This window comes from Paraglaciecola sp. (assembly GCF_039943935.1).
In the GTDB taxonomy this organism is placed as follows: Bacteria; Pseudomonadota; Gammaproteobacteria; order Enterobacterales; family Alteromonadaceae; genus Paraglaciecola.
The window spans coordinates 1-230686 of record NZ_JBDUZQ010000020.1 but is presented as its reverse complement, the minus strand read 5'-3'; the positions used below and the strand labels follow the sequence as shown (position 1 = coordinate 230686).

General features: G+C 38.8%; 210 protein-coding genes, 5 tRNA genes and 2 rRNA genes (1 of these 217 cut by a window edge). 86 read left to right on the top strand and 131 right to left on the bottom strand.

Features of this window, described 5'->3' with window-relative positions:
- The 3 genes from ABJD71_RS11525 to ABJD71_RS11515 form a co-directional block, all read left to right on the top strand.
- On the top strand, positions 1-2933 hold the 3' portion of the coding sequence (locus ABJD71_RS11525) for a response regulator (RefSeq protein ID WP_348169098.1). The gene continues 265 nt to the left of window position 1, outside the view; 2933 of the gene's 3198 nt are visible here — the last part of the coding sequence; its start codon lies beyond the left edge, outside the window; its stop codon occupies positions 2931-2933.
- A 69-nt stretch (positions 2934-3002) separates the two neighbouring features.
- Positions 3003-3716: a class I SAM-dependent methyltransferase gene (locus tag ABJD71_RS11520; protein ID WP_348169095.1), complete on the top strand. Its 714-nt coding sequence runs from the start codon at positions 3003-3005 to the stop codon at positions 3714-3716.
- Between the two features lie 186 nt (positions 3717-3902).
- Entirely contained in the window at positions 3903-4502 is a 600-nt protein-coding gene (locus ABJD71_RS11515; RefSeq protein ID WP_348169092.1) for a Yip1 family protein, read from the top strand.
- Between the two features lie 80 nt (positions 4503-4582).
- On the opposite strand, the gene purF is transcribed toward ABJD71_RS11515, so the two are convergent.
- The 17 genes from purF to ABJD71_RS11430 form a co-directional block, all read right to left on the bottom strand.
- Entirely contained in the window at positions 4583-6100 is a 1518-nt protein-coding gene (gene purF, locus ABJD71_RS11510) for an amidophosphoribosyltransferase (RefSeq protein WP_348169089.1), read from the bottom strand.
- Positions 6101-6113: 13 nt separating this feature from the next.
- Positions 6114-6602: a CvpA family protein gene (locus ABJD71_RS11505; RefSeq protein ID WP_348169086.1), complete on the bottom strand. Its 489-nt coding sequence runs from the start codon at positions 6600-6602 to the stop codon at positions 6114-6116.
- Between the two features lie 136 nt (positions 6603-6738).
- Complete coding sequence (locus tag ABJD71_RS11500; protein WP_348169083.1) at positions 6739-7407, bottom strand: SPOR domain-containing protein; 669 nt, start codon at positions 7405-7407, stop codon at positions 6739-6741.
- A gap of 4 nt (positions 7408-7411) precedes the next feature.
- Positions 7412-8704 carry a bifunctional tetrahydrofolate synthase/dihydrofolate synthase gene (gene folC, locus ABJD71_RS11495; RefSeq protein ID WP_348169080.1) on the bottom strand — a complete coding sequence of 431 codons (1293 nt, stop codon included), beginning with the start codon at positions 8702-8704 and terminating at the stop codon, positions 7412-7414.
- Positions 8705-8707: 3 nt separating this feature from the next.
- Positions 8708-9556: an acetyl-CoA carboxylase, carboxyltransferase subunit beta gene (gene accD, locus ABJD71_RS11490; protein WP_348169077.1), complete on the bottom strand. Its 849-nt coding sequence runs from the start codon at positions 9554-9556 to the stop codon at positions 8708-8710.
- 171 nt (positions 9557-9727) lie between these two features.
- A complete protein-coding gene (gene truA, locus ABJD71_RS11485) occupies positions 9728-10513 on the bottom strand; it encodes a tRNA pseudouridine(38-40) synthase TruA (RefSeq protein ID WP_348169074.1) in 786 nt (261 codons plus the stop codon).
- Positions 10514-10625: 112 nt separating this feature from the next.
- Positions 10626-11972, bottom strand: a complete 1347-nt coding sequence (locus ABJD71_RS11480) for a sigma 54-interacting transcriptional regulator (RefSeq protein ID WP_348169071.1) — start codon at positions 11970-11972, stop codon at positions 10626-10628.
- Positions 11969-12547 (bottom strand): hypothetical protein, encoded by a 579-nt coding sequence (locus ABJD71_RS11475; RefSeq protein ID WP_348169069.1) that lies wholly within the window; start codon positions 12545-12547, stop codon positions 11969-11971. Before ABJD71_RS11475 ends, ABJD71_RS11480 begins: the two co-directional genes overlap by 4 nt.
- Positions 12544-13953 (bottom strand): HAMP domain-containing sensor histidine kinase, encoded by a 1410-nt coding sequence (locus ABJD71_RS11470; RefSeq protein ID WP_348169066.1) that lies wholly within the window; start codon positions 13951-13953, stop codon positions 12544-12546. The genes ABJD71_RS11475 and ABJD71_RS11470 overlap by 4 nt, the downstream gene beginning before the upstream one ends.
- 82 nt (positions 13954-14035) lie before the next feature.
- Complete coding sequence (locus tag ABJD71_RS11465; protein ID WP_348169063.1) at positions 14036-14311, bottom strand: hypothetical protein; 276 nt, start codon at positions 14309-14311, stop codon at positions 14036-14038.
- Between the two features lie 513 nt (positions 14312-14824).
- The gene (locus ABJD71_RS11460) at positions 14825-15268 is read right to left on the bottom strand and encodes a TerB family tellurite resistance protein (RefSeq protein ID WP_348169060.1); all 444 of its coding nucleotides are present in this window, start codon (positions 15266-15268) and stop codon (positions 14825-14827) included.
- 87 nt (positions 15269-15355) lie between these two features.
- Positions 15356-16402 carry an ABC transporter ATP-binding protein gene (locus ABJD71_RS11455; RefSeq protein WP_348169379.1) on the bottom strand — a complete coding sequence of 349 codons (1047 nt, stop codon included), beginning with the start codon at positions 16400-16402 and terminating at the stop codon, positions 15356-15358.
- 19 nt (positions 16403-16421) lie between these two features.
- Positions 16422-17993, bottom strand: a complete 1572-nt coding sequence (locus ABJD71_RS11450; protein WP_348169376.1) for an iron ABC transporter permease — start codon at positions 17991-17993, stop codon at positions 16422-16424.
- A 109-nt stretch (positions 17994-18102) separates the two neighbouring features.
- Entirely contained in the window at positions 18103-19116 is a 1014-nt protein-coding gene (locus ABJD71_RS11445; protein WP_348169057.1) for an extracellular solute-binding protein, read from the bottom strand.
- A gap of 80 nt (positions 19117-19196) precedes the next feature.
- Positions 19197-19574: a GNAT family N-acetyltransferase gene (locus ABJD71_RS11440; protein WP_348169373.1), complete on the bottom strand. Its 378-nt coding sequence runs from the start codon at positions 19572-19574 to the stop codon at positions 19197-19199.
- Positions 19575-19655: 81 nt separating this feature from the next.
- Positions 19656-21302 (bottom strand): SpoIIE family protein phosphatase, encoded by a 1647-nt coding sequence (locus ABJD71_RS11435; RefSeq protein ID WP_348169054.1) that lies wholly within the window; start codon positions 21300-21302, stop codon positions 19656-19658.
- A gap of 6 nt (positions 21303-21308) precedes the next feature.
- Positions 21309-21614, bottom strand: a complete 306-nt coding sequence (locus ABJD71_RS11430; protein ID WP_348169051.1) for an STAS domain-containing protein — start codon at positions 21612-21614, stop codon at positions 21309-21311.
- A 127-nt stretch (positions 21615-21741) separates the two neighbouring features.
- Between ABJD71_RS11430 and yciH the strand changes: the two genes are divergently transcribed.
- The 3 genes from yciH (at position 21742) to pheA (ending at position 24302) form a co-directional block, all read left to right on the top strand.
- Positions 21742-22062, top strand: coding sequence for a stress response translation initiation inhibitor YciH (yciH, locus tag ABJD71_RS11425; protein ID WP_348169048.1), 321 nt, complete (start codon positions 21742-21744; stop codon positions 22060-22062).
- A gap of 23 nt (positions 22063-22085) precedes the next feature.
- Positions 22086-22886, top strand: a complete 801-nt coding sequence (locus ABJD71_RS11420; protein ID WP_348169045.1) for a response regulator — start codon at positions 22086-22088, stop codon at positions 22884-22886.
- Between the two features lie 234 nt (positions 22887-23120).
- Positions 23121-24302: a prephenate dehydratase gene (gene pheA / locus ABJD71_RS11415; protein WP_348169042.1), complete on the top strand. Its 1182-nt coding sequence runs from the start codon at positions 23121-23123 to the stop codon at positions 24300-24302.
- Between the two features lie 93 nt (positions 24303-24395).
- Here pheA and ABJD71_RS11410 read toward each other — a convergent pair whose 3' ends face one another.
- The 9 genes from ABJD71_RS11410 to rpsP form a co-directional block, all read right to left on the bottom strand.
- Entirely contained in the window at positions 24396-26717 is a 2322-nt protein-coding gene (locus ABJD71_RS11410) for a methyl-accepting chemotaxis protein (RefSeq protein WP_348169039.1), read from the bottom strand.
- 79 nt (positions 26718-26796) lie between these two features.
- Positions 26797-27939 carry a bifunctional chorismate mutase/prephenate dehydrogenase gene (tyrA, locus tag ABJD71_RS11405; RefSeq protein WP_348169036.1) on the bottom strand — a complete coding sequence of 381 codons (1143 nt, stop codon included), beginning with the start codon at positions 27937-27939 and terminating at the stop codon, positions 26797-26799.
- A 10-nt stretch (positions 27940-27949) separates the two neighbouring features.
- Positions 27950-29038, bottom strand: coding sequence for a 3-deoxy-7-phosphoheptulonate synthase (locus tag ABJD71_RS11400; RefSeq protein WP_348169033.1), 1089 nt, complete (start codon positions 29036-29038; stop codon positions 27950-27952).
- A gap of 216 nt (positions 29039-29254) precedes the next feature.
- Entirely contained in the window at positions 29255-29812 is a 558-nt protein-coding gene (locus tag ABJD71_RS11395; protein ID WP_348169030.1) for a sugar O-acetyltransferase, read from the bottom strand.
- 21 nt (positions 29813-29833) lie between these two features.
- Positions 29834-30745 (bottom strand): 23S rRNA (adenine(1618)-N(6))-methyltransferase RlmF, encoded by a 912-nt coding sequence (gene rlmF, locus ABJD71_RS11390; RefSeq protein ID WP_348169027.1) that lies wholly within the window; start codon positions 30743-30745, stop codon positions 29834-29836.
- 93 nt (positions 30746-30838) lie between these two features.
- Positions 30839-31198 carry a 50S ribosomal protein L19 gene (gene rplS / locus ABJD71_RS11385; RefSeq protein ID WP_133470472.1) on the bottom strand — a complete coding sequence of 120 codons (360 nt, stop codon included), beginning with the start codon at positions 31196-31198 and terminating at the stop codon, positions 30839-30841.
- 19 nt (positions 31199-31217) lie between these two features.
- Complete coding sequence (gene trmD / locus ABJD71_RS11380) at positions 31218-31985, bottom strand: tRNA (guanosine(37)-N1)-methyltransferase TrmD (RefSeq protein ID WP_348169024.1); 768 nt, start codon at positions 31983-31985, stop codon at positions 31218-31220.
- Positions 31985-32527 (bottom strand): ribosome maturation factor RimM, encoded by a 543-nt coding sequence (rimM, locus tag ABJD71_RS11375; RefSeq protein ID WP_348169021.1) that lies wholly within the window; start codon positions 32525-32527, stop codon positions 31985-31987. Before rimM ends, trmD begins: the two co-directional genes overlap by 1 nt.
- A gap of 27 nt (positions 32528-32554) precedes the next feature.
- Positions 32555-32806: a 30S ribosomal protein S16 gene (gene rpsP / locus ABJD71_RS11370; protein WP_133470301.1), complete on the bottom strand. Its 252-nt coding sequence runs from the start codon at positions 32804-32806 to the stop codon at positions 32555-32557.
- 290 nt (positions 32807-33096) lie between these two features.
- On the opposite strand from rpsP, the gene ABJD71_RS11365 reads away from it, so the two are divergent.
- Positions 33097-33570: a SprT family zinc-dependent metalloprotease gene (locus tag ABJD71_RS11365; RefSeq protein WP_348169018.1), complete on the top strand. Its 474-nt coding sequence runs from the start codon at positions 33097-33099 to the stop codon at positions 33568-33570.
- 5 nt (positions 33571-33575) lie between these two features.
- Here the strand turns inward: ABJD71_RS11365 and yfbV are convergent, their stop codons facing one another.
- A complete protein-coding gene (yfbV, locus tag ABJD71_RS11360) occupies positions 33576-34022 on the bottom strand; it encodes a terminus macrodomain insulation protein YfbV (RefSeq protein ID WP_348169015.1) in 447 nt (148 codons plus the stop codon).
- A gap of 224 nt (positions 34023-34246) precedes the next feature.
- On the opposite strand from yfbV, the gene trxB reads away from it, so the two are divergent.
- The 4 genes from trxB (at position 34247) to infA (ending at position 36984) form a co-directional block, all read left to right on the top strand.
- Complete coding sequence (trxB, locus tag ABJD71_RS11355; RefSeq protein WP_348169369.1) at positions 34247-35200, top strand: thioredoxin-disulfide reductase; 954 nt, start codon at positions 34247-34249, stop codon at positions 35198-35200.
- A 68-nt stretch (positions 35201-35268) separates the two neighbouring features.
- The gene (aat, locus tag ABJD71_RS11350; protein ID WP_348169366.1) at positions 35269-35985 is read left to right on the top strand and encodes a leucyl/phenylalanyl-tRNA--protein transferase; all 717 of its coding nucleotides are present in this window, start codon (positions 35269-35271) and stop codon (positions 35983-35985) included.
- Positions 35982-36671 carry an arginyltransferase gene (locus ABJD71_RS11345; protein ID WP_348169363.1) on the top strand — a complete coding sequence of 230 codons (690 nt, stop codon included), beginning with the start codon at positions 35982-35984 and terminating at the stop codon, positions 36669-36671. Before aat ends, ABJD71_RS11345 begins: the two co-directional genes overlap by 4 nt.
- Positions 36672-36765: 94 nt before the next feature.
- On the top strand, positions 36766-36984 hold the full coding sequence (gene infA, locus ABJD71_RS11340; RefSeq protein WP_006010397.1) for a translation initiation factor IF-1: 219 nt from the start codon (positions 36766-36768) through the stop codon (positions 36982-36984).
- A gap of 114 nt (positions 36985-37098) precedes the next feature.
- Here infA and clpA read toward each other — a convergent pair whose 3' ends face one another.
- Positions 37099-39372, bottom strand: a complete 2274-nt coding sequence (gene clpA, locus ABJD71_RS11335; RefSeq protein WP_348169012.1) for an ATP-dependent Clp protease ATP-binding subunit ClpA — start codon at positions 39370-39372, stop codon at positions 37099-37101.
- Positions 39373-39423: 51 nt separating this feature from the next.
- Positions 39424-39744, bottom strand: coding sequence for an ATP-dependent Clp protease adapter ClpS (clpS, locus tag ABJD71_RS11330; RefSeq protein WP_348169009.1), 321 nt, complete (start codon positions 39742-39744; stop codon positions 39424-39426).
- 231 nt (positions 39745-39975) lie between these two features.
- On the opposite strand from clpS, the gene cspD reads away from it, so the two are divergent.
- Positions 39976-40194, top strand: coding sequence for a cold shock domain-containing protein CspD (cspD, locus tag ABJD71_RS11325; protein ID WP_348169006.1), 219 nt, complete (start codon positions 39976-39978; stop codon positions 40192-40194).
- Positions 40195-40311: 117 nt separating this feature from the next.
- Here cspD and ABJD71_RS11320 read toward each other — a convergent pair whose 3' ends face one another.
- Entirely contained in the window at positions 40312-42534 is a 2223-nt protein-coding gene (locus ABJD71_RS11320; RefSeq protein ID WP_348169003.1) for an NADP-dependent isocitrate dehydrogenase, read from the bottom strand.
- A 260-nt stretch (positions 42535-42794) separates the two neighbouring features.
- Between ABJD71_RS11320 and ABJD71_RS11315 the strand changes: the two genes are divergently transcribed.
- Positions 42795-43394: a pseudouridine synthase gene (locus ABJD71_RS11315; protein WP_348169000.1), complete on the top strand. Its 600-nt coding sequence runs from the start codon at positions 42795-42797 to the stop codon at positions 43392-43394.
- 95 nt (positions 43395-43489) lie between these two features.
- Here ABJD71_RS11315 and ABJD71_RS11310 read toward each other — a convergent pair whose 3' ends face one another.
- Positions 43490-45088 (bottom strand): isocitrate lyase, encoded by a 1599-nt coding sequence (locus ABJD71_RS11310; protein ID WP_348168997.1) that lies wholly within the window; start codon positions 45086-45088, stop codon positions 43490-43492.
- Between the two features lie 62 nt (positions 45089-45150).
- Entirely contained in the window at positions 45151-47325 is a 2175-nt protein-coding gene (locus tag ABJD71_RS11305; RefSeq protein WP_348168994.1) for a malate synthase G, read from the bottom strand.
- A 132-nt stretch (positions 47326-47457) separates the two neighbouring features.
- Between ABJD71_RS11305 and ABJD71_RS11300 the strand changes: the two genes are divergently transcribed.
- Complete coding sequence (locus tag ABJD71_RS11300) at positions 47458-48981, top strand: DUF3612 domain-containing protein (protein ID WP_348168991.1); 1524 nt, start codon at positions 47458-47460, stop codon at positions 48979-48981.
- Positions 48982-49174: 193 nt separating this feature from the next.
- Here ABJD71_RS11300 and ABJD71_RS11295 read toward each other — a convergent pair whose 3' ends face one another.
- Positions 49175-49678: an RDD family protein gene (locus ABJD71_RS11295; RefSeq protein WP_348168988.1), complete on the bottom strand. Its 504-nt coding sequence runs from the start codon at positions 49676-49678 to the stop codon at positions 49175-49177.
- A gap of 249 nt (positions 49679-49927) precedes the next feature.
- Between ABJD71_RS11295 and mnmA the strand changes: the two genes are divergently transcribed.
- The 5 genes from mnmA (at position 49928) to ABJD71_RS11270 (ending at position 55593) form a co-directional block, all read left to right on the top strand.
- The gene (gene mnmA, locus ABJD71_RS11290; RefSeq protein ID WP_348168985.1) at positions 49928-51058 is read left to right on the top strand and encodes a tRNA 2-thiouridine(34) synthase MnmA; all 1131 of its coding nucleotides are present in this window, start codon (positions 49928-49930) and stop codon (positions 51056-51058) included.
- On the top strand, positions 51058-51705 hold the full coding sequence (hflD, locus tag ABJD71_RS11285) for a high frequency lysogenization protein HflD (protein WP_348168982.1): 648 nt from the start codon (positions 51058-51060) through the stop codon (positions 51703-51705). The genes mnmA and hflD overlap by 1 nt, the downstream gene beginning before the upstream one ends.
- 9 nt (positions 51706-51714) lie before the next feature.
- Positions 51715-53088: an adenylosuccinate lyase gene (purB, locus tag ABJD71_RS11280; protein ID WP_348168979.1), complete on the top strand. Its 1374-nt coding sequence runs from the start codon at positions 51715-51717 to the stop codon at positions 53086-53088.
- Between the two features lie 94 nt (positions 53089-53182).
- Positions 53183-54415, top strand: a complete 1233-nt coding sequence (locus tag ABJD71_RS11275) for an adenylate/guanylate cyclase domain-containing protein (protein WP_348168976.1) — start codon at positions 53183-53185, stop codon at positions 54413-54415.
- 2 nt (positions 54416-54417) lie between these two features.
- Complete coding sequence (locus ABJD71_RS11270) at positions 54418-55593, top strand: cupin domain-containing protein (RefSeq protein WP_348168973.1); 1176 nt, start codon at positions 54418-54420, stop codon at positions 55591-55593.
- Between the two features lie 196 nt (positions 55594-55789).
- On the opposite strand, the gene ABJD71_RS11265 is transcribed toward ABJD71_RS11270, so the two are convergent.
- The 5 genes from ABJD71_RS11265 to ppsA form a co-directional block, all read right to left on the bottom strand.
- On the bottom strand, positions 55790-56065 hold the full coding sequence (locus tag ABJD71_RS11265; protein WP_348168970.1) for a hypothetical protein: 276 nt from the start codon (positions 56063-56065) through the stop codon (positions 55790-55792).
- A 544-nt stretch (positions 56066-56609) separates the two neighbouring features.
- Positions 56610-57239, bottom strand: a complete 630-nt coding sequence (locus ABJD71_RS11260; protein ID WP_348168967.1) for an alpha-ketoglutarate-dependent dioxygenase AlkB — start codon at positions 57237-57239, stop codon at positions 56610-56612.
- Positions 57240-57262: 23 nt separating this feature from the next.
- Positions 57263-58600 carry a serine hydrolase domain-containing protein gene (locus ABJD71_RS11255; RefSeq protein WP_348168964.1) on the bottom strand — a complete coding sequence of 446 codons (1338 nt, stop codon included), beginning with the start codon at positions 58598-58600 and terminating at the stop codon, positions 57263-57265.
- A 560-nt stretch (positions 58601-59160) separates the two neighbouring features.
- The gene (locus tag ABJD71_RS11250; protein ID WP_348168961.1) at positions 59161-62184 is read right to left on the bottom strand and encodes an FAD-binding and (Fe-S)-binding domain-containing protein; all 3024 of its coding nucleotides are present in this window, start codon (positions 62182-62184) and stop codon (positions 59161-59163) included.
- Positions 62185-62869: 685 nt separating this feature from the next.
- Positions 62870-65242 carry a phosphoenolpyruvate synthase gene (gene ppsA / locus ABJD71_RS11245; RefSeq protein ID WP_348168958.1) on the bottom strand — a complete coding sequence of 791 codons (2373 nt, stop codon included), beginning with the start codon at positions 65240-65242 and terminating at the stop codon, positions 62870-62872.
- Positions 65243-65451: 209 nt separating this feature from the next.
- On the opposite strand from ppsA, the gene ABJD71_RS11240 reads away from it, so the two are divergent.
- From ABJD71_RS11240 to ABJD71_RS11195, 10 genes are all read left to right on the top strand, one after another.
- Complete coding sequence (locus ABJD71_RS11240; protein ID WP_348168955.1) at positions 65452-66264, top strand: pyruvate, water dikinase regulatory protein; 813 nt, start codon at positions 65452-65454, stop codon at positions 66262-66264.
- 160 nt (positions 66265-66424) lie between these two features.
- Positions 66425-67054: a sigma-70 family RNA polymerase sigma factor gene (locus ABJD71_RS11235; protein ID WP_348168952.1), complete on the top strand. Its 630-nt coding sequence runs from the start codon at positions 66425-66427 to the stop codon at positions 67052-67054.
- Positions 67047-67691, top strand: a complete 645-nt coding sequence (locus ABJD71_RS11230; protein WP_348168949.1) for a ChrR family anti-sigma-E factor — start codon at positions 67047-67049, stop codon at positions 67689-67691. Before ABJD71_RS11235 ends, ABJD71_RS11230 begins: the two co-directional genes overlap by 8 nt.
- Before the next feature lie 146 nt (positions 67692-67837).
- Positions 67838-68266 carry a nuclear transport factor 2 family protein gene (locus ABJD71_RS11225; protein ID WP_348168946.1) on the top strand — a complete coding sequence of 143 codons (429 nt, stop codon included), beginning with the start codon at positions 67838-67840 and terminating at the stop codon, positions 68264-68266.
- The gene (locus tag ABJD71_RS11220) at positions 68263-68988 is read left to right on the top strand and encodes an SDR family NAD(P)-dependent oxidoreductase (protein ID WP_348168942.1); all 726 of its coding nucleotides are present in this window, start codon (positions 68263-68265) and stop codon (positions 68986-68988) included. Before ABJD71_RS11225 ends, ABJD71_RS11220 begins: the two co-directional genes overlap by 4 nt.
- Complete coding sequence (locus tag ABJD71_RS11215) at positions 68985-70238, top strand: FAD-dependent oxidoreductase (protein WP_348168939.1); 1254 nt, start codon at positions 68985-68987, stop codon at positions 70236-70238. The genes ABJD71_RS11220 and ABJD71_RS11215 overlap by 4 nt, the downstream gene beginning before the upstream one ends.
- Positions 70235-70960, top strand: coding sequence for a DUF1365 domain-containing protein (locus ABJD71_RS11210; protein WP_348168938.1), 726 nt, complete (start codon positions 70235-70237; stop codon positions 70958-70960). Before ABJD71_RS11215 ends, ABJD71_RS11210 begins: the two co-directional genes overlap by 4 nt.
- An 8-nt stretch (positions 70961-70968) precedes the next feature.
- Positions 70969-72231, top strand: a complete 1263-nt coding sequence (locus ABJD71_RS11205) for a cyclopropane-fatty-acyl-phospholipid synthase family protein (protein WP_348168935.1) — start codon at positions 70969-70971, stop codon at positions 72229-72231.
- Positions 72209-72730: a DUF2878 domain-containing protein gene (locus ABJD71_RS11200; RefSeq protein WP_348168932.1), complete on the top strand. Its 522-nt coding sequence runs from the start codon at positions 72209-72211 to the stop codon at positions 72728-72730. The genes ABJD71_RS11205 and ABJD71_RS11200 overlap by 23 nt, the downstream gene beginning before the upstream one ends.
- Positions 72727-73248, top strand: coding sequence for a DUF3833 domain-containing protein (locus ABJD71_RS11195; protein WP_348168929.1), 522 nt, complete (start codon positions 72727-72729; stop codon positions 73246-73248). The genes ABJD71_RS11200 and ABJD71_RS11195 overlap by 4 nt, the downstream gene beginning before the upstream one ends.
- Before the next feature lie 137 nt (positions 73249-73385).
- Here ABJD71_RS11195 and ABJD71_RS11190 read toward each other — a convergent pair whose 3' ends face one another.
- Both ABJD71_RS11190 and ABJD71_RS11185 read right to left on the bottom strand, forming a co-directional pair.
- Positions 73386-73736 carry an RnfH family protein gene (locus ABJD71_RS11190; RefSeq protein WP_348168926.1) on the bottom strand — a complete coding sequence of 117 codons (351 nt, stop codon included), beginning with the start codon at positions 73734-73736 and terminating at the stop codon, positions 73386-73388.
- A 4-nt stretch (positions 73737-73740) separates the two neighbouring features.
- Entirely contained in the window at positions 73741-74172 is a 432-nt protein-coding gene (locus ABJD71_RS11185) for a type II toxin-antitoxin system RatA family toxin (RefSeq protein ID WP_348168923.1), read from the bottom strand.
- 139 nt (positions 74173-74311) lie between these two features.
- On the opposite strand from ABJD71_RS11185, the gene smpB reads away from it, so the two are divergent.
- On the top strand, positions 74312-74788 hold the full coding sequence (smpB, locus tag ABJD71_RS11180) for an SsrA-binding protein SmpB (RefSeq protein ID WP_348168920.1): 477 nt from the start codon (positions 74312-74314) through the stop codon (positions 74786-74788).
- Positions 74789-75009: 221 nt separating this feature from the next.
- Here smpB and ABJD71_RS11175 read toward each other — a convergent pair.
- The 6 genes from ABJD71_RS11175 to ftsH all read right to left on the bottom strand — a co-directional run bounded on the left by ABJD71_RS11175 (position 75010) and on the right by ftsH (position 80568).
- Positions 75010-75094, bottom strand: a tRNA-Leu gene (locus ABJD71_RS11175).
- A 14-nt stretch (positions 75095-75108) separates the two neighbouring features.
- On the bottom strand, positions 75109-75507 hold the full coding sequence (gene secG / locus ABJD71_RS11170; protein ID WP_348168917.1) for a preprotein translocase subunit SecG: 399 nt from the start codon (positions 75505-75507) through the stop codon (positions 75109-75111).
- A gap of 9 nt (positions 75508-75516) precedes the next feature.
- The gene (tpiA, locus tag ABJD71_RS11165; protein WP_348168914.1) at positions 75517-76263 is read right to left on the bottom strand and encodes a triose-phosphate isomerase; all 747 of its coding nucleotides are present in this window, start codon (positions 76261-76263) and stop codon (positions 75517-75519) included.
- A gap of 99 nt (positions 76264-76362) precedes the next feature.
- Complete coding sequence (gene glmM, locus ABJD71_RS11160) at positions 76363-77703, bottom strand: phosphoglucosamine mutase (protein ID WP_348168911.1); 1341 nt, start codon at positions 77701-77703, stop codon at positions 76363-76365.
- 1 nt (position 77704) lies between these two features.
- Complete coding sequence (gene folP, locus ABJD71_RS11155; RefSeq protein WP_348168908.1) at positions 77705-78535, bottom strand: dihydropteroate synthase; 831 nt, start codon at positions 78533-78535, stop codon at positions 77705-77707.
- A gap of 89 nt (positions 78536-78624) precedes the next feature.
- Positions 78625-80568: an ATP-dependent zinc metalloprotease FtsH gene (gene ftsH / locus ABJD71_RS11150; RefSeq protein WP_348168905.1), complete on the bottom strand. Its 1944-nt coding sequence runs from the start codon at positions 80566-80568 to the stop codon at positions 78625-78627.
- Between the two features lie 500 nt (positions 80569-81068).
- Here ftsH and yhbY point away from each other — a divergent pair, with 500 nt between their 5' ends.
- Positions 81069-81365, top strand: a complete 297-nt coding sequence (gene yhbY, locus ABJD71_RS11145) for a ribosome assembly RNA-binding protein YhbY (RefSeq protein WP_348168903.1) — start codon at positions 81069-81071, stop codon at positions 81363-81365.
- Positions 81366-81454: 89 nt separating this feature from the next.
- Here yhbY and ABJD71_RS11140 read toward each other — a convergent pair whose 3' ends face one another.
- Positions 81455-81958 carry an FKBP-type peptidyl-prolyl cis-trans isomerase gene (locus ABJD71_RS11140; protein WP_348168900.1) on the bottom strand — a complete coding sequence of 168 codons (504 nt, stop codon included), beginning with the start codon at positions 81956-81958 and terminating at the stop codon, positions 81455-81457.
- Positions 81959-82044: 86 nt separating this feature from the next.
- The gene (locus ABJD71_RS11135; RefSeq protein WP_348168897.1) at positions 82045-84432 is read right to left on the bottom strand and encodes an AAA family ATPase; all 2388 of its coding nucleotides are present in this window, start codon (positions 84430-84432) and stop codon (positions 82045-82047) included.
- A gap of 376 nt (positions 84433-84808) precedes the next feature.
- On the opposite strand from ABJD71_RS11135, the gene leuS reads away from it, so the two are divergent.
- The 14 genes from leuS to lipA all read left to right on the top strand — a co-directional run bounded on the left by leuS (position 84809) and on the right by lipA (position 98687).
- Positions 84809-87400 carry a leucine--tRNA ligase gene (gene leuS / locus ABJD71_RS11130; RefSeq protein WP_348168894.1) on the top strand — a complete coding sequence of 864 codons (2592 nt, stop codon included), beginning with the start codon at positions 84809-84811 and terminating at the stop codon, positions 87398-87400.
- A gap of 5 nt (positions 87401-87405) precedes the next feature.
- Entirely contained in the window at positions 87406-87948 is a 543-nt protein-coding gene (lptE, locus tag ABJD71_RS11125; RefSeq protein ID WP_348169360.1) for an LPS assembly lipoprotein LptE, read from the top strand.
- On the top strand, positions 87948-88982 hold the full coding sequence (gene holA, locus ABJD71_RS11120) for a DNA polymerase III subunit delta (protein WP_348168891.1): 1035 nt from the start codon (positions 87948-87950) through the stop codon (positions 88980-88982). Before lptE ends, holA begins: the two co-directional genes overlap by 1 nt.
- Positions 88983-88985: 3 nt before the next feature.
- Positions 88986-89678: a nicotinate-nucleotide adenylyltransferase gene (nadD, locus tag ABJD71_RS11115; protein WP_348168888.1), complete on the top strand. Its 693-nt coding sequence runs from the start codon at positions 88986-88988 to the stop codon at positions 89676-89678.
- Positions 89679-89730: 52 nt separating this feature from the next.
- Entirely contained in the window at positions 89731-90048 is a 318-nt protein-coding gene (gene rsfS / locus ABJD71_RS11110) for a ribosome silencing factor (RefSeq protein ID WP_348168885.1), read from the top strand.
- An 18-nt stretch (positions 90049-90066) separates the two neighbouring features.
- Positions 90067-90537, top strand: a complete 471-nt coding sequence (gene rlmH, locus ABJD71_RS11105) for a 23S rRNA (pseudouridine(1915)-N(3))-methyltransferase RlmH (protein WP_348168882.1) — start codon at positions 90067-90069, stop codon at positions 90535-90537.
- 2 nt (positions 90538-90539) lie between these two features.
- On the top strand, positions 90540-92465 hold the full coding sequence (mrdA, locus tag ABJD71_RS11100; RefSeq protein ID WP_348168879.1) for a penicillin-binding protein 2: 1926 nt from the start codon (positions 90540-90542) through the stop codon (positions 92463-92465).
- 4 nt (positions 92466-92469) lie between these two features.
- The gene (gene rodA / locus ABJD71_RS11095; RefSeq protein WP_348168876.1) at positions 92470-93588 is read left to right on the top strand and encodes a rod shape-determining protein RodA; all 1119 of its coding nucleotides are present in this window, start codon (positions 92470-92472) and stop codon (positions 93586-93588) included.
- A 68-nt stretch (positions 93589-93656) separates the two neighbouring features.
- Positions 93657-94628, top strand: coding sequence for a lytic murein transglycosylase B (gene mltB / locus ABJD71_RS11090; protein ID WP_348168873.1), 972 nt, complete (start codon positions 93657-93659; stop codon positions 94626-94628).
- 32 nt (positions 94629-94660) lie between these two features.
- Entirely contained in the window at positions 94661-95470 is an 810-nt protein-coding gene (locus ABJD71_RS11085) for a septal ring lytic transglycosylase RlpA family protein (protein ID WP_348168870.1), read from the top strand.
- A 188-nt stretch (positions 95471-95658) separates the two neighbouring features.
- Positions 95659-96786 (top strand): serine hydrolase, encoded by a 1128-nt coding sequence (locus ABJD71_RS11080; protein WP_348169357.1) that lies wholly within the window; start codon positions 95659-95661, stop codon positions 96784-96786.
- Complete coding sequence (gene ybeD, locus ABJD71_RS11075; RefSeq protein ID WP_348168867.1) at positions 96786-97049, top strand: DUF493 family protein YbeD; 264 nt, start codon at positions 96786-96788, stop codon at positions 97047-97049. Before ABJD71_RS11080 ends, ybeD begins: the two co-directional genes overlap by 1 nt.
- A 17-nt stretch (positions 97050-97066) precedes the next feature.
- A complete protein-coding gene (lipB, locus tag ABJD71_RS11070) occupies positions 97067-97732 on the top strand; it encodes a lipoyl(octanoyl) transferase LipB (protein ID WP_348168864.1) in 666 nt (221 codons plus the stop codon).
- Positions 97725-98687, top strand: a complete 963-nt coding sequence (lipA, locus tag ABJD71_RS11065) for a lipoyl synthase (protein ID WP_348168861.1) — start codon at positions 97725-97727, stop codon at positions 98685-98687. Before lipB ends, lipA begins: the two co-directional genes overlap by 8 nt.
- 80 nt (positions 98688-98767) lie before the next feature.
- Here the strand turns inward: lipA and ABJD71_RS11060 are convergent, their stop codons facing one another.
- A complete protein-coding gene (locus ABJD71_RS11060; protein WP_348168859.1) occupies positions 98768-100213 on the bottom strand; it encodes a phosphomannomutase CpsG in 1446 nt (481 codons plus the stop codon).
- Between the two features lie 41 nt (positions 100214-100254).
- The gene (locus ABJD71_RS11055) at positions 100255-101676 is read right to left on the bottom strand and encodes a mannose-1-phosphate guanylyltransferase/mannose-6-phosphate isomerase (protein WP_348168856.1); all 1422 of its coding nucleotides are present in this window, start codon (positions 101674-101676) and stop codon (positions 100255-100257) included.
- Positions 101677-101851: 175 nt separating this feature from the next.
- Here ABJD71_RS11055 and tcdA point away from each other — a divergent pair, with 175 nt between their 5' ends.
- Together tcdA and ABJD71_RS11045 are read left to right on the top strand one after the other, a co-directional pair.
- Positions 101852-102676, top strand: coding sequence for a tRNA cyclic N6-threonylcarbamoyladenosine(37) synthase TcdA (gene tcdA, locus ABJD71_RS11050; RefSeq protein ID WP_348168853.1), 825 nt, complete (start codon positions 101852-101854; stop codon positions 102674-102676).
- A 94-nt stretch (positions 102677-102770) separates the two neighbouring features.
- On the top strand, positions 102771-103184 hold the full coding sequence (locus ABJD71_RS11045) for a hypothetical protein (protein ID WP_348168850.1): 414 nt from the start codon (positions 102771-102773) through the stop codon (positions 103182-103184).
- 35 nt (positions 103185-103219) lie between these two features.
- Here ABJD71_RS11045 and ABJD71_RS11040 read toward each other — a convergent pair whose 3' ends face one another.
- The 7 genes from ABJD71_RS11040 to ABJD71_RS11010 all read right to left on the bottom strand — a co-directional run bounded on the left by ABJD71_RS11040 (position 103220) and on the right by ABJD71_RS11010 (position 110788).
- Positions 103220-103687 carry a DUF2919 family protein gene (locus tag ABJD71_RS11040; protein ID WP_348168847.1) on the bottom strand — a complete coding sequence of 156 codons (468 nt, stop codon included), beginning with the start codon at positions 103685-103687 and terminating at the stop codon, positions 103220-103222.
- Between the two features lie 25 nt (positions 103688-103712).
- Positions 103713-105488 (bottom strand): diguanylate cyclase, encoded by a 1776-nt coding sequence (locus tag ABJD71_RS11035; RefSeq protein ID WP_348168844.1) that lies wholly within the window; start codon positions 105486-105488, stop codon positions 103713-103715.
- A gap of 127 nt (positions 105489-105615) precedes the next feature.
- Positions 105616-107241, bottom strand: coding sequence for a gamma-glutamyltransferase (gene ggt, locus ABJD71_RS11030; RefSeq protein WP_348169354.1), 1626 nt, complete (start codon positions 107239-107241; stop codon positions 105616-105618).
- 153 nt (positions 107242-107394) lie between these two features.
- Positions 107395-108768 (bottom strand): Na+/H+ antiporter NhaC family protein, encoded by a 1374-nt coding sequence (locus ABJD71_RS11025; protein ID WP_348168841.1) that lies wholly within the window; start codon positions 108766-108768, stop codon positions 107395-107397.
- Positions 108769-108991: 223 nt separating this feature from the next.
- The gene (locus ABJD71_RS11020; RefSeq protein WP_348168838.1) at positions 108992-109516 is read right to left on the bottom strand and encodes a DUF6817 domain-containing protein; all 525 of its coding nucleotides are present in this window, start codon (positions 109514-109516) and stop codon (positions 108992-108994) included.
- Positions 109517-109536: 20 nt separating this feature from the next.
- Entirely contained in the window at positions 109537-110181 is a 645-nt protein-coding gene (locus ABJD71_RS11015; protein WP_348168835.1) for an FMN-binding negative transcriptional regulator, read from the bottom strand.
- On the bottom strand, positions 110168-110788 hold the full coding sequence (locus tag ABJD71_RS11010) for a GNAT family protein (RefSeq protein ID WP_348168832.1): 621 nt from the start codon (positions 110786-110788) through the stop codon (positions 110168-110170). The genes ABJD71_RS11015 and ABJD71_RS11010 overlap by 14 nt, the downstream gene beginning before the upstream one ends.
- Positions 110789-110879: 91 nt before the next feature.
- Between ABJD71_RS11010 and ABJD71_RS11005 the strand changes: the two genes are divergently transcribed.
- Positions 110880-112337 (top strand): PLP-dependent aminotransferase family protein, encoded by a 1458-nt coding sequence (locus tag ABJD71_RS11005; RefSeq protein WP_348168829.1) that lies wholly within the window; start codon positions 110880-110882, stop codon positions 112335-112337.
- 8 nt (positions 112338-112345) lie between these two features.
- On the opposite strand, the gene ABJD71_RS11000 is transcribed toward ABJD71_RS11005, so the two are convergent.
- On the bottom strand, positions 112346-112687 hold the full coding sequence (locus ABJD71_RS11000) for a 5-carboxymethyl-2-hydroxymuconate Delta-isomerase (RefSeq protein WP_348168826.1): 342 nt from the start codon (positions 112685-112687) through the stop codon (positions 112346-112348).
- A 114-nt stretch (positions 112688-112801) separates the two neighbouring features.
- A complete protein-coding gene (locus ABJD71_RS10995) occupies positions 112802-113194 on the bottom strand; it encodes a hypothetical protein (RefSeq protein ID WP_348168823.1) in 393 nt (130 codons plus the stop codon).
- 289 nt (positions 113195-113483) lie between these two features.
- Between ABJD71_RS10995 and asnS the strand changes: the two genes are divergently transcribed.
- From asnS to ABJD71_RS10955, 8 genes are all read left to right on the top strand, one after another.
- On the top strand, positions 113484-114881 hold the full coding sequence (gene asnS, locus ABJD71_RS10990) for an asparagine--tRNA ligase (RefSeq protein ID WP_348168820.1): 1398 nt from the start codon (positions 113484-113486) through the stop codon (positions 114879-114881).
- A 191-nt stretch (positions 114882-115072) separates the two neighbouring features.
- Positions 115073-116197 (top strand): zinc-binding dehydrogenase, encoded by a 1125-nt coding sequence (locus ABJD71_RS10985; protein ID WP_348168817.1) that lies wholly within the window; start codon positions 115073-115075, stop codon positions 116195-116197.
- Positions 116198-116411: 214 nt separating this feature from the next.
- Positions 116412-116924, top strand: coding sequence for a paraquat-inducible protein A (locus ABJD71_RS10980; protein WP_348168814.1), 513 nt, complete (start codon positions 116412-116414; stop codon positions 116922-116924).
- On the top strand, positions 116914-118005 hold the full coding sequence (locus ABJD71_RS10975; protein ID WP_348168811.1) for a GGDEF domain-containing protein: 1092 nt from the start codon (positions 116914-116916) through the stop codon (positions 118003-118005). The genes ABJD71_RS10980 and ABJD71_RS10975 overlap by 11 nt, the downstream gene beginning before the upstream one ends.
- A 46-nt stretch (positions 118006-118051) precedes the next feature.
- Positions 118052-119866, top strand: a complete 1815-nt coding sequence (locus ABJD71_RS10970) for an ABC transporter ATP-binding protein/permease (protein WP_348168808.1) — start codon at positions 118052-118054, stop codon at positions 119864-119866.
- Complete coding sequence (locus ABJD71_RS10965; protein WP_348168805.1) at positions 119859-120071, top strand: DUF3820 family protein; 213 nt, start codon at positions 119859-119861, stop codon at positions 120069-120071. Before ABJD71_RS10970 ends, ABJD71_RS10965 begins: the two co-directional genes overlap by 8 nt.
- Positions 120071-120433 (top strand): hypothetical protein, encoded by a 363-nt coding sequence (locus ABJD71_RS10960; RefSeq protein WP_348168802.1) that lies wholly within the window; start codon positions 120071-120073, stop codon positions 120431-120433. Before ABJD71_RS10965 ends, ABJD71_RS10960 begins: the two co-directional genes overlap by 1 nt.
- A 29-nt stretch (positions 120434-120462) precedes the next feature.
- Complete coding sequence (locus ABJD71_RS10955) at positions 120463-121311, top strand: peptidylprolyl isomerase (RefSeq protein WP_348168799.1); 849 nt, start codon at positions 120463-120465, stop codon at positions 121309-121311.
- A 6-nt stretch (positions 121312-121317) separates the two neighbouring features.
- On the opposite strand, the gene ABJD71_RS10950 is transcribed toward ABJD71_RS10955, so the two are convergent.
- The 4 genes from ABJD71_RS10950 to ABJD71_RS10935 form a co-directional block, all read right to left on the bottom strand.
- Positions 121318-121674, bottom strand: a complete 357-nt coding sequence (locus ABJD71_RS10950) for a Fis family transcriptional regulator (RefSeq protein WP_348168792.1) — start codon at positions 121672-121674, stop codon at positions 121318-121320.
- Positions 121667-121948 (bottom strand): pyrimidine/purine nucleoside phosphorylase, encoded by a 282-nt coding sequence (locus ABJD71_RS10945; RefSeq protein WP_348168789.1) that lies wholly within the window; start codon positions 121946-121948, stop codon positions 121667-121669. The genes ABJD71_RS10950 and ABJD71_RS10945 overlap by 8 nt, the downstream gene beginning before the upstream one ends.
- Positions 121949-122049: 101 nt before the next feature.
- The gene (locus ABJD71_RS10940) at positions 122050-122316 is read right to left on the bottom strand and encodes a hypothetical protein (RefSeq protein ID WP_348168786.1); all 267 of its coding nucleotides are present in this window, start codon (positions 122314-122316) and stop codon (positions 122050-122052) included.
- A gap of 102 nt (positions 122317-122418) precedes the next feature.
- Entirely contained in the window at positions 122419-122862 is a 444-nt protein-coding gene (locus tag ABJD71_RS10935) for a hypothetical protein (RefSeq protein WP_348168784.1), read from the bottom strand.
- A gap of 127 nt (positions 122863-122989) precedes the next feature.
- Between ABJD71_RS10935 and ABJD71_RS10930 the strand changes: the two genes are divergently transcribed.
- The 3 genes from ABJD71_RS10930 (at position 122990) to ABJD71_RS10920 (ending at position 125017) form a co-directional block, all read left to right on the top strand.
- Positions 122990-123730: a dienelactone hydrolase family protein gene (locus ABJD71_RS10930; protein WP_348168781.1), complete on the top strand. Its 741-nt coding sequence runs from the start codon at positions 122990-122992 to the stop codon at positions 123728-123730.
- A gap of 7 nt (positions 123731-123737) precedes the next feature.
- Positions 123738-124559, top strand: a complete 822-nt coding sequence (locus ABJD71_RS10925) for a hypothetical protein (RefSeq protein WP_348168778.1) — start codon at positions 123738-123740, stop codon at positions 124557-124559.
- A 95-nt stretch (positions 124560-124654) separates the two neighbouring features.
- Positions 124655-125017 (top strand): hypothetical protein, encoded by a 363-nt coding sequence (locus tag ABJD71_RS10920; protein WP_348168775.1) that lies wholly within the window; start codon positions 124655-124657, stop codon positions 125015-125017.
- Between the two features lie 63 nt (positions 125018-125080).
- Here ABJD71_RS10920 and ABJD71_RS10915 read toward each other — a convergent pair whose 3' ends face one another.
- Positions 125081-126901 (bottom strand): DUF885 domain-containing protein, encoded by a 1821-nt coding sequence (locus ABJD71_RS10915; RefSeq protein WP_348168772.1) that lies wholly within the window; start codon positions 126899-126901, stop codon positions 125081-125083.
- A 272-nt stretch (positions 126902-127173) separates the two neighbouring features.
- Between ABJD71_RS10915 and ansA the strand changes: the two genes are divergently transcribed.
- Positions 127174-128187, top strand: a complete 1014-nt coding sequence (gene ansA / locus ABJD71_RS10910) for an asparaginase (RefSeq protein ID WP_348168769.1) — start codon at positions 127174-127176, stop codon at positions 128185-128187.
- Between the two features lie 109 nt (positions 128188-128296).
- Here the strand turns inward: ansA and ABJD71_RS10905 are convergent, their stop codons facing one another.
- On the bottom strand, positions 128297-128503 hold the full coding sequence (locus ABJD71_RS10905; RefSeq protein WP_133470935.1) for a cold-shock protein: 207 nt from the start codon (positions 128501-128503) through the stop codon (positions 128297-128299).
- 709 nt (positions 128504-129212) lie between these two features.
- On the opposite strand from ABJD71_RS10905, the gene ABJD71_RS10900 reads away from it, so the two are divergent.
- Positions 129213-131765: a CotH kinase family protein gene (locus ABJD71_RS10900; protein WP_348168766.1), complete on the top strand. Its 2553-nt coding sequence runs from the start codon at positions 129213-129215 to the stop codon at positions 131763-131765.
- 173 nt (positions 131766-131938) lie between these two features.
- On the opposite strand, the gene aroC is transcribed toward ABJD71_RS10900, so the two are convergent.
- Both aroC and prmB read right to left on the bottom strand, forming a co-directional pair.
- A complete protein-coding gene (aroC, locus tag ABJD71_RS10895) occupies positions 131939-133039 on the bottom strand; it encodes a chorismate synthase (RefSeq protein WP_348168763.1) in 1101 nt (366 codons plus the stop codon).
- 47 nt (positions 133040-133086) lie between these two features.
- Positions 133087-134040, bottom strand: a complete 954-nt coding sequence (gene prmB, locus ABJD71_RS10890; protein ID WP_348168760.1) for a 50S ribosomal protein L3 N(5)-glutamine methyltransferase — start codon at positions 134038-134040, stop codon at positions 133087-133089.
- Between the two features lie 89 nt (positions 134041-134129).
- On the opposite strand from prmB, the gene smrB reads away from it, so the two are divergent.
- Positions 134130-134705: an endonuclease SmrB gene (gene smrB / locus ABJD71_RS10885; RefSeq protein ID WP_348168757.1), complete on the top strand. Its 576-nt coding sequence runs from the start codon at positions 134130-134132 to the stop codon at positions 134703-134705.
- Between the two features lie 197 nt (positions 134706-134902).
- On the opposite strand, the gene ABJD71_RS10880 is transcribed toward smrB, so the two are convergent.
- The 4 genes from ABJD71_RS10880 to ABJD71_RS10865 form a co-directional block, all read right to left on the bottom strand.
- Positions 134903-135652: an alpha/beta hydrolase gene (locus tag ABJD71_RS10880; RefSeq protein WP_348168754.1), complete on the bottom strand. Its 750-nt coding sequence runs from the start codon at positions 135650-135652 to the stop codon at positions 134903-134905.
- 100 nt (positions 135653-135752) lie between these two features.
- The gene (locus tag ABJD71_RS10875) at positions 135753-137552 is read right to left on the bottom strand and encodes an acyl-CoA dehydrogenase C-terminal domain-containing protein (protein WP_348168751.1); all 1800 of its coding nucleotides are present in this window, start codon (positions 137550-137552) and stop codon (positions 135753-135755) included.
- Positions 137553-137621: 69 nt separating this feature from the next.
- Positions 137622-138803: an acetyl-CoA C-acyltransferase gene (locus ABJD71_RS10870; protein ID WP_348168748.1), complete on the bottom strand. Its 1182-nt coding sequence runs from the start codon at positions 138801-138803 to the stop codon at positions 137622-137624.
- A gap of 49 nt (positions 138804-138852) precedes the next feature.
- Positions 138853-140982 (bottom strand): 3-hydroxyacyl-CoA dehydrogenase NAD-binding domain-containing protein, encoded by a 2130-nt coding sequence (locus ABJD71_RS10865; protein WP_348168745.1) that lies wholly within the window; start codon positions 140980-140982, stop codon positions 138853-138855.
- Between the two features lie 251 nt (positions 140983-141233).
- Here ABJD71_RS10865 and ABJD71_RS10860 point away from each other — a divergent pair, with 251 nt between their 5' ends.
- The 6 genes from ABJD71_RS10860 (at position 141234) to ABJD71_RS10835 (ending at position 148926) form a co-directional block, all read left to right on the top strand.
- Positions 141234-142151, top strand: a complete 918-nt coding sequence (locus ABJD71_RS10860; protein ID WP_348168742.1) for a haloalkane dehalogenase — start codon at positions 141234-141236, stop codon at positions 142149-142151.
- Between the two features lie 15 nt (positions 142152-142166).
- Positions 142167-142925 (top strand): SDR family oxidoreductase, encoded by a 759-nt coding sequence (locus ABJD71_RS10855; RefSeq protein WP_348168739.1) that lies wholly within the window; start codon positions 142167-142169, stop codon positions 142923-142925.
- Positions 142926-142985: 60 nt separating this feature from the next.
- Entirely contained in the window at positions 142986-144629 is a 1644-nt protein-coding gene (locus tag ABJD71_RS10850; protein ID WP_348168736.1) for a long-chain-fatty-acid--CoA ligase, read from the top strand.
- 185 nt (positions 144630-144814) lie between these two features.
- Positions 144815-147391, top strand: a complete 2577-nt coding sequence (locus tag ABJD71_RS10845) for a M1 family metallopeptidase (protein WP_348168733.1) — start codon at positions 144815-144817, stop codon at positions 147389-147391.
- Positions 147392-147497: 106 nt separating this feature from the next.
- On the top strand, positions 147498-148190 hold the full coding sequence (locus ABJD71_RS10840) for an aspartate/glutamate racemase family protein (protein ID WP_348168730.1): 693 nt from the start codon (positions 147498-147500) through the stop codon (positions 148188-148190).
- Between the two features lie 274 nt (positions 148191-148464).
- Positions 148465-148926: an Hsp20 family protein gene (locus tag ABJD71_RS10835; RefSeq protein ID WP_348168727.1), complete on the top strand. Its 462-nt coding sequence runs from the start codon at positions 148465-148467 to the stop codon at positions 148924-148926.
- A 269-nt stretch (positions 148927-149195) separates the two neighbouring features.
- On the opposite strand, the gene adk is transcribed toward ABJD71_RS10835, so the two are convergent.
- The 9 genes from adk to nadE all read right to left on the bottom strand — a co-directional run bounded on the left by adk (position 149196) and on the right by nadE (position 158136).
- The gene (gene adk / locus ABJD71_RS10830; RefSeq protein WP_348168724.1) at positions 149196-149840 is read right to left on the bottom strand and encodes an adenylate kinase; all 645 of its coding nucleotides are present in this window, start codon (positions 149838-149840) and stop codon (positions 149196-149198) included.
- 190 nt (positions 149841-150030) lie between these two features.
- Entirely contained in the window at positions 150031-151971 is a 1941-nt protein-coding gene (htpG, locus tag ABJD71_RS10825; protein ID WP_348168721.1) for a molecular chaperone HtpG, read from the bottom strand.
- A 700-nt stretch (positions 151972-152671) separates the two neighbouring features.
- Positions 152672-153271: a recombination mediator RecR gene (gene recR / locus ABJD71_RS10820; RefSeq protein WP_348168718.1), complete on the bottom strand. Its 600-nt coding sequence runs from the start codon at positions 153269-153271 to the stop codon at positions 152672-152674.
- 10 nt (positions 153272-153281) lie between these two features.
- Entirely contained in the window at positions 153282-153608 is a 327-nt protein-coding gene (locus ABJD71_RS10815) for a YbaB/EbfC family nucleoid-associated protein (protein ID WP_348168715.1), read from the bottom strand.
- A 42-nt stretch (positions 153609-153650) separates the two neighbouring features.
- Entirely contained in the window at positions 153651-156053 is a 2403-nt protein-coding gene (dnaX, locus tag ABJD71_RS10810) for a DNA polymerase III subunit gamma/tau (protein ID WP_348168712.1), read from the bottom strand.
- 9 nt (positions 156054-156062) lie between these two features.
- A complete protein-coding gene (gene apt, locus ABJD71_RS10805; protein ID WP_348168710.1) occupies positions 156063-156599 on the bottom strand; it encodes an adenine phosphoribosyltransferase in 537 nt (178 codons plus the stop codon).
- Between the two features lie 45 nt (positions 156600-156644).
- The gene (locus ABJD71_RS10800) at positions 156645-156767 is read right to left on the bottom strand and encodes a hypothetical protein (RefSeq protein WP_348168707.1); all 123 of its coding nucleotides are present in this window, start codon (positions 156765-156767) and stop codon (positions 156645-156647) included.
- A gap of 169 nt (positions 156768-156936) precedes the next feature.
- The gene (locus ABJD71_RS10795) at positions 156937-157275 is read right to left on the bottom strand and encodes a P-II family nitrogen regulator (RefSeq protein ID WP_348168704.1); all 339 of its coding nucleotides are present in this window, start codon (positions 157273-157275) and stop codon (positions 156937-156939) included.
- A gap of 30 nt (positions 157276-157305) precedes the next feature.
- A complete protein-coding gene (gene nadE / locus ABJD71_RS10790; RefSeq protein ID WP_348168701.1) occupies positions 157306-158136 on the bottom strand; it encodes an ammonia-dependent NAD(+) synthetase in 831 nt (276 codons plus the stop codon).
- Between the two features lie 218 nt (positions 158137-158354).
- On the opposite strand from nadE, the gene ABJD71_RS10785 reads away from it, so the two are divergent.
- The 4 genes from ABJD71_RS10785 (at position 158355) to ABJD71_RS10770 (ending at position 163081) form a co-directional block, all read left to right on the top strand.
- Positions 158355-158897: a GspH/FimT family pseudopilin gene (locus tag ABJD71_RS10785; protein ID WP_348168698.1), complete on the top strand. Its 543-nt coding sequence runs from the start codon at positions 158355-158357 to the stop codon at positions 158895-158897.
- Between the two features lie 194 nt (positions 158898-159091).
- A complete protein-coding gene (glpQ, locus tag ABJD71_RS10780) occupies positions 159092-160078 on the top strand; it encodes a glycerophosphodiester phosphodiesterase (protein WP_348168695.1) in 987 nt (328 codons plus the stop codon).
- A 502-nt stretch (positions 160079-160580) separates the two neighbouring features.
- Positions 160581-161081 (top strand): hypothetical protein, encoded by a 501-nt coding sequence (locus ABJD71_RS10775; RefSeq protein ID WP_348168692.1) that lies wholly within the window; start codon positions 160581-160583, stop codon positions 161079-161081.
- A 305-nt stretch (positions 161082-161386) separates the two neighbouring features.
- Positions 161387-163081 (top strand): methyl-accepting chemotaxis protein, encoded by a 1695-nt coding sequence (locus ABJD71_RS10770; RefSeq protein ID WP_348168689.1) that lies wholly within the window; start codon positions 161387-161389, stop codon positions 163079-163081.
- An 808-nt stretch (positions 163082-163889) separates the two neighbouring features.
- Here the strand turns inward: ABJD71_RS10770 and ABJD71_RS10765 are convergent.
- Positions 163890-164768, bottom strand: a complete 879-nt coding sequence (locus tag ABJD71_RS10765; protein WP_348168686.1) for an OmpA family protein — start codon at positions 164766-164768, stop codon at positions 163890-163892.
- A gap of 145 nt (positions 164769-164913) precedes the next feature.
- Here ABJD71_RS10765 and rnt point away from each other — a divergent pair, with 145 nt between their 5' ends.
- Positions 164914-165540, top strand: coding sequence for a ribonuclease T (gene rnt / locus ABJD71_RS10760; RefSeq protein WP_348168683.1), 627 nt, complete (start codon positions 164914-164916; stop codon positions 165538-165540).
- A gap of 85 nt (positions 165541-165625) precedes the next feature.
- On the opposite strand, the gene ABJD71_RS10755 is transcribed toward rnt, so the two are convergent.
- Complete coding sequence (locus ABJD71_RS10755) at positions 165626-166231, bottom strand: peroxiredoxin C (RefSeq protein ID WP_348168680.1); 606 nt, start codon at positions 166229-166231, stop codon at positions 165626-165628.
- A 297-nt stretch (positions 166232-166528) separates the two neighbouring features.
- Between ABJD71_RS10755 and ABJD71_RS10750 the strand changes: the two genes are divergently transcribed.
- Positions 166529-166723, top strand: coding sequence for a bacterioferritin-associated ferredoxin (locus ABJD71_RS10750; protein WP_348168677.1), 195 nt, complete (start codon positions 166529-166531; stop codon positions 166721-166723).
- A gap of 74 nt (positions 166724-166797) precedes the next feature.
- On the opposite strand, the gene ABJD71_RS10745 is transcribed toward ABJD71_RS10750, so the two are convergent.
- Positions 166798-168705, bottom strand: coding sequence for a M1 family metallopeptidase (locus tag ABJD71_RS10745; protein WP_348168674.1), 1908 nt, complete (start codon positions 168703-168705; stop codon positions 166798-166800).
- 180 nt (positions 168706-168885) lie between these two features.
- On the opposite strand from ABJD71_RS10745, the gene smrA reads away from it, so the two are divergent.
- Positions 168886-169476, top strand: a complete 591-nt coding sequence (gene smrA, locus ABJD71_RS10740; protein WP_348168671.1) for a DNA endonuclease SmrA — start codon at positions 168886-168888, stop codon at positions 169474-169476.
- A 32-nt stretch (positions 169477-169508) separates the two neighbouring features.
- On the opposite strand, the gene ABJD71_RS10735 is transcribed toward smrA, so the two are convergent.
- Both ABJD71_RS10735 and purL read right to left on the bottom strand, forming a co-directional pair.
- Positions 169509-169676: a hypothetical protein gene (locus ABJD71_RS10735; protein ID WP_348168668.1), complete on the bottom strand. Its 168-nt coding sequence runs from the start codon at positions 169674-169676 to the stop codon at positions 169509-169511.
- 239 nt (positions 169677-169915) lie between these two features.
- Positions 169916-173806, bottom strand: coding sequence for a phosphoribosylformylglycinamidine synthase (gene purL, locus ABJD71_RS10730; protein ID WP_348168666.1), 3891 nt, complete (start codon positions 173804-173806; stop codon positions 169916-169918).
- 229 nt (positions 173807-174035) lie between these two features.
- On the opposite strand from purL, the gene mltF reads away from it, so the two are divergent.
- Entirely contained in the window at positions 174036-175442 is a 1407-nt protein-coding gene (mltF, locus tag ABJD71_RS10725; RefSeq protein ID WP_348168663.1) for a membrane-bound lytic murein transglycosylase MltF, read from the top strand.
- A gap of 22 nt (positions 175443-175464) precedes the next feature.
- On the opposite strand, the gene ABJD71_RS10720 is transcribed toward mltF, so the two are convergent.
- On the bottom strand, positions 175465-176898 hold the full coding sequence (locus ABJD71_RS10720) for a polysaccharide lyase family 7 protein (RefSeq protein ID WP_348168660.1): 1434 nt from the start codon (positions 176896-176898) through the stop codon (positions 175465-175467).
- A 210-nt stretch (positions 176899-177108) separates the two neighbouring features.
- Between ABJD71_RS10720 and ABJD71_RS10715 the strand changes: the two genes are divergently transcribed.
- The gene (locus ABJD71_RS10715) at positions 177109-177261 is read left to right on the top strand and encodes a hypothetical protein (RefSeq protein ID WP_348168657.1); all 153 of its coding nucleotides are present in this window, start codon (positions 177109-177111) and stop codon (positions 177259-177261) included.
- A gap of 17 nt (positions 177262-177278) precedes the next feature.
- Here ABJD71_RS10715 and tadA read toward each other — a convergent pair whose 3' ends face one another.
- The gene (gene tadA / locus ABJD71_RS10710; RefSeq protein ID WP_348168654.1) at positions 177279-177761 is read right to left on the bottom strand and encodes a tRNA adenosine(34) deaminase TadA; all 483 of its coding nucleotides are present in this window, start codon (positions 177759-177761) and stop codon (positions 177279-177281) included.
- Between the two features lie 202 nt (positions 177762-177963).
- Between tadA and ABJD71_RS10705 the strand changes: the two genes are divergently transcribed.
- Positions 177964-178206, top strand: a complete 243-nt coding sequence (locus ABJD71_RS10705; protein ID WP_348168651.1) for a hypothetical protein — start codon at positions 177964-177966, stop codon at positions 178204-178206.
- 54 nt (positions 178207-178260) lie between these two features.
- On the opposite strand, the gene ABJD71_RS10700 is transcribed toward ABJD71_RS10705, so the two are convergent.
- From ABJD71_RS10700 to guaB, 5 genes are all read right to left on the bottom strand, one after another.
- Positions 178261-179382: a 1-acyl-sn-glycerol-3-phosphate acyltransferase gene (locus tag ABJD71_RS10700; protein ID WP_348168648.1), complete on the bottom strand. Its 1122-nt coding sequence runs from the start codon at positions 179380-179382 to the stop codon at positions 178261-178263.
- 65 nt (positions 179383-179447) lie between these two features.
- Positions 179448-180005 carry a YaeQ family protein gene (locus ABJD71_RS10695; RefSeq protein ID WP_348168645.1) on the bottom strand — a complete coding sequence of 186 codons (558 nt, stop codon included), beginning with the start codon at positions 180003-180005 and terminating at the stop codon, positions 179448-179450.
- Between the two features lie 21 nt (positions 180006-180026).
- Complete coding sequence (locus ABJD71_RS10690) at positions 180027-180485, bottom strand: GNAT family N-acetyltransferase (RefSeq protein ID WP_348168642.1); 459 nt, start codon at positions 180483-180485, stop codon at positions 180027-180029.
- 17 nt (positions 180486-180502) lie between these two features.
- Positions 180503-182080, bottom strand: coding sequence for a glutamine-hydrolyzing GMP synthase (guaA, locus tag ABJD71_RS10685; RefSeq protein ID WP_348168639.1), 1578 nt, complete (start codon positions 182078-182080; stop codon positions 180503-180505).
- Between the two features lie 77 nt (positions 182081-182157).
- Entirely contained in the window at positions 182158-183627 is a 1470-nt protein-coding gene (gene guaB, locus ABJD71_RS10680) for an IMP dehydrogenase (RefSeq protein ID WP_348168636.1), read from the bottom strand.
- Positions 183628-183824: 197 nt separating this feature from the next.
- On the opposite strand from guaB, the gene xseA reads away from it, so the two are divergent.
- Positions 183825-185180, top strand: a complete 1356-nt coding sequence (xseA, locus tag ABJD71_RS10675; protein WP_348168633.1) for an exodeoxyribonuclease VII large subunit — start codon at positions 183825-183827, stop codon at positions 185178-185180.
- Between the two features lie 270 nt (positions 185181-185450).
- The gene (locus ABJD71_RS10670; RefSeq protein WP_348168630.1) at positions 185451-188174 is read left to right on the top strand and encodes a hypothetical protein; all 2724 of its coding nucleotides are present in this window, start codon (positions 185451-185453) and stop codon (positions 188172-188174) included.
- Between the two features lie 104 nt (positions 188175-188278).
- Here ABJD71_RS10670 and der read toward each other — a convergent pair whose 3' ends face one another.
- From der to ABJD71_RS10570, 20 genes are all read right to left on the bottom strand, one after another.
- A complete protein-coding gene (gene der / locus ABJD71_RS10665) occupies positions 188279-189730 on the bottom strand; it encodes a ribosome biogenesis GTPase Der (RefSeq protein ID WP_348168627.1) in 1452 nt (483 codons plus the stop codon).
- 105 nt (positions 189731-189835) lie between these two features.
- A complete protein-coding gene (gene bamB, locus ABJD71_RS10660; protein WP_348168624.1) occupies positions 189836-191065 on the bottom strand; it encodes an outer membrane protein assembly factor BamB in 1230 nt (409 codons plus the stop codon).
- 10 nt (positions 191066-191075) lie between these two features.
- On the bottom strand, positions 191076-191699 hold the full coding sequence (locus tag ABJD71_RS10655; protein ID WP_348168621.1) for a tetratricopeptide repeat protein: 624 nt from the start codon (positions 191697-191699) through the stop codon (positions 191076-191078).
- An 82-nt stretch (positions 191700-191781) separates the two neighbouring features.
- A complete protein-coding gene (hisS, locus tag ABJD71_RS10650; RefSeq protein ID WP_348168618.1) occupies positions 191782-193062 on the bottom strand; it encodes a histidine--tRNA ligase in 1281 nt (426 codons plus the stop codon).
- A gap of 121 nt (positions 193063-193183) precedes the next feature.
- On the bottom strand, positions 193184-194302 hold the full coding sequence (gene ispG / locus ABJD71_RS10645) for a flavodoxin-dependent (E)-4-hydroxy-3-methylbut-2-enyl-diphosphate synthase (RefSeq protein ID WP_348168615.1): 1119 nt from the start codon (positions 194300-194302) through the stop codon (positions 193184-193186).
- 18 nt (positions 194303-194320) lie between these two features.
- Positions 194321-195226 (bottom strand): RodZ domain-containing protein, encoded by a 906-nt coding sequence (locus ABJD71_RS10640; protein WP_348168612.1) that lies wholly within the window; start codon positions 195224-195226, stop codon positions 194321-194323.
- Positions 195227-195236: 10 nt separating this feature from the next.
- Positions 195237-196406, bottom strand: coding sequence for a type IV pilus biogenesis/stability protein PilW (gene pilW / locus ABJD71_RS10635; protein WP_348168609.1), 1170 nt, complete (start codon positions 196404-196406; stop codon positions 195237-195239).
- Positions 196407-196444: 38 nt separating this feature from the next.
- Positions 196445-197590, bottom strand: coding sequence for a bifunctional tRNA (adenosine(37)-C2)-methyltransferase TrmG/ribosomal RNA large subunit methyltransferase RlmN (locus ABJD71_RS10630; protein WP_348168606.1), 1146 nt, complete (start codon positions 197588-197590; stop codon positions 196445-196447).
- Positions 197591-197732: 142 nt separating this feature from the next.
- Positions 197733-198164, bottom strand: a complete 432-nt coding sequence (gene ndk / locus ABJD71_RS10625) for a nucleoside-diphosphate kinase (protein ID WP_348168603.1) — start codon at positions 198162-198164, stop codon at positions 197733-197735.
- A 420-nt stretch (positions 198165-198584) separates the two neighbouring features.
- Entirely contained in the window at positions 198585-200462 is a 1878-nt protein-coding gene (locus tag ABJD71_RS10620; protein ID WP_348168600.1) for a SurA N-terminal domain-containing protein, read from the bottom strand.
- Between the two features lie 230 nt (positions 200463-200692).
- Entirely contained in the window at positions 200693-200965 is a 273-nt protein-coding gene (gene hupB, locus ABJD71_RS10615) for a nucleoid-associated protein HU-beta (protein WP_348168598.1), read from the bottom strand.
- 236 nt (positions 200966-201201) lie between these two features.
- Positions 201202-203568 carry an endopeptidase La gene (gene lon / locus ABJD71_RS10610; RefSeq protein WP_348168595.1) on the bottom strand — a complete coding sequence of 789 codons (2367 nt, stop codon included), beginning with the start codon at positions 203566-203568 and terminating at the stop codon, positions 201202-201204.
- A gap of 158 nt (positions 203569-203726) precedes the next feature.
- Positions 203727-205004, bottom strand: coding sequence for an ATP-dependent protease ATP-binding subunit ClpX (gene clpX / locus ABJD71_RS10605; RefSeq protein ID WP_348168593.1), 1278 nt, complete (start codon positions 205002-205004; stop codon positions 203727-203729).
- Positions 205005-205107: 103 nt separating this feature from the next.
- Positions 205108-205749 (bottom strand): ATP-dependent Clp endopeptidase proteolytic subunit ClpP, encoded by a 642-nt coding sequence (clpP, locus tag ABJD71_RS10600; RefSeq protein WP_348168590.1) that lies wholly within the window; start codon positions 205747-205749, stop codon positions 205108-205110.
- Positions 205750-205839: 90 nt separating this feature from the next.
- Complete coding sequence (gene tig, locus ABJD71_RS10595) at positions 205840-207150, bottom strand: trigger factor (protein WP_348168587.1); 1311 nt, start codon at positions 207148-207150, stop codon at positions 205840-205842.
- Positions 207151-207513: 363 nt separating this feature from the next.
- Positions 207514-207598 (bottom strand) — tRNA-Leu (locus tag ABJD71_RS10590).
- A gap of 3 nt (positions 207599-207601) precedes the next feature.
- Positions 207602-207677: transfer RNA gene (locus ABJD71_RS10585), tRNA-His, on the bottom strand.
- A 61-nt stretch (positions 207678-207738) separates the two neighbouring features.
- Positions 207739-207815, bottom strand: a tRNA-Arg gene (locus ABJD71_RS10580).
- A gap of 28 nt (positions 207816-207843) precedes the next feature.
- Positions 207844-207920: transfer RNA gene (locus ABJD71_RS10575), tRNA-Pro, on the bottom strand.
- A 160-nt stretch (positions 207921-208080) separates the two neighbouring features.
- Positions 208081-208341, bottom strand: a complete 261-nt coding sequence (locus tag ABJD71_RS10570; RefSeq protein WP_348168584.1) for a DUF5062 family protein — start codon at positions 208339-208341, stop codon at positions 208081-208083.
- Positions 208342-208504: 163 nt separating this feature from the next.
- Here ABJD71_RS10570 and folD point away from each other — a divergent pair, with 163 nt between their 5' ends.
- Entirely contained in the window at positions 208505-209359 is an 855-nt protein-coding gene (folD, locus tag ABJD71_RS10565; RefSeq protein WP_348168581.1) for a bifunctional methylenetetrahydrofolate dehydrogenase/methenyltetrahydrofolate cyclohydrolase FolD, read from the top strand.
- Positions 209360-209363: 4 nt separating this feature from the next.
- The gene (locus tag ABJD71_RS10560) at positions 209364-209915 is read left to right on the top strand and encodes a DUF1415 domain-containing protein (RefSeq protein ID WP_348168578.1); all 552 of its coding nucleotides are present in this window, start codon (positions 209364-209366) and stop codon (positions 209913-209915) included.
- Between the two features lie 26 nt (positions 209916-209941).
- Here ABJD71_RS10560 and ABJD71_RS10555 read toward each other — a convergent pair whose 3' ends face one another.
- The 4 genes from ABJD71_RS10555 to ABJD71_RS10540 are packed head-to-tail and all read right to left on the bottom strand — an operon-like array spanning position 209942 to position 214519.
- Positions 209942-210976: a DUF4340 domain-containing protein gene (locus tag ABJD71_RS10555; RefSeq protein ID WP_348168575.1), complete on the bottom strand. Its 1035-nt coding sequence runs from the start codon at positions 210974-210976 to the stop codon at positions 209942-209944.
- A complete protein-coding gene (locus ABJD71_RS10550) occupies positions 210973-212859 on the bottom strand; it encodes a Gldg family protein (RefSeq protein ID WP_348168573.1) in 1887 nt (628 codons plus the stop codon). Before ABJD71_RS10550 ends, ABJD71_RS10555 begins: the two co-directional genes overlap by 4 nt.
- Before the next feature lie 2 nt (positions 212860-212861).
- Complete coding sequence (locus ABJD71_RS10545; protein ID WP_348168570.1) at positions 212862-213596, bottom strand: ABC transporter permease; 735 nt, start codon at positions 213594-213596, stop codon at positions 212862-212864.
- Complete coding sequence (locus tag ABJD71_RS10540; protein WP_348168567.1) at positions 213596-214519, bottom strand: ABC transporter ATP-binding protein; 924 nt, start codon at positions 214517-214519, stop codon at positions 213596-213598. The genes ABJD71_RS10545 and ABJD71_RS10540 overlap by 1 nt, the downstream gene beginning before the upstream one ends.
- Before the next feature lie 254 nt (positions 214520-214773).
- Here ABJD71_RS10540 and ABJD71_RS10535 point away from each other — a divergent pair, with 254 nt between their 5' ends.
- The gene (locus ABJD71_RS10535; protein WP_348168564.1) at positions 214774-215382 is read left to right on the top strand and encodes an AhpA/YtjB family protein; all 609 of its coding nucleotides are present in this window, start codon (positions 214774-214776) and stop codon (positions 215380-215382) included.
- Between the two features lie 18 nt (positions 215383-215400).
- Here the strand turns inward: ABJD71_RS10535 and ABJD71_RS10530 are convergent, their stop codons facing one another.
- From ABJD71_RS10530 to rpoE, 10 genes are all read right to left on the bottom strand, one after another.
- Complete coding sequence (locus ABJD71_RS10530; protein ID WP_348168561.1) at positions 215401-216168, bottom strand: TatD family hydrolase; 768 nt, start codon at positions 216166-216168, stop codon at positions 215401-215403.
- Between the two features lie 17 nt (positions 216169-216185).
- On the bottom strand, positions 216186-216827 hold the full coding sequence (pdxH, locus tag ABJD71_RS10525) for a pyridoxamine 5'-phosphate oxidase (RefSeq protein ID WP_348168558.1): 642 nt from the start codon (positions 216825-216827) through the stop codon (positions 216186-216188).
- 11 nt (positions 216828-216838) lie between these two features.
- Complete coding sequence (gene era / locus ABJD71_RS10520) at positions 216839-217738, bottom strand: GTPase Era (RefSeq protein ID WP_348169351.1); 900 nt, start codon at positions 217736-217738, stop codon at positions 216839-216841.
- A gap of 22 nt (positions 217739-217760) precedes the next feature.
- Positions 217761-218444, bottom strand: a complete 684-nt coding sequence (rnc, locus tag ABJD71_RS10515) for a ribonuclease III (protein ID WP_348168555.1) — start codon at positions 218442-218444, stop codon at positions 217761-217763.
- Complete coding sequence (gene lepB / locus ABJD71_RS10510) at positions 218445-219353, bottom strand: signal peptidase I (protein WP_348168552.1); 909 nt, start codon at positions 219351-219353, stop codon at positions 218445-218447.
- Entirely contained in the window at positions 219354-221150 is a 1797-nt protein-coding gene (gene lepA, locus ABJD71_RS10505) for a translation elongation factor 4 (RefSeq protein ID WP_348168548.1), read from the bottom strand.
- Between the two features lie 201 nt (positions 221151-221351).
- A complete protein-coding gene (locus tag ABJD71_RS10500; RefSeq protein WP_348168546.1) occupies positions 221352-221840 on the bottom strand; it encodes a SoxR reducing system RseC family protein in 489 nt (162 codons plus the stop codon).
- Positions 221841-222866 (bottom strand): MucB/RseB C-terminal domain-containing protein, encoded by a 1026-nt coding sequence (locus ABJD71_RS10495; RefSeq protein ID WP_348168543.1) that lies wholly within the window; start codon positions 222864-222866, stop codon positions 221841-221843.
- Positions 222847-223473 (bottom strand): RseA family anti-sigma factor, encoded by a 627-nt coding sequence (locus ABJD71_RS10490; protein WP_348168540.1) that lies wholly within the window; start codon positions 223471-223473, stop codon positions 222847-222849. The genes ABJD71_RS10495 and ABJD71_RS10490 overlap by 20 nt, the downstream gene beginning before the upstream one ends.
- Before the next feature lie 49 nt (positions 223474-223522).
- On the bottom strand, positions 223523-224104 hold the full coding sequence (rpoE, locus tag ABJD71_RS10485; RefSeq protein ID WP_348168537.1) for an RNA polymerase sigma factor RpoE: 582 nt from the start codon (positions 224102-224104) through the stop codon (positions 223523-223525).
- A gap of 237 nt (positions 224105-224341) precedes the next feature.
- On the opposite strand from rpoE, the gene nadB reads away from it, so the two are divergent.
- Positions 224342-225940 (top strand): L-aspartate oxidase, encoded by a 1599-nt coding sequence (nadB, locus tag ABJD71_RS10480; protein ID WP_348168534.1) that lies wholly within the window; start codon positions 224342-224344, stop codon positions 225938-225940.
- A 29-nt stretch (positions 225941-225969) separates the two neighbouring features.
- Here nadB and ABJD71_RS10475 read toward each other — a convergent pair whose 3' ends face one another.
- The 3 genes from ABJD71_RS10475 to ABJD71_RS10465 are packed head-to-tail and all read right to left on the bottom strand — an operon-like array spanning position 225970 to position 227553.
- Entirely contained in the window at positions 225970-226866 is an 897-nt protein-coding gene (locus ABJD71_RS10475; RefSeq protein WP_348168531.1) for a MaoC/PaaZ C-terminal domain-containing protein, read from the bottom strand.
- Between the two features lie 2 nt (positions 226867-226868).
- The gene (locus tag ABJD71_RS10470) at positions 226869-227261 is read right to left on the bottom strand and encodes a protein YgfX (RefSeq protein WP_348168528.1); all 393 of its coding nucleotides are present in this window, start codon (positions 227259-227261) and stop codon (positions 226869-226871) included.
- Positions 227262-227301: 40 nt separating this feature from the next.
- Entirely contained in the window at positions 227302-227553 is a 252-nt protein-coding gene (locus tag ABJD71_RS10465) for a succinate dehydrogenase assembly factor 2 (protein ID WP_348168526.1), read from the bottom strand.
- A gap of 161 nt (positions 227554-227714) precedes the next feature.
- On the opposite strand from ABJD71_RS10465, the gene ygfZ reads away from it, so the two are divergent.
- Together ygfZ and ABJD71_RS10455 are read left to right on the top strand one after the other, a co-directional pair.
- Positions 227715-228653, top strand: coding sequence for a tRNA-modifying protein YgfZ (ygfZ, locus tag ABJD71_RS10460; RefSeq protein ID WP_348168523.1), 939 nt, complete (start codon positions 227715-227717; stop codon positions 228651-228653).
- A 34-nt stretch (positions 228654-228687) separates the two neighbouring features.
- Positions 228688-229173, top strand: coding sequence for a peptidylprolyl isomerase (locus tag ABJD71_RS10455; protein ID WP_348168520.1), 486 nt, complete (start codon positions 228688-228690; stop codon positions 229171-229173).
- A gap of 184 nt (positions 229174-229357) precedes the next feature.
- Here the strand turns inward: ABJD71_RS10455 and rrf are convergent.
- Both rrf and ABJD71_RS10445 read right to left on the bottom strand, forming a co-directional pair.
- Positions 229358-229473, bottom strand: a 5S ribosomal RNA gene (rrf, locus tag ABJD71_RS10450).
- Between the two features lie 146 nt (positions 229474-229619).
- Positions 229620-230686 (bottom strand): 23S ribosomal RNA (locus ABJD71_RS10445); the annotation flags it as partial.

The following is a 230686-nucleotide window of genomic DNA, read 5'->3' as shown; positions in this document are numbered from 1 at the left end:
CAAAAGCCAAAGCAGCTGAACAACTTTCTTTAAAAACGGATAATAAATTGCAGCTCGCTGAAGCAATTCGTAAACAAGGTATTATCGATTTCTTACTAGGCTCTGACGCAGATGCTTTAGAGCTTCTGACTAAAAGCTTAACGTTACATCAAGAGCTTAATAGTAAATATGTGCTCAATAACTTGCAATCCATTGGCTTGGTCTACGAAAGAAATAAGAATTGGTCTACAAGCCTCATTGAGTTGGGAGAACTGTTAGTTGAAAAAGCACTCATTAGGCAAAACTTTTTTCTTGAAGAGCAAGGTTATAGTTTTATTATATCTGGGTTAATTAATCAGGGGAGCTATGAAACAGCTAGTTTACGAGCCGCACAAACATTGAAAATCCTTAATACTCCAGAACCTGAGCGCATAACAATCTATTACTATGCAGCACTTGCTGAATTAAAACTAAAAAGATACTCAACTGCACTAACATTTATAGACAAACAAATTGATTTATATACAAATATATCTACTCCTCTGCGAGAGTTGTCTTCAAAACTCTTAAAAGGCGAAATACTCATGGCGGACAATCAAAGCAAAAAAGCATTGCTCTTTTTGCAAGAAGCGCTTATCGACGCAAAGGAGTTGAACTACCTTGATTATCAAATAAAAGCTCTAAGAGACTTAGCTAATTATTATGAAACAATATCTGAACCTAACCTTGCTCTTACATACTTTAAACAATATGAAGCACTAAAAGAAAAAGATTTTACAAAAAAACAAACAAAACAATTGGCCTTTAGTCGAGCACGATTAGAGTTAGTACAAAAAACGCAAGAAATTACAAAGTTAGAATTGTCTAAAAAGCTAAATGAACAACAAAATATCTATCAGTTGTATTTTATAATCTTAATTAGCGCAATTACAACGTTACTGTTTATTATGTATTGGCGCTCAAATAAACAAAAACATGTTCTGACAAAATATTCAGCTAGCCTGAAGCTGGCTTCAGAAGCAAAATCGGAGTTTCTAGCGCGAATGAGTCATGAAATCCGCACCCCTATCAATGCCATTATAGGTTTAACTAAATTAAACAAAAAACCATCTCTCAGTCAGCCTCAGCAGTATACCAACCTATTACAAATAGAAGAGTCTTCTAACACCCTACTAGCAGTAATAAACGATATTTTAGACTTTTCAAAAATTGAAGCTGGTTTTTTACATATTGACAATATTGAATTTGAGTTAGACAAGGCTATGAATCAGTCCATGCGTCTAATCACTCTTAAAGCTCAAGAGAAAGACCTTGAACTAATAGAATACATTGCCAAAGATGTGCCTGTATTATTAAATGGTGATGCTTTGCGAATTCAACAGGTACTAAATAATTTACTCAGTAACGCAGTCAAATTTACTCGTTATGGCGTAGTATCTGTGTCTGTAAACAAAAAGTATTCTGAATCTGGTGTTTTACTTGAATTTGCAGTGAAAGATACTGGCATTGGCATCAAATCGTCTCATCTCGACTCATTATTTAACCCATTTACACAAGCTGATGAATCCACAACTCGACGCTTCGGCGGAACGGGACTAGGCTTAACAATAAGTAAACAATTAGTGGAATTAATGGGAGGGACGATCTGGGCAGAAAGCTTACTAGGACAAGGTTCCACGTTTTATTTTACGATACAATTAACTGAAGCAAGTCATCGAGTACAAACAAAAACGCTATCCGAAGAAAATCTTTCCTCTATGAAAGTCCTACTAGTCGATGATGTTGAGCTTTCATTGCAGGCAGCCTCCAACGCCTTATTAAGATTTAATATTACCCCTGACCTTGCCGAAAATGGAACTGAGGCACTAAGCAAAATTAGTATAGCCAATGAAGAGAAGTCTCCCTACCAATTAGTAATTTTAGATTGGAAAATGCCAGGTATAGATGGTGTTGAAGTAGCTTCCATTATTAACCAATCTTTTTCACCCCGCCCCAAAATAATAATGCTTTCAGCTTACGATATGGATACCTTGCAAGAATTAGGTAAACCTCTCGGGCTTGACGCTTATTTACAAAAACCAATTAATAGCAATAGTTTATTAAATGCGATTCTTAGTTCAACCAATAAGAACTTGAAAACCCCTCATACAAAAACAACAAGAATTCCCAAAATTCCAGATTTATGTGGTATTGAGGTTTTGTTGGTTGAGGATAATGAATTAAACCGTAAGGTTGCTAAAGGCTTTTTAGCAGACACAAATGCCAGCATAGCAGTCGCTGAAAATGGCCAAATTGCCATTCAAATGCTCAAAGAGGCCCCCTTACGTTATAATTTGATATTAATGGACATCCAGATGCCTGTTATGGATGGGTTAACAGCCACCTACAAAATACGTAATGAGTTAGGCTTGAGCATACCTATTATCGCCATGACAGCACATGCCATGATAGGTGATGTTGATAAAAGCTTAGATGCGGGTATGAATGCCCATATTCCGAAGCCAATTGATCCTGAGTATCTTTTTAAAGTTTTACATAAAATATTGTCTGATGAGAATAAACTCATTAACTTTGCGCCAGTTAACGATAGCGAAACAAGCTTCACGGCTCCTCACCTAACGCAAGTTAATTACGCCATGGCTATACAACAATTTAAACTAGATGAGCAAGGCTATTGGGAATTAGTCCGTGACTTCATTAAATTAGAAAACCACCTACAACAACTGACAGAAGCGATCAAACATAATGACATTGATAAAATCAATAAAATCATACACTTATACAGCCCTTCCCTTGCTTACATCGGTGCAACACAGCTTGTAGATCTTGCCAATCAAATCTTAGGTATATTGCGTGAGAACGAGTTAAAATTAACAAAGAGTACTATAAGTTTAGTTATGGAGTTCCATAAAGCCACCCTTGAAGTTACCAAAATATTAAAACTTAGAACCTAATAACTAAAAGGCTTTACCTCTTTCAACTCCAAAAGCTAAATCTCGCCATATATGCCTTAGGATTTAATAATGACCAAAATTGATAAAAAAAACGCATGGGTTAAAGAAACCAAATTTGGAGACTGGTTTCTCAACACTGATACCTGGTTAATTCATGTTTTACAAAGAGCTCTTAATGATTTAGAAACACTCATTCCTGCAGACCAACCAAAAGAGTTTGACACTATTTTAGATATCGGTTCTGGGTTTGGGCATTCGCTTGTTGAGTTAGATGAGCGTTTCACTCCGAATACCATTATCAGTTTAGACGTAGATCCAGATGTGATTAACAAAGCAGATGAAAATGCTAGAAAATGTAAATCTAATATTCAATTTTTAATCAACAATGCAGCACAAATTGAGCTAGAAGATAGCTCAGTAGATATGGTGTTTTGTCATCAAACTTTTCATCATATAGTTGATCAAGAGTCTGCCATTACAGAAATCTACCGAGTACTTAAGCCAGGAGGCTGTTTACTGTTTGCAGAGTCTTGTCGTAGATATATTCATTCAATGGTTATAAGAGTGCTATTTCGACATCCAATGCATGTGCAAAAGACAGACTTAGAATATTTAAGCCTGCTTGAAAAAACGGGGTTCTCTGTAAAAGAAGAATTAATATCTAGACCTTTTCTATGGTGGTCTCGGGCAGACCTAGGGCTTTGGGAAACATTAACAGGTAGAACAGAAGACCCTACTTCTCGCGAAGAAACTCTAATAAATGCAGTTTTATATAAGCACTAACTATCAAAGTTTCTATTGCTGATCTTAATATCTAAGTCATACGATTACCCCTCGTTCAATAAACATGCAAACAAATCAATAAAAAAGAGTTGACGGTTAAAGTTTAGTCAAACACAATAAATGTTAATTAAATGTGTTTTTTATGTTTAATATATCGACACTCGATAACTTAAAAGAGGTAATGGTATGATTTTAAATCACCTGTGGGGTCTATATACCCACCCGAATGAAGAATGGCAATCAATTGACGATCGCCATGAGAGTTATTTTTACAGTTTTAGTCACATTGCAATTATTTCACTGATACCAGCTATAATGAGTTATTACTCCTCTGCCCATTTAGGCTGGAGTATAGGCGTCGGTGACATTATTAAACTTACTCAAAAAAGCGCTGCACTTATGAGTATTGGGATGTACTTTGGCCTGATGATTGGAGTGTTAGCATTAGCAATTTTGATCCATGAACTAGCTAAAGCGTTTGATGCAACACCATCCTATACTCAATCTTTAGAACTGGCGGCTTATACAGCAACGCCATTATTTATGGTTGGCTTCGCTGCTTTTTATCCAGTACTTTGGTTTGTAATGGTTATTGGATTGGTAGGTTTGGCTTATTCCATTTATTTACTCTATACGGGTACCCCTATACTAATGCACATACCAGAAGGGAAAGGATTTATATACGCTAGTTCTGTTGTTACGTGTGGTCTAGTATTGTTGGCAATATTAATGGCTACGTCTGTAATTTTATGGAGTATGGGTATGGGGCCAGTTTACTCTGGGTAATAAAACTATATCTTAATGACGGTAAAAATGAAAAAGCCACTTCTTTGGGAAGTGGCTTTATATAAAAATAATTGAAAAAACTAATCTTGACTCATATTGTGCATTTCTAAGTTACTCAATTCGGTCTGGATACCTTTATTTTTAGCGCCTTCATTTCTCATGTCATCTATACGTTGTAAATAATGGTGATCAACATCTCCAGTAATATAGTTACCATCAAATACAGATGTTTCAAAACGTTTAATATTTGGGTTTAATTCATTAACTGCCTCAACCAAATCACTAATATCTTGAAAGATTAGACCATCAGCTCTAATCAACTCGCTAATCTGATGTATTTCACGGCCATAGGAAATTAACTCATTGACAGAAGGCATATCTATACCGTAAACATTTGGAAAACGGATTTCTGGGGCAGCAGATGCAAAGTAAACTTTCTTAGCTCCAGACTCTCTGGCCATTTCTATAATCTGTTCTGATGTTGTCCCACGAACAATAGAGTCATCAACTAGCAAAACACTTTTATCTTTAAACTCTGAAGGAATGGCATTCAGTTTACGACGTACAGACTTACGTCGCATGGTTTGCCCTGGCATGATAAAGGTTCGGCCTATGTAGCGATTCTTAACAAAGCCTTGTCGATAAGGCTTTTCCAGCTCAATTGCTATCTGCAAAGCAACATCTGTCGATGTCTCTGGAATAGGTATAACTACATCAATTTCTTTATCTACCCACTCTCTTGCAATTTTTTGCCCTAACTTACGTCCCATATTGACCCGAGACGCATAAACTGAAATGCCATCTATAAAAGAGTCAGGTCTAGCAAAATAAACGAACTCAAAGATACAAGGAGCATTGATTGGGTTCACTGCACATTGCTGAGTGTGTAATTCTCCAGCTTCTGTTACATAAATGGCTTCACCAGGCTCAACATCGCGAATAAAGGTAAATCCAACGGCGTCTAACGCTACACTTTCAGATGCCACCATATACTCATCACCAAACTCAGTTTTACGTTTTCCGAGTGCCAATGGACGTATACCAAAGGGATCTCTAAATGCCAGCATTCCATTGCCAATTATGGCTGCTACAACGGCATATGCGCCTCTTATTTTTTTATGTACCGCTGACACCGCTTTAAAAACTTCTTCAGGCGTTAAATGTAAACCAGTACAATTTTGTAGTTCGTGGGCAATGATATTTAATAATAACTCAGAGTCAGATGTTGTATTGATATGTCTCCTAGCAATTTGAGCCACTTCATCTTTCAGTTCATGTGCATTAGTTAAATTACCATTATGGGCAAAAGCTATGCCGAAAGGTGAATTAACATAGAATGGTTGAGCTTCAGCAGAGCTTGAGCTACCAGCGGTTGGATAGCGTGCATGACCAATTCCAAATTGCCCTGTAAGCCTTTTCATATGGCGGGTATGAAAGACATCTCTAACTAGTCCGTTATCTTTACGTAAATGGAATACACCATCATCTACGGTTACTATTCCAGCGGCGTCTTGCCCTCTATGCTGAAGTACAGTTAATCCATCATACAAGGCCTGATTAACAGGGCTTTTACCCACGATCCCGACAATACCACACATGCAATTTACCTTTTTATATGGGCTTTATAAAACTCGAGTTGTTTTGTAAGTACTCAAAAAACCACTCAATAATTAAACTAAATTCTGGAATAAGTAATGATGTAACCCACCAGTCTGAGTCAGACAAGGGGGTAAATGTATCTAAGAAAAATAATAATGCACTCACAATTAAGACGCCCCTCAAACCACCAAAAACTAATCCAAGGGCTCTATCGGTCCCGCCTAATCCAGTGAATTGTACAAGCTGGGAAATAAGATAATTAACTAATCCTCCCACTATCAATGTGACAATAAAAAGAATAGCAATGGCAATACCATTTCGGAGCATATCGTCATCGAACCGTGTTAAATACGTGGCGAGATCAGCATAAAATTGACTAGCTATGAAGAAAGCACTAAACCAGATGGCGAGGGAGATAGCTTCTTTTACAAAGCCTCTGATCAAGCTGATCACAGCGGAAAGTATAATCACACCAATAATGGTATAGTCTATCCAATTCATAAGATTCTTTAGTGTTGCTCTATAGGCATGAAATGCAGACCATTTAGTCAATAAATTGGTCTATAAATCAAAGAATTAAAATCGCGCGCATTCTATCAAAAGGCTAAATGAAAATCCTACTAATTTTAACGTTAGATCACTGAACAGTAAAAGGTGTCACTCTACCTTGTAACTTAGTCACTTCTTTCAAATGTGACAAAGACTCTTCTAGTTTGCTTTTTTGTAAATCAGGACCGACAAAAACCTTAGTCAAAACCCCAGAACTAGTATTAACAGGACGGCTAAATGCTCGATAACCTGCTTTTTCTAAGAGATTAAGTAAATCATTAACATTTTTCTTGTGTCGAAAACTGCCTAACTGTACTACCCAACCAGCACTTATCTCAGAGCTTTTGGCGCTGTCATCTACAATTGTATCTTTTTCTAAGCTGCCTAATTCAATAGTTTTTTCTATTGCTAACGCGGTTGCTACAGGCTCATTCTTCGTTTTTATTACAACAGTACTTGAATCTTGCAATTGCTTACTCGTCATATCTGCTGCTTTACTCTGTTCAATATCTGCTAGAGGTTCATCTACAGCTTGCTCTGAAATTACTTCAACCTGTCGAGTTGCAATAGCTTTGATTTTATCTACCTGTATATCACTTGGAACTTCTACTTTGCGAACTTCTGGTTTAGGAGGGAGATCTACAAACGTATTTTGCGTAACTTGCTTTTTACCGCCTAACAGATCAGGTAAAAATATCACCGCTATTGCTACAACAATTATTGTACCTACAAGCCGATTTTGTAATGCTGAAGTCAATTAATTACGCCTCTTCAATAAGGGAGTATCCCTTTAAATTCAATATTTCAGCTACCGTAAAAAATGAGCCAAACACAACAACCAGGTCACCTTGTTGAGCTACATTTAGCGCACTTTTATAAGCTTCAAGAACAGAAGTAAAGTTTACCACTTTTTTATTCGATGTTAAGTGGGAAGCGATGAGATTTGCAGATGCCCCCCTTGGTACGTCTAAATCTGCACAGTTCCAGCTTGAAACAATATCCATCATTGGCGCTAAACTAGCCTTAATATCTTTATCAGCCAACATAGCAACAACTGCGATTACACGGTCATAATCTAGCTCTAAATCCATTATATCATTAGCCAACAATGCTGTAGCTTGAGGGTTGTGGGCGACATCAAGTAATACAGTTGGCGCAGATTGAACAATGTGTTTTCTACCCATCAGCTTTGTTTTCGAAATTATTTGTGAAAGTTGGTCGTCATTATATGTTTGACCTAATAGTGACAGTACTTTCAAACCTGTAGATACATTCTGTGCGGGTATCATAGGCTTTGATATATGTTGATAATTATGAATACTGTCATCCCAGTAGAAACAATTATTATCAACAGAGTATTTAAAATCTTTTGATTGCCAATAGGCTTTAACTTGAATCCTTTTAACTTCATCAATCAAAGTTTTTGGTGGATCAAGTTCACCTATTACAACATCAATGTTGGTACGAAAAATACCAGCTTTTTCGATGGCAATTTTTTCTCTAGTATCACCTAACCAATCTTGATGATCTAAACCAATACTCGTAATAACAGCAACATTAGGGTTGATAATATTGACAGCATCTAACCGTCCCCCTAACCCAACTTCTAAAACAATAAAGTCAGCATTAGATTGCGCTATCAAACATAATGCAGCAAGAGTTCCAAACTCAAAATAGGTGAGCGCAATATCTTTACGAGCAACTTCTACTTGGAGAAAACTGAGACAATGATTCATTTCAGGTAGCATTTTACCCTTAATTCGAACACGTTCACGATAGTCAATCAGGTGGGGCGAACTAAATACTGCAACCGACTGATTTTTAAACAACAAGGCTTCTTCAATGAACGCACAAGTTGTGCCTTTACCATTGGTGCCAGCAACAGTAACAACTGTTTTATCACTAAAACTAATGTTTAGATTTTTGAAGACTTGAGCAACACGATCTAACCCTAACTCTATATTACTAGGGTGAATAGACTCTAAATATTTTAGCCAAGTCTCCAAATTCCATGTTTGTTGTTCTAAACGATTAAACGTAGAATTATCAGACATTAATTAATGATGCTGGTGATGAAGTTTAGATAATAGACTGAATATTTTATCGCGCATTTCACGACGATCTACAATGATGTCGATGGCCCCTTTTTCTAACAAAAACTCACTTCGTTGGAAACCTTCGGGTAACGTTTCTCTAACAGTTTGCTCAATTACTCTCGGGCCAGCAAAACCAATTAATGCTTTTGGCTCAGCGACATTGACATCTCCCAACATAGCTAAACTAGCCGATACTCCACCCATGGTAGGATCCGTCAACACGGAAATATAAGGCAAGCCTTTTTCGCTCATTTTAGCCAAGGCCGCACTTGTTTTTGCCATTTGCATAAGAGATAGCAATGCTTCTTGCATTCGCGCACCACCACTGGTAGAAAAACAAACAAGAGGCATATTATGTTCTAAACAAGCTTCAACAGCTTTAACAAATCTAGCACCAACTACAGAAGCCATTGATCCCCCCATGAAGGCAAACTCAAACACAGCAACTGCGACCGGCATACCTCTCAGTTTTCCTTGCATAACGACTAACGCATCTTTTTCATTAGTCTTTTTCTGAGCGCCGCTTATCCGGTCTTTATATTTTTTCGAATCCTTAAACTTTAGAATGTCTTGAGGTTCAAATTCAGCACCTAACTCTAACCGCTCACCTAGATCAAGAAAACTATTAATTCGAGCGCGCGCTGTAATTCTCATATGATGACCACATTTTGGACATACACCAAGCTGCTTCTCTAGTTCTGTTTTATATAAAACGGCATCACATTCCCCACATTTAGTCCAAATACCTTCTGGCACATTACTTTTAGTGGAGGACTTAGTCCGCGGGAGTATTTTTTCTATCCAACTCATTTCAAAACCCTACTTTACAATTTGTCCGAAAAACAAATTGAAACTATTTAGATAATATATGACGCTATTTTTGCTGCTTTTCGAGAACGCCATTGTTGATCATAAGACCAAAAGAACCGCTATTAAATCACATCCTACAATTATCACGAAACTTAAACTGGTCTTAGAAGTTTAGTCTGCCATAAAAAGTGGTCCTAATGGATGTTTTGGCAAAGTAAATTCTTCAGGATAGGTAACATGAACTAAATATAAACCATGGGGTTTAGCTGTGGCAGCAGCCTTAGTTCGATCTCTACCCTCTAATAATGTGTTCATCCAAGATACTGGCTGTTCTTTTTGACCAATAGCAAGTAGAGAACCTGTAATATTGCGTACCATATGGTGTAAGAATGCATTCGCTTTCACATCAATAACAATATAGTCGCCAAAACGCTTAACACTGATATACGTTAAGTTCCTAACCGGAGTATTCGCTTGACAATTAACAGCCCTAAAAGCACTAAAATCATGCTTGCCCACTAAATGCTGGGCGGCTTTGTGCATTAGTTGAGAGTCAAGATCAGCATGAATGTGGGTCACACCTTTTGCCAAGATACTATTGCGCATACGATTATTATAAATAATGTAACGATAACGCCTAGCTGTAGCAGAGAATCTTGCATGGAAATCACCATCCATGGTTTGGACCCATTTCGCTGCAATTGAATCGGGCAAATAACGATTTACCCCTATTGTCCAGGCTTTATCAGGACGTTGGCAAAGCGTGTCAAAATGTACAACCTGACAGGTTGCATGCACTCCAGCATCTGTTCGGCCGGCGCACACTATCTTAATTTGCTCGTCAGCTATCTTAGATAAAGCCTCCTCAACATGCTGTTGCACACTGGTTACGCTCTGTTGTCGCTGCCACCCGTGATAAGGTGCCCCATTATATTCGATACCCAATGCAACTCGCATTAATGCCTGCCACCTAAAAAAATTGCGAGTATTGTAAGGAAGTTCACCTCAAAATACAGTCATTTTTCCTAATCAGAAAACATTTTACTAGATACGTTAAATCGATAGTGTATTAAGCTCTTTTAAAATCAGCAGATTGTAATTCGTGCTTTTTCATTAACTTATGCATATCAGTACGATTTCTACCTGCAATTTCTGCAGATCGAGTCACGTTTCCATCTGTCATCTTTAATAACTTGAGCAAATATTGATGCTCAAATGCATCCCTCGCTTCAGTTAGCGTTGGCCATTTTTTGTCTGTAGCCGATAAAGCTTGCTCCACCAAATGAGAAGCAATCACGGGTGTGTGAGTTAAGGCTACACATTGCTCGACAACGTTTACTAACTGCCTTACATTTCCAGGCCATTGGGATGTAGTCAAAATTTGTAAAGCATCATCAGAAAAACGACTTACCTTTACTTGGTGTCTAGCCGCACTACTTTTTAATAAATGCCTTGCTAACAAAGGAATATCTTCAGACCGTTCTCGTAAAGTAGGTAATGTAAGGTTTACAACGTTTAAACGATAGTATAAATCTTCCCTAAAATTTCCATCAGCCATTTCTTTATTTAAATTCTTATGGGTAGCAGAAATCACTCTGACATCAATGGGAATTTGTTTACTTCCCCCTACAGGACGGATCATTTGCTCTTGAAGTGCTCTTAACAATTTAACCTGTAGTGGTATTGGCATATCGCCAATTTCGTCTAAAAATAATGTGCCGCCATCGGCTTCCCGAAATAGACCTTTATGTTCATTAATTGCGCCAGTAAAAGCACCTTTAGCATGTCCAAATAATTCAGATTCAAGTAGGTTTTCTGGCAAGGCTCCACAATTAATCGCTACAAAGGCTTTGTTTGTTCGTTTACTTGCCTTATGAATAGCACCAGCCAATAACTCCTTACCTGTTCCACTTGCGCCACTAATAAGCACACTAACATCTCTTTGAGCAACACGATATGCCTGGTCTAAAAGTTGCTCCATCTGCATAGAACGAGTAATTATACTCTCACACCACGGTTCCTTTTGAAGACTTGACTTCTGACTCACCGCCTTTGTCATCAATGTACGTAATTCATCATGATCTATTGGTTTCGCAAGGAACCCAAAAACTCCCCTTTGCGTCGCTTCAACGGCATCTTGAATTGTCCCATGTGCTGTCATTAGAATGACCGGAATATCTTTTCTTAAGGCCATCATCTCTTCAAATAAACTTAGACCATCTAAACCCGGCATCCGTAAATCACTTAACACCACATCATAATTTTGCGCACTGATTAATTTTAGTGCCTCTTTCCCGCCAGCTGCAGTTTGTACGTTGTAACCTTCACCTTGTAACCTGATAGTCATTAATCTTAATAAATTTTCATCATCATCCACTAACAGTACACTTGGATCTAGCTCATTGGGTTGACTCATTGTTTGTCCTCTTGCCCATTTTTTAATATCGACGCCTCAATATTTAACAATTGCTCAATTTGACTTTGTTGTTCTTCCAATTTCAACTTTTGCCTTTCTAATTGTAAACGCCATTCTTCAATACTCTCGACTTTTTGAGTATTGATCTTACTTAATGTCACCAGGGCAGACTCCAATTCCAACAAACTCTGACTCGGTGTATACAAAGCCACTTTCAAAAACTTTCTCATACCTTCATTCAATTTAGGGAAAACAGCCTCAGCCCAAATTTGCGCTCTTAAACGGTTTTGGTAAGGAGTGCTTTTACCTTGGCTAAGTAACACTTTTCTCAAGATATCCACATCAGTATCACCTAAAGCGTCGATTTTAGTTCTTCGCTCCGGCCAATCGATACTCTCTACTTCAGCCCAATAACCTAGCCAATAATGGACATCGCAATCAACATTGGTAGATTTTATTTTCCATATACAATAAGTCTGCGCATTCTTAACTTGATTAACCGGTTGATTAGTATGTAAAAGTTCACAACTACTCATCAAAAACAACAATAGAACAAATAGAAAATTTAACTTCATACACTCACTTCTTTATTATTTGGAATTTGTACTCTAATACACACGTCAGCGTAATCAACATCAACCATCATTGCTTTACCGAACATCATTTTCGCACAGTCAGAAACAATAGATAGCCCTAGGCCAGATCCCGTAACACGATCATTACGTACCCCTTCACCGCGGCTAAATGGCTGAAACAGTAGGTTTCTTTGCTCAGGCTCAATTGGCTTACCTCTGTTGGAGAAATCTAATATCTGAGTACCTCCGTCATTATAAATACGAATGTCAATTGGCCTTCCTTTACTTCCATGTGCTATGGCATTAGACAATAAGTTATCAACGATTCTTCGATATAACTTTTCATCAGCATACAAAACTGCAATATCTATCTGCATATTAATTTCATTGCCATGCTGCTGAATAGCCAAGCTATTATCTGTAATAAAATCATTAAAAAAAGATTTGGTATCAAACTCACAGAATACAGGTTTAGATTGTTGCAATAAAATATTGTAATCGAGTAATTGCACAATCAATAAATTTAATCTCTCTGTACTGCTATTTAGTAGGTGTAAAACCTCTTTCTGTTGTTCGTTTAACCCTCCTACCACTTCTTCAGTCAATAAAGAGCACCCCTCTTTTATACTAGCTAAAGGGGTTTTAAGTTCATGGGATGCGTGGCGTAATAAAGCATGACGTAAACTTTCAAGCTGCGATAACCTAGATGCTAAACCATGGAGCTTATGCTCTAATGAAATGAGCTCCTTTGGACCAGATTTTGACACGTTAGGTAAGTTTTCATCTTGACTAGCAATCGCACTAATCACTTCCTCGAGCTTAATTACTGGTTTTAAAATAGTCTTAATACCAATCACAATTAATAAAAATGAAATGCTAACTAAAAATGCAGTGAGCCAAAATTGAGTTTGCCTTACAGAACTAACATACAACTGCTGCTCATGAATACGTTCGTCTAATTGTGCATCAATTTGAACAACAAGGTCTGATTGCCGATTTCTGAATTCTGCAAACTGTGCATCCAATAAGAGCTGATCTTCGTCAGGTGAAAAATTAACAATCCAATTCAATCTCTCATCTAATGCCAAACAATTTTGTTGTTCAATAACTTGCTGGCAAATGTAATCCTTATAACCAATAAAACGAGTTACAGACTTATCTATTAAGTCCTTCAAAGCTTTCTTTTCTAGTATATTGAACTGTCGTACTAACCTTTCTATATCGATAGACAGGTTCTCCATTTTACTTACTTGACGAACTAAGTTGACGGAATACTCAGCTTCATCGTTTGCAATTTTGCCTATCTCACCAAAGGTGAATTGGCTGTAGCCAACCAGCATGGCCAGGGGCACTAACACCACGACAAAACTCACAAATGTAAGTTGTCGTAACGAGCTAAGTTGCATATCCATATCCTTAAATTTTAACTGGCCACTTACATAAAAAGGCCGAGTTAATCGACCTTTGTACATACATTATTCGTTTTTTTCAGGCAGACTTTAACGTGCTTACCTTTTGCACAATACTAATTTGGGCTTTTTTAAGTTCCGTTTTACTAATTTTTCCATCATTATTGCAATCAATTGTACCGAAAGTTGCAAGAATTTGCGGCTCAACCACTGACTCTCTCAGTGTTATATGACCATCTTTATCCAAATCAAGTTTTTCAATTAACGCATTTTTTGCTAGAGCAGGTTTAGAAAAAACTAAGATTAAACACCAAGCGCATAAAAAAAAACCAGTAACACAATTTTCTCTTCTCATTCCTTTTACCTATGTAATTCATTTTAAATTAAGGCATCCATGCCAAACTCAAATTAACCTTAGTTAATTTAAGAGAACTAGTGCTATCTTTTACAAACGTCAATTCACAAAATATTTATGTAAATACACTAAATCTCTTCATCATACTCTCAATCCATAAATGTACTCGAGTAACCAATTCAAGTTGAGTATGACTATCATGGAATATATTTCACAAATCGTGCCAAAAAAAATAACATTTAATTTCAATAACTTATTACTACATACCAATATCATAGATTGAACATGGTACTTTCTGAAGACACTTGATATTTAGTGTTTTTACAAAGGTAAATTAGTTAGCTTTCTCCATCTAAATCTGCAGAAGCATAAATTTAGACAAGATATGTAGATTACTTACTTAAAATGTCTATGTAATCAAAATCAAATTCTCAAAAGTGACGTTCAAATTTGTGTACTTAGAGCCTGTTGTATATTGCAGACAGCATAATAAAATTAGTAATTTTTAAACAGTTACAATGAGTTAGAGGCCAACTTACTTTGTATAAACTCTCGATGTGGTATATATAATAAATCTGCAATTTTTCTGATAGTGTATTCTTCATCTGGGCTTAACTGGTGGTCTGCGTAGGCAATTAACCATAAAGAGTCTAGTACACGTCGTTTTTCATCAGCCCCATAATAATCATTTAGCACACGAGTAAACTGTTGATAATCTGTCGCTTCTTCAGCCTCTTTTTTAGTTAACTCACATAAAGTAGTGAAATCTGGTTGGGAAAGAGAAAAGTGTTTTTTCAATTGTGCTTCGTAGCTAATAAACTCACTCTGCTCAAATTTATGGTCGGCGCGCATTACTTCATATAACAAAACAGCTGTTGCCAACTCAATGTTAGGCTTAGTTGACTTTTCATTTTGCTCAAACTGCTGTGTAAACCACTTATTTACTGCTGATAACATGTAGACCCCAAGTAGGTTGGTTTTCTATGGTTATTGTGACGGGTATACGCCCTTTTCAGACCCAGTTTCGATTTATCATAATACACTTCATCTACTAACAGAGAATACAATTACATGCTCAAGTTCCAAGCGAATACCAAACAACTCACCGACTTTATGGTCATGATGACTTAATGCTAGACACAACACTGACAATCTATTTTTTACCTGCAGTTCTAACTCGTATAAAGTATGTGAACCTCGAAAAGAACGTGACACTACTTTAGCCAAGCTATTGCTGCTGTTATCGTATAAAACATCATCTGGACGCACCAACATTTCTAATGTATCCCCTCGCTCGAAAGAATACTCACGGCTAAGTTCAAATTCTCCCAAATCACACTTTAGCATATTATTGGCTTGTATTTGTGCTGGTAAGAATGCACCATCGCCAATAAAGCTAGCGACGAATTTATTGACAGGTTTATGATATAACCCATATGCATCAGACCACTGGATTAATTGGCCTTTTGACATGACACCAATAATATCAGCCATTGTGAAAGCTTCATGTTGATCATGAGTGACCATCAATGCAGTAGTATTTTCATGTTTTAATATGCAACGTATATCTTTTGCAAGCTCATCTCGTAGTTCGGCATCTAAACTTGAAAAAGGTTCATCCAATAACAATAAATCAGGTCTTGGCGCCAGAGCCCTAGCTAATGCAACTCGTTGTTGTTGACCACCAGACAATTCATGTGGGCGGCGATTTTCATAACCAGATAATCCTACTAACTCTAACAGCTCCAACATTCGTTGCTTTTTGACTGACTTTTGTTTTTGATACAAACCAAAAGTAACATTCTCAGCAACGGTAAGGTGAGGAAATAATGCATAATCCTGAAACACAACAGCTACTTTACGAACCTCTGGAGGCACCATAGTATCAGCATCATTTACCACTGTATTTCGTAGACTTAAGCTACCAGACGATAGTTTTTCAAAGCCCGCTATTGCTCTTAATACTGACGTTTTGCCACAACCTGACGGTCCCAATAAACAACCAATTTGTCCTACTAACAAATTAATATTAACGTTATGTACAACCACTTCATTTTTATAAGCCACACTAACATCGTTGAGGGTTAACATTGCATCCTTAAAAAACAGTTCATTCATGGACAGCTCTATCCATAATTTTAGTTAACAAAACGACGGGTAAAATCCCAACTAAAACAATAGATAAAGCGGGTAAAGCTGCATCAGATAAGCGTTCATCGGATGCTAATTCAAATGTTTTTATAGAGAGGGTATTAAAGTTAAATGGTCTTAATATTAACGTTGCAGGCAGCTCTTTAAGCACATCAACAAACACTAATAACAATGCACTTAACACACTCGTTTTAAGTAAGGGAATATGTACAGCTTTAAGAATATGGATTGGCTTATAACCTAATGACCGAGCGGCATCATCCATGCTTGGTTTGATTCTAGCCAAACCGGTTTCAACATTATGTAATGCTACGGCCAAAAAACGACTACTGTATACTAAGATTAAAGAAAACAGAGAACCCGAGAGTACCAAACCGACACTTGTATTATACAAGCCTTCCGTCACCTCATTTAATCGTAAATCTAACCAACTTAATGAGATTAATGCGCCTATAGCAATCACCGTTCCAGGAACAGCATACCCCAAACTCACCATGCCAACCAATACCTGAATTAGTTTAGAGTGATTTAGCCTTTTCCCATAAGCAAATAACAATGCTATCGATACTGCTGATATTGAAGCAATAGACGCTAAATAAAAACTATTCCAAACTAATACTAAAAAACCTTGAGTAAATTGCTCTTGAAATGTATCGACTGCCCAGCTCATTAACTGCATGAAGGGCAATAAAAACCCAAGCAGTACCGGAGTAAAACACAAAATAAAGACCAAAATATTTGCACCTTTATTTAATCTTTTTCTTTGATTAGTTTTAGTCACTTGACCTTGAAAATAATAGCTAGTCTTACGTCGCGAAAAATGCTCCACAAACAAAAGTAAAATAACAAAACCAGTTAATACTGCAGCCAGTTGGGCCGCCGCCATACCATTATTCAAGCCAAACCAAGTACGAAATATCCCCGTTGTAAAAGTGCTAATTCCAAAATATTGAACAGTACCATAGTCAGCAAATGCCTCCATCATAGCGAGGGCCATTCCCATAAGTATTGCAGGTCTAGCTAAGGGAAAAACGACTTTAAACCAATACCTCAATGATGATATCCCTAGACTTTTCGCTGTTTCTTCTAAATTTCTAGGTTGGTCAATAAAGGCTGTTCTAGCAAGTAAATAAACATAAGGATATAAAACCAGCGCTAACATTAAGGTAGCCCCACCTAGAGAGCGAATCTCTGGGAAATAGTAATCACCATACTTCCAATCAAATTGGCTTCTTAACCAAGTCTGGAGGGGGCCAGCAAAATCGAGTATTCCTGTATAAGTATAAGCAACAATATATGCAGGCATGGACATTGGCAACAGTACTAACCATTGTAGGTATTTCCGTCCAACAAAATCATAACGAGAGATACACCATGCCAAAGGCGTCCCAATTAGAATAACCAAAGCCCCAACGCCAAATGCAAGGCATAATGAATTAAACACGTAATCACTCAGCACTGTATTAAAAAGATGTTGCCAGACGTCGAACTGAGGATAGATGAAACTAGCGAATACCAAACCCGTTGGCATTGCTAAAATTAGACAACCAATACCAATCCACCAAGTCCAAGGGTTCTTCCACTGAGATTGGCTCACAAAATAACAAAAGTTGTCACGGGGTCGTCATAAGAAGTAAAGCTTATTTCCACCCAGCACGATCCATGACTTTTACAGCTTCAGCATTTAACTCACCGAGCTGAACCAAAGGTACTTGTTCCATTTTAAAATCACCAAAATTCTCCAACACATCACTCCATGCTATATTTGGCAATATTGGGTACTCATGATTAGTCATGGCATACCACTGCTGAGATTGAGCTTTCAACAAGAAATCAATCAGCTTTGACGCAGCTTTAGCATTAGGGGCATGTTTGGCAAGAGCAACACCAGAAATATTAATATGTGCACCACGATCACTCTGATTTGGCCACACAACTTTAATTTTTTGTGCCTGTGCTCTCGTAGTTTCATCATCAGAAGTCAACATGCCTGCTAGGTAATAAGTATTTGCAATAGCAACATCACATTGGCCCGACGCAACCGCTTTAATTTGGTCCCTATCACCACCTTGAGGCGGTCGAGCAAAATTCCTAACAAGGTTATTCACCCAGATTTCGGTTTGCTCTACACCCAACTGACTAATCAATGATGCAATCATAGACTGATTGTAAATATTGTTAGAACTACGAATACATATACGCCCTTTCCATTCGGGCTTAATCAGGTCTTCAATATTTTTAATAGCACTGGTATCGAATTTTTCAGAAGACACCATAATAGGCCTTGCTCTCATTGATAAACCAATCCAATGGCCTTGTGAGTCTCGAAAGTTACTCGGTACGGAGGCAACAGCGTCAGTGAGGCTTACCATCTGCGTTAACCCTTGTTGCTTAGCTCTGTATAATCGCCCCACATCAGTAGTCAATAATAAATCAGCAGGGCTGTATTTACCTTCTTTGGCTAACCTAGTAATGAGATTATCCGCCTTACCTGTAACTAAATTAACTGATATACCGGTTTCTTCAGTAAACTTGTCTAGTAAAGGCTTAATTAACGCTTCTTTCCGTGCAGAGTATAAATTAACCTGCTTAGCCCAAACAAGTGGCGACAGCACAGATGAAATAACGAAAAAACTGGCGATAATTTTTTTCAAGGGGTACCTTTTTAATTCACTACAACTATTCATTATCAAAATGTTAATCTAGTTGAGAACTATTCTCAATTAATATTTAACTATTCTTCAAACATCAAATAATGACTCTCATTCATACCAAGGGATTTATAGGCCTTTTGAGCAACTAAATTTTCTTTCTCTACATATAACCTAAAACCACACACATCCTGTTTTTTAGCAAGCATCTTCACTTGATTATACAGAGCAGAGTACAACCCGCGTCGTCTAGCCTTCGGTATGACATAGACACTTTGTATCCACCAAAATTCACTATTACGCCAATCACTCCACTCAGTCGTTACCATAAGACTCGCAACAATTTCCCCTGCTTGTTCAGCAACTAAATAAAACCCTTTATTTTTATCCTCCAAAAGCGCAGCAACACCTTTTGTAAGTGTGGTTTCATTCAGCTTCTTCTGCTCCGTTTCAAAAGCCATACTTTGATTAAACTCAACCAATGTCGATAAGTCTGAGGCTTTTGATATTCTTAATTCAAAATCTGACAATTTTTATTCCCATTAGAGTTTATATATTACGTTTACGATATTACCGTGATTACTATAATTTACCGACTCACATAACTCTTTTACTAGCGAAATACCCCGCCCGTATGAATTTTCAATTGAAGTATGCGCAGCCGCTCTTACTAAATCAAAGCCTTTCCCAGAATCCACTAATTGTATCCCTAGCTTCTTTTGCTCTGGGAAGTACTCTATTGTAATTTCTATAAATGCATTTTCCAGAGTACGTAACTTTTCTTCCCGCAAACTATAGTATTCTAAAAATCCATCATCACTTTCTTTTAGGCTAGAGTCTAAGTTCAATAGGCCGTGCTCCAACGCATTGTTATACAACTCACTGAGAATCGTAAATAACTCAGAATGAATAGCAAACAACCCCAATTCATTCGTCATGATATTGACCAACTCAATAATTGGATCGGAAACTCTCATGTATTCAGGGATAATGTTACTTATAATTTTTAAGGGTAGTTTTGACTCTTCAGTTACTTTAGTTACTGGGGCTAGTTTTTGACTGGTATAAATGACCATAGTGACATCATCTTGTCGCTCTTCCCCAGCTAAATATCCTTCAGCTTTAGTTAAGAGCCCTTTGATATCTATATCTGGTTTCTCGATTAGCCAATTCTCAAAACCGGAATCCCCTAACATTTCACCTGAAGTTTTTTGTAATTCAACAATCCCATCACTGAACCCAATTAACCTTTGTCCATATTCAATTTCACTACGTTCAACTTCCGACTCAAATTCACTTTTATCCAATATACCTAGTGCCATGTGCCTTGATTCGTAGCGATTAATTATTTCTCCATTAGTATCTTGTAAAAGTAATGCAGGCATTCCTCCATTCCAAACATCTATATGTTTACCAGTGGAACTAACTTCGACGATCAAGGCTGCAAAAAACATTTCATCTGGTAACAATGGCAATAGAATTTGATTGATTGTTTCTGCCATTTCCATCAAAGACAACCCTTTTTTGGACATCGCTTGAAATGCTTGTGAAACAGGTATGGCTCCGATAGCGGACGCTAATCCATGACCAGTGAAGTCTCCAATTAAAAAATAAAATCCTCCTGCAGGACTAGCGCAAGCTAAAAAAAGATCACCATTAAAGTCAGTCGCAGGTTCAAGACAATGATCAATATATTCAGTATAAAAATCATCTGTTGCCAAAGCATTGCTGAATATATGTTCTACTATTTGATGTTCTCGTTCGATGGCATTTTGGTAAAACGTTAATTGTTTGTTCTGCTCATAAGCTTTTCTACTTAATTGACGAGTTCTAGCATGAGCACGAATTTTTGCTGATAAAACCACTTTATCAAAAGGTTTAGCAACAAAGTCGTCCCCACCAACTTCTAAACATTTAACTAAAGCAGATTCATTATCTAATCCCGTAATAAAAATAATTGGAAGATAAATATCACCTGCATTACATTTTAATATCTTTGCTACTTCATAACCGTCCATGCCGGGCATGATAACATCTAGTAGAATAAGGTCAGGCTGAAACTGCTCTGCAACCTTAATTGCAGTTTCACCATCCTCAGCCTCAAGCGTATCCGTATAGCCCTGCTGTTCAAGCATATGCATCAACAAAAATCTGTTTAGGGAGTCATCATCTACGACTAAAATGCGCATATGATACTAACTAATACTGAATTTTTTACTGAAACGCGCAATTCTCAATATATTAAGAACTTGCGGTCGACAATTTGTAATTTTGTAGGTTGATACTTGTTTAGCCAGTGTTTTTTGCATATTCAACAACATACCTAGTGCTGAACTATCCATATATTCTGTGACTTGTAAATCAATCACGATTGCGTTCACTGTGTCAGTATCGTTAGAGTAAGCAGTTCTAAAATCCTGCACTAGACTAAAATCGAACCTTTCACTCAAAAATATAGTTAGCTGCTTTTTATCCTCTGAGAACTCACGTTCTAAACTCATATAAAACTCCGTTACATTTAAAGGCTAAAACCTAGAAGGTTATTAAATAATAGTTTTCCAACTTTTCCTACAATCATTAACATTTTTTTTATAAAATAATTAAAAATCGTCATGAGATAATAGTTGAATGAATAATAATAGCCTAGTTTACAGTACCGAAACCGGACGAATATCACCTCAACACACAAAAGAGCCAAAAGTAAACACCGACGGAGTGGTTCGTATCCGCAGAGAAACAAAAGGCCGCAAAGGGAAAGGGGTGACTACAATTAGTGGATTACCACTACCCCAAGAAGAAATAAAAGCCATGTGCACTAAATTAAAAAAAATGTGCGGCACTGGTGGCGCCGTAAAAGAAGGGGTTATTGAAATTCAAGGTGATAATAGAGATAAAATCAAGGCAACCCTAGAACAACTAGGTCATAATGTAAAATTAGCAGGCGGTTAACCCTTATATTAATTGGAGTGTGAATGTATAACATATCTTTATCTGAGGTCAGTATAATTTTAGTAGAACCTTCAGATACCCAGCGAAAAATAATCACCAAACAATTGGCAGCAGCGGACATTCTTCAAGTAGAAGCGGTTAGCTGTGTAACAGAGGCAATGGAAGCCGTCTCTAAACACGGAGCTGACTTAGTGGTTAGTGCAATGTATTTTGAAGATGGCTCTGGCTTAGATATCATTAAACAGATAAAAAGTGATGAGTCTTTAGCATCTATTCCCTTTATGTTGATCTCCAGTGAAAATAGAGTCGAAAAACTTGAAGAGTTCAAACAATCTGGCGTCGCAGCTATTCTTCCAAAACCATTTACTCCAGACAACTTATCAAAAGCCTTAAATGCGTCACTTGACCTAATCAACTCGGAAGAGTTGGATTTAGAGCTGTTTGATATTCACGAGGTGCGAGTTCTCTTAGTAGACGACAGTAAACTGGCCAGGAATCATATTTGCCGAGTGCTAAATAGTCTTGGATTACAAAAAATTGAACAGGCTGAAAACGGAGCACAAGCTCTAACCTTACTAAAGGATAATACGTTTGACTTAGTTGTGACCGACTATAATATGCCAGAAATGGATGGCCGAGAACTCTCAGAATTTATTCGTTTTAATCCAGATACTGCACATATTCCAATTATAATGGTTACGAGTGAATCTACATCAAGTTTGCATATGGCCAATATCCACCAAACAGGTGTCAATGCCCTATGTGACAAGCCTTTTGAGGTAAATGAAGTTCGCTCAATGTTGGCTTCTTTATTAAATAACTAAATCTAAGTGCTAACCTATTTTTGATGGTTTGGGCGTTATTCTCAAATCATCAAAAAGCGCAAAATTAACCTTAAGTAAAAGATTGACTTATATTCAATAAATTTTTAGATTTGTTTTTAAACATCTCTACTTTACACGCTTAAAACAGCGTTATTTGTAACCTATAGCAAAAATCTAGTAACAATATGACTAGCTTAAATCAGGGTTATTTATAGAAATAAACAAGTGAGCACTATGCCATCATCCGAATTAGAAGAACTTAGAATTAAAATCACTGAACTTGACACAGAATTGCTAACTTTTTTAGCAAAACGTCAGAAATATACTAACCAAGTAGCAGAAACAAAAATCAAAAACCAGATACCCGTAAGAGATCAAAAGCGGGAAGAACAGTTACTAGTTCGACTTATAAAAGAAGGCAGAAAAAATGGACTGGATGCTCATTATGTAACCCAGCTTTTTCACGTCATTATAGAAGACTCTGTTTTAAATCAACAAGCCTTATTAGCCGCCAGAGCCAACCCAGGAAGTACACTTCCTTTAAATAGGGTAGCTTTTTTAGGGGACAAAGGTTCATATAGTTATTTAGCTACGCAAAAATATTTTTCTAGACGTCCAGGCGAGCTTTTGGAGATTGGTTGCCAAAGCTTTACTGAGATCATCTCAAAAGTAGAAACCAACGAAGCAGATTATGCTGTACTTCCAATAGAGAATACATCGTCAGGCAGTATCAACGAAGTCTATGACCAATTACAACATACCAATTTGTCTATTGTAGGTGAACTAACACACCCTGTTAAACATGCATTATTGGTATCTACTGATACCGATATAAATAAAATAGAAGTTCTATATGCTCACCCTCAGGTATTCGCCCAATGTAGCCATTTTTTGGCTGAATTAGGAAATATTGAAGTTAAGCCTTGTGATAGTACTTCAGCAGCTATGCTAAAGGTGGCAGAACTTAAGTCAGGAAATGCTGCAGCTATGGGCAGTGAAACTGGAGGAAGACTATATGGGCTACATGCAATCCAGTCTAACTTGGCTAACCAAAAAGAGAATCACAGTAGATTCTTTGTAGTCGCTAGAAAAAGCGTCAACGTACCATTGCAGGTACCAGCAAAAACAACCTTAGTTATGTCAACGGTACAAAAGCCCGGCTCATTGGTGGAAGCTCTGATGGTGTTGAGAGATAACAATATCAATATGACTAAACTTGAGTCTAGGCCAATTACAGGTAACCCTTGGGAAGAAATGTTTTACCTAGACGTTGAAGGCAACATTCAGGATGGCCCGATGCAAAGCGTGTTAGAAACGTTACAGTCAATGACCCGTTACTTCAAAGTACTGGGGTGTTATCCAAGCGAAGAAGTAAGCCCCACAAAAGTAGCTGCTGTGACAGCATTGGCTGAGTAGATACACAACTTTGTAATTGTAAAATATATCAAAACGTAGAAATCAAAAAAGCCTGATGATTACAAATCATCAGGCTTTTTTTTCAAAATAAGCTTACACTTTAAATCTAGATACCAAATCTCTAGTCTGCTCAGCGACCTTCGCCAAGCTTTGCGCAGCATCACTTGTCTGTTCTGAGCCTGACTCTACATCTTTCGCTAATTCACTAATACTATCAACACTTTGAACTACCGAAGCAGAAGCTTGAGACTGCTCTTCTGTTGCACTGGCAACTGTATCTGTTAACTCCAAAACTTGCTTAAGGTTTTCTGACAACTCATCCAACGCTACAGTTACCAAATCAACTAAATGTATACCGCCACTCGCAGCTTCAGTTGCTCGCTCCATTGAATTTACTGATTTGTTAGCAGACTGATTCATAACTTCAACCAAATTGGATATTTCGATGGTGCTTTCTCGAGAGCGTGTCGCCAATGCCCTCACTTCATCAGCAACTACTGAAAATCCGCGTCCAGCCTCCCCAGCACGGGCAGCTTCAATAGCTGCATTTAAAGCCAATAAGTTAGTTTGGTCAGCGATACTTGTAATTACATTTAAGACAGTTGTTATCTGATTAACTTCATCTTTTAAGTTGAAAATAACAGAGCTAGAATCGTCAATTAACTGCACCAGCAATTTAATATTGTCAGCAGCTAAGTCTGCTCTTTCCATGTTTTCATGCAAGCTGCTCTGCGCATCGATACTTTGTTGACTTGTTTTCAGTGTCGACTTACTTACGTCTGAAACCGCTTGGCTAAGCTGCTTCATAGCAGTTGAAACCATATGAGTTTGGTCTCGCTGACGTTGTGTTTGTTCTGAACTTTCTGAAGTTATAACCGTTAACTGTTGAGATGCAGAAGAAAGACTATCTGCATCAACTTTAATCTGTGCAATGATGTCTCTGATTTGTCTGACAAACGTATTAAATCCGTCAGATATTCTATCAACTTCAGGAATGCCTGAAGCCTTAAGCTGAATAGTTAAATCCCCTTCTCCCGCAGACAACTCTTCACAAGTACTACCAAGCTCTCTCAAAGGTCGAACTAACACAGCAGAAAACCAAAGTATAATTAGAATAGAAATAATTAACAAAACAGCACTTATAATGAACGTGAAAGTGATAAGGTGGCTTTTTACAATTTCAGCAGAAGCTAATGCCTCACTAACTTCTACTTCAGCCAATATTGCATAATCAATATCACCTATTTTAACTGGTGCATAATAAGAAAACACTTCAACATCGTGATAGTCAATCATTCGGTCAAATCCACTCTCACCGCTTAAGGCTTTGCGAGCACCATCTGAGTCTGCCGGTTGAATACCAATTACCGTGTCTTTTGCTTTTATTTGTTTTGCTATGTTTGGATAGCTTTTCTGAACTTTTTCAATGTAGTGGACTTTATCTTCTAAAAATGATCGGCTTTCACTCATCATATTGCTGCTGCGATTTAGTAAGTAGGTTTCACCTGTTTTTCCGAACCCATTTTTACTCCACTTTTCATGATGAGTTAACACACCATTGATTTTATCCATAGGCATTTGGAAAATCAAAACAGCAACCGGCTTACCATTTGAATAAATGGGAGATGCCACAAACCCTGCTAGGGCTTCATAAGATGGCTTATAGCTACTAAATTCACTATAAAACACTTCGTCTTCATCGCTTGCAGCCATAGCCTTCGCAAATACTTTTCCTATTCCTGTTGCCGCATATGGCCCACTCTTTAAGCTCGTCGCATAATCAATTTCTTTAAATACACTGTAAACAATATTACCAGTATCGATATCAGCAATAAAAATATCATAGTAACCAAATTCCTGTAAAAAGTGTCGTATCTCAGGATGCACGTCTGCATGCAACTGAGCGTAAGAAGAGGTATTCGAAACGCTAGCTAGGCTATCTTTTTCACCAAGAGGATGAGGTGATGCAGCGATAAAGTCATATTGTAACGCCAACGCATTGTCGTTTAAGGTACCTATTAAGCTATCTGCATTATTGATAGGAGAAGCATTACTAGCATTGTATTGTTGAGCAAAATCTTCTGTATAATAACGCTGAAGCTGCTCGACCTCTATCGCGTTCAGTTTTCGCCTTTGGTCGGTATATTCGTTATATGATGAAATAAAACCAACGGCAACTTCTGCTATGGTTTTATCAAATGATTTGGCTCTAACCTGTGACGTAATAAAGTCAAAATACTCATCTAGAGCTTCACGTGTTTGAACGTTCTGTGACGTTAACCGATTTTTAATGGCATCAGTTAATGCAATATTGGCTTCATTAACTGAAATTTTAAGAGACACCGTCCCCATTAGAATAATGGAAAATAGTACTAATGATACTGTCGCCAACAATAGTCGCATTTTTAAAGACATTCAGTCTCTCCTTGTGTATGTGTTAATTAAAACGTAAATACCACAAATAATTTAATTAGTTAATAGGTCACATCAAGTGCTAACGCTCTTCACTTAAAGTACGGTCATCATCGGCTTTTAATAAAAACTGCTTGCTATCAACCAGGCTTTGTTTTGCATAATCACCAAACCAAGCACTTACTTTAGTAAATTGTTGAATGAACTTTTCTTTGTCACTATTCTCTACCAAAGCTAATGCTTGATTAAATTTCACACTAAATTCAGTCAACATGGCAACACTATCTTTATTGTCAAAAATAATATCGGCATATAAAGCTGGAGCTTGAGCAAATAATCGACCAACCATTCCTAACTCTAGTCTATAAATTGGAGAGCTCAAAGAAATTAATTGTTGTAAGTCTGGATTTTCTCCAGCCAAGTGGGAGCCAAATACAAAACTACAAAAGTGTCGCATAACTTGTATAAAAACCATGGCATCATCATGCTCCTTTGCATCACATTGCTGTAATATCCCCCCCCAATTTCTAATTTGTTGCAATAACCATTCATATTGCTCTGTTTCTCTGCCATGACATACTACTACGACTTGTTTAACTAGACTCGGTACATCTGGGCCAAACATGGGATGCAAGCCAACCACAGGCCCCTGATGAGCTTTCATCATAGCCGTCAATGGCTTTTGTTTAGTACTGGTAACATCGGCTAAAATGCAGGTTCTAGGGAGTTGAGTTAAGCGGGAAATGATAATCTCTGTGAGTTTAATTGGAACTGCGACTAGCACTAAACCAGCGCCCTCAAAAATACTTTCACTTTGCGCCCAGTCACCCTCTTCCAATACCTCAACTTGGTAACCACTTCGTTTAAATAAATCTACAAATATTCTTCCTAAAGCGCCAGCTCCACCAACTACAACGATTTTTTTGATATCGGGGTTAGTACATAAAAATTCTGTACTTTTTGTATGATAAGACTCTCGCATGATCCGACGCATTAAGTCTTCGATTAAAACGGGAGATACACCTTGCCTTTTCGCTTCACTTTTGCGGCTAGTGATGATGCTAGCCTCTGCTTCTGCAACATAAATTGGGGAACCAGATTTACTTTTGTACTCCCCAACTTTTGTCGTTAACTCAGCTCGTTGAGCCAACAGCTCAACGATTTGTTTATCTATTACTTCTATACTCTCACTTAATCCATCTAACTCGTTTGGTAACTCTGGCATACATGTCCTACTAAGTATTATTCGCTTTATTTAAACGCATAGGTAGTACTGTAATCAATTTATCTCGCATGTGGTTAATTAATTCTTCAGTAGTGGACCAATTAATACAACCATCAGTTATTGAAACACCATAATCCAATTCTTTAGGGGTTTTACCATTACTGCTTTGGTTGCCATGATTTAAATGACTTTCAAGCATTATTCCTAAAATGGAGCGGTTACCTTCCAGAATTTGATTGACTACATTTTCAGCCACTAAAGGTTGGCGCTTAAAATCTTTACTTGAATTTGCATGACTACAGTCAACCACAAGAGCAGCATCAAGATTCGCATCCGCAAGTTCTTTTTCACAATCGGCCACACACACTGAATCGTAGTTAGGTTGCTTACCACCTCTCAAAATAACATGTCCATCAGGGTTACCTTGAGTGGTTATCACACTCACTTGACCATCACCATTAATTCCCATGAAACTATGTCCTGATGCGGCTGATTGCAACGCGTTTATTGCAATCCCTAAACTGCCATCAGTACCATTTTTAAAACCAACAGGCATTGATAAACCACTTGCCATTTCTCTATGGGTTTGTGATTCAGATGTACGCGCCCCAATCGCAGACCAACTAAATAACTCCGCTAGGTATTGTGGACTGATAGGGTCTAGCGCTTCTGTCGCGACAGGAAGCTCTAGCTCTGCTAACCAAATTAAAAGTTCTCGAGCTTTACGAAGCCCAGCTTCGATGTCAAAGGTTCCGTTGATATGCGGGTCATTAATTAATCCTTTCCAACCTACGGTTGTTCTGGGTTTTTCAAAATAGACTCTCATTACAATGTAAAGTGTATCTTTACAACTTTCGTGCAACTCTTTTAATTTCAATGCATATTCTTTAGCCGCGTCAATATCATGGATTGAGCAAGGTCCACAGATAACCAAAAACCGATGATCTTCTCTATGCAAGATATTGCTAATTACTTTTCTAGAAGACTGAATCACCTCTAGGGCGGATTGACTCACAGGAAGCTCATTTTTTAAAGCTTGTGGAGTAACCAATACCTCTTCAGAAGATACGTTTATGTTGTTTATACTGTCTCTTAACATGGCTATGCTCTTTCAAATATCAGTGGGAATTGGGTATTCAAGTAACACCTCAAACCCGGTTAATTGTTAACAAAGATAATGTACACTTATCTTTACACTGCAAGGTATTTTATTTTAACTTGATTTATTGACTTTTTAACAGTTAATGAAACCAACAACAAGCTTTAATTCGTTACACACTGAAATATGGCCGCTTTTCAATCATTTATTAGATATTTATAGCTTTTGCATAAGCTTTGCTGGCACACCGCCAACTAAGGTATTTGCAGCAACATTTTTATTTACAAGTGCGCCAGCGGCAATTACAGCGTTATCTCCTATATTCACGCCTTCTAGGATTTTCACTCCCATACCTATCCACACATTGTTTCCTATCGTAATAGGCAGAGCAACTTCAATCCCTTTTTTACGTTTATCAGGATCGAGAGGGTGAGTAGAGGTTGAGATAAGAACACCGGGGCCAATCATGACATCATCACCTATTTCTACAGGCGCAGCATCGAGGATCACTAAACCATGATTAGCATAAAAATTTCTTCCGGTTGTGATGTTATAGCCGTAATCACAAAAAAACGTGGGTTCTATCCAAGCTCCTTCACAAAGGCCAAACAATTGTTTAATTAACTTACGGCTAGCTTTTCGATCATCTATATCATGGTGATTAAATTGGTGACATATACGTTTCGCAAACGCCCTTTCCTTCTGTAAATCTTTATTACTTGGAAAATATTCAACACCCAATAACATTTTTTGCTTTTCGGTTAACTCAGCCATTATGTACTTCCTTTAGCTTGCTCAAAATCGCCACGCAATAAAGCGACTAATTTTTTGACCTTGTGACATATTTATCACCTTACTATCAGTAATAGATGCTTTTTTTAAATTTAACTTAATTTTGTTTAGATGGTCTTTTTTCGATACTAAACAAGTAAACCACTCTATTTGAGTTTTAAAGTCAGCACTCTGTTTAATCATACTTTGAATAAACTTTAACTCTCCGCCATCACACCACAACTCATTTGATTGCCCAGCAAAATTCAACTGCTGAGACATTGTTTTTTGTGATAAAGATGAGCCACGTTTATTGCTATGCTTGTTTAAATTATAATTTTTACGTGCAGACCCTTTAGCCGCTTCTGCTGCGCTTTTATGAAAAGGAGGATTACACATACAAAACGCGTAGTGCTCACCAGCTTGAACAATTCCAGTAAAAATATTTGATGCGTTAAATTGTTTACGTACCTCTATTTGGCTTATTAAGGAAGAGTTTGAATGAATAATTGACCTTGCATTTTTGATTGATAATGCATCAACATCCGTAGCAACCCATTGCCAACCGTACTCTGAAACGCCTATTATAGGATAAATTAAATTTGCACCTGTCCCTATATCCAGTCCTCGAACGGCCTTACCGGTCGGTACTTTATTGGCATGCTCTTCTGCAAGTAAATCTGCGATGTGATGGATGTAATCAGCTCTACCTGGTATGGGTGGACATAAATAACCTGTTGGAATATCCCAGTTTTGTATTTGGTAATAATAAGCCAGTAAAGCGGCATTTAAGGCCTTTACTGCATCAGGGTCTGAAAACTGAATGGTCTGCACACCATCATTTTTGTTCTTTATAAACTTCTTCAGTCTTGGGTAGGACTCAACAAGTTGTGCCATAGGGTAACCATTTTTATGTAAGTTTCGATTATGGGGCAAAGTGAGACCTTTAAGATTAGTAACCTTATTAAAAAGCAAAAACCCGCCAGAAGGCGGGTTTTCTTATAAGTTAACGGTAACGCAAAAATTAAATTAACCTAGCTTCTCTTTAATACGTGCAGAACGACCAGAGCGTTCACGCAAGTAGTAAAGTTTAGCGCGACGAACAGCACCACGACGTTTCACTTCAATAGAACTGATTGCCGGGCTGTGTGTTTGGAATATACGCTCAACACCTTCGCCGTTAGAAATCTTACGAACTGTAAAAGCAGAGTGTAGGCCACGGTTACGCTTAGCGATTACAACGCCTTCGTAAGCCTGAAGACGTTCTTTTTCGCCTTCTTTAACGCGTACTTGCACAACCACTGTGTCACCAGCACCAAATGCTGGAACGTCAGTTTTTAGCTGCGCTTCTTCAATTTTCTTGATGATATCTTGATTTACTTTAGTCATCATATCCTCTCATACTAGATTAACTGTCATCATGCTGCGGCAAACTCTGTAGATATAAATCTAACAACTTTTGCTGCTCCTCAGTCAGAGCTAGATCGTTTAATAATTCAGGGCGTCGTTGCCAGGTTCTACCTAACGACTGTTGTAAGCGCCACTGCCTGATTTTTTCGTGATCGCCACTTAATAACACCTTAGGAACCAGCTCACCGTTCAAGCTTTCTGGCCGAGTATAGTGCGGACAATCCAACAAGCCTTGACTAAAAGAGTCTTGCTCAGCAGATTGTGCATGGCCCAATACACCGGGTACAAACCTTGATACTGCATCCATTAAGATCATCGCTGGTAATTCACCGCCACTTAACACGTAATCACCAATTGACCATTCCTCGTCAACTTGTGTTTGTATTACCCGTTCATCGATACCTTCATATCGACCAGCAACTAGAATTATGCTTTCATTTTCAGAAAGCTGCTTCACTCCAGCTTGATCTAGCTTTTTCCCTTGGGGAGAAAGGTAAATCACTTTAGTATTTCTTTTAGCAGCTTGTTTAGCTGCCAAAATAGCGTCTGTTAATGGCTGAACCATCATCAGCATACCGGGCCCGCCGCCATATGGTCGGTCGTCAACAGTGCGATGTTTGTCGTGTGTAAAGTCTCTTGGATTAAAACACTCTACTTCCAACAATCCGTTCTTAACGGCTCGCCCTACCACTCCCTGTTGGGTAAAAGTTTGAAACATTTCGGGAAACAAACTTATTACGCCAAACCAACGACTCGGTACTTGCATTAAAATGCAGGATCCCAATCAACTGTGACCGTTTTCGCCTGCCGATCCACTTGTTTGATCACTTGCTCAATCAAATAAGGGACCATGCGTTCTTTTTGACCAAAAGCGTCATTCAAATTAGCTTTGACTAACATAACGTCATTAGCGCCGGTTTCGAATAACTCTTTAATAACACCTAAGTTATAACCTTTATCGGTAACAACTTGCATGCCGACTAACTCACGCCAATAAACATCGTTGTCATCTAATTGAGGTAGCATTGCTGCTTTAATAGAAATCTCGAGATTTTTGATACTTTCGGCATCATCTCGGTTTTCTACCCCAACTAGTTTGGCAACTAAACCTTTATTGTGGGTTCGCCACTGGTCTACGACATACTCTTTGCCTTCTTGCACTTGACCCAATAGCCAAGGAGTGTAAGCAAATATGCCTTCTAAATCATGGGTATAAGACGTAATTTTGACCCAACCTTTGACACCATACGGTGCACCGATTTTGCCAATCACTAATGTGTCTACTGACGTATCAGACGCATGACTCATTTCTTACACCCTTTTTTGCAACTGCAATTAAGCAGCTGCTTTTTGTGCATCTTTTACCAAGCGTGCAACACGGTCTGATAAGCCTGCGCCTACTCCAACCCAATGATCAACACGATCAAGATCTAAGCGTAAACGCTCTTCTCTGCCCTGTGCTGTTGGATTGAAAAAACCAATGTTTTCAATAAAACGACCATCGCGTGAACGACGACTGTCTGCAACCACTACTTGATAAAATGGACGCTTTTTAGCGCCACCACGCTGTAAACGAATAGTAACCATATATGCCTCAAACTCGTTGTAGCGTTAACGTTAACTTATTTACCTTTTTACCTAACCATTATGAGTCAGATAAAAGGCCGCCGTATTGTACGGATTTAGAGCGGTTATGCAACAGTAAATATTCGATATAGCATGATTAACACAATTCAAAATAAAGAGATAATTTCAGCGATAAGGATATAAATACCTTTGGTGCTAAAAATGTTAGGTAATTAATGGAAAATATTTGATAATTAATTTTCAAAAAACACATTAAATTATTATTTATTTTGAGTTTACAAACACATCAGATGGCTAGGTTAGTAAATGAGCAGGTCGAACAATGCTACTTAACCGCTACAAACTATTTTGAATGCTCTTTTGAGCGTCCGACTATTCACTATAATCAAAGGGGGAAAATTGCTGGCTGTGCTAGGCTTCAAACTAATGAATTGCGCTTTAATCCTGTGTTATTGAAGGATAACTTGGACACCTTTATAAACGAGGTAGTTCCTCATGAAGTTTCTCACTTACTAACCTTTATATTGTTTGGTCGAGTTAAGCCTCATGGTAAAGAATGGCAAGCTATTATGACTGATGTGTTCAAACTAAAACCTAATACACGCCACCAAATGGATGTTAGTAAAGTCAAAGGCAAAACATTTCTATATCAATGCCAGTGTGGTCCCGTGGAGTTAAGCATAAGACGTCATAACAAAGTAATAAGAGGTACACAAAACTATATATGCAGACGCTGTAAAGAAGCTCTCAAATATATGAAATAAACACTTTAAAACCAGCGTTTCATAAAGGTTTTATCTAATTCATCAAAAGCAGTTTTTAATAATCTTGCTAGCTCTTTATACTGTGGTTTCGACTTAGGGCTTTGGAGTGCACAACCTTGTTGTTGCATTTTTTGATGAATATCTAAATACCAGTTATTTAATGATGGAGGTAAAGGTTGATTAGAACGGTGACCTAACCAAAATAACCCTTGCATCGGTAAAGACATAAAAAAAGCGCCTAACGCCAATGCTTGAGGCAACTTTTCATAGCCTTGAACATTCAATAATATTGCAACAGTTAACACAGCTAAAGCTGGCATAACAGTTATGGAAAGTTTAGTAGCAGCAATGACTCTTGACTCAGGAAACATAGCATACAGTTGTTTTTGCATGGGCCAAGTTTGCATGTATTGCTGGCCATCTTTGAGCATGGATGTAATTGTATGAGCCAAGCTTTTGCTCCTTTTGAAATCGATTATTTAGTTTAACTACTAAATATACATTCTGCTAACACATTCAAGTTATATACAATGGCATAATGATTATTAAAAATGACGGTACAATAATAAATTGTTGTTAACTTGTCATTGAAAGTAAAAGACATGCCCTCATGTCTATCACCAAACAATATATTGGTTACCGATTAGAAATATTCGACAAATTTGTGGAGAGTAAAATGTCTGAAGCACGACACGTTAAATTATTAATTTTAGGTTCAGGGCCTGCAGGCTATTCTGCTGCTGTCTATGCAGCACGAGCCAACTTAAATCCTGTACTATTAACAGGCATTCAACAAGGTGGGCAACTTACGACCACAACAGAAGTAGAAAACTGGCCCGGAGACCCTGAAGGCCTAACCGGACCAGATTTGATGGTACGTATGCAAAAGCATGCTGAGAAATTTGATACTGAAATTATTTTTGATCACATTAACAACACAGATTTATCTAAAAGACCATTTACACTAACTGGCGATCAAGGTACTTACACTTGTGACTCTTTAATAATTTGTACTGGCGCTTCTGCAAAATATTTGGGCATGGAATCAGAAACAGCTTTTATGGGTAAAGGAGTATCAGCATGTGCAACATGTGATGGGTTCTTTTATCGCAACCAAAAAGTTGCTGTCGTAGGTGGTGGTAATACTGCAGTAGAAGAGGCTTTATATTTGTCTAATATAGCGTCAGAAGTACATGTGATTCATAGACGAGACTCTTTCCGTAGTGAAAAAATTCTTGAAGACCGTTTATTGGAAAAAGCCAAAAACGGTAACGTAGTATTGCATTTAAATAGACAGCTAGATGAAGTTTTGGGCGACGAAATGGGGGTGACAGGTGTACGCATCAAGGATACACAGTCAGATGCAACCGAAGAAGTTGACGTAATGGGATTATTTATAGCCATTGGGCACCAACCAAACACCGCTATTTTTGAAGGTGAGCTTGAAATGAAAGATGGCTACATCAAAGTCCAAAGCGGTACTGAGGGCAATGCAACTCAAACTAGTGTCGAAGGTGTTTTTGCTGCAGGTGATGTAAGTGATCATATTTATCGTCAAGCCATCACTTCTGCAGGAACAGGCTGTATGGCTGCGTTAGATGCTGAAAAATTCTTAGACTCGATAGAATAATCTTATATTAAGCGCTATCTTAAGGCCTCATTCGAGGCCTTTTTTAATTGGAGCTAAAACTTTACAAAATGCTATCGCTGACAAGATTAAACCAGACTTTACAATTCCCTGATACTAACTATGCACTGGAAGACCCTAACGGCTTGTTAGCTTTTGGAGGAGACCTTACGGAAAAACGATTACTGCTTGCATACTCGCAAGGTATATTTCCCTGGTTTAGTCAAGGTGAGCCTATAATGTGGTGGTCACCCAACCCCAGAGGAATATTACCAATCTCTGATTTTAAGTGTAGTAAAAGCTTGGGTAAGTTTTCTCGAAAATGCGGTTATGCTGTTACGATTAATAAAAATTTCAATAACGTCATAGAAGCATGCGCTAGTATCACAAGAAACGATTCAGGCACGTGGATAACCAAACATATGATAGATGCCTACAAACATCTCCACATTAGAGGTCATGCGCACTCAATTGAAGTGTGGGACCAACAAAAGCAATTAGTTGGCGGGTTATATGGGGTAATAGTGGGTAAAGTATTTTGCGGGGAGTCTATGTTTCATCGTGTAACGAATGCGTCTAAGTTAGCCTTTATGAATCTTGTAACACTACTTAAAGAATATAACTGCAGCTTTATAGACTGCCAAATGCAAAATCCACATTTAGAAAGTCTTGGGTGTATTGAAGTACCAAGAGATGAGTTTCTAAAACTATTACAAAAAGAAAGTAATGAACATTTGGATCCAAGCCTTTGGACCCCCCGTTGCATTAAGAGTAATACATGTCTATGAAGTTTGGCATTACTCAACCGAGCCAATGTAGCTATTTGCCAGAAGAAAAAGAACAAATATTAGTTTTAGTGTCAGACTCTCCAACAACACGGCAACAATACGACTACCTCATTGGAATGGGCTTTAGGCGCAGTGGCGGACAGGTGTATCGCCCTCATTGTGATAAGTGTAAAGCTTGCGTACCTATTCGTTTACCTGTGGCTATATTTGAGTTTTCAAAAAGTCAAAAAAGAATATCTAAGCGTAATCAAGATATTCGAGTAGAAATAAGTGCACAAGACAAACCAGAGTATTATGATTTGTTTGCTTCTTACATAAACCAACGTCATGCAGATGGCGGCATGTTTCCCCCGAGTCAAGAGCAATATCAGGGATTTGTACCCAGCCCTTGGGGAGAAACTTTATTTATAGAGTTTCATGATCAACATGAATTAATTGCGGTGGCCATTACCGACAATCTATTAACGTCACTATCTGCCATGTATACCTATTTTAAGCCTGGCGAAGAAAAACGCTCATTGGGCACCTTCGCAATATTAAAACAAATTGAAATAGCAAGATCTATGAATAAAGAGTTTTTGTACTTGGGTTATCAGATCGATAGCTGTCAAAAAATGCGCTATAAACAGAATTTTCTACCCAATGAACGTTTTTTTGAAGATAAATGGCATCTATTTGCAAAATAGTTCAGTGTAAAGCTTTACACTGACCAGCTTATTGGGCAAAATCTGCGCGGCATTTTTTGACACTTATTTTATTGATTAGAGGTAGCATAGTTAGATGGCGAAAGAAGATTGTATTGAAATGGAAGGCACTGTGTTGGATACCCTTCCAAATACTATGTTTCGAGTTGAACTAGAGAATGGTCACGTGGTGACTGCGCATATATCTGGCAAGATGCGTAAAAACTATATTCGAATTTTGACTGGTGACAAAGTTACAGTCGAAATGACCCCATATGACCTAAGCAAAGGTCGTATCATCTATCGTGCCAGATAAAAGGATAAAATAGCTTTTTTATAACTCCCAAAAGCTATATAAAGAGACACAAAAAAACCGATATCTTACGATACCGGTTTTTTTATGCCTTAATCCTGTCATCCCAATAAAATATTAGGAATTAAGGACTTCAGGCTTTTCTTTACTGTCAGAAAAAAACTCAAAGCTTAACTCATCATTTTTAAGATCAATCTTAACACTGCCGCCTTGGATTAATTTGCCAAATAATAACTCATTAGCTAATTCTTTTTTCACCTTCTGTTGGATGACACGCCCCATCGGGCGGGCGCCCATATTTTTGTCATACCCCTGCTCAGCTAACCATTCACGTGCTTGATTAGTGACTTCGAGTGATACCCCTTTATTGTCCAACTGAACTTGTAATTCAACGATAAATTTATCAACCACCTGAAGGATCACTTCTTTATCTAAGTGATTGAACCATACGGTTGCATCAAGCCTATTTCTAAATTCTGGAGTAAACAATTTTTTGATCTCAGACATAGCATCATGACTATGATCTTGCTGCTTAAATCCAATAGAATTACGAATAGTCTCTTGAACACCAGCATTCGTAGTCATGATCAAAACAACATTTCTAAAGTCAACTTTACGACCATTGTTATCTGTCAATGTTCCATGATCCATTACTTGCAATAGAATGTTGTAAATATCGCTATGTGCTTTCTCAATTTCATCAAGCAATACCACTGAGTAAGGTTGCTTAATTACAGCGTCTGTCAGTAAGCCACCTTGATCGAACCCAACATAACCTGGAGGCGCGCCAATCAAGCGACTTATGGCATGGCGTTCCATATACTCGGACATATCAAAGCGAACCAGCTCAACTCCCATAATCTTAGCTAGCTGTGCAGATACTTCGGTTTTCCCGACACCTGTTGGTCCAGCAAACAAAAAGTTACCAATTGGCTTAGTTTCATTTCCTAATCCAGAACGTGATAAACGTATTGCATCAGTTAAGGTCACTATTGCTTCATCTTGACCAAATACTACTAATTTAAGATCTCGATCTAGATTCTGTAATACTTCTTTATCTGATGCAGAAACTGATTTTTCTGGGATGCGCGCAATTTTTGAAATAATCTGTTCAATGTCAGTTACTCCAATTGTTTTCTTACGTTTTGATGCTGGTAATAAGCGTTGGCTTGCCCCAGCTTCATCAATCACATCTATGGCTTTATCTGGTAAATGGCGTTCATTAATATATTTAGCCGACAATTCAGCTGCGGCTCGAATAGCTTTGTGGGTAAAGCGAACGCTATGATGTTCTTCATACCGAGACTTCAATCCCATCAGTATTTTGGTCGTATCGCCAACAGTTGGCTCAACCACATCTACTTTTTGGAATCGACGAGCCAATGCCCGGTCCTTTTCAAAAATACCTTGGTACTCTTGATAGGTTGTAGAACCGATACATCGCAGTTCGCCACTGCTTAATTTTGGTTTAAGTAGGTTAGACGCATCCATAACCCCACCAGACGCAGCTCCAGCACCTATGATGGTGTGAATCTCATCAATAAATAGGATGGCATCAGGTTTTTCTGATAACTCCTTCAAAATCCCTTTGAGGCGCTTTTCAAAATCGCCTCGATACTTTGTACCTGCTAACAATGCTCCCATATCCAAAGAGTGTACAGTTGCATCTGCAATGACTTCTGGTACATCATTGTTAACAATACGATAAGCCAAACCTTCAGCGATGGCCGTTTTTCCGACTCCCGCTTCACCCACTAATAATGGATTATTCTTACGGCGGCGACATAATACTTGAATACTTCTTTCTACTTCTTTATCGCGGCCAATAAGAGGATCAATTTTACCTTCTTTAGCACTAATATTAAGATTTGTAGAATACTTATCGAGTGTAGATGTTGACTCTTCTTGCTCTGATTCATTTTCGGTTTCGCCAGCAGAAGTAGTTTCATCATCTACCTTAGACACACCATGAGATATAAAATTAACCACATCTAAACGTGTCACATCCGATTTTTTCAATATATAGACAGCTTGTGATTCTTGTTCACTAAATATAGCTACTAATACATTTGCACCTGTCACTTCTTCTTTACCCGAAGACTGAACATGAAAAACAGCTCTTTGAAGAACACGTTGAAACCCTAACGTCGGCTGAGTTTCTCGTTCATTACCCTGTTCATCTAGTAATAGCGGAGTCGTATCTTTAACAAAGTCTGTTAATTCTTGCTTAATCGCTTCAATATCAGCACCGCATGCCTTTAAGGCCTCTTTAGCGGCACTATTATCTAATAAGGCAAGTAATAGATGTTCTACCGTCATAAACTCATGACGATGCTCTCTAGCAAAAATAAACGCATCGTTTAGCGTCTGTTCTAAATCTTTATTTAACATAAGAATGCCCTCTGACTGCTAGCGTATAATATAGGTTTGTTAACGTCACCATTATGCTTGTTCCATAGTACACATTAATGGATGTTGATTTTCTTTGGCGTACCTACTGACCTGCATTACTTTAGTTTCAGCTATCTCAGCTGTATATATGCCACAAACAGCCTTACCTTGATAGTGTACTGTTAACATTATTTGTTGTGCCTTTTCTCCTTCTAGGTTAAAAAAGCGCATCAACACATCAACTACAAAGTCCATTGGTGTGTAGTCATCATTATTAAGAATTACTTTGTACATGGGTGGTGGAACCGCCTTTTTTCTTTGTGCATCCTTGCTTTTTTGGCGTTCTATATCAACAGTATTATCTTTACTCATAACTTAATTATTTTGTCCAAAAATTACAGATTAAATCTCAATGTTTAGCAAAAAGCCTTGGCTTAAGCATACTTTCATCACCTAAAGTCAAAAATTCAACTTGACAAAAACAGCATAAAAAACCTACATTTTAATTGGGCGGTTGTATTGAGTAGTTAACACGTCTCCCCCCCTCATAGTAAGTGTGGGGTCAAAGTGGTATTAGTTCAAGGGAATTAAGGAAGCAGAAGCATGGCAGTCGGCAAAGTAAAATGGTTCAACAATGCAAAAGGGTTTGGCTTTATTGTACCTGATGATGGCGGAGAAGATATTTTCGCTCATTACTCGACGATACAAATGGAAGGTTACCGCTCTTTAAAAGCAGGACAAGAAGTTAAGTACGAGTTACAACAAGGACCCAAAGGTTTACATGCTGAAAACATAGATTTCAGTGGAGAGCCAGAACGATAGATGATCACCGAGTTGTAACAGCTTGACGAATCACTCATAATAAAAAGCAGACTTAAGTCTGCTTTTTTGTATATTCAAAAAGATACGCTTTATGGAAAATAAAGCGTATTTAAAAGCCTATGCAAGCACAGCATTTAATGTAGCACTTGGGCACATTGCCTTAGCTGCCAAGGCATCATCTGGGTAGTAGTAGCCACCAATATCGGTTGCACCACCTTGAGTTTCATTGATTTCAGCAACAATTTTACTTTCGTTTTCAGACAACTTTTTATACAAAGCAGTGAATTTTTCAGCAATTGTTGGTTCTTCTGATTGAGCAGCTAATTCTTTTGCCCAATAAAGAGCCAGATAGAAATGGCTGCCACGGTTATCTAGCTGCCCAGCTTTACGCAATGGAGATTTACCGTTAGTCAGCAGGGTCTCTGTAGCTTTATCTAATGCAACAGCTAATACTTTTGCTTTGCTATTATCAGTTTTTATAGCTAAATCTTCTAAAGACACAGCCAATGCTAAAAACTCACCTAGAGAATCCCAACGTAAATGCCCTTCTTCAACAAATTGTTGAACATGTTTAGGAGCAGAACCACCAGCACCAGTTTCAAATAAACCGCCTCCAGCCATTAATGGCACGATTGAAAGCATTTTTGCACTGGTTCCTAATTCTAAAATCGGGAATAAATCAGTTAAATAATCACGTAATACATTACCTGTTACCGATATAGTATCTAAGCCTTTCGCTGCCCGCTCCATCGAAATTCTGATAGCTTTAACTGGCTCAAGAATTGAAATATCTAAACCTTCAGTATCATGATCTTTAAGGTACTCATTAACTTTAGCAATTAACTGAGCATCGTGTGCTCGGTTTTCATCTAACCAGAAAATAGCTGGCGTTGCAGACTGACGAGCGCGCGTAACAGCAAGTTTAACCCAATCACGAATAGGCGCATCTTTAGCTTGAGCCATTCTCCAGATATCACCTTCTTCAACATCATGTTGCATTAACACGGTGCCATCTTGATCAATCACTTTCACGGTGCCGTCAGCTGGAATTTCAAATGTTTTATCATGAGAGCCATACTCTTCTGCTTTTTGTGCCATTAGACCAACATTTGGGACAGTCCCCATTGTCGTTGGATCAAAGGCACCATTTTCTTTACAGAAATCAATAGTTTCTTGATAAATAGTGGCATATGTAGCATCAGGAATAGTCGCTTTAGCGTCACCGGCTTTTCCATCAGGCCCCCACATGTGACCAGAGCCACGGATCATTGCGGGCATTGAAGCATCAACAATAACATCACTTGGCACGTGTAAGTTGGTAATACCTTTGTCAGAATTTACCATAGCCATATCTGGGCGTTTGGCATAACACGCTTCTATTGCAGCTTCGATTTCAGCTTTTTGATCAGCAGGTAATGAAGATATTTTATCGTATACACTACCTAAACCATTCTTAGTATCAACACCGATTTCAGCAAACAAGTCAGCGTATTTTTCAAATACGTCGGCAAAAAATACTTTAACGCAATGACCAAAAATAATGGGATCAGACACTTTCATCATTGTGGCTTTCATATGTAATGAAAACAACACACCTGACTCTTTTGCATCTTTAATTTCTTTTTCGAAAAACTCACATAGTGCTTTTTTACTCATAAAGCTTGAGTCAATTACTTCGCTAGCTAAAAGTGGCACTTTCTCTTTCAATACAGTGGTATTACCAGACTTGTCAGTCAATTCAATCGATGCATGTCCTGCCTTGGCAACAGTCACTGACTTTTCAGAAGTGTAAAAACAGCCAGACGTCATATACGCAACATGGCTTTTAGAGTCTTTACTCCAGGCCCCCATTGAGTGTGGATTATTCTTCACATAGTTTTTAACGGCTGCAGGTGCACGTCTATCAGAGTTCCCTTCACGTAATACTGGGTTAACAGCACTACCTAAAACTTTGCTGTAGCAAGCCTTAATATCTTTCTCTTCATCTGTTTTTGGCGCTTCAGGAAAGTCAGGTATAGCAAAACCTTTTGATTGAAGCTCTTTAATTGCAGCTACTAACTGAGGAATAGATGCACTGATATTAGGTAATTTAATAATATTTGTAGATGAATCTTGCGTAAGTGCACCTAATTCACTTAATGCATCAGGAACTTTCTGCTCAGCAGGTAAGTAGGCTTCAAGGTTCGCTAGAATACGTGCAGCTAAAGAAATATCGCTTAGTTCAACGTCTACATCAGCACTAGAAGCAAAGCTTCTTATAATGGGTAACAATGAATAGGTAGCCAGTGCTGGCGCTTCGTCTGTTTTAGTGTAGATAATCTTTGACTTGGAATTCGTCATTATAAGCCTCTTGTTTTTGGCAAAGCACAGACAATCCGAATTTTGAACGCTCTAGGGCGTCCAAAGTCACGGCGTTGTGACATAGCAGATTGGTGTTTTATACCGAAGTTAAAAAAATGTCTGGTTAAAACCGCGCTAAATGATATATGGATTAATGAATTAAGTACAAGTTTTGCTTGCATAATATATTCTGTAAATCACACTTACCCCATATTTTAGCCAAAAGCGACCTTGCTCACAGCAATTTATCCCAATATTGTATGTCAAATAAACAATTCACCTCCCAATCTAAAATATACAAACAAAAAAGTAGTTCAGCTAATGCCCGAAAACGTGTTGTTTTATTTAATAAACCTTTTAATGTACTGACTCAATTTACCGATCAAGAAGGTAGGCAAACTCTAAAAAATTTTATTCCAATACCCAATATTTATGCTGCGGGCAGGTTGGACAAAGACAGTGAGGGATTATTAGTATTAACTAACGATGGTAAGTTACAGAATATTCTCGCCTCTCCTAAACACAAAACCACTAAAACCTACTGGGTTCAAGTTGAAGGAGTTCCGGAATACGTTGACCTAGAAAAGTTGCGTATTGGAGTCGAATTGAAAGACGGGAAAACTCGCCCAGCTAAAGTGGAGTTGATTGAAGAGCCCGTATTATGGCCACGCACCCCCCCCGTCCGCTTTAGAAAAAATAAACCCACTAGCTGGTTATCAATTACTATTTCAGAAGGTCGTAACCGGCAAGTAAGGCGCATGACTGCTCATATTGGCTTCCCTACTTTACGTCTTGTTCGCTATTCAATTGGCAACTGGACAATTGATGGAATTAGCAATGGAGAGTATGTCGAAGTGTGAATCGAGAAGCTATTTTAAAGACTAAAGGTGACATGTAACAAAGGTTCAAAAAAAAGCCGCGTTATCCGCAGCCTTTTGCTTGTAGGGTAGGTAAATTAGCTAAATTGATTCATTGTATTAGACTCACCTGATGCTTTTAAGGCTTGGCTGCCAGAGAAGTATTCTTTGTGTTCATCTCCCATATTAGATCCTGACATATCTTGATGTTTTACGCAGGCTAACCCTTGGCGTATTTCTTTTCTTTGCACTTCAGATACATAACCTAGCATCCCTTGTTCTCCAAAATAGTCTTTGGTTAGATTATCAGTAGACAAGGCTGCTGTATGGTAGGTAGGTAAAGTTATTAAGTGATGGAAAATACCAGCCTGTTGCGCCGCATCTTTTTGGAAGCAGCGAATTTTCTCATCAGCTTCTGCCGCTAAATCAGTATCATCGTATTGCTGCGACATCAACTGCTCTCTGTTGTAATCACTTAAATCTTTACCATCTATTTGCCAAGCATCAAACACTTGTTGACGGAAGTTTAAGGTCCAATTGAATGATGGGCTATTGTTGTAAACCAACTTAGCATTTGGCACCACTTCTCGAATACGATTAACCATGTCGGCTATTTGTCCAATATGGGGTTTTTCAGTTTCTATCCAAAGTAAGTCAGCCCCATTTTGCAAAGAGGTAATACAATCTAACACCACTCTATCTTCACCTGTATCTGGTTTAAAGCGAACTAAACCATTAGCTAAACGGGTTGGTTTAATTAGTTTTTCGCCTATTTTAAGCGCCATATCACCGGAGTTTAATTCAGATATAGAGATTACCTTCTCGCCATCAATATACGCGTTGTATTGCTCAGCAAGGTCCCCTGGATATTGCGACACAGGAATCTTTTGAGTTAAGCCCGCACCCAATGAATCGGTACGCGCAACTATCACACCATCCTCAACACCTAGCTCCATAAAGGCATAACGTACCGCATTAATTTTGGCTAAGAAATCTTCGTGGGGTACCGTCACTTTGCCGTCTTGATGCCCGCATTGTTTAGCATCCGACACTTGGTTTTCGATTTGAATACAACATGCTCCTGCTTCGATCATTTTCTTTGCCAACAGATAGGTGGCTTCTTCGTTACCAAAGCCTGCATCTATGTCTGCAATGATTGGTACAACATGGGTTTCGAAGTTATCGATTTTATTTTGAGTCGCCTTTATTTTTAACTGGTCGCCAGATCCTGTCGCAGCATCAAGTTCAACATATAAATGCTGTAACTCTCTTGCATCGGCTTGTTTTAAGAAGGTATATAACTCTTCAATCAAGCTAGGTACTGACGTTTTTTCGTGCATAGATTGGTCGGGTAGAGGGCCAAACTCAGAGCGCATGGCAGCCACCATCCAACCAGACAAATACAAGTAACGGCTACGTGTACTACCAAAGTGCTTTTTAATAGAAATCATTTTTTGTTGGCCAATGAACCCATGCCAACATCCTAAAGACTGAGTGTAATTAACGGGGTCTTTATCATACCTATCCATGTCTTCACGCATTATCTTAGCTGTGAAACTGGCAATGTCTAAGCCGGTTCTAAAACGGTTTTGCAAACGCATTCTTGCAATATTTTCAGGATCAATACTATTCCAAGTACTACCTTGTTGACGAATAGTTTTATTTGCATGTTGGGTTTCTGTTTTATAAGTATTCATAAGGTTGTCTCGCTAATGTTTAGTGGCCTAAGCCAAGTTGATAAAAGAAAATATTTAAAAATTTAGTTAACTAGTTGCTTCGCTATAACACGATGCATATGAAGTAAAGGTTCGGTATACCCACTAGGCTGCTCAAGCCCTTTAAAAATAAGATCATGCGCAGCCTTAAACGCTTGGCTTGAAGCAGTATCTGGCGACATTGGTTGGTATCCAACAGTGCGGATGTTTTGCTGATCTACCACTTTAGCCATTTGTTGCATCACAGCTTCTACTTGAGTCTGGGTACAAATGTCATGGGCTAACCAATTAGCAATATGTTGGCTCGAAATACGTAACGTTGCTCGGTCTTCCATCAAACCAATGTTATTGATATCAGGTACTTTCGAACAACCTACACCGGCGTCAATCCAGCGAACCACATATCCTAAAATGCCTTGAACATTGTTTTTAATTTCAGCTGATATTTGTTCTTCAGATAAAGAAGCGTCTTTATCCATTAAAGGAATACTAAGCAAGTCCTCAAGGCCCTCTACTTTTTGCTGTTGAATTTTTTGTTGCTCGGCAAATACGTTAACTTGGTGATAGTGCAACGCATGTAAAGTGGCGGCTGTAGGTGAAGGTACCCAAGCAGTGTTTGCTCCTGATTTTGGGTGAGCAATCTTGGTTTCCATCATTTTTTGCATTTCATCTGGCATGGCCCACATGCCTTTACCGATTTGCGCTTTGCCCGACAAACCACATTGCAACCCAATTTGCACATTGCGACTTTCATAAGCTTGAATCCAAGCTTGGGTTTTGATTTGTTCTTTTGGTAAAAAAGCGCCGGCTTGCATACTGGTATGAATTTCGTCACCGGTCCGGTCTAAAAACCCAGTATTAATGAATACAACACGATCTTTTGCTGCGCGAATACACTCTTTAAGATTCAAAGTAGTACGACGTTCTTCATCCATTATGCCAATCTTGATTGTGTGCTCATTAAGGCCTAACATCTGTTCAACTCTGCGAAACAACTCACAACTAAAAGCGACTTCTTCTGGTCCGTGCATTTTGGGTTTCACAATATAAATACTGCCAGTGCGGCTATTACGAATACCTTTATCGCGAGTTAAATCAATGGCACCAATCAAAGAAGTGACAACCGCATCCATAATGCCTTCAGGTACAAAATTTCCTAAGTGATCTTCTAATAAATCACTTTCCATCAAATGCCCAACGTTACGCACCATCAAGAGTGAACGGCCATGAACACGATATTCTTCACCCTCTAGAGAGGTGTAAATATGGTCTTTATTCATGCAGCGAGTAACCGTTTCGCCATTTTTTTTGAACGCAGCTTGAAGCGTGCCTTGCATGAGCCCTAACCAGTTTCGATAGACTTCAACTTTGTCTTCTGCGTCTACGGCAGCTACTGAGTCCTCACAATCAATAATAGTGCTAAGGGCAGACTCAATTAAAATATCATCTACGTTGGCAAGGTCATGGGCTCCATTCTTGCCGTTTCGATTAAATTGTATCTCTACATGTAAACCATGATTTTTAAGCAAAATTGATTCAGGATCGGATTTGTGCCCAGTCAGTGCAACAAATTGACAAGTCTGCGTTAAACCACTCTCACTACCGTCAGGAAAAAACGCCAATAGGTGCTGATAGTAAACAACATAACTAACAACATCATGGTGTGAACCATTGGCTAATGGAAAGGTATTGTCGAGAAAGTCTCTGGCCATCGAAATAGCGCGGCGGCCTCTTGCTCCATTGTGATTTTTACCTGGCTTAAGGCCATTAGACTTAGAAATAATATCGGTACCATATAATGCATCGTACAAACTGCCCCATCTGGCATTGGCTGCATTTAAAGCAAATCGTGCATTTTTAGCAGGAACTACTAATTGAGGGCCAGCCATTGTTGAAATTTCGGCGTCTACGTTAGTGGTGGTAATGCTAAAGTCATCCCCCTCCTCGACTATATAACCAATTTCTCGCAAAAAACCTTGGTATTCATTTGCATCAAATTTCACCTCTCTTCGACTCGCATGCCATTGGTCAATTCTCTGCTGCATCGATTCTCGAGTAACCAACAACTGACGATTGACTGGAGCCAAGTCTTTTACCAGCTGGCTTAAATCTTCCCAAAAGGTGGCCGGGGTTAAATTGTGAAGAGGCAATACTTCTTCGTTGATGAAGTTGTAAAACCGTTCGTTTATCAAACTAGTTTTCTGCTGGGGTATATTCATCTTCTTTAACCTTTTTGTCTTACATTGTTATTTAACTTGTTTAATCGGCGACCTCTATTCGCTCGATTTGTAGTCTATGACTTTTTTATATAGAATTTCACAATAGAAATTACACAGTGTTAATTTTACAAAATGAAAAGTAATAAAAGCTTAATGCGCAAGGCCCACTTTTTAGGCACTAAGATCCGCAATCTTAGAAAAAGAAACCGTTTAACAATGGAAGATTTATCTGCAAGGTGTATTAAAATTGATCCTGAATCAGCGCCGTCTGTGTCGTATTTATCTATGATTGAACGAGGTAAAAGAGTTCCCAGTGAAGAGGTATTAAGTTTAATTGCCAGCATATTTCAAAAGGACATTAAATGGTTTTTGGATGATGTACCTGAAGAAGATGCCATCACCCCAAACAAAGGTTCGAAAGGCGGGATAAATGGCATGGCATTAGAGCCTAACTTTTTATTTTCTAACGATATTTTACAAATAGCGATCCCAGAAATGTTATCTCAAACAGGTACCTCTGGCCGCCAATTTGCACACTTATTGATCCGCGCACATCAAGAACATAATCAAAATCACTTCCCTGATCTAGAACGAGCGGCAGAAGAAGTTGGGCTTAAACGACTACCTTTAAGTTTGGAAGACATCATTGCCATTACCAAAAATATGGGTTTAAAAATTAAATGGTTTCATAAAACCCCTCAATCAGCATTAGATGGCGTAGGTATAGACACGCAAAGTGTAGTGACTTCCTTTTTTGAAGCGCCCAATCAAATTAATATTAATCAACTAATGAAAAATCAGCCCCATAGATTGAAATATGATCTGGCCGTGCATATTGGGCACTGTGTGCTGCACGATAAAAATGGTTTAAGAAATGTTTTAGTCGCGGGTCGTAACGAAATATCTCCCTTACAAGACCCAACAGTACAAAGTCAGTCCTCAAATGTAGACCCTCACGATATTTTGCATGCTTGGCGTGATTTTGAATGTAGTTTTTTCGCTGGTGCTCTGTTGTGCCCTAAAGTCCCATTTAGGCAATTATTAGACAGAAATGGCTATGAAATAGGTAGTGGTCAGATTGCCGGAGTCTCTGAATCAGTGGCCATGCGCCGTATGACAGCTGTATCTCCCTACCCCCATTGGCACTATTTCGACGCCTATGCACCGGGTAAACTAAAAGCGGTATACCGAGGAAATGGTATCCCTCTGCCCTGGGGCAACATGCGTTTAGTGCAAGATCCTTGTCAACATTGGGCAGTATTTAGAATGATAAATGCCCCACTTGAAGGCACATCGTCTCAAATTTCTATTTTAAATGTAGGTGACGAGCCACGAATATATTCATGTGAGTCCATAAAAGTTCAAGATTTTGCAGGGAATAATCATGTCTTATGTGCCGGAATTGATCTTAATCCCGCCATCAACGCCCAAGGTAAAGATGCCTTGTCATTGGCCAATGATTTAAAACAAGCCTGTGTCAAAAATGGCGGCTCATCCTCCATTCCTAAAGCCATCAAAAGTGATTTAATGAGTATTGCTAAAATACTCAATATTAACTGGGTTGAAAGAGGAATAGATAATGAAGCACGATTAATTTGCTCTCGAGGGGCTGTCTGTCCTAGAACGCCAAGTTGCTATGAACCCTGCACTGTTTAAGCCTTAAGAAATGTTGTATTTATGTACTAATGGTGAATTTACCCACCATTAGTACTACCATATCACTGAAGATGTTTGTGGTCGTACAATCTACAAAAGTTTCCATTAATTTTATATAGATGCAACTGATAACATATCCTCTAAATACGGCTTTGCTAAGGTGAAAATTTACAATGCATTTCCTATTTTTACACTAACAATAAACGACCTGCGTACCAGCAACTAAATCGTGAATACATCTTTTGTCTTTTCTAAAAATAAATAAAATATTAATGAACTGAAAAATGCCTCCTAAAAAAGGCACTTGATTAGGTATAAAGTAAATTCCGTATCGTTTTAACAAATGCTTTTTTAACTCTGCTTTATCATCATTCAAATCGACTATTTTTATTTTTAAAACTTTTTTACCAACCGTCTGTCCATGACTAACGAGTAATTTAAGGTTGATAAAAACAAAAAATACAATCCCCAAAATTCCAAAGCCTAGAGTATAGAGGTGTGACGGCTCCTCTCCGCTTGAAATAATTTCAAACCAACCAACAAAGTACATTATAGGGATCACAAACAACATCATGATAAATGAGTCAACAAGCGATGCGCCTAATCTACTCCAACGGGATGCGAGAACTGAGGTTGTTTGCTCATTAATTTCGTCAATCAGATTTGATTCTGGTGGTGTAAATAAATTATCGCTCATTAAATGACTCCTGTTATTAAAATTCTTCAATGTATGTTTATTTTTTGTGTCAAAGTAAATGTACATCAAAAGCCTACCTAAAATAGTATTTTTTTACGCTCACACACCTAACTCACTTAGGAAAAAAAAGACATATTACTAACAATGATTGAATATACTTAGAACCGCTTATTAAGCTAATGCTTTCCCCTACCAGAACTGGTAAACTTCGGCTCCATTTTTTAGCACATAACAATACATTTTTTGCATATGACTCAACAATCTCTATCTACAGATAAAACTCAAGACAACAGCCAAATAAAAGTTGTGGTTGGCATGTCTGGTGGAGTTGATTCTTCGGTTTCAGCTTATCTTCTTAAACAACAAGGCTATCAAGTCGAAGGGTTGTTTATGAAAAACTGGGAAGAAGACGATAATGATGAGTATTGTGCAGCAGCTGAAGATTTAAAAGATGCTCAAGCAGTGGCCGATAAACTCGGAATGACCTTGCATACCATCAATTTTGCTGCAGAGTATTGGGATAATGTATTCGAGTATTTTTTAGAAGAATACAAAGCAGGTCGGACACCAAACCCAGACATAATGTGCAACAAAGAGATCAAGTTTAAAGCCTTTTTAGAGTTTGCCGCTGAAGAACTTAACGCCGATTACATTGCTACAGGGCATTATGTGCAGCGTTCCAACCAATCAGGTGATTGGCAAATGTTACGTGGCTTAGACGGTAACAAAGATCAAAGTTATTTTTTATATACCCTAGCTGAAAAACACGTAGCACAAACGTTATTCCCGATTGGGCATTTAGAAAAACCGAAAGTCCGAGAAATTGCCCTTGAGCAAGACTTAGTGACCCACGATAAAAAAGACAGCACCGGGATTTGTTTTATCGGAGAACGCAAATTCAAAGACTTTTTAGGACAATATCTACCGGCTCAGCCAGGTGAAATAGAAACAGCCGATGGGCAAGTCATTGGTAAACATGATGGTTTGATGTATCACACCTTAGGTCAGCGTAAAGGTTTACTTATTGGTGGTATGAAATCGTTTGGCGAAGCCCCTTGGTATGTAGTCGATAAAGACGTAGAACGTAATGTATTAATTGTTGGCCAAGGTAGTAACCACCCAAGACTATACTCTAAAGGTTTAGTAGCAAATCAACTACATTGGATTGACCGCTTAGGCCCTCAGCAACCAACAAAATGCGCAGTCAAAACTCGTTATCGCCAACAAGACATACCCTGCTTAGTCACACCTAAAGAAGACGGCACTGTGCTGGTTGAATTTGATGAGCCTCAAAAAGCCGTTACACCAGGGCAGTCCGCCGTATTTTATCAAGACGCCGTTTGCTTAGGCGGCGGTATTATAGAGAACTACATACGGTAATGAGTAATAAACAAAACATGCGCTTTTATGAAAGTAATATTGCACTGGCTGGTGTATGCCAGGCTGCAGCCTTAGTAAAACAAATAGCTCGAGGGGCTGATTACAGCGAAGACTCTCTAAATACATCTCTAAACAGTATTTCAGTGACTGAAAGTGATAATACTGAACAAGTATTCGGGGCGATTGAGGACGTAAAACTAGGTTACGAAACCATCCTTAGTCAGCTAGGTAATCAAGCTAAAGTTAAAGATGTTGAAATCACACGCTACATTGCGAACTTATTATCCATAGAGCGCAAACTCAGCTCTAACAAAAGTACAATGGCAGCGTTAGGTGAGCGTATTGCAAACATTCAACGACAAAAATCACATTTAGACTTAACAGATGGACAAATGCTCAGTAATTTAGACAGCATTTATTCAGACGTCATCAGCCCGGTTTCACGAAAAATTCAGGTTGCAGGCGATCCCAAGATATTGCAGCGCCCTGAATGTCAGCATAGAGTCAGAGCGACATTACTAGCTGGTGTAAGAGCCGCGGTATTATGGCGACAAATTGGCGGTAAACGCAGACAGATATTATTAAATAGAACACAAATTTTAAATAGCGCAAAACACACATTAAAGCAAATAAGCACACCTAATTAGGAGAATTTCATGGCGTTATCTGCCCTTACAGCGGTATCCCCAATAGATGGTCGTTATGGCAGTAAAACTGCTGAATTGAGAGACGTTTTTAGTGAATTTGGTTTGCTAAAATATCGCGTTGTTGTAGAAGTGCGCTGGTTACAAAAGTTAGCAGCCACCCCTGATATTCAAGAAGTCCCTGCTTTTAGCAGCCAAGCCAATGCAATATTAGACACAATAGTAAGTGACTTTAGCGAACAAGATGCCGCAAGAATAAAAGAGATTGAACGTACTACCAATCACGATGTTAAGGCTGTGGAATATTTCCTAAAAGAACAAGTTGCGGATAACGCTGAGCTACACGCCATCAATGAATTTATTCACTTTGCTTGTACCTCTGAAGACATCAATAATTTATCTCATGCATTAATGCTAACAGAAGCCCGTGGCGAAGTGGTTTTACCCTATTGCGACAAACTTATTGCAGAGCTTAAACGTTTAGCCATTGAATTAAAGTCTATGCCAATGATGGCGAGAACCCACGGACAGCCAGCCTCCCCAACTACAATGGGTAAAGAAATGGCCAACGTGATGATCCGCCTACAACGCCAGCGAGATCAAATCGCCAGTGTCAGTATTCTTGGTAAAATTAATGGTGCCGTAGGTAACTACAACGCTCACCTATCTGCTTACCCAGAGTTTGATTGGCATAATTTTGCAGACGAGTTTGTGACTAGCTTAGGAGTCACTTGGAATGCGTTCACTACCCAAATTGAACCTCATGATTATATTGCAGAGTTGTTTGATGCCATTGCGCGTTTTAACACTATATTGCTTGATTTTGACCGTGATGTTTGGGGTTATATCGCCATGGGTCACTTTAAACAGAAAACCATTGCAGGTGAAATTGGTTCATCTACTATGCCCCATAAAGTGAACCCAATAGACTTCGAAAACTCTGAAGGTAACTTAGGACTAGCCAATGCCATGTTTGGGCATCTAGCCACTAAACTTCCAGTCTCTAGATGGCAGCGTGATTTAACCGACTCAACCGTACTACGAAACCTAGGTGTAGGTGTAGGCTACTCGGTTATCGCCTACCAAGCCTCGCTTAAGGGGATCAGCAAACTCCAGGTCAACGAACAAAGCTTATTAGATGAACTTGATGATAACTGGGAGTTACTGGCAGAGCCTGTACAAACAGTGATGCGTCGGTATGGCATTGAAAAACCATACGAAAAACTGAAAGAGTTAACTCGTGGTAAAAAAGTGAATCAACAGATTATGGCTGAATTTGTAGATACCTTAGCATTACCAGATATTGCTAAAGAACAGTTAAAGGCGCTAACACCAGCAAACTATATCGGCCGAGCTATTGAGTTTGTTGAACAGCTAGAGAAATAAAACCACCTTAAATCCTTCATAAAAATTGGGGTGAACTATACTTAACTTCTATTAGAACTTAAGTAGTCACTCTGATTTTTAAAAGGATTTAAAAATGTTAAGACGTTTCTTAAAACTATGGGTATGGGCAGGCATTGCTCGCTACCCAAATGAATATTTCACTCCTATTCGCATCACCAACATCATTGCCTTTATCGTAATATTGGTATCTATTTTTCAAATCCCCAGTGCCCTCTGGTTTTGGCAAGCTCAAGGGGCGTTACAATTATTGATTACCAGCCTAACTATTACCTCTCTGATTTGGGTGCCCATACTCAATCATAATGCGTGGTATCTAGCAGCTAAAATATGGTTAATCACTGTGTATATAATCAACCTCATTACAACATGTCTTTTATGGCAACTTGATTTATATATTCACTTTTTTTATCTGTTAGCGGTAATTTGTTGTCCGTTCTTTTTTACCGAACGCGAGAGCGTTTATAAATGGTGTTTCTCATTACTATTTTGCGGACTGTTTATTGTTACAGAAATATACTACCAAGCTTTTGTTCAACAAAATTACGATACGGCACAACAGAGCTTTAAATTTGCCAGCGCCTGCTTATTGGCACTAGCCAGCATTTTATGTAGCTATCACATTCAAAAAAATGTCAGTAAAAGTTGGAGAAAGCTCGCACATGAGCGTAAGCGTTCTGAACAGCTACTATTAAATATATTGCCAAATACTATTGCTCAAAGATTAAAAATCTCAAATGAGCCCATTGCAGACTATTTTGCACAAGCCAGTATTTTATTTGCAGATATTCAAGACTTCACGCCTCTATGTAAAAAACGCACACCTCAGCAATTATTCGAAATTTTAAATCAAATATTTTGTCGTTTTGATGAGTTGTCTATGAAACACGGATTAGAAAAAATAAAAACCAGTGGCGATGGCTATATGGCCGCAGGCGGATTGCCCGTGGTAAACACACAACATGCCATTCAATGTTGTTACTGTGCACTAGATATGCAGCACGAATTTAAACGTATCTGCCAAGCTCAAAACCTGAAAATAGGTTTGCGAATAGGTATTGGCTGCGGAGAAGTGGTTGCCGGTATCATAGGAAAAAGTAAATTTAGTTACGACATGTGGGGAGAAGCGGTAAACTTAGCATCAAGAATGGAAAGTCACGGTCAATCCAATAAAATTCAGACCACAGAATCCACCTACAAACTAACAAGCAGCTCATTTGATTTTGCTATCCGTGGCAAAATTAACGTGAAAGGGGTTGGCCCTGTTACCACCTATTGGCTTACAGGCCGCAAACAACAAACTGGATAAAGATGTACCGATTACAAAATATAGATACCGACGTTTTTCTAAAAGAATACTGGCAAAAAAAACCACTATTAATTCGCCAAGGCTTTACAGATTTTCACGATCCAATCGATGAACATGAGCTAGCAGGATTAACAGAAGAAGAATCAGTAGACTCTCGTATTGTAAACAATCAAGCAGGTACCTGGGAGGTCGCACACGGCCCCTATGACGATATTAACGAACATTGTTTAGGAAAATGGAGTTTGTTAGTTCAATCTGTTGATCATTTTGTACCAGACGCAGACAGCTTAATGAATACCTTTGATTTTATTCCGCTGTGGCGTATGGATGATTTAATGGTGAGCTACTCAAACGCCGGTGCAGGTGTTGGCCCACATTTAGACCAATACGATGTATTTATTATTCAAGGTAAAGGCAGCAGGCGTTGGCAAGTAGGCTTGCCAAGCGATTACGAAGCTGTAAGACCCCATTGTGATTTATCACAAATCTCCGGATTTAAAGCGGTAATAGACGAAGTACTCACCGCAGGCGATATTATTTATATCCCAGCCAACCATCCCCACAATGGCGTTGCGCTAGAGCCATGTATGAACTACTCAGTAGGCTTTAGAGCACCCTCACAACAAGAGATGCTATCGTCTTTCGCAGATTACGCCATAGATAACAACTTACTCAGCAACCGTTACCAAGACCAAGCATTATCAGCTCGCAAATTCTCTGGTGAAATCAAACAACAAGAAGTGGCTCAGTTCAAAGCATTACTTGCTGAATCATTACAAAGTGACGCATTTGAAAAATGGTTACCCACTTTTTTAAGTGACAATAAAAAAGCAGAAGACGAGTCAAACCAACAAATCGAAGAGTTTTCTGAGCAAGCCATTATGGAGATGTTAGAAAGTGGCGAATACTTCTACCGAGCCTCAGGAATAAAACCTATATTTGTAGAGCCAAAGACGACTTGCGAACCTTCAAGTAGTTTTACATTTCACATTGCAGGGGAAGCATACACCGGCCCAGTCGAATCTGCGGATTTAGTGAAAAGATTTTTATCAGAGCCATTTATTACTGAAGAATTTATTGCAGACGAAGACGGCCAACCTCAATACATTCTACATAACCACTTTACCGCACTATTAACCATGCTGGTAAACAAAGGCCATTGGTATATCGAAGAATAAGTATGAATCTTAATTTCATTAGTCAGATTTGATTTAAAGAGAACAATCAAATCTGACAATTAATTACTGCTTTGTGCCATTAGCGGTCATTGGTCACATTCGGATTTTAACTGGATTTTCACCCTAAAGCGGACATTAACGACTAACAGCAGCCGCGCCGCAGTTTGGCGTCGGATGGCTGTGCTTGTTAGGCATATTATTTATCAAAGGGTCCAAACTCCTTGCTTTCACCTATCTGAATAGTACCTACATGCCCACGTATTTTCGAATATTTAGGATGGTCAGTTTTATAACAAAAATAACCTTCTGCAACAGGCTTGTCTGGCTCTTGCGTTCGAATTTGAAGGCAAATTTCTTGACTCTCTTTAAGCGTCGCGATACCAAAGAACTCAAAGTCTTTTTTTTCCGCTTTATGCTGGGAGGAACAAGCAAAAACTAGTATCGAAAATAGAATAGTCGCTACATGTTTCATATATGCCTAACGCTTATTATCGAGCATGTCGTATATGTAACTTCTCAATTTGATTTTAATTCCCGTCACTTCCAGTTCTTACCTTTTGATTTTATTAAATATTTTTAACTTTCATGCTATCGAAATCACAAAGAGTTGCAAAAGCAAAAGGAGACTCGACTTTAACGCGACTTTTCTGCTTCCTATTAAAAACCATGTAAATAATATTATCCATAGTTAAATTAATAACTTAGTGATTTTATGAAAAGCAAAGTGAGACTTAGAAAATTTACATAATAAGAAGCAATAAGGACTATATTTTACCATTTCCATTATACCTGTATGTATTGACAGACCTTCAATTAGCTTAAACACATCGATGGTAAAATTATTTAATAAACAGCTGAATGTCTGCTTCCTCATAATCATCATTCATTACAGCTATTTTGGTAATCGTCCGCTCTTCGCTCATTACAGCCACTAATCATGTTCTTTTCTTAGTGTACTCTGTGCCCTCGGTGGTGAAAATTTTTAATCTTTTTCTATCTACTAGCCACTGCTCTTCTCACACCACCCGACTCTCATCAATAGTTCTAAAGGTTAGATTAACTCTTGGAGTATCTACTTTTTTGGTGGGAGGCAACCTATGTAGCCAGTGACTTTGGGTTTCACCTTTCATCACCAACAAACTGCCGTGCTGCAATGTTACCGATAACGTTTTTTGAGTTTGTTTATGTTTGAAAGAAAACTTACGCTCTGCGCCAAAACTTAACGAAGCAATGGCACCATTTTTTAATAAGTCTTTTTCACCATCGCTGTGCCAAGCCATGCCTTCTTCGCCACTGTGATATAAATTAAGCAAACAAGAATTAAAGCTGGCACCTGTTTTATCTTCAACAATAGCTTTGAGTATAATTAGCTCATCAATCCAAGGTAAAGCCATTTTAGTAGAGTTTGAATAAGTATAGCTAAATGGTTTATCGCCATACCAAGCGACTTTTCGCTTGGTTAGAATCTGTTTTCCAAAAATATTTGCTTCATCGCTTTTCCATTCTATTTTATGAAGCAGAGCATCAAAGAATTGATTGGCCTCTTGAGCGGCGATCACTAACCCATGATATTCCACCAGCCCATCGTAATCGATGATATTAATGGGTGTGGGTTCTGGCTCAGCGAATAAATCTAGATTGTGCAATATATGTCCTCATTAAAAACGTGTCATTCTTTACTAAAATGATAAGTCCCTCCACCTTGCTTGAGTTGAAAAGTAGCATAATCAACTTTGTCGCCATCCGTACTAAAAAGCATCACAATCCCAGCAGGCTCAAAACGAAACTCTGAATGAGAAAAAGGTGTAAGGCTAAGCGGACCTTGCCCTGTTGCCTGAGCAGTAAGCTGACCATCACGAAACTTTAAAGTGATTTTAAGGGGAATGTCTTTAGAAGAAAACACTCCTTCATACTTGAGGAGATTTTTTTCTGAAAGGCTAATCGGCTTTTGAGTAAAATCAGGTATATCAAAAGGTCGGCCATAATAAATACTTAACAGACCAATACTGATGTCGTTCAGTTTGTAATTCAAACCATTTGAAGTGAGTGTAAAAGCAACATTGTCGGCAGGAAAATAACCGGCTTGTGACACAAAGCCATCTATTCCACCGGTATGGCCATAAATCTCTTTTTCGTAAAACGGAAACTTAAACAATCCTCGGCCATAACCTTGATTAACCTCTTTCATTTTATCTAATGAATTGGATGACACCAACTTACCATTCAAGAGGCCCGTTAAAAACTTGCCTATTTCTGAAGGCGTAGAAATAATCGCGCCAGCGCCATGGGGTATACTCATATCTGTCTGGGTAGCAGGCACCCAATCTTCTGACTCATAAGTATAAGAGTTAGCTTGATTAGCCTCTACATCAATTGGCCCAGCGAACATGGTTCTATCAAGGTTCAATTTAGCCACAACGCGGTTTTGTAACTGGTTAGCGTAAGAGTCTTGAGTGATATCTTCTATAATAAAGCCCAGCAACACATAGGCGCTATTTGAATAACTAGCTTTATTATCAGGATCAAAATCACTGCCTAAGCCTTCTATCAAACTAACCATTTCAGCTTTAGTTTTAAGCTGCTCCATATACTCTGAGTAATCTGCAGCATTAGTAAAATTGAAAATACCGCTTCTATGATTTAACAACATAGAGATAGTTATCTTGTTAGCATTTTTAACTTTTGGGTAATACTTAGCCAGCTTAGTATCAAGTGATAATTTGCCCTCATCAATCAATTGAAAAATCATGGTAGAGGTAAATATTTTGGTAATAGAGCCAATGTGATATTGGGTATCTATATTGGGCTTTTGCTTTCTTGCGACATCTACATACCCAATAGACTTTTGATAAACAGGCTCACCATCTTTCACTATAGCTAAACTAAGCATCGCCTTTTGGTTTGTGTCTAAGGCATCTAAATATTGATCGAGCTTGGCTTTATCAAAGCCCTGAGCAGAAACACTAAACAAGCAAATAAATAAAAACAGGTAAACATTCTTTTTCATGGGGCTAGACCTTCCTTGATATTGAGTAAAAACAATAAAGGTTCTAACTAACCTATGCAATGTATTTAATGAAGCTTTAAGTAGTGTATTTCAGAGGCAAAATCGATAACAACTTACAACAAAGCGCGAAGCATACAACTTAGCGTTTTGTTATTTAGGGTGTTTAATTCATTTTAAGAAATAACTCTATTTGCTCAATCATCCACTCGGATTGATCTGCCATAACAAAGTGTTTAGCTGTTTTTGCATAGGCCATATGTTGAAATTTGTAGTATTGGCTCTTTGTTTTTTTCCTGTAATGCTACTGGTTTCAATTGCAAATTTACGAAGAAAAATTGCCTAAGTTCGCCGAAAAAAGTGCGGATGGGGCAAAGCATTTTGCTTAAAGAAATGAGCTAGGTGCTTCTTTTTGCCCTCCTGAGAGTACATGCTCTGAATATTAAGAATCAAGATTGCAAAATCCATTTTGCTGTATGTAATGGTTAAAAAATCCTGTAGACGTACTATAGGCTGGTTACTTTGAAAAAAGGCAGTGATCAAACTGCCCTCTTCAATTAACGCTATAAGCTTTTCTCTAAAACTTGCAATGGATGTTTAGGTTTAAACTCTTCAAACCTCGCGACTTGGCTACGGCATGAGTAACCAGTGGCGAGCACTTGTTCGGGCTTAAATTTGGCAACGGCTTGTTGCCAGCTTAGGTTATAAATACCGGTTGACTCTTCAAGGTGGCTTGACTCGTGGCCGAAGGTGCCAGCCATACCACAGCAACCCACAGATACCAAAGACAGCTCCAATCCGGTTTGTTTAAATATCTGCTGCCATTGCTTTTCACTGGTAGGTAACGCAGTTTTTTCACTACAATGACCGAACAAACCATACGCAATATTACTTGTAGCTTTGAGCTCTGGTAACTCTATTTGAGTTAACCATTCGTGTACCAATTGCACCTTAAACTCACCTCGTGCATCGCCTAATATTTTTTGATATTCGTCTCGGTAGCACAGCACCATTGAAGGGTCTACGCCAACTAATGGCACGTTTAACTCGCTTAATTGACTCAAAAAGTCAGAGGCATCTTTAGCTGTTTTTGCAAACTCTTTTAAAAAGCCTTTAACGTGCTGGGGCTTACCATTTGGCATAAAAGGTAGCAATATGGGTTCATAACCTAACTTACTGATCAACTTAACAAGTGACTCAACCACATCGGCATCATAAAAAGTGGTGAATGGGTCTTGGACAATACACACTTTTTTAGTCAATTCTGCTGGTGCTAACCGTTGTAGCTCGACTAAATCAAACTGAGTGCTTTGTGGTTGGTTGAGCTTGAGCCTTTTTTCAAGAGTAGGTTGTGATAACAAAGGGGTATTCACATAGCCAATGGTTTTTCTGATACTCGTATTTACCCAGTCTTGAGATAAAAAGAAGTTAACAAAGCCTGGCGCTTTTGCCATGAGGGGCGCCATTTTTTCAATATTGCCTACCAAAATGTCTTTGGCGGGTCGCATATACCTTTGGTAGTACATGCTTAAAAATCGCGATCTAAAGCTCGGTACATCAACACTCACAGGGCATTGACTTGAACATGCCTTACAAGCTAAACACCCTTCCATGACTTCTAGTACTTCATGAGAAAAATCATTATCTGGCTTTTTATCGGTGGAGTTTCTGAAGCGCTCAAACCAAGTAGGCGGATCTTCGTTGTGCTCTAGCTCGTTTACATCAATGTTATTTTTAGATAATAAACGTAACCATTCGCGCACCATACCTGCCCTACCCTTAGGGCTATGACGTCTGTCACCGGTAATTTTAAATGAGGGGCACATGGGTGAAGTCGTATCGTAGTTAAAACATAAACCGTTACCGTTACAACTCATGGCTGGCTCGAATGATGTTCTAACTTCGATAGGTATTTGCCTGTCTAATTCGCCTCTTTTAAGGCCAGACACTTTAACTAGGCTGTCACTTGACTCTAGCGGTGTACAGATTTTACCTGGGTTCATTTTGTTTAGAGGGTCGAACACCGTTTTGATTTTACGAAGTTCGGTATATAGCTCTTCACCAAAAAATGTAGGCGCGTATTCACTACGGTATCCTTTACCATGCTCGCCCCACATTAAACCACCATACTTGGCCACCAGCGCCACCACTTGGTCTGAAATATCTGGCACCATTGCTTCTTGCTCTGGGTCACACATATCTAGCGCTGGACGCACATGTAATACACCTGCATCAACATGACCAAACATACCGTACTTCAAATTATGGCTGTCTAATAAAGCTCTAAACTCCATAATAAAGTCAGCGAGGTTTTCTGGTGGTACGGCGGTATCTTCAACAAACGCGAGAGGCTTTTTCGATCCCTTTATTTTGCCTAATAGCCCTACTGACTTTTTACGCATGGCGTAAATTTTTGTAATGTCAGCTTTGTCGTAGGTAATTTGGTAACCAATTACCCCTAGGCTTTCAGCGTCATCCAAACTCTTGCTGAGGTTAGCAATTTTTTGTTCTATGTCTGCTTGGTCATTGCTGTTGTACTCAACCATATTAAGGCCAAGCACTTCTTTACCTTCGACATCTGTTATCAAGTCGGCAACCGAATGCCAAATAATGTCTTGTTTAGCAAGGTTTAATACATTGCTGTCTACCGTTTCAACAGAGGTAGCATTCGCGGCTACCATACTTGGCGCGTGCCTTAGTGCTGATTCAAAAGAATCATATTTAACATTTACTAAGGCTTTAAACGTAGCGATAGGCGTAATGTTAACTTTTGCTTCTGAGACAAATACCAATGAGCCTTCGGAGCCTGTGATCACCCGACTAAGGTCTAATTTGGTTAAATCTTTACTCAGGGTATTTTCTAAGTCGTACCCCGTTAAAAAGCGATTAAGGCGTGGGAATTTTTCCAGTATCTGCTCTCGCTTACCTAAACAACTATCTAATAATTGCTGGGTGATATTTCCTAGAGGAGAGTCTTGTTTGCTTTGTTCTTTAGCTTCTTCCAGTGTGATGGGTGCAGTATTTAAAATAGTGCCATCAGCCAATACCGATGTTAGCCCTAATACATGGTCGCTGGTTTTACCATACACCAAAGAGCCCTGCCCCGAAGCATCTGTGTTGATCATGCCACCAACAGTTGCACGGTTACTGGTAGATAAGTCAGGTGCAAAAAAGAAACCTAAAGGGCGCAAAGCGTCGTTTAGTTGGTCTTTAACAACACCAGCTTGTACTCGGGCCCAACCTTCATCAGCATTAACTTCGAGCACATTATTCATGTAGCGAGACATGTCTACGATAATGCCTGATGTTAATGATTGACCATTAGTGCCAGTACCACCGCCCCTTGCTGAAAACCGAACATTTTCAAACTGATTGGCAGTTTTGCCGATAAGAGATAAGTCTTCAGTTGACTTGGGTAGCACTACTGCTTGGGGCAATTGTTGATAAATTGAGTTGTCGGTGGCTACAGCTAAACGACTGGCATAACTAAACTCTATATCGCCGCTAAACGTCGACATTTTTAGTAACGCTAAAAATTCTTGATAATCGCTCTCAATAATCAAACTAGGATCTAACACAGGAAGCATAGTTATAGGACTGCTCTTGAACTAAATTATTAGTGTAATTGTACCTAATTGTGGGCCAGCGCTCTATATTACTTTGCACTAGCTTGGGGTTATCTTTCATAACGAGGTAGTACTATGTGAATAATGAGAAAATTTTAACTCGGCATATTAATACTTATATACAGGCAAGGTTCACATTAAATCAATGAACTAAGCAGCCACTAAGAGTGGCCTTAACAACCATGTAATGCTAAAAATACCTTAAATGAAATAAGAAATATTAAAAAAGACCACCTTTAGTTAATTTATTGTTACAACTATTGTATTGCCTTGTCTTCGTAGATGTTAGACTATCGCTACATAACCTAATTGAAATGGGTAAAAAATGATTAAAAAAATAAGAATCGCGGTAGGCAGCCTACTTGCTCTGATGGGAGTGGTACTGTTTATCGTGCCTGGTTCTTCATTGTTTCTGTTATTAGGGCTAATTGTCTTAAGTTATGATGTACCCAAAGCAAGATACTGGCTAACGAAATGCCAAACATCAATGTCAAAATCGGCACGTCGTTTAGACCGTTTTTTCCTGAGACGTAAACTCAAAGGGTAAACGCCTCTAGTTTAAAACAGAGTAAACTGGCCAAAATAAAAAACCGCAACCTGATATCAGATTGCGGTTTTTTAGTTTTTAACATGTAATCATGCCAAATTAACTGTGCTGCTCACCTAAGTACAACCATGTTTCTACCACGGTATCTGGATTAAGCGAAACACTGTCGATACCCTGCTCTACTAACCACTGAGCTAAATCTTCGTGATCTGATGGTCCTTGCCCACAAATCCCGACGTATTTACCCCGTTTTTTAGCTGCTTGAATTGCCATAGACAATAATACCTTAACGGCTTCATTTCGCTCATCAAACAGGTGGGCAATTAACCCTGAGTCCCGGTCTAACCCGAGAGTTAGTTGTGTTAAGTCGTTAGAGCCAATTGAAAAACCATCAAACATATCTAAGAATTGATCTGCAAGTAAGGCATTAGATGGCAATTCACACATCATAATGACACGTAAACCATTTTCACCTTGCACTAACCCTTGCTCAGCTAGTAAGTCTAGAACTTGCCGGCCCTCTTCAAGGGTACGAATAAATGGGATCATTATTTCGACATTAGTTAAATCCATTTTGTTACGAACCCGCTTTATGGCCTCACACTCAAGAGCAAAGCACTCCCTGAAGTCATCAGAAATATAACGACTTGCTCCACGAAAGCCTAGCATTGGGTTTTCTTCATCAGGCTCATATTGGTAACCGCCAACAAGGTTGAAGTACTCGTTAGACTTAAAGTCTGACATACGCACAATAACCTTTTTAGGATAAAACGCTGCAGCAATAGTCGATATACCTTCAACGAGTTTTTCAATGTAGTACTCCACAGGCGAAGCATAACCAGAGATCATATCGGTAATCTCTATTTTCAATTCATTGGGCTGCTCATCAAAGTTTAATAATGCTTTAGGGTGTACACCAATCATTCGATTAATAATGAACTCTAAACGCGCTAAGCCAACCCCTTCACTTGGTAAACGTCCAAAATCAAATGCCCTGTCAGGGTTACCCACATTCATCATTACCTTTAGTGGAACCTCAGGCATTTCATCTACACGAGATGTCACAACGTCAAAATCTAGCAGGTCACCATAGATGTAGCCTGTATCACCCTCTGCGCATGAGACTGTGACTTTTTCACCATTTTCAATAGATGCTGTGGCATTACCACACCCCACCACAGCAGGAATACCTAATTCACGGGCAATAATAGCCGCGTGGCAAGTACGCCCACCTCGGTTGGTAACAATAGCTGAGGCCTTTTTCATTATCGGCTCCCAATCTGGGTCTGTCATATCGGTAATCAATACATCCCCAGGTTGAATTTTATCCATTTCTTCAACACCACTGAGTACCTTCGCAATACCGCCACCTATTTTATGACCGATAGCACGACCTTCACAGATAGTTTTAGCTTTACCTTTCAACATAAAACGTTCTATAACCTGTAAACTTTCACGACTTCTAACAGTCTCAGGACGGGCCTGTACAATATATAATTTTCCATCTATGCCATCTTTAGCCCATTCAATATCCATAGGACGTTTATAGTGCTTTTCAATAATGACGGCTTGTTTTGCTAATTCCATAACTTCATCATCAGTTAACGAAAACAAACAGCTGTCCGATGCATCAATGTCAACAATTTCAACTTGTTTACCATGGGCAGTATCGTCAGAGTAAATCATTTTAGTTAGCTTGCTACCTAAATTTCTCCGAACAACAGCAGGTACATTTTTAGCTAAGGTTGGTTTATGAACGTAGAACTCATCGGGGTTCACTGCGCCTTGCACAACCATTTCACCCAGACCATAAGAAGAAGTAATAAATACCACATCGTCAAAGCCAGACTCGGTATCAATAGAGAACATCACACCAGAAGTAGCACAATCACTGCGGACCATACGTTGAATACCAGCAGACAAAGCCACACCTTTATGGTCGTACCCTTGATGTACACGATAAGAAATAGCCCTATCGTTAAACAAAGATGCATACACATGTTTAATGGCAATCATAACGGCATCGTAACCTTTAACATTTAAGAAGGTTTCTTGCTGACCAGCAAATGATGCATCAGGCATGTCTTCAGCAGTGGCAGACGAACGAACAGCAAAAGAAGCATCACCTCCAGATTCACCCTGTAAGGTTTCAAAAGCACTTTTAATTGCGCTTTCTAATTCAGGTAAAAAAGGCGTATCTATAATCCAATTCCTTATGGTTTCACCGGCTTGCGCTAATTCAGAAATATTATCAACATTTAAGCTATCTAATAAATCATGAATGCGTGCCTCTAATCCACTTTGCTCTAAAAACAGATTAAATGCATGAGCTGTCGTAGCGAACCCACCAGGTACTTGCACCCCAGCGTTTGATAAATTTGAAATCATCTCCCCCAATGACGCATTTTTACCACCTACTACACCAACATCTCCCATTCCAAGCTGTTGGTACCACAACACATGTTCTTGCATTTTTACTTTCTCCTTGACTTACTTTTGGGTTGTTTTATTAAGCTAATAATTTAATGTTACTGACTATAATTTCGACGCTAAAACGGTAACTAAAACAAATACTTCAACGATTAAGTGTTTGCTTGCGATTGATTTTAGAATGTTGTTATTATGAAAGTAAAATTTAATTACATTTCGTAATTAAATTACACCATTGTTAAGGAAATGTTGTGAGATCAGCTTTTTATATTTCGGACGGAACAGCCATAACTGCAGAAACTTTTGGGCACGCACTCCTCTCTATGTTTACGATTGAGTTAAAACACACCACTATTCCTTTCGTCGAAACACCAGAACAAGCCGAAGACGTAATTCAAAAAATATCTGAAAGTTTTCAAGACACCAAACAGAGACCTTTAGTTTTTTATACAATTGTAAATACAGAAATTCGTAAAATCATCTCAAAATCAGTAGGAATTAATTATAATTTTCTCGATCAATTTGTTGCTCCGGTTGAAAAGGTATTGGGGCTTACCAGCAAACCTGAAAAACATCGCTCTCATAGCATTCACGAAAAAACCTACGATATTAGAATTGAAGCAGTAAATTATGCATTGGCTAATGACGATGGGGCGAATCTCAAAAATTATCATGAAGCTGATGTCATTTTAGTGGGAGTTTCTCGTACAGGTAAAACTCCTACCAGCCTTTACCTTGCATTGCAGTACGGCATTAAAGTAGCTAATTATCCTTTCACTGAGGATGATATGGGGGATATTTTACGCTTGCCGCCTACCTTGAAGCGCTTTAAAGATAAACTTTTTGGACTCACAATACATGCTGAGCGCCTACATCAAATTCGTTCTGAGCGGCGACCCAATAGCCATTATGCATCTATGAAACAATGTAGAATGGAATTAAGAGAAGTCGAAAATATGTACCACAAAGAAAAACTACATTTTTTAAATAGCACATACTATTCAGTGGAAGAAATATCTGCGAAAATTTTAGCTCAAACAGGATTGCAACGGCGTAAGTATTAACAGTTAGTCAAAGATTAAGCGTGCGCCCCTAGAACCAGTTGTTGCTAACTAATTACTTTATCCATTTTTTGATCATTTATTAACTATCTTGAACTAAAAGATGATCCTATTTGAATCCTAGCTCGTATTTGTGTTTATAAGAGCAAAGGGAAAAAGTACAATGCTGGCAAATGACTTAAGATCGCATCATGTGAATATGGTAGTACCGACTAGTAAACAGGTTAGTAACACAAAGCATCCAGAGTTGTGTATTTGGTTACAGGACGTTGCCATTAACCGAGATAAACTCGCTTTCAGTAAACTTTTTAAATGGTTTGCTCCTCGCATTAAACAGTTCGGCATCAAACAATTTAATAATGAGGCGCAAGCGTTAGAGCTGGTACAAGAGACCATGACTAACATATGGCGAAAGTCACACTTGTACCAAAAAGACAAGGGAGCACCAACTACTTGGATGTACTCCATTATGCGCAACATGAGCTTTGATATGTTACGTAAACTCCAAACCCAGCGTACCGAAACAATCAGTGATGATATTTGGCCAGTGGATAATATTTTGGTTTCTGAGGATATTGATAACTTTGAGGATCATCTACAAAGTCGCAATATTAAAGCTCTTTTAGAGCATCTTCCAGAAAAACAAAAACAAGTTGTTTCGGGGCTTTTTTACAAGCAAGTTACTCAAGAACAACTCGCACAACAACTTAACGTCCCAATAGGTACGGTAAAATCTAGACTCCGTCTAGCATTAAATAAATTGCGTCAATTGATGGGAGAATCTGATGATTAAACATCACCCAACACCAGCTTTATTACTAGCCTTTACGCAAGGTCAGTTAGGAGCTTCTTTATCGATAGCTGTGTCTGCACACCTAGAACATTGTGAATGTTGTCGCCATCAAGTTTTAGCTTTGCAAGAAACGTCAGCCCAATATCTAGATGACGATATAGAAGTAGATGAATGGGAAGACGATGAGATGATCTCTACCATCACGGATAATGATTATGAGCTCCATCCTAAACAAAGCTCACCACTTCGTGTGAATATAAGAGAACATGAATATACTTTACCAAAAGCCTTGCAATCTGTTGGCTTATCTAATTGGTTAAAGTTAGGGAAACTGTCAAGGGCTAGAGTAGACTTAAATGAGGGCGAGGTACACACCAACTTGCTCCATATTGAAAAAGGAGGGGCCATTCCACGGCATACTCACAAAGGGTTTGAGTTAACCCTTATATTGGCCGGAGAGTTCAAGGATGAAGTTGATACCTATGTTCCTGGCGATTTCATATGGTTGAATGATGCCAATACACATTCTCCGTCTACAGAAACCGGTTGCCTATGTTTAACCATAGCAAATAACTCAATGCATTTTGTACAAGGTATTAGCCAAGTATTAAACCCTGTAGGCAAGCTAATTTACTAGCGTTTTATAGAGTCGTACTTCAATTAAATAGGCTCATTGAATGGGCCTTTTAACTATATCTAATCTAGATAAAAATTTACTCACATGAAATTGATCCACTGCCTGTCTGGCATCGTATATAGATTTATAAATAAAGAGTAAATGCTATGAATCCAAATAAAATCGATAATTTTGTCGCTGCTTATCAAAACATCAATAAAGATAATTTGGCTCTTTTGAAAGATATTTATCACCAAGACGTGGTATTTATAGATCCACTTCACAAAGTCGAAAAAATTACAGAGCTAGAACAATACTTCAGTCATCTTTACAGCAATGTGCAATCAATAACCTTTAAAATCGATGAATCTCTAGAAATAGCAGATAAAGGATTTTTGTATTGGACCATGGTTTACTCCCACCCTTCATTAAACGGCGGGGCTGATATCAATGTTATGGGTCATAGCCGTTTAGAGTTCAAAGGTAACTTAGTTATTTTCCACCAAGACTATGTAGATACAAACGCTATGATTTTTGAGCATATCCCAGTTATAGGAAAGCTCATTAAATATTTAAAGAAAAGAGCAAGTGAATGAATAGCGTTCTAATTACCGGTGCAACATCTGGCATTGGTAAAGCTCTGGTAGAGATTTACGCTAAAAACGGTTTTAAAGTTTTAGCCGCTGGTCGCGATTCAACAAAATTAGCAAACTTAAAAGAAATATACCCGAGCATCCAAACGTTAAATTTTGACGTAACACAGTTGCAACAAACCCTGGTCGCTGCCGATGAAGTTAACAATATTGATCAGCTTATTTTGAATGCAGGCAACTGTGAGTATATGGAAACAGTAACCCCTTTTGACAGTGCGTTATTTGAGAGAGTCATCCGTACTAATTTGTTATCGGTTGGGTATTGCTTAGAAGCTTTTCTACCCAAATTGACACGCTCAGGGCAGATAGGCATCGTGAGTTCTAGTGTGACATATTTGGCTTTCACACAATCACAAGCCTATGGAGCCTCAAAGGCGGGGTTAAATTATTTAGCTAAAAGCTTAAGCGTCGATCTTGCTAATCACGAAATCGGTGTAAGTCTTATTCAACCAGGGTTTGTTGAGACTCCTTTAACAGACAAAAATACTTTTGAGATGCCTGGTAAAGTGACAGCAGAATTTGCAGCAAGAACTATATTTAATGGCATGCGAGCTAAAAAACATTCGATAAAATTTCCTACGATTTTTATCAACATTCTTAGATTATTGTCCATTTTGCCTTTTAGGCTGTGGCGAAAAATCGCAATTTCTTTGGTGAATAAATGAAAAACATAGCCATTATTGGTTCAGGAATATCAGGACTCACGTCTGCATATTTACTTAGTCAAAAGCATAAGGTTACCGTGTTTGAGAAAAACGATTACATTGGTGGTCATACTGCAACTGTAGACATAAAGATACAGCAAAAAGAATACTCAATTGATACCGGTTTTATCGTATTTAATAATAAAACCTACCCTAGATTTTTAAAATTACTGTCTCAATTAAAGCTTACTCCTCAAGAAACAGAAATGAGTTTTAGTGTTAAAAATCAAAACACTGGCTTGGAATATAATGGCCATAGCTTAAGCACATTATTTGCTCAAAAACGTAATCTGTTCAGACCAAAATTTTGGAAGCTCATTTTGGATATTTTACGCTTCAACAAAACCTGTAAGCTTTTATTTTCAGAAGACTCAATCCCACAGGACCTAACCTTAGGAGAGTTTTTAGATAATGAAAAATTTAATGATTATTTTTGTCAGCATTATATTTTGCCGATGGGTGCAGCTATTTGGTCAACAAGTTTAAATGAGATGCGTCAGTTCGAATTAGGATTTTTCATTCGTTTTTTTCATCACCATGGCCTATTGAATGTAAGCGACAGACCTCAATGGTATGTAATCCCTGGCGGCTCACGTGAGTATATAGCCCCTCTTATAGATAAGTTTAAGGACGACATTTATCTAAACGCTAAAATCAAAAAAGTCAGTCGAGACGTCGATAGTGCTAAATTGCATTTTACAGACGGTACGACTCAAAATTTTGATGAGGTAGTATTTGCATGCCACTCTGATCAAGCTCTAGCTTTACTTGCTGACCCAACACCACTAGAAACTGAAGTACTGGGCAATATTCATTACCAAAATAATGATGTAGTTTTGCATACAGATATCAATTTGTTACCTAAACGCAAAGCAGCTTGGGCTAGCTGGAATTATCAATTGGACGGTAATTTTGATCGTCAAGCCAGTGTGACTTATAACATGAATATACTGCAAGGCATCACTTCATCAGAATCCTTCTGTGTTACCTTAAACCAATCTGAACACATTGACCCAGAAAAAGTAATTCGCAAATTTAATTATGCCCACCCTGTGTTTAACCAAGCTTGTATTGCTGCACAGCAAAAAAGAGACTCTATTTGTGGCGTTAATCATACTCATTTTGTAGGCGCTTATTGGTACAACGGTTTTCATGAAGATGGAGTACGTAGTGCTACTGATTTGGGCCAGCGTTTTGGAATTAGTCTATGATACTAAATAGTGGAATTTACGCTGGAAAAGTGCGTCACAGACGCTATAAACATGCTTATCATAGCTTTAGTTATACTTTGTACATGTTAGCCATCGATTTAGATGAAGTTCCACAACTATTCACTCAGTCTTCATTTCTTGGCGAAAAGTGGTATCACCTCATTCGCTTCAATCAAAAGGATTATATAAAAAGTGAACTAGGCACCTTACACCAACGTATTGCTAAGAAAGTATCAGCGTTAGGTGGTAATTGGGATGGACACAAAGTGACTATGGTAGCCCAAGGTAGGTGTTTAGGATTATATTTTAGCCCCATAAACTTTTACTTTTGCTATGACCAAAACCTAAACTGCGTGTACATGTTGGCAGAAGTTAGCAACACACCTTGGCGTCAAACCCATTACTATTTAGTAGATTTAAATGGCACTAAGCCTACTCCTAAAACATTCCATGTATCACCATTCATGGAAATGAATATGGACTATCACTGGCGCGTCAAGCCCCCAGAAAAAAAGATGCTTGTACACATAGAGAATCATCAAGATATAAAAGTATTTGATGCAACGTTGGCCATGTCAAGAAAGCCATTAACCGCTGCAAATATTTTCTCTACCCTCTGCAGCACTCCCAGTATGACGTTAAAGATTGTATTAGGAATTTATTGGCAAGCTGTAAAACTATTTTTTAAAAAAGTGCCTTTTGTTGCACACCCAGAACACTGAGGTAATTAATGGAAAATACACAAACATTGAGTTCGGCTATTCAATTAGATTGGTGGACCACAAAATGTCGAAAGTTAGTTTTTGATACCCTCAATTCCTTGCAGGATGCATGTATTGAAATTCAAGAAGGTAACACTCATTATCAACTTGGTAACCGAGACGCTATGCTGACATCTAAAATAGTGGTCTTGGACTCGAGCTTGTACAGAGACTTTGCGCGAGGTGGCTCAATAGGCGCAGCAGAAGCGTTTATCGCCCAAAAATGGACTAGCCCGAATTTAACACGATTAATTCAAATTTTTGCCAAACACCAACAACAATTAGACAAAGTTGAGGGTTCAATATCGTGGCCGGCTAAAGTCAAAAATAAGGTGGCGCATTTAGCTAATAAGAATTCTCAAACAGGCTCTAAGAAAAACATCCTCAGTCACTATGATTTAGGTAATCATCTTTATACCCAATTTTTAGACAGCACTATGATGTATTCAGCTGCAATTTTTGATGAAGAACATCAAACATTAGAAGCTGCTCAAACCAATAAATTGAAAGCAATCTGTGAAAAATTAGAGCTTGAGTCTAGTGATCACTTAATCGAAATTGGTACAGGATGGGGTAGCTTAGCTATTTATGCTGCCAAACATTACGGCTGTAAGGTTACGACGACTACAATATCTGATGCACAGTACGAATACGCTCAGACCCAAGTTAAAAAGAACAGTCTTACTGAACAAGTAACCCTGTTGAAAAAAGATTACAGAGAACTAACGGGCACATACGACAAATTGGTGTCAATTGAAATGATTGAAGCTGTAGGTCATGAGTTTTTGCCTACGTTTTTCAAAAAATGTAACTCACTACTAAATGATTCTGGGAAGATGTTATTACAAGCTATAACCATCGCAGACAATCGCTACGATCATTACCGTAAAAGTGTCGACTTTATCCAACGGTATATATTCCCCGGTGGCTGCTTACCATCAGTTCAAGTTATTAGTAAACAACTTTCTGAGCAAAGTGACATGGTTATCGACCATGTTGAAGATATTGGGTTACATTATGCCCGTACCCTTAACCATTGGTACAAAAACTTTAATCAGAACTGGTCAATATTAGCAAGCTCGGGTTTTGATGGGCAATTTAAACGTTTATGGAACTACTACCTTTGTTATTGCGAAGGCGCTTTCCTAGAAAGAGCTATTAGCACACATCACATAACCGCTAGAAAAATGAACTTTATTGGCAAAAACGATGCGTCAGTTTTGGATTATTAATGGCATTCTTTTTCAGCTAGCGTGGTTTGCAGCTGCATTACTAACTCAATATGCAGCTTTTATAATTAGCTTTATCTTAATTTTACATTTTGTATTAAGTGATAAAAAACTCTTGGATGCCAAGTTATTAGTCTTGGCGCCAATAGGATGGCTGACAGACACACTGTTAATTCATTATTCCGTCATCACAACCGAGAGTGGCTGGATAACTATCTGGCTAATGCTGTTATGGTGTGTGTTTGTGGTGTCTTTAAGCCACAGCTTACTTTGGCTTTCAAGGCTTAATGTATCTATTTTAGTATTAATTGGTGCATTATCAGGTAGTGTCAGCTATACAGCTGCAATCAGGTTCAGCGCATTGAAAACATCTCTTGATATTACTAACCAAGTTATTTATTTCGGAATGGTTTGGGGGGTATTACTGCCGCTATTAGTTCAATTATCAAAATTGATAGATAGTAAAAAAAAGAATGAAACTGCAATCAGGAATAAAAAATGAAATACACTCTGCTTATATTTGTATCGATATTATTTTTAAACTGCTCAAGTGCAAATATAGATAACTATGAAAACACTACCCCAAAACTTAAGCTGAATGAATTTTTTGATGGGGAATTAGTCGCTCATGGGATGGTACTAGATATTAATGGCGACTTAACTCGACGTTTTGTAGCAGATATCACAGGTACATGGCAAGGTAAACAAGGGACGCTAGATGAGCAATTTATTTATGATGACGGTGAAACTGACACTAGAGTATGGAAACTAACTGAATTAGAAGATGGTAGCTATCAGGGTACTGCTAATGATGTTATTGGTTTGGCTACAGGCAAATCTGTAGGTGCAGCATTTTATTGGCGATATGACTTAGAAATAATAGTGGATGGTGAGTCATTAGTCGTTACACTCGATGACTGGATGTACTTGATTAACGATGACGTTTTATTAAATAAATCTCGAATAATTAAGTACGGAATAGAAGTAGGTGAAGTAATTTTATCTATTCGTAAGCTGTAACTCTGAGGTATATCATCAACTTTATTGTATATAAATAAGATTTTGTATCATTTCATCTAACTATAAATGCCTAATGCCACCTACTTTAGATTTAAAATATGGATTCTACTTAAGCCAGAAAACGTATCACAAATAAATCAAGAGTCACTTGATGAACTTACCTTGGCCCTTCCTCCCGTGACTTTATTAGCGCGGCCTTCTTCTTTTGCTTTTTCGGCCCTTCTTCTACGAACTTCTTTAGGATCTGCTATTAGAGGACGATAAATCTCAATACGGTCTCCATCACTTGGTACATCAGACAATTTACAAGTACGATTCCAAATACCTACTTTAGAGGTGCTCAGTTCTATTTCTGGGAATTGAACTAAAATGCCAGAACATAAAATAGCTTTTTCAACAGTCTCACCTTGAACAACAACAAACTCAATCAATGCCTGCTTCTGGGGTGTTCCATAGGCAACTTCAAGTGTTATCTCAGAACTTTGCATGTGATTATCCATAGACTTGCTTAGCTCGCTCTGTGAAAGCAACAACCATATTGGCTGCAATGGAATTAAATATTCGACCAAAGGCCATTTCAACTAAGCTACTAGAAAACGCAAAATCTAAATTTAGTTCTATCTTACATGCTGACTCACTTAGCGCCTGAATAGTCCATCCACCCGTTAAACTTGAAAAAGGGCCGTCAACTAAGTCCATCTTAATAAACTCACCTCGCTTTAAGGTATTTTGAGTGGTAAACCACTGCTTTACCCCAGCTTTAGAAATAAGCAATGACGCTCGCATGTGCTCAGCATTTTCTTCTAATACTTTTGTATCTGCACAACCTGGAATAAACTCTGGATATTGTTGCACATCGTTGATCAAATCAAACATAGACTCAGCGCTAAAGCTAACCAATGCGCTGCGAGATACATTCGCCATTAATACTCCTAATCTGATATGGTCGAAAACCGCTGTAGCCTAGCATAATCAGCCAACTTTATTAATACCAAAGACCCTAGAATTAGTCTTTGTCATCTTTTTAGTTGTGCCTAAAAATACAATCTCTATAATACGCCCCATGAATAAAAAGAAGTCTAAAAACACTACCGACACTATCGCGCTGAACAAAAAAGCACGTCATCAATATAACCTTGAAGATAAGCTAGAATGTGGCATGGCCTTACAAGGTTGGGAAGTAAAAAGTATCCGTTCGGGTAAAGTTAATATATCTGAAAGTTATGTCACTATAGAAAAAGGTGAAGCTTTTCTGATTGGCTCTACAATCCAACCCTTAAACCAAGCATCCAGTCATGTGGTATGTGACTCTACTCGTAAGCGTAAACTGTTATTGAAACAACGAGAGTTGGATAAACTCATTGGCTCAGTTGAACGTCAAGGCTACTCCCTAATCGCTACGGCCATGTACTGGAAAGTTAACTGGGTAAAATTAGAAATATATCTAGGTAAAGGTAAACATGAGCACGACAAACGTGACTCAGTTAAAGATAGAGATTGGGCTCGAGACAAAGAGCGCATGATGAAACATAAGGTCTAAATAGGCCTTCATCCACTTTTATTGTAATTACTACAGCTCTCTATTTTCTGCTAGTACCTAACTTTATGAACCTCAGTAGCATTGCTGCTTCGCTATGTCGAACATCTTTATTATATAAAAGCTTATATACAAGCAATCACATTCAAAACAAAAACAAAAAAACCGAAAGCCTCATTTTAATTAAGCTTTCGGTTTTTTGTGGTTCTTACAGAACCTTGTATTGGTGCGGATGGGGAGACTCGAACTCCCACGGCCTAAGCCACAGCCCCCTCAAGGCTGCGTGTCTACCAATTCCACCACATCCGCGTGAACTTTATGAACTAAGAAGTCGGTACGTCGTCTTCAGTAATTGGCGATTCAGCAACAGGCACATCAGAACTTTGAATCGTTTGTACTGCGTCATCACTTAATGGAATATCAGAATCAATTGTTTGCTCTGAAGTAGGTACTTCAAGGTTTTCCCACTCACCCAAGCCCTTCTCTTTGTCAGCAGTTTGGTTACCTAAGATTAAGCTAATAACAAAAAACAAAGTAGCTAGTATTGCAGTCGTTCTTGTTAAGAAATTACCAGACCCTCCAGAACCAAATACGGTGTTAGAGCCACCAGAACCGAATGAAGCCCCCATATCAGCACCTTTACCTTGTTGGATCAATACAAAACCCACCAACATAACTGCGACAATTAAATAAACAATAACTAATAACTCGTAAAAATCCATGTGCTGCCTCTACTGATTTGCCGCTAGGCAAATACTTAAAAAATCTTCTGGGTTTAAACTGGCACCGCCAATCAAACCACCATCTACGTCTGCCTGAGAAAACAACTCCTCAGCATTACTACCTTTAACACTACCGCCATATAAAATAACAATTTTAGCCGCAATGTCTGTATCTAATTTAGCTAAATGCTCCCGAACAAAAGCATGTACTTCTTGTGCTTGCTCTGGGCTAGCTGTTTTCCCTGTACCTATCGCCCAAATAGGCTCATAAGCTAAAACTATCTTCGTAAACTGTGTAATACCAATCTGTTTCAATACTGCATCTAATTGAGCAGCAATATAGGTGAACAAAGTGCCATCATCTCTAATATCTTCTGGCTCACCGAAACATAAAATTGGTGTCAAACCTGCTTCTAATGCTTTTTGAACTTTTTGAGCGACTATATCGTCTGACTCAAAGTTATCTTCACGACGTTCAGAGTGGCCTATAATAATATAACTACAACCACACTCTTTAAGCATTGATACTGAAATTTCTCCAGTATGGGCGCCAGAATCAAATTGGCTCATATTTTGAGCACCTAATTTAATATTATCTGCAAACATTCCTAAATAAGGAAATGGAGGACAGATTACTGCATCCATATTGTCTAAACTTGCCTGTTCAAGCTGCTTTTCCATCTGCTCGACAAGTGCTTTATCGCCATTCATTTTCCAATTACCAGCGACCATAGATCTTCGACTATTTACTTGCACTTTTTGCTCCTTATTGCGCCAATAAAAAAGCGCGCGAGATATTAACCAACCCAGTGAGATTATACAAGGGGCTTATAAGCTTATACTAATTATAACGGTTTATTTGCTCACTTTACGCACAGCATCGGCTATATGTTCCGCCCATGATGCTGAATCTTGTGCATCATTGGCCTCAACCATTACACGAATCAGTGGTTCAGTGCCACTTTTGCGCAACAATACTCTGCCTCTATCAGCAAGTGCACTTTCTGCTTCAACTACTGCAGCTTTTACAAATTCATCGTCTAATGGTGTGCTACCTTCTTCAAACCTGACATTAATTAGTGTTTGAGGGTATTTTACCATTCCACGGCTTAACTCATTTAAAGTCATATCGGCATTGAGCATTGCCGCCAAAATTTGCAAACCCGCAACAATTCCATCTCCCGTGGATGCTGCAGCTAGGTTTAACACGTGACCTGAACCTTCTCCGCCAATTGACCAGCCTTTCTGTTTCAATAGCTCCATAACATATCGGTCTCCAACTGCACTTCGTACAAATGGTACACCCAAGGTGGCCAAAGCAACTTCTAGCCCAAGGTTACTCATTACAGTCCCTACCACGCCTCCTTTGAGACGGCCTGATTTTAGCGTGTCACGAGCAATCATATATACAATCTGGTCACCGTCGATAATATTACCTTTATTATCAACAAGCATTATGCGATCACCGTCACCATCTAATGCAAAACCCAAGTCAGCTTGATTTTCAAGGACGCATTCAGTAATCGCCTTCATTGAGGTTGCACCAACATCACGATTAATATTCAAACCATTTGGATCTGTGCCTATTTCAATAACTTCAGCACCAAGCTCACTAAGTACATTAGGAGCAATATGGTATGTTGCACCATGAGCGCAATCGACTACTATTTTTAATCCTTTCAATGACAAATCGGAAGAAAAATTACCCTTGCAAAATTCTATATATCGTCCCGCAGCATCTCCTATGCGGATGGCTTTACCTAACTTATCTGAAGCAACACACTCCATAGGTTTATCCATTTGCTCTTCAATAGCAGCCTCAATTTCATCATCTAATTTCATGCCATCAGCAGAGAAAAACTTAATACCATTATCATAATAAGGGTTATGAGACGCACTTATAACAATGCCGGCTTCGGAACGAAAGGTTTTAGTAAGATACGCAATAGCAGGAGTAGGCATAGGTCCCAATAACCCTATATTAATACCCGCAGCAGAAAGGCCGGCCTCTAATGCTGATTCAAGCATATATCCTGATATGCGTGTATCTTTACCAATTAACACTTTGTTAGTACCTGTATTGGCTAGCACTTTTCCAGCAGCCCAGCCTAACTTCATCACGAATTCAGGATTTATCGCACTTTCACCGACTTTACCGCGTATCCCATCTGTACCAAAATACTTTCTTTCACCCATTTTAGTCATTCCTATAAGCGTCAATTGCGGCAACTATCTTAACCGCATCTACTGTTTCTTTTACATCATGTACGCGAATTATGTTCGCGCCTTGTTCAGCTGCAATAGTAGCGACGGCAATCCCGCCTGCTTGTCGCTGTTCAACATCTCTATTCAATAGACTACCCAACATACTTTTTTTAGACATACCAACAAGTACGGGCTTATCTAATATTTTAAACTCTGCCAGCTCAGCCAGTAGTTGATAATTATGGTCCAAAGATTTTCCGAAACCAAATCCAGGATCAATCATTATCTGCCCTGAGCTAATACCCGCAGCTTCACACGCAGTTATTCGATGCTTTAAAAAAGTTAAAACATTACAAGTAACATTGTCATATTGGGGATTTCGTTGCATTTTCCTTGGTTGACCTTGCATATGCATCAAACAAACTGGCACGTTAGCTAGTGCTGCAGCTTGTAAGGCTCCGTCTTCTTGTAACGCCCTAACATCATTAATTAACCCTGCTCCAACGTCTACTGCGCTTGTCATGACCTGTGACTTACTTGTATCGACAGAAATAACAGTATCGAATCTTTGGCTTATTGCCTCAATTACCGGTAAGACTCTGTCTAATTCCATCTGTAACTCTACTTCTTCTGCCCCTGGCCTAGTAGATTCACCACCAACATCAATAAAATCAGCACCTTCATTTAGCATGAGTTCAGTTTGCTTTAAGGCGCTTTCTAATATATTGAAGCTACCGCCATCAGAAAAAGAATCTGGAGTGACATTGAGAATACCCATGACACGGGGTTGTGATAAATCTACAAATTTATCTTTAAACAGCATAAAAATACATCTCTAAAATTAGGCAGCTGTATCTACAAAAAAACGCCTTGGTGCGCAAGCAACAAAGCGTTTTAAGTACTTAATCGAAACTAATGCGTAACATCACCAGGTTTACCAACATTAGGTTTTGGAGACTCTTTTTTAGGTTCTTCTTTCTTATCTTCAGCTTTAGCTGCTGCACCACCAGAAGGTTTATCTGAATCATCTGTTTTACCGTCACGCACCCAATCTGCAGGTAAACGCACATCTTTACGGTCCATCAAATCATCAATTTGCATAGCATCAATGGTTTCATATTTCATTAGTGCGTCTTTCATCGCTTCCAAAATATCCATATTATCCTTCAGCAAGGTTTCAGCTAAGGCGTAGTTTCTATCAATTAACAATCTTATTTCAGCATCAATGTCGCGAGAAGTTTCCGCAGACATAGAAGATGGAGCGGCTCCCATGAAGGCTTCATTATCATCATCTTTATAATTAATTGGTCCCATTTTTGGAGAGAGTCCCCACTGCGTGACCATTTTTCGGGCTATGTCAGTAGCTCGCTCAATATCATTTGATGCCCCAGTTGTGACACCGGCTTCGCCGAGCGTAATTTCTTCAGCAATTCGACCACCAAAGAGAGTAGCAATACGAGACTCTAACTCTTCCCTTGAAGAGCTGTATTTATCTTGCTCTGGCAAATACATAGTCACGCCAAGAGCACGGCCTCTTGGAATAATTGAAACCTTGTAAACGGGGTCATGTTTAGGTACTAATCTTCCTACTATCGCATGACCCGCTTCATGATATGCAGTATTGGTTTTTTCTTCTTCTGACATCACCATGGTCTTACGCTCAGAACCCATCATGATTTTATCTTTAGCCTTATCGAACTCGTCCATACTAACAACACGTTTATCGGTACGAGCGGCAAATAAAGCGGCTTCATTTACTAGGTTAGCTAGATCTGCACCTGAAAATCCAGGTGTACCACGGGCAATTAGAGACGCTTCTACATTGTCACCTAAAGGTACTTTACGCATATGAACTTTCAAAATTTGTTCGCGACCACGAATATCTGGTAAACCAACCATAACTTGACGGTCAAATCTACCAGGCCTTAATAATGCTGGGTCAAGCACGTCTGGACGGTTAGTCGCTGCGATAACGATAATTCCTTCAGTACCTTCAAACCCATCCATTTCAACCAACATTTGGTTTAATGTTTGCTCTCTTTCGTCATTACCACCGCCATGACCACCACCACGCTTACGACCAACAGCATCAATCTCATCGATAAAAATAATACAAGGAGCTGATTTTTTAGCTTGATCAAACATGTCTCGTACACGTGAAGCACCCACACCAACAAACATTTCAACGAAGTCAGAACCTGAAATACTAAAGAAAGGTACTTTAGCTTCACCGGCAATGGCTTTTGCTAACAGTGTTTTACCTGTCCCGGGAGGACCAACCATCAAGACCCCTCTTGGAATTTTCCCACCAAGCTTTTGGAATTTACTAGGGTCTCTCAAAAAGTCGACTAACTCACTTACGTCTTCTTTGGCTTCATCACAACCAGCAACATCAGCAAATGTAGTCTTTATTTGGTCTTCACCTAAAAGACGAGCCTTACTCTTACCAAATGACATAGCGCCTTTACCGCCTCCACCTTGCATTTGACGCATGAAAAATATCCACACCCCGATAAGCAGAAGCATAGGGAACCAAGAAATAAATATAGATGTTAATAATGAGGACTCTTCTGGCGGCTTACCAAAAACGGCAACATTGTTTTCAATCAACTCGTCCATCAAGGCTAAGTCTGTATAGGGTATAATAGTGGTAAAAGCCTCACCATTTCGTTTAACACCCTGTATCTCACCAGTATTTCTATCGATGGTAGCACTGCTAACTCCCCCATTACTTACGTCTCTGAGAAAGTGGGTATAGTCAGTTGAAACTGCTTTGGAATCACTTGATGAAAAGTTTTGGAAAACGGACATCAATACAACAGCTATAACCAGCCATAAAATTAAATTTTTTGCCATGTCGCTCAAGTTATATAACCTCTAAAATTACGATTTTGTTTTGTCTAACCTGTATACCAGCAGATTACTATAATTTGTATCTTGCCGCTAGCAGATAAAGTTATCTGTAGGCCCACGTTATGATCCGATCAAATAAGTTCACATACCTATAGATACATTGAATCAACTCTTATATTTTTTACCTTCGTCATAACAAAGCCAATACTCAAATGATCTTAGCTTTAACGTTTCTTAAAGATATTACGAAGATAAAGTCTGTTTTGTTCACGCCAAAGTCTAAAACTATTAATAAACCTTAATTTTGACTCAAACTACTGGACTTATTCCTTTCTAATTTTCCCAATCAACTCAACAAAACAACCATATCGCTTAGTCTAAATGGGTATAAACTGTCTTTTCCTTATTTATAACTGCATTCAAATTAGGAATAACAGTGAGATGGCGCTAGAATAGCGCTTTTCAACCATTCATCTTGAATAAATTTGTAAGAATTACTATCAATGAACTTATCGAACAAACAAAAGCAATATTTAAAGGGCTTAGCACACCCTCTTAAACCCATAGTGCAATTAGGAAACAATGGCTTAACAGAAGGCGTAATGGCCGAAATAGAAGGAGCAATTAATCATCACGAGTTGATTAAAGTGAAAGTTCCAACCGACGACAAAGAAGAAAAATCTTTAATTATGGATGCCATCGTAAGAGAAACTGGAGCCATTAAAGTACAAGCAATAGGGCATACTTTAGTTATATACAAACCAAGTGACGAAAAGAAAATTGATTTACCAAGAAAATAGACACTTTTAGTATCTACATATGGTGATTAATTTAAAAATGTTTATTAATCACCTGCCACTTTTTACGTCTAAACCTTATGCCTTTTGAGTTAGTGGTTATGTACTCCATCTCCATGAGCATGAGCATGCTCATGCTCATGCTCAATCTCTTCATCTGTTGCTGCTCTTACGTCTACAACTTTAAGTTCAAACTGTAAGGTTTTACCCGCATATGGATGATTTGTATCTATAGTCACCATAAACTTACCTACTTTTACAATAGTGACTTCACGTTGTCCCTGTTCAGTATTGACAACCGCCGTCATGCCCGCTTTCCATTTTGGCTTTTTATCTGTACTCACTAAATGTTTAACAGATACCCTTTGCTCACTATTAGCTTGAATGTCTCCATAGGTCTCAGCCGCAAGTAGCTCAACAACGATCTCATCCCCTTGTTTCATTGACTCTAGTGATTTTTCAACGCCCACCATCATATTGTTATAACCGTGTAGGTAGGCGATAGCATCTTGATTAAAATTTGATTCTAACTCATTGCCTTCTATATCTTTAATTCGATATAAAAATTGCACCACAGTGCCTTTTGTAATTTGCATAATTTTTTCTTAACCTTTGTTATTAATAACAACAATAAAGTGCTGCTGACTCTCTCTGGAGCTATGAGTTTGCCGGATTAAATAGGCTACTCGTCGTCAGCGCCTGCCACAATATTTGCGATATTAAGTAAACTAGTCACCGCCATATAATTAATAGAGGTTTTAGGATAACGGCCCCTACTATTTAACTCTCCTACTTCTTTATTCATTAATAACGCCAAAGCTTCATCAACAGTTTCAACTACATAAACTTGAAATTTCTTGGCTTTGACTGCAGCCAGTACTTTTTTGTCTAGCAATAAATTTACGTGGTTAGATTTAGGAATAATGACTCCTTGGGTTCCCGTTAATCCTCTATGCTCACAAAGATTAAAAAAACCTTCTATTTTTTCATTAACGCCACCAACAGATTGTACCTGACCATATTGATTAATAGAGCCTGTAATAGCAAAATCTTGCTTAATAGGAATATTAGTTAAAGCAGAAATAAGGGCAACAAGTTCAGCTAACGAAGCGCTATCTCCGTCGATATGACCATAAGATTGTTCAATTGCAATATTTGCTGACAACGTTAAAGGAAATAATTGGGCATACTTGTACCCTAAATAACCTGTCAATAACATCACGCCTTTAGAGTGAATTGGCTGTCCTAGTTCTACTTCACGTTCGATGTCTACTACACCATTAGACCCAGCATAGACAGTAGAAGTGATTCGGGCTGGGGTTCCAAACATACTGTCGCCCACTTCGAGTACTGTTAGACCATTAACCTTCCCCACATCAAGCCCTTCGGTGGCGATAAGAATTTGCCCCTGTTTTATATCATCCAAAACAGCTTCACTAACACGACCAGTTCTATGGGTTTTTGCAGCCAATGCAGTCTCAATATGCTCTACATCTAACTCTTGGCTCAGTTGTTTTCTACAAAAGAACTCGGCTTCATGGAGCAGTTCAATTACATCAGAAAAACGAGCTGATAATCGTTGTTGATGCTCAGCCAAACGTAAACTGTACTCCACTAACCGATACATGGCGTTTGCTGAAATGCTTTCTAACCCTAAACTAGCAACCTGACTCCTAACTCGGCCAACAAAATCGAAGATAGTCTTTTTATCCAACGGGATTTCATGGTCAAAATCCACTAGGACTCTGAATAACTCGTAAAACTCATCATCGTAATCTTGAAGTGTGTAGTACAAGTCTCGGGAACCCAACAACACTACTTTAACGTCAATTGGAATTTGTTGAGGGTTCAGCGTAATAGAGTTCACCATACCTACATCGTGCTGGGGCAAGTCCATTTTTAGGCGACCAAATTTTAAGACTAATTTTAACGTTTCCCACACATACGGTTGGTCTATTAACTTGTCTACATCTAGTAACAAATAACCGCCATTGGCTCTATGCATAGCACCTGGACGGATCATTCGGTAATTTGTAAAAACTGAACCTTGTATATTGGTATATTCCACTCTCCCAAATAAGTTTTGATGAGTGGGGTTAGGCTCGTAGACCACAGGAGACCCGCTATTGATGGTATGAGAAACCAAAATATTTGGTAAATATTGCTCTTCTAAGATAGAGCGTTTGTCATATTCATCATGCTTGTCTTCTTTTTTATCATCAGCCAAAACTTCAACAACAGTTTCTACCAGGTGTGGCTTGAGTTGCCTCAAAAATTTCAATATTCCTAAATCTGCAGTGTATTGATGCTCTAAATCCTTTAATAATGGTTTAATTCCTTGCTCAGCAGTCTCTTTTTTCAACGCTCTAAAACGCTCTGCAGTAGCACGCTTCCACTTCGGCAACTCAATTAAAGCTTCACTTAAGGTATCTTCTAATTCATCAATTAGGCTGTAAAAGTTTTGCCGCTCTTCTTCTGAAACTTTAGCAAAGTCCGCGTCAGTAATAGGTTTGCCATCAATGATTGGAGAAAATGTAATCGCTCCCGCCTCTTCATACATAGCAATACCTTGCTTTTGAGCTTCGAGCTCAACAGCCGCAATGGCTTTGTCGTACCTCTGGTCAAACTCCCTAGTAATAGCCGCCTTTTTGCGCTGGTAACCAGGATTATCAAAGGCTGCAGGAAAGGTATCGAGTAACTCATCAATCAAGAGTCCTAGGTCTTTGGCCAGCTTTTTACTTTCACCAGCTGGTAACTTTAAAGAATAGGGTTCTCTTTCATCTTCAAAGTTATTGATGTAGCACCAGTCATCTGGAGTAGACGTTTTGTTTACGTATTTATCGATAAACTCGTGCACTAGGGTAAAACGCCCTGTCGCTTGCTCACCCATTACATATAAATTATACCCCCTGGCTTCAACACCTAAGCCAAAAGCTAACGCCTCACGGGCCCTATCTTGCCCAATAAATGTTGAATTTAATGCACTTTCATCTTTAAGTGCTTGGTTGATAAGCCGTCTACTAGGCTTTGCAGTTAATTGCTGAAGTGTTAACGCGAAGTTACTTTGCATATAAAAATAAGGCGCCGACTAAATTGATAATTACCAAGTAGTGAAACCCTTATTTAGCAAGCTGTCAAACGGATACGTGCAGTTACTCCTTTTAGCGGTCAATAATCAAACAAAATTATTAGGTAACAAGGCCCAGTTTCATAATTTCAATTCAAAAGCTAACTATCATTCGCTTAAAAGAGCTAAAGGTCGCGCAAAATATCGACATAAAAAGACCATTGTTCATAATTACAATAAAAAGTTCTTAATATGCTTCATAAATCAGGCTTTTGCTATTGTTACTCACTAAGTCGCTAAGGTATTCTAACGAGCTAATATTTCAATAATCATACGTAGGTCATTTGACCTGACTGACCCAGCGACACGGAACTTTTTAATGGCCGAAAAACAGTATCAACCTCAAATCATCGAAAAAGAGGTTCAAGCCTATTGGGAAACCCAAGAAACATTTAAAGCCACAGAGCAAGCAGATAAAGAGAAATTCTATTGTCTCTCTATGTTCCCTTACCCCAGCGGTAGGTTACATATGGGTCATGTCCGTAACTATACAATTGGCGACGTAATAAGTCGTTATCAACGTATGTTAGGTAAAAACGTATTACAGCCAATGGGCTGGGATGCTTTCGGTCTACCCGCTGAAAACGCGGCGCTCAATAACAATACCGCCCCAGCCAAATGGACATACTCCAACATCGATTATATGAAAACCCAACTTAAAACATTAGGTTTTGGTTATGACTGGGATCGCGAAGTCGCTACCTGTAAGAAAGAATATTACCGTTGGGAACAATGGTTCTTTACTCGCCTATTTGAAAAAGGCTTAGTATATAAGAAAAATGCTACCGTAAATTGGGATCCTGTTGATCATACTGTGCTTGCCAATGAACAGGTTATTGATGGTAGAGGCTGGCGTTCAGGTGCGGTAGTTGAGCAAAAAGAGATTCCGCAATGGTTTATTAAAATCACTGATTATGCAGAGGAGCTAGTCACTGACTTAGAGCAGCTTGAAGAATGGCCTGAACAAGTTCGAGCCATGCAGAAAAACTGGATTGGTCGCTCCGAAGGTGTTGAAATTACCTTTGAACTTGAACAAGCTGTTGCTGGCCAAGCAGACTTTGATGTCTACACCACTCGTCCAGATACCCTCTATGGTGTGACTTACGTAGCAGTTGCCGCACAACATCCTATTGCATTAGAAGCTGCAAAATCAAACACTGAATTGGCTGCTTTCATTGACGAATGCAAAAACACCAAGGTAGCTGAAGCAGAACTTGCCACCATGGAAAAGAAAGGCTGTGCCACAGGCTATCACGCAATTCATCCGCTTACTGGCGAAAAAGTACCTGTTTGGGTAGCCAATTTTGTACTCATGGGATACGGCTCGGGTGCAGTTATGGCTGTTCCTGCTCATGATCAGCGGGATTGGGAGTTTGCCACTAAGTACCACCTCAATATCAAACAGGTCATTGCCTCACAAGGTGATGACGATTTAAGTAAGGCTGCCATCACCGAAAAAGGGAAATTGATCAATTCAGCTGAATTTGATGGGTTAACTTCTCTAGATGCTTTCGACAAGATAGCTGAATTACTTAACGCTGAAAATAAAGGCAAAAAGAAAGTTAATTATCGCTTGAGAGATTGGGGCGTATCTCGTCAGCGTTATTGGGGAAGCCCAATCCCTATGTTGAACCTTGAGAACGGTGAATCTGTGCCTGTTCCAAGTGATCAACTCCCTGTTGAGTTACCCGAAGACGTACACATGAACGGTGTAATCTCGCCTATTAAAGCAGACCCAGAATGGGCCAAAACAGAATTCAATGGTGAAGCAGCATTACGTGAAACTGATACCTTTGATACCTTTATGGAATCATCTTGGTATTACGCTCGGTATTGTAGTGCGCAAAATGATCAAGCCATGTTAGATCCAGAGCAAGCTAATTATTGGCTACCCGTTGACCAATATGTTGGAGGTATAGAGCATGCGATTTTACATCTCCTTTACTCACGATTTTTCCATAAATTAATGCGTGATGAAGGTTTAGTTGAGTCAGATGAACCATACAAACGCTTATTATGCCAAGGGATGGTGTTAGCTGATTCCTTTTATCGTGAAGACAAAACGGGCAAACAAACTTGGTACTCACCAGCTGACGTTGAAAGTGAAAAAGATGATAAAGGGCGCATTCTTAAATCTGTACTTAAAGCTGATGGCAAAGAAGTTATTCACGGCGGCATGACTAAAATGTCTAAGTCTAAAAATAATGGTATCGACCCACAACAAGTTATTGACTTATACGGTGCCGACACTATTCGTGTTTTTACAATGTTTGCAGCGCCTCCAGAACAAACATTAGAGTGGGTTGACTCCGGTGTCGAAGGGGCTCATAGGTTTGTAAAACGCCTTTGGACTTTAGTACAAGAAAACGCAAGTTCTGACAATATTGTTCCACTAGATAAAAATAAATTGTCAAGCGACCAGAAAAAACTACGACGAGTGATTCATAAAACCATAGAGAAAGTAACTGACGATGTGGGTCGTCGCCAGACGTTTAATACTGCCATAGCGGCTACTATGGAATTACTAAACCATTTACAAAAAGCGCCCCAAGACAATGCCCAAGACTTAGCTGTATTGCGAGAAGGTATTAATACATTGGTGCTGTTACTTGCACCAATAGCTCCGCATATTTGTCATGTAATGTGGAAAGATTTGGGCCATAGTAATGAAGTAGAAACAGCACCTTGGCCAGTTGCAGAGGCTGCAGCCATGATTGAAGATGAAAAACTCGTAATCGTGCAAGTTAATGGAAAAGTTAGGGCTAAAATCACAGTGCCTGCTGATGCTGCAAAAGAGCAAGTTGAAGCTTTAGGTTTAGCAGAAACTAATGTACAACAACACACAGAAGGTAAAACTATTCGCAAAGTAATTTATGTACCGGGCAGATTACTCAATGTGGTAGCGAACTAAAAGTGATGAAGCTTATTTTAGGGAAAGTGTTAACTTTATTGGTGTTAACGACAATGCTACTAACTGGTTGTGGGTTTAAGTTGCGTGGCGACTACAACTTGCCTTCAGAAATAAAACAGCTTGAGTTGACCGCTGAACAGAAAAACACTCCCCTATTTAGGATCTTACGTAAGCAACTAGAAGGCTTCAACATAGAAGTCTTCGACAGCGCCCAAAAAACAAACAACCCTGATTATGATATCGATGCAAAGGTTTACCTTAAATCGGATCAACTAGAGAGAAGGCTATTGTCATTATTCTCTACAGGGCAAGTGGCTGAATATGAATTGGTATACACCGTTAGGTATTTAATCCAACTTCCGGATGAAGATCCACAAGCGATCGAATTTGATATAACCCGTGAATATCAAGACGACCCTGATGCTGTTTTGGCAAAATCTCGAGAGCTCGATCTGATTCAAGCAGAAATGCGTCAAGACGCTGCGTTACGTATTATAAGCCAGTTGGCCAGCTCTTATACTAGCTGGCAGCAAGTCAACCATCCCTAATGCAAGTCTATCCTAATCGTTTTAATTTAACAGATACTAGCCAACTGAAGCCTTTTTATCTGATATTCGGTGAAGAGCCTCAGCAAAAATTAGAATGTATTGAGCAACTAAGACAAACCGCACTCGCTCAAGGGTTTGATGAGCGACAATCCCTAGTAGTGGATAGCCAATTTAGCTGGGATACGTTAATTGAAGCCACACAAACCTTGTCTTTGTTTTCTAGCAGACAAGTTATTGAGCTTGAATTGCCCACTGGCAAGCCAGGCTCAGAAGGCAGTAAAACCCTTAACTCTCTAACTGATAATATTAATCCAGATGTATTATTGATTATTCATGGCGGAAAAATTGACAAAGGTGTACAAAATACTAAATGGTTTAAATCACTAGATAAACACGGGGTATATATCCCAAGCTACCCACTAGAGGGTAATGCCTTAAATCAGTGGATTGGTAAAAAAATGCTTGATAGTGGATTACAACCAACACCTCAATTGTCTCAACTCTTAGTAGAATGTTGTGAAGGTAATTTACTCGCCGCCACACAAGAAATACAAAAGCTAAAATTACTTTACCCTAACGATACACCAAGTTTTGAACAAGCTAAAGAAGCTGTAGTCGACCAATCTCGCTTCACTGTGTTTCACTTAGTAGATGTTTTGCTCGCGGGCGAGCCACAAAAAGCCATAAAAATGCTATATCGTCTAGAAAGCGAAGGGGTAGAGCCCACTATAATTGCCTGGGCGTTAACCCGAGAGTGGCAAACGATACAAAATATCCTTTTTGATAAACAGCAAGGTAAAAGCATTAACTGGAATCAATATCGTATTTGGAAAAGCCGCCAGTCTTTATACCAGTCAGCGATGCGTCGACTAACTCTTAATGACATGGCCTTATTACAAACAAAATTAGCAGCATTTGATGTGGCAATAAAACAAACGCAGGTGGTGAGACCTTACATAGAATTATGTCACTTATGTTTGATGTTTATTCCTTATTCATTAGAAAGCTTACCTTTAGACTATGGTATCGAGTAATTCATGGTTAAATTCGGAAAACAACTGGATACTCCTTTAGGAATATTTGGAGGCACTTTTGACCCTATTCATAACGGCCATATATTTCCTATTCTCGAAGCAGCAAAAATCACTAATATTAATAAAATAGCCCTCACTCCTTGCTATATTCCCAGTCATAAAAACGCAGCAACAGCATCTAGCCAACAAAGATTGATAATGGCCCAAGAAGTAAGCAAAGACTATCCGATTTTTTACCCTGAACCACTAGATATCAATCGAAAAAAGCCAACCTTTAGTATAGATACTCTACGTGAATTAAGAGTCAAACACCCCAATACACCATTGTGTTTTTTTATAGGTTCCGATTCTTTGTTCTCTATTTTTAAATGGCATGAATGGGAAGCCCTATTCGAACTTTGCCATTTCATAGTTTGCTTTCGAAGTGGAAACGTCGTAGATAAACTCGTAAGCTCCCATGAAAATGAAGTAATGCTTAAAAATTTGCTTATGCAAAGACAAGTTGAAGACCCTATGAACCTACACCAAAAACTTGCTGGTCATATTTATATAGCTAACACATCTCCATTAAATATTTCTTCTAGTGCAATCAGAACGTTGTTATCTAATAACCAATCTATAGAAAATCTTGTACCAGCTAGTGTCAATCAATACCTGCAGCAATATAAGCTCTACCAGCAAGGTAGTAAACTCTGATAAACTATGGGTAAAAGAACTCTAATTAAATTATAAAACTTAAGGAACCTCATTGGATCACGAACAACTTAAAGCCTTTGTCATAACAAAAGCAGAAGATCTAAAAGCAAGAGATTTTGTCGACTTAGATGTTGCAGAAAAATCCACTGTAACTGAAACCATGTTGATATGTTCAGGCAACTCAAAACGTCACGTAGTGTCTATTGCAGAGAATGTTATTGTTGAAGCAAAACAAGCAGGTCTAGCCCCTCTTAGTGTAGAAGGTAAAGAAACTGGCGATTGGGTATTAGTCGACCTTGGTGATGTTATACTCCATGTTATGCAGGACGATGCTAGAGACTTTTACCAATTGGAAAAGCTCTGGAGCTAACAAAGGGAGTTAGTAGTCGTGCGGATCCAAATGATTGCAGTGGGTATGAAGATGCCGGCTTGGGTAGAGCAAGGTTATACTGAATATAGCCGAAGATTTCCAGCCGATATGCCGCTTCAGTTAACCGAAATTGCGGCTGGCAAACGGGGTAAAAATGCAGACATCAAACGTATTCTTCAAAAAGAAGGAGAGCTTACGTTAGCTGCAATACCTAAAGGCAATAGAGTTGTCTCCCTTGAGGTGAATGGCACACCTTGGGATACCCCCAAATTAGCGAAGACAATGCAAAGTTGGCAGATGGACGGCAGAGATGTGAGTTTATTAATTGGGGGCCCTGAAGGATTAGCTCCAGAATGCATAAAAATTGCGGAACAAAAGTGGTCCTTATCTAGTCTAACCTTACCACATCCTTTGGTTCGCGTTATTGTGGCTGAAAGCTTGTATAGAGCTTGGTCAATAAATAACAATCATCCATATCACAGAGAGTAATCTTGCCTTCCAAGCGCATTCTGATAAAAGACCATACTGCAGAAGCCAACCTGTTTGCTTGGCGTTCATTGATTGGAATATTGGTGGTATTCGCCATGATTGCTATGGTGTTAATCAACCTATATTACTTACAAATAAGTAGTTACGAGGACTATCAGACTCGCTCAAATGGCAATCGTATTAAAGTACTTCCAGTTGCTCCTAATAGAGGATTAATCTACGACAGAAATGGCAAACTTTTGGCAGAAAATCGCCCAGTATTTAGTTTGCAAGTTATTCCAGAGGAAACCAAAAACCTCAACCTAACGTTAGCTAGGTTAAGTGTACTACTTGAAATAGATGATGAAGGCATAGCAGACTTCCATGCCGATATGAAACGCATCAGACGTTTTAAACCTGTCACCTTGATTAACCGACTTACCCCAGAGGAAGTAGCAATATTCTCTGCAAAGCAACACTTATATCCTGGTGTATCAGTTGAGGCTCGATTAGCAAGATACTACCCCTATGGAAGTGCCCTCACCCATGTATTGGGTTATGTTGCCAAGATTAACAAACAAGACTTACAAAAATTAAGCATGGCAGGTTTTGAAGCTAACTACGCTGCTACCTATGACATAGGTAAACGAGGCATAGAGAAATACCATGAAGAACTGTTACACGGTGAAGTTGGCTACCAAGAAGTAGAAGTAAATAACCAAGGAAGAATCATCCGCACATTAGACTTTAATCCGCCCGTACCAGGCCAAGATATAGTTTTAAACATAGATGTGGAGTTACAGTTGGCAGCAGAAAAAGCCTTTGCAGGAGAGAGAGGCTCAATCGTGGCTATGGATCCAACTGATGGGGGTGTACTAGCGCTTTATAGTAGTCCAAGTTACGACCCTAACTTGTTTGTACATGGTATCAGTAGTAAAAACTATAAAAAGCTACTCAAGTCAGATAGACCTTTATTTAATCGTGCAACACAAGGCCAGTACCCGCCTGCATCCACAGTAAAACCCCTTTTAGCTTTAGCAGGACTAGAGGCTGAAGTGATAACGCCAGAAACGCAAATAAATGATTATGGGAAATATCAATTAAAGAATGTAGCACGAGTATGGCGAGATCATACCCCATGGGGGCATGGGTTAGTTAATGTAACTAAAGCAATCGAAGTTTCTTGTGACATTTATTTTTATGATATGGCATACAAGTTAGGAATTGATCGAATTAGCGAGAGCATGGGAGAGTTTGGATTTGGAGATTACACAGGTATAGATCTCCATGAAGAAGCAGATGGGATCATGCCCAGTCGCGGCATAATTAAAGCTCTTTATAATCGGCCCTGGTATATTGGAGACACAATAAATATAGGCATTGGGCAAAGTTATTGGACAACCACTCCGATGCAACTCACTCAAGCCATTACAACTTTAGTAAACAAAGGCAAACGCATCATTCCTCAAGTCATTCGCGGTGAAATTAATCAAGATGATATCGTTCTAAATCCGGTAAAAGAAAGGCAACCAATCAACATCGAAAATGAGTACAACTGGGATGTTGTGCTTGATGCAATGTACGGCACAGTAAATAGAAAAGGGTCAGCCAGAAATGCTTTTAAAGGATCCCATTATATATCTGCAGGTAAAACAGGGACAGCCCAACTGGTATCTATCGCGCAAGATGAAAAATATGATGCCACAAAACTATCAAAGAAAAACCATGATAATGCGATGTATGTGGGCTATGCCCCTTACGACAAACCGGAAATAGTTATGTCAGTGGTACTCGAAAATGCTGGTCATGGAGGTGCACAAGCAGCCCCTATTGCACGAAAAATGATGGATAACTATTTTAGGGAGCGAACCTTTCCTGAACACATAGTTATAGAACACCTAGGGCAAACTCCTCAGGTAGACCCGCTAACAAAAAAAGAGGGAGAGTAAGCAGGTGCTAAGAACTAAGCTGGAAACTAATCAGCCATCATTCCTAAATAGAATTCACTGTGATGGAATTCTATTATCCGGTTTATTATTACTCATGGCAGTTGGATTAATTACAATTTACTCAGCTGGAGGCCAAGATATAGCTCTAATTCAAAGGCAAATTATTCGTTTAGGAATAGCTCTATCTGTTATGTTAGTGGTAGCACAAATACCACCATTAGCGTACCAAAAATTATCCATTTACTTTTACATAATTGGTATAGCTATGTTAATTGCAGTACTCATTATAGGTGTATCAAGTAAGGGGGCACAACGCTGGTTAGACATGGGCGTTACACGTTTTCAACCATCTGAGATTATGAAGTTAGCCTTACCTATGATGGTAGCTTGGTATATTAGTCGCTTTAATCTCCCTCCCAAGCTTTGGCAAATATTAGTTGGCCTTGCTCTAGTAGCAGTGCCCACCTTATTGATTGCTCGTCAACCTGATTTAGGTACGTCTTTGCTTATTGCGAGCTCTGGCGTGTTTGCTTTGTTTTTAGCCGGAATGAGTTGGAGTTTTATCTCCTTTATAGCTGTTGCCGTATCAGCATTTACCCCCATAATGTGGTTTTTCTTAATGAAAGACTACCAAAAGCAAAGAGTTTTAACGTTTTTGAACCCCGAAAGCGATCCTTTAGGTTCTGGATATCATATTATTCAATCTCAAATAGCTATTGGCTCTGGTGGCGCACAAGGAAAAGGTTGGTTACAAGGAACACAATCTCAATTAGAGTTTTTACCTGAGCGTCATACAGACTTTATCTTCGCAGTATTCAGTGAGGAATTTGGTTTTCTTGGGGTAGTCGGGTTACTCGCTATTTATGCATTCATTGTGATTCGAGGCATGTTGATTGCTGTAAGAGCACAAGATGCTTTTTGCAAAATTTTAGCTGGCAGTATTACCCTCACCTTCTTTGTTTACGTATTCGTTAACATGGGCATGGTATCTGGAATATTGCCTGTTGTGGGCGTGCCCTTACCACTAGTAAGTTATGGTGGTACATCTATGGTGACCTTACTAGCTGGCTTTGGAATACTAATGGCAATTAGTACCCAGAAACGTATTATGTCTAGAGTATAAATTAAGTATGAAAGCACTTTAATTTTACTTTATTGATTAGCAATAAGGTTTTGTCTGCAAGGAACACAATGAAAATTTTAATACCTTTAATATTAATTAGTTTATTCACAAGCTTCCATGCCCTTTCGTCACCAGAAACCTTACAGCAAGAATTTATAGATAAAATGGTAGAAAAATATAATTTTAAGCGCTCAACGGTTGAAGATACATTAGCTAAAGTGGAAAAAAATGACAAAATCCTAGCGTCGATCGCCAAACCCTGGGAAGCAAAGCCTTGGCATCAATACTACCCAATTTTTCTGACAGAGAAACGCCTCAATAAAGGTAAAGAGTTTTGGAAAAAACATCATAAATTGCTCGAACGTGCAGAGCAAGAAACAGGTGTTCCAGCTCAAATTATAGTGGCGATAATTGGTGTAGAAACATTTTATGGTGTATATAAAGGAAATTACTCAGTACTAGAAGCCTTAGTCACATTAGGTTTTCATTATCCGCCAAGAGGTAAATTTTTTAGAAGAGAGTTAGAGCAGTTCTTCATGCTGGCTGAAGAGGAAAACTTTGAATTAACAGAGATTAAGGGGTCCTATGCTGGCGCAATGGGTTGGGGACAATTTATATCATCTAGTTATAGGCACTATGCTGTAGATTTTGATAAAGACGGAACACGAGACCTATTAAATAGTCCGGCAGATGCAATTGGTAGTGTTGCTAATTATTTTAAAAAGCACGGCTGGAAAATGGGCCAAGACATTGCCTATAAAGCAAATGTAGACGTTAGTGACTATCAACCACTTTTAAAAAAATCATTAAAGTATGAGCATCAATGGCATCAACTTAAGAACGCAAATATTACGATTGGCGACAATGAATTAGAACCAGATACCTCTGTAAAGTTATTTGAGTTTAAACAACCAAACAATAAAGAATATTGGGTGGGGCTTAAGAACTTTTACGTTATCACTCGGTATAATCACAGCCCACTATACGCAATGGCGGTATTTCAATTTAGTGAGCAGCTTAAAGAAGAAATGCAGTTTTAACTATAATTAAGTGATTGAAAACTAGTTTATTTATGAAAATTTTAATACATTTCATGCAATTATTAATTTTACTAAGCTTCGTAGGGTGTGCCCAGAAAGGGCGCTATCACCAAAGCCATGACACCCCACCAAAAATCATTCCTAATCATATCCCTACAAATGATGTAGAGCCAAAATACGAACCTTACGCTGCAGCTAATTTAAAACCATATACTATACGTGGAGTGAATTACCGCCCTATGTCAACATCTAAAGGGTACAGCGCAACTGGAAGAGCTAGCTGGTATGGACAAAAATTTCATGGGCATCTCACTGCAAATGGTGAGACTTACGATATGTTTAAAATGTCAGCTGCTCATAAGACTCTCCCCCTACCCTCTTTTGTGCGAGTGACTAATTTAGCAAATGGCAAACAAGCAATAGTAAGAGTTAATGATCGCGGCCCATTCCATAATAGTCGGTTAATTGACCTTTCATACGCAGCAGCATTGAAGTTAGATATGCTGAAGACTGGTGTAAGTGATGTAAAAGTAGACGTAATTCACATTGATCAAAATGGCCAAAAAACTATAGGTAACAAAATCATAGTGAATCATTCTAATAAAGCTGTTGTCTTACCTAAATATATCTATATTCAAGTACTCGCACTACAAGATGAAACACAAATTAGCAAGATTGGCAGTGCTCTGGAAACCCTGTATCAGCGGCCATTCAAAAGTGTACTCGAAAACAATGTATTTAAACTTAGAATTGGCCCATTAGCTGATGAAGAAGATGCCTTTAGTTTACTTAGCCATTTAAAAATGAATGGCTACCCAAGCGCCTATAAAGTTTATGACTGAAAAATTCAAATTTTATTGTTAAATTGTTATTTGTTAAGCAGTAATTAGCCACTAAAAGTGCTATATTAGCAACTAAATTTTAGCTGTCAGTTTCATTTTGAAAACGACATGTATTTTAGAAATTCAATCAAAAAAATGGTAGTTTAATGCGTAACCTAAAAACTTATTTCAGTTCTTTTCTAAGTGGCATGGCAATATGTTTATGTATATTTCCTTCTTCCGCCGCAGTAGTGATCCCGCCAGCTCCGAGTATTGCATCTAAAGGCTTTGTGTTAATGGATTTTCAAACCAATAGTATCATCGCAGAACAAAATGCTGACATTCAAATACCCCCCGCCAGTTTAACTAAAATGATGACCAGTTATGTCATTGGTCAAGAACTAGCCATTGGTAATATTAGTGAGACGGATTTAGTTACTATTTCTGAAAACGCTTGGGCCAAGAATTTTCCTGATTCTTCAAAAATGTTTATAGAAGTGGGTAAACAAGTATCAGTGGCAGATCTTAATCGCGGCATTATTATTCAGTCGGGAAATGACGCATGTGTCGCTATGGCTGAACATATCGCTGGCAGTGAAAGTGCTTTCGCAACCATGATGAATATGCACGCTCAAAAATTAGGCATGACCTCTACCCACTTTGTCAATAGTCATGGACTTCACGATGCGGACCATTATACCACGCCACGAGATATGGCATTATTATCTGCTGCATTAATACGTGATGTTCCAGAAGAGTACGCACTTTATGCAGAAAAAGAATTTACCTATAACGATATTAAACAATATAACCGTAATGGTTTACTTTGGGATAAGAGTTTAAATGTCGATGGAATAAAAACTGGCCACACATCTGATGCAGGTTATAGCTTAATTGCTTCTGCAACCCAAGGTGATATGCGCTTAATATCTGTCGTAATGGGTACCGATAGCGAACGAGCCCGTAAAATAGAAAACAAAAAGCTTCTTAAATATGGTTTTCGTTTTTATGAAACGATTACTCCATACAAAGCTGGAGACAACTTTGTATCTCATAGAATTTATATGGGAGACAAAGAGACCGTAGATTTAGGAATTTTAGAAGACACTCCTATTAATATCCCCCGTGGCCAAAGTAAAAACTTAGAAGCTAACTTTAAATTAGAAAAAAATCTTCAGGCTCCCTTAGCTAAAGGCGAGGTAGTGGGAACTCTTTACCTACAAATAGAAGGTAAAGATATTGCCGAATACCCTTTAGTCGCACTTCAAGAAGTGAATGAAGGTGGCTTTATCGACCGTATGGTTGATTTTGCTAAACTAAAATTAGGGCTTGAGTAATGGATACACAATTTGATCAATTATTGGATTTTCCATGTCAGCAAACCTTCAAAATTATGGGAATTGCGGACCCTTTATTGCCAGAGCACATTGTAGCCTGCCTACAAAAACTTGCTCCTGGAGACTACTATCCTAAAGTTAAACCGAGCTCTAAGGGCAATTATCACGCGATTTCATTGAGCGTGAGAGTAACCAGTAAAGACCACATGGAAACAATTTATAAGGAACTAGCTAAAATTGAATTAGTTCGTGTTGTTTTATAAGCTGTATTAAAACATTGATGGAATTAAGTAACTCAATAACAAATACTTTGATAGTTAGACAATTAGGCAGACTGTCTTACTTACCTACTTGGCAAGCTATGCAAGACTTTACCAATGGGAGAAATCAAGAAAGCTCTGACGAAATTTGGTTAGTAGAGCACGAACCGGTATTTACACAGGGTCAGGCTGGGAAAGAAGAGCACCTATTGATGCCTGGTGACACTCCTGTTGTTCAAGTAGATAGGGGCGGCCAAGTGACATACCATGGACCAGGTCAACAAATGATGTACGTGCTCATTAACATGAAACGTAATAAATTGGGGGTTCGGCAATTAGTCACCGCTTTAGAAGAATGTGTGGTTAATACTCTAAAAGAATACAATATTGTTGCATACCCAAAAGTAGATGCACCAGGTGTGTATATTGATGAAAAAAAAGTTTGCTCAATAGGATTACGTATTCGCAAAGGTTGCTCATTTCATGGCTTAGCATTAAATGTCAACATGGATTTAAGTCCGTTTAAACGTATCAACCCTTGCGGCTATGCCGGATTAGAAATGATAAATAGTGCCACATTGAAAGGACCAGCCTCTCTTGATGAAGCAGGACCCAAAATAACAAATCACTTATGTACCTTGTTAGGTATAAGTGCAAAAACATATAGAGAAGGTTTTGATGAGTAACGCTCGCCCCGCAGCCGGAGTAAAACTTCGAGATGACGAAAAAGTAAAACATATTCCTATTACCATTATGCCGACCGAAAAGGCAGAGATGTTACGTAAGCCTGAGTGGATCAAAATACGTCTTCCAAGTAGCACTGATAAAATTGACCATATCAAAAAAACCTTACGCAAAAATAAATTACATTCTGTTTGTGAAGAGGCAAGCTGCCCTAATTTAGCAGAGTGCTTTAATCACGGCACAGCGACCTTCATGATTTTGGGCGACATATGTACTAGACGCTGTCCATTCTGTGATGTTGCACACGGTAAACCATTACCTCCAAGTGCAGAAGAGCCCATCAAGTTAGCGACCACCATAGCTGAAATGAATCTAAAATACGTTGTTATCACTTCTGTAGATCGTGATGACTTACGTGATGGTGGCGCGCAACATTTTGTGGACTGTATAAATGCTATTCGTGAACATAGCCCAACAACTAAAATTGAAGTTCTAGTACCAGATTTTAGAGGACGGATGGATAGAGCATTAGATATATTGAAAAAAGGTCCACCAGATGTTTTCAACCATAATCTAGAAACCATCCCACGCCTTTACAGAGAGTGCCGACCAGGCGCTAATTATCAATGGTCTTTAGATTTACTTAAAAAGTTTAAGGAACAGCATCCGGGCATTCCTACTAAGTCAGGTTTAATGATGGGTATGGGCGAAGACAAGCACGAAATAGCAGAAGTGCTAAAAGACCTACGTTCACACAATGTTGAAATGTTAACTCTTGGCCAATATCTACAGCCTAGCAAACATCACTTTCCCTTGAAACGTTATGTCCACCCTGACGAATTTAATGAATTAGATGATATAGCAAAAAACTTAGGTTTCACTCATGCGGCATGTGGTCCTATGGTTCGCTCAAGTTATCATGCAGATAAGCAAGCAGCAGGCGAAGAAGTAAAGTAATTTTGAAAAATGTTGCTAGAAATATCAAAAAAGCCCAGTCATTGGAAAATGACTGGGCTTTTTACTAGCTAATTATCAAACTACTTTAGTAATGCTAATAACTCTGCTGTTTTCTCTTCCATCAAAGCTATATCACCTTTAGATTCTACGTTTAATCTAACAACCGGCTCTGTGTTCGATTTACGCAAGTTAAAGCGCCACGTGCCAAACTCTAAGCCAATTCCATCAGTATAATCTACTACAGTCGCTTGTGACTCGTATTTATCTAAGATTGCCTTGATAGAAGCATCAGGGTCAGCCAAAGTACTGTTAATCTCGCCAGATGATGGGAATGCTGCTATGCGTTCCTTTACTAACTGCGATAATGGCTTTTTAGTGGTACATATCAATTCAGCCACTAATAACCATGGAATCATTCCAGAATCACAATAAGCAAAATCGCGGAAATAATGATGGGCACTCATCTCACCGCCATAAACTGCATCATCAGCACGCATACGCTCTTTTATGAATGCATGTCCCGTCTTACTCTTAATCGGTACTCCGCCTGCAGAGGTAACGATATCTTCAGTGTTCCAATATACACGTGGATCATAAATAATTTTTGAACCAGGATCTTTATCTAAAAATGCTTTCGCCAGCAAACCAACTATATAATACCCCTCTACAAACTCTCCAGCTTCATCAAATAAGAAACAGCGGTCAAAGTCACCATCCCAAGCGATCCCCATATCAGCCCCACTCTCTTTTACTGCATTAGCCGTATCAGCGCGACTCTCAGGTAAAAGAGGGTTAGGGATACCATTAGGAAATTTACCATCTGGGGTATGATGAACTTTTATAAATTCAATGGGCACATTGTTATCAACTAATACCTTTTCTATAGCATCAAGCGCATCACCTGCCGCTCCATTACCTGCATTTACAACAAGTTTGAGTGGTGTAATGTTAGTAAGATCAACATAAGAAAGAATATGCTCAACATATGAAGTCATATTACTGACAACTTTATACTTGTCAGTTGAGGTTAACTTATCAATATCAATCGAGCTTTCACCAGATATAAAAGCGTCATCAGAAACGACTTCAGTTCCATAAGATGCAATCCTAGTTTTAACTTCGTCATTATCATAAGTTTCAGCCAAATCGCGAATGGCGAACAAACCTGTATCACCGCTAACCGGTTTAGAGTCAGTTTTAACTAACTTCATACCGTTGTAATCAATCGGATTATGGCTAGCGGTAACTTCGATACCACCATCCATGCCTAAATGTTTAGTTGCAAAGTAAATTTCTTCAGTGCCTGTCATACCTAAATCAGTAACGGTTGCACCACCGTCAATCAAACCTGCTGTTAACGCTAGCTTGAGTGGCTCTGACGTTAAACGAACATCCCCCCCCACTACAACAGTTTTAGCACTCATTTGTTCAGAAAACGCTCGCCCAATTCTATAAGCGATATTTTCGTCGAGTTGCTCAATCAATTTGCCACGGATGTCATAGGCTTTAAAACACGTAATTTTCATATTTTTTCTTAATCTCGTAAAAATAAAATGAAGTGTAAAGCCTACTTAGCTTCAACACGTCCGTATCGGTCTGAAAAACGAACAATGTCATCTTCACCTAAGTAAGTTCCAGATTGCACTTCTATCAACTCTAATGGGATTCTCCCTGGATTTTCTAGGGCGTGAACCACACCGATAGGGATGTAGGTAGACTGATTTTCAGAAAGTAATAAAGTCTCATCCCCATTCGTCACTTTGGCCGTGCCAGACACCACAATCCAATGCTCAGCTCTGTGATGATGCATCTGCACTGATAATTTTTCACCAGGTTTAACGGTAATACGTTTAACTTGAAAACGCTCACCATTATCAATTGAATCATAACTTCCCCAAGGTCTGAATACTTCCCGGTGAAATTGCCACTCTGGACGACTTTCAGCTTTCAGCTTATTCACAACATTCTTGATATCTTGAACTTTATCTTTATGCGAGACTAAAACCGCATCTTTAGTTTCAACCACCACTACATCATCTAAACCAACGACTGATATAAGGCGTTGTTCAGAATTTATATAGCTGTTGTTCACACCATCTAAAATTGCATCGCCAATAACTACATTATTATTCTCATCTTTTTCTTTAGCTGTTTCCCACAGAGAAGACCAACTACCAACATCACTCCAACCTGCATCTAAAGGTACAACACAGGCAGCATCTGTTTTCTCCATCACTGCATAATCGATTGAATCATCAGGACAATCTGCAAACACATCAGCATCAACACGAACAAACTCTAGATCAGCTGCTTCGGTTTCTATGGCTTTCTTACAGATAGATAACATTTGAGGAGCATATTTCTCTAACTCTTCTAAATAACGGCTTGCTTTAAACATAAACATACCGCTATTCCAGTAGTAATCACCAGAGTCTACGTATTCTTGTGCGGTTACTAAATCAGGTTTTTCGACGAAACTAGCTACATCAAACCCAACCTCAACAGACTCAACCTTACTGCCTCTTTTTATGTAACCGTATCCGGTATGTGCGGAATCTGGCACAATACCAAACGTTACTAACTTACCTTGACTTGCAAGTATCTCAGCTCGTTCAATAGCATTATGGAATTCTGGCGCATTGTTTATAAGATGATCTGCAGCAAGAATTAATAAGACAGGGTCTTCGTCATTTTTTAAGGCATGCAAAGCAGCTAAGGCAATAGCAGGTGCAGTATTACGCCCCATTGGCTCTAATAAAATACCACCATGTTTTATGTCTTGTTGACGTAATTGCTCAGCCACTAAAAATCGATGGGCATCATTACATATAACAATAGGTTGCTCAGCATCACTACCAGATAACCTTTCAATAGTATCTTGTAGCATAGTTAACTCACTCGTTAGTCGCAAAAATTGCTTTGGTAATGCAGCTCTTGACTTCGGCCATAAACGACTTCCACTACCGCCAGCTAAAACAACAGGTTTCATTTTACTTTCCTTTTGATTGACTCAATTTTGACAGACAAGAAGCGACTGTGAGTTTTCGAAAATTAATAGTATTAAAGGTTACCTAGTTATTCAATAAAGAACTTAAAAATAAAGGTTAACGAGTATCGCTATTGCGCTGATAGAATATGTCAGTTTTGAGAATAAAAGAGTATTTATGCAACGTTCTAAACAATTTAATACCAATCAAACTTTTGACTCCGAACGCTTTGGTGGAACCCAGCGAGTTTATGGTGTCGAAGGTACAAATATATTACACCAAGCTCACGTATGTGTTGTAGGAATTGGAGGCGTTGGGGCTTGGATAGCCGAATCATTAGCCAGAACCGCCATAGGTCAGATCACCTTAATCGACCTAGATGATATATGTGTTACCAATACCAATAGACAAATTCATGCAAATACTAATACCGTTGGGGCGTCTAAAGTAGATGTTATGGCAGACCGTATAAGGTTAATTAATCCCCATTGCCAAGTAACAGCAATTGAAGACTTTGTCACATCAGAGAATGTATCAGAACTTTTAACTTTACATTTCGACTATGTTGTCGATGCCACAGACAGTATAAAGGCAAAAGCAGCAATGATTGCGTTTTGTAAACGTAACAAAATTCCAGTTATCACCATAGGTGCCGCGGGGGGGCAAATCGACCCAACTCAAATAGCTGTAACAGATTTAAGCAAAACTATTCAAGATCCACTGGCAGCAAAACTACGCTCTGAATTGAGACGGTTTTATAACTTTCCAACGAACACCAAACGTAGATTTGCTGTTGATTGCGTTTACTCCAAAGAGCAACTTAGTTACCCTCAAACGGATGGCTCTGTATGTAAACAGAAAAACTCAAATGATGGCAGTGTTAAATTAGATTGTAATAGTGGCTTTGGTGCAGCGGTAGTAGTCACTGCTACTTTTGGGTTGGTGGCAACGGCTAGGCTGATAGAAAAATTAATTGATAAAAAATCCAAGTGCAACTCATAACGAATCCTTATCAATATCAGCTATTATTTCTCATCGACAAATCAGCGAATAAACCACACAATAACGAATACATTAAATTGAATGGATAAATATTATGCAAATGACATCAGCAGAGTTGGCCAACTTAATGCTAGATAGTGCGCAAAATGCAGTAAAGACGACTCTTGAGGAGTTTAAACTTCAATTGGATTTTTCAGAAGAGAGTATTAACTTAGTCGATGATGTTATATTAGCATGGCTTGGAAGATATAAAGACCAGGCTTTGGAAGAAAATGCTGTTTTCACTATATGTAATATTTATGGAGCTTACGTAGGTGAAATATTTAAAGAAAAAATTGGGGGAGATTGGGCATATGATGAGTCTAATCCAGATGCGCCTTACGTCGTACTTGATTATGCAAGCAGCAGCTACGCATTTGCAGGAGTATGTTACCAGCGTTTAGTTAACGACAGCCAGGTAAGTATCAAAAACTATTTTGATGAAGCCGTAGCTAATAATTTACAATAGCTCAGGTGCGTTAGATTGGTGTTGTAAATTAGACGTTACCCTTTTTTCCAATCAAGCAACATCAATCTAATATGGTTATCCTTCAATATAAAATATAAGCAGAAAAAACTTACCAAGGTTGTTACTGCTATTACCCAAGAAAACTGCCAATTATTAAGCTTTGCTAACATCAGATTAAAGCTTAAATCTCCAGTAACTGACGCAATAATACAAGGCTTAACAAACCCAAATAGCCAAGTTTTATGGTTGCGCCAAATTTTTTCTCTAAAACCTACAATAACAAGTACCGACAACGTAGGCAGTCCAATGGCAAGACTTATATAAAGGAAGTTAGTTTCAGGATAAAATATTCGTAATAAAGTATCACTGCTATCACGCCCCGATATAGAAGCAATAAATATTAAAAAACTACGACCTAAATACAACAAACAAAGATAGAGGCTTAGCGAGGGTATTACTCGCCCAGAGGCATCATAAAACTTAAGGGGAAGTAACAATTTCAATTAGTCATCCAACATTTCAAACAAATTACGTTACTTTGTGACGGTTCTTTCTAATTTCCAATATCACCTCATCTACATCTGACAAGCCAGTATTAGCATTATAAACATGCATTACTATAACGGGTTCTATATTCTGACGTTTCTTAGAAACTACAGCTAGGTTTGACAAAGCACTCTCTATTCTATTAAACGATTCTTTAGCAATTGATTCTTGAATATCTTGAAGACACACAATAAATTGATCAGCACTCACTCTCCCCACAATATCAAGATCTCGAGTGGCATGTTTTAAGCAGCTTGCCAATTGTGTAAGCAAATTTTTTGATTCAGTTGAGCCATATTGGCTTTGTATGTCCCCTAAATTACTGACGTTAATTAACACTAATGTATTTACTCGTTCACTATTTGTTGATTTTATTTTACGAATTTTAGATAAAACGACTTGCTCATTCAAAAGGCCAGTTAAGGGATCCGTAGCTAGTTTTTTTAAATAAGCTCTACCCACTGTCCAGTATGCTAGTAAAGCGAAACAAAAAGTAATTCCCAAAATAATAAAAGCTGCCTGCCAGCGTTTTCTTTCAAACTCTTCTAAATTAGTCTCAAGACCTGAAATTCTATTATGTAAGTGTGCTACACCTAAAACTCTACCAGAACCTTGCTGACGTCTCATTTTTTCTAAGGAAATACTAGTGTACTTATCAAAACTGCCTTTAGCAGCCTCTATATTTTCCATAAACAAATAGGCTTTAACTAGAAATCCTAAATACCTTTCTTGTCTAGAAAACCTAGCAGTCATAGCCGTATTTATATCATTCTGTTTATCTAAAAACGCCTCAACACAGCCTTTATCTTTATAATGTAAACATACAGCAGTGGCGTACCAGTCATATATTTTTGTCATCTCTTGGTTAGATATTTGAGTCAAAAAGATATTCCATTTGCTTAAACTTTTTTTCATTTCCTCGTAATTTTCTGTGACATAGTAATGACGGCTTAAAGCAAAATGATACCAACTGTTAGTCAATGGAGTATTGACCCTACTATTACCTTCTCCTAATTCATCTATCATTCGTTTTGCATTATCAAAATCGCCACTACCTGTTAATGCTGAAATAATACTAATTAGGGGGGCAAGTTGGTTTTTCTCTTCATACACAGTCAAGCCCAAACGATAACTTTTTTCATACTCCTCAGCAGCTAAAACACGTTGCCCAATCGAGCTATACAGTAAACCAATATTATTATGAATATGAGCGAGAGCCTTTATATTACCTTGTTGAGAGTAAGCTTCAATTAACGAGAAAAGCTGCCCTAATTTCACCCCAAAATCCTGCTTATCTGCACCGCACTCAGTAATAAGACCTAATTGAGAGCTAAGGTAAATATCACCGAATTTATCTTTCGATAACTGCTTTGACAGCTGATAATACTCGCATTTTCTAGGATCATCATTTACGTCAAAAATAAACCCTAATTGATAATGAATACTCGCATAGCTTTCTGATGCTTGGCTTAACATATTCTCGGCTAGTAATCCCAAAATTAGTTGCTTAGCTTTTTCAGTACTACCCACACAAATTAACCAATGCGCTTTATGAACTTTTAATTTAATCGATTGTTCTAGAGTGATACCAGAATCCATTAAATAATTATCCACTCTAGGGTTAGAATCATCTGCAGGGCAATCGAATGTAGAGACTTGAACATCTTTTATAAAATTATCAACTTCATCAGCAGACACAGTGAATAGTAATGGCACGACAGCAGACCAAAACATTATGATCTTTACAAACTTGCTCACAATAACCTCATTCAGATATGATATTTATCAAAGAAAACCACTCAGGTTTGCTTTAAACAATAGAATAGATTGAATAATAATCATTCATAACCTGAATATTAACCAAGTATTCTAATTAAACTTTTAACTAAAATACTAGTGCTTTACCACGTCCATTTATCTCAGATGCAGCACTAAGTTTGCCATTAACGTTGATAACAACGTGCATATCTCCAAACCTATCATGTCTAATATTGTACCCCATCAGTTCAAGCCCTTGAATCACATCAGGATCTACCCCCTCATGAACGCGGATCTGATTTTTAGGCACTAGTTGGTGATGAAACCTTGGTGAATTAACGACTTCATCTGCGGTCATTCTAAATTCCAATGCATTTAAAATAGAGAGATACACTGAGCTAATAATAGTCGTGCCGCCAGGGGAGCCTGTCACCATAGTGACTTCTCCATCTTCTAAAACCATACTAGGGCTCATTGATGATAACATGCGTTTTTTAGGCTGAATTTCATTCGCCTCTCCACCCAAGGCACCAAATACATTAGCTACACCAGGTTTTGCACTAAAATCGTCCATTTCATCATTTAATAAAAAGCCACCGCCTTCAACCACTACACCACTTCCATAACCTAAATTAATAGTGGTTGTGTTCGATACTGCATTTCCCCACTTATCTAATATTGAAAAATGAGTGGTTTCTTCACTTTCTTTTAAGCCTGGTCTAATGTCTTCGGTGATTGATATTTTGTCTAAAGACACCGTTTCACTTCGCTTAGTTAAATAACTAACTGAAGTTAAACTAGCAACTGGTACATCGACAAAATCTGGGTCACCCAAATATTCTGCTCTGTCAGCAAAAACTCGTTTACCTATTTCAGAGAGTAAATGCATATAAGAGGTTGAGTTATGAGTAAGTTTAGGCTTTCCTTGAGTTAATAAATCATACATTTCTAACCACTGGATGATTGCGATCCCTCCTGAGCTCGGAGGTGGGGCAGTCAACAATTCATATTGGCGCCATGTACTTTTAAGAGGCTCTCGAGAAACGGCTTTGTATGACAACAAATCATTCTCTGTTACTAACCCCTTTTCTTTTCGCATAAAATCACTGATGATTTTTGCGGTTTCTCCCTTATAAAATCCGTCTCGCCCTTGGTCTCTTATACGCTTTAACGTTTCAGCTAATTCCAATTGAATAAAGTTTTCATTTGCTGTGGCTTTCGAGAAGTAATCACTAAAATTAACATTAAGATTTCGTTCAACTACTTTTTTGCTATATTTTGCAATCGACTTTGCCAGCTTAGGGTGAACTACAAACCCCATTTCGGCCAATACCACCGCAGGTTGCACTAACTTACTCCAAGGTAAACTGCCATGCTTTTCGTGTGCAAGCCACATACCTGCAACCGTTCCAGGAACTCCAGATGCTAAGATCCCATATACAGATTGATTGGGAATAATATTACCATTTTCATCTAAATACATATCACGATGTGCAGCAAGAGGAGCCTGCTCTCGATAATCAATGAAGTCACTTTCATTGTCTTTACGAATCAGCATAAACCCACCGCCACCTATATTTCCGGCTTCAGGTAAAGTCACAGCTAATACAAACTGAGCAGCAATAGCGGCATCAATTGCATTACCCCCTTGCTGTAAAATATCTTTTGCTACCTCAGCGCTATAGCTATCAGGCATAGCTACTGCAGCCTCTTTTAACTCTGTATTCTTTGGTTTGTTGCATGCTAAGAGCACAACACTAAAAGCGAGAATACAAGCACTTCTAAAGTGTTCTTTATGTACTTTTCGAATAAATATCACAGTTTATTACCCAATAAATTTGCTTTTAAAAAAGAAGTCGCCCTAAAGTGTAAATCATAAAAATTAACAGCTTAATGCTAATTTATTTTAGATAATAATGAGACTTACAACAAAGTAGCCAATAAAGGTTAATACTCCACCGAATAAAGCATAGGGCATTTGTGTACGTACGTGGGTTAATAAATCACAACCAGAAGCAATAGATGATACTGCTGTAGTGTCTGAAATCGGAGAGCAATGATCACCAAACACTCCCCCACCTAAGATAGCAGCTATAACAAATGAAGGAGGCAGTCCCAATGTTTCAATGAGAGGCACACCAATAGGGATCAAAATAGCAAAAGTTCCCCAAGATGTACCTGTTGTAAAAGACATCACTGCTCCTGCTAAAAACAAGACAGGAACTACTAAACTAATTGGTAAATAGTCTCCTACTAACCCAGCTACAAAAATACCAGTTCCTAACTCTTTTAAGCTTGCCCCTAAGGTTAAAGAAAACAGCACAATCGTTACCAATGGTAAAATTTCGCCCATCCCTTTAAAACCAGTTTCGACTAACTCTTTGTGGGAATGTTGCTTTGATGTAAGCAGCAGAATATAAGCCACGAAACATGCAAAAACCGTAGCGTAAAGCACTGACTTACTACCACTACCGTTAGCTAATACGCCGTCTCCTGTCCAAATCATAAACCCGACCATACCTAAGATCATACAAAGTAATGGTAATAACATGTAACGGGCTTTTGTACCTTTGATTTGGCTTTGCTCACCTTCTAATTTAACTAAAGCTTTATCAGCCTCTTTAAGGGGGCCATGAACCTTGTCAGCTAATACAGTGTATAACACAACTAAAAGAGCAATAATGGCATAGAAATTAAATGGAATAGTTCCCCATAAGACAGAGACAGGGCTTTGCTCCATCTCATAATTGCTCAATAAACCAAGTATAAAAGCGCCCCACCCGTTTAATAGAATTAAAATACAAATAGGGGCACTAGTACTATCAATCACATAAGCAAGTCGTGCTCTACTCATCTTAAATTTATCAAATAATCCACGGGCTAAAATTCCTGAAGCCAGAACACTTAAATTTGACTCTATAAACACGACTATGCCTGTAAACATCGTTAGCAAGCCAACTTGTTTTTTGCTTTTTGCAACGCCTTTATTTATCAAAAGCTCTACAGTGGCGGTTACCCCTCCAGAGTTACGCATGTATGCTAACAGCGCACCAATTAAAAGGCTAAACAGTAAAATTCGGCTGTTTCCTCCAGACGTTACAATTTCAATTACTCTTTCGATTGACGCAATGGAGCCAGAAAACAGCACTTCGGAGCCATTTTGAAAAGCTAATAACCATTCAGCACTGAGTATTGCCATAACTAAAGCTAATATAACTTCTTTTCGCCAGAAAACGATGGCGATAGCGATGATGGGAGGGAGAATTGAATACCAATGCATACTTAAACCTTATTTTGATGTAATTTTTTTAATTATGATGATTAGATGGATCGGAAAACGGCAACATAATGAATAACTCTTTGCGTAACCCAAGAAAGAAAAACATATTCAATCTTTTAACTTGTCTTATATAAAATACAGCAAAGGCTCATAGATGCGCTACTACTTCTTTTAACATTACATAAAATTTAGCTTAATGTTCCAATTAGTATGAAACGACTTATCACTCCATTATTGTAATTTTACGCTTAGCGGGAGCACTTAGGTAAGGCATAATACTTGATAGGTCCCTCCGATATTTTGAAGAAATTTCTAACGAAAAAGTTTCTTCAACATGTATATTATCAATTGCAATAGCTGCATAAAGCTCACATAACTGACAAAATAGTAAATAAGGAATAGACTCTTGTGTGCCAGTTATAGCGTTATTAAAAACACACTCTCTAGAGGTGATTGGTTGATGCATAAACGTAACTTTATCCCAAGCATAATAATAGTAAATTATAGTTTCGACTTCAGTTCCTACAATTTCTTTTACGCTGTTTCTTAAACCTGCAACTGCTCGACTATTGTTAACTTCATTTTCTAGATAAGCGATGTAATAGAGGCCTGCCTGCTGTAAGGGTATATCGGCATTCCATTCTTTTAGTCGACATCGAGTACTTTCAATATGAGTAATTAAAGTACTATCGAGGTGCTCAAACTTCCCTGCACCTAACTCAATTAATTTACGAATATTAATATCCATTCCCATTCCTCACGCAATTTCTACTTTAAATTCCCAACCCCAAGATTAGACTTACTCATGTATTCTGCCAGCGCAAGACTATCAAAACTTCCACTCCCCGATAATCCATGAAACACCCCCAATTGATCGGAAGCACTTCGCTGTTGCCCTAATTTTTGCACCCCTTCAACTTTTTTTATCTTAATTTTAAAGCCAACAATACCAGCCAATAGCTTATCGACAAAGAGTTTTGGGACGACGTCTTGATTATCCAACAAATCAGGTTCGTACTTTTTAACCAAAGCTCTCATGGCCTTTAAACTTTGTTCCTTATCAGTTAACTCGACACAACCATATACATGCACAGCTGCATAATTCCATGTTGGAACGGCTGGTCGAGCCTGGTACCAACTTGGTGAAATATAACTATGAGGTCCGCTAAACGTTATCAAGACATTGGCCTTATCTAGCACTTTCCATTGTGGATTAGCTCTAGCACAATGACTATAGAGGCTCCCCTGTTCGCCTTCTTCAGGCTTTAATAAAAATGGTAAATGGCTGGCCTGTAATGTATTTTCAGTCACATGGGAAGCTCCATCAGATACTAGAATACCAAAGCTAAATTCTTCAATAAATTGCTGCATTGTTGCTAAATTACTCATTGCAAATACCTTAGGAATGAACATGTTTATTCCTTTTATACTGCTTAATGGTCACCTTAGCTTGTAAATCAGCCTTAACCGCCTGCCAGTCTGGTTCAATAATACTGTAAATAGCACTATTGCGGATACTGCCATCTTGTTGAATTCGAGCATATCTATTCACCCCTTCAAACTGAGCTCCAATACTTAAAATCGCAGCTCTAGATTGTTTGTTCTGTTCATGGGTTTGCAGCGCCACTCTATTATAGTTAAGTGTTTCAAAGGCATAACTCAACAAAAGTAATTTGCTACATTTATTTACATAACTTTTCTGTACGCTAGGGTGTAAAAAGGTATACCCAACCTCTATCGTTTTATGCTCTTTTGCGATATTCAAAAAGCTACTCGATCCCACAACTTGGTTTTGAAACTTATCTATAACTACAAATGGAATTTGCACTCCAATTTCTTTATTGGATAAACATCTCTCCACCCAGGTTTCTGTAGCTAGCTCGGATTTACAATAGTTATGACTCGTCCATTTCCAAATAGACAAGGCCTGCCCAGCCTTATATAAGGGACCGGTATGTTTCAATGCCATAGGCTCTAACGCAACATGCTCATCTTGTAATGTAGGTACTGTGGTAAACATCAATTAGTCTCAAGAGTTCGTGAAAGGTGATTTACTATCACCTACCATTGGTCTACCGTAAACAACCAATAATAAAAAACTAATTAGACCAATGAAAATATTTAACTTACTAGATAATGAATCTGCCAAATACCTTCAGCTAGCAGAGTCAGTTAAAACAAATATTAGGAAAGGCAACTTATTACCAGGAGATACTTTGCCTTCTGTTAAAACCTTAAGTGATGATTTGCATCTAAATCGACACACTATTATGAAAGCTTTTGCAGAGTTAATTGCCGAAGCTTGGGTAGAGTCAAAACAACGAGTCGGTTATAAAGTGGGAGCAAACATCCCCATTGAAGGCAGTCTAAAACAGCTAAAAAGTCACGATAAACAGACTAAATTTAAATTCAGGCTAATCAGGTCTGGCACCTCAATCGATAGTCCACCAGCAACTCAATATGAATATAACTTTTCTGGTGGGCAGCCAGACTTGTTTAAGTTCCCATTTAAGGAATTTAAACAACATATGTCTGCGACTCTAACAAGACCCAACCTTGAACAGCTAAGCTACGGTGAAATAATGGGCGTGCCTGAACTAAGACTGCAAGTAAAAACTTATCTTCGCCAATCCCGAGCCATAACAAATCGAGAAGTCATTATTACCAATGGCTCACAAGAAGCCCTATTTATCATTGCTCAATTGCTGTTGCAGGAGGGAGATCAAGTGGCAGTCGAAGCCCTAGGCTATCCCCCTGCGATGGCTGTATTTAATAACGCAGGTGCTGATTTAGTGGCTATTAAGCAAGATCAACTAGGTATCATCCCCACTGACTTAGAACAGAAGATACAAAATGGAAGCATTAGGCTTATTTACTTAACTCCCTTACACCAATACCCCACAACAGTGACCTTACCCATTGCTCGTAGAATGGCTGTTTACCAATTAGCTGTAAAATATCGCATTCCTATTATCGAAGATGATTACGATCATGAGTTTCATTATCGCTGTCAACCACTAGCACCAATGGCTTCAAATGATCCACAACAATTAGTTATTTACCTATCAACCTTTTCTAAAATTATGTTTCCAGGCGCGAGAGTGGGCATATTAGCAGTGAACAAAACACTAGCCAAAGCGGTTGCTGAGTACCGCATGATAATTTCCCACAAAGGCAATGCACTCATGCAGTTGGCTCTTGCAAAATGGATGAAAGAAAAGGGGTTCGAGCGCCATCTTAAACGTATGACTCGCACCTACATGGCACGCAGAGAACACGCAATAAAATGCTTAGAACAATATAATTTATTTGAATTCACATGCCCAGACGGGGGTATGGCCTTATGGGTTAAACTAAAAAACACATCAATAAATACATCTAAACTCGCAGCTATGGCAAGACATAAAGGCATCTATATTCAACACGAAAAACAATATCAAACAGTTCCTCAATGTAACCGCAACCACTATTTACGGATGAGCTTTGCAAGTATGCCAGAATCAAAGTTTAGCGACGGGCTTTCAATTTTAGTAAACTTAATTAACACAAAGGCAGAGGTACTAGCGTAAAAAGGAAATTACAAGATTGTTTTTCTGTAACTCACTTTGTCTATATCGAGGACTTCAACAGTAAGAGAAACTGGAGACCTGGCTATTTTGGTCAATGAATCTAACATCATCTCAGATAACATTTTCTTTTGTTGATGGTTTCTGCCTTGTAAAATTTTAACATTGACATGAATAAAAGGCAGATCGCCTGCACCTGTTTGATAATACTCAAATGCTATGGCTCTGGTTTTAATAGACGCTTCTTCAAATAACTCTGAATCTACTGCTCCTTGATGGACACATTTAATCAAAGACTCGGGGCTTAATTCTTTTTCGATATTTTTTGAATATTCAACAATACAATGGGGCATAAAACCTCTTATTTAAGGCTAGGATAATTCAGTTTAAAGCCTAAAAGTAATACCTTTTTTAAAATCAACTATTGGCCTACTGTTCAAAACTCTGGGCAACCATTACAAAAACTGTCATGGATTAAATTCAAAATATAAAATAATCAAACTAGAGGCAGCCGTTATCAGTAACACATAACCATTAATGCCAAAGTAATCCTTTTCTCGACGGCTTCTTAAGCGTTTCATAAACAGCACTATTACGCTAATAAAGACACACAACGCTAGTAGTCCAACCAAGTAAATACTTAACGTTTGTGACCATTCTTGACGCCCTTCAAGCCCCCAGAAAGCTTGAACACCTGACACAAATTCAGGCCTAGCATTATGAAAAACCAACAAAGCACCAATAAATGTAAACCAACCGATGACATTAACAAAAACCATGCATCTAAAAAACAGATCATTCTCTCTTGGAATTTTTCGTCTGTTTTGATCTCGATTATGTAGAGGTTGACTTTGCTTCATATAATAAATAAGTTCTTAAAATAGTGTTTTTATATCGATTTTTCTTGAGTCTAAGGGCTAGCTGCGTAAGATTACATACCTTGCAAAAATAGCCTAGTAAGCGAAAAACAAGTCTTATATTACCATTGCCTATGTTTTCGGCTAGTAAAAAGATTTCGATAGCTTTTTATCTTCTAGTTGCTTATTTTTAAACAGTTTTAGCTAAGCAAACTAAATTGATACAATAAAACAAATTAAATTTTATGATGGGTCTAGTGACCTTAAATCCCATTAAAGTGGAGAGATGTAGATGGCGCACGCCCCGGTGGCAGAGATTTTTGCCAGTAAATATTCAATAGGTGAACAGGTTACAATAAAGGGATGGGTTCGTACTCGCCGAGATTCCAAAGCTGGCCTATCTTTTATTGCAGTGCACGATGGCAGCTGCTTTGATCCAATTCAAGTGATTGCTCTAAACTCCCTTGAAAATTATACAGATATTCAGAAGCTCACAACCAGCTGTTCAGTGACAGTAATCGGTACCCTAAAAGAGTCTCAAGGCCAAGGTCAGTCTTTAGAGATTGAAGCACAAAGCATTGAAATAATAGGCTGGGTTGAAAATCCAGATACATTCCCTATGGCACCCAAACGCCATAGCATGGAATATCTTCGAGAACATGCCCACCTTAGAGCGAGAACCAATGTAGGCGGTGCCGTCACTCGCGTAAGAAACTGTTTATCACAAGCGATACACCGATTTTTCTATGAGCAAGGTTACTGCTGGATAAGTACCCCTATTTTAACAGCTAGTGATACCGAAGGTGCTGGCGAGATGTTCAGAGTGTCTACTCTAGATATGTTAAACACGCCTATTACAGACAAAGGCGAAGTTGATTACAGCCAAGATTTTTTTGGGAAAGAGACTTTTTTAACGGTTTCAGGCCAATTAAATGGCGAAACCTATGCAACAGCCATGTCTAAAATTTATACCTTTGGGCCTACGTTTAGAGCAGAAAATTCCAATACAAGCCGTCATTTAGCTGAGTTTTGGATGATTGAGCCAGAAGTTGCTTTTGCCGACTTAGCAGATATTGCTCAACTGTCCGAAGACTTACTTAAATACGTTTTCAAAGCTGTGCTAGCGGAACGCCCAGACGACATGGCCTTTTTTGCACAACGTATCAACAAAGACGCTATTAGTCGTCTTGAAAAAGTCATAGCTCAAGACTTTGTGCGTATGGATTACACAGATGCTATCGAAATCCTGCAAAACTGTGGTAAAAAATTCGAGTTCCCCGTTAGCTGGGGTGTAGATTTATCCTCCGAGCATGAGCGCTACTTGGCAGAAGAACATGTTGGCGCTCCTATCATCATGCAAAATTATCCAAAAGACATCAAAGCCTTTTACATGCGTATTAATGATGATGGCAAAACAGTTGCAGCCATGGATGTATTAGCACCAGGAATTGGAGAGATAATAGGCGGTTCGCAACGAGAAGAACGCCTAGATGTTTTCGACAGACGGTTAGCTGAAATGAACCTAAACCAAGAAGATTATGCTTGGTACCGAGACTTACGCCGTTATGGCACCGTTCCTCACTCAGGATTTGGGTTAGGTTTTGAGCGTCTAGTGGCTTATGTTACAGGTATGCAAAACGTAAGGGACGTCATCGCCTTCCCACGAACCCCAGGGAATGCAAATTACTAGATGTAACGTCCGAAGTATTTACTAGGCCACCTTCTGGTGGCTTTTTAATTTCTAATAAACACCAGGAATATTGAATACCATCTAAATGCACAGCAATGATAAATAACTGTTCATCATTAAAATGATCGATTAATTAAAGATACGTTAATTTAAACTTCATGTTATTGCCTACTACCCATTGCGAGATTTATATGAAAACATCACAACAATTATTTACAGAAATCACCTCAACAGGCAGCCTAAATCTATCTCTTCAAGTAGTAAACATTCCTGAGCCTAAAGCTCACGAAGTCATAGTCAAAATAGAAGCCGCCCCCATAAACCCATCTGATATGTGGCCTATGTTCGGCCCCGCCAATCTAGAAGAAGCAAGGTTAAATTCCGAAGAGACGTCACTGACCGCTCCTGTACATAAAAGTATGTTACCTAGGGTAAAGTCTCGTTTAGACCAAGTTTTACCTATTGGCAACGAAGGTGCAGGTACGGTAGTGGCAGCAGGTGATAGCCCAGAAGCTCAAGCACTGCTAGGTAAAACAGTAGGGGTATTAACGGGGGCTATGTATAGCCAATATTGCTGCGTCCCCATTCAAGCCTGCATGATCCACAAAGAGACTACAACTGCAAAAGATGCGGCATCTTCCTTTGTCAATCCGTTAACTGCATTGGCTATGGTTGAAACTATGCGAACTGAAGGCCACACTGCTTTGGTTCATACGGCAGCAGCGTCTGCCCTAGGCCAAATGTTAAACAAAGTTTGCTTGCAAGAAAATATTGACATAGTAAACATTGTTCGTAACCAGCAGCAAGCCAATATTTTAAAAGAAATTGGGGCTATCCATATTTGTAATTCATCTGATTCAAGCTTTAAAGGTGACTTGTACAAAGCGATTAAAGAAACCGGAGCTACATTGGCGTTTGATGCCATAGGTGGCGGTGACCTTGTAAGCGATTTATTAAGCACTATGGAAAGAGTCGGAAGCGAAGATGCAATTGGTTTTAACACTTATGGCTCAGAAGCCAACAAACAAGTTTATATCTATGGGGGTTTAGACTTTTCACCTACAATTCTTAACCGAGCTTATGGTATGACATGGGATATAGGTGGCTGGTTACTCATGCGTTGTTTAGGAAAACTCCCCCCTAATAAAGTTGCAGAACTATACAAAAAAGTGGCAAATGAAATTACGACGACTTTTGCATCAAATTTCACCCAAGAGTTGAGCCTACAAGAAGCGTTAAGTCCTACGACAATAATGAAATACAACGCAAAGAAAACTGGAGAGAAATACTTCATTAACCCATCTAAGAATTCATAAATGCCTGTCATACGATAGCCCATAACAGTTAGTATTGATTCCCCCCCACTTTCAATATTAACTGTAACAATAAACTGTCCCCTTTAATGCCTTCAAGTCCTCCCGCCAAGGTCTTAACGTATAACTCTACAAGTTCAATATAAAAAATTACTGTTTAAAGTTAACATTTAATGTTAAATATCCACATTAGTGAAACAATTCATGGAGAGTGTTGGTGACAAGCACTACAGTCCAAAATGCACATATTGACTATTCGAATAAGCAAATCACCCGCTGTCATGACTGTCACCTTGAAGTAAAAATTCCTTCGTTAGCTCATAAAAAGGCTGCATATTGCCCTAGATGTAAACTTCAACTATCCGTTTTTCATCAAGACCGCCCACAAAAGCTTATCGCTTTTGCAATCACAGGTATTTTACTCTTAGTCGCATCCCTACTCTTCGAGTTTCTATCTTTCAGTACCAATGGACAAACCCAATCAATTGATTTACTCGATAGTTTTAAGGTTCTGATTGATAAAAACTATGAAGTTTTAGCTTTTCTACAAGCAATTTTTATGTTGCTACTTCCCGGAGCTATTTTAGTGACTCTGTTATACGTATTACCGCCTCCCGAGTTAGAGTTCCGTTTACCTAGAACAGAAGCTGCGGTAAATTTTATTTTTATCCCTTGGGCAATGGCAAAGATCAACAATATCCAGCAAAGTAACCAAAACAATGAAGCTTAAACAGTTAGCCTCTAACTACATCCATACCGGGGTTAGAAAGGCCCATAGCTACGAAGCTAAGCAACAAATATTAGTAGCAAATATCTTTAGCTTCATTGGCTATTCATTAACATTTTTACTTGGTGTAAGCGCATTTTTACGAAATGAACTAGTGTTAGCTCTAATTTTGGTGACGGCTGCAACTCTGTTTGTTATCTCTCACCTTTTATTACGCTTAACATGGCTCGCTAATCCATATAAATTTTCTGCTAGCTTAATCACTCTATCCCTTCTCATATTGATGTTTTATCTTGTTTCTTCTGGCGGAAACAACAATACAGGGCCCCTTTGGATTTACCTTGTCCCTCCGGTGGCATTGTTTTTTGGTGGCATCAAAAAAGGCAGTATTCATATTGTAATTTTTGTCATGTTTATTAGCTTTTTATTGTTTTATAAAGATGGAATACTAATTGATGCTCAATATACAGATGAGTTTAAATTACGGTTAATTTACTCTTTTTTAACGGTAACTTGCCTCTTTGCTTTCTATGAAAGAATGCGCAAGAGTTCATTTCGCAGACTTCAACAAATGAGTGATCAATTTGAGAAACAGGCTATGCATGATCCATTATCAAGCCTTTTAAATAGAAGAGGTATGTTCGAAAAACTTGAACAAGAGTTTAGTAGGGTTAAACGCTCAAATAGTGTTTTGACGGTTATGATGTGTGACATTGACCACTTTAAATTAATAAACGATGAGTTTGGACACTCTCAAGGTGACGAAATCATCAAGTACCTTGCTAAAGATTTTATGGAAAACCTAAGAAAGCAAGACGCTGTTGCAAGATGGGGCGGCGAAGAATATCTATTTTTGTTACCTGACACAAAAGGTGAAGACGCATTAGTTATCGCTGAAAAGCTCAGAGCCAGAATAGAAAATGCCCATTTTAATCATAAAAATAAACAATTTAATGTAACCATCAGTATAGGTTTACACCAACTCACCTCAGATGACTCTATCAATCAAGCGATTACTAAAGCTGATAAGTGCCTTTACAATTGTAAAGTAAACGGCAGAAACCGTTGCATGCTCGGTCAATAAATACAAAAGATAGAAGACTCAACACCCTTTAAGGTATAGCTTGTATATGCGCCCCAATCGTTTTCCAGTCAATCCAGAGACACCAATAAACTGGAGAATTTTTCTACAACTTTGGCCTTATCTTACCGAGTTTAAAGGTAGAGTATTTCTAGCATTTTTATTTTTAGTGGCTGCAAAGGTAGCGAGTATTTATCTGCCTTTCATACTTAAAAATACTGTTGACACCCTAAACTCAACATCGCCCAATAAAACTATATTAATCGTACCATTTGCGTTAATTGCCGCCTACGGTTCATTGAGGTTGGCCAATGTATTGTTTGGTGAAGTGAGAGACACACTTTTTGGTCGCGTCACAGAAAGAGCTATGAGACGCCTTGGTTTAAAAGTTTTTAAACATTTACATAACTTAGATTTAGACTTTCACCTTAATCGGCAAACTGGGGGGCTTTCACGAGACATTGAGCGGGGAACTAAAGGCATTAGCTTTTTAATGCGCTTTTTAGTTTTTAATATTGGCCCTACTCTCGTGGAAATTGTAGCTGTGGTAGCGGTATTATTTTATAACTATGGCATCAGCTTTGCGCTTATTATTTTATGCTCTGTAATTAGTTACGTACTCTTCTCCATTAAGGCAACTGACTGGCGTACTCAATATGTCAGAGAAGTGAACCTAGCCGATTCAAGCAGTAGTTCAAGGGCTATAGATAGTCTATTAAATTACGAAACCGTTAAATACTTTAACAATGAAGATTATGAGGCAAACCGCTATGATACAGACCTACAAAAATGGGAAACAGCAAGACGCAAGAACCGGCTATCGTTATTCGCGTTAAATAGCGGACAAGCTTCCATTATAGCCATATCGATGACGAGCATGATGGCGCTAGCTGCCTTCCAGGTAGCTCAAGGAAGAATGACGATAGGCGACTTTGTACTAATAAATGCCTTTACCATGCAAATCTTCATGCCTTTAAACTTTTTAGGGTTTGTATATCGCGAAATTCGAGGTTCATTAGCCAATATTGAAAATTTATTTAATTTACTCGACCAAAAAACCACTGTCCCAATCAATCAAGATAAGCCTGACTTGAACATAAACTTAGGCAAAGTTAGCTTTAAAAATATCGAGTTTAACTATTTGGAAAACCGAAAAATAATTAAGAACATTAGCTTTAATATTGAACCAGGTCAAAAAGTTGCAGTAGTGGGCGAAAGTGGTTCAGGTAAGTCTACACTGGTAAAACTATTATTCAGGTTTTACGATCCTAACAGAGGCAGTATATCCATTGATGGCCAAGATATTAGCCAAGTTAATCAAGCATCTCTCCGACAAGCCATAGGTATCGTTCCCCAAGATACCGTTTTATTTAATGATACTATTTTAGAAAACATTCGTTACGGACGTCCAGAGGCATCAGACGAAGAAGTTCAGCAAGCGATAGACTTAGCCCATTTGAGAAGCTTTATATCATCCTTACCAGATGGCCACTCAACGACAGTGGGTGAACGAGGCCTCAAGCTGTCAGGCGGCGAGAAACAAAGAGTTGCCATAGCGAGGACCATATTAAAAAGACCACCTATTTTGGTATTTGATGAAGCCACCTCATCATTAGACAGCCAATCTGAACAAGCCATACTTAAATCCTTACAAGAAATATCCCAAGGCCATACCAGTTTAGTGATAGCCCATCGCTTGTCGACCATAATCGATGCAGATAAAATAGTCGTACTAGGTGAAGGTAAGATCATTGAACAAGGTAGCCACAGTGAGTTATTAGGCATAGATAGTGCCTACAAAAAACTATGGCTAAGCCAACAAACACTCGTCACTAAGCAAATGCAAGAGGATCAAATTGGATAATCAGTTACTACTCGAAGCCATAAACCAAACCATGCCTTTTGGTAAATATGCAGGTAGAAAACTACTGCATTTACCTGAGCCTTATTTAGTTTGGTTTAATAACAAAGGTTTTCCAAATGGTAAGTTAGGCCAGCAACTCGCTTTAATCCATGAAGTAAAAGTAAATGGCTTAGAGCAAATGCTTGAGCCACTTTTAAAAGACTAATGGTGAATTTTCATAATAGAAAAAGCCGCAGTAGAGAACGCCCTCAATCTGCTCAGCAACAAAACTTAGACAAACAAATTTTATATTTACATAAAGCCATGGCAGAAAAAATCATTGCCAATCATGGCTTTATTCCACAAATTCAACACACCATAGAAACCAGATACACGTCAGGAAAAATGCGCCATGGTGCATATTTATTTTGGTCAACCTTGTTAGAGTATGTCCACGAACCTGAGATATTTATCAACCAAGTTTTAGATGAATCACCTCAAATCACAAAATATCGTAGGCAAACAGCCTTTGTCGGTGTACTGACAGAAGAAGAGAGACAAGCTGTTTTAGAGCAACTAATTTTTTAATTAATAAACCGTTACTTGATGGAAATAAAATGAGAATTAAACAAGCTTTTGTATATTGCTGGATATTGGTAAATTTTAACCTATTTGCTGCGCCCCAATGGCGAACCCCAGATGCAGAAAACCTAGTCTATTTAAAACTAGAAACAGGGACAGTCGTAATAGAACTTGCTCCTTTTATGGCGCCTAATCATGTTAAACAATTTAAAGCATTAGTAAGTGAAGGCTTCTATGATGGTTTAGAATTTTATCGAGTCATCGATGGTTTTGTTGCTCAAGCTGGAGACGTTACAGAGCAAAAAATTAGTCATCATAAGTCCAAATTGCAAGCAGAGTTACAACGTACAGCACCTAAACAATCAGACTTTATACTAGTACAATCACCTGATTTTATAGCACCGCAAACAGGATTTATTAATGAATTTCCAGCGGCTCGGGATCCTCAAACTAATCAAGAATGGTTAACCCACTGTATGGGTACGCTAGCTTTCGCTAGGGACAATGATATCAACTCAGCCACTACAGAGTTCTATATCGTAATAGGTCAAGCCACCCGTCACTTAGACAAAAATATGAGTTCGATTGGCAGAGTCGTATATGGCATGTCAACCATTCAGTCTCTAAAACGAGCGCACATAAATAATGCTAGCGGCGTAATAGAACAATCAAAAAATCGTAGCAAGATCATCTGGGCAAAATTAGCAGCTCAGGTAGTAGAACAGGATAGAATTAAAGTAGAAATTCAACGTCAAGATTCAGAAGCATTCGTAAAACGACTACAAGATGCCAAAACCTTAGAAAATGAATTCTTTCACTACAAAGGTAATGGCAATTTAGATGTATGTTACTACCAGCCTAAAATACGTGTTAAAGACGAATAGGCTAAGTTATGAAAGGCTTAGCCTTTGATTCCAATCGCCATTATGCTCTAACAGGCAGGCTTCATCGGTATCAAAACAAACATGACGTCGCACATCCTTAAGCAAAATGCCAACTTTCAATAATTGCTGTTGAATTTGCTTTTTGAGCTCAATGTCTTGCTGCTTATCAAGCATAGCGTTCAGTGAGGCCTGATTATCAAATACACAGGTCACTAATAAGCTTGCAGGAAAGTTTGCATAGTTAGCTGAATGGGTCAGCCACTCAAATCCAGTAAGTTCAGGTTTTACTCCTTCACATACTATGGTTAATGCCTTTATTACATTGTTGTCTAACTTTTTTGTAGTTTTACTGAGCTTAGCCATAGGTACACAAATAAACTGTGTCGCTTTTCACTTGTACTTTAAACGTTTGATTAGCTTCAACCGTGAACTGCTCATTTGCCGCAAATGTTTGCCACTGTGTTGCATCAGGCAAAAACACAGTTAATGCACCACTCACTACTGTCATAGTTTCAAATTGGCTGGTTCCAAACTCATAATCTCCAGCGGCCATCACCCCTACCGTTGCCGGTAAAGACTCAGTTTGAAATCCAATAGACTTTACTTTGCCTTCAAAATATTCGTTAACATCAAACATAACTACCCTTAAATAAATCAAATTCAGAGGCCAATTTAGCAAATGAGAATCACTAAACAAACCGCTAATATGGTCTAACTTATCTTGATTTACATTCAAAATTAATTATCTTTGTGGCTCCCCTCTGCGTTTTTAGGTGTTTTGTTACCTGCTTGTGCTTTTTTAACTTCCTGTTTGCGCTCAACCACGGCTTCTATGGTTATTTGTGCCCTAGGATCAGGTAAATAAATTTGCAGAAATAATCCAAAAGCAATGGCTACGGCTTTTCTGTTTCTTGCCCACGAAATCATGATTAAACTAAAAAATATAAACCCAATAAAATATAACCAAGGCAAAGCCCCATAAAGTAAAGTCTGTAAATAGATCATTATCTTCTCTCGAATAAGTCACCAGAGATCTCTAATAACATTAGAATACTGGCTTATTAATACTTGAAGACTCAAAGAGTCTTGATGAATGGATTAAATAACTTAAGAGAAGGAGGCTGGAGGTTCGTCGGTAATAGGGATAAAAATACGAAGTCGGGTAAGAAAAACCAATTGAATTACTGGGTGAATATTTTGTTGAACTGATAGAGTTATTCCTTGTTTCAAGGTAACTAAACAGCGGTCTTGATGTATTTTGGGAGTTGGATAAACAGCTTGGTGTAGCTCTTTTGCTTTACGTTCTAGCCCCCAATATTTATGGGAAAATAACTGGGGAAGCTCTGCTAACTCAAGCTTTATGTTTGAATATTGCTTAGGTTCTAAAAGTGAAAAGGCTTCGCTTTCTGATAAGGTTGTAGAGTCAGACTCAAAGACAAAATAGCTAAGAGGCAGTTGCGATTCAGGTTTTAGCTCGCTGGCATATGCAAACTGTACCCCAAAAAAACAGGCAACAAAAAGAATCGACAAGATACGAACTGCCGAATCCATCACTATTTAATCACATCAAAACAATTCATATGCATAAGATAATGTTAAACATGAGGTTTTCAAGGGTGTATTTTATGCTATTAACAGCAATAATAAGCCATAGTCAATTTATCAAAAATGAAACCAGATGATTATTCAACGACATACCCAAGACATTAATACTGCAACCGGTGTGATGCGCACCTCGGTTTTTAGGCCCATTGCCGAAGGACAATTTCCCACTATTATTTTTTACTCAGAGATATTTCAAGAAACAAGTCCGATAACACGCAGCGCACAAATTTTAGCCAGCCATGGTTTTGTGGTGTTAGTGCCAGAAATATTCCATGAACTCAACCCAATTGGCACAGTGTTAGCCTATGATGATGCAGGCAAAGACAAAGGCAATGCAGATAAATTTACCAAACCCTTAGAAGATCACGACTCTGATACCCAAGCTATGGTGGAGTTTACAGAGCAACAAGCTTACTGCAGCAACAAAGTTGGGGTAATGGGTGTGTGTATTGGGGGGCATTTAGCATTTCGAGCGGCTTTAAATAACCAGATAGGCGCGGCATTTTGTTTATACCCTACTGATATTCACTCTAACACTTTACCTTGTACCGAAGGCAATGACTCATTAACAAGAAGTGGGGATATCAAGTGCCCTATGGTGTTAGTGTTTGGAAAACAAGACCCCCATGTTTCAGCCGAAGGCCGTGTATTAATTCATCAAACCCTAAGTCAACAAGCATCAAACTTTAGCTGGCATGAAGTTAACGCACAACATGCTTTTATGCGTGATGAAGGTGACAGATACGACGGAGCACTAGCCTTACAAATGTATAAAATGGCGATAGATTTCTTTCACGAAAGTTTACGCCCTTAAGTTTTACATGAGTCGTTTAAAATTGAAGTACCTATATATCATCACTTTTGTAACGACCTTTTTGCTTCCACTTAACGGCTATGGAGTCACTAAAGACCAATTTAGGGTACATGGCTTGTCAGCCTTTAGTACAGAGCAAGGGGCAAAGTTAGAAACCTGGTTAACCACGGGCGTTAATGCAACACGAAAAACCTTGGGTATCTACCCTGCTCCTTTAGAACTTTACGTATTCTCTAAAAAGTCTAATCAGCCAGTTCCCTGGGCTTATGCCCAAAGAGGTCAAGTGGATAGCGTACGTTTTTATGTTGATGCTCGCTTCTCACTGAACAAATTTACAAATGACTGGACTATTTATCATGAGTTGGCCCATATGGCGCTGCCCTACTTGGGCGTGAAATATGATTGGCTTTCAGAGGGATTTGCTAGCTTCATGCAATATCAAATAATGCAGCAAGCTGGGGTGTTAAAGGGCTCCTTACAAGATAATTATGCACTTAAAATAGCACCACAATTACGCTGGTTTAATAACAGTAACTTAACCGCAGCATCTATCGCTAAACGACTCATGACAAACGAACAGTATGGAGCTGCCTATTGGGGCAGTGCATACTTCTTTGTACTTGCAGATAAACAGCTTCAGGACAAACATAAAATTCAATTAACTGACCTAATTCGTCACTATCAAAGCTGTTGTAGAACAGATGAAAATAGCCTGCCTAAACTTATATCCACTTTAGATAAAATGTTAGATGACACGCTATTTTCTAATTTACTGGCTCAGTATGAAACCTTACCCGCTAAAACCTTATACCCAGCAAATTACCATTAAATAAACACTATCAATACCGGGCTAAAACTACATAACCTTTAAAAACGCTAATATTCCCTTATATTAACTTCATCAGTACTCATATTTTAAAGACAATGAAAGCACTAAAACTCTGCGGTTTTATCTCAATGATGTTGCTTGCATTTTTAGTAGGCCACTACACATCAGAAAGAAACACATTCAAAAATAAAGTGTTTAGTTTAAGCACAGGAATAGCCGTAACAGAACAATTACTCAATGAACATTTAAAGCGCTGTAACAAAACAGGATACAAAAGGTTTATGCCTTTTCATCAGCATAATTTAGATAGGGTCTACAGAATGAGTAATTATGCGACGGGATTTCCTTACTTTTTCGGAGAGAGCTTTTCTGTTGAAGTTGCAGACAGGTTTGACTCCCACAAAGTTAACTTTGACAACTATAAACTTGAATTTGAACGATCTTGCACTGCAACTTAACCTTCTATCAACCTAAAATGCTAATATTGAAGCCAAACCTCATGATTTGGCTTCTAATATAATTTACGCTTTTTGCTGTGCAATCCACCTATCAATTTTTGCTTCCAAAATTGGCATAGGTAGCGCGCCATCTATTAATATCTGTGTATGGAATTTTTTCACATCAAACTGCTCACCCAAAACTTGCTGTGCTTTATCTCTAAGCATACGAATATGTCGTTGCCCTACTTTATAACTCACCGCTTGGCCCGCCATCACTATATAACGTTCAACTTCAGCCTCGATATCGGTTAACGCAAGTGACGAATTATCTACCATAAAATCAATTGCCTGCTGACGTGTCCAGCCAAAAGCATGTAACCCAGTATCGACCACTAAACGCATTGCTCGTAGTTGTTCGTCTGATAAACGGCCATACCACATGTACGGGTCGGTAAATAATCCCATTTCTTTGCCTAAGCTTTCTGCATACAAAGCCCAACCTTCAGCAAATACTGTGTAGCCACCAAACTTACGAAAATCAGGCAAGCTTTCTACTTCTTGTTGAATCGCAATCTGAAAGTGATGCCCAGGCGCCGCTTCGTGCACACTTAAGGTTTCCATTAAATATTTGGGTTGAGCTCGAAGATTATAAGCATTGATATAAAAAATACCGGGCCGAGAGCCATCTGGTGCAGGGCTTTGATAACTAGCACCGGCTGAAGATGCCGCTCTAAATGCCTGTACCGCTCTAACTTCGTAATCAGCCTTTGGAAATACTTCAAACAACAAAGGGACTTTGCTATCTATCTTTTCTTTGATTTGAGTGTAGCCGTCTATCAACTCTTGTTCTGATTCAAAAAAGAATTGATCATCTGTTCGTAAAAACTCAAAAAATGCCGGTAAGTCACCTTCAAAACCCACTGTACTTTTGACCTTTTTCATCTCAGCTAGAATACGTGCAACTTCTTGCTGACCAAACTCATGAATATCAGCAGCAGTTAATGGCAAAGTAGTATTAGTTTCAATGCGGTACTCGTACCAAGCTTTACCATCAGGTAAGTCAGATATTCCAAACGTATCACGCCCAGCAGGCAGATAGGTTTCAGACATAAAATCATGGACTCGGCTATAAGCAGGAATAATAACGTCGCTGATCGCAGCTAAATATGCTTCCTCTAGTGCATTTTTTTCTGCGTCAGTGGCATCATCAATATCTTGAATGTTTGCCACAGGACCATAAAATACACTCTGAGTAACATCCTCTAACACATGGGCTTTTAACTGAGGCAATACTTTTTCAATAATAGGTTTAGGCAAAACCACCGACTTTTTGATGCCTTCTTGCATGGCAACAATGGCGCTATCCATATACACAGCAAAACCCTTCGCTCTTTCTATAAAGTTACGAAAGTCTTGTAAGGTATTAAAAGGTTGAGCACTTTGACCAGATCCTAATGATGCAAAATAAGAATGAGCGCCGCCCATTTGATGAAGTGGGATTAACTCACTTGGAAAGTTTGCGCCTTTTAAGGCAAGCTCTCTATCCCGCAGAAATATCTCGTAAGTGAGTAAGTCTTGCCCAGTCAGTAATGATAACTCTATTGCTTTAATTTTTTCTAAATATAACGTTTCAAACGCCAATACCTTAGCGATGTTTGCTTTGTTTATCGGCGAGCTAAACATATCATCATAAGTATTAATGCCAACAAAGGTTGCCCAAATTGGGTTCATCTGCATACTTTCATCAAAGTATGCTTGCACCAACTCACTAAGTTTTTGCGACTCTGATTTAACAACAGTAGCTGTAACGACTGCGTCTTCGGTTTTTGTAGACGTGCTCGGGCCACACCCCAGAGGCCCCAGTAACATCAAAACGACTACAGCAATTGGCTTTCTATTCATAAACTTGTCTCTTTATTGTAATTTAATAAGGTAAAGCTATTGTCTATCTGTCTTCTATATAAGCACTCTAGCATTCTTAAACGGTACTGTTTAAGATATTATTTCATCCCAATTATTTCACTTTTTCAATCAATACCTTTGCCTTAGATCACATAGAAAAAGCACTAAAACCAAAGATAGTCGCCTGAACGACTACTACTGGTTTAATTGAATTGTTATAGTTTTAATTATAAGGCAAATGCCAAAAACCAAATATCACCACTTGAGCAAAAATGAAGAAACACATATATGTAGCTTATACGGGCGGAACCATAGGCATGCGCCCTTCACCCCAAGGTTATATCCCTGCAGCTGGCTTTTTATCTGAAACCATAAACAATATGCCAGAATTTTACCGCAGTGAAATGCCTAACTTCACTATTCACGAGTATGCGCCACTCATAGATTCATCCGATATGAGCCCCAGTGATTGGCAGCAAATATCTAATGATATATTGCAGAATTACGACAGATATGACGGATTTATTATTCTCCATGGCACTGACACCATGGCTTATACGGCTTCTGCGTTATCATTTATGCTAGAAGACTTAGGCAAGCCGGTGATAGTGACAGGTTCGCAAATTCCACTGGCACAGTTGCGTTCAGACGGCCAAGTCAACCTACTAAATGCCCTATACATAGCAGCCAACTACCCGATCCCAGAAGTTACGTTATTCTTCAACAATCAATTATTTAGAGGTAACCGTAGCCGCAAGGTAGACTCTGATGGTTTTAACGCATTTGACTCGCCGAACTTACCACCTTTGTTAGAAGCTGGCATAGATATAGAAGTCAAAATAGATAATAAACAATTGAGTATAGACAGTAGTAAACAACTAAAAGTCAGTAACATCACATCCCAGCCAATAGGCATAGTGACGCTTTATCCCGGTATCAGTGCCGATGTTTTAAAGAACACACTACAACAACCTGTAAAAGCATTAATTTTATTGAGTTTTGGCGTAGGTAATGCGCCTCAGAACCCCGCGTTATTGAAACAACTTGAGTGGGCCAACGATCAAGAAATAATAGTTCTAAACTGCACTCAATGTGTAAGAGGTAAGGTAAATATGTCTGGGTATGCCAATGGTAATATCCTCAAAGAAGTAGGCGTTGTATCGGGCACAGACATGACCCCAGAAGCAGCATTAGCCAAACTACATTATTTACTCAGTAAAGATATGCCTATCTCAGAAATTAAACGTTTACTCGTGACCAGTTTGTGTGGGGAGTTGACGATATAGAAGCTCCAGCTTTTTAAATTTACTAATGAAGTGATAACAAAATAAATTTCAGGCATAAAAAAAGCAAACCCTATGGTTTGCTTTTTTCTGGAATTTAATTATTTAATAATTAAAGTACAGTAATGTTCTCAGCTTGAGGACCTTTTTGGCCTTGAGTTACAGTGAACTCAACTTTTTGGCCTTCAGCCAAAGTTTTAAAGCCAGTACCGTTGATAGCACGGAAGTGAGCGAAAACGTCAGGTCCATTTTCTTGTTGAATGAAACCGAAACCTTTAGATTCGTTAAACCATTTTACTGTACCAGTAGTTGTAGACATAGTCTTTCCTATATTTTTCAAGAGTAATTTTGTCTCCTAAGAGACGTTGTTTTTGCTGAAGCGTGTTGCAATTACTTATGAGCTACAAGACGAGGTACTACAATGGGACATCGAAACCATGTACATAAATATCAAACTTACTTTCAAGCATGGTTAGTATATCTCTCATGTTCTGTAGGTCAACAACTATCGTGTATGAAACTGGTCTAACAAGGTTTTTATTTCAATAAGTTATTCATAAAAATATAACATTAAAATTATTACACTATGTGAAGTTGACCTTACCCAAGCCAAACCAGTTCTACATAAGACTAAAAAACTATCATTAACAGTGCATAACAAGGTTTTTTTGATACCCTTCATCAAGCTCAACAACAACCAGTACTTCTTAAATTTGAAAGTATTCTAGCAAATTGACCTTAGCTTTTAATAAATATGTATTGTTCGTTACTTTCAAACAACATTTAAAGATAGAAGCAATAGCGCAAAGCTAATTGTTTTATCCAGTCCATCCCACTCTTACAGAATCAGTTTTAACTTCGCTTTTCACTGACAACATTGGCTTACCTATAAAGATAAATAGTCGTTAACAATTCAACAGAAACAACTCTCTATAATTACAAAATTATTGCACTAAATTTACACATTTTTTGCACATTTAGTTTTTAGTATCACTTGCAATTATTAAGAATTTTTGAGCCCCTAAAATATGAAACACAAATCAATTGTCGCTCTTTCTTCTGTTATCGGCGCTATGTTATTAGTAGGCTGCGGAGGATCGAATAATAACTCAAGTCAGCTCGACTCAAGTAGTTCCGATAGTACAACTTATACATTGGTCATTAATGAGGTTGTCGCATCTGCGATTGATGATGGAGCTGACTGGATTGAGCTTTATGCCCTAGCAGACATTGCCGACCTTTCTGTTTATAGCGTTACTGATGACAAAACTAATCGGGAACCACAATCACTACCTGCAATTAGCCTAGATCAAGGCGAATACTTAGTAATTCAAGCTATTGATGAAGAAGATACGCCACCAGAAAACCAATACTATGTCACTTTCAAGTTAGGAGGTGATGATGCCGTAATGCTATATCAAAATTCGCAACAAATAGACCAATTAGACTGGGAAGATGGCGATGCAGAAGAAGGTTACAGTTATGGTTTATATGTAGACGGTACAGGAACAGCTCAAACCATGTTACCAACCGAAGGGGCTACCAACGAAGAGCTCAATGAAACCGTAGTAGTAACGGACACCATCACAAATAACGACGCTGAATTGCGTATCAACGAGATTGTTGCCAAAGATTCTGCTGAGGGTGAGGATTGGATAGAGTTTTATGCAACCGGTAACCTCCCTGTATTTTTAGGAGACTATTCAGTATCAGATGAAGACAGTGAATTGTTCAGCCTTCCAAATGTAACGATTGCAGCAGGTGAGTTTTATCGTATATACGCAACCTCAGATGATATTAGTGATGCTGATACAGTTGACTTTAAACTAGGTTCTGCAGACAAGGTTAGCTTATTTCTAGATACGGACTTAATAGATCAATTAAGCTGGGACAAAGGTGCAGCACTAATTGGTACAAGTTACGGCCGCTACCCAGACGGAAGCGACGCACTGGAGACTCTTATTCCTTCACCGGTGACGGCAAATACACTAGCGACCAGAGGTCCTTTGGTCATAAACGAAGTGGTCGCTACTCATGTTGACGAAGGTAATGACTGGTTTGAGTTATATAACAACAGCGACACCAGTATTTTATTAAGTGACTATCAGATCATTGATAGTAGTGAAGATATTGAAGCGATAACTTTACCAGAGGTGACCTTAGCTGCCGCACAGCATATTGTAATCTACGCCGTAGATGATGATCCTGATGACTACTACGTACCTTTTAAGCTCGGCAAAGAAGATGAACTCACCTTAATTCACAATGAAGAAACCGTTGATTACATTGACTGGCAAGAAAGTGATGTTTCGCCGGGCTATAGTTTCGGCTTAACAACTGACGGTAGCTGGGATAAAAACACCCTTTCAATAACCATGGGTGAACCAAACCAGCAACCCACTATATTTGAACAAGACTCGGTAGAGTCAATTTATTTTGAAATTGACCCAGACGACTGGCAAGACTTGCTAGATAACGCCATCAACGAAGAGTATCACCTCAGCTCTGTTACGTATAAAGGTGTGACATTAGACAAAGTAGCGATTCGCACTAAAGGTAACTCAAGTTTAGAATCTGTTGTTCGTTCAAACAGTGACCGATATAGCTTTAACATTGATATAAACGAGTATGTAAGCGGTCAAAAATTACTAGGTATGAAAAAATTCGTACTCAATAATATGTACAACGACCCCTCCTATATGCGTGAGTATATCGCCTATGACTTATTAGAAGAAATGGGGGTGGCAACACCAAAACATAGCTATGTAAATGTTTATGTTAACGATGAATTGAAGGGGTTGTATTTATTAGTAGAATTTGTGAACAGCGACTTTATATCCAAACATTTTACCAATGAAGAAGGTGATTTATACAAGCCTGACGGCACTGGTAGTGACTTACAATGGATAGATGATGACTTTAGTAGCTACAGTGGAGTTGAGCTAAAAACTAATGAAGACACTTCTGATAATGGCGCATTTACTAATTTTGTGTACGAAATGGAGTTTAGTGATGGGTTAAGTGTCATCAACCAAGACTCAGTACTACGTTATATGTCTGTCAGTGTCGCCCTTTCAAATTTAGACAGCTATCATGGTACATTGGCCCATAACTACTATATATATGAACAAGATAACGTATTCTCTATATTGCCATGGGATTTAAACGAGTCCTTTGGATCTTTTAGTATGGGGTGCAATAGAGCGGATATTCGCGAATTATATATAGACGAGCCAACAGACGGGCCACTTGCTGATAAACCTCTAATTGCCAAAGTATTTGCAAATAGTGACAACCTAAATACGTATCATAACTACCTCACTCAACTTATTGAAGGTCCTCTTGAAAGTGCTAATTTTGCTGCACGGGTAGCTAAGATTGATGCACTTATTAGTGAGCACGTAGCGAATGACCCCAGCGCTTTCTATACATATTCCGAATACCAGCAAAATCAAAACTCAACTGTAGATAACTTCTACGGACTCACCTCTTTTATCGATTACCGAGTCAATAATATCGAACAACAACTCAGTGGCGAAGTTGCATCTAGCGGCAATGGCAGTGGCTTTTGTAATAATTAGTTAATCTAGATATGAAGAAATAGCTCTTACCTAACCAAAAGGGCTATTTATTAGCAAACTGGATGTGTAGAAGTTCGACTGTTACTGCAATTGTAGAATCAGTTCATGGACTCAAACTACGAGTTGTTTGAGTCCATTAAAAACAATGGAAATTAGCTCCCCCCCATGGGAGACTAGTTAACCTGTCCTGATATGGTAGGTGTTTGACTTTTCACATCGGCATTTTGGCCTCTGTGCCTTAAAAGATGGTCCATTAATACTAAAGCCATCATGGCTTCTGCTATTGGCACAGCGCGAATACCTACGCAAGGGTCATGTCTTCCCTTGGTAATGACCTCTGCAGTTTGCCCATTAATATCAATGGTTTCACCCGGTACAGAAATACTAGAGGTCGGCTTAAGGGCCATATTAACTAACAAGTCTTGACCGGTGGAAATACCGCCTAACACCCCGCCAGAACGATTTGATTTAAATCCCTCAGGCGTCATTACATCTCTGTGATCACTACCTTTTTGTTCAACCGTGTCAAATCCATCACCAACTTCAACCCCCTTTACTGCATTAATACCCATCATGGCATGGGCTAAGTCGGCATCTAGTCTGTCAAAAATAGGCTCGCCAAGACCCACTGGCATATTAGTAGCGACAACTGAAACTTTAGCACCAATTGAGTCTCCCTCTTTTTTTAAGTCTCTCATATAACTATCAAGGGCTTCTAACTTGCTCTCATCAGGACAAAAGAAGGCATTAGTATTGGTAATGCTGTGGTCAACAGTTTCTACTTTGATGGGCCCTAGTTGCGACAAATAACCATGAATTTCAATACCGTGATGTTCTTTTAGGTATTTTTTAGCTACGCCACCAGCGGCAACCCGAATAGCAGTCTCGCGAGCAGAAGAACGCCCACCACCACGATAATCGCGTAGTCCATACTTTTGCTGATACGTATAGTCTGCATGGCCAGGTCTGAAGGTATCTTTGATCTTAGAATAATCATTACTACGTTGGTCAGTATTGTTGATTAACAATCCAATACTGGTGCCTGTGGTTTTTCCTTCAAACACTCCAGACAAAATTTTCACTTCATCTTCTTCACGTCTAGCCGTAGTGTAACGAGAGGTGCCGGGTTTACGTCTATCTAAATCAACCTGTAAATCTTCTTCAGAAATATCTAACCCTGGAGGGCAACCATCGATAATGCCACCTATTGCAATACCGTGACTTTCACCAAAGGTGGTCACCGTAAATAATTTACCGAAGGTATTACCTGCCATAATATTTTGTTCCTATTTTAAAAATTTGTAATCTGTATATATCTATTTTAATGATCAACCGCACGCCAATATTCAACTAATTGCTTCTTGCTTATCGCAAAGACCCCATGCCCACCATTTTCAAACTGTACCCACTGAATTGGTAACTCAGGGTAACGAGTATACATATGCACTTCGCTATTACCTACTTCAACAAACAACCAACCATTTTCAGTTAGGTGATTGGGAGCCTGTCGTAATATATTATCCACTAAATCAAGGCCATCTTTACCCGCAGCTAAAGCAAGTTCAGGCTCATGATGAAACTCGTCGGGTAAATCCCCCATATCTTCAGCATCAACATACGGAGGGTTACTCACAATCAAGTCATACTTTTGCCCTTGTAGGGCACCCATCAAATCTGAGTAAATGGGAAACACTCTATGGCTTAATTCATGCTCATTTATATTAAGCTCTGCTACCTCAAGGGCTTCAGGGCTAATATCCACAGCGTCGACTTGTGCTTCTTCAAAGGCATATGCAAGCGCAATAGCAATACAACCACCGCCAGTGCATAAGTCTAAAAGGTGTTGTGGTTCGTCGTCTGTCAGCCAATCTTCAAATTGATTTTGAATCAGCTCTGCAAAAGGAGAACGAGGAATTAACACCCTCTCATCTACATAAAATGGTAAATTACAAAACCAAGCCTGATTGGTTAAATAAGGAACAGGTATACGCTCTTCAACCCTACGTTTAACCACTTCCATAATAGTCAGTTTTTCAACTTGAGTTAAACGGCTATGAAACAATTGGTCACCCGTTTGTAATGGTAACTCTTGCGGAAGGTGTAACAGTTGCAAAACTAAACTAACAGCTTCATCCCAAGGATTGTCGGTACCATGACCATAAAACAAACCAGCTTGATTAAAGCAACTAACAGACCAACGCACCATATCTAACATAGTGTGTAAATCTTGTGCGGTTTGCTCAATACTTTGCTCTGAAAAAGTGTTTTGGCTCATAAGCTCGCTTATTAAATCTGTTTCTATCGATATTCTCATATAACAATGTTTGTTATGCTACTTGGAAATTGATACTTATTTTGTAATGAATGAAAAACACGCCATCTCGTCACCAAACTCACACAGATTTCGAAGAAGAAAACTTTTTTAAAAAAGAGTTTAAAGATATCGCGCCAATAAAGCAGGACAAAATACCGCCTCAACGCTTTTCCAGCAAGCAGAATTGGAATACAAAGCAAAAAAATCAATCCTCTCAGGCTGAAATGCGTCAAGCCGCGGCGGCTTTTGAGTTTTCTGATGGTTTTGAAGGCCATTTTGAAATTGATCAGCCCCTAAAATATATAAAGCCAGACACCGACACCCATGAAGTAAAACGCTTACGCCGTGGCGACTATCCACCAGACCTAATATTAGACTTACACGGTTTAAAAAAAGAAGAGGCTAAACACGAAGTGGCGGCACTTATTCATGCAGCACAAAAGCAACATGTTTATTGTGTGAGTATTATGCATGGCAAAGGTACTTACACTCTAAAAAAAGCGGTTCCCAATTGGTTAATTCAACACCCAGCGGTATTAGGGTTTCATCAAGCGCCAAAAGAATGGGGTGGCCAAGCTGCCGTATTAGTTCTCATAGACTTACCACAGCACCATGCAAAGTATTAATTAAAAAGTGCGTTTGCTGACTTTTACTCGGTCGGCGTTATAAACTCAGCAATTTCTTTGTTTACCTCAATGGGTACCTCATGCTGGATCCAGTGACTCGTTGTTGGGTACCGAATAACCCTCACGTCTGGCACATATTCTTCAATTCCATCGACATTTTGTGTCACAAATGCCTGATCTTGTTCACCCCATAAAATTTAGGTTGGGCAGGTTATACGAATATTAGGAATTTTCATGTCCGCTGATGCAATGACTGGTCCGTCAGTTTTCAAGACTTGTTTTTTCGAAGGGGCGAGTTGTGGCATGGATTTATAGTATTTTAACATCCCAGCGACCGCACCTGGCTGCGACCATGCTGTAAGGTATTTCCGACGCTGTTCTTGATTGAGTGCGCCCTCTTTCATGCCGGTAAACACCTCGTTAGTAAGATACTCAAAGCCATTCTCTGATAGCTTTGTAACTGCACCTTCGCCAATCAACTCATGGATGTATTCACTTTTTTTACGCTGTTCTGAATTTGTGATCATTTCACGGGTAAAAAGGCTTGGATGTGCAGCATTTAAAATAACTAAGCGCTCAATTAAATGAGGGTAAAATGCAGTCAACGGCCATGCAATTGCCCCGCCCCAATCATGTGCAACCAGTATTATTTTTTGATTAGGAGCAAGCTGTCGAATTAATGTAGCTATAAATTGAATTAAGTTAGGGACTTCATAAAAACCTTGCTCTTGAGGTTTATCACTTAAATTGTAACCGGGTAAATCAGGGGCAATGACGCGATACGTTTTACTAAAAAATTCTAACTGAGCATGCCAAGTTTCCCAGTATTCCGGGAAGCCATGTAAGAACACCATAGTTTGAACATTTGAGTCAGCGGGATCGTGTTTCGGCACACCTTCAACATAGTGAATATTAGTTTGGTCTATCTTAATAAATTGATGTTTCATACACTTCACCTAAACATTTAAATCCAATAAAAAAGCGAACCGAAGTTCGCTTTACGTCCCCTGCTTAGCTTTTCGTTGGCTTAGGCCAATCTTTTGTTATTTAAACAATATTAAATTGTTCTTCTTCAATACTCATTAAGTTGCTAGCGCCAGAATCCATAGACAAGGCCAACGACCGAGTTCGCACCAACAGGCGATCAAAATAAAACTTAGCGGTATGAAGCTTAGCTTTATAAAACTCTTCATCGTCAGTACCGTCATCAATTTTTTGCTGAGCCACTACAGCCATTTTCAACCAGAAATACCCCACGACTACATAACCAGAGTACATCAGATAATCTACCGATGCTGCCCCTAACTCTTCTGGGTTACTTGCTGCACGCTGCATAATATCTTCAGTTTTTTGATGCCACTCGTGAACATGTTTATCTAAGCTATTTGACCATTCATTAAATTGGCTTTTACCGCGGATACTTAAACAATACTCTTTCACCTCATCGGTAAATACACTTAATAACTTGCCCCTTGAGCCTGCGACCTTACGAGCCAATAAATCTAATGCCTGAATACCTGTCGTCCCTTCGTACATAGTACAAATACGGGTATCTCGAGCGAGTTGTTCCATACCCCACTCTGCAATAAAGCCGTGACCTCCAAAAACCTGCATACCGTAACTTGTGACTTCTTGAGCAGTTTCAGTCAGAAATGCTTTCACAATAGGGGTCAAAAATGCCAACTTGGCCTCAGCGAGCTCCTTCGCTTCTTCATCTTGACTGGCATGGGTAACATCAACTAATTGCATGGCGTATACAGCCAAGGCTCGATTGCCTTCGGCAAAGGCTTTTTGGGTCAGTAACATACGTCGTACATCAGGATGGTTAATAATAGGATCTGCAGGGCCATTTGGATTTTTAACGCCGCTCATTGACCTAAACTGTAAACGGTCTTTAGCATAAGCTAAGGCACCTTGAAAAGCAGCGTCAGAGGCTGCTAAACCTTCAAGACCAGTTCCAATTCGAGCACTATTCATAAAGGTAAACATACAATTTAAACCACGGTTTTCAGTTCCAACTAGATAACCTTTTGCCCCATCAAAATTAATGACACAACTTGCAGAGGCTTTGATACCCATTTTGTGTTCGATAGAACCACATGACACTTGATTACGATCTAGTTTTTCACCGTCTAGGCCTGCATGAAACTTAGGCACAACAAACAGAGAAATGCCTTTCGTACCACTTGGCGCATCTGGTAAACGTGCAATCACAATATGTACAATATTTTCAGACATATCGTGCTCACCAGCAGAGATAAAGATCTTAGTCCCCGTCAAGCTATAGCTGCCATCATTATTGGGCACTGCTTTACACTTAAGCATTCCCAAATCAGAACCACAGTGTGGTTCGGTTAAGCACATAGTACCGGTCCAAGTACCTGCTACTAAGTTGTTCAAGAACATTTTTTGTTGTTCAAGGGTGCCCCATTCTTTGAGGGTTTCCATACAACCTTGACTCAAACCTGGGTACATAGCCCAAGAGTGATTGGCTGCAGAAAACCACTCTGCAATGATACTACCTAAAGAGTATGGAAGGTTTTGACCACCAAACTCTTCTGGATGGGTCATACCTGTCCACCCGCCTTCAACATATTTTTGATAGGCTTCTTTAAAACCTGTTGGGGTGGTGACGACGCCGTCATCCCATTTACATCCTTCTTTATCACCAATAGCGTTGATTGGTGCTAATTCGTTTTCTGCAAACTTGGCTGCTTCAGAAAAAATAGCTTCAACCATATCGGGAGACGCATCTTCAAACCCTAGGTCGGCGTAGTGCTTTTCATAACCTAGTAACTCGTTCATTACGAACAAAGCTTCTTTCTGTGGGGCTTTATAATCTTGCATAACTTACCTCTAAAAAATATGACTCAACTGGCTCTTATTACAAACGAATTAAAAGCCACTAGAATGGATTTAGTAAACTTCAAATAGACCAGCCGCCCCCATTCCCCCCCCGATACACATAGTACATACAACATATTTTGCACCTCGGCGCTTTCCTTCAATAAGTGCATGACCAACCATACGTGCACCACTCATCCCATAAGGGTGCCCCACTGAGATAGCGCCACCGTTTACATTCAGTATGTTGTCGTCAATCCCTAATTTGTCACGGCAATACAGTACTTGCACAGCAAAGGCTTCATTTAACTCCCATAAACCAATATCGTTCATGGTCAAACCGTGTTGTCTTAGTAATTTTGGTACAGCGAAGATTGGACCAATACCCATTTCGTCTGGTTCGCACCCCGCTACAGCTATGCCTCGATAAGCACCAAGAGGATTAAGGTTTTGTTGCTCTGCTAATTTGCTATCCATCAAGACGCTAGCTGAAGCTCCATCTGAAAGTTGACTAGCGTTCCCCGCAGTAATGACCCCACCTTCAATAACCGGTTGTAAATTTTGTAAACCTTCTAGGCTAGTTTCCGCGCGGTTCCCTTCATCTTTAGTTAAGGTGACTTCTTGGAAGCTTTCTACTTTAGTTTCGCGATCAACAAGCACTTTAGTTGCAGTTACTGGCACGATTTCATCAACGAACTTGCCTGCAGCCTGTGCAGCAGCGGTGCGCATTTGACTTTGATAAGCATATTCGTCTTGCACATCACGACTAATACCGTAACGGGCAGCCACAACTTCAGCGGTTTGTAACATAGGCATATAAATATTTTTATGCATTTTGGCTAGAGCTGGGTCAACCATACGATGGGTGTTCATTGAGTTGTTTTGTACTAAGCTGATTGAATCAAGCCCACCAGCCACCATTACAGGTACATTCTCGGTCATTACATGTTTTGCAGCAGTCGCGATAGCGTACATTCCAGAGCTACATTGACGGTCTATCGTCATACCAGAAACCGATGCAGGTAAGCCACCGGCCAAGCCTGCTAATCGGCCTATGTTCATACCACCACTACCTTGGGTAAGTGCGCTTCCCATGATGACATCGTCAACACTTGCGGGGTCAATTCCCGACTTTTTAACAGCTTCTCGAATTGCATGACCACCTAAACTTGGTGCTTCTAAGTTATTAAATGCACCCTTGTAGGCCCGGCCAATGGGAGTTCTTGCTGTTGATACAATGACTGCTTCTTTCATGATATTCTCTTTAATCGGTTACATAATTTGTTTATTTGATAGTGAGCGGTTATAGGTCAGAAAATCGCTTGCCTTGGTCGGCTAATTTTTTCAGTAATGGCGCTGGCTCAAACCAATTTTTTCCATGTTCGCCTAATTCATCTCGATATTTACACATGGCGTCGTATACGGTTTTCAAACCAATTTCATCGGCATACTGCATGGGACCACCTCGATATACTGGGAAGCCATAGCCATATACATAAATCACATCGATATCACTTGATTTAGCGGCAATGCCCTCTTCTAAAATCAAAGCACCTTCGTTGATCATTGGGAAAATAATACGTTCGATAATCTCTTGGTCGGATATTTCACGTTGCGCCACACCTAAATCGACGGCGGTTTGCCTAGCGAGAGCCATAACACTGGGATCAGGAATGGGTTTTCGATTACCTGCTTCGTATAAATACACGCCTTTTCCTGCTTTTAAACCAACTCGACCTTGCTCAACTAACTTGTCAGCTAAAATACAATAGGTTGGATCGTGCTTGATAAACTCTCGACGTGATTCTCGTACGAAAGCACCTATATCTTGTCCTGCCATATCTCCCATGGTGAAAGGTCCCATAGGTAAACCAAAGTCATAGATAACTTTATCGACGTTTTCTGGAGTGGCTCCTTCTAGCATCATACGGTTAGCTTCACGACCGTAGGTTTCAATCATTCTGTTACCCACAAATCCGAAACAAACGCCTACTAACACAGCGACCTTATTAATTTTCTTGGCCATTTTCATTGAAGTTTTAATCACTTCGGGTGAGGTTTTGCTGGTCTTAACCACCTCAAGCAGTTTCATTACATTAGCAGGGCTAAAGAAATGTAAACCAATTACATCTTCAGGGCGTTTAGTTGCCTTTGCTATTTCATCAATATCTAAAGTAGAGGTATTAGAAGCTAAAATTGCCCCTGGTTTGCATACCGCATCTAAAGACTTAAACACTTCTTGTTTCACAGACATTTTTTCAAACACAGCTTCTATGACTAAATCAACGTCGCCCAAATCAGCATAAGCGGTTGACCCACTCAGCAAAGCCATTCTTTGTTCTATCTGTTGTTGGGTTAACTTCCCTTTTTTAGCTGAGTTCTCATAATTTTTACGGATAAGCGCCAGGCCTTTATCTAATGCCTCTTGCTGAAGTTCAAGCATAATGACTGGAATGCCCGCATTAGCAAAGTTCATCGCTATGCCCCCTCCCATGGTACCCGCACCAATAATGCCGACTTTTTGAATACCTCTGACTGGGGTGTTTTTATCAAAGTCTTTTACATGAGACGCAGATCGCTCAGCAAAAAAGAAATGTTGCTGAGCTCTTGCTTCTTTAGAGCCCATACACTCCATAAATAATTCGCCTTCGCGTTTTACCCCCTCATCAAAAGGTAAAGTCACTGACGCCTCAACGGCTTGTATACAACGTTCTGGTGCAAAGAAGCCTCGAGCCTTTATGGCTAAACCTTTACGGTATTGTTCAAATAGCTCTTTCAGGGCAGGGCTTGTGTCAACTTGCACATCACAGGTTTTACGGACTTGACTGCCTTTAGCAACAACGTCTTCACAAAAACCTATGGCACGACTTAATAAAGTTTCTGGAGCGTCAATCACAAGGTCAAATACACCAGTCAACTTTTTAGCTGCCACAGGACGCCCCGAAACAATCATATCTAGTGCTTGCTGAACACCTGCCAACCTAGGAAGACGTTGAGTTCCCCCAGCGCCAGGTAAAATACCTAAGTTGACCTCAGGTAACCCTACTTTGTTACTTGCGAAAGTAACCCTATAATGGCATGCCAGCGCGACTTCAAGCCCACCACCAAAAGCGGGACCATTTAATACAGCTACCACTGGTTTAAACGAGTTTTCAATAGCATTTAATACTACTGGCAAATTAGGCTCTAAATCACCACTTGCAAACTCACTAATATCAGCGCCACCCGAAAACACATTCTGCTTTGATGAAATAACAATAATATCAACCGAGTCATCTGCCATTGCCCTATTTAAGTTTTCAAGCAAACCTACTCTGACAGGCTTTGATAAAGCATTAACGGGAGGGTTTTGCATCCATAAGATGGTCACTTTTTTTGAAGCTGGTGTTTCAATTACTTCATAGGCGACAGCTTGTGAGTCATGTTGATTCATAAAAATTCTATGCAAGTGGAAAGTGAATGCAAAATATTAGGCCACCTAAGTAAATCATTCTAATTTATTGATTTTATACAATCGAATAACCCTAGTTTATTACACTACATTTACAATTATACTTTAGAAAACGCCATATATTCACTAAATCAATAACATTTCATCACTTTGCACTAGTTGACTTTATAGCTTGCTTTTGATTCTCTATCATAACAATTTGCTTACAAAAAATTCACACCTCGGAGTTGAACGTGCATTTTAAAACCACGCCAAGCAAAAGTTTTAAGAACATTATTGATTATCAATATCAAGCTAACTATTTGAGTGTTGAGGATACTGAGAGCGGTTCTTTAAACCTTCACTATGTTGACGATGGTCCTAAAAATGGTGAGGTAGTCTTAATGTTACATGGCGAGCCTAGCTGGAGTTATTTATATAGAAAAATGATAGGACCTCTAGCTTCTAAAGGTTACAGGGTGATTGCGCCAGATTTGATTGGATTCGGAAAATCAGATAAACCTACTCAAAGAGAAGACTACACCTATCAACGTCACCTTGACTGGACTCGTCAGATATTGGTGCAGCTAGAACTCAATAATATCACCTTAGTTTGCCAAGATTGGGGAGGTTTATTAGGTTTACGTTTAGTGGCTGAACACCCGAAATTGTTCGCTAGAGTCTTAGCTGCAAATACTATGCTGCCAACAGGCGACAACCCACCCAGTGAAGCGTTTTTAAGCTGGCAAAAATTTTCACAAGAAGTAGATGTCTTTCCAGTATCGGGGATCATTAAGGGGGCCACAATCAATGAGTTAAGCGAAGATGTGCTAGCAGCATATGATGCTCCTTTTCCTGACGAATCATATAAAGCAGGCGTTAGGCAGTTTCCATTATTAGTACCGACGAGTCCCGATGATCCCCAAAGCGCCAATAACCGCTTAGCATGGCAAAGTTTACAAGCATTCAACAATCCTTTTATAACCGCTTTCAGTGACTCTGATCCTGTTACAGCAGGTGGAGACAAAATAATTCAGAAACTCATTCCAGGTTGTGCCGGACAAAACCACACTACTATTAAAAACGGTGGTCATTTTTTACAAGAAGACCAAGGAGAAACACTCGCCAAAGTACTTTTAGAATTCATGTCTTCTAACCCAATAACTCAGTAGTACAGGACGATAAAAATGGACGAATTATTAGATTTCAGCGGCAAAGTAGCCGCAATTACCGGAGCCGGAAGTGGCTTTGGGCGTTTATTAACACAGGGTTTGGCAAGTAGGAATTGTAAGCTAGTGATAAGCGATATTAACCAACAAAGTCTAGATGAAACACTCGATTTAGTAGATAACAAAGATAATGTAGTCACCATTCTTTGCGATGTCGCTAAAGAGCATGAATGTAAAGCCATAGTCGATACTGCAATCGACAAATTTGGTCGACTGGATATTGGTGTGAATAACGCCGGTATTGCACACGAAATGACACCTTTACATTTACTGTCAGAAGACACCATGGATAGCCAATTTAACGTCAATGTGAAAGGCGTTCTTTACGGCATGAAATACCAAATTGCTGCCATGCTCCCCCAAGGTGAAGGCCACATTTTAAACTTAAGCTCGATGGCTGGCATAGGGGGAGCGCCTAAAGGTGGAGCCTACGCCGCAGCCAAACATGCAGTTGCAGGACTCACTCGAACTGCAGCAGTTGAGTACGCCCGAAAAGGCATTCGTTGTAACGCTATCTGTCCATTTTACAGCCCAACCGCAATATTGGGTCATTTGGCATCTACAGAAGGACAGGCGCAACTCGCCCGGGGAACCCCCATTAAACGCCTCGCTGATCCGCAAGAAATAGTTAATGCCATGTTGTTGGTGCTATCACCCGGCAACTCTTACATGACAGGACAAACAATTGCGATTGATGGTGGTGTGTCTGCTTGGTAGACACACAAACTAAACAAAATATAACGGATAAAAAATTCAAATTATTTACAAGGAGCCCTTATGAAAGCCTTAATGATGAACTCCCAACTGATGATATCTTCTATCCTCAGACATGCTGATAGAAACTTTCCTGAAACAGAAATAGTATCAGTCACCGCAGATAACCCTAGGCACAGACATACCTACAAAGACTTTGCTAACCGTAGCCGCCAACTGGCCAATGCATTAATCAAAATAGGTGCAAAATTCGGAGACCACATTGGCACTCTAGCATGGAATGATTATCGCCATTTAGAGCTATACTATGCAGTATCGGGTTGTGGCATGGTCTGCCATACCATCAACCCCAAGCTATTTCCGGAGCAAGTTAATTATATTATCAATCACGCTGAGGACCGCTTTATATTTGTTGATCTATTAGTTGTACCTTTACTTGAAGCACTGCAAGCACACTTGCCCAAGGTTGAGGGATATATTGTGTTAACGGATGAAGCCCATATGCCAGATACGTCCTTGAAAGATGTGATGTGTTACGAAACATTATTAAGTGAAGAGTCCTCAGAATTTGAATGGCCCGAGTTCGATGAAAACACAGCCAGTGCCATGTGTTATACCTCAGGAACAACAGGCAACCCCAAAGGTGTGGTTTATAGTCACCGCTCAACACTTTTACACGCATGGGGTGGAAGCATGCCCGATGCAGTCGCAGCATCTTATAAAGAAACCACGCTTCCTATTGTTCCGATGTTTCACGTTAATGCTTGGGGGGCACCTTATGCATCTCTAATGGCAGGCTCAAAAATGGTGATGCCAGGACCTAAAATGGCCGATGGAGAAACACTGCAGAATTTAATCGAATCAGAAAAAGTCAGTTTTAGTTCAGGCGTTCCTACGATTTGGTTAGGATTACTCGATTATCTTCAAAAAACAGGCAAAAGCATTTCATCATTAAAGCGTGTTAGCGTGGGTGGTGCGGCCTGTCCTCGTACGGTTATTGAACGCTTCAAACATGCCCACAAAGTTGAAGTTATTCAAGGTTGGGGAATGACAGAAACCAGCCCACTTGGCTCCATATTTTGTCGTAAATCAGGGATGGAAGACCTGTCAGAAGAAGAAATCATCGACATTCAATGTATGCAGGGCAGAGGCGTATTTGGACTTGAGATGCGTATAGTAGACGAAAACAACAACGAACTCCCATGGGATGGCGTGGCCTTTGGTGCACTTAAAGTAAGAGGTCCATGGGTATCTAGTGGCTATTATGGCATGTCCCAAGAGCCCGGAAGCCAAGGCTGCCCTGTAGATGAAAAGGGATGGTTTGATACTGGAGATGTGGCCACTATTAACCCACAGGGTTATATGCAAATCACTGATCGTACCAAAGATGTCATAAAATCAGGGGGAGAATGGGTCAGCTCAATTGAAATTGAGAATGCAGCGGTCAGCCATCCAGCCATTGCAGAAGCCGCTGCTATAGGCCGCTATCATCCAAAATGGACCGAACGCCCTTTGTTAATTGCAGTGAAAAAAGCAGGCGAACAAGTAACGACCGAAGAAGTAAAAAGCTTTTTAAAAGATAAATTACACAAATGGTCTATGCCTGATGACGTTGTCTTTATGGATGAACTTCCGCATACCGCAACCGGCAAGCTCAACAAACTATCTTTGCGTAAAACCTTAGAAAGTTATGAGTTTCCTAATTAAAAACCAATAATGTTTAAGGGGTACATGTTGGACACTTAGGTGCCCTTTTTTTGCTTTTGATTTTTTTACCCAATCTACAACACACTTTTTTACGTTTTTATATTTGCAATTTATAACGATTTATCTAAGGTGCAGCGACTGATTTAAATCAGCATTTACTACAAAAATATATTCAGGGAAATATTATGATATGTAAACCCTTTGGTTTATGGCTTTTACTGCTGGCTACCACAGCAGTTGATGCCTTTGCACAAGATACACAATACAGATTATCTAAGTATATCAACCCAAGCTTTCAGCAAATCACGTTGAACATCGATCCGGACCAAGCAACATTTAGTGGTGAAACCACCATTACCATAGATGTCATCAGGCAGACTGACACCATTGGGTTTTATCAAAAAGCTCTAAAGATTCAAAAGGCTGAGTTGATTGATAAAGATACGCGGATTCCATTGAACGTCTCCTCACATGAGTATGATATACAACAAGGTAAAGCACAGCACACTATCCCAGCCAATCGCTACAAATTACATATAGTATTCAGCGGTTCCGTTAATAACACATCAGATGGTTTATATTTATCAAAATTTGAAGGGTTAAATTACATTTTTACCCAATTTGAAGACATGTACGCCAGACAAGCTTTTCCTAGTTTTGATGAACCAGGATTTAAAATTCCTTACCAAATGACCATCATATCACCAGAAAAACATACGGTGTTATCTAACACTCCTGTCCAAACCCGTCAGGTAAAGGATGGTTGGCAAACTGTAGCGTTTAAAAAAACCAAACCTATGCCGACTTATTTAATCGCGCTGGCTGTGGGTGAGCTCGACTCATATGATATTCCAAACCTTCACGTGCCAGGCAAAATCTACACCCCTAAAGGTCAAGCATCACGCACTAAATTTGCAGCAAAACACACTGCAAGGATTTTGGCGAACCTGGAAAACTATTTTGGGTTTCCATATCCCTATGAAAAACTTGATTTTGTAGCGGTTCCCAATTTTACGTATGGCGCGATGGAAAACGTAGGCCTAGTCACCTACCGCAGTAGTCTTTTGCTACTAGAAGATGAACCTCGTGTTGCTGAGCAGCGCAGTACCCTTAATGTTATTGCCCACGAGCTTGCCCATATGTGGTATGGCAACCTAGTAACTATGGCTTGGTGGGACGATCTTTGGTTAAACGAAGCGTTTGCATCATGGATGGCCAGTAAAGTGATGATGGATTTATACCCAGAGCAAAACTTTAAAGGTAGCTTAGTACAAGAACGAGCATTTGGAGCAGACTCTAGCCCCACGGTAAAACCTGTAAAAAAAGTGGTTAAAAGTCAAAGCGATGTTATGGATGGTCTCGGGCTAAACTACAGTAAGGGTGAGTCTATTCTGCAACTAATTGAATCTATGGTGGGCCAAGAGTCGTTCCAAAAGGGCGTACAAACCTACATGAAAAACAACAAATGGCGCAATGCTGAAGCTGGAGACCTCTGGGAAGTTTTATCTACGGTAGCTGACTTCGATGTGCCTGCTATGATGAAAACCTACCTTGAACAACCTAGCTACCCCTTAGTTTCGTTTTTAACTAACGGCGAGATTAGTCAGAGCCGTTATCACCTATCAGGAGCTGAGGTAAAAGAGCAAACTTGGATTGTTCCTCTGTCTATTAGCTACAAGAAAAACGGTAAAATCGCTCGTACAAACTTATTTTTAAACTCAGCTAAAACCAAAGTTAACGAATTGTCAGAAGCCGATTGGATTTTCCCGAATGACAACGCCATGGGATACATGCGCTGGAAGGTATCACCACAACAACTTAATGCTTTGTTAGAAGATATATCAGCACTGAACGCTAGAGAAAAAAAATCACTTCTGTATAACACAGAAGCTTTATTCGCCGCAGGTGAAGCAGACTTAACCCTGATGATGGCTGTACTTAATACATTAATTGCCGATGAAGATCCTATGATTGGCAGCGCGGTTGTCTCAACGTTAAATCAATTCTTATACTTAGTAGACAAGAACAATGAAGATTTATTTGCAAACTTTGTCACTGAACAGCTTACTCCTTGGTTCGAACGTCTAGGCACAAATGACCAACCTCAAGACTCTACTGACACGACTCGTTTACGTGGTGCTGTATACGGAGTGCTAAGTCGATATTCAGATACTCAAAGCATGATCGCAATAAACAAAACATTAGCAGAAGAATACATGTCAGACCCTACAAGTGTGCCAAGAAATATCGCTACTAAGGCACTTGCCGCTATGGCCAGACATAGTCAAGGTGACTGGTTTCAAAAGATGAAAGATCTGTATATCAACAATACCGACGCATTAGTCAGAGGGACCTTAGCCAATGCAATGATCTTTAGCGATGATGAACATATCAAAAGAACACTAGACTTTGCTCTCTCTGAATATGTAACACCAGCGAATACCATTACAGTTGTCAGCCGCGCTATCAGCGACTTAGAAAACAAAAATATGTTTTATCAGTGGTTAGACAAACACTTTAATGCCCTAACCCAAAAAATGCCAGCCTATCATGTCGCGCATTTTCCGGAATACTTATCAACGAGTTGCAATAAAAAAGATATTGAGGCGGCAAAACATTTTTATGCCGACAAAAAAGACCACTTTGAGGGAATGGCTAGAAGTTACGAGATTACCTTATCTAAGTCGAGTCAATGTGTTGCTTTAAAAGAAGCGAACCAAGATAGCTTTAATAAGTATTTAAGTGAGGCTGTTGCTCACTAAACTGAGCCAACTCTCTCCTTTAAAAAACTGGTAACTATTTACCAGTTTTTTTTTGATCTAAATCACGCTATCGTACTTCGTAAATGTCTAAAGCTTTGGAAATGAAGTGAAAACTATAGGCTTAATTGGTGGCATGAGCTGGGAGTCAACATCGAGTTATTATCAAAAGATTAACCAAGCAATAAAACAGCGTTTGGGTGGATTACACTCAGCTAAAGTAATCCTAGTCAGTGTCGACTTCGCTGAAATTGAATCCCTGCAACACAGTGGTGATTGGCAAAAAACGGCAGAAATACTTGCCGATGCCGCTCGCTCATTAGAGGCCGCAGGAGCAGACTTTTTTCTTATTTGTACAAATACTATGCACAAAGTTGCCGACTATGTAACAGCATCAGTCAGTATCCCTTTGTTACATATTGCAGATGCAACAGGCCAAGAACTAACAACAGACAAAATTACCACAGTAGGTTTGTTAGGTACAAAATTCACTATGGAACAAGACTTTTACAAACAGCGCATTATCAAACATTATGACATAGATGTAATCGTTCCCTCAGATGAAGAGCAGACTGTCATCCATTCTATAATTTATCAGGAGTTATGCTTAGGAAAGGTGTCAAAGTCTTCGCGAATAGCTTACCTCGACATCATTGAAAACCTAGTTGAGAGAGGAGCCCAAGGCGTCATTTTAGGCTGCACAGAAATTGGATTATTGATTGAAAAACAGCATACTCTTACCCCCCTATACGATACAACAAGCATTCATGCATTGGCTGCAGTGAAAGAAGCCTTAAAATAAAAAATATAATTTTTTATATTTATCATGCACTTAAACATAAAGTTAAATTTTTTCACTTTATATACATTGAAAAAAATCAGCTTATCTACATATCTATTATGTCGACGCCGCAAGGGTTGACACAAAAACACAAGAGGTGTTTTTGCAGTACCAGACTTAACATTAAGTAGGTACTCCCATAGTGGGAAGGTGACATGGAAAGCTATACCAATACGCCGCCGATTTTTCGGGGCACTTAACTTTTTTATATTGCTTAATTTATGAGGATATACTTATGCGTAACATCGATCTATCTCCACTTTACCGTTCATTCATTGGTTTTGACCACTTAGCGTCTATGATTGATACGGCTTCAAGAAACGAAAAACAATCATCTTACCCTCCTTACAATATTGAATTATTAGCTGAGGATAAATACCGTATCACTATGGCTATAGCAGGTTTTGCCAAAGATGAAGTAAGTATTGAAGTTCAAGAGAATACCTTACAAGTCATTGGTACTAAAGCGCCTAAAGAAGGTGCCAACAACACCAAACCAGAAGAACGGAAATTTTTACACAAAGGCATATCAGAGCGAAGCTTTGAACGTAAATTCCAATTAGGAGACCACGTCAAAGTACTTGCTGCTGACTTAGAGCATGGCCTATTACATGTAGATTTAGAACGAGTCGTTCCTGAATCGAAGAAGCCAAGAAAAATAGAGATTGGTAGTAAGCTTATCGAAAATAACGAATAAGCCTCTCCCCTTCCCGATTTTGTGTGTAAACCATAACGGCGCCTAGTGAGCGCCGTTTTTTATTGATAGAAAAAGGATACCAAAATCACACAACACCATTGTCCAATTTACCTGACAAACTACTTATATAAAACAAGCATGTTTAAAGTAGATACATCCCTAGGAAACTGACATAAAAAACGATAATGGGTGTACATATTTTATTTTTCAAATAATAAAAAAAGCCCACAATATGTGGGCTGTAATACAAGCGTTCTTTCTGTTACGGATTAAGCTAGTAAAGTCGCTAGCTCAGCACTTACATTATCAACTGGTGCCGTACCATCTAATTTATGATACTCACAATTACCAGAATCCGCTTCTGATGTGTAATAGTCTACCAAAGGCTTAGTTTGTTCATGGTAAATACCGAGACGCTTACGTACTGTATCTTCTTGATCATCAGGTCGAATAGCTAACTCTTCACCAGTTTCATCATCTTTACCTTCAACCTTAGGAGGGTTGTATACTAAATGATATACACGACCTGAGCCTGAATGAACTCTACGACCACTCATACGCTCAACAATGACTTCATCATTCACATCGAATTCGATAACGTGATCTACTTTGATACCCGCTTCTTTCATGGCATCAGCTTGAGGAATTGTACGAGGAAAACCATCTAGTAAAAATCCATTTTCACAATCAGCCTGTGCAATACGTTCTTTTACTAAACCTATAATAAGTTCGTCAGAAACGAGCTTACCCTCATCCATAACTTTCTTCGCAGCCAAACCAAGTTCTGTACCTGCTTTAATTGCGGCTCGTAACATATCTCCAGTAGAGATTTGTGGAATGCCAAATTTTCCCATCAAAAATTGGGCTTGAGTACCCTTACCTGCACCAGGAGCACCAAGAAGAATAATACGCATGCTGTGTCCTCTGAATAATATTTGCGTTTAAAAAAGTAAAGCAGGAACTTTACACATACACCTTTAATGTTACAACAATAATACACCTTATATATAAGACAAAGGTCGTATTAGTTCTACTTTTGAGCTTTTAAAACAAAAACGAGCCCTTAGGCTCGTTTTTACAATATTAAACTCGCCTTTTAAAGGCTTATTTAGCTAAGCTTGCTAGTAGCTTGTTCAAGTTTTGCACAAAGCTTGCTGGGTCTTTTAAACTGCCCTGCTCAGACAATGCAGCTTGGTCGAAAAGTACATCGGTCCACTGTGAAAATTGCTCTTCATCTTGAACGTCTGCTAACAATTTGACTAACTGATGTTCTGGATTGATTTCAAAGTGATACTGAGCTTCAGGAACAGGCTGACCTGCAGCTTGCATTAGCTTAATCATTTGAGTGGTCATGCCTTGTTCATCAGCAACTATGCATGCAGGAGAGTCAGTTAAACGGTGTGTAAACTTAACTTCTTTAACTTTATCACCTAATACTGCTTTAACACGGTCGATTAGCCCTTCAACTTCTTTTTCGGCCTCTTCTAACGCTTTTTTACTGTCTTCATCTTCTAAGTCACCTAAATCTAATGCTCCATGAGTAATAGATTGGAATGATTTCTCATCAAATTCAGTTAAATGAGACATTAACCATTCATCAACACGATCTGCCATTAACAACACTTCGATGCCTTTCTTACGGAAGATTTCTAAATGAGGACTAGACTTTGCAGCTTGATAGTTATCTGCGGTAATGTAGTAAATTTTCTCTTGTTTGTCTTGCATACGACTAATGTAATCAGCAAGAGAAACTGTTTGAGCTTCAGAGTCTGTGTGGGTTGAAGCAAAACGCATTAAACCAGCAACTTTTTCTTTGTTTGCATGATCTTCAGCTGGCCCTTCTTTCAAGGCATTACCAAACTCAGCCCAAAACTCTTGATATTTTTCTGGGTCTTTCTTGGCAATTTTCTCAAGCATTTGTAATACACGTTTTGTACAACCTTGGCGCATTGCTTGAGTAACTTTGTTGTCTTGTAAGATTTCTCGAGATACATTTAATGGTAAATCGTTAGAATCTAGTAAACCTTTAACAAAGCGCAGATAAGTCGGTAACATCTGCTCGGCTTCATCCATGATGAATACACGTTGCACGTATAATTTAAGGCCGTGTTTTTGATCACGATTCCACATATCAAAAGGAGCTTTAGATGGAATATACAACAAGCTAGTGTATTCAGTTTTACCTTCAACCTTGTTGTGGGACCACGTTAAAGGGTCGCTAAAATCATGAGAAATATGCTTATAGAATTCTTTATATTCTTCTTCACTGACATCTGACTTATCACGTGTCCACAAAGCAGTCGCTTTGTTTACCGCCTCCCAAAAAGCTGGTACGGCTGGGATTTTTTCACCCTCTTCACCATCAGGACCTTTAGGGCCTTCACTTTCTGGTACTTCTTCTTTAAACATTTTAACTGGGATGCTGATGTGATCAGAATATTTACTGACAATTGAACGTAGCTTCCAATCGTCTAAAAATTCTTTTTCGTCTTCTTTTAGGTGTAAAGTGATCTCTGTGCCACGATCTGCTTTTTCAATATCAGCAATAGTGAATTCGCCTTCACCTGCAGATTCCCACTGTACACCATTGCTAACATCATCACCGGCTGCACGAGTGCGTACCGTTACGTTATCAGCTACGATAAAAGCAGAATAAAAGCCCACACCAAATTGGCCAATTAACTGAGAGTCTTTAGCTTCATCGCCAGATAACTTACCAAAAAATTCTTTAGTACCTGACTTAGCAATGGTACCTAAATGCTCAATGACATCAGCCTTATTCATACCAATGCCGTTATCAGCAATCGTTATTGTACCTGCGTCTTTATTAATACTTAGCTTAACGTGTAAATCACCATCACCTTCATATAGGCTATCATTTGATAGTGCTTTAAAACGTAACTTATCAGCTGCATCGGCTGCATTTGAGACAAGTTCACGCAGGAATATTTCTTTATTTGAATAAAGGGAATGGATCATCAATTGAAGTAATTGTTTTACTTCAGTTTGAAATCCATGAGTTTCTTGCTGGGCTGCTTCAGCCATAATCAAGTATCTCCTAATTTGTGGTTACTAAAATGACGAGTAATTAAATGAGGTCAGTTAATTTGTTTTCAAGGACTAATGTTATTATTTATCTCTAATTAGACAACCGCCTTACTTTAGTACACTGGTGAAACAATAAATATGGCGTATTCTTAAATTTCAATGTCTGTATGAAAATATAGAAAAGGAAGCTACGTGAAGATAGAGCTTAACGATTTACACACTTCAGTTTGGATATACGACATAGACTATCATCGCATTCTTTGGACCAATAATCCTAAGTTGGCGTTTTGGAATAGGCCTTCACTTGATGGGGTTCATCAGCGGCAATTGAAAGTCTATTGCAGTTTAAAAAAATTTTTAAACTAGGGGAAATCATTCAAGAGAAGTGGTTCTATATTCCCAAAGGTAAAGAAAATTAGGCATTCTGCAAATTCTCCGGATACAGACTTGACGACAAGCGGATGGCAATTTTGGTAGAAGCAATGCCAATAGCAATATTAAAACATTAGACTGTATAAAAAGCTCATCACATCGTTAAAAATGGAAAGTTTAATTGAAAAAATTGAAACAGAATATCAGTCAAAACTATTAGCCAAGATAGGCTTTACCATTCCACAGGGTTACTATCATGGCCGACCAAAGCCATTGGGTTATTATTTATGAGTACAAGCTATTACTTATCTAATATAGAGTCGATTTAGATGTCTCTGCGGCCTGTAAAAGCATGAGTAAGAGTGTTGCCATCAATGAACTCTAATTCACCACCTACAGGTACACCATGGGCAATTCTGCTTGCAGTAATACCTAAGGTTTTACACATTTGAGCAATATAATGAGCCGTTGCTTCACCCTCTACTGTAGGGTTGGTTGCCAAAATGACTTCTTGAATATCTTCTTCCTCAAGAATTTTTGCTAACTCTTCTAATCCGATATCTGCAGGGCCAATTCCATCAATTGGTGAAAGCCTGCCCATAAGCACAAAGTAACGCCCTTTAAACTCAAGCGTTTGCTCTATGGCAAGCACATCCTGTGGAGATTCGACTACACATATTTGCTGACTTTCTTGACGCTTGGGGTTAGCGCAAATTTCACAGAGCGTATTTTCACAAAAGGTACGACATTGCTCACAATGCTTTACATGTTCCATAGCATCATGCAATACATTGCTGAGCTTCATCGCACCTTGACGATTTCGCTCAAGTAAATGAAACGCCATACGCTGAGCGCTTTTAGGCCCCACGCCAGGAAGTACCTTAAACGCGTCGATCAACTCTTTAATTAATGGACTAAATTGCATTACAAATTCGTTAGAAAGGCATTTTCATGCCAGGAGGCATCTGCATTCCCCCCGTCACACCGGCCATTTTTTCTTTGGTGGTTTCTTGAATTCTACGGTTACTGTCATTAATAGCGGCAGCAACTAAGTCTTCAATCATTTCTTTATCGTCTTCCATCAAACTAGAATCGATTTCTACTCTGCGAACGGCATGGTTACAAGTCATAGTAATTTTTACTAACCCTGCGCCAGATTCACCGGTAACTTCTGTATTGGCAAGCTCTTCTTGACTCTTTTGCATACGCTCTTGCATTTGCTGAGCCTGCTTCATCATGTTGCCCATTCCACCTTTAAACATATTATTCTCTCTTTAACTTGGATAAATTTCGTTAAACTTTTACTATCTAGCAACGATACTTTGTTCATCTACGACTGCATTAAATAATTCTTGTAGTAGCTGCACACCACTATCGCTATTAATCACTTGTTTGGCGTAGGTTTTTCTAACTTTATTAATTTCCATTTGTAATGCATACGGAGTATTAATGGGTTTACCTAGCTCAATTTCAAGTTGAACATTGGTATTTAGTGCTAAACAAATCGCATCGGTGAGTTGCTGCCTAGCACTGGGGGAGTCTAAGTGAGCTTTACTGTCTAATAACGTCAATTGAATAACATTTCCCTGCTGTTCAAAGGCAGAGTGTAAAGCAAGCTGCTTAGTTAACGCGGTCACTTGCATTTCATTGATTAGCCTACTCCAATCATCCACTTGCTGTGAATGAATGACTTTTTGATTGTCTTCTAAAAATGCTGGAATGGTCACCGTTACTTCACCAACATTTTCACTATCTAAATGAGCATTTGGGTCAAATACTTGCGAAGCATCCGCTTCAGTAATTACGTCTTTAGAAAAAGCATTTAGACCAGTACGTTCAGTAGTTACACTTTGACCGATATCTTCTATAGGCCATGGAGGCATTTCATTCTGCTGGAATGTCTCATCAGATATGGCATCGCGTTGCGGCTCTGCAACAGGCTCAATTGAAGTGGGTTGAGCCGATGGTTGAACTCTACGAGCGCTGAAAGGATTAGGGTTAACGTCTAACTGGGTATTCTCACTATTATTGGTTTCTGAGCCTTGTGACGGAAAATCGAGCCCCCCTAGTTCAGATCCATTTTGTAAATCGCGGCCTTCAGTTTCAGACTTTTTTACCTGCTGTGCACTTCCCTCCCCTTGGCTTCTACTTTCTTTAAGTTGATTTCTAAGTGCAATTAACTCAGCAGTACTTTTTACAGGAGAGGGATTGCTTGCTTTTTCGTTGCTTTGAATAAAACTATTATTTAACGTATCTGGAGCTACTTGCTCCTCTGAGCCAACAGGCGTCATTTGATCATAGTCTATAGGCTCATAACCATAACCTTGGGCTTGGTTAAGAATTTCTTGCTGTTGTACATTCAGAGCTTGTTCATTCTCTGATGTTTCATGACTATTAACCGCAAGAGATACCTCTGTTTCATCAATTGTAGGCGTTGTTTCAACGTTAGACTCTGTATGTACTTTTTCAGTTTGCTGTGGTTTTTCTTCTTCAGAAAATGCGACAGCCTCGGGAGTTGACGCTATTGATGATGCAAGCGCACTTTGCTCAGTTACATTTGGTATGTTCGTTGAATTTTGCTTTGCAGTTTGTTGACTAATATCTATGGCATTTAACTTTATGCCCGCAGGACAAAACGCTAACATACGTAACAAGGTCATTTCAAACCCCGTCCTTGGATCTGCAGCATAAGGCAAATCTTTTTTGCCCGTTAACGCTATTTGGTAAAGCAACTGAACTTGTTCAGCTGGTGCAGATTGAGCCAATTGGTAGATAGCCCTCGCTGCGATTGTCTCAAGTTTGCAAGCATCGGGTACAAATTGAGTTAAGGCTATTTGATGCAACAAACTCATAATCTCAGCTAAAACAGCACCGAAATCTGGCGCTTGCTGCGCCATCAACTCAACTTGCTCCATTACAGAAGCACTGTCTTTTTGCACAATGGCATTAACGACTTTAACAACTTGATTTTTATCCATCAAGCCAAGCATGTCTGTCACAACTTGTAAGGTAACATTCCCATTACCTTGTGCGATAGCTTGGTCCGCTAGGCTTAATGCATCACGCATACTTCCTTGAGCAGCTCTGGCTAATTGAGTTAGCCCCTCCTTTTCAAAAGCGAGATTTTCTTGTTGCAGTACAAAATCTAACTGCTGTGTAATTTGAGCACGAGATAATGCTTTTAAATTAAACTGTAAACAACGAGACAATATAGTAACGGGTAATTTTTGCGGGTCGGTAGTTGCGAGTAAAAATTTAACATGAGGAGGAGGCTCTTCAAGTGTTTTCAACAAAGCATTGAAGCTATGCTTAGACAACATGTGAACTTCATCTATTAGATAGACTTTATATCGACCACGACTAGGCTTATATTGAACATTATCGAGTAATTCTCTGGTGTCTTCGACCTTAGTGCGAGAAGCCGCATCTATCTCCAGTAAATCTATAAAGTGGCCCTGCTCTATTTCTTTACAGGTACTACATTGACCACAAGGATTAGAGCCTAAGCCTTCTTCACAATTTAAACTTTTAGAAAAAATTCTAGCGATAGTGGTTTTACCTACCCCTCGTGTACCTGTAAACAAGTACGCATGGTGTAGCCTATCATTATCAAGGGCGTTAGAAATGGCAGTAACGACATGCTCTTGTCCAACCAACTCACCAAAACGATTAGGCCGCCATTTTCTCGCTAAAACTTGATAACTCATAAACCTTGTTTACTCACCTTCAAATTCACAGATTGAAAAGCTCTTAACGCCTATATCTAATAACTTTTGCTCGCCACCTAATTCTGGCAATGAGATAACAAAACCTGCATGTTCAACTATGCCACCTAAACGACGTATTAAATTGGCAGTTGCTATCATAGTTCCACCGGTTGCTAATAAGTCGTCTAGCATTAAGACTTTCTCTCCGGGTTTAACAGCATCTTTATGTATTTCTAAACTGTCGCTACCATACTCCAGTTCGTAACTTTCGCTAATGACCTCTCTTGGTAACTTTTTAGGTTTACGCACGGGTATAAACCCAATACCTAGTTCAATTGCAAGCGGAGCGCCAAACAAAAAGCCACGAGCTTCTGTTCCTGCAACTTTATCAAACCCCATTGGAGCATAATGTTTTACTAGCAATTCAATAGATTTAGAATACGCTTTGTGGTCTTCTAAAATAGAAGTCACATCTCGAAACATGACTCCAGGTTTAGGGTAATTAGGCACGGTTTTAATAACCGATTTTATATATTCGAAAGGCACGAAGTTTCCCGTAATTTAAATAAATAGTAAAAGAACGTGATGTCACTAGAGGTAAAAAACGAACCATCCAAGCACGGCGTGCATTAAAGGTAACGCGGCTAACATTCCAATAGCTGCGAATAAGTATCCCCAATTAAATGGGTCATACGAACTTTGCTCTTCTTGCATTTTAATACTCCATAATTCGTGGCTACAAGCCTACGTGAAACAATTAAATAAGGGCGCTGATGGTAATTCAAGTGATAATAAATTGATAGTCCTAAAACACTGTTCATGGACACTTGATTACTTTTCAAACGCCTATAAAGCTGGGGCGTATTGACCATTACATAAAGCGTTAAACAGCATCTTCGTTTTCTTCTCCGGTTCGAATGCGTATCACTCTTTCGACCTCACAAACAAATATTTTACCATCGCCAATCTTACCTGACTGTGCAGTTCCAATGATCACTTCAATACAGCGTTCAACTTGGTCATCGGCAACCACTAACTCAATTTTAATTTTAGGTAAAAAGTCAACATTGTACTCTGCCCCACGATAAAGCTCTGTATGACCTTTTTGGCGTCCAAACCCTTTAACTTCAGTCACTGTCATACCATTTACACCAACTTCAGATAATGCTTCACGAACATCATCCATTTTAAAAGGTTTAATAATTGCTTCTATTTTCTTCATATTTGTATCCTGTTATTCGTCTATCTTGGTTCAATCATAAATGGTCGGGATTGGCACACGTTTATGCTGTGTTTTTACGTAAATATCGACCAATTTACTAGATACTGACTTATCTACAATTCTGCCTTCTAAAAAGTCATCAATTTGATCATAACTTAAGCCAAGGGCTTGTTCATCGGCTTTTTGAGGGGTTAGAGTTTCTAAGTCAGCTGTAGGTGCCTTACCGATTATATGTATTGGCGCCCCTAGGTGTTCTGCGACTTGTCTAACTTGTCTTTTATTTAAACCAAATAGAGGTGCCAAATCACATGCACCATCACCGTATTTTGTGTAAAAGCCTGTAATATTCTCAGCTGAGTGGTCTGTCCCCAAAACTAAACCATCAAGTAAACCAGCAATTTGATATTGAATCACCATACGAGTTCGTGCTTTCACATTCCCTTTTACAAAGTCTTTCTTGGTTTCACTTTCTGGGAGTATACCTGCTGACTTAACAGCTAGCGTAGTTTGTTTATCTATTGCATCAGCGCCTGGCTGAACGTTAACAGCTATACTTTTACTTGGGTTAATAAAATCTATAGAGGCTTGTGCATCGTCTTCATCAGCTTGCACATCATAGGGTAATCTTACTGCTATAAATTGGTAATCTTGTTGTTGAGTTTCATTCAAGCCATCTACTGCTAATTGCGCCAGCCGCCCAAGAGTACAAGAGTCTATTCCACCACTGATACCCAAAACTAGAGTTTTCATTGAGCTGGCAATAAGTTGAGACTTAATAAATTCAACTCGCCTTGTAATTTCAAACTCAACGTCAATCTCTGGCAGTACACGCATTTCTTCAATTACAGTATTACTTTGCATTTTTTCTCTCATTATTAATTCATTGTGGCCATTATCTAGCTGAGTGTTCACATTATTTCTGGAGGCCTTGTTCATTTAAATTTCATCAAGGCAACTGCTGTAATACAAATCATATTACCAAGATGTGTATATGAATCCTAACCCTAAGACAATATTTTATACCCAACAAAATAAAAATTGCATTATTATTTAAAAGACCCAAAAAAGGAGTAGTTTTCGTGAAACATCAAAAAGGTGTAACGCTAATTGAGATGATGATTGTGATATCTATTATCGCCATCGTTTTATTGTTTGTAGCGCCCAGTATGCAAAGCATTGTAATTAAAAATAGAATTGTTTCTGAAATAAATGATACTAGTGCACTTATTCAATATGCCCGACATACTGCAATCAACGAGCAAGTTTTAACAGTTGTTTGCCCATCAGATGACTATGCTACTTGCGGTGATGACTGGAATGATCCGAAAATAGTATTTATTGATGAAGATGGAAATAGCACAAGAGGCAATGATGAAGTATTGTTAGTAAGCATAGAAGCAAGCTCTGAAACAAATATTGCGACCGCGTCGAGGGATATTATTATATTTACTGAAAGTGGCTCATCAATTAACATTGTTGAGTATAAAATTTGCCATAAAGACGGTAATACTGCTTACGCCCATGGGCTAACGGTTAATAGGCAAGGTAGGGTTAAAATGGGCAATGATAGTGATAGTAATGGCATTAATGAAGACTCAATTGGTAATGATTTATCTTGTTGATCCCCTCCTAACTTTCAGTAACAGCTTTAATTCAAGGTTAAAAGCTATTCAAACCAGTTAACATAAATTAAAACCTCTGTCATATTTCCTACCTAAATGTACTTTAATATAAAATAACCCACTTATATTTTTTTAAATATAACAAGTGAATCCTCCCTTATTGGGGTATCAAGTAACTTTGCCAGAGCAGAAAAATGAATGTTATAAAATCGGTAATACTAGGAATAATTATGAGTGTTTTTACAATTAATACCTTACAAGCAGAACCAATTGTTATTGCACATAGAGGGGCATCTGGTTACCTCCCTGAACATACCTTAGAGTCAGTCACCTTAGCTTATGCCCAAGGGGCTCATTATATTGAACAGGATTTAGTGGCAACAAAAGACGCTAAGCTTATAGTTCTGCACGACATTCATTTAGAAACGGTGACTGATGTACAAAAAAAGTTTCCTAATCGTAAGCGCCAAGACGGGCGTTTCTATGCGTTAGATTTTACTTTGGCAGAATTAAAAACATTAATAGTTCATGAACGGCGAGATGAAAAAGGTGATTTGGTTTTTAAAGATCGCTACCAAGGAGTAGCTAACTTTCAGATAGCTACTTTTGAAGAGCAAATTGAATTAATCCAGCAACTTAATCGTCAATTTGATAAAAATACCGGTATTTATACTGAAATAAAATCACCAGCTTGGCATCAGGAACAAGGTGTTGATATTAGTCGATTAACAATGTCCATATTGAGAAAGTATCAGTTAGACGACTCAAGCAAAGCTGTTTATGTGCAATGCTTCGATTTCGATGAAACTAAACGATTAAGGAAGGAGCTAGGGGCCAAAGTTAAACTGATTCAACTTATTGCTGAAAATGATTGGCAAGAATCAGCAACTAACTACAACTATTTAAAAACAACAAAAGGGTTAAAAGAAGTTGCTGAAGTGGCACAAGGCATTGGTCCATGGATTCCTCAAATTCTTAATTTAGAAACAAAGGCCCCTACAAATTTAGTTGCTTTGGCTCACTCAGAAGGTTTAGCCGTACATCCCTACACTTTCAGAAGAGATGCTCTACCAGTTAACATTACGGCTGAAGAAATGTTAAATGTATTGTTCAATGATGTAAAAATAGACGGAATATTTACCGACTTCACTGATATTACGGTTGACTACCTTTATCAGTAATTTATCGGCCTAAGACTATAGCGCTAACCATAAAAAAATGTTCCATAAAGGCAGGCTTGAAATAACCTCAAACTTTTTTGAGTCTGTAATAGAAACTGATATATACCCACCTCAGACACCACAAAGCAATAAGATTGATGGTAAACTTACACTTTGGGTATACTTACTGATAGCTTAGTATTGCTTCACATACCTTAACAAAATCACGAACACGTTTGTTGATTTTAAAAGAAAACAATTACTGCGTTACTACTCAACATCAAAAACACCCTCAAATTCTTCGAAAATGATGCTATTTTCTTATAAAAAACAAAATTCTTAACTTTTATTACAACAATATCAAAAACAAATCCATGTCCATTGACGTATCATTTAAAATACCCTACAACTTTAGTCTATGTAACTTTCTTGTTTATTATGTTGTAGTATTTACTCCAAGAACAGCAAGGTTACATACCTTTATGTTTACAAATTTAATAAATTAACCAGTGTAGGAAATCGTATGAAATTTATACCTATTATATTTTTAGCCACGTCTATCGTAGCAGTTTCAAACAATGCTTTAGCTGCAGGAGATGCTAAACACTTCCCAGGCGTTTTTATTGGTGCGACTCATGTTGATGGAGAAACTGACTTTTCTTATGGTATTGAATATGAATACAAGTTTTCGAAACAGTGGGGAGCTGGCTTAGTCTATGAAAAAACCGATGACGCTCACCATGGTGCGGGTCTCGACATTATGCTTGCATCTGCTTACTTACACCCATGGAAAGATTTAAGGTTGGGCTTAGGTTTTGGTAAAGAAACAGTTGGGAGTTTTGTAGAAGATGATGGTCATGGTCACTACCATCATCATGCAAGCCATAAAGAAAATTTAGTTAGAGCGTCTGTAAGTTATGACTTTCACGTAGGCGACTTTGGCGTAGCTCCAACGTTTGCAGTTGATTTCGTTGATGGAAAAGAAGCATATGTGTTTGGCGTAGCGCTAATAAAGCCATTTTAATAAACAGCGTAAGTCTTTTACGCGTTATTTTTAAGACGAGAAGTGCAACGTAGAATGCCTATTGTACGGTTTTAAGTTGCATTTCGTTTTTATGAACTTAGTAATTAATAACTTGATGCCTATAGTTTTTTCTAATATCGCTAGATTAAAAAATACATTCTATTGATTCAATATTTATTAAGTTAAGTTTTCGAAAGTTCAGCCGAAAGAAAGCTACAGAGATTTTACCATAGACATTAGTTATGCCGCTGTTCACCGACAATGTTTTAATTTAGCGGCAAATAACTTTGAGAGAGGAATACAAGATGTTAACCCGCATTAATATTAGACAAAAAATTTACGTGTTGGGCGTAATACAGATAGCGATGATGCTAATAATGGGGACAGTTGCCATAGTGCAAATGGCAAAAATTGGCTACGAGCTGATAGACATTGCAGAAGAAGATATTCCTCTCGCTAGTAAAGTGACAGTAATAACAGAACTTCAACTTGAGCAGAGTATCCTGTTTGAGCGCGCCCTATTTTATGCATCTTTAACCTCACTTGATGTGCCTAATGCTTTAAGCGACTTTAATCATGTTCAGACAGAAGTCCTAGAGATTACACCCATTATTGGCAGGAAAATAAAAGAAGCAGAAGACTTTTCAGAGCACGCGATCGACGTTGTACATTCGGAAGAAGGCAGAGAAAAGTTTGCAAGTGTACTTAATTCTCTTAAAAGCATAGAACTGAAATACAAAGAGTTTTCAAATGGAGTATCAGTCATCCTAGATACGGCTACTAAGGTCAGTCCGGTAAATTTATCTAAAACAGCCCATCAGATTGAAAGCTTAGAGGATACGTTAAAAGAGGATCTAGTCAGTCTTTTAGATGGTATCCAGAAGTTTACTTTGGCAGCCTCCTTAAAAGCGGAGGAAGATGAGAAGGCAGGAGTTAAATGGATAATCGCAACTTTCGTTACAGCTGTAATTATTTGTATAATACTCCCAGTTTTAATTAGCCGCTCAATCGTTAATCCAATAAATGAATTAATTGATAGGTTGAAAGAAATAGCGAATGGTGATGGTGACTTAACTGTAAAGCTTAATGATAAAGCTAGAGATGAAACAGGTGAGGTTGCTCGAGCATTTAATACTTTTATTGGTGTAATTAATAAGCTAATTTCAAACACGAATAATCAAGCTAATGAATTAGAGACCGCTTCAGACGTAGCACTCAGTGTAATGAAAGAAACAGCAGCAAGCATTGAAAAACAACATGCTGAAACTGCAATGGTTGCTACGGCAATTAATGAAATGAGTAGCTCTACACAGGAAGTTTCTCGCAGCGCAACCCACGCTGCAGAAGTTACTCAAACAGTAAAAAATAAAGTTATTGAAGGTAAGCAAGACGCCATCGAAACACAAAATATAATTACCCAGCTTTCAGAAGAAGTAAGTGAAGCATCAAGTGTAATTGAGAGCTTAGTTGAAGAAACCAATAATATTGGTAATGTACTCGAATCAATTCAAGGTATAGCTGCACAAACTAATTTGTTAGCTTTGAATGCTGCAATCGAGGCTGCTCGGGCGGGTGAAACAGGCAGAGGCTTTGCGGTTGTTGCAGACGAGGTAAGAACCCTAGCACAGCGCACTCAAACCTCTACTGTCGATATCCAAGACTTATTATTACGGCTTAAAACAGAAGCAAATAACGCAGTTACAAGCATGAGTAAAGGAACTGATAGCGCGGCAATTTGTTTAGAAAAAAGTACTAAAACTAGTCAAACATTTGAAGAAGCCTCTGATTCAGTTAGTCAGATATCTGACTTAAATTTACAAATAGCCGCAGCTGCTGAAGAGCAGTCAGCTGTTGCAGAAGAAGTAAATAAAAATATCGTAAAGATTAGCGATCTTGCAGATGTAACTGCTCGAGGTGCAAAATCAGCTTCAAATGCAAACACAACTATCGCCAAACATGTTACAGAGCTACATACTAACCTAAACGTGTTTGTGGTTTAGTACTAACAATTATGGTGTAGAAGGTTAACTTTCCATTTAAACCTTCTACACCATAGAATTCTTACCAATTAAAGTACAAGCCAACAAAGCGTAAAGAGAAATATCTCGCCCTCCCCAAATGACTCTAACGTGAAATCATAATTGATACCCTGATATCTAACGACAGAAATGAAGTGTTCTAACCTCGACCTAACCTGAAATATTAAAAAGAGTGGATACCCTTTTTATGAAGGTGTTAACCTTTAATCAAAACAACAAGATAGCTTTTGTATTCCAGACTAACAACCTGGTCATTGAGCATAAATCTGATTCAATTAATTTAGTCGAAGTGCATAGAAAAAAATAAAAATACTAAAATGTAAAAAGTGTATCCCATGATACTTTCTATCGTTATCAGAAATAACTACAAAGTTGTGCAATTGATGCGTATATCAGTAACTCTCGAGCCCAATCAACAGAACTATGTCATTGATGCGACAGGCCAACTTACTGATAAGCCGACCATTAAACTTCCCACTTACGGGGAACACTGCACCAATTAGGAGTTACATCAGAAAGACGTTTTACAGGTGAGCACAGGTTGTGTTGCGTCACAATTTAGAAAACTAATTGAAACAATTAGAAGCGCTAAAATAAAAAGTTGCGAATAAGGTATTATCTCCAATAGATACTAAGGTAACAGCGTTGGAGACATTACTTAATAGAAAACTGCTTGAGTACAAAATAATTCAGCTCATATCTAAACTGACAACACCATATGAATAATGGGTAACTGTCAGATCAGGTCTGAGCTACTACGTATAATCAATTATGGTTTTGACATTCTAATTACGACACGACGGTTTTTGGCTCTACCAGTCTCATTAATGTTTGTAGAAATATGACGCCTCTCTCCATGACCTGTAACATCTATTCTTTCGGGCGAGACTCCCATTGAACTAAAAAACTCTTTTAATTCAACAGCTCTTTGGATTGACAATTTTTTATTAATCGCCCGTCCACCATAACTATCAGTATAGCTGTCCATTAATACCAATTCTAAGTCTGTATCCTCCTTTAAATAGTCTCCAATCATAGCGAGGCGCTTTTCTGAATATTTAGTTAACCGAGTGTTATTAAACTGGTATGTTAAAACTGTATAAGCGATATCCTGAAAGCTATAAGGAAGCAAATTCGAAACACACTCAGCAAACTTTTCATAGGGCCCAATAAAATTGCTCGCATTTAATCCAACGGCCACTCGATCATACTGATTGTACCAATCTTGATAATATATAGTTGGCCAAAACCCTTTCTCTAATTCTGATAACATAGTCCATGCTGCTTGCTCGGGTAAATCACCGTCATACTGCTTTCTTATGCTCATGTCCGCTATCGCTCGTTGAATCTGACCAGGCATCCATTGAGGAGGAACTGAATAAACAGCCGCTACTCCATAAGATTTAGGCAGCCTTAACATATCAAGTTCAAATTCCATATTTAGCTGTTTAGAAGCGTGACTATAAAACATGGCTTCACCATAGCCAGGAATATTATGACTCAAGGTACACTGTAGTCGATTTTCATCTTTAAGTTGCCACTCAGAATTTTCAACCTTTGCAGCATATTGGCGTAACGCACCATGTCCATTTAATGATAATGAGATAAGTGAAAGACAAAAAACAGATCGTAATATTTGGTTAGGCATGAAATGATATCCTCGCTTCTGTTTAGTTGTATCGACAATTATCACAATATATTTAGCATTAGCTTACCTCTAAGAAGCCATTTAGGCTAGCTACTGAAAAAGAACCTTGCCATAATTACCACATATAAATAGTCACTGAGTTTCCATGTCACAAATTTTTGAATTAAAGAATCGTTTTAGAGGGTACTTTCCCGTTGTTGTGGATGTTGAAACTGCGGGTTTTAACTCGCAAACTGACGCATTATTAGAAATTGCAGCTGTGACTACTAGGATGGATGAAAATGGATTTTTTTATCCAGACAAAACATTTCACTATCACATAGAACCCTTTAAAGGTGCCAACCTAGAAAAAGCTGCACTAGATTTCAATGGAATCGACCCTTATTGTGCTTTAAGGGGGGCAGTAATCGAGGCGGACGCTTTGAAAGATTTATGTAAAAAAATCCGTAAAGAACAAAAGGATTCTGACTGTCAACGCTCTGTCATGGTGGCCCATAACGCAGCATTTGATTTGAGTTTTGTTAATGCAGCAATTGCAAGGAGTAACATAAAACGTAGTCCTTTCCATCCCTTTGTTTCTTTTGACACTACCACTTTAGCAGGGCTGGCGCTAGGGCAAACAGTATTAGTTAAAGCTTGTATGGCCGCAGGCATAAGCTTTGATCAAAATGAGGCCCACTCAGCTTTATATGACACTGAAAAAACAGCAGAGTTATTTTGCTATATAGTAAATCGTTGGCAAAGCTTAGGTGGCTTAGAAGCTCATAATTAATGCAGCTTTGTTACATTGTTGGTTTTCTAAAGCAGAATATAAAAAACGCTTCAAAAGAAGCGTTTTTTTTATAAAAGTGATCGAATTATAAGCTATCAGCATTCTCAGTTAGGTAGCTTGCAACACCTTCAGGACTGTCAACCATACCTTTTGAACCTTCTTGCCAACCAGCTGGGCATACTTCACCATGCTCTTCATGGAAGTTCAAAGCGTCAACCATACGTAACATCTCATCAATGTTACGACCTAAAGGAAGATCGTTTACGACTTGGTGACGAACTAGTCCCGCTTCATCAATTAAAAATGAACCACGGAACGCAACACCAGCATCTGGATGCTCAACATCATATGCTTGACAAATTTCATGCTTTACATCTGCTACTAATGTGTATTTTACAGGACCAATGCCACCATCATTGATAGCAGTATTACGCCAAGCGTTATGACTGAATTGAGAGTCGATTGATACACCAATAACTTCCACACCGCGTTTAGCAAACTCTTCATAACGCTTATCGAACGCGATTAACTCTGAAGGGCAAACAAATGTGAAATCTAGTGGATAAAAGAAAACTACTGCCTTTTTGCCTTTAATCGCTTCACTTAAGGTAAAGCTATCAACAATTTCACCACTACCTAGGACGGCTGCAGCTGTAAAATCTGGTGCTGGGCGACTAACTAATACACTCATTTCTATTCTCCATTTACTTTAAGTTAAGAATTACAAAATCAATTTTAACCATGCAATTCATTTTAATACAGGTTCTTCTGTTAGCCATATGAGTGCGGTTGCTCAAAAAGCAAGGTCTAGTGAGAAAATATAATTAAATTAGAGTTCTACGCCTTTAACTATACTTCAAAACATAGCTAAGTCTTACAATCTACATCTGACAAAGATCTTAATCGAATAATAAAACTACAATTAATAAGTTGATCTTTATACAAATAACAATTATTCTTGTTTGCATAATTATTAGTAGGATTAGTTATGTACGTTTGTTTGTGTCACGGTATCACAGATAAAGCAATTCAGCAGGCTGTCACAGAAAGTGGTGTAGGCAATATTCGTGAGCTTAAGAAAAGACTAAACGTTGGTTCGCAATGTGGAAAGTGCATACAATTAGCTCAAACTATTATCGACAATACAATAATAGACGAATCTTTATTCAAAGAAGTTAGTTAATCATTGTTTCAATTAAAAAGGCCGGTCAATTGACTGGCCTTTTTATTTTCACCACGTTAATTTAATTACATTACCTATTTAATAAATTTCTCATTCACTTTAACTGTCAAAGGGTGATAACCATCTTTGGCCTTTGCAAACGCTTTTTGAGCCATTACTTTTCCCTCAGGAGTTGATGCCAACGCTCTATATAATGGCTTAATCAATTTGTTGCGGCCAATTGAGACTAAATATTCATTAAGCCTAGGAAATGCTGGTTCGTACCAGTTATTGACACAAATTAATAACCAGCTGTGGGCTATTTCATTATTTCTACTAATTGTTAATTCAAATGCGTCATCTAACTCTTCAAGTTGCATTGTAGTTAGGTTTTCAGGCAAATTGTTTAAAAAATACAACCATTGATGGACAACCCAATGCTTACTGTCAATCTCTTTAGCGTCAATCGTACCAGACAACCAGCTATTTCTAGCTTCATCTACAACTGCAAATGCATCAGACTCAGGAACGGGTGCGCCCTTAGGCACACCGGGTTTGAATATCCACTCATCAATACGTTCTCTGGATAATTTACCGCTGTATTCTTTTAAGAGAGTTCCTTCTAAATAATAAATAAAATCGCCTGTTGTAATACTTTGAAAAGCAAATGCCTCAAAATAACCTAATAAAAATTTATCAAAATTCGCACGCCCTACTTTGTGTTCTAACTCTCGCAAAAATAATGCGCCCTTTTCATAGGGAATATTACTAAACACAGCGTCTGGATCACGACCGTTTAAGTCAATGGCTAAAATTTGATCCATTGGTTTCAGCTCATCTAAATCAGCTTGAAGATCTTGACGACCTAAAACGGCTTCCATATTAAATCGCTCTTCACCATACACCATTTCCATTATTCGATACGTAAGGTAAGTGGTAAAACCTTCGTTTAACCACAAGTCACGCCATGTCGCATTTGTTACTGTATTTCCAGACCAAGAATGCGCTAACTCATGCGCAATAAGTGACACTAAACTTTTATCACCAGCAATAACAGTTGGGGTGATAAAAGATAACCTAGGATTTTCCATACCACCAAAAGGAAACGAAGGTGGCAAGATTAAAAGATCATACCGGTCCCAACTATATGCACCGAAGTTTTTCTCTGTCGCTATAAGCATAGACTCAGTATCTTCAAATTCTTCAGCTGCAGCATCTAAAATATCAATTTCAGAATACACACCTGTTCTCTCGCCCATTGCTTTAAAATGTAAATCGCCAACAGCTAAGGCAATCAAATACGAAGGTATAGCCTGCGGCATAGAAAAGTGATATTGACCGTCACGAAGAGTATCAGGATCGTTAGCTGCGCTCATAACAGCTAACAGCTCTTTTGGCGTTCTGATGGTTGCTTCATACGTCACCCTAACCTTTGGAGAGTCCTGTAGTGGAATAAAACTCCGAGCATGAATTGGTTGTGACTGCGTAAATAAAAAGGGGTGTGTCTTGCCAGCTGTTTGTGCTGGTGTTAACCATTGCAAACCAGAAGCTTGAGGAGAGGTTTTATAAAAAATCGTCACATTATCAGCTTCTGTTGGCAGCTGAATTGTGAGCGCGGCGCCTAGAAATGAGTCTAGTTTCGCCAAGCTAAACGCGATGTCTTTTCCCTGTGCCATGACCTTAGAAATAACTAGATCACGAGTATCCAATATTAAGGTATCAGCGTCAGTTGTAATTTTTTGGAAATCTATAGTCACGTGCCCTGATAAGGTCTTTTGCTTAAAATCAACACTGAGATCTAAATTTAGATGAGTAACTTTAACCGAATCAGGATTCGAAAAAGAATGATAGTCCTGGGTATTATGGTATGCGACTTCTATTTCACCTGACTTGTTTTTTCTTTCTGCTTGAACACCAAGCGCGCTATTTTTTGTTCCTGATTCATTACATCCGACAATCATTAACAGAGTAAATAAGCTTAAGATTAATTTTTGTATTGCCATTATAAAAATTCCACAAAGTCCGTAAAACAAGTTAGTTGTTGCATATTAAGCTAAATTTAAGAATTCAGAGAATTTAAATCTCTTAAATCTCTTAAATCTAGAAGTAAAAATCTTACATTGAAATTTTTTAATTTTAATCTTAAATTTGTTCTGAAATTCATCAATTAGAATGGTTAATAAATGAAAAGTACATACAATTTAGTAGATGATTCTAACGAATTTTTAAACGAATTCAGAGACGTCACGCCTTTAAGACAAGACAACCACTTCCAAACTTCACAAACAAAGTTCACCTTAGCGAAACAATTAAAACGAGAAGCGATTGAGGCAGACTATAATCAGGCTAAAAATTACCTAAGCACTGAGGAGCTGCAGCCTTTAGATCCTTATGACCACATAATGTTTAAGCAAAGTGGCATACAAAATGGTGTTTACAAAAACTTAAGACTCGGAAAGTATGCTATTAACTCGGTATTGAATTTGCAAAATACTAAGTTTGAAAAAGCGAGACATGATGTGTTCAATACTATTTTACACAGTCACTCTCAGGGTGAGCGTGTAATCCTAATAAAACATGGATTAGGGCTTCATAGTAAGCCTTTTCAAGGGCTATTAAAAACGTATATCAATAAATGGCTGTATCAAATGCCTGAAGTCATAGCATTTCATACCGCTCAACCCAAACATGGAGGGAACAGCTCAGTATATGTTTTACTAAAAAAGAACCAACAGCAAAAAACTAACAACCGAGAATTATATTACAGCAGATAAAACCAATCCAAAAACTAACAAAAAATTATAATTCACTTCTGGCTTTTCATGTCCTCAAAAGCTTGGCAAACCTCAGGAGTATGTGTACTTTGAGATAGTGTTGAAGATTTAGCTGACGCACTAAAAATTGCAGCAACGATTAAAAAAATGACAGTAACTAATACACTGGTTAAACCAAACCCTTTATTTGAACGATTCATATGCGTCTCTTATTATTGTTGTTACTTTAAGTTGTAAGACTAGGAAAATTATATTTAGTTCAAAAATAAAATTCTAAACTTGTCAAGAACTGAACAAATATTAATCACTATTTATCTGATATACAAGAGTTTTATTCTATTAAAGTTATAAATAATAATACTAACGTCTATAGGGGTAAAATATATCGGCGACAATTCAAAATGAACTGTCACCAACATAACGTTTGTATTTGAATTGTCTAGCCTAGATATACTCTGGCATTTCTAAACATGCGCATCCAAGCACCATCTTCTTGCCATTCACTTGGATACCAAGAATTAGCTACACTTCTAAAAACTCGCTCAGGATGAGGCATCATTATGGTTGCTCGCCCGTCAGCACTGGTTAACCCAGCTATGCCTAAAGGTGAACCATTTGGGTTTGCAGGATAATTTTGTGTAACCTTTCCATAGTTATCGATATATTGAAGAGATACTGCGGCGGCATCCAGTGCGCCCAGTGGTCCTACTTCTGAGCTAAACTCTGCCCGCCCCTCACCATGAGAAACCGCAATTGGCATGCGAGAGCCCTGCATACCATCAAAGAAAATTGATTTAGATTGTTTGACCTCTAGCATAGCGACACGTGCTTCAAAACGTTCAGATTGATTAGTTACAAAGTGAGGCCACAAATCGGCGCCTGGTATAAGCGACTTGAGATTAGACAACATTTGACAACCATTGCACACTCCCAGAGAGAAGGAGTCAGGCCTTTCAAAAAACGTTGCAAATTGATCACGGGCTTGATTATTAAACAAGATCGATTTCGCCCAACCTTCTCCCGCTCCTAATACGTCACCGTAAGAAAAGCCTCCACAAGCCACCAATCCTTTAAACTCTTCTAATGAATACTTGCCAGACAATATATCACTCATATGAACATCTACGGCGGCAAATCCTGCCCTGTCAAATGCCGCAGCCATTTCTACATGAGAATTCACTCCCTGTTCCCGTAAAATAGCTATTTTAGGAGCAACGCCTTTAGCAATGTATGGAGCTGCCACGTCTTCAGTTGTGTCAAAACTCAAAGTAGCATGCAGGCCAGGATCTGTGACATCAGCTTTTGCGGAAAACTCTTGCTCTGCACATTGTGGATTATCTCTGCGCTTTTGCATATGTAACGTAGTTTGAGCCCAAGACTGTCTATAATGAACACGAGTATTTTCTAAAATCGTTTTTTCATTAACGCGTACACTAATATTATCAGTAGTGTTAAGTGTACCAATCTCAAATACAGTATCCGCAATTCCATGCTCTTCAAAAATAGTCATTACATGCGCTTTACTTTCAGAACGAATCTGTATTACGGCGCCTAATTCCTCATTGAATAACAGCTCAATAGGAGACCCGGTTAACGCATCGAGAGAAACATCTACACCTACTTTTCCGGCAAACGACATTTCAGATAGTGTTGTAAATAAACCACCATCAGACCGGTCGTGGTATGCCAATAAATATTTTTCATTTACAAGTTTTTGAACCGCTAAGAAAAAGCCTTTTAACAACTCTGGAGAATCCACATCAGGAGCGATATCACCTAATTGCTCATAAACTTGAGCAAGACAAGATGCGCCTAATCGATTTTGACCTTTGCCTAAATCTATCAATAATAACTCTGTGTTATCAATATTGGTTTTCAGCTGAGGTGTAAGGGTTTTACGGATATCTTGTACCGCACCAAATGCCGTAATAACCAAAGATAATGGGGAGGTAACTGACTTCTCTGAACCTTCATCTTGCCATGTGGTTTTCATAGACATTGAGTCTTTACCTACTGGGATAGTGATACCCAGTGCCGGGCATAATTCTTCACCAACAGCCTTAACTGCCTCATAAAGACCGGCATCTTCACCAGGGTGCCCAGCTGCGGCCATCCAGTTTGCTGATAAATTTATCCGTTTGAAGTCACCTATATCAGCAGCTGCAATGTTAGTTAACGCCTCACCCACAGCCATACGGGCAGAAGCAGCATAATTAATCAAAGCTAATGGAGTTCGCTCACCCATTGACATAGCTTCACCTTGATAGGTGTCAAAACTAGTCGCGGTTACCGCTACATCAGCAACTGGTACTTGCCATGGCCCCACCATTTGATCTCTTGCAACTAAGCCTGTAACCGAGCGGTCACCAATAGTAATCAAAAAGGTTTTTTCAGCAACAGTTGGTAAATTTAGAACACGTTCAGCAGCTTCTGATAAGTCCATAACTGATGTATCTATAGCTTGAGTATGTAATTCTTTAGAATTTACATCTCGATGCATTTTAGGTGTTTTTCCTAACAGAACATCTAATGGCATGTCTATTGGGTTATTCTCAAAATGACTATCACTTAAGGTTAAGTGTTCTTCCACTGTTGCTTCTCCCACAACAGCGAAAGGTGCGCGCTCACGACGACAAATTGCTTCGAATATGGCTAAGTTTTCGGGAGCAACAGACATAACATAACGTTCTTGGGATTCATTACACCAAACCTCAAGAGGGGACATACCCACTTCATCATTGGGCACATTACGAAGTTCAAATTTACCACCACGGCCAGCATCACTAACAAGCTCAGGGAAAGCATTAGATAATCCCCCAGCCCCCACATCATGAATAAATTGAATGGGGTTATCCTCACCCATTTGCCAACATTTATCTATTACTTCCTGACAGCGGCGTTCCATTTCTGGGTTTCCCCTCTGTACTGAAGCAAAATCTAAATTTTCACTTGATTGACCTGATGCCATAGAAGAGGCAGCACCGCCACCTAATCCTATATTCATGGCTGGGCCACCTAGAGCAATCAATTTTGCACCAACGGTAATCTCACCTTTTTGGATATGCTGCTTACGAATGTTACCTAAGCCACCAGCCAACATAATGGGTTTGTGATATCCCCTAACCTCTTCACCATTAAAGCTGGTCACTTTTTGCTCGTAAGTTCGGAAATACCCTAAAATACTAGGACGCCCAAATTCATTATTAAATGCTGCCCCTCCTAACGGACCATCCATCATAATATCGTAAGCGCTAACAATTCTTGAAGGCTTTCCGAATTGTGACTCCCAAGGTTGAGAAAAGTCTGGAATGTTAAGGTTTGATACTGAAAATCCGACTAAACCCGCTTTAGGTTTAGAACCTCTACCTGTAGCCCCTTCATCACGAATTTCACCACCAGAGCCAGTGGCAGCACCAGAAAATGGTGCAATAGCCGTTGGGTGGTTATGAGTTTCAACCTTCATGAGAATATCGATATCTTCATGATGGTATGTGTATTCCTTGGTTTCTGCATCTGGGAAGAAACGACCTGCAAAACTACCTTCCATTACAGCTGCATTATCTTTATAAGCTGAGTGGACATTCTCTCCACACATCTCAAAGGTGTTTTTAATCATCTTAAACAATGATTTAGGTTGAACCTCACCATTTATAGTCCAATCTGCATTGAAAATTTTATGGCGGCAGTGCTCTGAATTAGCCTGAGCAAACATATATAGCTCAACGTCATTAGGGTTTCGGCCCAATCGAGTAAAGTTTTCAAACAGATAATCGACTTCATCATCAGCTAAGGCCAATCCAAGATCAACATTAGCCCGCTGCAACTCAGCTTTACCTTTCTCTAACATTTTCACAGACGTTAAAGGAGCGAATTGACTTTGTATAAACAAAGCCTCGGCTTCAGAGAATTCATCTAAAACGACCTCTGTCATTCGGTCATGTAAAACTGATTTAAGTAATGTTAATTGCTGGTCATTTAACTCGTCAGATTGCACATAATATGCAATTCCTCTCTCAAGCCGATTAACTTTTGCTAAACCACAGTTATGAGCAATATCCGTAGACTTTGAAGACCAAGGTGAAATTGTACCAGGTCTTGGAATAACCAGAAGTAAGGATCCTTCAGGCTTATGTTCTTGAATAGAAGGTCCATAAGTTAACAACTTTTCTAGGACATCATTGTCTAGGTCTGATAATTCACTATCAACACTTACAAAGTGAGTGAATTCAGCATAAATACTAGTTACAGGAAGTGAATAGTCAGCAAATTGAGCTAAATATTTCTCAACACGAAAATCGGATAACGCAGGTGTACCGCGAAGCACTAACATAGAGTCATACCTTGTAGCGGAATTTGCCACCACATTGGTTAGCGACAAATCGATGAAAGAGGAATTTTAAGGCGCGAATTATAGGGTAATTTTATCAGATTGATAAGTGCAACATCTTCTATTTTATAAAAAACAAAGCACTGGATGAATACTAAAAATTTGTACACAATAGAGTTTAAAACATTTTGAGGATTATATTATTCGTTTCCTTCGTTATATCGCATCAATAGTGATAATTACAATGACCAGTTGTAACGACGTTAAGCAGTCTTCTAGTTTAACCAATATATTGGACTCCGGCATACTTAAAATTGGAACGACATACGGGCTCACAACTTACTATAACGGCCCAACAGGCCCCGTGGGGTTTGAATATGAATTAGCTGAAGGCTTTGCAGATTATCTCGGTGTAAAATTAGAAGTTTTTCCTTACTACAATCTCAATGAACTCTTTCCACAATTACAAAACTCCCATATTGATGTCATCGCTGCCGGCATAGTTGTAAGCCCAGAGCGTTTTAATAACTTTCGATTTGGTCCCGGATACCAAAGAGTTACTGAAAAGTTGGTATTTAAGCAAGGAGATGTATGGCCTAGAAAAATTGAAGATATCAATGGCGAGCTATTGGTTGTCGCCGGCAGTAGCCACAATGAATCTTTACGAAAATTACAAGAGTCACATACCAGCCTTAAATGGCAAGAGACAGATGAAAGAGATATGGAAGAGTTAATGGAAATGGTCTTAAAAGATACATTAGATTACACCGTTGCAGATTCAAATATTTTAGCCTTGATGCGTCGCCGCTTTCCGGAGTTAGCTATTGGCTTTTCTGTTAGTGAAGAACACGATATCGCTTGGGCGGTTAATAAACAAAACGATGATTCATTGTTAGCTGCCATGATTGAATACTTTGGAATAATTCAAAGCAATGGCACTTTTGCAGCTCTTGAGGACAAGTACTTTGGTCATGTACGACAATTTAACTATGTAGATACCCGTGAGTTCATTAAGTCAGCTAAAAATGTACTCCCAACTTATCAACCATGGTTTCAGCAATATTCTAGAGATATAGACTGGCGTTTATTAGCAGCCATGAGTTACCAAGAGAGTCATTGGCACCCCAATGCAAAGTCAGTTACAGGGGTTCGAGGCATGATGATGTTAACGCTTGCAACTGCAAGAGAGTTAGGCATTGCATCAAGACTTGACCCAGAGCAAAGTATCAAAGGAGGCGCAGCATATTTAGCAAAAATATTGAAACGCATACCCGACCGAATAACATCGCCAGACCGTTTATGGTTTGCTTTGGCTGCATACAATATTGGGTTTGGTCATCTTGAAGACGCTAGAGTATTAACTCAAAGACAAGGTGCAAGTCCAGACATGTGGGTAGATGTGAAGATACGTTTATTACAACTTAGACAGAAAAGATATTACAAAACCACAAAATACGGCTATGCCAGAGGTAACGAAGCAGTAGCTTATGTAGATAATATTCGCCGCTACTATGACACCCTTGTTTGGTTAGATGAACAACAACCACAAATATTAGAACAGGCCCCAGAAAACTCAGAACCTGTCGAAACGACTCCTGACAAAATAGAATCGACAGAGGTTATCGCTGCGTTAGACTAAATGCTCTGTAATAAAGTTTAAATTATTCGCTGTCGGCATACCCTGTATGGCTATTACGAATTTCATAAAAAGTTGCTTGAGCGTACTCATCAGCATTACTTGAATTGTTTAGGTGATATACACCCACTTTAAAATAATGATACTGATCATCGGCATCGAATAAGCTATTACTCATATCAAGACTAGAGACTATGTCTTCTTTTCCTTCACGGTGAATAGTGACTGTCAACAAATTAGCAACGACATTAATTTTATAACTAAACACCTCATCTAATGCGATACCATCACTGGGGTTTGAGGCACTGCTACTTCTACTGCCAATCATCTCTACATACACTTCATCAGAACCAATAACTCGAGGTTCATGAGCAAAATAAATTGAGCCTCTATCATTACCGGGTAATTTTCTATAATACAGACGAATAGGCTCATCATCATTGGCATGGACCTGTCCAATTACCAACCTACCTACTTGGTAATCCTCTCCAGTAGTTGTGACATTGTTAACCGCTAAAGTCACATTTAACTCACCATCAACACCACCTGCATCAGCCTGCACTGAATTGGCAGCACTGCCAAATACCCAGTTATTTTTATTCACCCCTTTAGTACTGAATGAGTTATTACCTCTTCGTAACATTTCCCGAAGTTCAACCCGAACATAACTAGTATTAGTTGATGTCTTAAAGCCATAACTAGGTGAGCGCATTACTATTCCGCCGTCTACTGAGGCGTAGAAATATTCAGAGTTGGTGTAACCTGCAGCTAATTTAGTTTCAGATATTGAATCAGAAGTCCCGCTATTATCATCATCAGTCGGTACACTTAGGTACCAGTCAATAAGCTCAATGCCCAATTCATTTGGAAAAGCAGCGACAATTTGACCATCAGCCCCTTCACAACTGTGAGCTTCAACTTCAACGATACTGTTCCAGTCATTCTCAGAATTACCTAAAACTACAATCTTAATATAACGAGCTTCACTTTCTATCAGGTTTACCTGCTCAAACCCACTATGCTTGCCACTTGAGATTCCATCTTCGAGTACAGGCTCCCAAATAACGCCGTCTATAGACGTTTCGACTTCAAAGTTTGCTTGGCGCTCAGCCCCCTCATACCATTTGATCTTTAAAGAACCTAAAGTATTGGCACTACCTAAATCTAATAACAACTCTTTCCCTGCCCCTTCAGAAGACCATCTAGACACAGGAGTAGTAAGGTTATCAATAGCTTTTTCAGGTAAGTATAACGGGTCTCCCCCCCCATCATCAGTGGCTAAAGCAATGTTATAAAGCTGATTAACGCATTCGCCTGAACTTTCCTCTGGCACTTCAGGTTCAGGCGTCACTATCACTTCTTGGCTATTGACTCCACCAGAATCTGAACCGCCACAAGCAGTCATGACTAAAGCACAACACAACCCTATAAACTTATTACGTACAACCAAACTTGACATAGCACTACCCTATAAGACTAAAGACACTGATAACTCAAAACTTTGAACTTAATATACTGGAATTATATTACATTGCCTGCTAAAGATGTCACATTTTCGTAACATTCATCCTTTAGGTTATCTATAAGTTAGAAGTCAATATAGTTGAACTAAAAAAGGCTATTGGCGACTAAAACAAACGAAACGCTCATAATTGAACAGAAGGAAATCATGAAAAAACGTAATTCCATGCAGGGTAGACACAAATTAGCTAGCAACAGTAGAAGACGGCAATTATTGAAGCGCGTGCAACAAAAAGTAACGCTTCGTAGACAACACTTTCAAATATTAGAAACCGTTGATGAGTTGACTCAATATCATTAATCGATAATGGCGAGTTTTCACTTTTGTTTCAATTTCTTTTTCTCTGCTCTTCTTGTTCGAAAGAAATCAGATAACATTGCACCACACTCATCACCCAACACTCCCTTTGTTACTTCTATCTGGTGATTCAATCGTTCATCATTTAGCAAGTTCATGATGCTACCCGCTGCACCTGTTTTAAAGTCACTTGCGCCATAGACCACTCTTTGTATTCGACTATGTACCAACACTCCAGCACACATTGAACAAGGTTCAAGTGTCACGTATAAAGTACTGTTTATTAACCTATAATTTTTAAGAGTTTGCCCAGCTTCCCGAATAGCCATCATTTCCGCATGAGCCGAAGGGTCATGTAAAGTAATAGATTGATTCCATCCCTGCCCAATAATATTGCCTTCTTGTACCAGAACCGCTCCGACGGGGATTTCACCTTGTGACTGCGCATTGTTAGCAAGCGTTAAAGCATGGCGCATCCATTTTGTATCTTCTTCAATGTTCATGAATTCAGTTATCTTTTTCATTAATATTTAGTTAGTTTCATCATTAAATTAGTATCTTAGCCATTAATTTATAGCTACCGTTGTTTATAAACCTCTAACCGATTGATAAATAACATATTATAAACCTGGTCGATAATTTGCTTTGTTAAGAGTATAAGCATAAACTTTTTACAATCCGAGACAAGAAGAAGGGGAATAGAATATGAATTTAACCGCAATTTTGATAGTCGCACTCGTATGTTGGGCTATCGTTGAACTAGTCAACGGACCTAAGGGTAAGAAAAAAGATAAAACTAATGTTAGGCAAGCTCAGATAACAAATGAACTACTGCAAGAAATGGCTACAATGCGTGAACGTATAGAAACACTTGAAAAAATTGTCACCGATGAAAAGTATGATCTAAATCGTCAGTTTGATGATTTAAAGAAGGACAAAGTAGCATAATAGTTATGTAAACTGAGTGGGTTACAGACAGTTCCCGCTTAGTTCTTTCAAGTATCAACTAAGCTGCTTTTTATACGCCGTAGCATACATATTTAATAATTTTAAACTCTCAGCCTCGTTGAGGTGTTGTAACCTTTCTTTTAAGTACTGCTTCGCCATTTTATAATGATTATCTGTTAAGTCAATATCAGTATTACCAAGCATACTCGCGGCCACAAGCCCCGTAGCAAATGGCTTGTAATTATCCAAGATCACTTTATCTAGATATGCCGCTACACCTTTAGCATTTTCATATTCACCGAATAACACTTCAGAAAAGTGTAGATGTACCCTACCTTTCTTACCTGTAATACCATTCACAATGCTTTGTACATCTTCGTTATCAGGCTTGTCGTAACAACCGTTTTTCTCTAACTGATCCAACTCTCTAGCTTTACTAACGTCACAGGGATCAAATTCATATGAAATAGATACTGGGACTATCCGTAATTCATTCACATACTCAGAAAACGTTTTCGCCTTGGGTTTGTTAAGTGACAGCATAGAAATAATAGCTGGATTGGTTAAGTCATTTCCATCTTTAGCGCGACCTTCCCGCTGCGCAATCCAAACATGTTGCAGCTCAGAATGTAGCGTAAATTCGATATATTCACTTAATAATTTAGCCGCCTTTAACTTTTCTCGCCTGTCGGTAGCTTGACGCTTTACAATAAAACACTTATTCAAACGGATCAAATCTGCAACCCAAGGTTTTTTAAGTAGATTATCACCCACTGCGATTCTTACGGTATCTTGGCCATGTACATGTAACGCCCAATTTATGAGCGCAGGATCCAAAGCAATGTCTCTATGATTACTAACAAATAAACAAGGCTTAGAGACATCGAGCTCATCTAACCCAGAAATAGTTACTGAATCCGTCGTAGTGGCTATCATTTTATCCATGTAAGGACCAATTAGACTTTGAAACCCACTTAATGTGTCAATCTTTTTGGCTTGCCTATTTATATAAAAACGGGTTATCCGTGCTAAAAGCGGCCAAGTGAATCTTGGCCATGACGCAAACTTGAAGGCCACTAAACTAGCTATAAAGTCCGGGGTATTGAATAGCTTAGGTAATTCAATTGCTAAATCGGCGTCATCAAATGGACGTATTGAGTCGAATTTTTCTAGCATTGGGGATGTTAATTCCTACTTAAAACAAGCGATTACCTGTTGGTTAATTTACGTTTCATTCTAAATTAGCTGTTTGGAGTATCCTGCAAAACAGTCCAAGTTACTTCATGTTGAGTTTCTTCAGTTGCAAAAAAAGCTGAGCTATCATTTATTGAGACTGAAAGTTCCATAGTCCTAGATAGTTTTTGACTGAGGTTTTGAATGGCCCCCCAATCAAAAGAAACGACAGTGATTGGTAGAGTCTGAAACTGTGACTGCACCTGTTTCCACCAAACTGCAGACTTACTGTTAAAGCTATAAATATAACACTGCTTAGCTAAACGACAGCTCTTCTTTACCCTGTCAAAACTGGGTTCACCAACATCTATCCAACATGATATTTGGTCATCAAGCTCCTTTACCCAAATATCAGGCTCTTCAATTGCACTTAAACCTTTGGTAAACGTCATTAAACTAGCGGAGTCTTTATACATATTTAAGCAATAGGCTAACACTCTAGCCATCATTCGCTCATGGGTTTCTGAAGGATGTAAGGCAATAGTAAGGTTGACTGCATCATAAAAATCATGATTAAAGTCAGAAATTGAAATATTAAATTTATATATAGTTGGCTTCAGCGCCATAGAGTATTTACTCGGTTTAAGTTAGGAAAGTTTCATTTCTATTAAAGACGGCGTAAAACCCATTTTTTCGTAGGCGGTTAATGCAGGGATATTTTCAGCATAGGCTTCTAGATAGAAATCCTCAAAACCTAAGTTTTTACCCCACTGAATAAGTGCTTGCATAATAAGTTGATTAACGCCCTGTCCTCGATGAGACTCAATTACGTACATAAAACCCAAATAAACGTGCTGATCATGGATTAAATGTGGCTTGGAGTCACGAATGCGCGCATAGCCTGAGCCAACAATGATTCCTTCGACCTCGGCAACCATTACAATTGAATTATCACTCTCTATAAGTGCACCAATATCATAATAATGAATGCCTTTAGGTTTAAGGCACTCATTAAAAGGTCGTTCTGTTGCAATTATGCCTTGCTCAAACTCTTGCAAAATTGGGAGTTCAGCTTTAACAGCTGGTCTTATTTTTATTTCACTCATTGAGCTCTTTTACCTACTTATTCCCATTCTATCGTGGCCGGTGGCTTACCAGAAATGTCATATACAACTCTTGAAATACCATCTATTTCATTAATGATCCTGTTAGATACTTTCCCTAAAAAGTCATAAGGTAGATGAGCCCAATGGGCCGTCATAAAGTCTATAGTCTCTACCGCTCGTAATGATACAACCCAATCATATTTTCGAGCATCCCCCATGACACCAACAGATTTAACGGGTAAGAACACAGTAAAGGCCTGGCTAACTTTTTGATATAAATCAGCTTCATGCAGCTCATCAATGAAAATTGCATCAGCTCTGCGTAATAAATCACAGTACTCCTTCTTCACTTCGCCTAACACTCGTACACCTAAACCAGGTCCAGGGAATGGATGGCGATAAAGCATGTCATAGGGTAGGCCTAGCTCTAAACCAATTTTACGCACTTCGTCTTTAAACAATTCACGTAATGGCTCTACTAGCCCCATCTTCATATCATCTGGTAAACCACCTACATTATGGTGAGACTTAATGACATGTGCTTTACCTGTTGCAGAAGCCGCAGACTCGATTACATCAGGGTAAATAGTACCTTGTGCTAACCACTTGGCATCCACTAACTTTTTAGACTCTTCATCGAACACTTCAACAAAAATACGACCAATAATCTTACGTTTAGCTTCTGGCTCACCTTCATCAGCAAGGGCTTCGAGAAACCTATCTTCTGCCTCAATTTTACGGATATTTAAACCAAAATGGTCTCCAAACATATCCATCACTTGCTGACCTTCATTTAACCGGAGTAAGCCGTTATCAACAAAGACACAGGTTAAGTTTTTTCCTATAGCACGATGCAGTAACATTGCCACAACAGAGGAGTCCACTCCTCCAGACAAACCTAAAATCACTTGATCATCACCAACTTGCTTTTTCATTTTAGCTACGGCATCTTCAATAATAGCTGCCGGAGTCCAAAGCTTTTCACAGCCGCATATATCTAAAACAAACTGCGACAACATTCGTTGCCCTTGACGAGTATGGGTAACTTCTGGATGAAATTGAATACCATAGAATTTTTTATCTTCATTTACGAAAGCTGCAAATGGGCAAGAATCTGTTTTCGCCGTTGTTACAAAACCAGCTGGAGCTTCGCTTACTTTATCTCCATGGCTCATCCATACGTCAAGTAAGGAGTTACCGTCATCAGATAAATGATCTTCAATATTTTTAAATAACGCCATTTCACCAATGACTTCAACCTGAGCATAACCAAACTCCTTTAAATTAGAACTTTGAACTTTACCACCTAATTGTTCTGCCATAGTTTGCATACCATAACAAATACCTAATACAGGTACGCCGGCATTGAAAACATATTCAGGTGCACGAGGTGAGTTATCTGCATGCACAGATTCAGGGCCTCCAGATAAGATAATTCCGTTAGGGTTAAACTCTTTTATCTGTTCTTCGCTAACGTCCCATGCCCAAAGTTCACAATAAACGCCAATTTCTCTTACTCGACGGGCAATCAATTGCGTATATTGAGATCCAAAATCTAAGATCAAAATACGTTGGTCATGGATATCTAAACTCATCTGTTTACTCTTTTATTAAAAATGAAATGTGAACGCCCTACACTTTTTGTCAGGCGCTGATTGGCATAAACTAAAACTTAACCTAAACGGTAATTAGGCGCTTCTTTGGTGATACTCACATCATGTACATGTGACTCCCCCATTCCTGCAGCTGTCACTTTTACAAATTGGGGTTTAGTGCGTAGTTCTTCTATAGTTGCTGATCCTGTCAAGCCCATAGCAGAACGAAGTCCGCCCATTTGTTGATGTATAATATTTGCAATTGGCCCTTTATAAGCGACACGACCCTCAATACCTTCTGGCACTAACTTTTCTGCACTTTTAGAGTCTTGGAAGTAGCGATCTGACGAACCATTATTTTGATCCATAGCACCTAATGAGCCCATGCCACGGTAAGACTTATAATAGCGACCTTGATAAAGCTCGACTTCACCTGGCGCTTCTTCAGTACCCGCCAACATACTCCCTACCATCACACTACTTGCTCCAGCAACTAATGCTTTTGCAATATCACCAGAAAAACGAATACCACCATCAGCAATAACAGGAACGCCGGTATCTTTCAATGCTTCGACTGCATCAGAGACAGCTGTAATTTGTGGTACTCCACAACCAGTTACGATACGGGTAGTACAAATTGAACCAGGACCAATTCCAACTTTAACACCATCAACGCCAGCATCGGCCAGGGCTTTAGCACCTTCTCCGGTAGCAACATTACCCGCAATTAACTGTACATTTGGATAATCGGTACGTACCTTTTTAACACGATCAATTACACCTTGAGAATGCCCATGTGAAGTATCAATTAACAGCACATCCACACCAGCTTCAATCAGTAATTGAATACGCTCATCCGTACCGGGGCCAACACTAACAGCAGCGCCAACACGCAAACGCCCTAATTCATCTTTACAAGCATTAGGTTTACTCTCTGCTTTTTGAAAATCTTTAACGGTAATCATACCTTTTAGCTTAAAGGCACCATCCACAACTAGAATTTTTTCAATACGAGATTGATGCATTAAATCAAGAACTTGCTCAGAAGGCGCGCCTTCTTTTACAGTTACCAAATCGTCCTTTTTAGTCATGACACTAGAAATTGGCTGTTCTAGATTGTTTTCAAAACGTAAATCTCGACCAGTAACAATACCAATTAGATTATTATCTTCATCAACTACAGGAAACCCTGAAAACCCATGTTGTTTACATAGTGCGTTAATTTCACCAATTGTAGCGGTAGGTAGAACAGTAACAGGGTCTGACACAACTCCACTTTCGTATTTTTTAACAGTACGTACATGCTCTGCTTGTTGTTCTGGAGCCATATTCTTATGAATAAAACCAATACCGCCTTCTTGCGCAAGAGCGATAGCCAAACGAGCTTCAGACACTGTGTCCATTGCAGCTGATATGAGAGGGATATTTAAACTAACACCGCGAGTTAATCTAGTTTTAAGATCAGCGGTATGGGGTAAAACTGTAGAGTGGCCAGGCACCAATAAAACGTCATCAAACGTTAGCGCCTCTTTAGCGATCCGTAACATGCAACATCACCTTTAAATAGGGTTTTAATTGCGGCGCAATTCTAGCGGCTTTACATTGTTTCGTCTAGAAGATTATCACTGAAAACAATAGATAATTAACACTTTACAGCCACAAGCTAAGTAGAATTAACAATATGTCCTCTGAGACAGATCTGGTACACTAATAGGTATTCATTCAGTTGTGAATTTTGTGATCCATGTTTCAGTCTCAACCCACTTCGAAAACTATACTAACTGTTAGTCATTTAAATCGTTTAGCCCGCACTGTTTTAGAAAATGAAATAGGGAAAATCTGGTTATCTGCGGAAATATCTAACTTTGTTGCCGCAAGCTCTGGACACTGGTATTTCACTTTAAAAGACAGTAGAAGCCAAGTAAAAGCAGCGATGTTTAAAGGCTCGAATAAACGAGTACACCAAAAACCTAAAGAAGGTGATAAAATATTGGTAAGAGCCAACATTGGGTTATATGAACCTAGAGGCGACTACCAACTTATTGTAGAACATATAGAACCAGAGGGGGAAGGCCAATTAAAACAACAGTTTGAACAACTAAAGGTTAAATTGTCTCAACAAGGCCTATTCGCTCATGAAGCTAAACAAGTATTACCCAAAGTAGTTAAATCAGTTGGAGTAGTTACATCAGCAACTGGCGCTGCCTTACACGACATACTAACAGTATTGCAGCGGCGAAACCCTTCAATACAAGTAATAATCTACCCTACTCAAGTACAAGGTAGTTCTGCTGTTGGCAATATTTGTACAGCCATTGAAGCTGCAAACCATAGGCAAGAAGTAGATGTATTAATTGTTGGCCGAGGTGGAGGTTCACTAGAAGATTTATGGTGTTTTAATGATGAAGAGTTAGCACGAGTAATATTTGCATCTAAATTACCTGTAGTCAGTGCAGTTGGCCATGAAGTAGATGTTAGTATTGCTGATTTTGTCGCAGACCTAAGAGCGGCTACACCGTCAGCAGCAGCTGAATTGATTAGTGAAGATCAATCAGCTCTATTTGAAAAAATAACATCTCTTAATAATCAACTTGTTAAAGGCTTTGAAAAACAATATCAAGTGCAGAAACATCGTCAACAAATAGCCATTAAGGCTTTGCTTCAAAATCATCCACAAAAACAGCTCGAACAAAAAAATCAATTTGTAGACCAACTCCAAAGCAGGTTACAGCAAGTGTTTGAACAAAATATTATTCAAACTAAACAACGCCACCAGCATATCAATGAACGTCTTAGGCTGTTATCGCCTGCTAAACAAATTCAAACTCATTTAACACGCCTTATTGAATTAAGAGCAAATTTAAGTAAGAGCTGCCAGGCACTTTTAAAAACAAAACGACAGCTACTATCCAACAATAGTCATATATTAGAAACTGTAAGCCCTTTAGCGACTCTATCGCGGGGCTATAGTATTAACTTTAAACAGAGTCAAATAGTAAAAAGTGCTGCAGAATTACAATCGGGTGATGAAATTACAAGCCGCTTTATTGATGGGGAAGTGATGAGTAGAGTTGTAACAGTAAAACCCATGGATGATTAGCCCAATTTAATATTGCTCAGCCACATTTGACGCCCTAGCCCCTCTAACTCATATTTTTTTAGTAATTTCATAAAAGTATGAGAGTCTTTTTAAGTTAAAAACACTTCCTTGTTATGAGTATGTTTAGAAACAAACTCACAAACACCTATTGATAAGTTCTCAATCATTTAACCCTTGATGCATAAAAATATATTTCTATAAGCCAGCGCACACTAAAGGGTTAAGACGATATTTAACATAGGCCAATCATTGGACAAAAAAGGTACCACCATGGAATACAGACTCTCGCCAAACACTTTTACAAAAACAAGAGCACTTAAGAACATATTTACACTCCCACAAAAATTCAATTTGATACTTAAACTCAGCTCAGTAATATTTATATTTACTGGGTGTGGCAATGATTCTGGAGACTCTCCTAAAAGTCCCGTGATTAATAATATAGCTCCCACTATTAGTGTGAGTAATGTTTCTGCAGTTGAAACATCAGAAGTAACGCTATCTTCTACTGCTACTGATACAGATGGCACTATACAAAATTATGAGTGGATTCAAACATCTGGTGACTCAGTAACTTTGAATAACGCCAACACCGCATCTGCTACCTTTACTGCACCAGAGATAACAAATAACCAAATTCTTGGGTTTCAAATCACAGTAACAGATGATGGCGGTTTAACAGCCTCTGCTGATGTAACCGTAAGCGTCATTGCCTTTGTTGCTCCAACCGTATCTGCTGACAACCAATCTGCAGAAGAAAGCTCCCTCGTAACGCTTTCGGCAACGGCTTCCGATACTGACGGCAGTATACAAACCTATGAGTGGACGCAGACATCCGGTGACTCAGTGACATTAGACGACGCTAGTTCGGCCTCTGCATCCTTTACAGCACCTGAGGTAACTGAAGACCAAACACTTGGATTTCAAATAACAGTTACTGACAACGAAGGCTTAACAGCATCTACCAATACAACCGTAAATATTACAGCCAAGATGCTTGATGTCACCATTGCTGGTGTAGTCACTGATGGCCCTATCGCCAATGCAAATGTCTTGCTTGAAGTTGGCGAGCAAAGCTTCACTACTCAGGCAGATGAAAACGGTGCGTACTCAATTGATGTAAGTGTCGATGACTCATACATAGATAGCATAGTAAAAGCTACGGCAACTGGTAGTGAAGTAAATAGCATCATAAAACTCGTTTCATACTTTGGCATATTATCATCCATTTTAGAGGGAGCAGGGAATGATGCGACGCTAACCAGTGATGAGCTATTTAATACTAACATTACCAATGTAAGTACCGCTGTTGCTGCCTCTTTGGAATTGGCAGTCGACGGTGAAATCTTCACTTTAGAAGCACTTGAAGCCGCACAAACTAATTTAGACGGTAACTTAATCTTGCCTTTTGCAACTGCAATTAAGTTAGTAATTGATTACGCTTCGGAAAACCCAGACTTAACCTTACCGGATACAGTTACTGACACCTTTGCGTTATTAAAGGATCAAGATACGATTACTACCTATATAAGTTACATTGAGGAAAGCTACTCAGAAGAATATGCTGCAGCACAAAGCTTAATTTTAGAAGATGATTCACTAATTGATTCCAGTATTAATGAATCCAATGTAGTAGACACCTATTATTTTTTCGTTATGTCGAGTAGTACTAGTCAGGGTCAGCAACTTGTCCTTAACGATGATCATACTGGCAAAGAAATATTCTACGAGCGGAGCGATACTGGTTCTGGTGAAACTGAGCTAACCTGGGAGCTAACTGAAACTGGCTATACAATTACCTATATTGAGCCCGAAACCTATTCTAGTACTACCTATATAAATGATGAGATAGGTTACACTGAAGTGTATTCCTCTATTATTTCCAAGAACATAAACATATTAGTAGAATTAACGGATACAGTGTTAATTAGTACTAACTCTACTTGGTTATTTGAATTTCCAGAAGGAGAATTCGAGTCTTATACAGAAACTGATATACCAATCCAAAAGATAATAATGAAAAGTTCTGCCGTTAAAAGCTCTGTAGGACAACTGGAAATGGGGACCGAATACGCCCTTAGTTTACCCTACTTTCATAATACGATTACTATACCCGAAGGTTTAAGTGAGTTAAGCAATACAGACGCACAATCATCTTATGCTTACGCTGTGTTTTCAGGAGACTCTGATATTGGAGGCAGCGTTACATTAAACTACCCCAACACTGGTTTTGACGGTATGACTACATTCGAAGAAACGCAAGCAACATGGTCTATTGATGATTCAGGTAAACTTTTAATCACGTACTCAGAAGGCTATATCGAAACTAGCTTATTGGATATTTCAAATAACAACACACTTTTAGCGTCAGTATTAGTTAAGGAAGAAAACAATGGGTATACAGCCGCCAGTACTGATTACCACTTAAAAAGAACGACTACATGGACCTTAGATAGTATACCAGGAATTTATGCTTTAGATTGGGGGGTGTTAGGTGACCCAAATACGCTTTTCTGGTTAGATTTAAATGAAGATGGTACGGGCACCCAAAATAATTCGTACGAAGATAATGAGGGTATCGTATCCATTTCATCTTTATCTATTTTATGGCAGCTTAATGAAAGCGGAATACTTTCTATAAGACGATACTATGGTACAGAAGGGTATTGTGACCCGGAAGAATTTGACCCTTCTCCACAAGCTGATTGTAATCTTTACAATGACCGAGAACTAGACCTTTTAACAACCACAGAGGTCAATGGTGAACAACGGATACACACATTACATACTCATAAGTTTTATTTTGATTATCGCCTCAAACAAATTGATCCTAATTATACCGAGCATGCTCTTCAATTTATAAATGCCGGCATTCGATACTGGATTAAACTAGATGATACACCCGTTTCAGCTGAAGGAGCTGGGCAATCAGTTACTCAGCTACCATTAGAAAAGACGTTGGAAGATTACTCTAGGTTCGACGTTAAAGAATAAAAGGCACAATATGAAGGTAGACATAAACAGATTAAAAGTTTGAGTCTAGAGTAAGCTTTAATACTCAAACTGCAAATAAATCAGCAAAATCCAAGTGGTTAACACTACTTGGATTTTTTATGCATACGCATTAATTGTCTGCGTTTACGTCTTTGAGAGTCATTCAGCTGACTGTGATCAGACTCAAAAGGATTAACAGAATCTCTAAACTCTATCTTGATTGGTGTACCCATAACCTTTAAAGATTTTCTAAAGTAATTCATCAAGTACCGTTTATATGAATCCGGCAAGTCTTTAAGTTGGTTTCCGTGGATAACCACAATAGGCGGGTTGTAACCACCAGCATGAGCGTACTTCAACTTAACACGACGACCACGTACCATAGGCGGTTGATGATCATCTTGAGCCATATCCATTATTCGTGTCAGCATAGCCGTATTAATACGTTTAGTAGCGGAGGCATAAGCTTCTTGTACTGATTCAAATAAATGCCCTACTCCGGTCCCATGTAAAGCCGAAATAAAGTGTAACCGAGCAAAATCAATAAAACCTAAACGTCTATCTAGCTCTCGTTTAATTTCGTCTTTGATATCTTTGTCTAATCCGTCCCACTTATTAACTGCAACAACTAAAGACCGCCCAGCATTTAATATAAAGCCTAATAAACTCAAATCTTGGTCGGTTATGCCTTCTTGGGCGTCTACCACGAACAATACAACGTTAGCTTCTTCGATGGCTTGTAAGGTTTTAACAATTGAGAACTTTTCAATTGCTTCAGAAATATTGCGCCTTTTTCTTACACCCGCAGTATCGATAAGTATGTATTTTCTATCGTCACGCTCCATAGGAATAAAAACACTATCTCGAGTAGTGCCAGGTTCATCATAAACCACGACTCGCTCTTCACCTAAAATGCGGTTTGTAAGGGTCGACTTGCCCACATTTGGTTTACCAACAATGGCTAGCTTAATAGGTAATGCTTGCAGTTTTTCTAACTGCATCGCCGCATCTTCTTCGGTTAGTTCTTCCTCAACTTCTTCTGGTATATGCATATCAGGGAAACTGTCAGAAATGGGGACTAAAGTATGCTGCAATAATTGCGTTACCCCTCGCCCATGAGCCGCAGCGATTTGGTTTACAGAGCCTAACCCCAGAGCAAAGAAATCAGCGCTTTCACTATCTCCATCAATGCCATCAACTTTATTCGCCACAACATAAACTGGCTTATCTTGTTTTCTTAGATGCTCAGCTATGCCTTGATCAGCGCCTGTCATGCCAGTGCGAGCATCAACCAAAAACAATACGATATCTGCTTCGACAATGGCCAATAATGATTGCTCTGCCATAGCCATGTCTATGCCCTGTTCATCACCACTTATTCCGCCAGTGTCTACTACAATAAACTGCAGACCTTCATACTTAACTTGGCCATACTTTCTGTCTCTGGTCAACCCTGGGAAGTCTGCCACCAAAGCATCTCTAGTCCGAGTAAGACGGTTAAACAAGGTTGATTTTCCAACATTAGGGCGGCCAACAAGAGCAACAACGGGTAACATAAACTTTTTCCTATAGACAAAAACGGCTTAGAGAACATAAATGTTTCCAAGCCGCATTAAAACTTACTAAGTTTTTAATCGGAGTCACTCCGACAAGGTTAACTTTTAAGGGGTTTGCACTGCCACTAACTTACCATCACGTGTTTGTGTATAAAGTATACCATTGGCTTCAACGGGAGCATGAAAAATACTTTCATCATCATCATCATCACCGACCTCAAGACGCGCGACTAAGCTACCATCTTCTTTACTAAACCAGTGTAAATAGCCGTATTCATCTCCCGATACTAAATAGTCCCCAACTGGAGTAGCTCCAGTTAGCAGGCGCTTCTTAAGGGCGCTTTGACTCCACATTTCAACTCCATTACGGCTATCCAATGCATAAACTGTACTATTGGCGTCCACTAGGTATAGAGTTGAACTATCAATGGTTAAGCGACGGTATGAATTATATTCTCGTTTCCAAACTACACGGCCAGTTCGTAACTCAACTGCAGCAAGTGAACCATCATATGAAATAACATATATTATCCCACCTGAAACTAAGGGTTGGCTGTCAATATCAACGATACGCTCTAACTCTGTTACACCAGTTGCCGCAGACACTACTTGCTCCCAAGCCGTTTGCCCTGACTCTAAAATATTTACCACAAGCTTACCTGTTGCAGTACCTATTATTGCTCCACCATTTACGGCTGCTGGTGAAGACACTCCTCTTAAAGATAGAGGGGGAACATCTGACTCAAAAGCCCATACTTCTTCGCCTGTACTAGCATTTAAAGCAAATACAAAACCTGAACCAGTATTCACAACCACCACACCACCTTCTACGGCTGGCGATGCCAATACTTCTCCTTTTACCATGACCTTCCACTTTTGCTCACCAGTGTTGGCATCTAAAGCTATAACCTCACCATTTTCGGTGCCAAAAAATACAGTTTCATAAGCAACACTCAATCCACCGGCAATTTTTGCTGGTGTGCCATCATCCCACAAATTTGTGATGAAACTGGTCCAGCTGGTATCTTCAAAAATAGCAAAATTTGTTGACCAAACTTTTTTCCCTGTATCTTGCTCAAAAGCAGCAACTAAACCTTGTCTATTGGCTGCGAAAACCATGTCATAAGCAACGGCAGGATGCAATTTAGAATAGAACCCATTAATACCATTTCCTAAATCTTTTGACCAAACCACTGTTGGTGTAAACTGTTGTTCTATAGGTTTTAATCGTCTTATTTCTAATTCTTCATCATCATAAAACCAATTTGCCACCGTTGTACAACCACTTAGCAATATAACGTTAGCAAGCAAAATGCTGAGAATAAAATGCTTCACTCGTACCACCTTACCCATTTGCAGCCACAGCTAAATTATCCAGTTTCATTTTCAAATTTTGATTCCGTTCACCATTTTCTAAAGCAGAACTATACGCAGCTCTTGCTTTATCAAATAACTGTTGTGCTAAGTACGCATCCCCTTTAATTTCCAGGGATTGGCTTTTAAAAGCGTCAACAGTGACTTTATCTGCACTAGCAATGGCTAAATCAAACTCGCCTTGAGCAAGTTGAATCCTCGCCAAGCGAAGTCGCGCTACGAATTGAACAGTAGATAGCTCTGCATTATTAGCAACAAACTCAAGTTGTTGTGCTGCTTCTGCGAAATCTTCTCTTTCGGCAGCCTTTTGCGCGACTTCTAAAGCCATTAATGTTGCATACCCTGTTCCGGCATGGTCATCTAGATAAGCTTTTGCTTCTGTAAATCCTTTCTCATCCTGAGCGAGCTTTACGGTTGCGGTCTCATATGCCATCGAAGCTTGCTCTTTAGTCGAAATTTGTGAGTCATTGTAATAACGCCAGCCATATAGACCACCTAACCCTAGAACAGCACCAATAATTAGGGCACTACCATTTTCTTTCCAAAAGCGTTTAATGGCTTCAACTTGCTGTTCTTCTGTTTCGTACTGTTCCATCACCTATTCCTCTTACTGCTAGATTATCTTAGATAGATAATACTATTGTTAATTCGTTAATTCTCTAAAACTGACTTTACAGTTAGAAACCAAAGATTTGTTTTATAACACCAGTCAACTCATCACTTTTAATTAATTGTTGAGCTTGCTGCTCTCGCAAATATTTGATCGCTACTTGCTGTGTTTCTTTTTCATTTTCACCAATAATCAATGCCAACTTGGCACCGCTGTTATCAGCTCGCTTCATTTGTTTCTTAAAGTTACCGCCACCATTATGGTTCATTACTTTAAGATGCGGTATCGCATCCCGTAATGACTCACTAATTTTCCTAGCATATAACTCAACTGACTCGTCCATTGCTGTAATATATATATCTACAGAAGGTGAGATATTTTTATCTAACCCTAATGTTTGTAACATCAAAATCAAACGTTCTAAGCCCATAGCAAACCCTACACCTTGTGTAGATTTACCACCTAATTGCTCAACTAAACCGTCGTAGCGACCACCGGCACACACAGTACCTTGTGAACCTAAACTTTCAGTCACCCATTCAAAGACAGTTCGATTATAATAATCTAACCCACGAACGAGGGCTGGATTAACACGATATTGGATGCCAAAGCTGTCTAATCGTTCACATAAACCTTTAAAATGTTTTTCAGACTCCTCATCCAGGCAATCAATTAGTTTAGGTGCATCTTTTACAGCATCTTGAACTTGTGGGTTTTTACTATCTAAAACCCTTAATGGGTTGGTTTCTAAACGGCGTAAACTATCTTCATCTAACAGCTCTTTTCGCTCGTTAAGGTACGACACAAGTTGCTCTTTGTAAGCAGCTCTAGCTTCAGACGACCCAAGTGAATTAACTTCTAAAGTAACATGCTGACTTATGCCAAACTTCTTCCATAATCTTGCACTTAATAAAATAACTTCTGCGTCTATGTCGGGCCCTGCTAGACCAAAGACCTCTACACCAAACTGATGAAATTGACGATAGCGCCCTTTTTGAGGCCGTTCATGACGAAACATTTGTCCTAAATACCATAGGCGCTGTTGCTGATTATACAACAGGCCATGCTCATTACCGGCTCGAACCACGCTTGCAGTGCCTTCTGGACGCAAGGTGAGACTATCAGAATTGCGATCTGAGAAAGTGTACATTTCTTTTTCTACAATATCAGTTACTTCACCAATAGAACGTTTGAATAAACCAGTGCTTTCTACAATGGGAGTACGAATTTCGTTGTAACCATAGCTAGCTACAACTTGGCGGATAGTAGATTCAACAAATTGCCAGAGCCCAGTGTCAGTGGGTAAGCAATCATTCATTCCTCGAATAGCCTGAATTTGTTTTGACACGAAAAAATATTCTCTTATGCGATAATTAAAAAAAGCCCCGCATTATAGGGGCTTTGATCATAAACGTAAAATTTTGATTTAGAAAAACAGTCCAAATTAGCGTCTTTCAGTGAATTAACACCTAACTAAGCTGTTTAACGGCAATTTGGCTCTTCTCTTCGATACGGCTTGCTTTGGCACGAATTCGTCTTTCGAGCTGATCGACTAAATCATTATTATTTAAACGTTCTTTTTGACGCTTACCATCTAAGTAGAAACCGCTCATGTTTCGGGCGCCAGTTAATCCTAGATCAGAGACTTCAGCTTCACCAGGGCCATTAACGACACAACCAATAATTGATACGTCCATTGGCGTTAATAAATCTTCGAGTCTTTCTTCAAGAGCATTAACCGTATCTATCACGTCAAACTCCTGTCTAGAACAGCTTGGGCAAGCGATAAAATTAATTCCTCGAGAACGTATTCTCAAAGACTTTAAAATATCGAAGCCCACTTTTATTTCTTCCACTGGGTCTGCCGCTAAAGAAATTCGCACAGTATCTCCTATACCTTCTGCGAGCAGCATTCCTAGGCCTACAGAGCTTTTTACCGCTCCAGCTCTTATACCACCAGCCTCAGTAATTCCTAAATGTAATGGTTGCTCAATTTGTTTGGCCAATTCACGATATGCGCCAACGGCCAAGAATACATCAGAGGCTTTTACACTCACTTTAAATTGATCAAAGTTTAATTTATCTAATATATCTACATGGCGCATTGCTGATTCGACTAACGCTGCTGGTGTCGGCTCACCGTACTTTTCTTGCAAGTCTTTTTCTAACGATCCACCATTCACACCAATTCGAATAGGAATATTTTTGTCCTTTGCACAATCAACCACAGCTCGTACACGATCCATACTGCCAATATTTCCAGGGTTAATTCTAAGACAATCAACTCCGTACTCTGCCACCTTCAACGCTATGCGGTAGTCGAAATGAATATCTGCAATTAACGGAACAGACACCTGTTGTTTAATTAGCTTAAATGCTTCAGCAGCATCCATAGTGGGTACAGAAACACGCACGATCTCCCCACCTACAGCTTGAATTCTATTGATTTGTGCGACAGTTTTTTCTACATCCGTAGTTAAGGTATTTGTCATCGATTGCACAGCGATTGGTGCACCATCACCGATAGGAACCTTGCCTACGTTGATACGTTTTGATTTACGACGTTTTATAGGAGATTCTGCAAACATAATAGTAACTAAACTCGGTTATTCTGAAAGTGGTAAATTAAACTTAGCAATCTGCCCAAGAGGTAAGAAAGACAAATCAACAGGCTGTCCTGCATAACTAATCTTTACGACTTCTGAAGCCCCTAAGGTAATAGTGAATGGAGGAACACCAGTAACGGGCATCACTCGCCCTTTAACTTTTACACCATAAGCAATATTTTCTCCCGTTGCATCAGAAAGGTTCATCCAGCAATCTCCAGAGAATTCAAATATTAATTCAACGGGAGCAACAGTGTCACTTTGTGGAGTATCTATGTCTTCAAAACTGCTCACTTCCTCTTCAGAATCGGTAATAACCAATTCATTTTCAACTGTTTCGGGAACAATTAACGTATTGTCATTTGAAACAGAAATCGACACTGGCTGTGAATCTACTTCATTTTCATCGATAGAGACTACTATCGTATTGGTAACAACGGATTCATGTTGACTTACTGGGGTGGCTGAAGATTCCTGAGGTGCAGTTAATGACTCGGATAGGCCTTTATCTTGCTGGAACCACCATATAACCACTAATGCAATCACCACCAATATTACAAGGTATGTTAGCAACATTAACTTGTCGTCATTTGCTTGATTGGCAACTCGTCTTGAAAAGCTCTTAACCTTAGCAGGTTCTTTATTTTGGGTGTTCAAATTATCAAACGCAGCCATCACCTCAACTTCTGAAACTTGAACTTGCTTAGCGTACAGTTTGATATATCCCCGTAAAAAGGTAAGTGAAATATCTAATTCATAATTATCGTTTTCAATATCGGCTATAAGACTTTTTTTCAAACGTACTTTATCAGCAATGTCTTGTGCAGATAAGTTTGCTCGTTGACGTGCTTCTTTTAATAATTGACCAGGGCTTTTTACAACCTGCTCTTCTTGTTCTTCACTCATATTTATATTTTTACTCAACGGAGACCGGCTCGACTAAAGAAAGTCGCATACCATTATAAATTTCTGATTCATCAGCCAAATTGTTCCACTCTACCAGTGTTTGCATCTTGATGTTGTATTGCAGAGAAATTCTGTACAGGTTTTCTCCTCGACTGACCACATGGTAAGCAGGGGTACTTATTTCTTTAACTGCAACTTCACTTTCAACTACAACTGGGAGAGTCTTATCTGAGACTTTGGGTTGCGTTACTTGTGTACCTTTTATTGCGGTCTTGCCAAACTCATCGTTTGGCGGGGCAATTGAGACAATTGGAGAACTACTTTGTTTTGCAGGTTCGATATTTGCTCGAGTGGTAGTGACAACTTGATTCTTATTAAAAATGCCAATACCTGATGACTGAAGTTTGACTTCAGCTGCATTTTTTTTATTTTTTAGAAAGTCTAGTGTTAATGGATTACTTGGATACAATTGAACTAGCATGTCAGAATAGCCTTTAGATACACTGCCATTTCCTAAGCCATCTTCAATCGCCACTGCCATCAATAAACTCTGAGGAGAAACTCGTGATACCTTTTCATAACGTTTGAAAATATCTTTAGCCTCGACCCATTGCTGGGTATCGATCAGAGACTGAGCCAGTAGATACAAGCTATTAGTGCGAGAAGGCTGATGATTCACTGCGCTTCTGAAATATTCGACCGCTTCTTCGGCACGTCCTTGGCTTTGACTACACAAAGCTAAGTTTTCGTAAGTCTGAGCGCTTGAAATATAACTACTGGTGTTAACTGCCTTTAAAAAATACTCTTTTGCTTTTTCATATTGACCATTTTGGCATAAAAAAGCGCCATATGTATTTGCAATGTCAGCATTATTTGGTTCAAGATCCATAGCATATTGATATGCCTCTTCAGCTTGCTCTAACTCACCTACGCTTTGATAATAGTAAGCCATTGCATAATTAGCATCAGCAGACCTAGGTGCAAAGTCTAATGCCTTATCTAAATTAAATTTAGCGCTACTGAAATTTCCATTTTTAAGATAAGTTAGCCCTAACGAGACACGGTTTTCGGCGGCCTTGTCACGATCAAACCCTTTTTGAACAGTACCTGGCCCTGTTTGGGTCACACAGCCACTGAGCAAGATTAGTATTGTAAAACTAACGCCAAATACTTTAATCATTTTTTATTAGAGCCTATTTAAGTATTAACTAATGAATATTATTGTGCCATTTTGACTGAAATATTCTCGCCCTTTATCTGTTTTTTCAACATTCTTTTAGTTCGGTCAACAACATCTCCTACAAGCTGCCCGCACGCAGCATCGATGTCATCGCCTCTTGTCCGTCTAACTACGACTACTATGCCATATTCCATTAAAACTTTAGCAAATCTATCAATCCGAGAGTTACTTGAACAGGTATAAGGTGAGCCAGGATATGGATTAAAAGGTATCAAATTAATCTTACATGGAGTACCCGTTAGTACCTTCGCTAAAGCATGAGCTTGGTCTGTACTATCATTTATACCATTGAGCATCACATATTCTACTGTAACCTTACCTTGATTCGCATTAGACTTCGCCAAATATCTTCTTACACTCGCTAAAAATACATCGATAGGGTACTTTTTGTTAATTGGTACAATTTCGTCCCGTAATGTATTGTCAGGCGCATGTAACGATATGGCTAATGCTACATCAATCTGGCCCGCCAACTTATCTAAAGCAGGAACCACACCTGATGTACTCAATGTAACACGGCGTTTAGACAAACCAAACGCTAAGTCGTCCATCATTAGCTCCATAGCAGGCACGACATGTTTAACATTTAAAAGAGGCTCGCCCATTCCCATCATAACAACATTCGTTATAGGACGTTTAGCTGTATCTTTATTTAATCCAATCGCGACAGCAACACGCCAAACTTGGCCAATTATTTCAGAAACTTTTAAGTTACGATTGAAGCCTTGCTGCGCTGTAGAACAAAACGTACATTCTAGAGCACATCCTACTTGAGAGGAAACACACAATGTAGCCCTATCCCCATCGGGGATCCACACAGTTTCTACTTCTTGTCCACCTTCAAGCTTTAGTGCAAATTTTATAGTGCCGTCTGTAGCATTTTGTTGGTAGGCAATTTCTGGCGCTTTAACTTCACACTTATATTTTAACTTTTCGCGCAATACTTTATTAAGGTTAGTCATTTCATCAAAGTCAGAGACACCTTGTTGATAAACCCATTTCATCACCTGCTCAGCTCTAAACGGTTTTTCTCCCATTTCTGCAAAAAAAGTGCGTAAGCCAGCTCTATTAAAATCAAGTAAATTTATTTTAGTTGGTTGGCCAGATGCCAGTTCGGTGCTCAAAGTAAACCTCAGTGCGTTATGTGTTCCATGATATTTTAACTGAATTGTCTGTTTTTTGCAGAGCAATAAATACCATTTAATTATCCAAAGGAATTTAAAACAAAAAGGGAGCCTAAGCTCCCTTTTTTGCGAACCTGCTAGCTTAGCGAGTTCGAGGGCAAATCTCTTCATCACTAAAGAAATATGCAATTTCTCGAGCGGCTGATTCTGGAGCATCTGAACCATGGCAAGCATTTTCATCAATAGAAGCAGCGTAATCAGCACGTAAAGTACCTGCTAACGCTTCTGCTGGGTTAGTAGCTCCCATAATTTCTCGGTTTTTTACAACTGCGTTTTCACCTTCTAAAACTTGAACCATAACAGGTCCTGAAGTCATAAAAGAAACCAAACCAGCGAAAAAAGGACGTTCGCTATGCTCTGCATAAAAACCTTCTGCTTGTTCTTTACTAAGGTGAATCATTTTAGAAGCAACAAGCCTCAAACCAGCAGACTCGAAACGATTGTAAATTGCACCAATAACATTTTTAGCAACGGCATCAGGTTTTATAATAGAAAAAGTGCGCTCTAAAGCCATCTTCTTAAACTCCAATTAAAAATAAGGTTCAACTGTATAAAACAGTTACATTAAAAATTCGCGCGGATTATATGCAAATTGAAGCTAAATAACTAGAGCTTGACTAGAGTAAATAGTGTAATGCTGCTTGAGTTGCCTATTATTCCGCCCTAGAATCTCTCTAGAACTAAAAACTTGGAAAATACTCACTTGATTATTCGATTTCTTTTTTTATTACCTGTAGTGCTTTGTTTACTTTGGTTTCTATATTTGAAATCCAAGGGTTATAGCTTAAAACAAGGCAAGCAAGGCTTCATTTATATAGTAATACTATCTACAGTTGTAGCCCTTTTTTACACTAGTTTATTGTGGTTAACCCATTAATCCAGACAATAAAAAAGAGCGTTTCAGCTCTTTTTTATGACTCTGTTTAAACAATACCTATAAATAAATTTCTATATCAGCTTCAGCTTTAAGTGATTCAACAACACCACTAAATAGTAATTGAGCCTTAGTTGAAGCTAACCGGCTTTTTAACGCAGCAAGTTGGGTTTCATCAGCAGTTGGAGCCTCAATTACTTTAGTGACTTGAACTAAACTGATATCACCGTTAATTAAATCAACTACTTTGGTGTGATTCTCAGCCGCTGCAAAAACGCCCTGAACAATACTTTGTGACAAAGAAGTATTACTTCTAGCAACACCTTGTTGAGACTCCCAAGTTAATTCTAATTGAGACAATTTCGAATCCACATTTTCATTATTAGCAATTAAATCTTTAACCTCCACAGCCCAGTCTTTTGCTGCTTGCTGTGCTGCTTGATCAGACAAGGTTTGCTGTATTTGTTCAGATACTTCATTAATAGCCATAGTTCTCTCAGGCTCATAATCAGCGACTCTAAGTATAACAATATGGTTGTTTGCCACTTCGATGACTTCACTATTTACGGCATCTTCAATTAACTCCACACTGAAAACACTGCTCAATATATTTGGGTTTGATAAGTTTTGAGGAGCCTCGTTGCGGCTAAATAACTCACTTTTAGTTATTGGTTTACCAGCTAACTCTGCAACTTCATTCAAGTTATCTGGTACTTCAAAAGCCACCTCAGCTAAGCGTTGCGTCACCTCATAAAACTCATCTTCGGCTTTCGCCGTTTTCACTTCAGCAATAATGTCCTCTTTCACATCTTCAAAGCTAGTAACTTGCTCTGGTTTAACATCCGTTAACTTGATGATGTGATAACCGAAGGCACTTTTAATTACTGAACTCAGATCGTTGACATTTTCTAGCGAATAAGCTGCTTCTTCAAAGGCCGGGTCCATTATGCCTTTTCCAAACCAGCCTAAATCACCACCGTTCTCTGCGCTAAACGTATCACTAGAAAGCTCTTTGGCAAGATCAGAAAAGTCAGAGCCAGCTTTTAACTTCGTTAAAATCTCTTCCGCCTCAGTGGCAATTGAAGAATCTTCTTCTGCACTCTCTAATAATATATGTGAAACTTGACGTTCTTCTTCTGTACGATAAGCACTTGAATTTTGTTGATAAAACTCCTTCAACTCATCATCAGATACCTGAATATCAGCCATCAAATCTTCTAACTTAAGCTCAACATATGCCACACTTACTTTTTGCTCAGTGTCAAATAGGTCAATATTACTCTGGTAATAGTTATCAATCTGTTCTTGTGTAACCTCAACTTGTTCTTCAAAACTAGCTTTAGGCACTGTTACAAATTTAATGTCGCGGGTTTGCTGTTGAATAGCGTAAGCGTTACTAGCTTCTTGTTCTAAGGCAAACTCTGATCCCATTAACGAGCTAGATAATTGGCGACGAATCATATCAACGCGCATGTAGTCTCTGAAGTTATTTGGTTGAAAACCAGCTTGACGTAAAATAATTAGATACCTGTCGTTATCAAATTTTCCGTCAACTTGAAATTCTTGCATACCAACAATTGCTTCTTTTATTTGAGCGTCGCTCACCCTAAGCCCTAAGTCAACTGCGGCTTGATCTAATAGTTTTTCACTTATCAGTCGATCTAAAACGCCCTGTCTAAAGTTTTGCAAATATGCCGTATCACTTGCTAAAGTTGCAAATGCATCACCAAATTGCGACTCCATTCGAGCACGTTCATTCTCATACGCCTGTTCTAATTCAGTACTACTAATTTCCTCTCCATTAACAGAAGCAGCAGCAACTGAAGATGACGAGTTGACATAACTGCCTACCCCAGCAAAAATAAAACTTAAAATGACTAATGCTAAAATCCCAATAGCCCAAGGGCCTTGTGATCCTTCTCTAATTCTTTCCAACATACTAAAGTCCAAACTCCAAATGAGCTATTATTGATAAGCATTGAGACACCTTAATACTAGGTTAGCCTCAATCGTAAGCGAGCGGGATTATATACCAAACATTTACAATTATTAAGATTGTTATCGTTGAAAAGGACAATATCTGGAAAAGTAAGATGGGATAAAATAAAACAGCACATAAACAAAAGGCGATGATAAATCATCGCCTTTGTAAAATAACAAACTTTTGATTAGTTACAAGCGTCTTTCAATGCTTTACCAGCTTTAAATGAAGGCACTTTAGCTGCAGAAATTTGAATGGTTTCACCAGTCTGAGGATTACGACCACTGCGGGCTGCACGTTCACGAACAGAGAAAGTACCGAACCCAACTAAAGCAACTTGGTCGCCTTCTTTAAGAGCTGATGTAACAGCGCCAGTTAATGCATCTAGCGCTCGGCCAGCTGCTGCTTTAGAAATGTCTGCACTTGCAGCGATTTTATCAATAAGATCTGACTTATTCACAATATGAACCCCTTCAATTGTTATTATACTTATGGCTTGCCCTATGCAATGCCGGATTGTTATATCAAGCTTGAATATTAACTTCAAGCAATTTTTTACAAGTTATTAACTTTTGTTGAATCACTTCTATCCCTTTTGTGACAAGGCCTTAAGCGAAACTGCGGTAAAGGCTACCATAACTTATTGCATAGTGAAGCCCTTAAACTTAAAAATAATTAAAAAAAAGAACTTTATGCTCATTTTTTAACCTTTTCGGTTTTAATAGCTACAAACCTCTCTGGCTCCTCTGCTAAAGCCAAGCTCAAAACTTCATCAATCCACTGAACGGCATGAATACTTAAGTCTTGTTTTACGTTATGTGGAATGTCTTCTAAATCTCTCTCATTATCTTTTGGAATGATTACTGTTTTAATTCCACCACGGTGCGCTGCTAACAATTTTTCTTTTAAACCACCAATTGGTAATACTTCGCCTCTTAGGGTAATTTCACCAGTCATAGCGACTTCACATTTAACAGGGTTGCCTGTAAGTGTAGAAATGAGTGCTGTACACATTCCAATACCTGCACTTGGACCATCTTTAGGGGTCGCGCCTTCCGGTACATGCACATGAATATCCCGCTTCTCGTGAAAGTCTTCATTTATCCGTAACTTTTCAGCTCGACTACGCACAACGGTCAATGCAGTTTGAATAGACTCTTGCATCACATCACCTAGAGAGCCCGTAAAGGTAGTTTTTCCTTTACCTACTACAGAAGTAGTCTCAATAGTTAACAAGTCGCCTCCTACTTGGGTCCACGCAAGCCCTGTTACTTGGCCTACCTGGTTTGATTTGTCAGCTTTTCCATAATCGAAACGTTGTACGCCTAAAAACTCTTTTAAGTTAGCTTGGTTTACCACAACTTGGGAAATCGATTTATCCAAGAGTATATTTTTAACTGCTTTACGGCATATTTTAGAAATTTCTCGTTCTAAACTCCTTACTCCAGCTTCTCGGGTGTAATAGCGGATAATGCCAACAACCGCACTTTCTTCGATAACTAACTCATTCTTTTTAAGGCCATTTCTAGAAATTTGCTTATCAATTAAATGCTGTGTAGAAATGTTTAACTTCTCATCTTCCGTATAGCCAGATAAACGAATCACTTCCATTCGGTCAAGCAAAGGTCCTGGAATATTCATACTATTTGAAGTTGCTACGAACATTACATCAGAGAGGTCATAGTCGACCTCTAAATAATGATCACTAAAACTTGAGTTTTGTTCTGGGTCTAAAACCTCCAACAATGCAGAAGACGGATCACCACGCATATCTGACGACATTTTATCAATCTCATCCAATAAAAAGAGCGGGTTTTTCACGCCAACCTTTGCCATTTTTTGGATCATTTTTCCTGGCATTGAACCAATATATGTTCTTCGGTGTCCGCGAATCTCAGCTTCATCTCTTACACCACCTAATGCCATACGAACATATTTTCTGCCAGTGGCTTTAGCTATAGATTGCCCTAAAGAAGTCTTACCTACACCGGGAGGTCCCACTAAACACAATATTGGACCTTTTAATTTTTTTACCCTCTGCTGAACAGCAAGATATTCAATAATACGTTCTTTTACTTTATCTAGACCATAATGGTCTGCATTGAGAACTTCGTCTGCAAGCGCTAAGTTTTTCTTAACAGCACTACGTTTTACCCATGGAACATTAGTGAGCCAGTCAATATAACTTCGGACAACCGATGCTTCTGCTGACATTGGAGACATCATTTTCAACTTGTTCAATTCAGCAGAGGCTTTTTTCTTTGCCTCTTCAGGCATCCTAGCATCATCAATTTTATTACTTAACGCTTCAAATTCGTCTGGTGCATCGTCTAATTCACCTAACTCTTTTTGAATCGCTTTCATTTGCTCATTTAAATAATATTCGCGCTGACTTTTTTCCATTTGCTTTTTAACGCGAGTTCGAATTTTCCGTTCAACTTGTAATAAATCGATTTCGCTTTCCATCAGAGCCATTAAGTACTCTAAACGCTCTGTAATGCTTAGCATTTCTAACACTTTTTGCTTTTCAGCCAACTTTAGAGGCATATGAGCAGCCATGGTATCAGCCAAGCGCGCAGCATCTTCAATACCACTTAAAGAGGTTAATACCTCAGGCGGTATTTTTTTATTTAATTTAACGTAACCTTCAAATTGGGAGATGGCTGAACGGATCAAGACTTCTTGCTCAGACTCATTTAACTCTTTATCGACTGAACTTGAAATATCAGCTACAAAAAAATCTTCAGAGTTCACGAAAGCTTCTATTGCTCCTCTGTGGTTGCCTTCAACCAATACTTTTACTGTTCCATCAGGTAATTTCAGTAATTGCAAGATCGTGGCGATTGTACCTACTGTAAAAATATCATCTTGCTCTGGCTCATCTACACCAGCGTCTTTTTGAGCGACTAAAAATATTTGCTTATCTTTATCCATTGCAGCTTCTAAACAACGAATTGACTTTTCTCTACCTACAAACAGAGGTATTACCATGTGTGGATAAACTACTACATCTCGCAACGCCAACACTGGCATCTCGATGTTATTTTCTCGCTCTTTTGTCATATGGAGTCTCTAAATCAATGAATAAATGGGACACATATCCCTGTGCTATCACAGATATATGGGGCTAGGAGAGGAAAGTTCAAATAAAAAACTAAAACAAACAGAATTAATTTATCAATTGGCTAATAAAAAAGGCTCTTTCGAGCCTTTTAAAAAGTTTATTCAGATGCAGCTTTTTTATCAACACCACTGTCATATATCAAAATGGGTTGTGTTTCTCCCCTAATAACAGTTTCGTCAATAACGACTTTACTAACGTCATCTACAGAAGGAAGGTCATACATTGTATCTAACAATACAGCCTCCACAATCGAGCGTAACCCTCTCGCCCCAGTCTTGCGTTGCATTGCTTTTTTAGCGATAGCTTGTAATGCATCATCTCTAAACTCTAACTCGGTATTTTCCATACCAAACAAAGCAGAGTATTGTTTAGTAATGGCATTTTTAGGCTCTTTTAGTATTTGAACTAAAGCTTCTTCACTTAATTCTTCTAGGCTTGTCAATACTGGTAAACGTCCAATAAACTCTGGAATTAATCCATATTTTACCAAATCTTCTGGTTCAACCTTTTTGAATAACTCACCTTCGGTCGATTTATTGCTGGCATCTTTTATCTGTGTTCCAAACCCAATACCTGTTCCTGTATGTGCACGCTGTTCAATTACTTTATCCAACCCAGCAAAAGCACCACCACAAATAAATAATATTTTAGAAGTATCAACTTGTAAAAACTCTTGTTGTGGATGTTTTCTACCACCTTGAGGAGGCACAGAAGCCACAGTACCTTCAATTAACTTTAACAATGCTTGCTGAACACCTTCACCAGATACATCACGTGTAATAGAAGGGTTATCTGATTTACGAGAAATTTTATCTATTTCATCTATATATACGATACCACGCTGCGCCTTTTCAACGTCATAATCACACTTCTGTAATAACTTCTGTATAATATTTTCTACATCTTCACCAACATAACCAGCTTCAGTCAGGGTAGTGGCATCAGCCATTGTAAAAGGTACATCAAGTAATCGAGCTAAAGTCTCAGCTAACAACGTTTTACCGCTACCTGTTGGCCCAATAAGCAAAATATTACTTTTACCTAACTCAACCCCTTCATGTACATCACCATTTCTTAAGCGTTTATAGTGATTATAAACTGCGACAGCTAAAACTTTTTTGGCGTGTTCTTGTCCTATAACATAATCATCTAAGTGATGATGTATTTCTTTAGGCGTTGGCAGCTCATCTTGTTTTTGCTTGGGTGAGATTTCTTTAATTTCTTCTCTAATAATGTCATTACACAAATCGACACATTCGTCACAAATAAAAACAGACGGTCCGGCAATTAATTTACGAACTTCATGTTGGCTTTTGCCACAAAACGAACAATATAAAAGTTTATTGTCGCCATCGTTGTTTTTGCTATCACTCATTTACAATCTTTTCCTATATCAAACTGGCTCTTTTGTATTAAAGCCCTATAACTACAAATATAGATATAGTGGCTCCAATCAAATTTTTCAAAGAGTCACTTTATTAAATATCGCTTTTAGTTTCAGTTTGAGCATCTGGGCGACTAGCCAATACTTGATCAATCAAACCATACTCCATAGCTTCATCTGCACTTAAAAAGTTATCCCTATCAGTATCTTTAGCCACAGACTCATAGTCTTTGCCTGTGTGCTTAGCCATCAAACGATTCAGCTTTTCTTTAATAGAAAGGATTTCTTTAGCATGAATTTCAAAATCGGATGCTTGACCTTGGAACCCTCCTAAGGGTTGATGGATCATCACTCGTGAATTTGGAAGACAATAACGCTTCCCTTTCTCACCTGCAGATAATAAAAATGCGCCCATACTTGCCGCCTGACCAATACAAACAGTACTGACATTAGGTTTGATGAAGTTCATGGTATCGTAAATAGCCATACCAGCAGTAACAGAACCGCCTGGAGAATTAATATACAAAAAGATATCTTTCTCTGGATTTTCAGCTTCTAAAAATAGCATTTGAGCAACGATTAAGTTAGCCATATGGTCTTCAACTTGGCCAACTAAAAAAATCACATTCTCTTTTAATAAACGAGAATAAATGTCATAAGAACGTTCGCCTTTAGCAGTTTGCTCAACCACCATAGGAACGAGTGCGTTTGTTGGGTCAAAAGGTGTATTCATCATAAATTAGTATTCTTCACAAATAAAAATGCTCGGTAGTTACCGAGCATTTAAGCAGTTGCAGACTAGTTAAGTCAATTAACAAAAGGCAATTTACGCCTGTTTGTTCATGATATCGTCAAAAGACTTCTTAACTTCTTTTACTTTGGCTTGCTCAAGCAGTAATTCAACAGCTTGCTCTTCCATTGCAACATTATTCATTTGTTGCATTAACTCATCATTAGTTTTGTAGTACTCGATCACTTCTTGAGGATCTTCATATGCTGATGCAGCCGTTTCAATTAAAGCATCAACTTTTGCAGTATCTACTTCAATACTGTTAGTTTTAATAACTTCACCTAATAACAAGCCTACACTTACACGCTTACGAGCATTCTCTTCAAAAAGATCTGCTGGCAACTCAGGCATATTATCAACCTTCCCACCTTGTTGCTGACTAAAGCGCTGTTTTGCTTGTTCTCGCAGAGCATCAACTTCTTGATCTACTAAGGCTTTAGGTAGATCAATCTGGTTTTTCTCCAATAAACCGGCAATCACTTGATCTTTAACAGATGCTTTTAAAGTTTGATCTAACTCGCGTTGCATGTTCTTACGAACTTCATCATTTAAATCATCGATGTTGCCATCTTCTATCCCAAATAGCTTGGCGAACTCTTCATCTACCTTAGGTAGATTTAAAGCTTCAACTTTTTTGATATTAACAGTGAACTGAGCGTCTTTACCTTTAAGCTTTTCTGCATGGTAATCTTCAGGGAAAGTCACATCAACAATAACTTCTTCGCCTGTTTTATGACCTACGATCGGTTTTTCAAAACCAGGGATCATACGATCTTTACCCATTTCTAAAGAGAAATCTTCAGCTTTTCCGCCTTCAAACTCTTCACCATCGATTGTACCAACGAAATCAAGAGTTACTTTGTCATCTTTCTTAATTTTACGTTTAACTTCTTTATAATTAGCATGTTGCTTGCGTAACGTATCCATCATGTTACTTAAGTCTTTCTCACCAATTTCAACCGCTGGCTTTTCAACTTCGATTTTTTCAACGTCTTTTACTTCTACGTCTGGGTAAACTTCAAAAGCGGCAACATATTCCAAGTCTTTACCATCTTCATCTGTTTTCATCTCAAACGTTGGCATACCAGCGGGAGTAATTTTTTCTTTAGTAATTGCTTCATAAAAATTACGCTGCATTACTTCACCAGCGATCTCTTGACGTACAGCCTGTCCGTAACGCTTTTTGATAACAGTAACGGGAACCTTACCAGGACGGAAACCATTGATTCTCTGAGTTTTAGCTAATTGCTGTAAACGAGACTTAACAGCAGAGTCAATTGAATCTGCAGGAACGGTAATAGTAAGACGGCGTTCTAAACCTTGAGTCGTCTCAACGGAAACTTGCATTCTGATACCTCAATTAGGCGCATTTAATTTGCGCTCACAAAAAATTATTAATGGGATTTTATCGGCACAACCAATTAAATAGTTGCCAGTGCGATCATCACGCCAGAATGACCAAAATTAGTAAAACTTAATCTAACTAATAAACGGACACCCGATAAAAAGACGCAGTAGTATAGCGATAGGCCGAACCCAAGTCGAGCCTAAAAGAACTAAAATAAAAAATAGCCTGCTTTAATTAGAAGCAATTGCAGGACATTCACAATATTTAGTGGCTAAAGGTATACTTTGGTAAGATGAGTTAAGAAGAATATAGAGAAATTGAAATTCAGAAGTTTTATCAAATATAAGTAATAAAACCAAAAATGGTGCGGAAGGAGAGACTCGAACTCTCACGCCGTGAAGCACTGGAACCTAAATCCAGCGTGTCTACCAATTCCACCACTCCCGCGAGTGGGGTGAACGATGGGGCTCGAACCCACGACAACCGGAATCACAATCCGGGGCTCTACCAACTGAGCTACGCTCACCACAGAAAAAACTGCAGCTAACAATGATATGTCTTACCATTCAAATCCACTCGGAATCGCATGGCGCGCCCGACAGGATTCGAACCTGTGACCCACGGCTTAGAAGGCCGTTGCTCTATCCAGCTGAGCTACGGGCGCTCGACGAATCAAACTAACTTAGAGAAAGTGGTCGGTGAGACAGGATTCGAACCTGCGACCCCTTGGACCCAAACCAAGTGCGCTACCAAGCTGCGCTACTCACCGACTATACCCGAAACGTTTTCTCTATCTCGTTTCGAGGAGGCGCATATTACAGTTGCCTCCCCACCTCGTCAAACATTTTTTCACTCTTTATTTTCAAGTGCTCACTTTTGCGACAATATGATTATTTTTTGAAATATTAGCCGTATAAATCAACAATTATCTACTTAAGTAATGGATGGTCTTTAGGAAGTTTATTTCGTAGCCATATAGCTAATTTATGTTTCATACTTAGTAAATCTTCACCATCGGCAGGTAAAGAGGTGATCAATTTGTCATTTACCAACAACCTATAGATACATTCTACCTTTTCTTTAGATGAATCCGTCGCAGAAAAAGTTTTAAATCCTCTATTTTTTGCATATGCCTCCCCGACTACTAATGCTTTTTTCAATAACTGGGATTCGTTGGGTATTTTTTTCATTATTTGACCTAATCAAAAAGATTGTATTTCACGTTATAACATTAAGTTAATAGAATGGCTTAAGAATTATTGCGTTCTTAAGCATTTTTATCACTTCACAATTGCGACTATCACTCGCTGTATGTGACAATAGATACACTTAATATATTTGGTTTACTGACTTATGCCCGCACAAAAAATAGATGGAAACTTAATTGCTAAACGTATTAGACAAGATGTAGCTGTTCAGGTGGAAGCGATCACTTCTGCTGGCAAACGAGCACCCGGTCTAGCAGTGGTTTTAGTAGGCAGTGATGCTGCATCCCATGTTTATGTTAATAATAAGCGGAAAGCTTGCGATGAAGTAGGTTTTATATCTAAATCATATGACCTACCTGCAAATACATCACAACAGAAATTAATTTCAATTATAGATCAATTAAATATCGATGATGAAATAGACGGTATCTTAGTTCAGCTTCCCTTACCTGCAGGCTTAGATAAAGAAGCAGTTTTAGAGAGAATCAACCCAAACAAAGATGTTGACGGATTCCATCCTTATAACATTGGACGCTTGGCACAACGTATCCCAGCATTACGCCCATGCACCCCAAAAGGTATTATGAGCTTAATAGAGTCAACCAAACGCCCAATAAAAGGTCTTGACGCCGTAATTGTTGGCGCTTCAAATATTGTTGGCCGTCCAATGTTCATGGAGCTATTACTAGCTGGCTGTACCGTAACTAGCTGTCATAAATTCACTCAAGACCTACAAGCTCATGTAGAAAGAGCCGATTTATTAGTCGTAGCTGTAGGGAAAGCCGCATTTATTCCCGGAGAATGGATTAAACCTGGTTCAATTGTTATAGATGTTGGCATAAACCGTAATAGTGACGGTAGTTTAGGTGGCGATGTAGACCACGTAACTGCGATTGACCGAGCGGGTTGGCTTACTCCAGTTCCTGGAGGTGTTGGGCCCATGACAGTAGCAAGCCTAATAGAAAATACGTTAGAGTCATATGTAAAATACCATTCCTAGCCTCGTGATTACAATTACCGACCATCAAAAACAAATAATCACATCAGTCAAAAAATGGATAAATGATGTGGTTATTGGCCTTAATTTTTGCCCTTTTGCTAAAAAAGAAGTTAGTAGAGACACTATTCGATATTATGTGTCGGATGATATTAATGAAAAAAGTGCATTAGATATTGTCATAAATGAGCTGGCTAATCTCGATAATAGTGACAAAATACAAACAACTCTTATTATATTCTCAAAAGGATTTTCTGACTTTGAGACCTACCTTGATTTAGTTGATAGAGCAAACCAACTAATTGAGCAAGGTGGGTATAGTGGCTTATATCAACTTGCTACATTCCATCCCGAATATTATTTTGATGGTGAAGATGTTAATGATGCAGCAAATTACACAAATAGGTCACCCTACCCAATATTACACTTACTAAGAGAAGCCAGCTTGGAGCAAGTCTTGAAAAACTACCCAAACCCAGAAAATATACCCGACGATAATATAACTAAAGCTAGGGAGCTAGGAGTTAATTACTTTAAAAAGCAGCTTCAAATTAAGTAATATGGATGCCTTAGACCTAACTTTGTTTAATTAGGAGACTCACCTTCATCAATCGAAAATTGCATAAAGGTAGAGTCACTGCCAGTTTCAGAACTTGGTTTATCTTTTATAAAATCATTCATAGACTTAACTAACTGTTGAGCAGAAAAACTAGATATTTGATAAATCCAATTGCTCCAATAAGGGTTTTCATCCGTCGTTGATAAATAAACAAAGTGTTGTTCCTTTATTTTACCTACAACCAATTTTAAAGAAACGTTCTCTACAGCGAGTATTTCAAGCTCAGTTAACACCTCTAAGGAATCTAACAATTCATTTTCTTTTTCTAATAGACGTTCAAATTTAAGGTCTGTTATAGACACAATTATAGATTTTAAAATGGCATCATATTTCAATTCAGACCTCTGAGAAATATCACTCAACTTAAAACCTGTATTTTGTGGATCTCTGACAATATTCCAAGAATCATGATCAACTCTACTAATGGATACAATATCTTCCGCTTGGTAAGGCAAGATAGGTTGCTGCAACCATGCAAACTTATCTACTGGGACTTCAATGTATCTATCTGCTAGCCATGTTTGCGCTTCTGATGGTTTACGAATGAAGCTACCGTGACCAGATGTGGCCATCTTACCCACCATTAAACTTTTTGAACTGCTGCTTGATTCCAAAGTAATGAGCGATGCTATACTGTCCTGAGCATAAAGCGCTTGTAGTCCTAGCTGAGAGAAATTTTCAGCTTTACGCGTTTTAGCTTCTAGTAATTTAGCTTGAGTTAAAGTTTGCAGTAAATCAGCTAAATGTTGCTTTGCTACTGGGTATTTGGGCTGGCCAGCTTTCACTGATGCTAACCAAACCCCATTCTCATTATCTGCTTCGAACAAAGTACCTTGTGCATTTGTGATGGTAACACTTTGCAAGGTGTCGACGATTCTTCTGAAATCTTTGAATATCGGTTCAGATCTTTTATTTTGTTCAACTGGCTCCTGAAATAACCAGAGTCCTCCAGCTAAAGCAGCCACAACAAACAAGACTAAAAACCAGAAAGATTTATTCATACAACAGGAACATCCTTAATATTTTGAGTTTTTATTCGAAACTTTGTAGTAATCAATGTCCTAACAACTACCAGTAAAAGAATTAGCAAAATTGGGGCAAAAACGATATTAATCAGTTTAAGCCAATTACCTAAGGTTTCGATGTCATTGTCCAATTGATGCCTAACATTTCGTAAAGACTTTCGAATGGTTATTTTCTTGTCCATATATTCATCAATTGCAATTTGTTGCTCAGGGGTAATAACAAGATTACCTAGGTCACTCTGTTGACTTTGCAGTTGCAATAATTGCTGTTCAGTATCAGCTAACTGTGCTTCTAATAATTGCTCTTGCTCACGAAATTTTTGTTCAGCAATAACTGTTAGTTCATCTACTTTGTTGAATGAACGCGCGAAAGTACCTCTACTACGTATACTTATCAAAGCGTCACTCCCTCCAAAGTTTTCAACAGCATTAATTATGAAATCACCATTATTTGCAAAAGGTGTAAAGATAGTTTGTCCAAAAAAATTAGATTGCTGAACCCAAAATCTATCACTTAAAACATCAGAGTCTCCAACTAGTATCAAATTTAAATTATTAGTTGACGTTACAAGCTTACGTTTAAGTGAGCTGGCTTCTAAAGTATCCGGTACTTGAGTGAACATACTCTTTGCATTACCTGAAACCCTTGCGGCTACAACATAAGTTTGGTTTTGGCTCTCATAGGCTTTAGCTAACTCATCAGGGTCCCTAGAACTGGCATACTGTTCAGTTGAGATTAAATCAGAGTTTTCACTTGACTGAATAAGAGGTAAAAAACTCAATTGGCTATCATCAGTTAAATCAATAACACCAAATGATGCTCCATTTATTACGTCTAAACTTGATGTAACTACATCTCCCTTGTTCAACTGTTCGTTAGACAATCCAACAAACCCAAAATGACGAGCGACTCCACCATCTTGGGTTCTAATATCAAGCCCAGACATTGCATCTAGTAAGACGCTTTGATTATCAAAGTGTACGCCCCAAGCTTCTAGTAATGACACAATATTCGACTTGTTTGCGTTAGGCTCTACTGCCCCTCCCATAGCAAATGGGTCACTTTCGTTAATAGGGTCAACGAATGCCAGTACTTTTCCTCCTTGCATCGCAAATTGGTCAATACTAAAGAGCAAATTTTCGCTAACCCCCTTAGGGTCGATAAGTACCAGAACATCAGTATTATCGGGAATTCTGCTAGCTTTACTATCGAGAGACTCGACTTTAAACAATTGTTGAAGCTGCGTGTAAAAGCTCCATTCAGGCTCCATTTGACCTGTCATGGGGTTTTGTCCGCCAGCAACAGGTAAATCAGTAATTAACGTCACATTTATAGGGTTAGGATCAGTAAGCTGGTATATCAGCTTACTGGTTTCATACTCAAGAAAGCTTTCTTTTTGAGGGTCAAAAAAGGCAATGACTTGCTGATCGTCTAAAGCATTAGTTGCCGCTAAACCTAGGTAAACTATCTCACCAGCCGCTCCAATTGAGGCTGCAGTTAACCCAAATTGATCAGCTTTATCTTCTTCCTCAGAAAATGCTTCAGGATCTAGAATATGTAATTTCAATTTTCCCTTAGCTAACGTTTCGTACTCATTAAGTAAGCTCTCTACTCGGTTTGCATAATTACGTAAACTAACCATGTTCTTTGAAGCTTTATTAGAGAAGAAAAAATATAAATTTATAGGCTCATCGATACTTTCAATAACCTTTTTACTTCCTTCAGAAAGTGAATACACTTGGTTTTCTGTGAGATCTATACGGTAAGGTGCAAGCAACTTACTATTTATAAAAACCAATGAGATAAAGAGGATAGTAATCAACAAAAGGCTTACATAAGTCGTTAATTTAGTCTGCATAATTAGTCAGCCTTCTTTTGTTCAATCAGTAGCATTCCTGCATACAACCACACAAATGTAACTAGCAAGAAGTAAACAATATCTGTAAGCGCAATGACTCCCTTTGCCATAGCTTCAAAGTGTGACAAAAAGCTAAATGAGGCCACAATATCAATAACAGCGCTAGGTGCCCATGATTTAAAGGCATCGAGAACAATATTAGTGCCACTTACCACAAAAACAAAACATACAACGATAGCTAAAATAAATGCAATGACCTGGTTTTTAGTTAGGGCTGACATACACAACCCAATAGCTAAGAATCCTCCGGCCATAAACCAACTGCCTATATAAGCAGCTAAAATTATACCGTTATCCGGGGCTCCGAGATAATTGACAGTTAACCACAATGGAAAAGTTAACAGCAAAGACAAACCCAACACCGACCAAGCAGCCAAATACTTTGCAACCATTGCTTGAGATACACTAATCGGTAATGTCATGAGTAGTTCTATGGTGCCTGTTTTACGCTCTTCAGACCAACTTCGCATTGCTATTGCAGGAACTAAAAACAAATACAGCCATGGGTGAAAATTAAAGAAAGGCAATAAATCAGCTTGCCCTCGCTCATAAAACCCTCCTACAAAAAATGTAAAAACAGCAGAAAGAATAAGGAAAATACCAATAAAAACATAAGCCACTGGAGAGGAAAAGAAGCTTGAGAATTCTCGCTTAAACAAAATACCTACATTTCTCATTAAACGTTTACCTCTTGTGTGATATCACGGAAAACTTGGTCAAGACGACCTTGCTCTACAAATAAGCTATCAACAGGTAGCCTACAATGGTGGGCATGTGCCGTGACTGAATGTAAAATTTGTGCACCAGGGAGAGGAAAAACCGTAACGCGTCTATTTTCTAAATCTTCTTCCATTGCAGCGACCCCATCGAGTTCGCCCAATTCAGATGCATCGGCTGGATAGCTGAATTGTAATGTGACAGCTCCGTAATACTTAGACTTTCGACTCAGCGCTTCCGGAGTATCATCAAACAATAACTTTCCCTTTGAAATAATCATGACTCTATTACAAACCGCTGCCACCTCTTCAAGGATATGTGTAGAAATAATAACAATCTTGTCTTTTGATAGATTCTTAATTAGTTTCCTAACTTGGTGCTTTTGATTGGGATCTAAGCCGTCAGTAGGTTCATCTAAAATAAGAATTTGTGGGTCATGAATTATAGCTTGCGCAAGCCCTACCCTGCGCTGAAACCCTTTTGATAAATTATCAATGGGTTTATTTATTACTTCGTGCAATTGGACTTGCTCAATCACATCATTAACCCTAGCCGTTCTATCTTTACCTTTAAGACCTCTAATTTTGGCAATAAACAGTAAAAATTGATAAGGCGTCATGTCACCGTATGCAGGCGCACCTTCAGGCAAATAACCAATTTTTTGTTTTATTTTTAAAGGAGCGTCAATGATAGATAAATCATCTACCGTTATTCTTCCACTAGAAGGATCTAAAAACCCTGTCAACATTTTCATTGTAGTTGACTTACCTGCCCCATTTGGTCCCAAAAAACCAACAACTTCACCGAGTTTTACATCAAACGATATATCACTAACTGCAGAATAATCACCAAATGACCTAACTAAATTTTTTACAGAAATCATAACCGTCCTTCATGACTAAAGATTATTGCCTTACAAGCATGGAGTCTTTAGTGAGGTTTTCAATATAATTAGGGTACCATTTAAATAGAAAATAATGATAACCATCACTGAAAAACAAAGTGTTTTCTACTTTTCATTATAAACCAAACTTGAGTGTAAATTTTATACTTAGATTTCTTCCTTATTTAGCACATACTCAAGCAATCGTTCTAATTTACTTGGCTTGTCTCGCGTTTTATCATATTGTTTTGCCTATGGAAAATTCAAACACTGCATTTTTAGTTGCCCCTCAACAAAAACCAAGCCGTTATTCAATATTTAAACGAATAGCAAATTTGTTATTGGTGGTAACAGGTATACTCACATCTATTAATCTTTGGTTAATAAACTCTGAACAAGCTGCAAATTGGCATTATAAACAAGCAAACCAGCTAGGTAATAGCTTAGTTACTTTATCCGCTAACATGTTGACAACAGCTATATTAGAGCAAGATTCAGAGACCTTAATAAAACAGCTCGCATATGTTACAGATGATCCACATGTCCAAGGGGCAATCCTATACGATAAAAAAGGTTTATTGTTAGCAGATAATAAAAGCGCCTCCTCTTTAGTAGCTGCACATAAGATAGGTAGCCTTCCTCCTTTAGTATTTGTAAGAAACATTACCTATGAAAATCAAATAATTGGTTACCTAACATTATTACTTAAGAAAAAAGAGGTGATGCGCTTTCATAGTGAATATCAAAGGCAGTTGGACCAACAATTACAAATGTTAATGTTATTAGCTGCGGTTGGTGGCATATTAATAGCCAGAGCCTTCTATAAATTTCGAATAAAGCGCCTCAAAAAACAAAACAGTTAAAAGGTAGTTAACTGCCAGTTACATGTGAACGAGGTAGTTAAACACGTTTTGGAAACACGCTTCTTGTACTTCTTTGGTTGATTCAGTTCTTAATGTTAGCAACGCGTCAAAAATAATAGGAAGCTTTAAAGGAGAATTTCTTTTTCCTTGATAACCGTTAAGAGGCATATCTGGTGAATCAGTTTCAAGTACTAAGCTTGATAATGGTAATCGCTCAATAGCTTTTCGGGTTTTATGTGCTCTTGGATAAGTTATCCCACCACCTACACCAATTGCAAACCCCAGTTCAGTATATGCTTCAGCTATCTGCAAACTGCCAGAAAACGCGTGCACAATCCCCCCATGATTAAACTTACATTGTTTTAATATCTGTAATATTTCGTTATGAGATTTTCTATGATGAAGTATCAGGGGTAATTGGAAAGACTTAGCCATTTCTACTTGTTCCTGAAATACTTTAACCTGCACTTTCCAATCAATTGAAATAGCTTTATCCAAACCAACCTCACCTAACGCAACAATTGAATCATAGTTTTCTTCAATTATACTCTGCAGCTCATTTAGATGTGTTTCACGATAAGTATCTAAAAAATAAGGGTGTAACCCCAAAGCATTACGGATTGCAGGAAAAGTATTAGCTAAACGAAGTTGACGTTCAAAATGCTCTACGCGAGTGCCGGGAACAACTAACTGTGAGATATCCTGCTTAATACATTGTTGTAATACAAACTCTCTGTCTATATCAAACTCTATAAAGTCGATATGACAATGGCTATCTATGAACATCTAAAAGACCTAAATATTTAAGGCATTAAACGTTCAGTTTGCCAGAGGTCTTGATTGTTTTTAGTATACAAAAAACGGTCATGCAGCCTATGTTCTCCACCTTGCCAAAACTCAATTTCGAGGGGGACCACTCTATATCCACCCCAAAAAGACGGCAGGGGAACATCGCCATTTGCAAACTTGGCCTTAGCTTCATTAAACTTAGAAAGTAATAATTGTTTACTGCTTACGGGGCGACTCTGTGCGGAAGCATAAGCAGCCACTTGACTAGGTTTAGGTCGAGATAAAAAATATTTTGCGACTTCAATTTTAGGCAAAGACTCTACAAAACCGCATACTTTGACTTGCCGTTCTAATAAATGCCATGGAAAGTGCAAAGATATCTTAGGGTTCACAGATAATTCTTGAGCTTTTTTACTTTCAGTATTGGTATAAAATACAAACCCTTTCTCGGAAAAATCTTTGAGCAAAACGATACGTTGTGACGGCTGACCAGAGTCATCCACCGTCGCAACCGTCATTGCAGTTGGGTCTCTTAAATCAGCGTCAATAGCGTTTTGTAACCAGCGCTCAAAAAGTGCAAAAGGTTCAGGGGTCAAATCCTTTGAATCTAATCCCGCTTGGGTGTAATCTCTACGAATATCACTTATTGAACGCATATGAATTCCTTCTAGTTATCCATTCCATAACCCAAACTGCGAAGTGCTCGTTCATCGTCAGCCCAACCCGATTTGACTTTAACCCACAACTCCAAATAAACCTTGGTGTCAAATAAAGCTTCCATATCTTTTCGAGCTTCAGCACCAATGGTTTTTAAACGTTGCCCACCTTTTCCTATGACCATACTTTTTTGAGTATCTCTTTCAACCAAAATTAACCCATTTATTCTGTAGATACCGTTATCTGCCAACATAAACTGTTCAACCTCAACAGTAATAGAATAAGGTAATTCATCTCCTGTAAAACGCATTAACTTTTCACGAACAATTTCAGCAGCCATAAAGCGACTTGAACGATCTGTAATATAGTCTTCTGGGTAATAGAATTCACTTTTAGGTAGGGTATCTAAAACCAAATCTCTTAACTCGTTTACATTTCTACCTGTCTTAGCGGAAATTGGCATAATGTGCTTAAATTCATGCTGCTCACCTAACCACTTTAAATGAGGCATCATCAGACTTTTGTCTTTTACGTTATCTGATTTGTTAACGATTAACCAACAAGGCACGTTAGCCTGTTGCACTTTCGTTAATACCATTTGGTCATCGTCAGTCCACTTAGTGCCTTCCACCAAAAAAAGCACCAAACCCACATCAGCAATAGAGCTTGATGCTGCTCTATTCATAAAACGGTTAATGGCTCTTTTTTCTTCAATGTGTAACCCGGGTGTATCTACATAAATAGCTTGTCTTTGTTCTTCTGTATCTATCCCCATAATTCTATGGCGGGTTGTCTGCGGCTTTCGAGACGTAATACTAACTTTTTGCCCTAAAAGCTTATTTAGTAGCGTCGATTTACCTACATTAGGCCTCCCAACAATTGCAATCATGCCGCAATATGTATCTGGCACTGGGTTAAAATCATTAATTTCATCAACCATGGGTAAGTTTCTCTAATACCTTTTTAGCGGCCTGTTGCTCAGCTCGTCTTCGGCTATTGCCTCTTCCTAAAACTGACTGTTGTAGAACCTCTACCGTACATTCAACATAAAAAGTTTGATCATGTGATTTTCCTTTTACATCAGTAACTTCATACAGGGGTAAAGGTAATTTATTACCTTGTAAATATTCCTGAAGCCGAGTTTTATCATCTTTAGATACCGCATCAGGATCAAGCGCCTGTATTCGATCAGCAAACCATTCAAGTACTAGGGTTTCGCATTTATCCATACCTGCTTCTAAATAGATAGCCCCAATGATGGCTTCGACTGCATCAGCTAAAATAGAGTCTCGACGAAATCCTCCACTTTTTAACTCGCCAGGGCCTAATAGCAACAAGTCACCTAATTGAAACTCTCGTGCAACTTCAGCTAAGGTGTCTCCTTTCACTAGACTAGAACGCATTCGTGTTAATTTACCTTCAGGTTGAGTTGGAAAACGTAAGTAAAGTCCTTTACCAATTACCATTCCAAGAATTGCATCACCTAAAAACTCTAGGCGCTCATTGTGAGTCTTGTTAGCGCTTCTGTGAGTCAAAGCTAGAGTTAAGTTTTCTGGCTCTTCAAAGGTATAATTCAAGCGTCGATATAAAGGTAAATAAGGGTCAACTTTAGACATTTATATAATACTACCTACGCGTTCAAATCTAACACCAGTTGGGATCCAGCCTGGAACCCAACTACTTGGAACTCTATCAAACTCAAAACTAATCCAAATAGCAACGGCTTTACCCACTAGATTTTCTTCTGGTACAAATCCCCAAAAGCGACCATCTTCACTATTATCGCGATTATCACCTAACACGAAATACTGTCCCTCAGGAACAATCCACTCATCATTTTGAGTACCTGGTTGCTGAAAATAACGGTTTATATAATTCGAACGACCAGCTTTTCTGTAAATTTGATGACTTACATCACCTAATTGCTCAGTATACTTTTCTAAGGGTGAAAACTGTTGATATGCATCACCTCTACTTTCAAACTTTAATTCAACCGTTTCCATAGGAGCGCAATTTTCAGCAGTGTCGCATGCAGGTTTAATTTGTAATTGTTTATTGCGGTATATAACGGTATCACCAGGTAAACCTACAACTCGTTTAATGTAATCTAGTTGCGGATTGGGTGGGAATTTAAAAACCGCCACATCGCCACGCTCAGGCGCACCAAGGTCGACGAACTTTTTGCGCGCAACAGGATCTTTTAAACCATAAGAAAACTTTTCAACCAGAATAAAATCCCCAACCAAAAGAGTTGGCATCATTGAACCAGAAGGAATTTGAAATGGTTCATATAAAAATGAACGTAAAACCATCACAAAAGCAATGACAGGAAATATTTGTTGAGCTGTGTCAACTAACCAAGGTAACTGAACGTCTTGGTCCTTTGCCAAAATATCTGAATTAGCACTGCTAGAAATAGCCTGACGCTCTCGACGTTTAGGAGCGAACATAAAACTATCGATTAACCAAATTAAACCAGAAGCGACAGTCAAAACCACCAAGAATATTGAAAAATAGTTAGCCATTTATTTACCTACCTTTAATAGTGCTAAAAACGCTTCTTGTGGTAGCTCTACATTACCCACTGACTTCATTCGCTTTTTACCTTCTTTCTGTTTCTGTAAAAGCTTTTTCTTACGGCTAATATCACCACCATAACACTTCGCAGTTACATTTTTACGTAGTTGCTTTATGGTACTTCTCGCCACAATTTGATTACCGATAGCGGCTTGAATTGCAATATCAAACATTTGTCTTGGAATTAACTCTTTAAGCTTCTCTACTAATTCTCTGCCTCGAGTGACAGCATTATCTTTATGGGTAATCATAGCCAAGGCATCGACCCGTTCTGCATTAATTAATATATCTAAACGAGACATCTGAGCAGCTTGAAAACGTTTGAAATTATAATCTAAAGAAGCAAAGCCACGGCTGGTAGATTTAAGTCTATCAAAAAAGTCCATTACCACTTCAGCCATAGGCATGTCATAAGTAACCGCGACTTGTTTTCCGTGGTAAGTCATATTAGTTTGCATACCGCGCTTTTCAACACATAGCGTAATTACATTACCTAAGAATTCTTGAGGTACTAAGATGTGTGCCTCAACGATTGGCTCACGAACCTCTTCAATATCGTTAACAGGGGGTAACTTTGAAGGGTTATCTACATATACGGTTTCATTACTTGTGGTTACAACTTCATATACTACAGTCGGTGCCGTGGTGATCAAGTCTAAATCGTACTCTCGTTCAAGGCGTTCTTGAATGATTTCCATATGCAGCATACCTAAGAAACCAATTCGAAAACCAAACCCTAACGCTGATGAGCTTTCTGGCTCAAAAAATAACGAGGCATCATTTAAACTTAACTTAGCAAGTGCATCACGAAAGTCTTCATAATCATCTGAACTGATGGGAAATAGTCCTGCATAAACTTGAGGTTTAACTTTCTTGAAACCAGGTAAAGCTTCTGAGGCAGGCTCTCGCGCTAAAGTAATGGTATCCCCAACCGGAGCCCCATGAATCTCTTTAATACCAGCAACAACAAAGCCAACTTCACCAGCTTTCAGTACACCAGTATCCGTTGCTTTAGGAGTAAAGATACCTACTTTATCTGCTTGGTGAACCCCACCAGTTGACATAATTTTAATTTTATCATTTTTACGTAACTCCCCTTGTATAATGCGTACAAGGGATACCACACCCTGATAGTTGTCGAACCAAGAGTCTACAATTAAGGCTTTAAGAGGAGCATCGATTTCACCTTCAGGAGGGGGAACTTGACGAACAATAACCTCTAGCACGTCCTCAATGCCGATTCCGGTTTTTGCTGAACAGCGAACTGCATCTATAGCATCAATACCTACAATATCTTCAATTTCTTCAGCAACACGATCAGGCTCTGCTTGAGGCAAGTCAATCTTGTTTAGAATAGGAACAACTTCCATATCAAGATCAATAGCGGTGTAACAATTAGCCAAAGTTTGAGCTTCAACACCTTGGCCTGCATCAACCACTAACAGTGCACCTTCACAAGCTGCTAGAGAGCGTGAGACTTCATATGTAAAATCAACATGTCCTGGAGTATCAATAAAATTTAATTGATAGGTTTCACTATTTTTTGCTGTGTAATTCAAAGTTACACTTTGTGCTTTAATGGTAATACCTCGCTCTCGCTCGATATCCATTGAATCAAGAACTTGGGCTGCCATTTCTCTTTCTGTAAGCCCACCACAGTGCTGAATTAAGCGATCTGATAATGTGGATTTACCATGGTCAATATGGGCGATAATAGAAAAGTTACGTATGTGCTTGTGCTGCATAAAGTTTAAGAAATTACCGTGTCTCTGAGCTTCACTAACAATCAACTAAAATTAACAAGAAGATTGATAGGAGCAAATGATTAAATAGAGGGCGATTTTACAGTTTTATGCCTAACTTTGCGACATAACAAGAACATTGTTTATAGCTTTTGTGTCAGAAAATGCTTCGAATGAACTTAAATAATAGAAAATACCCTTAGACTAGACTTGTTTCACATCAATTCTATCTTGGTCTAAAGGCAATACAGAAATAATGCGGGGATAAAATTCGTCACTGCCATTATTTTTAAGATGCATTTTTATCATCATAAAGCTAATGAAAGTACTGAAAAATGCAAAACCAATAGTCCATTCTTCAGCTTTCAAACCCAAACTAGGTAATATAGATTGAAAAAAAATGGCTGATAACAACAGCGTACTTAACGGAATGAGATACACCATAAATGAAGCTTTAAGTATGCTTTCTTCAGGTATACCAACTTTAACCTTTTGCCCTAGGGTTACTGTTTGGCTAACCTTAAAACGTAATAGCTCTTTTTTTCTAACAAAGGCTTTAGCAATGCTTCCAGTACCACAATTAGATTCAACTTCGCAGCTCCCACACGTTGACTTAATATGAGTTTCCACCCAAATAATTTGGTCGCCATCTTTTTGTTTAATATCACTTACTACACCAATTTCTTCAATCATTTAATGTACACGTTGTATTGAAGTGGCAATTCTGTTTGCCGTTTCAGCAGGAATCTTTCCTATTACAGTTATATTAAGCAAACCCTGCTGGATAGTTAATAAGGTATTGGACTCCACTTTGCCCACTAAATTTTTTATAGGCTCTTCACCCTCGAAGTCTTGAAGATATACAGATACATCAACTAACCCATCACTCAACATAATATATTCAACGGTTTTTCCTGTGCCAGACAAGCGATGTAAATCCCGTTTGATAATTTTCATTCCAAGTGGCAAATATTTAATGTCCCAATCAGAACTGCTAAATTTATTAGATTGATAGTTAATGACTTCGGGTAACATACTGTTTTCAACTTTAGAGAAAAATTCATCCGGTTTATCAGTGATATTCAGTCCTGTAACTTGAATCTGTTTTATCAACTCGGACTTTAAACTGAACATATTCAATTTAAGCAATAAACCTGTGTCTTGGTCTAACCAAAGATTTAAACCATAACGACTTTTATCTTTACTCAACACTCTTATTTGTTGCGCTGCACGTCCCGAAATCCTACTGCGACCGATCATAAAAAAGTCATACCCCTCTAGTAACTTCTCTGGATGTCGAAAAAAGTCGCTGGGTAAAGGGCTATTTATAATTGATGATGCCAAACTGTATGGGGGAACATTAGGTTCAAAGTAACTGACTTTGTTGCCAATACGGACAACTTCGCGTCCTGGACCATTTAATAAGTTAAGCTGTTCTAATTCTATACCTTCGTCATCTACACCATGAAGCCAAAGGTATGGCTGAGCATCATTTCCCGGTGTTAGTAACACTAGTGAAACACTATAATTCAGTGACTTCATAGCATGTGACATTTTTTTCAGCCATGTTTCAGCTGTTACTTTAGGGGCAGGAACATCAATGTTAAGAACTTCTTTAGCAGCTGTAGCGCTTGCTTGAGCGACAGCATTAAAATTTATAGGCAGAAATAGCAGAGCCAACAAGGCTCCACACATAAATTTACTCGGGAATGTTTTCAACAGTATTAACCTGATCCTCGGTAGCCATACCTTGCTCAGAAGATACTGCGTTATTGGAAACTTGTTCAATTGACTTAAAACGCATTTGTTGATTGTGATCAACTATATATGCATTAACTCTGCGTCTTTGCTCACTTTCATTTGTTTGGGGTAGAGCTCTCGTCTGATCATAACTAACCGGAGACAGGCCACCTTGTACACCTAAGATAGGAGGAGCAGCATAGTATGGTGTATCAGTGTCAGCTTGATTAAGTTGCTGAACACCAAGAATCATAGCAACAGCCACAGATGCAGCAACTGCCATTTGTCCACCTTGCTTCGCAAAAGGTACTACTTGACCAATAATTGGAATATTTCTCCAAGTTTTTTTACTGGCGATGATCATAGGCTCTGACTCGAGAGCTGCGGCAACCTTATCAGCTACATCAAAATCAAGTTGAACTGGCAGTTCTTTACGCAAACTATCACGAATTAGGTGGTAATTTTTCCATTTTTGCATTAAATCTGCGTCATTTTTGACATCGTCAATCAAATGATTATCAGAGGAAGAAGTAACTAACTCCTCTCCATCAACTAGTGCTGACAAATTTTCAAGCTTTTGCGACATACAATACAATTCCTGCTAATTTTCTTAAAAATAATTTATCCAAACTAACTCAACCATTCATAAGTAATGGCTGAATCACTTTATCTAATGCTTCACGAGCTCTAAAAATTCTAGACCTTACTGTACCAACAGGACAATCCATTACGTTCGCTATATCTTCGTAACTTAGTCCTTCTAATTCACGCAAACTAATCGCCATACGTAAATCTTCAGGAAGCTTGTCCATCGCTTCAAATAATAATTTAGACATTTGGTCTGACATCAAATTCTTTTCAGGAGAGTTATTCTCCTTTAACGCGTCGCTCCCATCATAAAAATCAGCTTCCTCTGCATCTACATCATTTGCAGGCGGCTTTCTTCCCTGAGAAACCAAATAGTTTTTCGCACTATTAACCGCTATTCGATATAACCAAGTGTAAAATGCGCTGTCGCCCCTAAAATTTGGTAACGCTCTGTAAGCTTTAATAAAAGCCTCCTGAGCAACATCAGCTACATCACCAGAATTCTTAACATACCGAGAAACTAAATATGCGACCTTATGTTGATATTTATTTACCAACAAACCAAAAGCATTCTTGTCGCCTCTCTGCACCCTTTCAACAATTTGTTGATCTGTTATCTGCTCGCTCATTCGAGCCCTTACTCCTAACGAAAATATACCATGGCTCATGCAAGCACTAATATTGACTCTAGATTTATTAAAAAGTTCTCGTAGCGCCTACTTTTTTCTAAAATAAATAAAATTATATCAAACAATAATCTAGCTAATATGACTATGATAGCCAACATGAAGACGAAAAACGTTGTAATTTACAGCCTGTAAATTAGTATTGCCACTCCTATATTCGATTTCCCTTTAGTTTACCTTATGCATTCTACTATTGAACACCAATGTGACGTACTTATTATAGGCAGTGGCGCAGCAGGCTTAAGTCATGCACTAAAACTAGCGGATACCTGCCAAGTTATTGTGTTGAGTAAAAGTGATATTGCTGAAGGTTCTACCAAATATGCTCAAGGGGGGATAGCTGCAGTCTTTGATGAAAGTGATTCAGTTGAGTCTCATGTTGAAGACACCTTATTAGCGGGAGCTGGATTATGTGACAAAGGCGCAGTTCAATTTACGGCCTCACAAGCAAAGCTATGCATGGAGTGGCTGATCAAATTTGGGATGCCTTTTGATCAAGAAAAAAATATAAACGGCGAAACTCGATTTCATCTAACGAGAGAAGGAGGCCATAGCCACAGACGCATTTTGCACGCAGCAGATGCTACAGGCGAAGCAGTACAAACCACTCTAATCGAAGCAGTTAAACAACATCCTAACATTCATCTTTTTCAACGTTATAACGCTATTGATTTAATCAAAAGTAAGAGCATAGATAAGCATTTATTAGGTGCTTATGTATGGAATAGAAAAAATGAAGTCGTCGAAGTAATCCGCAGCAAATTTGTTACCTTGGCAACAGGTGGCGCAAGCAAAGTCTATCAGTACACTTCAAACCCCGATGTAGCTAGTGGAGACGGAATTGCAATGGCTTGGCGCGCCGGTTGCAGGGTTGCAAATATGGAATTTAATCAATTTCACCCAACTTGTCTTTACCACCCAGAAGCCAAAAACTTTTTAATAACAGAAGCACTTAGAGGAGAAGGAGCTAAACTCTGCCACCCTGATGGACAGCCGTTCATGCATAAGTTTGACGAAAGAGGCGATTTAGCGCCAAGAGATATAGTAGCGAGGGCAATAGATTTTGAAATGAAACGTTTAGGCGCCGACTGTATGTATTTAAATATAAGTCACAAGCCTAGTGATTTTATTGTAAAACATTTCCCGAATATTTATAGGAAATGCCGTTCATTGGGTATAGATATTACAAGAGATCCTATACCTGTTGTTCCCGCCGCACATTATAGTTGCGGAGGGGTCGTAACAGATGAGTGTGCAAAAACGGATATAGACAATTTGTTTGCTATTGGCGAAGTTGCCTATACGGGGTTACACGGCGCTAATCGCATGGCCAGTAATTCACTACTAGAGTGTATTGTCTATGCCCACTCGTCAGCCAGATTAATTAGCGAAAAGTTAAGTAATGAAGTCACAAACGAAAAAATTATCCCATGGGATGAAAGCCAGGTTAGTGACTCTGACGAAGAAGTTATCATTCAACACAATTGGCATGAATTGCGATTATTTATGTGGGACTACGTTGGGATAGTTCGCACTACAAAGCGCTTGGAAAGGGCAAAACATCGGATTAAACTATTAAAACAAGAAGTTAATGAGTATTACTCTAACTTCAAAGTAAGTAACAATTTACTTGAACTTAGAAACCTACTAACGGTGGCTGAGTTAATTGTTAAATGCGCCCAAATGCGAAAGGAAAGTCGAGGACTACATTACAATATAGATTTTCCGAATAAACTTGAAGACCCCAAACCTACCATCCTAACAAATAAACGTTTGTAAACTTAGTATATGATCAATTTACTATTAGTCTAAAGTAACTCCAGAACGCCCAATAAATGCTTTTTAGAGTTGATACCTTCTACAATAAATCGCAGATTTTTATTCAGTTCAACATCAGCTTTATCTACAAATAGATTAATCTTGTTTGGTAGGTATAATGGACTTTTAAAACTTACATCCACAGAAAAAGCTCTTTCAAAGAAACTTGGATGCTTCAAGTGCAGAGTTGATATACACCAAGACTTGCTCCACATCCCGTGTGCTATGTGTACTTTAAAACCGAATAACTTTGCGAACCATTTATTTAAATGTATTAGGTTGTAATCTCCCGAACATCGAGCGTATTTTCTTCCAATATTTGATTTAAGCTGTAAAGCCCCATAACTCAAACTTTCTAGACTACTTGTGATGTGATTATTACTATAATTAGTCTTGTTACTTATATATAAATTTGTACTGAGACTCTCCCACACTAATTCAGGGCCACTATAAACTCTTACTTTTATTGAGAACTCCCACCCTTTTAAATGTCTATTCAACTCCGCAAACTTGCACCTGAACTGCAACCTTTCATTTAACCTAATTGACCGATATTGCGTAATTTTATTGCGTATATGTATCAACCCAAAGATTGGAAATGGAAAGTCAGGTAGAAGCATTAACGCAATTTGTAAAGGAAAAGCAGTTGTGTATAAAAAGCACGGATGAACTAGGTCTTCATTAAAGTTCCAATGAGTTACATTATTAAAGATAGCAAGTTTGTCTTGGTCAGGCCTGACATCATCAATGATGTATTCTAGTCTTGGTAAAGAATTAGGTATATTCCCTTCCTTGAGCTTTTTAGCAAAGCTAAAAGTAAGACGTCCTAATAAATACTTAAGACTGGGAAAGCTAGATAGATACAAAGTTGGTTTGCTTTCTAGCATAGCTAAACGCTACGACTCACAGTTTGCTGTTTATAAATTATAGCTTTGCAAAGTCTCCTAAAAGTTCGTTCATTTACTTGATCTTTATAAACAAGACGCCACTGTGATTTATCGGGAGTAAGTGGGGATATAATATTTATAAATAACAAAACCCCAGTGACTCTAGATTGTGCACTCAGGCGAAAATTGACTTGCCCCCCCCTTACCGTTTCTATCCAATCCCCATCTTCTGAGAAAATAATTGTTGGTAGCCTTTTTAATTTGTGTAGGTGTAAGGATTTTAAAGCCAATATAAGCACTGCAATAGCAATAAATACTTGCAGCACTAATTGGTACTTAAATAGGCTCGATTGCCATGTAAAAATAGAAGCAACGACGACTAGGTAAGTCATCATTAATAAAAAGGCCTTATAATTGGAATGTTTTAAATCAATCCTATACTTTAACACGGCTCAAAATATGCTTAATCATACTATCCACTTCTTTATCTTCACAAGCTTGATGCCCCATGAACCAAGCATATAAATCGGGGTCATCAAAAGTTAATAACCGTTCAAATAACTCTTGCTTCTCCTCTGATAATTCTAGAAATCCAGATTCAGCAAAAGGCATGAAAAGAACATCTAATTCTAACATTCCTCTTCGACAGGCCCACTTAAGCCGACCATAACGCTGCTTATCAAACATCTACACCCTCATAAACCCTGTTAAAAATCTAAGTCATTATGAATGACTTTAAGTATTAGGCAATAATAGCAGTAAACCGACTTTCTTTTTAGATCTTTCCTTGGGAAATCAAACTGCCCCCCCATATTACTTTTTATTATGATAATTAAAGAGAGTTACCTATGTCAGTTACTGATTCTGTTCCCCAAAATACAAGTTACATTTGTGAATTAAACAACAAAGGAATCATACAGCTACAAGGTGAGGAACGTGTTAAGTATCTGCAAGGCCAAGTTACTGCTGATATCGAAGTCCTAACTAAGGCTAAATCTTTATTGAGTTGCCATTGTGACTTTAAAGGTAAGGTATGGAACGTTTCTTATATTCTATCATGGGAAGACTCGATACTTCTTGTAACTCATAAAACTGCGTTAACTCGTTCTTTAGGTGAATTAAACAAATATGGTGTATTTGCTAAGGTTGACATTAATGATGACTCTGATAACTGGCAGGTGCTCGGTGGAAAAGGTCTTGAGTTTGAAGAATATATTACTGAACAGTTCGGTAGCTTACCCAAAGAGCATCAATCAACAGTATCTAACGATAGTGGTCTAGTCATATCCATTGAAAGTCCTTCACCACGCTATTTAGTAGTTCAGAAAAAAGCTAGCTTACCAGCTCTCTCGTTGCAACCAGAAGACCAAGAGTGGGAATTGGACGATATAAAATCAGGGCTTGCAGAAATAAAAGTTGAAACTAGTAACGAGTATGTGCCACAAATGCTTAATCTACAGGCGTTAAACGCTATTAACTTCGATAAAGGCTGCTATATGGGTCAAGAGGTCGTTGCACGTACAAAATACCTTGGACGTAATAAACGAGCCAGTTTCATACTTTCAGCACGTTTAACCACCGAGGATCTCACAGGTCAATCATTAGAATACCAAGTAGGGGAAAATTGGCGCCCCGGAGGTAAAATTTTACGTAGTGCATCTATTAACAATCAAACTACTATATTAGCCGTACTTCCTATAGACACTGCTATTCCGTCAGTGTTTAGGTTAAAATCTAGTCCTAGTGTGATTTTTACAACTGAAACATTACCTTACAAAATCCAATAACACTAATAGATAAAGTTTAAATTACAGGAAAAATATGCTCATAAGTAATAATACTATCGTCACCATGAATTTCGTTGTTTCTTCTGCAGATGGAACTCAAATAGATTCATCTAAAGAAAATGAACCGATGATTTTTCTTCAAGGAAGTCACTTTCTGATTCAAGGGTTAGAAGATGAACTGGAAGGTAAGACAGTTGGCGACAAGTTTATTATTGATATCGAGCCTAAGCTAGCCTACGGTGAACGACATGATGAACTTGTTCAAGCGGTACCCAAATCAATGTTTGAAGATATGGATGTAGAGCCAGGGATGACATTTAGAGCAACAACAGATGACGGTGAACAGTCAGTAATGATTATAGATATAACGGATGACGAAGTAATAGTAGATGGCAACCACCCATTATCAGGCCTAACGTTAACTTTTGATGTAGAAATATTGGATGTCAGAGAAGCAACTGAAGAAGAAATAGCCCACGGCCACCCTCACACAGAAGCAGAAAGTAATCACACCCACTAAAATTTTTTATCAAGCAAAAAAGCGCTAATAACAGCGCTTTTTTGTTTCTATTTAGACATCAAAAACATTAATGACTAGAGTTGGTATGAAGCAGCACCTAAACTTCACCAGTTAGCCAGTTATTTTCAAATGCCATATAGCAAAAAAGAGCTACCCTTTCGGATAGCCCTTCTTCTAAATAGGAGTCTGGCAGTGTGCTACTCTCGCATGGGGAAACCCCAAACTACCATCGCCGCTAATGCGTTTCACTTCTGAGTTCGGAATGGGATCAGGTGGGACCGCATCGCTATGGCCGCCAGACAAAAACTGTTAATGTCTTTAATATGTAAAAGCTGATGCTCTTATTGAGCAAATAATCGAGGCTAAAGTCGTTCTCTAGTCTTACTCTTCATCTTATATTGTTACTTGTCACCACAACACCATGTCTAAAGACATTTGGGCGTTGTATGGTTAAGCCTCACGGGCAATTAGTACAGGTTAGCTCAACGCATTGCTACGCTTCCACACCCTGCCTATCTACGTCGTAGTCTTCAACAACCCTTTAGGTACGTTAAACGTACAGGGATGACTCATCTTGGGGCTCGCTTCGCGCTTAGATGCTTTCAGCGCTTATCAATTCCGAACGTAGCTACCGGGCAATGCCTTTGGCAAAACAACCCGAACACCAGCGGTTCGTCCACTCCGGTCCTCTCGTACTAGGAGCAGCTCCCCTCAATCATCCAACGCCCACACCAGATAGGGACCGAACTGTCTCACGACGTTCTAAACCCAGCTCGCGTACCACTTTAAATGGCGAACAGCCATACCCTTGGGACCGGCTTCAGCCCCAGGATGTGATGAGCCGACATCGAGGTGCCAAACACCGCCGTCGATGTGAACTCTTGGGCGGTATCAGCCTGTTATCCCCGGAGTACCTTTTATCCGTTGAGCGATGGCCCTTCCATTCAGAACCACCGGATCACTATGACCTACTTTCGTACCTGCTCGACGTGTCTGTCTCGCAGTTAAGCTGGCTTATGCCATTGCACTAACCTCCTGATGTCCGACCAGGATTAGCCAACCTTCGTGCTCCTCCGTTACGCTTTGGGAGGAGACCGCCCCAGTCAAACTACCCACCAGACACTGTCCACATTCCCGATCAGGGAACAATGTTAGAACATCAAACCTACAAGGGTGGTATTTCAAGGTTGACTCCACTCCATCTAGCGACGAAGTTTCAAAGTCTCCCACCTATCCTACACATGTAGGGTCAATGTTCAGTGCCAAGCTATAGTAAAGGTTCACGGGGTCTTTCCGTCTAGGTGCGGGTACACAGCATCTTCACTGCGATTTCAATTTCACTGAGTCCTGGGTGGAGACAGCGTGGCCATGATTACGCCATTCGTGCAGGTCGGAACTTACCCGACAAGGAATTTCGCTACCTTAGGACCGTTATAGTTACGGCCGCCGTTTACCTGGGCTTCAATTCAGAGCTCTCACCCCTCCTTTTAACCTTCAGGCACCGGGCAGGCGT

Excerpts from the sequence above, each read along its gene's own strand:
- ABJD71_RS11265 (WP_348168970.1), bottom strand. The coding sequence starts at position 56,065 with ATGAAACATGTAGCGACTATTCTATTTTCGATACTAGTTTTTGCTTGT.
- lptE (WP_348169360.1), top strand. The coding sequence starts at position 87,406 with ATGAAGCTTATTTTAGGGAAAGTGTTAACTTTATTGGTGTTAACGACA.
- rplS (WP_133470472.1), bottom strand. The coding sequence starts at position 31,198 with ATGACTAAAGTAAATCAAGATATCATCAAGAAAATTGAAGAAGCGCAG.
- ABJD71_RS10930 (WP_348168781.1), top strand. The coding sequence starts at position 122,990 with ATGATTATTCAACGACATACCCAAGACATTAATACTGCAACCGGTGTG.
- ABJD71_RS11505 (WP_348169086.1), bottom strand. The coding sequence starts at position 6,602 with ATGAATTGGATAGACTATACCATTATTGGTGTGATTATACTTTCCGCT.
- trmD (WP_348169024.1), bottom strand. The coding sequence starts at position 31,985 with ATGCAAGTACCGAGTCGTTGGTTTGGCGTAATAAGTTTGTTTCCCGAA.
- ABJD71_RS11270 (WP_348168973.1), top strand. The coding sequence starts at position 54,418 with ATGTACCGATTACAAAATATAGATACCGACGTTTTTCTAAAAGAATAC.
- ABJD71_RS10775 (WP_348168692.1), top strand. The coding sequence starts at position 160,581 with ATGAAATTTATACCTATTATATTTTTAGCCACGTCTATCGTAGCAGTT.
- ABJD71_RS11140 (WP_348168900.1), bottom strand. The coding sequence starts at position 81,958 with ATGCAAATTACAAAAGGCACTGTGGTGCAATTTTTATATCGAATTAAA.
- dnaX (WP_348168712.1), bottom strand. The coding sequence starts at position 156,053 with ATGAGTTATCAAGTTTTAGCGAGAAAATGGCGGCCTAATCGTTTTGGT.
- ABJD71_RS11215 (WP_348168939.1), top strand. The coding sequence starts at position 68,985 with ATGAAAAACATAGCCATTATTGGTTCAGGAATATCAGGACTCACGTCT.
- ABJD71_RS10545 (WP_348168570.1), bottom strand. The coding sequence starts at position 213,596 with ATGAGAAATGTAGGTATTTTGTTTAAGCGAGAATTCTCAAGCTTCTTT.
- ABJD71_RS11365 (WP_348169018.1), top strand. The coding sequence starts at position 33,097 with ATGGCTAGGTTAGTAAATGAGCAGGTCGAACAATGCTACTTAACCGCT.
- ABJD71_RS10490 (WP_348168540.1), bottom strand. The coding sequence starts at position 223,473 with ATGTCGCAAAAGCTTGAAAATTTGTCAGCACTAGTTGATGGAGAGGAG.
- ABJD71_RS11435 (WP_348169054.1), bottom strand. The coding sequence starts at position 21,302 with ATGCGCATTTTAGTCGTAGATGATGACTCCCTAAACAGATTTTTGTTG.
- ABJD71_RS10470 (WP_348168528.1), bottom strand. The coding sequence starts at position 227,261 with ATGATGACTTACCTAGTCGTCGTTGCTTCTATTTTTACATGGCAATCG.
- nadB (WP_348168534.1), top strand. The coding sequence starts at position 224,342 with ATGCATTCTACTATTGAACACCAATGTGACGTACTTATTATAGGCAGT.
- ABJD71_RS11025 (WP_348168841.1), bottom strand. The coding sequence starts at position 108,768 with ATGCATTGGTATTCAATTCTCCCTCCCATCATCGCTATCGCCATCGTT.
- pilW (WP_348168609.1), bottom strand. The coding sequence starts at position 196,406 with ATGATTAAAGTATTTGGCGTTAGTTTTACAATACTAATCTTGCTCAGT.
- ABJD71_RS10750 (WP_348168677.1), top strand. The coding sequence starts at position 166,529 with ATGTACGTTTGTTTGTGTCACGGTATCACAGATAAAGCAATTCAGCAG.
- purF (WP_348169089.1), bottom strand. The coding sequence starts at position 6,100 with ATGTGTGGTATTGTCGGGATCGTGGGTAAAAGCCCTGTTAATCAGGCC.
- purB (WP_348168979.1), top strand. The coding sequence starts at position 51,715 with ATGGCGTTATCTGCCCTTACAGCGGTATCCCCAATAGATGGTCGTTAT.
- leuS (WP_348168894.1), top strand. The coding sequence starts at position 84,809 with ATGGCCGAAAAACAGTATCAACCTCAAATCATCGAAAAAGAGGTTCAA.
- ABJD71_RS10915 (WP_348168772.1), bottom strand. The coding sequence starts at position 126,901 with ATGAATAGAAAGCCAATTGCTGTAGTCGTTTTGATGTTACTGGGGCCT.
- ABJD71_RS10570 (WP_348168584.1), bottom strand. The coding sequence starts at position 208,341 with ATGAAAAAAATACCCAACGAATCCCAGTTATTGAAAAAAGCATTAGTA.
- ABJD71_RS11440 (WP_348169373.1), bottom strand. The coding sequence starts at position 19,574 with ATGGCTTTTGAAACGGAGCAGAAGAAGCTGAATGAAACCACACTTACA.
- ABJD71_RS11200 (WP_348168932.1), top strand. The coding sequence starts at position 72,209 with ATGCGTCAGTTTTGGATTATTAATGGCATTCTTTTTCAGCTAGCGTGG.
- ABJD71_RS10865 (WP_348168745.1), bottom strand. The coding sequence starts at position 140,982 with ATGAATCAACATGACTCACAAGCTGTCGCCTATGAAGTAATTGAAACA.
- ABJD71_RS11455 (WP_348169379.1), bottom strand. The coding sequence starts at position 16,402 with ATGTTAACCCTCAACGATGTTAGTGTGGCTTATAAAAATGAAGTGGTT.
- pheA (WP_348169042.1), top strand. The coding sequence starts at position 23,121 with ATGCCATCATCCGAATTAGAAGAACTTAGAATTAAAATCACTGAACTT.
- rnc (WP_348168555.1), bottom strand. The coding sequence starts at position 218,444 with ATGTCTAAAGTTGACCCTTATTTACCTTTATATCGACGCTTGAATTAT.
- mnmA (WP_348168985.1), top strand. The coding sequence starts at position 49,928 with ATGACTCAACAATCTCTATCTACAGATAAAACTCAAGACAACAGCCAA.
- guaB (WP_348168636.1), bottom strand. The coding sequence starts at position 183,627 with ATGTTACGGATCGCTAAAGAGGCGCTAACGTTTGATGACGTTTTATTG.
- clpP (WP_348168590.1), bottom strand. The coding sequence starts at position 205,749 with ATGATGAATACACCTTTTGACCCAACAAACGCACTCGTTCCTATGGTG.
- smpB (WP_348168920.1), top strand. The coding sequence starts at position 74,312 with ATGAATAAAAAGAAGTCTAAAAACACTACCGACACTATCGCGCTGAAC.
- ygfZ (WP_348168523.1), top strand. The coding sequence starts at position 227,715 with ATGTCAGTTACTGATTCTGTTCCCCAAAATACAAGTTACATTTGTGAA.
- ABJD71_RS10975 (WP_348168811.1), top strand. The coding sequence starts at position 116,914 with ATGAAGCTTAAACAGTTAGCCTCTAACTACATCCATACCGGGGTTAGA.
- ABJD71_RS10770 (WP_348168689.1), top strand. The coding sequence starts at position 161,387 with ATGTTAACCCGCATTAATATTAGACAAAAAATTTACGTGTTGGGCGTA.
- ABJD71_RS11250 (WP_348168961.1), bottom strand. The coding sequence starts at position 62,184 with ATGCTTCCTGTGTTAGATCCTAGTTTGATTATTGAGAGCGATTATCAA.
- xseA (WP_348168633.1), top strand. The coding sequence starts at position 183,825 with ATGTTTCAGTCTCAACCCACTTCGAAAACTATACTAACTGTTAGTCAT.
- clpS (WP_348169009.1), bottom strand. The coding sequence starts at position 39,744 with ATGAGTAAAGATAATACTGTTGATATAGAACGCCAAAAAAGCAAGGAT.
- ABJD71_RS11220 (WP_348168942.1), top strand. The coding sequence starts at position 68,263 with ATGAATAGCGTTCTAATTACCGGTGCAACATCTGGCATTGGTAAAGCT.
- clpA (WP_348169012.1), bottom strand. The coding sequence starts at position 39,372 with ATGTTAAATAAAGATTTAGAACAGACGCTAAACGATGCGTTTATTTTT.
- ABJD71_RS11060 (WP_348168859.1), bottom strand. The coding sequence starts at position 100,213 with ATGAAAATTACGTGTTTTAAAGCCTATGACATCCGTGGCAAATTGATT.
- ABJD71_RS10475 (WP_348168531.1), bottom strand. The coding sequence starts at position 226,866 with ATGCTAGAAAGCAAACCAACTTTGTATCTATCTAGCTTTCCCAGTCTT.
- adk (WP_348168724.1), bottom strand. The coding sequence starts at position 149,840 with ATGCGTATTATTCTTCTTGGTGCTCCTGGTGCAGGTAAGGGTACTCAA.
- ABJD71_RS10620 (WP_348168600.1), bottom strand. The coding sequence starts at position 200,462 with ATGTTGGAAAGAATTAGAGAAGGATCACAAGGCCCTTGGGCTATTGGG.
- ABJD71_RS11520 (WP_348169095.1), top strand. The coding sequence starts at position 3,003 with ATGACCAAAATTGATAAAAAAAACGCATGGGTTAAAGAAACCAAATTT.
- ABJD71_RS10880 (WP_348168754.1), bottom strand. The coding sequence starts at position 135,652 with ATGAAACATCAATTTATTAAGATAGACCAAACTAATATTCACTATGTT.
- ABJD71_RS11195 (WP_348168929.1), top strand. The coding sequence starts at position 72,727 with ATGAAATACACTCTGCTTATATTTGTATCGATATTATTTTTAAACTGC.
- mltB (WP_348168873.1), top strand. The coding sequence starts at position 93,657 with ATGAAAATTTTAATACCTTTAATATTAATTAGTTTATTCACAAGCTTC.
- ABJD71_RS10905 (WP_133470935.1), bottom strand. The coding sequence starts at position 128,503 with ATGTCTACAACTACTGGTACAGTAAAATGGTTTAACGAATCTAAAGGT.
- trxB (WP_348169369.1), top strand. The coding sequence starts at position 34,247 with ATGTCTGAAGCACGACACGTTAAATTATTAATTTTAGGTTCAGGGCCT.
- folD (WP_348168581.1), top strand. The coding sequence starts at position 208,505 with ATGCCCGCACAAAAAATAGATGGAAACTTAATTGCTAAACGTATTAGA.
- ABJD71_RS11410 (WP_348169039.1), bottom strand. The coding sequence starts at position 26,717 with ATGTCTTTAAAAATGCGACTATTGTTGGCGACAGTATCATTAGTACTA.
- ABJD71_RS10850 (WP_348168736.1), top strand. The coding sequence starts at position 142,986 with ATGAAAGCCTTAATGATGAACTCCCAACTGATGATATCTTCTATCCTC.
- ABJD71_RS11185 (WP_348168923.1), bottom strand. The coding sequence starts at position 74,172 with ATGGCGAATGTATCTCGCAGCGCATTGGTTAGCTTTAGCGCTGAGTCT.
- ABJD71_RS11005 (WP_348168829.1), top strand. The coding sequence starts at position 110,880 with ATGAAAATATTTAACTTACTAGATAATGAATCTGCCAAATACCTTCAG.
- lipA (WP_348168861.1), top strand. The coding sequence starts at position 97,725 with ATGAGTAACGCTCGCCCCGCAGCCGGAGTAAAACTTCGAGATGACGAA.
- prmB (WP_348168760.1), bottom strand. The coding sequence starts at position 134,040 with ATGAGCCAAAACACTTTTTCAGAGCAAAGTATTGAGCAAACCGCACAA.
- ABJD71_RS10745 (WP_348168674.1), bottom strand. The coding sequence starts at position 168,705 with ATGGCAATACAAAAATTAATCTTAAGCTTATTTACTCTGTTAATGATT.
- ABJD71_RS11345 (WP_348169363.1), top strand. The coding sequence starts at position 35,982 with ATGAAGTTTGGCATTACTCAACCGAGCCAATGTAGCTATTTGCCAGAA.
- ABJD71_RS10935 (WP_348168784.1), bottom strand. The coding sequence starts at position 122,862 with ATGGATTCGGCAGTTCGTATCTTGTCGATTCTTTTTGTTGCCTGTTTT.
- ABJD71_RS11010 (WP_348168832.1), bottom strand. The coding sequence starts at position 110,788 with ATGTTTACCACAGTACCTACATTACAAGATGAGCATGTTGCGTTAGAG.
- ABJD71_RS10455 (WP_348168520.1), top strand. The coding sequence starts at position 228,688 with ATGCTCATAAGTAATAATACTATCGTCACCATGAATTTCGTTGTTTCT.
- truA (WP_348169074.1), bottom strand. The coding sequence starts at position 10,513 with ATGCGAGTTGCATTGGGTATCGAATATAATGGGGCACCTTATCACGGG.
- ABJD71_RS10695 (WP_348168645.1), bottom strand. The coding sequence starts at position 180,005 with ATGGCGCTGAAGCCAACTATATATAAATTTAATATTTCAATTTCTGAC.
- ABJD71_RS11190 (WP_348168926.1), bottom strand. The coding sequence starts at position 73,736 with ATGCAAAGTTCTGAGATAACACTTGAAGTTGCCTATGGAACACCCCAG.
- ABJD71_RS11135 (WP_348168897.1), bottom strand. The coding sequence starts at position 84,432 with ATGCAAAGTAACTTCGCGTTAACACTTCAGCAATTAACTGCAAAGCCT.
- ABJD71_RS11225 (WP_348168946.1), top strand. The coding sequence starts at position 67,838 with ATGAATCCAAATAAAATCGATAATTTTGTCGCTGCTTATCAAAACATC.
- lipB (WP_348168864.1), top strand. The coding sequence starts at position 97,067 with ATGGAATTAAGTAACTCAATAACAAATACTTTGATAGTTAGACAATTA.
- ABJD71_RS10655 (WP_348168621.1), bottom strand. The coding sequence starts at position 191,699 with ATGGAACAGTACGAAACAGAAGAACAGCAAGTTGAAGCCATTAAACGC.
- ABJD71_RS10970 (WP_348168808.1), top strand. The coding sequence starts at position 118,052 with ATGCGCCCCAATCGTTTTCCAGTCAATCCAGAGACACCAATAAACTGG.
- ABJD71_RS11205 (WP_348168935.1), top strand. The coding sequence starts at position 70,969 with ATGGAAAATACACAAACATTGAGTTCGGCTATTCAATTAGATTGGTGG.
- lepA (WP_348168548.1), bottom strand. The coding sequence starts at position 221,150 with ATGCAGCACAAGCACATACGTAACTTTTCTATTATCGCCCATATTGAC.
- ABJD71_RS11235 (WP_348168952.1), top strand. The coding sequence starts at position 66,425 with ATGCTGGCAAATGACTTAAGATCGCATCATGTGAATATGGTAGTACCG.
- recR (WP_348168718.1), bottom strand. The coding sequence starts at position 153,271 with ATGCAATTTAGTCCATTAATTAAAGAGTTGATCGACGCGTTTAAGGTA.
- ABJD71_RS11400 (WP_348169033.1), bottom strand. The coding sequence starts at position 29,038 with ATGTTAAGAGACAGTATAAACAACATAAACGTATCTTCTGAAGAGGTA.
- accD (WP_348169077.1), bottom strand. The coding sequence starts at position 9,556 with ATGAGTTGGATAGAAAAAATACTCCCGCGGACTAAGTCCTCCACTAAA.
- ABJD71_RS10550 (WP_348168573.1), bottom strand. The coding sequence starts at position 212,859 with ATGCAGACTAAATTAACGACTTATGTAAGCCTTTTGTTGATTACTATC.
- ABJD71_RS11080 (WP_348169357.1), top strand. The coding sequence starts at position 95,659 with ATGGCAATATGTTTATGTATATTTCCTTCTTCCGCCGCAGTAGTGATC.
- holA (WP_348168891.1), top strand. The coding sequence starts at position 87,948 with ATGCAAGTCTATCCTAATCGTTTTAATTTAACAGATACTAGCCAACTG.
- ABJD71_RS11460 (WP_348169060.1), bottom strand. The coding sequence starts at position 15,268 with ATGTTATCAGCAGTAAATAAGTGGTTTACACAGCAGTTTGAGCAAAAT.
- clpX (WP_348168593.1), bottom strand. The coding sequence starts at position 205,004 with ATGAGTGATAGCAAAAACAACGATGGCGACAATAAACTTTTATATTGT.
- ABJD71_RS11055 (WP_348168856.1), bottom strand. The coding sequence starts at position 101,676 with ATGAAACCTGTTGTTTTAGCTGGCGGTAGTGGAAGTCGTTTATGGCCG.
- ABJD71_RS11015 (WP_348168835.1), bottom strand. The coding sequence starts at position 110,181 with ATGTTCATTCCTAAGGTATTTGCAATGAGTAATTTAGCAACAATGCAG.
- lepB (WP_348168552.1), bottom strand. The coding sequence starts at position 219,353 with ATGGCTAACTATTTTTCAATATTCTTGGTGGTTTTGACTGTCGCTTCT.
- aat (WP_348169366.1), top strand. The coding sequence starts at position 35,269 with ATGCTATCGCTGACAAGATTAAACCAGACTTTACAATTCCCTGATACT.
- asnS (WP_348168820.1), top strand. The coding sequence starts at position 113,484 with ATGGCGCACGCCCCGGTGGCAGAGATTTTTGCCAGTAAATATTCAATA.
- ABJD71_RS11450 (WP_348169376.1), bottom strand. The coding sequence starts at position 17,993 with ATGCCAACGGGTTTGGTATTCGCTAGTTTCATCTATCCTCAGTTCGAC.
- yciH (WP_348169048.1), top strand. The coding sequence starts at position 21,742 with ATGAATAATAATAGCCTAGTTTACAGTACCGAAACCGGACGAATATCA.
- hflD (WP_348168982.1), top strand. The coding sequence starts at position 51,058 with ATGAGTAATAAACAAAACATGCGCTTTTATGAAAGTAATATTGCACTG.
- ABJD71_RS10950 (WP_348168792.1), bottom strand. The coding sequence starts at position 121,674 with ATGGCTAAGCTCAGTAAAACTACAAAAAAGTTAGACAACAATGTAATA.
- ABJD71_RS10925 (WP_348168778.1), top strand. The coding sequence starts at position 123,738 with ATGAGTCGTTTAAAATTGAAGTACCTATATATCATCACTTTTGTAACG.
- tadA (WP_348168654.1), bottom strand. The coding sequence starts at position 177,761 with ATGAACATTGAAGAAGATACAAAATGGATGCGCCATGCTTTAACGCTT.
- ABJD71_RS11295 (WP_348168988.1), bottom strand. The coding sequence starts at position 49,678 with ATGAGCGATAATTTATTTACACCACCAGAATCAAATCTGATTGACGAA.
- ppsA (WP_348168958.1), bottom strand. The coding sequence starts at position 65,242 with ATGCAAGAACATGTGTTGTGGTACCAACAGCTTGGAATGGGAGATGTT.
- ABJD71_RS10940 (WP_348168786.1), bottom strand. The coding sequence starts at position 122,316 with ATGATCTATTTACAGACTTTACTTTATGGGGCTTTGCCTTGGTTATAT.
- ABJD71_RS11430 (WP_348169051.1), bottom strand. The coding sequence starts at position 21,614 with ATGAGTTTAGAACGTGAGTTCTCAGAGGATAAAAAGCAGCTAACTATA.
- ABJD71_RS10945 (WP_348168789.1), bottom strand. The coding sequence starts at position 121,948 with ATGTTTGATGTTAACGAATATTTTGAAGGCAAAGTAAAGTCTATTGGA.
- ABJD71_RS10555 (WP_348168575.1), bottom strand. The coding sequence starts at position 210,976 with ATGAATAAATCTTTCTGGTTTTTAGTCTTGTTTGTTGTGGCTGCTTTA.
- guaA (WP_348168639.1), bottom strand. The coding sequence starts at position 182,080 with ATGAGTTTAGATATCCATGACCAACGTATTTTGATCTTAGATTTTGGA.
- ABJD71_RS10640 (WP_348168612.1), bottom strand. The coding sequence starts at position 195,226 with ATGAGTGAAGAACAAGAAGAGCAGGTTGTAAAAAGCCCTGGTCAATTA.
- ABJD71_RS11315 (WP_348169000.1), top strand. The coding sequence starts at position 42,795 with ATGTCAAATAAACAATTCACCTCCCAATCTAAAATATACAAACAAAAA.
- ABJD71_RS10670 (WP_348168630.1), top strand. The coding sequence starts at position 185,451 with ATGGAATACAGACTCTCGCCAAACACTTTTACAAAAACAAGAGCACTT.
- ABJD71_RS10955 (WP_348168799.1), top strand. The coding sequence starts at position 120,463 with ATGAGAATTAAACAAGCTTTTGTATATTGCTGGATATTGGTAAATTTT.
- glmM (WP_348168911.1), bottom strand. The coding sequence starts at position 77,703 with ATGGGTGAAAGAAAGTATTTTGGTACAGATGGGATACGCGGTAAAGTC.
- ABJD71_RS10995 (WP_348168823.1), bottom strand. The coding sequence starts at position 113,194 with ATGAAGCAAAGTCAACCTCTACATAATCGAGATCAAAACAGACGAAAA.
- ABJD71_RS10815 (WP_348168715.1), bottom strand. The coding sequence starts at position 153,608 with ATGTTTAAAGGTGGAATGGGCAACATGATGAAGCAGGCTCAGCAAATG.
- ABJD71_RS10920 (WP_348168775.1), top strand. The coding sequence starts at position 124,655 with ATGAAAGCACTAAAACTCTGCGGTTTTATCTCAATGATGTTGCTTGCA.
- rpoE (WP_348168537.1), bottom strand. The coding sequence starts at position 224,104 with ATGAGCGAGCAGATAACAGATCAACAAATTGTTGAAAGGGTGCAGAGA.
- ABJD71_RS11475 (WP_348169069.1), bottom strand. The coding sequence starts at position 12,547 with ATGAAGTTAAATTTTCTATTTGTTCTATTGTTGTTTTTGATGAGTAGT.
- ABJD71_RS11480 (WP_348169071.1), bottom strand. The coding sequence starts at position 11,972 with ATGAGTCAACCCAATGAGCTAGATCCAAGTGTACTGTTAGTGGATGAT.
- ftsH (WP_348168905.1), bottom strand. The coding sequence starts at position 80,568 with ATGGCAAAAAATTTAATTTTATGGCTGGTTATAGCTGTTGTATTGATG.
- rnt (WP_348168683.1), top strand. The coding sequence starts at position 164,914 with ATGTCACAAATTTTTGAATTAAAGAATCGTTTTAGAGGGTACTTTCCC.
- ABJD71_RS11310 (WP_348168997.1), bottom strand. The coding sequence starts at position 45,088 with ATGAATACTTATAAAACAGAAACCCAACATGCAAATAAAACTATTCGT.
- rimM (WP_348169021.1), bottom strand. The coding sequence starts at position 32,527 with ATGAGTCATGCGTCTGATACGTCAGTAGACACATTAGTGATTGGCAAA.
- ABJD71_RS11320 (WP_348169003.1), bottom strand. The coding sequence starts at position 42,534 with ATGACGAATTCCAAGTCAAAGATTATCTACACTAAAACAGACGAAGCG.
- ABJD71_RS10765 (WP_348168686.1), bottom strand. The coding sequence starts at position 164,768 with ATGCCTAACCAAATATTACGATCTGTTTTTTGTCTTTCACTTATCTCA.
- ABJD71_RS11300 (WP_348168991.1), top strand. The coding sequence starts at position 47,458 with ATGAAAAGTAATAAAAGCTTAATGCGCAAGGCCCACTTTTTAGGCACT.
- ABJD71_RS10900 (WP_348168766.1), top strand. The coding sequence starts at position 129,213 with ATGAAACACAAATCAATTGTCGCTCTTTCTTCTGTTATCGGCGCTATG.
- ABJD71_RS11045 (WP_348168850.1), top strand. The coding sequence starts at position 102,771 with ATGCAAATGACATCAGCAGAGTTGGCCAACTTAATGCTAGATAGTGCG.
- smrB (WP_348168757.1), top strand. The coding sequence starts at position 134,130 with ATGAAAAACACGCCATCTCGTCACCAAACTCACACAGATTTCGAAGAA.
- ABJD71_RS10875 (WP_348168751.1), bottom strand. The coding sequence starts at position 137,552 with ATGCAAGATTATAAAGCCCCACAGAAAGAAGCTTTGTTCGTAATGAAC.
- ABJD71_RS10800 (WP_348168707.1), bottom strand. The coding sequence starts at position 156,767 with ATGCAAGAAGAGCAAAGTTCGTATGACCCATTTAATTGGGGATACTTA.
- der (WP_348168627.1), bottom strand. The coding sequence starts at position 189,730 with ATGTTACCCGTTGTTGCTCTTGTTGGCCGCCCTAATGTTGGAAAATCA.
- ABJD71_RS11000 (WP_348168826.1), bottom strand. The coding sequence starts at position 112,687 with ATGCCCCATTGTATTGTTGAATATTCAAAAAATATCGAAAAAGAATTA.
- ABJD71_RS11395 (WP_348169030.1), bottom strand. The coding sequence starts at position 29,812 with ATGGCTGAGTTAACCGAAAAGCAAAAAATGTTATTGGGTGTTGAATAT.
- ABJD71_RS10795 (WP_348168704.1), bottom strand. The coding sequence starts at position 157,275 with ATGAAGAAAATAGAAGCAATTATTAAACCTTTTAAAATGGATGATGTT.
- htpG (WP_348168721.1), bottom strand. The coding sequence starts at position 151,971 with ATGGCTGAAGCAGCCCAGCAAGAAACTCATGGATTTCAAACTGAAGTA.
- ABJD71_RS10700 (WP_348168648.1), bottom strand. The coding sequence starts at position 179,382 with ATGCTAGAAAAATTCGACTCAATACGTCCATTTGATGACGCCGATTTA.
- ABJD71_RS11305 (WP_348168994.1), bottom strand. The coding sequence starts at position 47,325 with ATGAATATACCCCAGCAGAAAACTAGTTTGATAAACGAACGGTTTTAC.
- ABJD71_RS11230 (WP_348168949.1), top strand. The coding sequence starts at position 67,047 with ATGATTAAACATCACCCAACACCAGCTTTATTACTAGCCTTTACGCAA.
- glpQ (WP_348168695.1), top strand. The coding sequence starts at position 159,092 with ATGAATGTTATAAAATCGGTAATACTAGGAATAATTATGAGTGTTTTT.
- ABJD71_RS10735 (WP_348168668.1), bottom strand. The coding sequence starts at position 169,676 with ATGAATCGTTCAAATAAAGGGTTTGGTTTAACCAGTGTATTAGTTACT.
- rpsP (WP_133470301.1), bottom strand. The coding sequence starts at position 32,806 with ATGGTTACTATTCGTTTACAGCGTGGTGGCGCTAAAAAGCGTCCATTT.
- ABJD71_RS10870 (WP_348168748.1), bottom strand. The coding sequence starts at position 138,803 with ATGAAAGAAGCAGTCATTGTATCAACAGCAAGAACTCCCATTGGCCGG.
- ABJD71_RS10535 (WP_348168564.1), top strand. The coding sequence starts at position 214,774 with ATGGAAAATTCAAACACTGCATTTTTAGTTGCCCCTCAACAAAAACCA.
- purL (WP_348168666.1), bottom strand. The coding sequence starts at position 173,806 with ATGTTAGTGCTTCGCGGTACACCTGCGTTATCCGATTTTCGTGTTGAG.
- ABJD71_RS11255 (WP_348168964.1), bottom strand. The coding sequence starts at position 58,600 with ATGAAAAAGAATGTTTACCTGTTTTTATTTATTTGCTTGTTTAGTGTT.
- yhbY (WP_348168903.1), top strand. The coding sequence starts at position 81,069 with ATGAACTTATCGAACAAACAAAAGCAATATTTAAAGGGCTTAGCACAC.
- ABJD71_RS11470 (WP_348169066.1), bottom strand. The coding sequence starts at position 13,953 with ATGCAACTTAGCTCGTTACGACAACTTACATTTGTGAGTTTTGTCGTG.
- aroC (WP_348168763.1), bottom strand. The coding sequence starts at position 133,039 with ATGGCAGGTAATACCTTCGGTAAATTATTTACGGTGACCACCTTTGGT.
- secG (WP_348168917.1), bottom strand. The coding sequence starts at position 75,507 with ATGGATTTTTACGAGTTATTAGTTATTGTTTATTTAATTGTCGCAGTT.
- ABJD71_RS11085 (WP_348168870.1), top strand. The coding sequence starts at position 94,661 with ATGAAAATTTTAATACATTTCATGCAATTATTAATTTTACTAAGCTTC.
- ABJD71_RS10835 (WP_348168727.1), top strand. The coding sequence starts at position 148,465 with ATGCGTAACATCGATCTATCTCCACTTTACCGTTCATTCATTGGTTTT.
- ABJD71_RS10540 (WP_348168567.1), bottom strand. The coding sequence starts at position 214,519 with ATGATTTCTGTAAAAAATTTAGTTAGGTCATTTGGTGATTATTCTGCA.
- folC (WP_348169080.1), bottom strand. The coding sequence starts at position 8,704 with ATGTCTGATAATTCTACGTTTAATCGTTTAGAACAACAAACATGGAAT.
- tcdA (WP_348168853.1), top strand. The coding sequence starts at position 101,852 with ATGCAACGTTCTAAACAATTTAATACCAATCAAACTTTTGACTCCGAA.
- nadD (WP_348168888.1), top strand. The coding sequence starts at position 88,986 with ATGGTTAAATTCGGAAAACAACTGGATACTCCTTTAGGAATATTTGGA.
- ABJD71_RS10855 (WP_348168739.1), top strand. The coding sequence starts at position 142,167 with ATGGACGAATTATTAGATTTCAGCGGCAAAGTAGCCGCAATTACCGGA.
- infA (WP_006010397.1), top strand. The coding sequence starts at position 36,766 with ATGGCGAAAGAAGATTGTATTGAAATGGAAGGCACTGTGTTGGATACC.
- ybeD (WP_348168867.1), top strand. The coding sequence starts at position 96,786 with ATGGATACACAATTTGATCAATTATTGGATTTTCCATGTCAGCAAACC.
- ABJD71_RS11210 (WP_348168938.1), top strand. The coding sequence starts at position 70,235 with ATGATACTAAATAGTGGAATTTACGCTGGAAAAGTGCGTCACAGACGC.
- ABJD71_RS10720 (WP_348168660.1), bottom strand. The coding sequence starts at position 176,898 with ATGTCAAGTTTGGTTGTACGTAATAAGTTTATAGGGTTGTGTTGTGCT.
- nadE (WP_348168701.1), bottom strand. The coding sequence starts at position 158,136 with ATGCAAAGTAATACTGTAATTGAAGAAATGCGTGTACTGCCAGAGATT.
- ABJD71_RS10715 (WP_348168657.1), top strand. The coding sequence starts at position 177,109 with ATGAAAAAACGTAATTCCATGCAGGGTAGACACAAATTAGCTAGCAAC.
- ndk (WP_348168603.1), bottom strand. The coding sequence starts at position 198,164 with ATGGCTTTAGAGCGCACTTTTTCTATTATAAAACCTGATGCCGTTGCT.
- ABJD71_RS10500 (WP_348168546.1), bottom strand. The coding sequence starts at position 221,840 with ATGATTGAAGAAATTGGTGTAGTAAGTGATATTAAACAAAAAGATGGC.
- lon (WP_348168595.1), bottom strand. The coding sequence starts at position 203,568 with ATGACAAAAGAGCGAGAAAATAACATCGAGATGCCAGTGTTGGCGTTG.
- tyrA (WP_348169036.1), bottom strand. The coding sequence starts at position 27,939 with ATGCCAGAGTTACCAAACGAGTTAGATGGATTAAGTGAGAGTATAGAA.
- ABJD71_RS10985 (WP_348168817.1), top strand. The coding sequence starts at position 115,073 with ATGAAAACATCACAACAATTATTTACAGAAATCACCTCAACAGGCAGC.
- ABJD71_RS11020 (WP_348168838.1), bottom strand. The coding sequence starts at position 109,516 with ATGGATATTAATATTCGTAAATTAATTGAGTTAGGTGCAGGGAAGTTT.
- ABJD71_RS11515 (WP_348169092.1), top strand. The coding sequence starts at position 3,903 with ATGATTTTAAATCACCTGTGGGGTCTATATACCCACCCGAATGAAGAA.
- ispG (WP_348168615.1), bottom strand. The coding sequence starts at position 194,302 with ATGTTTGCAGAATCTCCTATAAAACGTCGTAAATCAAAACGTATCAAC.
- folP (WP_348168908.1), bottom strand. The coding sequence starts at position 78,535 with ATGCTGTTTAAAGATAAATTTGTAGATTTATCACAACCCCGTGTCATG.
- ABJD71_RS10465 (WP_348168526.1), bottom strand. The coding sequence starts at position 227,553 with ATGTTTGATAAGCAGCGTTATGGTCGGCTTAAGTGGGCCTGTCGAAGA.
- ABJD71_RS11275 (WP_348168976.1), top strand. The coding sequence starts at position 53,183 with ATGTTAAGACGTTTCTTAAAACTATGGGTATGGGCAGGCATTGCTCGC.
- ABJD71_RS10960 (WP_348168802.1), top strand. The coding sequence starts at position 120,071 with ATGGTGAATTTTCATAATAGAAAAAGCCGCAGTAGAGAACGCCCTCAA.
- tig (WP_348168587.1), bottom strand. The coding sequence starts at position 207,150 with ATGCAAGTTTCCGTTGAGACGACTCAAGGTTTAGAACGCCGTCTTACT.
- ABJD71_RS10690 (WP_348168642.1), bottom strand. The coding sequence starts at position 180,485 with ATGAGTGAAATAAAAATAAGACCAGCTGTTAAAGCTGAACTCCCAATT.
- ABJD71_RS10705 (WP_348168651.1), top strand. The coding sequence starts at position 177,964 with ATGAATTTAACCGCAATTTTGATAGTCGCACTCGTATGTTGGGCTATC.
- ansA (WP_348168769.1), top strand. The coding sequence starts at position 127,174 with ATGAAGAAACACATATATGTAGCTTATACGGGCGGAACCATAGGCATG.
- ABJD71_RS11420 (WP_348169045.1), top strand. The coding sequence starts at position 22,086 with ATGTATAACATATCTTTATCTGAGGTCAGTATAATTTTAGTAGAACCT.
- ABJD71_RS10755 (WP_348168680.1), bottom strand. The coding sequence starts at position 166,231 with ATGAGTGTATTAGTTAGTCGCCCAGCACCAGATTTTACAGCTGCAGCC.
- ABJD71_RS10845 (WP_348168733.1), top strand. The coding sequence starts at position 144,815 with ATGATATGTAAACCCTTTGGTTTATGGCTTTTACTGCTGGCTACCACA.
- ABJD71_RS11465 (WP_348169063.1), bottom strand. The coding sequence starts at position 14,311 with ATGAGAAGAGAAAATTGTGTTACTGGTTTTTTTTTATGCGCTTGGTGT.
- smrA (WP_348168671.1), top strand. The coding sequence starts at position 168,886 with ATGAAAAGTACATACAATTTAGTAGATGATTCTAACGAATTTTTAAAC.
- pdxH (WP_348168558.1), bottom strand. The coding sequence starts at position 216,827 with ATGCGTTCAATAAGTGATATTCGTAGAGATTACACCCAAGCGGGATTA.
- ABJD71_RS10530 (WP_348168561.1), bottom strand. The coding sequence starts at position 216,168 with ATGTTCATAGATAGCCATTGTCATATCGACTTTATAGAGTTTGATATA.
- cspD (WP_348169006.1), top strand. The coding sequence starts at position 39,976 with ATGGCAGTCGGCAAAGTAAAATGGTTCAACAATGCAAAAGGGTTTGGC.